Below are 230,686 nucleotides of genomic sequence, written 5' to 3'. Positions count from 1 at the left end.
GGAGTATATGGAAGATAGGCTTAGTTATCTGCGGGCCTTGGCTATAAACACCTTAATACAAGATGCGGTCTCAATATTCATAGAACATGAAGAAAGTATTTTGAATGGTACCTTTGAAGTGTCCTTATTGGACAAAAGTAAATTTAAGGCCCAAATTGAAGATATCATTAGCTTAAGCGTTCAAAAAATATATCAATCGCAAGAAGTGGTAGAGAAAGAGATTGCCGGCTATACCATTATTTCCGATATTTTAGATGTGTATATTGATGCGCTTATCGGTAAAAAGAACAATACGGCATCTAATTATCACAAACTCATTTTAAGGACCTTACCGGGTTTTTACCAGCAAACAGACGCATCATTATATCAAATTGTTTTAAATACTTGTTGCTACGTGGCTAGTCTTTCTGATAGTGCCGCAGTGCATATGCATAATAAAATAAAAGGCAAGACTCTTTAGAAGCCGTATAGTAAACCTACGCCCAATACTTGCTTAAACTGAATTTTGGGTGTTCCAGGATCAACAATGGTTCCGTTATCATTTTTGACTACGTCAAAAAGAATATCGTCATCATAGATCATTTGGGTGCCTAAGCTTGTACTAATAAATTTGTTCACCTTCATGTTCAGGGTCAATTCCCAATCAACATCAACGTTTCCAAAACTCTTAATATAATCGGTGTAGAGGTTCAGCCTACTTTTCAATTCAATATTGTCGGCAATATTATAATTGAAATTATTGGTTATAAGAATACCAATTTCCAATAAGTGATTTTCCCCAGGAGTAATAACGTTGCCGTCAGCATCTAATTCTGCTTCTTCCACACCAAAGGCACCATTATCTGCCAAGTCTTGATCTAAAACAAAAGTTGATTTTTGGGTTAAAGGAGATAGATATAGGTTAAATTTTTCGTCTTTGGTAATATATGATGTACCCGCACCAAATAGTAAGTAACCCGGAGCCATAAATCTTGATATAGGCGTATCTCTATCTGGGTACTTGTAACCGTTGGAAAACTGGGTATTAAAGTTCAATTGTACCGAGTAGAACCACCTGCTGGTATTGTCTTTTTTAAAGCCTAGATTAGAGGTTAATCTTATGACATCTTCGGTTTTTCTTAATTTTTGCCCTTCTTGTGCATTTAAACCGTAGCGTAATTCTAAATTGTTTTCCCATTGAAAGTTACTGAACTTGTATTTTCTGGCAAATTTTAGAAATCCTAGACCACTTATGGCGTTATCACCACCGGCATTCCAATTCACAAAGGCGACTTCACTGATATTGATACCAAAACTATTTTCAGTTTCCCAAAAAGAAGGTACTCTAAAACGTTGAAATCCCTTTTGGAGTGTTTTGGTTTTTTTAAAATCTATATTGGGTATCTGTAGGTTTACATCTTTTCTAGGAGAGTAAATTTTATCTACGGTCCTTCTAATTACAATGGTGTCCACCGCAATACTATCAACGGTTACACTGTCAACAATAATAGGTGCCGGTATAGTATCTTGACCATGAGAAATTTGGATCAACAAAAGAAATGCGAGTAGTAAAAGGTAATAAGGTTTAAAAGCTATTCTTTTCATAGAAACTGTTGTACATATTGTTTTACGGACATCTTATCTATTCCTGCTTCCTTATAGAGTTTTTCTGTAGCTCCATGGGTGATATAGAAATCAGGAACTCCAAATATCTTAATTATTTTATGGATTCCAATATTATTTGCAAATTCTAACACTGCACTGCCAAATCCGCCAATCGCCGCGCCGTCCTCTAAGGTGATGATATGTTCAAATTTTGAAAGTATTTCTTTTAATAACTTGTTATCCAGAGGCTTTATAAAAGGAAAGTTGTAATGCGCTATAGCATCGGGTTGGTTCAATTCTTCTATCATTTCAGATACCATATTGCCTATAGGTCCAGTACTTAGAATAGCAATTTTAAATCCTTCCTTTAATGCTACGGCTTTACCTATGGGAAGTTTTTTCATAGGTAATTGCCAGTTTAACATTTTTCCCCTACCCCGTGGATATCTAATGGCAATAGGGTGGTCTAACCCTAACTGAACGGTATACATTATATTTCTTAGCTCTTCTTCGTTCAATGGGGAAAAAATAGCAAGGTTAGGGATGCATCTTAAATAAGAGATATCATAAACACCATGGTGTGTTGGTCCGTCTTCGCCCACTAAACCTGCGCGATCCAAACAGAAAATTACAGGTAAATTTTGCAAGGCCACATCATGAATTACCTGGTCATATGCACGTTGTAAAAAGGTAGAGTAGATATTGCAGAAAACAACCATACCATCAGTGGCCATACCGGCAGCCAGGGTAACGGCATGCTGTTCGGCTATACCTACGTCGTAGGCTCTTTCTGGAATTGTGGCCATCATATATTTTAAAGAACTACCTGTTGGCATGGCAGGCGTAATACCCACAATTTTTTCATTTTTCAATGCCAGTTCCACTATGGTCTTTCCAAAAACATCTTGAAATTTTGGAGGTTCAAGAGTGGCATTTTTCCTTTGCAACTCTCCCGTTTGCTTGTTGAACTTACCGGGTGCATGGTAGGTTACTTGATTTTCTTCTGCTTTTTGCAGCCCTTTGCCCTTTGTAGTAATAACATGTAAAAGTTTAGGACCATCAACATGCTTTAAAACTTCCAATTCTTTGATTAAGGATGGCAAATCATGACCGTCTACCGGACCGGTATAATGGAAATTAAGGCATTCAAAAATGTTCTCTTCTTTAGCGGATCCTGTTTTTACGTTGGTCAAGTATTTCTTTAATGCACCAACGCTTGGATCGATCCCCATGGCATTATCATTTAAAACAATCAACATATTGGCTTTGGTTTCTCCTGCATGGTTTAACCCCTCAAATGCCATGCCACTTGCAATAGATGCATCGCCAATTACTGCAATATGTTGCCTTTCTGGTTTTCCTTGTAGTTGTGCCGCCAGTGCCATTCCCAATAATGCTGAAATAGAAGTTGAGCTATGTCCTGTACCAAAAGCATCAAACTCGCTTTCTTTCATTTTTGGAAATCCACTAATACCTCCAAACTGACGGTTGGTGTCAAAAATATCTTTTCTACCGGTCAGTATTTTATGTCCATATGCTTGGTGACCAACATCCCAGATAAGCTTGTCTATAGGGGTGTTGAATACATAGTGTAGTGCAATGGTCAATTCCACAACGCCTAAACTGGCACCTAAATGACCTTCTTTTACAGAAACAATATCTATAATAAATTCACGTAGCTCAGTAGCCAATTGCCTTAAATTTTCCTGATTTAAAGGTTTTAGGTCTTTCGGTGAATTGATATGTTCTAGTATCGATTTCAAACTGTGGGTATAATGGGACAAAAATACTTTTTTAAAAATGAAACTATCGTATTTTTGACCTTATGGTTTTACCTTACGATGATACTTATTTTATGAAAAGAGCCCTTCAAGAGGCCGAATATGCTCTTGAAGCTGGTGAAGTGCCCGTAGGTGCTGTAATTGTGGTGCAAGATAGAATTATTGCCAGAGCACATAATCTCACTGAAAAATTAAACGATGTTACTGCACATGCGGAAATGCAGGCAATAACATCTGCCGCTAATTTTCTTGGGGGAAAATACTTGAAAGATTGTACTTTATATGTAACCTTAGAGCCATGCCAAATGTGTGCAGGAGCCCTATATTGGAGCCAGATAGGTAGAATAGTTTATGGGGCTAAAGATATAGAACGTGGTTGTGGTGCAATGGGTACCACCTTACACCCCAAAACCAAGATCATAGGTGGTATTTTAGAGGTGGAGTCGGCTAGTTTGTTGCAAGAGTTCTTTGCTAAAAAGAGAAAGTAAAACTTAAGTGCAAATTGAAAAACCACGCAAAAGCGTGGTTCATTGATGTTTTTGATAAAAAAGAAAATAAATTATAGTACCTGAACTTGTCCGGCAACCGTACCTTTTCTTCCTTCTTCTTCTTCATAGCTCACTCTATCACCTTCTCTAATTTCAGTGCCATGTAATGCGGTGGCATGAACAAAAATATCTTTTCCAGTTTCTTCATTGGTTATAAACCCATAACCTTTAGATTCGTTGTAAAATTTGACGGTACCAATCATTGTATTGAAATTTTAATATTATGATTCTAATTTAATATAATTTTGCGTTGATTGGTAGCGAATTGCCCTATTAATTTTTTGGAGAGTCTTGATTATCAGTGTTTCTAGGCTCTTTTCCTTGCATTTTTCTTACATTTTCATCTGTGAGCATATAATCTTTGAATTTTTTCCCTTTGCTCTCTTTGATTAAGAAGAGGGGCATTGCCAACAAAAACAATCCTAAGGTACCTGAGCCTATATATTTATGGGATAAAGCTTCTTGACCGTTATCTAAGGTGAATCCGTAAATAATCAATCCAAAGGAGATTACAACTATAAGGGAAATAAGGTATTTCATTTTATTACTTTTATCTTGAGCGACTGCTATTCTTTATTTGGTAAATCTTATTAATTCTCTTCTGTAGGCGGTCAATAGTTTAGATTTGGATACAAAGCCCATGTATTTTCCATTCTTTACAACGGGTAAATTCCACGCCCCACTATCCTGAAATTTTTGCATTACGATCTGCATGGTATCAATGCCGTAATAAATATGGTCCGGTGCTTTATGCGTAAAGGTTTCTACTTTTGTAGTGTTGTACAGTTTAGTATCGAACATGAACTCCCTAATATCGTCCAATAGGATAATACCTAAAAATTTTTGATGGGCATCTACCACGGGGAATATATTTCGGGTAGATTTTGCAACGGAATCATGTAACATTTCTCCCAATGTCATTTCTGGATGTACCGTTTTAAAATTGGTCTCTATCACGGTGTCTAGATCCATAAGGGTAAGTACGGCTTGATCTTTGTTATGGGTCAATAGTTCACCACTTTCTGCCAGCTCTCTGGTGTAAATGGTATAATCTACCGTGTTTTTTGTAATAATGTATGAGATTGATGCAGTAATCATTAACGGAACAAACAAGGCATAACCACCAGTTATTTCTGCAATAAGGAAAATAGCCGTTAAGGGTGCATGTTGTACACCGGCAATTAAGCCTGCCATGCCTATTAAGGTGAAATTACTTTCTGATACCGAAAAGCCCAAGCCTGAATTGTTGATCAGTTTAGCTACTACATTTCCTAAAGCGCTACCCATGACCATGGTGGGAATGAAAATTCCACCGGCCCCACCGGCCGCTAACGTAGTGGTCATTGCTACAGCTTTAAAAATGGTGATACCGAACAGTAATGCAATAACGATCCAAATATTATCAATGTAAGCGTCAAAAGGGGTTTTTCCCAAGGCATTAATATGGTCTCCTTTTAGCAAGTCGTTTATAAAGGAAAAACCTTCACCGTATAACGGAGGTATAAAATAAAGCATAATTCCAATAGCCAAACCGCCTACTAAAAGTCTGTACTTTGGACTCTTTAATGGTTTAAACAAGTTGATAATGCCAAAATACATTTTAGTAAAATAGATCGATGCAATGGCGGTACCAACGCCTAAAACGATGTAGAATAGGGTGTCTTTTACTTGGAACGGTTCATTGATCGAGAAATTGAACAATACTTCATTGCCCATAAAGAAGTAGGAGGTAAGTACGCCACTTATGGATGCCAGTAATAATGGTAACATTGATATCATCGTAAGATCTAGGCTAAATACTTCTACCGCAAAAATAATAGCCGCAATGGGCGATTGAAAAATAGATGATATTGCACCGGCCGATGCACAGGCAATTAGTAAGGACCTTGTCTTAGAGTTGATATGAAACAATCGGCCAAGGTTAGAACTTATTGCAGCGCCGGTTGCCACTGCAGGACCTAATAACCCCACCGAACCACCAAAACCAACGGTTAAGGGAGCAATGATCAATTGAGTGTATACTTGTTTAACATCTATATGACCTTTGTTTTTTGATAAGGAGAAAAGAATGGAAGAAACCGCATGTTTCAACTTCTCTTTGTGGACATATTTTACGTAGAGAAACACCAAGGTTAAACCTACGATTGGTAAAATGAAATATAATTGATTGCTAGAGAAAATAATTCCTTTCTCTAAGGATGCCTCAATAAAATAAGTAATATTCTTAAGTGTTACCGATGCTAAACCGGCCAATAAGCCAACAACAACACTTAAAATGTAAATAAAGGTCTTTTGTGAGATGTTCTTATATCTCCACTTATAAATACGCCTTAAGAAATTGTTCGTTTGTATGGGCATTGTATAACCATATCGTTAGTAGCTATCAAAGGTATTTAATTACTTGCTATGATTTTTGATTTAAGTTCTTCTAAATCTAATAAGTAAATTTGACGAAGTGTTTCAACATATGCTCTATTGTTATAATAGCCGTTGTTAAAATCTACAATGGCATCTTCGATCATGTTTAGAGCTGCCTTTTTATGACCTTCATTTAATAATAGTTTTGCTTTATAATACTTGGCATCTGCAGAGTTGGTGAAGTATTGTATGACTTTGTCAAAATTCTCATTTGCTTTTTCTTTGTTATCAGATTCGTAATAGGCTATACCTCTATAAAGAAACGCTTCTAATTCTACCCAATCTTCACCAGAATCTTCAGTTTCTTTGGTAATATGTTTATCCCAATAAGCAACAGAGTTATCATAGTCTTTTGCGCCTAAATATGCAATGCCACGCCAATAATCTACACTATGCCCTTGTGGATAATCTAAATATGAGGTTAAAGAATCTGATGCGTTGAAATCTGCAATGGCTTTTTCATAATCTCGGTAGAACGATAGGTAGAGGTAACCTCGCCATGGAATTCGTTGTTCAGGATTTAATACTACCGCTTTGTTATATTGTGGAAGCCATTCATTGGGTAGACCTCGTTTTAAATCGGCTATAGAAAGTTCATAAACCCCAGGTTCAAAGGTTGGGTCTATTGAAACAGCTTCAGCAATACCATTTTGAAAAGCAACTGAGCCTTGCATATAGAAAGTAGCATCTTTAAACCTTTCTTCGGCTAGGGTTCTTGGTTCTTTTGCGTTGTCACTCTTTCCACAGGAAATAAATAACAAGAACGTAAAACTACTAAGGAATAATTTCGACCACTTTTCCATTTTCTATTCGGTATGAAACGTACATGTAATAATTACTAGAATCTTCTTGAAATTCAAGAGCATTCCAGTTTTGGGGCATTGCAGTAAAATTTAAAAGAGAATCTACCATTTTTGTATTTAATTCTTCTTCCTCTAAATCTAAATTCATTTGAATGATTTCAAACCAACCTGGATTTCCTTCGCAATTCACTAAAAAACGAAAATTTAAATACCCTGAATCATCAAAAGTATCTCCTAGGTAATATTTTGCCAAGTTTTTTCTGAACTGACTTTTGGTATTTGCGTAAGCATTTAAACCCGCTCCACTATACGTATGATAAATATTGCCATCATCACATAAAGAATAGACATCATTTAGTAATGCTTTCTCCTGATCAATATACCCTATATAGTTTTTATAAGGTTTGTCGGTGGTATCATAAGCTTTTTCGAACTTGTAGTAAAAATACCCAGCAAAAACACTTAATATGAGCAGAATGCCCAATAAACTAAACAATAAAATTTTTATCCATTTTTTCACAAAGTGAATTTAACAAAAAATACCTTACATGGATATTACTTCTTTTATTGTAAAAATTGAAGCCAGTGAAGAACAAAAAATCCTGCACTTGGGCAGGATTTTTAATTATGTAGGGAAATCAAGTACGGTTATTCTTGTATATCTAACTTTAAGTTCAATTCTTTTAATTGTTCGTCGTCAATTGCTGCAGGGGCATCAATCATGACATCTCTACCACTATTGTTCTTAGGGAATGCAATGAAATCACGTATGGTCTCCTGTCCGCCTAAAATAGCAACGAGTCTATCTAAACCAAATGCCAATCCGCCATGAGGTGGTGCTCCGTACTGAAAGGCATCCATCAAGAATCCAAATTGTGCTTTTGCCTCCTCGGGAGTAAAACCTAAGTGCTTGAACATGGTTGCCTGTGTTTCTTTATCATGAATACGAATAGAACCACCGCCTATTTCATTACCATTCAATACTAAATCATAAGCATTGGCGCGAACAGCACCTGGATCGGTATCCAATAATTCTAATTGACCTGGTTTTGGCGATGTAAATGGGTGGTGCATGGCGTGGTAGTGACCCGTTTCTTCATCAAGTTCCAATAATGGGAAATCAACTACCCATAATGGAGCAAACTCATTCGGCTTTCTCAACCCTAATCTGGTGGCCATTTCCATACGTAGCGCACTTAACTGTGTTCTTGTTTTATTGGCGTCGCCAGAAAGTACACAAATAAGGTCGCCTGGTTTAGCACCGGTTACCTCTGCCCATTTTGCCAAATCGTCTTGGTCATAAAATTTATCTACGGTAGATTTAAAGCTTCCGTCTTCATTACATTTTACGTACACCATTCCATTAGCACCAACTTGTGGGCGCTTTACCCAATTTACCAAGGCATCTAATTCTTTTCTAGTGTAAGATGCTGCACCAGGTACCGCAATACCCACAACCAATTCAGCGGAATTGAATACACCAAATTCTTTATGTTGTGCTACAGCATTTAATTCCCCGAACTCCATTCCAAAACGAATATCTGGCTTGTCGTTCCCATATTTAGACATGGCTTCATCATAGGTCATTCTTGGGAAAGAGTCTATTTCTACACCATTAACTTCTTTTAAAAGGTATTTGGTTAAGTTCTCAAATACATTAAGAATATCTTCTTGCTCTACAAAAGCCATTTCGCAATCTATCTGTGTAAACTCCGGTTGCCTGTCTGCACGTAAATCTTCATCTCTAAAACACTTTACAATTTGAAAGTATTTATCTAAACCACCAACCATCAATAATTGTTTAAAGGTTTGTGGCGATTGTGGTAATGCATAGAACTGCCCTTCATTCATACGGCTAGGTACTACGAAATCTCTTGCTCCTTCTGGAGTGGATTTTATTAAATACGGAGTTTCCACTTCTATAAAGCCTTCGCCAGATAAAAACTTACGGACTTCCATAGTTACCTTACTTCTAAAAATAAGGTTGTTTTGTACCGGTTTTCTACGGATGTCCAAATACCTGTACTTCATTCGCAGGTCTTCGCCACCATCAGTTTCGTTCTCAATGGTGAATGGTGGGGTCTTAGATTCGTTTAAAATGGTCAATTCAGAAACTAAAACTTCTATATTCCCTGTTGGAATGTTTGCATTTTTTGATGCTCTTTCAATAACCTCACCTTTTATTTGAATAACAAACTCTCTACCTAAGTTTCTTGCTTGCTCCAATAATTCTTTTGAAGTACGATCTTCATCAAGCACTAATTGTGTTATACCATAGCGATCACGAATATCTACCCAAACAACAAAACCTTTATCTCTTGTTTTGGAAACCCACCCAGAAAGGGTAACTGTGGTACCAATATGTGATTCTCTTAATTCCCCGCAGGAATGGCTTCTATACATAATACTTGCTTTAATGAAAGGGCAAATTTAAGAAGTCTATTTCATAGTAGGTCTATATTAAATGCAGGTTTTACTCGATGACCGGTTTTACGAAACAACCTTTGTAAACAAGGTTAATATACTGATAAATAGTATTTTACTGCTTCAATGTTAATTTAATGTTATGTAAAAGTTACCTAAACATTGATTAATTGCAAAATAATTGTATCTTTATACCGTTATCATACAAGAAATCAGTAATCAAAAAAAATATATAATTATGAAAAAGATACTAATTATTGCCGTAATGGCATTGTCGTTTGGAGCATACGCTCAAATTGATCCAGTTTTTGAAAAAGAAGGAGATAAAGTGAAAGCAACATACTTTCATGCTAATGGAGAGAAATCCCAAGAAGGTTATTTTGTAAATGAAAAGCTAGATGGGCAATGGAAAATGTTCAATGAAAAGGGAGAGAAGATAGCCATGGGTAACTATGATAGCGGTGTTAGAACCGGTAAGTGGTTGTTTTGGGAAGGTGATGTAAGAAGTGAAGTTAATTTTGACAACAATAGAATTGCAAGTGTTTCTAAAGCAAGCAAAAAAGATCCTGTTGTAAGCAACAAGTAAATCAACTAATTCAAATATAAAAGCCCGTATTCATTTAAATACGGGCTTTTTTTATATCAATTTTTAGAGATGCTTAAGCAGCACTTTCCAATTGCTTATTGTTATCTGCACTGTTACTTCCCCAGTTTCTAAATTTTATTTTTATACGGTATACAATATTGAATAATACCGGTACTATAATTAAGGTTAAGAAAGTGGCAACTAATAAACCAAAGATAACCGTCCACGCTAATGGCCCCCAGAATATTACGTTGTCTCCACCCATATAGATCTTAGGGTTAAATTCTGAGAACAGTGAAAAGAAATCTATATTTAGTCCTATTGCCAAAGGGATTAGACCAAGCACTGTTGTAATTGCCGTAAGAATTACAGGTCTTAATCTTGCCTTACCACCAACGATCATAGAATCTGTAGCATCTTCAATAGTCAATAGGTCGCTGTCGTCCATATCTAATCTAATCTTTTTACGGTCTATCAGTATCTGTGTGTAATCTAGGAGTACCACTCCATTGTTCACAACAATACCTGCCAGCGAAATAATACCCATCATGGTCATCATAATAACAAAAGACCATCCGGTGATCATTAACCCTCCAAATACACCAATAAAACTCAAGAAAATGGCAATCATAATGATCAATGGCTTGGAAATACCACCAAACTGGAATATTAAAATAAGCATGATCAATCCTAATCCAGAGAAAAAGGCACCTACTAAGAAGGCTTGTTGTTTTGCTTGTTCTTCCAGTTGACCGGTGTAATCTATTTTAACGGTTGACGGAGTACCATCAAAACTTTCCATTTCTCTTTGTATTTCCGCTACAATAGCACCAGCATCTGTAAAGCCAGGTTTTAATCCGGAGTAAATGGTTACTACTCGTTTACCATCACGATGTTTAATGGCGCTAAAGCCCGAGGTATTTTTCTCTTTGGCTACGGCAGAAATTGGTATTTCTTTGATTTGACCGTTAGATGGGTCCCTAAAAATAATATTCTGATTGAATAAGGCACTTTTATTATATCTAAGATCTTCGTTGAATCTAACGTTGATGTCATAATCTTCGCCATCTTCTTTATATACGCCTGCTTTTTCACCAAAAATGGAACGTCTTAATTGATTACCTACCTGACCAACGGCTACACCAAGTTCACCGGCTTTTTCACGATCAACTATTACTTGCATGGCAGGTTTGCCCTTGTTCACATCAATTTTTAACTCCTCTATACCTGCAATATTTTTGGTGTTGATGAAGTTTTTAATGTCTTCGGCAGTATTAATGAGCTCATCATAATCACTACCCTCAAGCTCAATGTTAATAGGGAAACCAGCTGGCGGACCATTGGCATCTTTTTCTACGGAAATAGCAACACCAGGGTAAATTCCTTGTAATGCAGCTTGTACACGAGCCCTGATGTCTTCTGTGTTCAGACCTTCCCTATATTTATACTCACTAAAGTTTACGGTTACTTTACCCTTATGTGGCATTTCTGCCGAAGAACCACCATCTGTTAATGGGTTACCGGCACCTTCACCAACTACCGATACCGCTGAGGCCATCATAAAGTTTTCCCCATTCTTTTTGTACTTAGGGTCATCCATTATGGCGTATACTTGATCTTCTACCTCTTTGGTGATTTCATTGGTTTTTTCAATAGAAGTTCCTTCAGGATACTCTACATACACATAGATTTCATTCGGTTTGTTGTCCGGAAAAAACTCAATTTTAGTACGTCCACTACCAACCGACATGCCAAATAACATAAATACACCGATCAACATAAAAAAGGTAATACCAAAATACCAGTAAACATTACTACCTCTAAGGGCGTGCTTTAGGCGTTTTTCATACCAATTTTCAAAACGAACCATAGTTTTACGCTGAAATTGTATGGCCGCACCTTTAATTACATATTTATATACCCAGAACATGATACCGGTTAAGATCAATACAGATCCTAAGCCTCTCATAGCACCACCAAATATTAAGATCAAAGCTCCCAATACCCCCAAAATAATACTCATACGAATAAGCTGCTTTAGGGTCAGTTCTTTTTCATCGGTACTCATAAATTTAGAAACCAACATAGAGTTCATGAAAATGGCAACGAACAATGAGGATCCCAATACAACAGAAAGTGTGATAGGGAAATAGATCATAAACTGCCCAAAAATACCTGGCCATAATCCTAACGGTACAAATGCCGCTACTGTTGTTGCGGTAGAAATGATAATAGGGTAGGCTATTTCACCAATACCCTTTTTAGCAGCTTCGGTTCTAGAAAGACCTTCGTCCATTAATCGGTAAACGTTTTCTACCACTACAATACCGTTATCTACCAGCATACCAAGCCCCATGATCATACCAAATAAGATCATGGTATTTAGCGTATAACCAAGCCATGACAATATTACGAAAGACATGAACATTGACATAGGTATGGCAAAACCAACGAATAGGGCATTTCTAAATCCTAAGAAGAACATTAAAACGGTTACAACTAAAATGATCCCGAATATGATGTTGTTCACTAAATCGTCTACCTGGTTCAAAGTTCTAGTAGAAGAATCATTGGCAATAGAAATATTAAGATCTGGCGGAAAATAATCAGCTTCTTCCTTCTTGACCAATTCTTTGATTTTGTCTGCGGCAGATATCGCATTTCTACCAGCTCTCTTCTTTACATCGAGCATGACTACATTCTTGCCAAACTCACGGGCGTAGGTGGTTTTATCCTTAGCATGAAAATTAACGGATGCAATATCCTTAAGGTACACGGCGCCATTCTCAGACTTGACCACAAAATTGTTTAATTCTTTTGGATCTTCTACTTCACCTAAAATACGAATGGTACGTCTTTGACCAACTGTTTTCAGGTTACCAGCCGACATTGTCATATTACCATTGCTAATGGCATTGATAACATCTTGAAAACTAATTTTAGCGGCCATCATCTTATATATGTCCACGCCAATTTCTACTTCTAGATCTTGGGCACCACGTATATCGGCCTGTTTAATTTCTGGAAGGTCTTCAACTTCATCTTGCAGGTATTCTGCAAATTCCTTCAGTTTTTCTACAGGATAATCTCCCGTAAAATTGATGTTCATGATGGGAACTTCTTCAGAGAAATTTAAATCGAAAACATTTGGTTCTACCTTAGCTCCGTTGAATGTTGGCCAGTCTTCACTAGCCTTTTCACTATCAACTTCGTCCTTAACCTTTTGTTTGGCTTGTTCTACGGTTATATCCTCATCGAATTCTACGGTTAAAATTGCGTAATCTTCTTGAGAGGTTGATGTGATCTCTACTACATTACTTACGTTCTTTAATCTATCTTCTAAAGGGTCTGTAATCAGTTTTTCAATATCCTCGGCAGTGTTGCCAGGGTAGGGTGTACTAATATAAATTTTGGTTTCTATGATTTCAGGAAAGTCTTCTCTGGGCATAGCCATATAAGCACTGAAACCTAACCAAAGAAAAATGGCGATCATGACATAAATAACCGAGGGGTTATCTATGGACCATGATGAAAGACCGAATTCCTTATCGGCGTTCTTTTTTACTTTACTCATCGATCTTTATTTTTTAATTTTAACTTTTTGACCATCCTTGACGCTTCTTGCGCCTTCTTTGATAATATGGTCTCCGTCGTTCAATCCTGTTAAGACCTCTATAGCTGCACCTTGGGTTTTACCTGTGGTGATTATGGTTCTTTTTACGACCGATTCTCCATCTGCATTTGGTTCATCTGCAACAAATACATACTGTTCTCCATCGGCATTTTCAGAGATTATACTTGTTGGTATCAAAATTGCATCTTCGCTGGTGTAATCATTAATGTTCACTTTTGCCGAAAGATTAGGTTTAATTTTACCTTCTTTGTTCGGTACCGGTATTTCAGCTTCAAAAGAACGGTTAGACGGATTGATGAAATTACCCGTTTCCCTGATCTTAGTAACAACGCTATCACCTAGTATAGGAAAATAGACCAAAGCTTCCTTTCCTTTTGTAACATTGCCTAAATAGGCTTCTGGCACTTCTACTTCAATATACATATCAGACAAGTTAACTATGCGAAATACCTCAGATCCCTGTCCTGGTGCAACCACAGTACCTTGGTCTTTAATTACATTGTCTATGATTCCTGAAAATGGAGCTCTGATCGTAGACTTGCCTAACTGGCTTTGCGCTTGTAATACCATGTTTTCGGCCGCTTCATAATTCGTTTTTGCCTGTAGGTACTGAATTTCCGATCCAATATTCTGATTCCAAAGACGTTCTTGACGTTCAAAAGTAGTTTTGGCTAAAGATGCCTGTGTCTTTAATTGGTTTAATTGACTTGACATTCCGCCATCATCTATGGTTGCAAGAACTTGTCCCTTGCTTACACGGTCCCCTTCTTTAACGTATACCCTTTGTAAGGTACCTGCCATTTCTGGGTAGATCAGTACATTCTGTTTGGTACTTACATCTCCTTGCAATTCCAGATAGTGATTAAATATTTCCTTTTTGGCTGTTAATGTATTTACTAAAGGTAACTTCTCTTCATTGCCCAAAATGGCAATTGCAGAGTCCAAAGATTTTAGCTGGGCATCTATCAGTTTTTGCTGGGTAGTTATTTCATTTTTTTTGGCTCTTATGGCCTCAAGGTTTTGTCCCGAAATAATTTCAGCTACCGATTGATCTTCACCACCACATGAGTAAAGGCTTATGACGGCTATTAATAAAATAGGTAATTTCTTCATGATCGTTTTTTTTATGATTGATTATTTAGGATTTTGTATTTAGTATAATTTCTAGATCCGTTTTTTTATTGATAACCTCAACCATTGACTGTAAAAACTCTTGTTGAGTGGTATATAGTTGGGTTTGTGCTTGGCGCAACTCAAAACTGGTAGCCAATCCTTCTTTGTATTTAATTTGATTTTTGTTTTCTATACGCTCAGAAAGTAAAAGGTTTTGTTTTGCCGTTTCATAATTGTTAATGGCCAACGTATAGTCGTTCTTGGCGTTCTCTAACTGTAATCTAATTTGTTGTTCTGCTTCCGTTAATTGTGTTTTTGCCTTTTCTAACGCAATTTTTGCACGTTGTGTACTGGCACTACGCTTTAAAGAACTGAATATTGGTATGTTTAGATCAAAGCCCAATATGGAAGAATCAAACCATTCTGGGTCTCCACTAAAGAAATCAAAACTTTCTGAATAGGAAGAACTACCGTAGTTTACAAAAGCGTTTAAAGTGGGTAGGGCTCTACTTCTAGATAATTTCCATTCGTAATAACGTTGCTCGTTTAAGTTTTCGGCAAGTTTATAATCTACATTGTCGCTGATATTAAAAGCTGTACTTAGTATGCCAAGATCCATTTTAGAAACGGTAAGGTCTTCTAGTTTTTCTTGTAGTTGCGTTGGTGCATTTAAGTCTAAACCTAAACTAACATTGAGCATTTGTAAGGTAATCTCTTTTAGTCTAAGTGCATTCTGTAATCGATTTTCAATAGAAGATAACGTAATCTGCAATTGATCAACACTTTCCTCATCTCCTAACCCGTTTTCGTACAATTTGGTTGTTTCATAAAGGTTTTTTTCAAGGTTCGCCTTATTCTTTTCTAAAATCTTTACCGATTCTTCTGCCAATAAAACGTTGCCGTAGGCTTCAACTACTTGTTTTCTAACATCTAGCTCTGTTTTTTCTTTATTATTGGCACTATAGCTCAAAAAGGCTTTTGTTGCCTGAACACCAACAATGTATGACCCATCAAAAATTTGTTGGGTTAAGGTTGCCGTAGCAGTCAAAGATTGGGGTTGGGAAAATACTACCGGAATAAACTCACCTGCCGCACCCCCAACAAGCTCTGCTGGCAAAAGGGTAACGGGTTGTTTTAACTGGTTTTGATACCCAACTGATCCGTTTATTTGAGGTAAGCCACCCGCAATAGTTTCCCATTTTTGCTTTTGGGCATCTATGATGTCCCTATTGGCGTTTATAGCGGCGTAGTTGTTTTCTAAAGCAAATTGAATTGCCTCATCTAAGGTAAAAGAATACGTCTGTTCTTGTGATAGACCTAAGTTTAGACTTAGAACAGTGATTAAGATTACTAATTGATTTCGCATTTATTCTTGATTTGAATTGATGATGTTATTTAATATGGTTTTCCCTTTAGGAGTAACTATACCTCGTATATGATATTCCAAAAATGAATCCATAAGTTCAGATATAGGAAAAAGGTCTAAAGGAAAAATGTTCTGATCTTTAATGGTATTCATTCCGCTAAAATATATTCGGGCTACAAATTCAGGATTTACATTATCTCTAAAAAGCCCTTGAGCTAACCCTCTTTCTACATTTAAAAGCACACACTTATGCATTTTTTCAAATTGCATAAGTTTTAGCGATTTATGGATTTTAGGGTAGTATTTCATTAATTGGTATTGAGGAGAGCTTTTTTCGTTGTTCAAATGGGACATTACAAATCTTTTGATCTCGTATAATTCTTCAATAGCATTCTTTTCCATAGCTATTATTAGATCTATACCCTCACTTAAAACACAAAACTTAGCCATAACGCAATCTTCAACAAGCGAAGTCTTATTTTCATATTCGCTGTAGATCGTTTTTTTGGACATGCCTATTTCATTGGCAATATCGTCCATTGTTATACTTTTAAAACCGCGTTCCAAGAATAGCTGTGATGCCGTATTCCGTATTTTTTCTTTCATAACGAATGCAAATATACATCAGGAAACTTTAGAAACTGTAAAAGTTTCCAAAGTTTTACAATTTGTTAATGTCGTTTAGAAACTTCATCCGTTGTTTATAGATTCATTACGTGCCACGTATTCTTTATAAGCTTGTTCGCCTTCATTCTTCCAGAATTCATCATAGTGTTTCCACTTGGAAAAATCTGTTCTCATAGGTTTGCATGGATCAAATTTTGAAAATCTCTTGTGTTTATCCTTTTTCTTTTTTTTGTTGTTAGGACCATCACCACCACCAAAACCAAAGATTATTTTAGATAATAGTAGTATGCCAAGAGCTTTCCAGTAGTCTATTTGAGGTAATCCAAAAATATCTGGCATAAGCCAATTCCACAAACGCATAACGATGTAGCCTACTAAAAAGACTATAATGATCCCTAGTAAAATATACATGAGAATTTTGAACGCTTTATAAACATAATACTGAGCTGATTTTTCCATGGTTTTTTCCAAATTAGATTTCATAATGCTGTTTTTTAATGTTCTATTTTTTTAAGAAGTATTGAAAGTGCCCTATGTCTTCTGGACATTAGTGTGCCTTGAGGTATACCGGTTTCCATTGAAATTTCTTTGTAGCTGTAATTTTCAAAATCAACTGCAACTATGATATCCCTATAAACAGGCTTTAATTCCTCTATGGCAATCTTTAGTTTTTCTTGTATTAGTGCAGGGTATTCATTTGAAGATTGATCATAGAACAAATAGGTAAAATCTGTCCAGAGTTGTTCTAGTTGCTCTTGGTCATCAAACCGCGTTCTTTTGGTACGTAATATATCTGTAATCTTATTTTTGACGGCATTATACACATAACCACCAATGTTATGTATTGGTAAGGCATCTATAGGTCTAGAGAAAATACGTAAAGCAACATCTTGTATAATATCTTCGGCATCACTTTCTGATGTTTGTTTAATTTTAGATTGAATGTAGCGCTTGATCGAGCTATATTCTTCTTCAAAAAAACTATTCAGGTTTTTGTTATCTTTTTGGTCAGATGCCATCCAAGAGCTTTTTCAATTGGTCTTCACTTATAAAGACGCAGAATTTGAAACCTATTGCATTTTTAAGGAAAATTTTTTAAAAATTAATTTTGTAAAATATGTAAAGATAATATAATCAGATATTTAACTTCTCTTGTTGCGGTATAGATATAGGACTGTAATTATTAAAAATAGAGCACCAATGAAGTGCCAAAAATTGAATAAGGGCTTTTTGGGTTGGGCTGTTTCTACAATTTCTAATAATTGATTGGCTTTGATATTGGTAATAATTTGAGTGTTGCCACCAGACCAGTTTACTATGACGGAATCTATTTTGGTGGTTGTACCCAGGCCAACATGTGCAATGACCGAGTTTTGAGAAATATGACTAGACCCACCGCCATCTATTTCCCTAATGAATTTTTTACCGTTCGCAATTACCGTTACCCTAGAACCAATACCATTGCTTTCTGCTTGTACGCCCTTTAGAGCTATTTTTAGCCAATTTCCCCTTGCAATGTCGTTTCTAAATAAGCGGGTGGTTGACGCAATAGGATAGTTTAGAATAGGTTTTTGATTAACGACCAGTAAATCCATGTCTCCATCATTGTCCATATCAAAAATTACCGAACCTCTACCAATACCATAATCGTTAATAGCAAGTTCTCGTCCCTTTTCGGTATACGTATTGGCATTGTTCTCAAAATAGAAATTGCCCATTGGGGTGCAGTTGGGGTTTAAATCGCCATTGGAAACAAAAAGGTCTAAATCTTCATCATGATCAAAATCGGCAAAATTAGCGCCCCAGCTTATGGCTAAATTGTAGGTGCCCAATTCTTTAGCCTTATCTACAAACGGATTACCATTGCCTTGGTTTTCCATAAGCATATTGAATTTAATGTTGGTAACATAATAGTCCATCCATCCATCCCCATTATAATCACCAACAGCCGCTCCCATAGCGTTGATCTTTAAATCCATTTTGGTTTGCTGGCTTACGTCCTCAAAGCGATCATTAGGATATTCATTTTGGTACAGGAAGTTGGGCACTGCTTTGTAACCAAAATCTTGGTTCACCAATAAGTCTTGGTCTTGATCATTGTCGAAGTCGGTGAAAACACCACCAAACCCAAAACCTTTATGACCTAAGCCATAGTCATCATACACATTTTTAAAGCTTTTACCTTCATTGTTTTTTAGTAAATAACTTCTTGCGGTTTGGTTTGCACTAACTATAGTTGCGTCTTTTATAATACCTAGTTTTCCGGTAAATTCTTGGAAGTAATTGCCAACAAAAAGATCTGGGTATCCGTCGGCATCTATGTCTCCAAAACTTGGACCTGTACTAAAAGAGTTGAATTCTTCTAAACCATATGCTTTTGTAACGTCGGTAAACGTGGCATTTCCATTATTTAGAAACAATAGATTTTTTGCCCTAGGTATTACATTTTTACCATCTGTAGTTGTGATTGTTGTAATGAACAAATCTCTAAACCCATCTTTATTGATGTCTGAACTGACCACACCTTGGGTAACATACTCATTGGTAACCTCTAGACCAGAGCCTTTAAAAACGTCTTCAAACGTACCATTTCCTTTATTTAGATATAATCTGTCCGCTTGTATACCGCTAGTGATATAAAGATCTTCAAAGCCATCGTTATTAAAGTCGAAAACGGTTACACCGCCACCAAATGTTCCTTCATATACTTCGTATTGGTGTTCAATACCTGCATGCTCTGTAACATCAACAAAAGTTTCTTGTGCGTTAATTAGGCATCCGCAGAAAAAAAGTACTGCCAAAAAATATGTGTGCGTTATAGTGGTGTTATTTTTCATTTGTATTCTTCCATTGAAGGGTGTAAACATTTTTTGCGATTTCCACTCCTTTTTCTAACCCTACCTCGTTGTCAAGTTGAGTATGTATACCGCCGTAAAATCTAGAATCTGCAGTTTCTTGTGCAGCTTCCCAAAAGGTGTCAAAAGAACGAACGACAAAATCGGTTTCTTTTAACTCATCTCGTTCTCTTCCTTCGTGTGCCCTATCGGTAAAAGTGAATTCCTTGCCAAAATTATGTTCTAATATAGTTGCGGCAGCGGCGGCTTGTATAGCATGTCCAGATGGAAATGAAGGAAATGGCGGGTCTGGCCAAAAAGATTCCCATTCTTCATCAATGTACTTTGGGATAAAGGTGTTAGGTCTTTCCGTAAAGAAAAGATATTTCCATTTCCAACAATTAATAAAAGCGTCTGCCACGGCCATACCTACTTGGGCATACACTTGGGTGCTTTCTATAAGTGAAAGATCATGCCCATCTACTGCCAACGTAGCAAAATAGTACGAGTGACCAGGCGGTGTAAAGCTAACGTCAGGGTCATCTCCCCACCAAATGGCAGCTTCCTTTTCTAATTGGGTCAATTCTAAATCTTTTAGATAAACATTTTCAAATTGTTGGTAGTAGGCAGACCCTGGAAGTGTGTCATAAGGTATCATTTGTGGATCCTCAATTGTTTTATTGATAGGAGCAAAGGTTCTATTTTCGCCCCAATGTGGGTGTAATGGATGATGGCTAAAAGACTGTGCAAACAATGGTGGTTTCCATGCTCCCGGCCTGTCTGGGTGAACCATAGATTTGTCAAAATTGTATAAGTATCCTCTATGACCTCCATCTGTTTTACTCCATTCAAAAATTACTTTTGCAACAGATTTACCATATTCTATAGAGCGCTTCACCGTTTCTGGAGCAACACCTGTTTTAAATTGATCGTAAACAACCTGTTCAAGGGAATCTATTTTTTGGATATTTTTATCTGATGTTTGAATATAAATATTCTTCAATATTTCTGACTGACCTGCATTAAGAGATAGTATCCAATTATATTCTTTGTCCGTATCTATTGTTGGTAACATGGTTAGACCAGTAACCTGATTGTTCATTGTACTGTATTCTTTATAACCTGGTACTATAGATTCATACATGGTTAAACCGGTGTAACCAAATGCTCTTGAGGCAAATGTAGGGGAGTTAGATGGGGTATATTGGGTAATGAACAAAGTCATGTTGGCCCATTCCGTAGCAACATCTTTTTTACTCATATTTGGTTGTTCTTCTGTAGAACAAGCTGTGATCATTAAAAGTAGTGATAGTAAGAGCGTACTGCCAAGTATGTTTTTATTATAAATGGTCATTGTTATTTATAAAGCTATTTTGTTAGTTGATATGTTTGTATTGACTTGCCGTAGTTGGTAAGTATTAGTTTATCGTCAATGATTATACCTCTGGTATTACTTCCTTTTATGGATAGACCAGATTTAGATTGGGAAATGTACTTATAATTGGCATTTTCATCACCTAAAAGTAATGTACCATAGTTGGCATCGAATTTACCTATACGTAACTTATAATAATCATTGTTGCCAAGAAGTAGCAGGTCTAAATTACCATCTTGATTAAAATCTTCCGCAATAATTTCTGAAACCGGGGAAAATTGAGTTTGTAATGGCAAGTGAACTTTTGTAAACTTTTCATCTGTTGAACTTAAAAACAAGGATGTTTCTTGGTGTGTTGCAGTTAATTTTTTCGCCTTTTTCAATTCAGTATCATTAAAAATGTCTGTTATCTGCGCATCAGCGTATTTTTCATAACTGTTAAATTTCTGTCTTTTACTCGATAGTTGCCCTAACAGTTCATCTCTGGTAACATATGGATAACTATTACCGTCAATGTAAAAATTTAGAATGGGATCAATAGAACCGTTATTGTCAAAATCTGAATAATATAATTCAGCCGGAGTGTCTTTATCTATTGTGAATTGTGTATTGGCACCAATATTTCCGGCAATTATATCTTGTTTGCCGTCTTTATTTAAATCTTTAACAAGAACGCTGCTCCAGAACCCATTTAATTCACTTTCAAAAAACTGGTCTGTTCCATTGATCAATTTGCCATTTTTAGTCAAGAAAATAGTTATGGGCATCCATTCACCAACTATAATTAAATCTTCTATATTGTCACCATCTATGTCTGCCCAAGTGGCATCGGTAACCATACCAGGATATTGTAAGTTGGGTTGAATTTCATTGGTCTTGTCTACATAACTTCCTTTACCGTCATTGATAAGAATATAGCTTCTTGGTATTTCAGGAAAGCGACCAGGAACATTATAACCACCGATAAATATATCTAAGTGCGAATCATTGTTTATATCTGAAAATGAAACCGATCCGGTGCTTATGGTCATTTGTGGTAATGAATTATGAGCCTTTTTAAAATTCCCTTTGCCATTACCCAAATAGAGCCTGTCCTGTAATAGAGGGTCATTAGCGGTTAGGTTATGATATCCGCCACTTGCCATATAAATATCTAGATGACCATCATTATTAACATCAAGTACTGCAATATCAGTATCAAAATGAGCCTTGTCTAGGTCAAAATCTGCGTTTGGTTTTTGATTGAAATTTTTATTGTTATTTTGAAGATATATGGCGGTAGGTTGATCAACGCCGCCACCAATGACAATATCTTCTAACCCATCATTGTTTAAATCTGCTTTAGCAATAGGAGGACTACTATGAGATAATTGTTTTATTAAGAGCGACTGTCGTTTAAAATCATTTACAGAAGATGGTTTGTGCTCAAAATTAATGGAATTGCGTACAGTTGAAAATAACGTTTTACTTTTCTTTTGAGCCAATTCCAAGGTTTGGGCATTAGATTCATTCAGCTCAATTGTTCTATTCGCTGAAAGTGCTTCAATAGTCTCCGTTTTTCCAGAGTTCCAAGTTACTTTTAAAGAATCTACGGTAGTCATGTCGCCTAATCCAAAATGTAAAATCGATGATACGGTCGAAAGATATCCCCTGGTTGGCATTTGCTCAAGTACTTGGGTTTTTCCTTTGGCGTAGATACTGATTTTTGATCCAATACCATGTGTGTTTTTTTGGTTTCCTTTTAACTGAATGTTTAAGAAATTGCCATTGCCTTTTTGGGTGTCATTCCTATAAATAAATGCCGGTTTGTTAATGTTATTAATAACGAGGTCTAGATCACCATCATTATCTAAATCAGTATATATGGCACCATTGCTGTTGGCAGGTTGGGCTATACCTGCTTCTTGAGATTGATCATTGAAGTGGACGCCATCTTTATTGGTATAATAGAAATTGGTCAGGTTAGATGCTGGCATTTCTTTTATAAGTTCTAAAACTTCTTGCCGTTGTAGTCTGCCTTTGGATTGTACGAAACTGTCCATGTAATTGATGAAATCCAAATTGGTGTAATCCCTAAAATATCCGTTGGTAATGAATAGATCTTTAAATCCGTCATTGTCAAAATCAGCAAAAAGTGGAGCCCAGCTCCAATCTGTATTTGAGATACCGGCTAGTTGACCTATTTCACTAAATGAATTGTCGCCATTGTTCAACTGAAGCATATTTCGCATATATTGATGATGAAATCCACTTCTAATATTTAAATCAAATTTTTCATAATTATCTGGCGATAAAAGTAATTTTTGGCGCTTATTATCTTTAGGCAACATGTCTAAAGTGAAAATATCCTGCAGGCCATCATTATTGATATCGGCTACATTATTGCCCATAGAAAAATGACTTGTATGTCCCATTTGATCACCTAGTTGGTCTGTAAATGTGCCATTTTTATTATTGATATAGAGATAATCTGGTACAGTATAATCATTAGAAACATAGAAGTCTTGCCAACCGTCATTGTTAATGTCACTAATACCTATACCTAATCCATAGGTTAATGCAGAACCACTAATACCTGCTTTTTGGGTTATATCATAAAATTTCTCATTTTTTTGCTCAAACAACCTAATACCTTGATAAGGGTCATCTTTTTTTAAAAACTGTTTAGTGCTTACTTCATTTAAAACAGGTAAAGATTTTGGATTGTGGTTTAGTAAAAGCATATCTAGATCACCGTCTTTATCATAGTCAAAGAAATATCCTTGATTGCTAAAAGCAGCGCTGGCCAAACCATATTCTTCCGCTTGTTCTTTGAAAATTGGTACGTTGTTGGCATCATTCCCTTGATTGATGAAAAGTTGGTTTTTACGCTTTGCATCTGGTAAGGCCCCTGAATAACATAGATACAGATCTAATTTACCATCTCCGTTTACATCTGCAGAGGTTATGCCTGTTTTCCAAGGTCCAGGTCTACCGGCGACTTTAGAAATTGTAGTAACATCTTTAAATGTGAAATTGCCTTCATTTAAATAGAATTTATTTTCACCCATGTTAGAAGTGAAATATAAGTCTTGAAGACCATCGTTATTAAAATCCCCTGTAGCTACACCACCGCCGTTATAGAGGTATTCGTAAACCAATACGTTGGCATTTAACCCTTCCTTTAAGGTGTTTTGAAAAGTTACTTTCGTTTCATGTTCGGATAAAAGAGTGAATAGGGTGGGTTCTTCAATCTTGTTAATTGTTGAAGAGGTTTCATCTTTTTTAACTTTCTCAGTACAGCTTTGATGTAATAAGAAAATTATAAGAATATAGAAGATTAGATTTTTTGTCATTTGTTTAAAAGTAAAAGATCTATTCCAAAAAGGAATAGATCTTTAATTTAACTCAATTTAAACTAAACTAATAACCTGGATTCTGAATCAAAAGGTTATTTCTATTGATTTCATCTCTACTTATAGGCATGAAATACATTTTATCGTCCCAAGTTCTGGTTTCATTATCATTATTGTCTACAACGGTATAGGTGTAATCATATACGGATGTGTCATACTGATAAGGAGTTCTTGGTGTTGCACCGGCTTTAAGGGTAGCTGTTACTTTCATAACCTTAATGCCCCTGCCCAAAGTTTGATCAGCGATCATCCATCTTCGTGCATCATGGTATCTGTGTTCTTCATATGCCAATTCAACTCTTCTTTCATTGATGTAATCCTCTAAAAGCTCAGTACCAGATGAGGTAAGTGCCGGCATACCTGCTCTAAAACGAATCTTGTTCAGCCAGTTTCTCGCTTCACCTTCATCGCCTAGTGCAATAGAAGCTTCTACATAGTTCAATATTATTTCGGTATATCTAATAAATGGCCATGGTACAACTTGTGCACTAGATTGATTGTCCACTAAAGATGGGTCTGGATCAATGAACTTTCGTACATAATAACCGGTTCTACTTCCGTTCCAGTTTTCAATGGGTGAATCTCTCATATCAACACCAGGTATTATTCCACCGCTACCATCTGCATATGTACCTGTCTGTATTTCATCATAAGGATCTATTGAGGCAACATCATCTGGCCTTGGTTTCCATGCTGCTCCATCATAAAGAATAGTTGCGGCCATTCTTGGATCTCTATTCTCATATGGTGCAGCCGCGTGTTCTTCATTGCTCCAGTCGAAATCAGAACCGTCCATCATTTGATAGTCGTCTACCAATTGTTGAATAGGTGTGTTACCTGCCCAGTTATGATATCCGTTTGGTCCATTGTTGATCCCTTGGTGAATTCCACCTAAAGGCCAATTACTTTCTTGTGTAAATAGAGGCGAATGTGTTCTTTCAAATAATAGTTCTGATCTTGCAGCAGCATCACCAACGGCACTTCCACCTCCCATAGCAATAGAGATGTATGTTTCAGTCGCTTCTTCTGCACTTGCAGGTTCGGTTAAATCTAACTTGTAACCAGTGGTCGCATCTAAAACGGCCTTGGCAGCGGTCTTTGCAGCGTTCCATCTTGCATCTCTGTCCCCAGAAGTATATGCAACCAGTTCTAAATTTGAATATCCACCCAATGTTGCCGACTTAGCGCTCGCTGTAGGTCCGTCGCGCAAATCACTGGCGGCATATGTCAATACACGAGATTTTAACCCCATAGCACTTAACATAGATGCTCTACCTGGTGTAACCTCTTTGCCTTCCAGTAATGAAATGGCTTTGTCAAGGTCACTGGTTACAAAATCTACATTTTCAGCATAAGTACCTCTAGCTATAGAGTAGTCATCATCTAAGCCGTAAGGGGCATCAATTAATGGTGCGCCACCGTAATAGCGCATTAATTGATGGTAATAATACGCTCTTAGAAAATGTGCTTCACCCATTAACCTGTCTTTCAATGTTTGATCATCAAAAGTTGAATTTGGTAATTCTTGTAAAGCTATATTCGCTTTTCGTATTGCTAAATATAATTCGTTCCATTGTGGAATGATATTCACGTTACCCGTACCCGACGGGGAAAGTGAACCTTCTGTAATAACGTTTACTCCTCTACCAGAGTGTGTAAACATTGCTTCGTCCGTTAATGAAGCCAAACCTTCTTCTTCAAACCCTCCATAGCCAAGGGATGCATAGACGTTGAATACGAATGCTTGTGCCAACGCACCGTCTGCCCAAGTGGCATCTGCCGAGATTGAATCTAATGGCTGCGTTTCTAAAAAATCTTCATTACACGAAATAGGTACTAACGCTAACGTCAGTAGGCCTAAGAGTACTAATTTTCCTTTTTTCATGATTTTTTTTTAAAATGTTAAACTAAAACCTGTGTTAATAATAGTCTGTTGTGGATAAAACTGACCGTCATTACTTGTCGATTCAGGATCATATATATCTTGAGCCGCCCATGTAGCCAAGTTTAGACCACTCATATATATTTTAAATTTAGATAGACCAAATTGCTCAATCAATTCTGAAGGAAAGTTGTATGCCAATTGAACATTTTTAAGTCTTAGGTAATCTTTACTAAATAAGTTGTAGGTATTATTGCCATAATCACCACCTGTATAGTAGGTGTCTCCACGACTGGCAAGTCTTGGATGAACGCTACTTGGGTTGTCTGGACTCCATCTGTTGTCAAAGCTGTACTTTAAAAAGTTACCTATGTCACCAGATTCTGTTTGGATAAATAATTTAGCCCCTGTAGCTCCTTGTAATAATACAGAAAGATCAAAGTTTTTGTATGAAGCGTTAAACGTAACACCAAAGTTAAAGTTAGGGTTGATGCTATTTTTTAACCTTACTTGATCTAAGTCGTTAATGGCACCATCTCCGTTGATATCTTTAAATTTCATATCACCTGGCTCTAATGTTGGCTTAACTGCACTATAATCTAGTGGATTGGAATCAATGGCAGCTTGGTCAATAAATACACCATCAGACTCGTATACTAAATATGAGCCAATAGGCTTTCCTTCTTGTAATTGGTAACTTGGAGCACCAGGAATTTCATCTAGGAACTCAACTGTATTTTGTGCGTAACCTCCGTTTACACCAACATCCCATTTAAAACCATCAAAGCTACCACCAAAATAATTCAACGCAAATTCAAAACCTTCGTTATTTACTTTACCTGCATTTACAGGAGGTAAAAGGTCTGAAATACCAGAAGAACCTGGGGTAGAACCTGTTTTTTGAATTAGGATTTGATCACGTTTGTTCAAGAAATATTCAAGGGTGAAACTCATTTTTCCGTCCAATACAATACCGTCTAAACCAATATTATAATTCTTAGCTCGTTCCCATGTAAAGCTAGGATTAGCCAAGAGGTTTTCAAATAAAGTCGTTTGTACTTGACCATTTATTGGGTATTGACCAAATTCGTAAATAGATTGGTAAGCATATTCTTGTAATTCATCATCGGTTATTTCACCGTCACCGTTGGTGTCAAATGAAACTTGATCATTACCCATTTCACCGTAAGAACCCCTTAACTTTAAGTAGCTAATAGAGTCAACGTTGAACCAATCTTCATTATTAATGTTCCAACCAACTAACAATCCTGGGAAGAACCCAAAACGATCATTACCTGGGAAAATATATGAACCATCATATCTCCAGATGAACTCGGCTAAGTATTTTTCTTTAAAGTTATACTGGGCACGGCCATAGTAACCTAAACGTGTTCTGTTGTAACCGAAACCATCCGTTTCTTGTGCAATTTCACCACCTACTCCTAACTGGTCAACAGCGGTAGAAAGGTAGTTTCTTCTAAATGCAGAGAAAAACTCCCCTTGAAAATTCTCACGGGTAACACCGGCCAATAAGTTAATGGTGTGGTCATCACCAATTGTTTTGTCATAACTTAATAAACCGGTTAGGTTAGTGTTTAGTACATTATTAGATGATTGTAATAATCTTGCATCTGTAAAGTTGGAACGTATAGATCCGCTTAGTTCCGGTACACCGGTAGCAATATAGTTTGCACGGTCAAGAGAATAAAGAGTCCATGGTGTTTGCCATAGTTTTCTACGTAACTGGCTTTGGTCAACACCTGCCAATAATGTCAGTTTAAGACCTTCTACCCATGGGTTGGTAATATCCAAAGAACCTGTAAATTGTAGGTAATCTGTTGGTTGTTTGTCATACCCTGTAGCATTCGTTGTAACTACCACCGGTTGTTGACCATTTTCAATATCAGGTCCTGGTAATCCATTTGGCCATATTGCAGGTTCATTTGGTCTACCTCTCATCAACATTCTAAAGATAGCACCTGCACCTTCAGTAGGGAAGGTTCTATCTTCCTTTCTATATCCCATACTTAGTTTAGTAGACAGGTATTCATTAATTCTAGCATCGGTATTGATTCTAAAATTATACTGTTGGTATCTGTTGGCCGAGTTTTTATATATAGCGCCTTGATCTGCATAACCTACAGATGCGTAATATTTTAGATCTTCACTACCACCGCTTATGGATAGGTTATGTCTTTGTTGTTCCGCCCAATCTTGAAAAGTGGCACCAAACCAATCCGTATCAGGATATAACCATGGATCAGCATTGGTTCTATGATTATTGATTGTTTCTGGACTAAATGCAGCGTTTACGGTTTCTGCAGGATCACTACCTGGTATAGTATAACTACCTGAGGTTTGAAAAGCGGTATTTGCAGCTCCCCATTGTGATGAAGGAATATTACTGTTATAAATCGCCAATTCATTCATTATAGTTTGATACTCTACCGCACTTGCCATTTCTGGTACTCTTGTAGGTCTGGTTATACCAAAATCAGCCTTATAATTTATTTGCATTTTGCCGGCTTTACCGGTTTTGGTAGTAACGATTATTGCTCCGTTGGCCGCTCTAGCTCCATAAATTGCAGCTGATGCATCTTTAAGTACAGAGATATTGGCAATATCATCTGGGTTAATACGACCTATACCACCATCTCTATCTGGAATACCATCAATAACGATCAAAGGTTGGTTGTTTCCTAATGTATTGGTTCCACGAATACTTATGTTCGATTCGTCATTACCAGGCTCCCCACTGGTCTGTACGATTACTACCCCGGGCAATCTACCTGCCAAGGAATTCGATACACTTATGGCCGGTGAACTTTCTAGTACCGGACCCTGTACTGCGGTTACCGCACCTGTTACGGTCGCTTTTTTCTGAGTACCGTAACCAACGACAACAACTTCGTCTAGGTTGGCAACGTCCTCTTCTAAAGATACATTGATGGTACTTTGATTGTTTACCGGTACCACTACAGCCTTGAATCCAATGTAGCTGAATCGTAAACTGGTACTACCATCATCTACGGTAATTGTAAAGTTACCGTCAAAATCCGCTTGTACTCCTGTTGTAGGGTTGTTGGCATCAATGACCGAAACACCTGGCAACGGCATGTTGTCTGAAGCTGAAGTAACGGTTCCAGAAACGGTTGTCTGTGCGTGGAGACCCATAAAGAGAAATCCACTAAAAAATAAAATCATCGTTAAGCTTACATGATTCCGAATCATGGAAAACTTAGAAAAGTCTGTTTGATAATTCATAAAGTTAGTTCTTACAGTTGTTAGTTAATTATGTTGACGTAGGCGTTATAGTCTCTTTAGGGAGCGTTTTTGAGATGAAGAGACTATGATACACTATGCTACTGTGAACAAATATAAAATAAAATGTTAATTTAATAAATATTAACATGTTATTTTTTAGAATTTTCATTTAGATCTTAAAATATTATCAAATACATATTATTTGTCATTTTATCTAAAAAATCTGTATTTGCGTGTTTGTAGCCTTTTTCGGCATATAAACCTTTTTTTTACATGCTAATTTGTTGTGATAGGTACACTATAATTCAGGCGCTATTTTTTGATATCTTTTTTTAAATTGTATATTGACGCCTGCAAATTTCATTTATAATTTATGCTGGTTATTAGTAAAATTCTAAACCTCACCCACAATAATAACCTTACAAAACATGAACAATTGGTTCAAGGCGTAATTGAATCTATTGAAGATGGGCAATTGACTATTGGTGATCAGTTACCCTCTATAAACACTATGGTTGAGGAAATAGGCTATGCAAGAAAAACTATTTTTAAGGCATATGAGGAGCTTAAGAATAGAGGCTTAATAGAGTCTAGGCAATTAAAGGGTTATTTTGTGATTAGCCAAGCTACCAATATTACCAAAAGAATGGCTTTGCTACTATTTGCTTTTCAGAGTTATCAAGAAGAATTTTATAAAACCTTTCGTAAAGAAATGGGAAGAAGGTTTCAAATAGATGTTTTTTTCCATCATAATAACCTCACTGTTTTTAAGACCATAATTTCTAATATCAATGGTAAATATGGCATGTATGTTATTGCTCCAATACAAAATGAAAAGGTTGCAACATTATTAAAGAATATTGAACCCAAAAAATTATTGTTGGTAGATAGGTATTTAAATTTGGGACCAGGGTATTCTTATATCTCCCAAGAATTTGAAGAGGTCATTTATACATCTTTGGTTAGGTTACTGCCAGAAATAAAAAAGTATAATAAGATTATTTTGTACTTCAACGAAGAGAGCGATTTTTCTCCTATATCTATAAAAAACGCGTTTCAAAAATTCATAGATGAGTTTGAGGTCAATGGTTCTGTCAAGAATAATTATACTATTGGGTCTGCTAAAAAAGGCAATTTATATTTTGCGTTAGGAGATACCATACTTTGGCAAATTCTAAGAGATTCGGTTAGAAATAAATATAAAATTGGGGAGGATATCGGTATTCTGTCCCAAAACGATAATGTTTCAAAAGAAATTGTGTTTGGTGGAATTACTACTATTTCCACCGATTTTAACGAAATGGCAAAAAGAGCGGCATTGCATTTAAAAGGTGATACAGTTACAAAATTAATTATGCCCTCTAGACTGATCAAGAGGTCTTCTTTATAATTAGTATGCAGCGTAAAAGTTCATATTTGACAGCTTTTTTAAATTAGGGATTCACCTGTAAAGTTTTATTTCTTCTCACTTAAAAAGGGGGCTTATTCAGCCATTTTTGTTCTATTTTTGTGCAAAATTGCAAAGAATGCATACTATTAGTGAATATCGAGATGAGTTTATTGCATATTTAGACTCTATGAGGATTACAAAAGAGCCTAGAAACCTATATGAGCCTATCACATATATTCTGGGTTTAGGCGGCAAAAGGTTAAGACCGGTATTGGTTTTAATGACTGCTGAAATTTTTAATACTGATTTTAGAAAAGCTTTAGATGCTGCCGTTGCTGTTGAGGTCTTTCATAATTTTTCTTTGGTACATGATGATATTATGGATGATGCCCCGGTACGTAGGGGTAAAACTACGGTACATGAAAAATGGGATATTAATACGGGTATTCTGTCTGGTGATGCCATGTTGATAATGGCCTATCAACTTTTTGAAAATTATGAGCCTAATGTTTTTAGAGATTTGGCCAAGCTGTTCAGTAAAACGGCACTTGAAGTTTGTGAAGGTCAACAATACGATGTAGATTTTGAAACTAGGGATGATGTGATGTTGCCCGAGTATCTTAAAATGATAGAATACAAAACTGCCGTCTTAGTTGCAGCTGCGTTAAAAATGGGCGCTATAGTTGCAGGTGCACCAGATGAAGCACAGCAACAGATGTACAATTTTGGACTAAACCTTGGTATAGCTTTTCAATTACAAGATGATTATTTAGATGTTTTTGGTGATCCTAAAACCTTTGGTAAGCAGGTTGGTGGTGATATTATTGAAAACAAAAAGACCTACCTATATCTTAAAGCTTTAAACTCTGGTTCAGAAGTAATCGCTAAAGAATTAGAGCATTTATATTCTATTCACCCAAAAGAGGCCGAAGCTAAAATTAAGGCAGTGCGTTCTATATTTGAAAAGACAAAAGCGGATCAAGCTACTAAAACTGCCATTGCAGATTACACGGCTAAAGCTTTTGAAGTTCTTGATGATATGGATATTAATCCTGAAAATAAAGAACTGCTAAGACAGTTTGGGGAAAACTTAATGAATAGAACGGTTTAGAAAATTCGTTTTATCAATGCTTTGATAAACGGTTGTTTAGGGCAAGAGTTGATATATTCCAAATCTTCTATGAGACTTGTTTTTTCATCTAAAAACTTAAAAACTTTTTGTGGTGGTAATGCTTTAAAGATAGATTGGAATATTACATGGCCATTGGCATTGTCATTGTAAAGTACATCTAAAAAGAGCAGGTCATAAAACCAAAATTTGCCTTTCAATTTTAATTTTTTCAGAGGTTTCCCCTCTTTAATGAACGCTATTAATTTTGGTATTTTGTTTGCCGTACTCATAAAAGTATAACCTGTGCTGGGTTTGGCCCAACCCCCTGGGGTACCTATATAGCGTATTCTGTTGGTATGGTGTTCCCTAAAGTCATACGCTGTCATAGGTATACTGCCAAATTCTCTTTCTATAATCTTATATTCCTGGCATTGAAACCGTTGTAAAATATAGTCTTCTATGGCTTCTTCATACTCAGGTGTTGGCAATAGATTTTCTGAAAACAAAGTGTATTCTATTAATGCGGTATCATTGGAGTAGGGCAGTACATACATAAATCTTGTATTGCCTTTTTGAGGTATGGAAAAATCCATATATGTGACTTCCTTGGTATTGAAAATAGGTTTGTTGACCTTTATTACCCAGCCTATAAAATGCTGCTGTAATACGGGATATTTTGTTTGCTGGGTAGCCATTTTATAATCAAAAAGGCTATTGAATATATACTTGCCGGTATAGGTGTTGTTTACTGCTTTAACCGCAACCTGGTCTTCGGTTTCGGAGATACCCACCACAGTGTCTTGCACAAATGTTATATTGCTAGTTGCCTTTACCTTTTTTAGGTAATGATCATAGAAGTCGATACCTCTTATCATTTTATAAGAATATGGGTCGATCTTGGTTCTTTTGGCAATATCTTCTCCTTGAAAATGAATGGAATTCCACTTCTTATGGATAATCTCTTCAAATTGACCGTTACCTTTTTCCCAAAAACACCACGTTCTGTCGTTGCTATTTTTTGGTGCTTTGTCAAGCAGTAAAATCTTTTTTTGATTAAAAAACGAATCGTTGGCCATAGCATCTGCCAACAATAGACCAGACGCGCCTGCGCCAATGATAATGTAATCGAATTCGTTCATGAATTTTTCAGATTGTTCTCAGCTTCTTTAAGGTCTAGCACTTCAAAAGTACAAAATAGCATGTGTCTTTAATACTTAATTCAATGTATAACGTAGTCCAATAAAAGAACGGATTCCTTGATTTGGTCCATAGACGTAAGATGGGTCAAATGTTAATGCATTCGGGTTATTGGGTGTGGCAACCGCATTGCCATTTGCATCAAAGGTAACTTCTTTATCAAAAGGATCGTTGGCACGGGCAATGATAAAGGGGTTCCCTCTGTTGGGTGTCCAGTCCAGTAAATTTTTAACTCCTCCGTAAATTTCAAAATTCTTTATCCCATCATAAGATAGTTGTATATTTTGAATACTCCACGCGGGTGAAAAATCTCGCCTGGGATCACTTTCCCCTAAGGTTGGTAATCGCATAGGGCCATATAAATTAGCCGTATAATCTATCTTTAAATTCCATGGTCTAATTTGGTACCCAACACTCCAATTGGCGGAATAGCTTTCTGTTAAAATTTGACGTTGCGTAACCCCATTTTCAGTATTACTCACGTTCTGTAATGTTCCTCCGATCATAAATTGTAAACCATTGTACATGGTTATATCTAAGTTTGCACTTATTCCCTTTGAAATCGATTTTCCATCTAAATTGTCATATATAATTTGGTTGGGGTTGGTGTCGTAATCAGGGATTATAACATTTTGGAAATAGGTGTAAAATATTGAAGCATCTAAACTTACAAACGTACCATTATCACCGTAAATTTTCTTCAGAAAGTTAAGATTTACATTAAATGATTCTTCCGGTTCCAGTTCTTCTGCAATAATGACATCTCTAGAACCTGTAAGTGCTGCATGATCTTCTGTGAATAGATTTACCACTCTAAAACCGGTACCCGCATTTAAGCGAATAATGTCATTTTCGGTAAACTTAAAACGATAGGCCGCTCTTGGCGTAAAGATATTACCGTGGCGGTTATCATAATCATATCTGCCCCCTAGGAGAAGGGAATGTTTTTTATTGAACGCTATTTCATCCTGTAAAAAAACACTCGGTATAATTACTTCATCGGGCTCATTACCATTCGTGTTTGCGGTAGCAGGCGTATTGTCGTCATAATAATTATAACGTAATGCAGTACCTGCTAAAAGGCTATGTTTTCCTATGTTTTTATCCCATGTTAACTGGGTAAAACCAATACGTTGATCTGCCAAATAAGGAACATCACCATAAACGGAATTTTGTTTGTGGTCATTATAGGAAAAGGAAAGCATCATTTGCTCTTCTACCGGCAACTGGTACTTGCCTAAAACTTCCCATCTACGGGTGTAAATACTTTCCCCATAAATTTCATCACCGCCTCTAAATTCTGGAGTCCATTGCAGTTCACCTCCCCATCTATCTTCATAAAAAAACCTTCCTGCCAAAGAAAGGATTCTGGAGTCTTTTCTTTCAAAATTCCATTTTTGAAAAACAGATATGCGATCTTGTAATGTAAGATCGGTAAAATTATCTCCATTATTGTCAATAGGGTTATCGTACTTAAAATAATTGGCACCTAAGAGAACATTGGCTTTTTTGCCAACATTAAACTTAGTGCCTATGTCAAAATTAAATTCTCCCCAACCGGTTACAAAACTATCTGCAAAAAAATCCGGGGCAGATAAGTTGTTCTTTGTAATAATATTAATGAGTCCGCCAACGGCTTCACTTCCATATAATGTAGATGCTGGGCCTTTAACCACTTCAATTTGTTCTATAAGCGAATTGGGAATGCCTGAGAGTCCGTATACAGTTCCCAAACCACTAACTATGGGCATGCCATCTATTAAGACTAGGGTGTACGGACCTTCTAGTCCATTAATATGAATATCACCTGTATTACAAACATTACAGTTTATTTGTGGTCTTACTCCGTTTACATTCTGTAATGCTTCAAAAATACTTGGTGTTGGGTTCTTTTTAAAAAAGGTAGGTGTATATACTTCTACCGGTACTGGACTTTCTAATCTACTAACAGGTTTTAGAGTGCCTGTAACTACCATTTCATCAAGAGATTCGGTTGATGGTTTTAGGTCAATATTTACAATTTGGTCTTCATCTTCGGAAACGGAGATCGATTTACGAAATTGTTCAAAACCTATATTGGAAGCAATGATAATGTAATCGCCAGAAGGAATATTTTTAAGTAAGTATTGACCGTTTTCGTCTGAAGCAGCGCCAATTTGAGTGCCTTTCAAATAAATATTTACATAGGCTTCAGGAAATCCATTTGAAGATATGGTTCCAGATATGGTAGCTTTTTGTGCATTTACAGTTATAAAAGCTAAAATAGAGCAAGCGAAAAATAATATTTTAAACATCTAAAATTAAATTTAGACAAATCTAAAAAATTGTTTTTAGGTATAAAAATGTATTTTTGTGTTAATATTGCTTTTCAAATGACATTATCAGAAGAAGATTACATAAAAGCCATTTATCACCTAAGTGATTTCAACAGTAAATCTGTTGCAACAAATGCCATCGCAGAACAGATGAAGACAAAACCTTCTTCTGTAACCGATATGGTAAAAAAGTTGTCTGAGAAATCTTTGGTGAACTATAAGAAATACCAAGGCGTCTCACTATCGGAAAAAGGCAGGTTGGTTGCCCTTTCCATTATTAGAAAACATCGTTTATGGGAGGTTTTTTTGGTAGATAAACTTAATTTTTCTTGGGATGAGGTTCATGTGGTGGCAGAGCAATTGGAACACATAAAAAGTGATGCTTTAATTGATAAGTTAGACGCCCATTTAGGATACCCTAAAGTAGATCCGCATGGCGATCCTATTCCTAACAAAGATGGTGTGTTCACAAAATCCGTAAAGAAGTTGATCAGTGATTTGCCAGTGGGTAGTCAAGGGGTTTGTGTAGGCGTCAACGATTCTTCCGCGGCATTTTTAAAATTTTTGGATAAGAATAAAATTGCCTTGGGCGATACCTTTAAAATATTGGAAATTGAAGAGTTTGATGGTTCCGTTACCATCTCTACCAGGTCGGGCTCCATTAGGATATCAAAACAGATTGCAACAAATTTATTTTTGGAGATTGTAGATGAAGAGTAGCATATTAATTATATGAATTATGGATGAAATTATAGCGTATTTTGAATCAATAGATCCCGTACTGGCAGCATTTTATGCTACATTGTTTACTTGGGGACTCACAGCAGCGGGCGCGGCACTGGTTTTTCTTTTTAAAACAATGAACCGTGCTGTTTTAGACGGAATGTTAGGGTTTACTGGCGGTGTAATGGTAGCGGCCAGTTTTTGGAGCTTACTGGCACCGGGTATAGAAATGAGCCCGGGTGAAGGGTTTGTGAAAGTTATACCGGCAGGAGTAGGTTTTTTGCTAGGTGCTTTGTTCATTTTTGGGTTGGATAAAGTATTGCCCCATTTACATATTAATTTTAAGGAAGACGAGGCAGAAGGTGTTAAAACACCTTGGCGTAGAACAACCTTACTTACGTTGGCCATTACATTACATAACATACCGGAAGGTTTAGCGGTTGGTGTACTTTTTGGGGGAGTGGCCGCTGGTTTTGATGGCGCCTCTATTGGTGGTGCCGTTGCTTTGGCCTTAGGTATTGGTCTACAAAACTTTCCGGAAGGTTTTGCCGTTGCCATGCCGTTACGTAGACATGGATTGAGCAGGACAAAAAGTTTTATGTTCGGTCAGGCTTCCGCATTGGTAGAGCCTGTTGCAGCAGTACTAGGGGCGTGGGCCGTGCTTACTTTTCAACCTATACTGCCATATGCGCTTTCTTTTGCGGCCGGCGCAATGATCTTTGTGGTCGTAGAGGAAGTTATACCAGAAACACAGCAAGATAAGTACACTGATATTGCTACCATGGGCTTCATTGGTGGCTTCATCATCATGATGACCCTAGATGTTGGTTTAGGTTAATAATTTAATTTGAATTTTACCGTTTAAGGCAATAGTATGGTTAACTTGATACTTTAAACCTTTATGCATTTTACCAAGAAAAATTGGGTATGGACAGTGGTGTTGATTCTAACAGTAATCTGTTGTGCGTTCATTTTAATACTTCATTTAAAAAATTGGGTAAGTAATAGTGACAATAGCCTAGGAATTCGTTCTGGGTTTTATAATGTTGAAATTCCATTAAATGAACTAGATAGTGTGGTGTTGGTTGAAAGAATACCGCCAATGGAGCGTCTGCACGGTTTTTCTGCACTGGAAAAAGAGAAAGGTGTCTTTAGGGAGTTTAAAGATTCTTTGACAGACAAGAAAGTTCATGTTTTTGTAGATAATATTGAACAACATAAAGTTAAGTTGGTCTATAAAGATTCTACTTACGTATATTTTAATCTAAAAGACTCGGTCCAAACTTTACAATTGTTTCAGAAACTCGGCGGAAAAATAGGGGCATTGAGCGCGCCTAATTAAATTGTAGATTTTAAAATAATATGGCATGATAAAAGGGAATCTATTGGTACTATTTGTTTTAGGATTGATGTCAACAGGTCTATTTGCTCAGCATAATATTAGTTTAAATATTGATGGGGTTACTTCTGAAGAAGGTAATATCTGTTTTGCCGTTTATACTAATGAAAGTTCCTTTTTAAAGTTTGATAAGGTATATAAATCCGGCTCTGAAAAGGCTGTGAAGGGTAAGACGGTTTTTGATATTGAAAACTTGCCCGATGGTGAGTATGCCATTGCTATATTTCATGATGCTAACGGAAATAATAATTTAGATACCAACATGTTGGGTATTCCAAAAGAGCAAATAGCATTCTCTAAAGGAAAAATGAAAATGTTTGGTCCGCCAAAATATACCGAGTGTGCCTTTATTCTAGATTCAAATATGCAAATGAATATCAGTTTGCAGTAAATGCTAATAGCTTGTAATTTTGATTACTCCGTTGGCTCCCTGAGTACCATAACCAGCAGCATCTGCACCCGATAGTATAACTATTTTCTTCACATTGTAGCTATCTATTAACTCGTTGATCGAATGAAAAGAATTTCCAATTATCTGATTGTTTAAGACGTACAAAGGTTCTTGACTGCCACCAGAGGCAAAGGAATTACTGGTCTTATTGATTATAGGTACATTGTTTTGCAAGACTACGCCACTCTTTTGGCGTATACGTTGTAGTAGCGAAACGTTCGCCCTATTTTTTTCTCTCAATTCCACATCTAAAGAAGATGTACCGTTGTTGTCATTACTTGTGTTTTTTGATGATCCGCAGCCGGTCATTATCAAAAGCATAAAACCATAGACAGTAATAAACTTTTTCATTTTTTGATAATTAGTTTTATGTAAGGTATACAATTAAATGGATGCCATTATCTTTGAAAGAAAAATTTCATGGTATTAGTTGCGCAATTGGTAGGAGCCTTATTAGGATTATTAGCAGTAGTTTTTGGGGCATTTGGTGCACATTTGTTAAAGAAAACGTTTACTGAAGATCAACTGAATAGTTTTGAAACAGGAGTAAAATATCAAATGTATCACGCACTTTTACTATTGATGTTAAGTTTTAACCTTAATCTAGAAACTGGCCTAGAAAAGGCAATTATCTATTGCATCATCATTGGAATCATTCTTTTTTCCTTTAGTATTTACGGATTGTGTATATCTGCATCCAAAGGAAATAAAATAAAAATACTGGGTCCTATTACTCCAATTGGAGGTTTGCTTTTGGTAACGGGTTGGGGGCTTTTGTTCTATAATATAGTTAGGAACTATATTTAATCAATGGTGGTTGACTTAAACTCTTTTATTGCTGTATTGGGTTCCATAATAGCGTAGCCTTCCCAAAAATTAGGATCGTATTTAGGCATATATGTCGGTGATACGGCATTGTTTTCTGTAAAACCGTCAAAAGTAACTTGGTCTATTTGATCAGATTCAAAAATGATCAATTCATTCTTTACAACATTTATAAAGACAAAATCCATATCGCCAGATAGCTCATTTTGTTTGTTTTTGCCTTTTACGATTTTATTCTTTTCAATGATTTTTAATGGTCTTCTAACACCAATACGTTCACCTACTTCAGACTCATAATAGCGTAGGCCGTAATGGTCAAATGCATCTTTTTGATAAATTACTTTTCCTTTAGATAAATAGGTATTTGTTGAAATCCCTAAAAGACTGAATTTTTTAACAGGCTTTACATTGCTATAGTCTATTTGCAGTACGGCAAAATCATCAGCATTTATAAATAGTGTTCCTTCAAAATCTGCTGATCCACTTGGTTTAAAAGAGATGACGTAAACGGCATCATTACCTAAATATGTGAATTCTTGTAATGTATAGTCATACTTTCTGGATTTTACTATAAAGTTTAGATCATTGTCTTCTTGCGTGGGTAAATTATTGAAGATATTGTTCAATTGACTTTTTTTCCAATTGGCGTAGTTTTTCTGTTGCAGCTCTTTGTCTTTCTTCTTTTTCTCTAGCTGTTCGTTGGCAGCGGCCACATCTGTAGAGTCAATATCTTCTTCAAGAAATTCGCTAATCTCCTCGGCATCTATTTTAGTACCGAACAAACCGGATTTTATCTTGAAATAAGATCCTTCTTTAACATTTTCACGAAGTATTTCATTGAATTTTTCCTCTAATTTTTCAGCATCAAGTTCCTTGCTTTTATCAAATAGTTTGGAAGCTTTTAAAAGATTTAATTTTAATAACTCTTCATGTGGGTTGCCGTATAGATCGCCAACAATTTCAGAATAATAACTGTTGTCCTTGGGTACAGTGGTTATAACACTATCTAGAAATTGTTGGTTTAGTATATCTATGGATGATTTTTTGACTTTAAAATCACTTTTTGTCCATCTATCAAAGTTAGATGACCTATGGAACAATCGTTTTTTAGTGAGGTGGGTCTTATAGTTTTTGTCTAGATTTTCAACTACAAAATCTATTATTTCGTCAGCAGTATAATTTTTATTGGATACTATAACCTCTCTTAGTTCAATGGCTTTGGGTACGAGTAATATTCTAGAGCTTGTAAACTCTGAAATAGGTTTGGCAAGGGTTTCATAACCCATTGAGGAAATAATGAGAGAGTCAGATTCTTGTATGGTTTCGTTCAAGATAAAATTGAAATTACCCTCTTCATTGGTAATGACTCCTTTTTCTTTTAATTGAACAGTGGCGTAAGGAATAGGTTGTTGGGTAATGCTATCTAAAACGTTGGCGCTTAAGTTCTGTGCATTAGTGTTTAAAATGGTGAAAACAAAAATTGTAAAAAGTAATAAGTGCGTTGGTTTATTGTTCATAGTGTTAGATTATTCCTACGCAATCTAAACGAACAAAAGCAACAAACGTTACAGTTTTAGAAACTGTTATGAGTCTTTTATAGCTATTTTAACTTATCAATAAAGATTAGTGGCAGCCACAATCATCTTGACCACAGGATTTAGCGTTGTTTTTTTTGCCGGACCAAATAGATTTAGGAATCAAAAATTTATTTACCAAATACCCTACGGAAATAGCTAGTGTTATGTAAACCAATATGTGTTGTATAATGTCCATATTATTTTAATAATTGGTATGCTATTAAAGCTACAATATAAGCAAAAAGGCTCATGAATACTAGCTGCCCTGCTGGCCATTTCCAAGAATTCGTCTCCCTTTTTACTACCGCCAAGGTGCTCATACATTGCATAGCGAATGCATAGAACAATAGTAATGAAATGCCCGAAGCTAAATTAAACAATGGTTTTTTTGTTTTGGGATCTACTTCTGCAGCCATTCTATTTTTAATGGTTTCCTCTTCATCATTCCCTACACTGTAAATAGTAGCTAATGTACCTACAAAAACCTCTCTTGCCGCAAAGGATGTTAAAACGGCTATTCCTATTTTCCAGTCATAACCTAAAGGTCTTACTATAGGTTCTATGGCTTTGCCCATATAACCCATATAGGAATGCTCTAATTTATAGCTGGCAATTTCCTGGTTTAATGCTCTTTCTTGCAATTCTTGCTGTTGCACTGCTTTCTCTTCTATGGAAAGAGTTGTTGCTTGTGCTTCTTGTTGATTTTCAAAGTAAACCTCGCTATTGGCGCTATACCCCTTTTCTTTAATTCTTTGCGCTACTATGGTTTCGGCATTTTTAAATTCATCCGAAAATCCGTTAGAGCCCAAAAACCAGAGCACAATAGATATGGCCAATATTATTTTACCTGCGCCAAAGACAAAACTTTTTGTTTTTTCAAGGACGGTATAGGCAACGTTTTTTATCAACGGTAGTTTATAGTTGGGCATTTCAACCACAAAGAAAGACCTACTTTTAATTTTTAAGATCTTGTTCAGGATTACCGCCGACAGAATAGCAGCTCCAAAGCCCATTAAATATAACGACATTAAGGTCAGGGCCTTATAGCTTAATCCAAGAAAACTGCCTTCGGGTATGACCAAGGCAATGATAATTAGGTAGACCGGTAACCTTGCGGAACAGGTAGTGAACGGGGTTACTAGAATAGTAATTAACCTTTCTTTCCAGTTTTCGATAGTTCTAGTAGCCATTACCGCTGGAATAGCACATGCGGTACCTGAAATTAATGGAACCACACTTTTACCGCTCAATCCAAAGGGCCTCATTATCCTGTCCATCAAGAAGACTACCCTGCTCATATAGCCTGTTTCTTCCAGTAGGGCTATAAATAAGAATAAGAATGCTATTTGTGGTATAAATATAACGATACCACCAATACCGGCTAAAATACCCTCTGCAATAAGATTGGTAAATACTCCCGGTGGCAATGTGTTTTTCACCCATTCTGTAGCCGAAGCAAAAAAACCATCAATTAAATCCATGGGATACTCGCTCCAACCATAAATGGCTTGAAAAATGGTGAGCAGTATTAAAAAGAAAATTGCATAACCAAAGACCTTATGGGTTAAGACCTTGTCTAAAGTGGCTCTAAACCCTTTGGCGGCATTGGCATCTACTTTATACGTTTCCTTTAAAATGCCGTTAATGAATTGATAACGTAATATTGTTTCTTTCTGCTGTAAACGTTTAAGCTCGGATTTTGATTTTGTGGTAAAGGAAGATGTGTCTTTTGTAAACGTTTTTTTCAACGGCATAAAGTTCACGTCTTGGGTAATGACCAACCATAACTTATAGATATCCTCTTTCGGAAAAGCATCTGTAAGTCGTTCAAAATAATCAGGTGCAATAACCGATATATCTACATTTTGGCTTTTTGGTAGAAGTTTAAAGTCTGCAATGAGATTTCTTAATCTATCTATACCCGTTTCTTTCCTAGTACTTACCAGAGCAATTTTAGAGTTTAACTTTTGCTCCAATAACTCAATATCTATGGTAATCCCTTTACGAACCATACGATCGGCCATATTAATGACTAAAATGGTAGGTATTTTTAAGTCCTTGATCTGTGTAAAAAGAAGAAGGTTTCTTTTTAGGTTTTCTACATCAGATACGACAATGGCAACGTCTGGGTGGTCTTTGTCGTTCTTATTTAAAAGAAGTTCAACGGCAACACTTTCATCTAATGATGTAGTGTTTAAACTATAGGTACCCGGTAAATCTAAAATGTGAGCTTTGACACCACGGGGCAATTTGCAAATACCCTCTTTCTTTTCTACGGTAATACCTGGGTAATTACCAACTTTTTGGTTTAGTCCGGTAAGCTGATTGAAAACCGATGTTTTACCGGTATTAGGGTTGCCTATAAGGGCTACATTGATCTGTTTGCTCATATAACCGCATTGTCATCAATAATATCAAGTGCTATATGTAAGGCCATTTCTCGTCTAATGGCAATATGAGATCCGTTGACATTAATATATATTGGGTCTTTTAATGGTGCTACCTGTACCAATTCTACTTCATTGCCAGGTAAACAACCCATTTCAAGTAGCTTGATCGGCAATAGGTCTTGAGTGAATTCTTTTATGATTCCTCTTTGACCTCTTTTTAAATGTGCTACTGTAGTCTCCAATCTTTATTTAGATTCATTATAAGTAAGGCAAAAGTAAATGAAATAATTCAATTAAGGAATTATTACATCTTAAAACTAGTTTCGCCTTGGGCAGGTAATAGCCCGGTTAATTATCTAGTTCGTCGTAAGAATTTTTTAGAATTTCAATATCGGTCATAATTTTATCCATATCCTCTTTTTTAGTGCCATCATAAAAGCCCCTTATGCGTTTATCCTTATCCACTAAAATAAAATTTTCGGTATGTATCATATCAAATGGTCCGCCATCGCCATCGGTTTTAACGGCCAAATAAGATTTTCGTGCCAATTCATAGATCTGTTTTTTATCACCCGTAACTAAATTCCAATTCCTGTCATCCACCCCTTTTTCAATAGCATATTTTTTAAGCTGTGTAACCGAGTCGATCTCTGGCGTAACGGAATGTGATAACAACATAACATCAGAATCTTTGCCAAGTGCCCTTTGCAGGTCTACCATATTTTTGGTCATGATAGGGCAAATAGTAGGGCAGGTGGTGAAAAAGAAATCGGCTATATAGATTTTACCTTTGTAATCTTCTTGGGTAATGATCTCGCCATTTTGGTTGGTCAATGAAAAATCTGCAATGGTATGGTATTTTCTAACATGTTGAATTTCTTCTGCTACCAGTTCTGAGTTTACCATGGCAGGAGAATACACGGGCAACAGTTTTACAGGCTGTAGGGCATTATAGAATAAATATATGATTATGACGGAGAGTACCAAAAGTACTATTCCAAAAATCTTGAATTTTGCGAAGAAAGACCGCATACTATTTTTTTACAAAGGTACGCTAGGGTTGTCAAGATTTCAAGTAAATATAGCTGTCTTGCTGATAAATTATTCATAAAATACCATAAGGTCAGTGGGTTTCTTTTTTTTAGCGGTTGTAAAAATGTACTTTTGTGCGATTTTAATTTTCACGAAATAAGGATGAGCCCCATTGTAATAAAGACAATTCAATTTTTTTTAAGCCTTTCAATATTAATAGTACTACACGAGTTAGGGCATTTTATACCGGCAAAATATTTTAAGACCAGAGTTGAGAAATTCTACTTGTTCTTTGATGTAAAGTTTTCACTTTTTAAAAAGAAGATAGGTGAGACCGAATACGGTATTGGTTGGTTGCCCCTTGGCGGATATGTAAAAATATCTGGTATGATAGATGAGAGCATGGACAAAGAAGCCATGGCAGAAGAACCTAAGGAGTGGGAGTTTAGAAGCAAACCGGCTTGGCAACGTTTAATTATAATGTTAGGCGGCGTAACGGTAAATTTCATTTTGGCCGTTGTTATATTCATTGGTCTGGCATATGCTTATGGTGAAACCTATATTGCGAATGATAGTTTAAAAGATGGAGTATGGGTTACCGATACTACGTTGGGTGATGCACTAGGTATACAAACGGGAGATAAAGTTCTTGCTGTTGATGGTAAGAAGATCAAAGCTTTAAATGGTATTATGCCTGAAGTGGTTTATGGTGAAAAAATAACTTTAGAACGTGACGGTAATATAATAGAAAAGGATATACCGGTAAATTTTATTGAAACAATTTCTGATAATAGAGAAAATGCTAGGTTTATAAATTATAGGAATCCGTTTGTAATTAGAGAAATCCCTGAAGATTCTCAAAATAAGGATAGTGGATTTAAAGCTGGTGATGCTGTTGTTGAAATTGCCGGTACGCCCGTAGAGTATCAAGATCAAGTAATACCGGTTTTGGAAGCCAATAAAGGAAAAAGTATTCCCGTATTAGTAATTCGAGATGGGAAGAAGGTTAACCTGAATGCAAATGTTTCTGATGAAGGAAAGTTTGGAGTGTATGCTGGGTTAAATTCATTAGAGGAATATGAGGAAAAGGGGTATTTCAAATTTGAAACATTAAACTATACTTTTTTAGAATCTATCCCAGCCGGATGGAATAAAGGCGTTAAAACCCTTACAGATTACATTAAGGGGATGAAGAAAATTTTTAATCCTGATACTGGCGCTTATAAAGAGGTTGGTGGTTTCGCTGCCATTGGTGGTATGTTCCCAGATACTTGGAACTGGCCAGCGTTTTGGGCTACAACGGCATTTATATCTATTATTCTTGCCTTTATGAATATTCTGCCAATACCAGCTTTAGATGGCGGCCACGTAATGTTTTTGCTTTATGAAATGATTACAGGTAGAAAGCCAAGCGATAAGTTTTTAGAGTACGCACAGATCACCGGATTCTTTATTTTAATAGCACTTTTACTGTTCGCAAACGGTAATGATGTTTATAAAGCGATATTTAAATAAAAAAAATAATTTATTTGTTTGGCGACTTTCAAAAAACTACTATATTTGCACCCGCTTTAGGAAACTAAAACGGGTTATTTTCCTCCTTAGCTCAGTTGGTTAGAGCATCTGACTGTTAATCAGAGGGTCCTTGGTTCGAGCCCAAGAGGGGGAGCAAAAAACGAAATCCAATCTAATTATTTAGGTTGGATTTTTTGTTTTTGGTCAATGTTTACGGTGCTTTGCTTCGTTCTGACCGAGACTTCTACTTTTTTAAATAAAATCAATTCTTCGCGAGATTATATGAGATTCAGTGTTCTATTCGGCATACCATTTTAAATTATAAGTATCCCTGTTATTCAAATAATCAACGGAACAGGTCATTTCAAAACGGCAAAATCCATCCCCAATCTTTTTCGATATCTTTGGTTTACTTAACTATTGTATTTATAAGATCCAAATATGTCAAATTACTTAATTACCGTAAACAAAGAAGAATTACAATGTAGCACTAGTGATGTAGATTCTTTAGATAGTATATTGGTCAATGAGAATACGCTTCATGTTTTAGATAAGAATAGCGCTTTTGACGTAGAAATAATTCATTCCAATTTTTTGAACAAGACCGTTACCCTTTCCATCAACGGAAATATTTATGATGTTAAACTTGAAGATGAGTATGATCAGCAAATTAAAAAGATGGGATTGCTGGCGGTAACCACTCAAAAATTAAACGAGGTAAAAGCACCCATGCCCGGGTTAATTGTGGATGTTTTGGTAGAAGTAGGGCAAGAGGTCATAGAGGGTACTCCTTTACTGGTACTATCTGCTATGAAGATGGAGAATGTTATTCTGGCTCAGGGCGAAGGCGTAATAAAATCAGTTGAAGTTAAAAAAGATGATGCTGTTGAGAAAGGGCAGTTAATTATTGAAATGGAATAGAAACAATCTTATAGCCACCATTGTATAAAAGGAAAATTAAGTTTTAATGAAAAAAATACTAATAGCCAACAGAGGTGAAATAGCATTACGGATAATGAAGACCGCTCAAAAAATGGGCATTAAAACCGTAGCTGTATATTCTGAAGTTGACCGTCATTCTCCACATGTGAAGTTTGCAGATGAGGCAGTTTTACTTGGTCCTGCCCCTTCATCAGAATCTTATCTTGTAATGGAAAAAGTAATTAACGCAGCAAAGGGTACAGGTGCAGATGGTATTCACCCTGGTTACGGATTTTTAAGTGAAAATGCGACTTTCGCACAAATGGTGGAGGACAACGAGATTACTTTTATTGGACCCAAACCTCATGCCATTAAAGTGATGGGGAATAAACTGGCGGCAAAAGAAGCGGTTCGCGATTATGATATTCCTATGGTACCCGGTATTGAAGAGGCTATAACTGATGTCACCTTAGCCGAAAAGGTGGCAAAAGAAATAGGATTTCCAATTTTAATTAAAGCTTCTGCTGGCGGTGGTGGTAAGGGAATGCGGGTGGTTGAAAAGTTAGAGGATTTACCAGAGCAAATGCAAAGGGCAATAAGTGAGGCACAAGCGGCATTTGGTGACGGATCTGTTTTTATTGAAAAATATGTGGGCTCGCCCAGACATATAGAAATTCAGGTTCTTGCCGATACCCATGGTAATATTGTTCACCTATTTGAACGGGAATGTAGCGTTCAAAGAAGACATCAAAAAGTAGTGGAAGAAGCTCCTTCAGCTGTACTTACTCCAGAAATAAGAAATGCAATGGGAGAAGCCGCCATAAAAGTAGCTAGAGCTTGCGATTATGTAGGTGCTGGTACAGTAGAGTTCTTGCTTGATGAAAACAAGAATTTTTATTTCTTGGAAATGAATACTAGGCTTCAAGTAGAGCATCCTGTTTCTGAGTTGATATCTGGGGTCGACTTGGTAGAGCAACAAATCAAAGTAGCTCGTGGAGAAGCATTGGCTTTTACCCAAGAAGATTTAAAAATAAACGGTCATGCACTTGAAGTGCGGGTGTATGCAGAAGATCCCTTAACAGATTTTATGCCCAGTATAGGAACATTAACCACCTATAAAGTACCGGTAGGTGAGGGTATTCGTGTTGATGACGGTTTTGAAGAAGGTATGGAAGTGCCTATTTATTATGATCCCATGCTTTCCAAGTTGATAACCTATGGTAAAACCAGGGAAGAAGCTATCCAATTAATGATTAGGGCTATTGAAAATTATAAAGTAGAGGGTGTTGCCACAACTTTGTCTTTTGGAAAGTTTGTTTGTGAACATGAAGCCTTTACTTCAGGGAATTTTGACACCCATTTTGTTAAAAACTACTATTCGCCAGAACATTTAGAAATGCAATATGCCGAAGAAAGAAGAATAGCGGCCTTGGTAGCATTGAAATTGTATAAGGAAAATGAAAAGGTTTTAAAGGTTCCGTCCAAAAATTCTTCTAATTGGCAGAAGAGTAGAGTGTAGAATTGCAAATAAGATTTGAACGAGTAGCATGAAAGATAATAAAGAGATTTTAGCGGAAAAACTGGCATTGTCCAAATTGGGTGGAGGTCAAGCACGTATTGATAAACAGCATGCCAAAGGAAAGTTAACTGCTCATGAAAGAATACATTTTTTATTGGATGAAGGTTCATTTGAAGAGATGGGTGCCTTGGTTACCCACCGTACCAAAGACTTTGGTATGGAAAAACAAATTTTTTATGGTGACGGAGTAGTCACTGGTTATGGTACGATCAACGGAAGACAAGTTTGCGTCTTTGCACAGGACTTTACCGTTTTTGGTGGTGCTTTGTCTGAAACACATGCCGAAAAAATCTGTAAGATTATGGATATGGCCATGAAAATAGGTGTTCCAATGATCGGTCTTAATGATAGTGGTGGTGCCCGTATTCAAGAAGGTGTGCGATCCTTAGGTGGCTATGCCGATATTTTTCATAAAAACGTTATGGCATCGGGAGTAATTCCCCAAATTTCGGCTATTATGGGGCCATGTGCCGGTGGTGCGGTATACTCGCCAGCAATGACCGATTTTACCTTAATGGTAGAAAATTCTAGCTACATGTTCGTCACTGGTCCTAATGTGGTAAAAACGGTAACCAATGAAGAAGTGACATCGGAAGAACTTGGTGGCGCATCGGCACATGCCACTAAATCTGGTGTTACACATTTAACGGCTGCTAATGATATTCAATGTATAGAACAAATTAAGCAGATGATCGGGTATATGCCTCAAAATTGCGAAGATAAACCAGCAGATGTTCCCTATGCACTTGGTAATGAGGTACGTGATGTGTTGGAGGATATTGTGCCCATAAATGCAAATCAGCCCTATGATATGCGCCATGTCATCAATGGTATTGTTGATGAGGATACCTTCTTTGAAATACATAAGGCCTATGCAGATAATATTGTTGTAGGGTTCGCTAGGTTGGCAGGCAAAAGTATTGGTATTGTTGCCAATCAACCTATTAGTTTGGCAGGGGTGTTAGACGTTGATAGCTCTAAAAAGGCTGCGCGTTTCACTCGTTTTTGCGATTGTTTCAATATTCCGCTTTTAGTATTGGTAGACGTTCCTGGGTTTTTACCGGGCACTGATCAAGAATGGAACGGTATTATCACAAACGGTGCAAAATTACTGTATGCCCTAAGTGAAGCAACGGTACCTAAAGTAACCGTAATTACTAGAAAAGCATACGGCGGTGCGTATGATGTTATGAACTCCAAACATATTGGTGCCGATCTAAATTATGCGTGGCCTGGAGCGGAAATTGCCGTTATGGGAGCCAAAGGTGCAAGTGAGATCATTTTTAGGAAGGAAATAAACGCTGCTGATGACCCAGAAGCAAAATTGGCGGAAAAGGAGGCGGAATATGCAAAATTATTTGCCAACCCCTATAGTGCTGCACAAAGAGGATTTATAGATGAGGTTATTCTTCCTAAAGACACCAGGAGGAAACTCATAAAAGCCTATACCTTGCTTGAAAATAAATTAGCGGTTTTGCCAAAGAAAAAACATGGCAATATTCCGTTATAACAAGTGGTATTACTTTAAGCTTTTAGTGAAGAATCCCTAACGATCAAACTGGTCTTTATCTCAACAGTTTTGGTATGTACTTCGTTGGGTTGACTTTCTATTTCTTTGATTAGAAAACGAACCGCTGTTCTACCGATTTTGTCACCAGGTTGATCAACAGTGGTCAAAGCCGGACTGATGATGGTTGAGTTGATAGAGTTGCTAAAACCTACTACGGCAATTTCATCGGGTATTTTGATCTTAAATTTATGTAATGCCTTTATAGCACCAATTGCAGCATTATCGGTAATGGCAAAAATGGCATCTGGACGTTTTTTCATACTAATGAGAATATTGGCCAACCGCCTTCCATTGCCTAATGAAATATCTTCTGTGCTTAAAATCAACTTGTCCCGTACGGGTATTTTATATTGGTTTAAAGCACGCAAATAGCCGGCAAATCTTTTTTCTGAGTTGTATGAGTTTTCGGTTTCTTTAATTATGGCAATTCGTTTTTTGCCAAGTTCTATTAAATGTTCAACAGCGTTAAAAGCAGCTTCTTCTTCATTAATAACAACTTGGGTGCAAGGTATTTTACTTGATACTTTGTCAAATAATACAATAGGTATTCTATTTAAAACCTTTAATAATTCTTCTACATCTTTTGTCTTTCTGGCCAATGACATTAGTACTCCGTCAACTCCAAACTGGGTCATGGTGTTTAACATTTCTACTTGTTTGGCGTCGTCATTATTAGATTCTGAGATAATTACTCTGTACCCCCTTAATTCAGCTTCCTCAATAATTCCTTTTATAATGGTAGAAGTAAATAGGTGCGAGATGTTGGGTACTATAACACCTAGTATGTGTGTTTCTCTTGAACGGAAGCCTCTGGCAAATAAATTAGGTACATAATTCATTTGCTTGGCTAGTTTTTTAACTCTCTCTTTGGTCGCAAGACTAATATCCGGGTGATCGTTCAGCGCCCTTGAAACTGTTGAAATTGATAAACTCAGTTCTTTAGAAAGTTCTTTTAATGTGGTATTTCTTTTTTTGCTCATGATTGAAAATGAGTAAATTATATGGAATTCAAAAGAATAACAATATTACAAATTAAATTGCAAACGTTTGCGCAAACGTTTGCATTGGTAATTCGTTAATTTTTGGTTAATACAATGCTATATTCATATAATTTGGCTTCATAATCAACGATTTGATAATTTAAATCGACTCAACTTAAAAAAACTTAAACATTATGAAGAAAATTATTTTTGCGGTAATCGGACTTCTTATCAGTGCAAGCTCCTTTGCACAGACTGATATTTCTGGAACCGTAACGGACAATTTAGGAGACCCTATTCCCGGTGCAAATATTTTAATAGTAGGTAGCACTTCGGGTACAACATCAGATTTTGATGGTAATTTTTCTTTTTCAACAGACCTTACAGGTGAACAAATATTACGTATATCATATATCGGTTTTACTTCGGTAGATAAATCTTTGACCTTAAATGGTACTACACAAACGGTAAATGTCGTGCTTCAAGAAGGTGGTCAGTTATTAGATGAGGTAGTTTTAACCGCATCAAGTACATTTCGTTCTCAAAAACAGGCTCCTTTATCTATCAGTTCTGTAAAAATGAAAGAAATAACTAAGCTATCTGCCAACAGTCAGGCAGATATTCTTAGAAGTGTCCCAGGTATTACCGCTGAAGGTGGTGGTGGTGAAACGGCGAGTAATATATTCGTTAGAGGTTTGCCTTCCGGTGGTCAATATGTTTTTAACCCGCTACAATATGACGGTATGCCTTTAATTAGTTCTTTCGGACTAAATTCTTCTGCGCATGATGTCTATGCAAGACCAGATATAGGTTTTAAAGGTGTTGAATTTGTTCGTGGTGGTGCAGCTGTATTATATGGTGCAGGTTCTGTTGCCGGTATTATTAACTACACAAGTAAAACGGGCGATACAAACCCTGGTAACATTATTAATATTGAAGTGGCCAACCAAGGTAGAATAAAAACGGACTTCTATTCCGGTGGTCAACTAGGTGGTGAAGATTCTAACACGTATTACGCTTTTACTGGTTTTGTTCGTCATGATAGAGGTCCTATTGATGTAGGTCTACCAACAAAAGGTGTTCAGTTTAGAGGTAATATTAAAAAGAAATTCGATAATGGTTCTTTTACCTTAAGCGGACAGTTTATTGACGACAAAGCTCAATTTTACCTTCCAATTCCATTAAGTGGTGGTAGTAGAGAACGTATAAACGGTAATGATGGTGACCCGGTTGAGCAATTGTTATCCGGTGATTTGGCAAATACCTCGTTCAACACACCAGGTGGAACCTATAATAGTCCTATTTCAGATGGTGTTGCTACTTCTGGTGGTTACCTTATGGGTGATTTCAATTACAGATTTGAAGACGACCTTAAATTGACCTCCAAAATTAAATATGCAAATTACAAGCACAACTTTGCCTTGTATGTAGGAGGAAATGGAACAAACGGAAACCCGATAACATTAGATAATTATGTAGAAAGTATCGCTCCTGATAATTTAGGATATACTGCTGCTTACCAAAGTGGGTCAGGTGCTCAAATTAACGGTAACGACTTGGTAATAGATAATTTGCATGTGGATCGTTTACGTCCAATGACAGATTATTCTGGTGAGATCAACCTTACTAAATCTATTGAAACAGCAAATGGTGGTAACCATAACATAACCATAGGTTCTTATATAGCCCGTACTGAGGCAGAAGATGTAAATTATCAATATAGAGTGTTGACAGAGTTCAATAATAACCCTCAATTGGTAAACTTAAATTATACCGATGCCAGTGGAAATAATGTAGTGTATTCTCAAGGCGGTTTATATAACCGTATTGGTCAAACTGCCAATAACTTTCTTTCTCAAAATAGATTAGCATTATATGTTACCGATGAGATGATTTTAGATAGATGGCGTTTTGATGTTGGTTTTAGATGGGAACATACAGATGGTATCAATAGCCGTGGTGGTATTATGAGCGAAACGGTTTATGCTGATCCGGAACTTACAGCTGAGTTAAGTGATGTGCAGACTGCAGATGGTACGTTCTTAAGAACAGAAGTAAATGCAAATGCTTGGGCGCTATCACTTGCAGGTCTTTATGAGTTAACCGAAACTACCAATCTATACGCAAACTTTTCTAAAGGATACTTTTTTCCTCAACTAAGAGGTTTTGCTCCGGTAGCAGGTATTTCTGAAAGTCCGTACGATGCTGAGAACATTATTCAGTTTGAAGCTGGTGCCAAATTCGGAAACCAAAAATTCTCTGGTTCGGTGGCAGGGTATTACGTAGGTCTTAAAGATCGTATTTCCATTAGGCAGGCAATTGTTGGTGGTCAATTAATAGATGAAACAAGAGCTGAGCAAAACACAAGAACCATAGGTATAGAGGCAACTTGGGATTATAGCCTTGCACAATATCTAAATCTACGTGGTAATGCAACTTACCAAAACCATGAGATTACAAAAAATACCGATTTTGATTTGGTAAACGGTACATCTACAGAAGCTAACGTTGGTAATGAATTGGCTAGACAGCCAAACTTGTTGGGTGGATTGGGACTGTATTATGACAATGCCGTTTTCGATGCCAATTTCGGTTTCAACTACACAGGGTCAAAATTCACCGATGATACCAATAATATAGAATTAGATGCCATAACCATTGGTAGATTAGGTGCCGGTTACACATTCTCAAAAGAGGATAACAATAATTCGGTTCGTTTGGGGGTATCGGTCTTTAATTTATTTGATAGTGACGGAATTACGGAAGGGAATCCAAGAGCAGGTTCAGCAGGTCAAACAGAATCACAATTCTTTGTAGGTAGACCAATTTTACCTAGAAGATTGTTTGTAACGGCTACTTTCAATTTCTAAAAAATTTGTGTTGTTAGTTTAATTGATGAGCACATTGGCGATAATAGGAGTTGCCAATGTGTTTTTTACTCGATAATCGAGATTTATTTGCTCTGACGCTTGCGTCAACATAATAATTGTGTTTTTAATTCAAAGCCTAGTGGGCTAGTCCCAAGGTGATTTACAAGATAATATGAAGAAAGAATTATATAAGAAGGCTATTGCGATCTTGGATGCAAATTTTCAAGAAGGCGGATTTACAATACCTAGTGCAGGGCTGTATCCTTTTCAATGGAAGTGGGATTCAGGTTTTATAGCTATCGGTTTTGCTCATTATGACGTAGAAAAAGCCAAAACCGAAATGAGAACCTTGCTTGATGCACAGTGGGAAAACGGATTTATACCACATATTGTTTTTCATACGGAGAATGATTCCTATTTCCCTGGGGCAGATTTTCATCAATCTGAATTACATCCTTTATCATCAAAAAAATATAGGTCTACCGGTATGACACAACCACCGGTTTCTGGTTTTGTGTTGCAAGAAATGTATGGTATTGCAGAAGATAAGGATGATATGTTGCACTTTATCAAAGAAGAGATCGATAAGGTTTTTGACAATCACGTGTATTTCTACGAAAATAGAGACCCAAAAGATGAAGGGTTGGTCTACATTTATCACAACTGGGAATCTGGTACGGACAACTCCCCCGTATGGGATGATATCTGGAAAACGATGAATCCGCCGGAATATACATTTGTTAGAAAAGATACTACGCATGTAGATGTGTCCCAGCGCCCTACTAAAAGGGAGTATGATCATTATCTGCACCTTATCGATATTGCCAAACAGCACAATTATGATGATGCTAAAATTGCCGAGTTATCCCCCTTTTTGGTTCAAGATCCATTGTTCAATGCAATGCTTATAAAATCTAATCAGGCGTTAATTGAATTATATGAATTGATCGGGGGTCATGAACATAAAATTGCAACACTGTCTCAATGGCAATCAAAAAGTATTAAAAGTTTCAATGATAAGTTGTTCGATGCGGCATTAGGGGCATATGTACATTATGATTTAAGAAACGAAGAACCTATTCGTCACATTACCTCATCGTCTTTTTCACCTTTGTTCGCACATATTCCATCAGAGGAAAGAGCGCAGGTTTTAGTGAAAACAATGATGGAGAAGTTCGGTGGAGAAGACAAATACCTATGTGCATCGTTTGATCCTACTGATGATCGTTTTAATCCTAGAAAATATTGGAGAGGTCCTGTGTGGATCAATATGAACTGGATGCTCTTTCGTGGGCTAAGAAGTAACGGTTACACAGATCTAGCAGAGCGGATTAAAATAGACAGTTTAGAACTGATCCAGCAGTACGGTTTTTACGAGTATTTTGACTGTAGACGAGATACCGGAGATAAAAATCAGACGGGATACGGCGGTAATAATTTCTCTTGGAGCGCCGCTTTATATATTGATATGGTGAATACCGATTAAAACTGATGTGTTATGAATTATATTGATTACTTTTTAATTGTATTCTACATATTCGGTATTGTTATGGTTGGCTTTTTAATCAAAAAAAATAGAAACTAAGGTATGAACTACGTTGACTATATCATTATTGTTGTTTATTTAGCAGGGTTTTTAGGTTTGGGCTTCATGTTCAAGGAAAACAACTCTGGTGGCGATTACTTTTTGGGTGGTCGTAAAACATCATGGCTACCATTAAGCTTATCGGCAATGGCAACCCAACTGTCTGCCATAAGTTTTATCTCGGCACCTGCTTTCGTCGGTTTAAAAGATGGTGGGGGTATGCAGTGGCTAACGTATGAGTTTGGTGTACCATTGGCAATGGCATTTTTGCTTATTGCAGTATTACCAACACTGTATAAATCAGGTATTGTTAGCGTATATGAATATTTAGAGAAAAGATTTGATTCTTCATCGCGTTTATTAATAAGTTTCGTTTTTCAAATAAGCAGGTCTGTAGCTACAGGGGTTATGGTATATACTATGGCCTTGATTTTACAGGCCACTATTGGATTGGATTTTTGGATTTCCATTTTAATTATCGGACTCATTACCATGGTCTACTCTTTTCAAGGTGGTATGAAAGCGGTGATATGGGGCGATGTCATTCAAATGAGTATCCTTTTTATTGGCATTATTATATGCTTGTACTTTGGTTTTAGTGAGCTTGGTGGAATAGATAATTTTCTTACCCATGTAGATACTGATAGAATTACAGCGGTAGATTTTAACAAATGGGGTTTTAACAATGCAGATGGTAATGATGAATTTGGATTTTGGCCCATGGTCATTGGTGGATTCTTTTTGTACGCTTCTTATTACGGTACTGATCAAACCCAATCGCAACGGTTGTTATCTTCAAGTAGCATGTCTAACCTTAAAAAACTGATGATGGCAAACGGATTATTGCGTTTTCCGTTTACATTGACCTATTGCATTATGGGGCTTGTGTTGGGTACGTTGCTGTTGCAAGATGTTAGTTTTCAAGAACAGATGGAAACCGTGTACCAAGCCAATATAACTTCATTACAAGGAAAAAAGGCAGATTTAATGGTGCCGGTCTTTATAATTAAGTATTTGCCAAATGGGGTAATCGGTATTTTGATCGTAGCTATCATGTCAGCAGCTATGTCTACCTTGAGTTCTACGGTAAACTCCTTATCTGCCGTAACTATGGAAGACTTCGTAAAAAGATTCAACCCTAATATGCCAGATAAAAAATACATGACCTATTCAAAGTTACTGTCTATTTTTTGGGGTCTGGTCTGTTTGTTTTTTGCATTTTTTGCAGGCAATATAGAAGGCACGGTCATAGAAGTCATCAATAAAATCAGTTCAGTTTTCTATGGTCCAATTTTGGCAGCTTTTATTTTGGCAATACTTACCAAGAAAACTCATGCTCTTGGTGCCAATATAGGTATAGTCGTTGGGGTATTGTTCAATGTTTACCTATGGCTATATGTGCCTCAGATCTTTTGGTTCTGGTGGAATGCACTGGGGTGTATAGTTACTGTATTGGTTGCGCTTGGGGTTAGCTACACGGTTAAAAGAAGGGTAAATGAAGGGTTAAAGGTTGAATATTATTCCGGTAAAAAAGAAGTGGTAATATTGTTGGCATACTTTGTAGCAATAGTTGCTTTTAGTGTTGCATTACCAAATATTTTGAATTAATCTTATAGCAATGAAATTTGTAATAGCACCAGATAAGTTTAAAGGCTCACTAACCGGATTCGAATTTTGTGATGCCGTAGAGGAAGGACTCCTAATGGTGTTCAATGATGCCGAAATTTTAAAAAAGCCTTTAGCAGATGGTGGTGATGGTACCATGGAAGTCGCTAAACATTATATAAAAGGAGAAACGGTAACCATTACTGTAAACGATCCTCTTTTTAGACCTATAAATGCTTCTTATTTATATTCTGATGAAACAAAGATAGCCTACATAGAGATGGCTGAAGCATCAGGATTAAAATTGTTGAACGTAGATGAGTTTGACTGCATGGAAACAACAACATCTGGAACAGGCGAATTAATTTATGATGCGCTTGAAAAAGGAGCAACAGAAATTATTTTAGGTATTGGCGGCAGTGCTACCAATGACGGTGGTATGGGCATGGCAAATGCGTTGGGTTTTCGGTTTTTGGATGAAAAAGGACTGGAGTTATCCCCAATAGGAAAACATCTTTCAAAGGTGAAAACTATAGATGATTCCAACAAGCATCATAGGTTAGATGGGGTAAAAGTGAAAGTCGCATGTGATGTCACCAATCCTTTTTATGGGCTGCAAGGTGCTGCTTATATTTATGGGGCACAAAAAGGTGCTTCTGAAAATGAGATTATATTTCTAAATCAGGGTTTGTGCAACTTTGCAGAAATTATTAAGAATCGCTATGAAATCGATTTACACAAAGTAAGTGGCTCCGGTGCAGCAGGTGGTGTTGGTGGTGGCGCCCTTGTTTTTCTGAACGGAGAATTAATTTCTGGGAATAATTTGGTAAAAGAATTGGCAGATTTTGACAATGCCATTAATGGTGCAGATTGGATCATTACCGGCGAAGGTCAGTTAGATGAGCAAACGCTTTCTGGCAAGACCATAGATGGGGTAGTAAAATCTGCCAAATCTAAGAATATACCCGTTGCCGCACTCTGTGGCTCGGTAAGTATTAGCGTTGCACAACAACAAAAATTCGGGTTAAATTATGTGGCATCGATTGTAAGAGGCATTTCTACTTTAAATCAGGCTATGGAGCAGAGTAGGGACAACCTTTTAAATGCCACCTTTAATTTTGCAAGTCTATTGAAGTGAAAAGTTGATTATTAAATGGGATTGCTTCAACTAAGAATTACTTTAATGTGCATATAGATTTAACCGGAATTGAGTTATAGGTTTTTTATTAAACCGATCAATTTTCTTATGCTAAATTGCAAATTCAAACAACTGTAATCTTTTTACTACAAGTTCTGTAAAGTATAAAAATAGGGAAGAATGCCATTTGCAAGCCACAGCTATCTCTTGGTATACCTTTACTTTCGGTGTGTTGACAACAATTTATTTATAGGGCACTAGGCTACTGTTACCTTTAGTTTACGTACGAACTAATATCCATTCAAACTTGAAAAATATGGATGGATTATTTTAGCCAATGACCAAACTTATTACAGCTTTTTTTATTCCTAAATATTTAGCGAAAGGGCTCTTCGTCTTTTTCTTATTAATGTTGGTAAATGGTATTTCTTATGCTCAGAAAACTACCAATTGGACCCAAAAACCTTCCTCAAGTACATGGGAATCTATAAGTTCAGATGGACTTGTAAGAGTTGAATGTAGAATTACGGGGGGAGTTTCAATTACAGGGAATGAGACTATGGGGTGTATATCTGATAACACTTATGGTAATCCCGATCCTGTGGTTTTTGGGGAAACTTCCTTAGGTGTTTCCGTCAATCCATTATTTACAGGAACAATAGCATTTCATTTTTTTGATGTGATAACCGGTGATGAGGTGTTTATTACTAACCCGTTTTTAAATGTTGATAAAGTGGGTACATATGGTCTTCTACCTCTGGGATTTATAACAGGCACAAATACAGGTGTATTTGAATCTACCAACGGAACATGGACCAATATTGGTAATAATGGTGATATTTTTCAATTCACAAATACAGAATTTACAATAGATGCCGATGCTCTTTTGAGCTTTAATGGGGGCGAGTGTGGTGATAATTCATTTTATGGTACAGGGGGAGGAACCATGAGAATGGATGAAGCAGTAAAATCTATAAATATGGATGTTTCTGTATCAGGGTTACTTTCACTTTTTCAAGAAGATGTAGAATTTGTGATATCTAACTTAATTATTGCAGAACCTGAGATTGAAGTTACCAAAACTGTAATAAATAACTTTAGTTCTCCTGTAGAAGCTGGAGATTCAGTGGATTACACTATAAAAATTGAAAATACCGGTAACGTAAAAGTTACGAATGTTGATGTAACCGATACTTTTAAAGATGCTAGTGGAAATAGTATAGCATTAAGTACCCCGCCAAATTTCTTATCCTCTACAATGGGTTCTTTAGAAGGAACTCTTTTGCCAAATGAAGTGGCGACTTATACTGCTGGCCATGTATTGACTACAAATGAAATTAATGAAGGTGGAGTAATCAATCAGGTAAGTGTTTTTGCCGATAGTCCATACGGTCCAGATGATACAGATGATATTTCAGATGATGGTGATGATACAGATGGTAATTTACTTAATGATACTACAGATAGTTTTTTTCCTGTTCCTTTAAATGATACCGCTACGGTAGAAAAGAATAATTCAATTGATATTTTAGTAACTAATAATGATGATTTTGGAGGTAATGGCCCTAATTCAGGAGCTATATTTATTGTCAGTACCCCCACCAATGGTAGTGTTTCCTTAAACGAAAACGGTTCAGCTACCGACCCTCAAGATGATTACTTCTCTTATACACCAAGTACGGACTTTATAGGTGCCGACTCATTTATTTACGGAATAACAGATGCAAGGGGTTATACACAATACGCGACAGTTAATATTACAGTGTATACTTGTCCAAATGCTGGTGTCGACGGGATCCTGAATATTTGTTTAGGGGATTCTTTTGAGAATGCAGATCTTTTTGCGTCTTTAACAGGTGCTCCGGATACAGGTGGAACCTGGACTAATAATTTTGATGATACATTTACCTATACTTTAACTGCTGTTGCACCTTGTACGGTTAATGTTATTAGTATTGTAACAGTAATTGAGCATGACCCACCAAATGCCGGAGGTGACGGAACATTGAATATTTGTGAAGGAGCAACTTTTGACAATGATGATCTATTTGGTCGGCTTACAGGTAATCCAGATATCGGTGGAACGTGGACGGACAATGGCGACGGATCTCACACGTATACAATAGCAGCAACATCACCTTGTACAGTAGATGATGAAAGTATCGTAACCGTTGTAGAGCAAGCTCAACCAAATGCCGGAGGCGATGGAACATTGAACATTTGTCAGGGAGCATCATTTTCGAATGCGGACTTGTTCACGCAACTGACAGGTTCACCCGATACCGGTGGAACATGGGTCGACAATAACGATGGTACGCATACTTATACTGTAGCTGCAACTGCTCCCTGTACAATAGATGATGAAAGTATCGTAACCGTTGTAGAGCAGGCACAACCAAATGCCGGAGGTGATGGAACATTGAACATTTGCCAAGGCGAAACATTCACGAATGCAGATCTGTTCGCCCAATTGACAGGTTCACCCGATACCGGTGGAACATGGGTCGACAATAACGATGGTACGCATACGTATACAGTATCAGCGACAGCTCCATGTACAGCCGATGATGAAAGTATCGTAACCGTAACCGAGCAGGCACAGCCAAATGCAGGAATCGATGGAACATTGAATATATGTGAAGGCGCAACATTCACAAATGCTGATCTGTTCGCACAGTTGACCGGTTCCCCGGATACTGGCGGAATATGGACAGACAATAGCGATGGTACTCATACATATACGGTGTCGGCAACATCACCTTGTACAACCGATGATGAAAGTATCGTAACCGTTGTAGAGCAAGCTCAACCAAATGCAGGAAGTGACGGAACATTGAACATTTGCCAAGGCGAAACATTCACGAATGCAGATCTGTTCGCCCAATTGACAGGTTCACCCGATACCGGTGGAACATGGGTCGACAATAACGATGGTACGCATACGTATACAGTATCAGCGACAGCTCCATGTACAGCCGATGATGAAAGTATCGTAACCGTAACCGAGCAGGCACAGCCAAATGCAGGAATCGATGGAACATTGAATATATGTGAAGGCGCAACATTCACAAATGCTGATCTGTTCGCACAGTTGACCGGTTCCCCGGATACCGGTGGAACATGGGTCGACAATAACGACGGCACGCATACCTACACAGTTGCTGCAATAGCACCATGTACAACGGATGACGAAAGTATCGTAACCGTAACCGAGCAGGCACAACCAAATGCAGGAAGTGATGGAACATTGAATATTTGTCAGGGATCATCATTCACGAATGCAGATCTGTTCGCCCAATTAACGGGTTCCCCGAATACCGGTGGAACGTGGACCGACAATGGCAATGGCACGCATACGTACACGGTAGCAGCGACAGCTCCATGTACAGTAGATGATGAAAGCATTGTAACCGTATCCGAACAAGCGCAACCAAATGCCGGAGGCGATGGAACATTGAATATTTGCCAAGGCGGTACATTCACCAATGCAGACTTGTTCGCACAATTGACCGGTTCCCCGGATACCGGCGGAACATGGGTCGATAATGGCAATGGCACGCATACGTATACAGTGTCGGCAATTGCTCCATGTACAGCCGATGATGAAAGTATCGTAACCGTTGTAGAACAAGCACAACCAAATGCAGGAATCGATGGTACATTGAACATTTGTGAAGGCGTAACATTCACGAATGCTGATCTGTTCGCACAGTTGACCGGTTCCCCGGATACAGGTGGAACTTGGACCGACAACGGCAATGGCACGCATACGTATACCGTAGCAGCAACATCACCTTGTACAGTAGATGATGAAAGTATCGTAATCGTTGTAGAGCAAGCTCAACCAAATGCCGGAGGTGATGGAACATTGAACATTTGCGAAGGCGCAACATTCACTAATGCAGACTTGTTCGCACAGTTGACCGGTTCCCCGGATACCGGTGGAACATGGGTCGACAATAACGATGGCACGCATACGTACACAGTAGCAGCGACAGCTCCATGTACGGTTGATGACGAAAGCATCGTAACCGTAACCGAGCAGGCACAGCCAAATGCAGGAATCGATGGAACATTGAATATTTGCGAAGGCGAAACATTCACCAATGCAGACTTGTTCGCACAATTAACTGGTTCACCCGATACCGGTGGAACATGGACTGACAATGGCGATGGTACTCATACGTATACTGTGGCAGCAACATCACCTTGTACAACTGATGATGAAAGCATCGTAACCGTAACCGAGCAGGCACAGCCAAATGCAGGAATCGATGGAACATTGAATATTTGCGAAGGAGAAACATTCACGAATGCAGATCTGTTTGCCCAATTAACGGGTTCACCCGATACCGGTGGAACGTGGACGGACAATGGCGATGGCACACATACGTATACAGTAGCAGCGACTGCTCCATGTGCAGTAGACGATGAAAGTATCGTAACCGTTGTAGAGCAAGCGCAACCAAATGCAGGAATCGATGGAACATTGAATATCTGTCAGGGAGCAACTTTTGACAATGATGATCTATTTGGTCAGCTTACAGGTAATCCAGATACCGGCGGAACGTGGACGGACAATGGTGACGGCACGCATACGTATACCGTAGCAGCGACTGCTCCATGTGCAGTAGATGATGAAAGTATCGTAACCGTTGTAGAACAAGCACAACCAAATGCCGGAGGCGATGGAACATTGAATATCTGTCAAGGAGCAACTTTTGACAATGATGATCTATTTGGTCAGCTTACAGGCAATCCAGATACAGGTGGAACGTGGACGGACAATGGCGATGGTACACATACGTATACAGTGTCAGCGACTGCTCCATGTACTGTAGACGATGAAAGTATCGTAACCGTTGTAGAACAAGCACAACCAAATGCTGGAATCGACGGAACATTGAATATTTGTGAAGGCGAAACATTCACGAATGCAGACTTGTTCGCGCAACTGACCGGTTCCCCGGATACGGGCGGAACATGGGTCGATAATGGCAATGGAACACATACGTATACCGTAGCAGCGACAGCTCCATGTACAGTAGATGACGAAAGCACCGTAACCGTAACCGAGCAGGCACAACCAAATGCCGGAGGCGATGGAACATTGAATATTTGCGAAGGCGCAACATTCACCAATGCAGATCTTTTCGCACAACTGACCGGTTCCCCGGATACGGGCGGAACATGGGTCGACAACGGTAATGGCACGCATACGTATACCGTAGCAGCAACATCACCTTGTACAGTAGACGATGAAAGTATTGTAACCGTAACCGAGCAGGCCCAACCAAATGCCGGAATCGATGGGATATTGAATATTTGCCAAGGCGAAACATTCACGAATGCAGATTTGTTCGCACAACTGACCGGTTCACCGGATACTGGAGGAACGTGGGTTGACAATAACGATGGCACGCATACGTACACAGTGTCAGCAACTGCTCCATGTACGGTTGATGACGAAAGTATCGTAACCGTTGTAGAGCAAGTACAACCGAATGCAGGCATTGACGGGACATTGAATATTTGCGAAGGAGAAACATTCACGAATGCAGATCTGTTTGCCCAATTAACGGGTTCACCCGATACCGGTGGAACGTGGACGGACAATGGCGACGGAACTCACACGTATACAATAGCAGCAACATCACCTTGTACAGTAGATGATGAAAGTATCGTAACCGTTGTAGAGCAAGCTCAACCAAATGCCGGAATCGATGGAACATTGAATATTTGCGAAGGCGAAACATTCACCAATGCAGACTTGTTCGCACAATTAACTGGTTCACCCGATACCGGTGGAACATGGACTGACAATGGCGATGGTACTCATACGTATACTGTGGCAGCAACATCACCTTGTACAACTGATGATGAAAGCATCGTAACCGTAACCGAGCAGGCACAGCCAAATGCAGGAATCGATGGAACATTGAATATTTGCGAAGGAGAAACATTCACGAATGCAGATCTGTTTGCCCAATTAACGGGTTCACCCGATACCGGTGGAACGTGGACGGACAATGGCGATGGCACACATACGTATACAGTAGCAGCGACTGCTCCATGTGCAGTAGACGATGAAAGTATCGTAACCGTTGTAGAGCAAGCGCAACCAAATGCAGGAATCGATGGAACATTGAATATCTGTCAGGGAGCAACTTTTGACAATGATGATCTATTTGGTCAGCTTACAGGTAATCCAGATACCGGCGGAACGTGGACGGACAATGGTGACGGCACGCATACGTATACCGTAGCAGCGACTGCTCCATGTGCAGTAGATGATGAAAGTATCGTAACCGTTGTAGAACAAGCACAACCAAATGCCGGAGGCGATGGAACATTGAATATCTGTCAAGGAGCAACTTTTGACAATGATGATCTATTTGGTCAGCTTACAGGCAATCCAGATACAGGTGGAACGTGGACGGACAATGGCGATGGTACACATACGTATACAGTGTCAGCGACTGCTCCATGTACTGTAGACGATGAAAGTATCGTAACCGTTGTAGAACAAGCACAACCAAATGCTGGAATCGACGGAACATTGAATATTTGCGAAGGCGCAACATTCACCAAAGCAGATCTGTTCGCGCAACTGACCGGTTCGCCCGATACCGGTGGAACTTGGACCGACAACGGCAATGGCACGCATACGTATACCGTAGCAGCGACATCACCCTGTACAATAGATGATGAAAGTATCGTAACCGTTGTAGAGCAAGCACAACCATATGCAGGAGGTGATGGAACTTTGAATATTTGCGAAGGTGATACGATTACCAATACAGCCCTATTTGCTCAATTAAGCGGATCTCCTGATACTGGTGGTTCGTGGACCGATAATGGTAACAACACATTTACATATACCGTAGCCTCCATACTGCCTTGCTTTATTAACGATACAAGTATGGTTACTGTGGTATTTGATCAAACCGATAGCAATGGTAATGGTGTAGTAGATTGTCAAGAAACAATTATAGTGCTTCCGGTAATTACAATAGATGACATAACCTTAGATAACATTGTCAACGAAAATGAATCTCAAGGTCAGATTAATGTAACGGGAAGGGTTACAGGTGATTTTTCTGAAGGTGATCTAGTAACCTTGACCATTCATAATACCAATTATACTGGTCCTGTAGATGCAAACGGGTTTTTTAATATCTCGGTTGCTGGTTCGGATTTAGTGGAGGACAATGATTTAAGTATTCTAGGTACGGTCACCACGATAACTTTAGATGGCAATACAGGTTCATCGTCAGTACAACATCCGTATACCATTGATATAGATCCACCTTTGGTCGATAGTTTTGAAACAATGGACACATACCCCATTTTACTTGGTTTAGGGAGTCCGAATGAGATATTAAATATTACGGTTGAGGTTGGTGATACAGGCTTGTTATTACAGTATGTAATCAATACTGATATCAATGGTATTTGGGAAATTCATACAGAAACGGATCAAGCAGAAAATGGAATTTTCCCTATAGTCAATCCCGAATTGACTTTGTTGATTACTGCTGAAGATATTGCAGGAAATATAGGTAAAGGTGAGGTCTTGATTATTTTTGATAATGAACCACTTAATAATGATACTGATAACGATGGTTTATCAAATGATGAAGAACTGACTTTAGGTACTGACCCTAATAATCCGGATACGGATGGAGACGGTATCATGGATGGGCAAGAAACTATGGATGGTACCGATCCTTTAGATCCTTGTGATTCTTTAGGGGGTACACCACCATCTGGAAGTAATTGTGACATCTATATAGAACTAGATCTTGTAAAACCGGGAGATTCTATGAATGGTAGCTTTGAGATTATCAATATTGAGAGGTTTCCAGAAAATTCGGTTAAAATCTATAATAGATATGGTGTTTTGGTATGGGAAGTAGAAGGTTATGAAAATGGCCCCAATGCTTTTAGTGGTCTGTCTGACGGTAGAATCACCATTAACAGAAATGAGAAACTACCTTCTGGTACCTATTATTATGATATATACTATACTGCAAGGGGAGAGCAAAAAATATTAACCGGTTATCTGTACGTAATTAGATAAAAGATGAAGAAAATCTATCAAATAATCTTTTTGATATTTACCATGGTTTTAGGTGGTCAATATCTTATGTTCGGTCAGCAAGATGCCCAGTATACACAGTATATGTACAATACATTCTCGGTTAACCCGGCGTATGCAGGATCTAGAGAGGTATTAAGTATATCTGCATTGCACAGGTCACAATGGGTAGGTAGAGACGGTGCTCCTAATACACAAACACTTAGTGTACACGGACCTTCTTCTGACAAAGTGGGGCTTGGTCTATCTATTGTTCATGATGAAATAGGGAACAACACCAATCAAAATACATATATTGACGCTGCTTTTTCGTATACATTGAAGACCTCTAACAATAACAAATTGTCATTTGGGTTAAAGGCTGGCGGACACTTATTAAATTTAGATTTTAACAATCTTAGAAATTTTAGTGCCGGTGGTACTGCCATTACCGATAGTGATCTTTATAAAAAATTTACTCCCAATTTTGGAGCAGGTCTGTACTACCATAACGATCAATTCTATGCAGGTTTGTCCATACCTAATTTTTTGCAGACAGAGCATTTTGATAGCGCTGATGGTAATGATAACCTTGTATCTGTAGATAGAATGACCTGGTATTTAATATCAGGGTATGTTTTTGAAATGTCATCGGCTTTAAAATTTAAACCTGCTTTTCTATTGAAAGCAACGCCAGGTGCACCGTTACAAGCGGATATTTCGGCTAATTTTTTGTTGAACGATAAATTTTCAATGGGTTCCGCCTATAGATGGGATGCCGCGTTGAGTGCGTTGTTCGGATTTCAAATGACACCGGAATTTATGCTGGGGCTGGCTTATGATAGTGATATATCTGAACTGGGAGGCACCAAGTTTAACAATGGTTCTTTTGAGGTGTTTCTTAGATATGAGTTCATTAAAAAAGATAAAATTGATTTGACCCCTAGATTCTTTTAAATAACCGATAATGAAAGTTAAAACATATATAGTTCTCTTTTCGTTGCTTTTTATTGCTAGCCTGTGTTACGCACAGCGAGACAATAAAAGTTCAGGTACTGATAATTTTGAGCATTATGGGTACATGGGCAAGGAATCTACCTATGAAGAGTTGAGTAAAAAAGGCATGTCAAATGAAGATATATGTAAAAATTTGGGTAATGAAGCTTATTTAAGGGCAAAGTATGATGAAGCTAGTTATTGGTATGCAAAATTGTTAGAGATCAATAGCTCAACAATCGATCCAGACTATATGTACAGATATGCACAATCTTTAAAATCGATCAATAATTACAAAGATTCCGAGGTTTGGATGAGAAAGTTCAAAAAAGCGAAAAAGAATGATGTAAGAGCTTTAAAGTATGATAAAGGTGTAGGCTATTTTGATGAATTAATGACCGCTTCAAATGAGTATACCATTAAGAATTTGACCTCGGTCAATTCAAAAGAATCAGATTTTGCTCCTTCGTTCTATAAAGATTTTATCGTGTTTTCTACTGCCAGGGATTTAGAAACCACTTCGCGTAGTGCCACACCTTATTTGAATTTGTATAAAACAACACGTCCGGAACAAGGCGAATATAGTACGGCAACTCATTTTTCAGATGAGTTGAAATCGGTAGCTAACGAATCTTCTACAAGCTTTTCCCAAGATGGTAACACCATGTATTTTACAAGGAATAATTATAAGAAAGGATCCTTTAATAGAGACAAAAAAGGGATCAGCAGATTAAAAATTTATAGAAGTACGTTCAAGGATGGCAAATGGGGGAATATAGAAGATTTGCCCTTTAACAGTGATTTGTATTCTGTTGCTCATCCGGCATTGAATAAGAAAGGTGATAAATTGTATTTTTCCTCTGATATGCCCGGAACTCTAGGGGCATCGGATATTTTTGTAGTGGATATTCATACTGATGGAAGTTTTGGAACACCGGTAAATTTAGGTTCCAAAATAAATACAGAGAGCAAAGAGACTTTTCCGTTTATTACAGCATCGGACGTTTTGTATTTTGCTTCTGACGGACATCCTGGTTTGGGAGGACTGGATATTTTTTCTATCGATTTACCAAATCAAGGCGCGGTCAAGAATTTAGGAAATCCAATTAATAGTGCTAATGATGATTTTTCAATGATATTTGATGAAACGACCAATTCAGGTTTTTTTGCATCGGATCGAAACGGAGGATTAGGTGCAGATGATATTTACGCTTTTAAGACAATTGATTGTATGGTGACCATTACAGGTATCGCGGTCGATAAAGACTCGGACAAGCCATTACCGTTTGCAACCGTACACGGAAAAAATAATTTTGGAGGAAATATAGGCGAGGCCACTACCGATGCTCAGGGTAAATATACTTTAGAGATACCTTGCCAAGAAAGTCAATATACCATTATTGCCAATCTAGAAGGCTATGAAGAAGGTTCGTTGTTCATGTTTACTACACCAGATGAAAAGAGTATAACAAATGCCCGTGTGGTATTGGAAGAAAGTAGTAAAGTGGCGGTAATTGGGGCAGATTTGGTAAAGGTGTTAAAGCTAGCACCAATTTATTTTGATTTAAACAGTTCTTATTTACGTGATGATGCTTTTTCTAATTTGGACAAGGTAGTTGCATACATGAAAAAAAGACCGGAGGTCAAGGTAGAAGTGGGTTCACATACAGATAGTAGGGAAGAGGATAACTATAATCTTTGGCTTTCTGATCGTAGGGCAAAAAGAACAGTGGAGTACATAATAGCTGCAGGTATAGAGGCTGAGCGAATATCCGGTAAAGGTTATGGAGAAACCCAATTAATAAACAAATGCGCAAACGGAATCATTTGTTCAGACAGAGACCATCAGTTAAATAGACGCTCAGAGTTTATATTGATCGAATAGTTCCTTAGTTTAAATTCTTGGTAGTAACTTCTATTTCCTTTACCACATGTAATGGTTTGCCATATGAAGTAAAACCGTTTAAGATAATTTCAAAAGTGCCTTCAAGATCAGATGTATAGAACTCATAATTATAATCTGATTCGGTAATGTTTACATTTGGTTTCCAAAATAACATTCTTCTATAATCTGGAATCCTATCAAAAGAATTATTTTCAGTTGTATAAGATTGTACAAAGTAGTTCTTTTTGGGTACGGGCTGTTCAAACGGTACAACTAAGCTATTTTTAGGATTATAATTTTCCAAAAAATCACCTTCAAAAGTTTCTATGGAAAGTATCCCTTGATATTCTTTTTGACCTAAACGAAATTGATCCCTTGTTAAACTAATTTTTTCAATATTTCGAGCATCGTATGATCTTATTTGTTCATGATGAGGTATAAATACACCATCTATTAAAACTATAGCTGGGAAGTCGTTATATTCTTCGTCATAGGACTTAAAATCTTGCCCAATCCTTATATACGCATCACTAGTATTCGCTTTTCTAAATCCTGCAAACTTTACAACTTCTACCAAGGTTTCCTCAAGCGTTTTAAAACGTGTATAATCATCTAAAACAATAACTTCTGGTATGCCGCCATTAAAAATATCTATAGGGTTGCTCTGTAAAATGGAATCAGGTTTTGAACTAAAAAATTGATTCTCTATCTGGTTCAAAACACTTCTATTCTTAATATATTCTGCTTGTGCTTTTGATAAACTGAAATTTGAGAATGTCAGGTTGCTAAGGTCAATATGACTTGGGGTTCCTTTTTCTATGGCATACATTTCATTTTGGTCTTCAACCTGTATTACTGCCATTGGATCTTTACGGTCCTTGCGTATATAAGAATAGAAATTTCCGCTTTGGTCGGTTTTTGAGAATTTTAATAATGATTCTTTTCCAGGTATTGAAATAACAACAGGAAGGTTTTCTGTGGGTGTTCCCGTTTCAGCATTTTTCACCGTTCCGTATATAAGTTCTCCACGTTGTTCAGGTAAAAATATACTATCGCCAATGGATTGTTTTATCTCTTTATCGGCATTAAAATAGGCATTTCCATACATAACTGAATTTAGTGTAGATGGCATATCTATTTCTTCTTTCCTTTTCACTTTTACGGTATATGAACCATGCCCTAGAACTCCTTTATAGTTTTTAATGGATAGGTGTACTTTTTCCCGTGGTAAAAAAGATGCTTTTTGGGTTTTCATAATAATGATAGACGAGTCTGAAACCGATAGATTATCCACAGAACTAGGTGAAGTTTCCGGCGTGGTTGAATTCAATAGCGCAGATTGGTCAGCTAAATATGGGTTGATAATGATGATATCGTCTTTGAAAACTTGTGATAGACCAGAGTTTTTCATCCATTGGGTATAGCCTAAAAGTTTATATCTGCCAGAAGGTATATCAGTCGTAATGAAAAAGTCGCCATAACCATGACCTTTATCCAACTTTATCTTATGTTCAAAAATGAATTCCTTAGCTTCATTTACCAATGCTACATAACCTATGGTACTCACATTGGTGGGTTTATTGGTTTGTGCATTAAAGCAGTGTATAGCATAATACAGGTATTCCCCGGAAAACGATAATGATCCATTATGATCTACATATGCTTTTTCTTGTGGCACCTTTTTAAGATTCAATAGATCGGAACCATCCTTGATGACATATTGGGCGTGACCTATGTATGTTGTCAAGAGTGCAATAATGGCAAATATTTGATTTGTTTTCATAATCGGTGTTTATTCTACCCAAAAATCTGGTTGTATATTACTGCCTAAAACGGTACAATCTCCACAAACTTTGGGAACAAAGATGTGGGGACCGTCACATTGACCGTCATTGAAATTAGGCTTCACATAACTTATTAAATCTAGGTCTACTTGTTGAATTATAGATTGTGGGCACGGGTTAGGCCCTCTCATTCCACTAAAACAAAAAGATACGTGAGACTCTGGGGCGGTCAGTTCATTACAGTTAAAAGGGTATGGTGGTAATTCTTCATTAGGATAAAAATCTGTGTAATTGAAAAAAAGCCTACTTTTTGAAACCGAAACCACATCAAAGAAACCAATGACAGTACCTTGTCTACCATCTTCCGATGATAAATTACCTTCTAAAAAACCAGGTTGTATTTGTGAAAATATATTACCGGTTTGGCTAAAATTGTTCAGTTGGTCATAAAAACTGTACGATGCAGAACCAGAAACTAACTGAGATACCTCAATACTGTATCTATGGCTAATTATGAAATTCTCTTCATCTAAAAACCTGACCATGAATTTTTGAACGTCGGTATTGATACTGCTCTGTTGAGTTTGAATTATAGTATTGGAAAGATTGTTACCATAGCATACTTGTTGCTCCTCTTCCCGTTCAACAATTTCTAGGTCATAGGTTACTTCGGGCAACGCACAAGGGTCATAATTGGTTAATTTAAATTCGTTGGGAGACCAATTTGGGGCTATGATCTTATATGTTTCATCATAAGTATAGCGTAAGTTTTGTACGCTACCTGTTTCAATTGTATTATCTACAAAAATGCCAATGCCCTCGGCACCGGACTCACTAGTTGTTTTTTCGGCATATATATTTGAAATACTTGCCAAGCCCTCTATTTCCATATCGGTAGAAGTATACTTTTTGCCATCTGATGTAACAATGTTCAGCAGATAAGAGCTACCCATTTCTGCGGCAAATTGAATATCCGATTCATAAATTCCCGGGCTAGATTCATTAAAGGAATATTTAGTGCCATTACTGTTTTCAATGGAAACTGTAGCATTGGTTTCATAACGTACCAAGTCTCTATTAATATCTCTAATTGGTGTGTAAGGGTTGTATACGGAATCAATACCTAGGTCTACCAACGTATCCATTCTGCTCAATGCTACGGTGTGGTTTTTTAGTTCATTGGTAAGAGTGGCCTCTACGATCAATATTTTAAGCACTTCGTCATCTGCTTCTATTCCTAAATCAACTTCTTCAATACAATTGATGAATAACAGAAGCGGTAATATTATTAAAGTAATTTTTCTCATCTTATTCTATCCAAAAATTAGGTGTTTTATTACTGCCAAATGTTCTACAATCTACACAGCCTAATGGTTTTACTATAAAAGGAGCACGAGATAGTTCTCCATTGGCATCAGGTTCAAAAAAGTTTTCATTATCGCCAATATATCCTATTTGACCTGCTATGATTCCTTCTATTAGAGGTGAATTTGATCCGCGGTCAACTATAACTTTTCCATCAATTACTGTTGAGTGAAAACCGTCAGGGTAGAGTGCTGGTTCACGAATAACATCGCAAGAAATTATATAAGGGGGCAATGGCTCATTAGGATAGAAGTCTTCATAGTTGAAAAATATTCTTTTTTCACTATATGAGCTTAGTTCAAAGTAGCCAAATACAATTGCATCCTCAGAATTCTTGGCGCTTACATTTGATTTTAGCATACCGGTCTGCACATTGCTGAAAATACTTTCTGAACTTGAAAAATCTTCTAACGAATTAAAGAAAGCTGCGGCATTAATATCATGATGATACTGTTTTACTAAAATACTATAGCGATGTGATATTGCGTAATTTTTGTTACTTACAAACCTAATTTCAAAATCATCTAGATCATTTGTAGTTAAATTACTTGTTGAAGCTAGAATAAGATGGTTAGATTTATTGCTGGCAAAGCAAATATTGGCTGGCTCATCCCGTATGGCTACCGTAACTTCCCAACCATCATCATCTTCACAAAAGAAATCATAATCAACTTGATCCCAATCGAACGGATTGTAATCTGGTGAAATTACTTTATAGGTCTCTTCATATTCATATCTAAAATAATTGGCTGAAGAAGAATTATTTGAATTACTCACCATAATTGAAACTCCGTCATTTTCAGAATTATTGAATTTTCGTTGTGTCTTAAGTTCCGCTAATTCAATTTTAGAGGGTAAAGTCGTTTTGTTCGACTGATAAATAACATTATCTGTGGTTGTAATCTGTAACGTGTATGCTCTATCTTGTTCCAAACTAATTGCTTCTATTGTGCTGTAATTTCCAGGCTTGTTTTCTATGAAATCTATGGTGCCCCCCAATTCATCTATTATACTAACTTGCGCCCCTATTTCAGGAGTTGGGTCAGTTTCGTCAAATGAGAAAGTTCTTGTCAAAAGAATAGTTTGCTGTTTGTTTTCGTCTGTTATTCTGGCATCGACTACTAATGCTCCATCTAAAATTTCAGTGATGTTTTCTGGTTCAAATTCTTCAATACAACCACTAATTTGTAGTGATGTATAAAAAATAACTGCCCATTTTAGTTCTTTTTTCATTTTGAGCACTTTTAAAATTTGAAATTATAAGTGATCGATGGAATAGGAATAGAGAAAATAGAACTTTGTAGCGCCTTTACCTCACCGTCATCGGTTACAAAAAATACCGAATATGGGTTGTTTCTACCTAAAACATTATAAACTGAAATGGTTACAAAGCTATGTGCCAATTTATTTTTCTTATGGTTGCCTTCAATATTTAAACCTAGGTCTAGACGATAGAAATCTGGAATTCTAAATTTATTTCTATCACTAAAAGCAACAAAGTCTGCGTTGTTAAACCTAAATGTTCCAATAGGGTACGTAATAGGTCTGCCGGTTTGGTAAACAAAGTTGGCAGAAATGCTATAGCGCCTGGTAAAACGATAGTTGGTAATGACACTTACATCGTGCGGTTTATCAAAATTAGAGGGAAAGAAATCACCGTTATTTATGCGCTCTTCGCTGAACTCACTGTCAAAACGATACAGAGATCTAGAGTAGGTGTAACTTAACCAGCCGTTTAAATCACCGCTCTTCTTTTTCAAAAGAAATTCTACTCCGTACGCTTTCCCATCTCCCTGTAGTATTTGTGTTTCAACGTTTTCGTTCAAGAAGAGGTTGGCGCCAGTTTTAAAATCAAGCACATCTTCCATTTTTTTGTAATATCCTTCAATACTTAACTCGTACTCATTTTCTTTAAAGTTTTTATAAAACCCTAGAGAGGCTTGGTAGCCTTTTTGTGGAGCTATATTTAAATCGGAAAGTTTCCATGTATCTATAGGTGATACCGTGGTGTTATTAGATAGCGTGTGTAGAAATTGATAGGAGTTGTTTAAACTGGCTTTTACAGAAAAATCAGGTGTAAATAAATATCTGGCGGATAATCTAACTTCTGGTCCACCATAGGTTTTAATATTCTCACCACTTGAATATGATATGGTATCTTGAACGGTAGATTCATTTTTTGGCATTCCGTCTTCATAGGTTCTTTGGGTGGCTTTACCTAGAGCGGCAAAAAATGCATAGCGTACACCTAGGTTTACGGATAGTTTTTCATTTAAAGTAAGTTCATCGCCAATAAAGAGAGCACCTTCTATAGCTTGCTCATTATCAATGGATCGAGGTGCAATATCAGACTCGTTACCATCGGGCTCTATACTGCCAGGGTTCACAGAATAGTATTTGGCAGATGCACCATAATCTAGTGTGTTTTTAGTATTTAAAGAGGTGCGTAACTTATATTTTATTTCAGTTTCGTTTATACCATAATGTAAGTTGAAATCGGTATTGGTTTCGCCGTCAAAATCAATTCCAAATCCGTAATTGCTATTGTTAAGAATAAGGGCCGTATTGGTTTTATCATTTATATTATGATTCCAACGAAGCGAAAATAGTCTGTTGTTATATTTATATAAAGAGTCAGACGTAATACTAAAAGCATCTCTACTATAATAAGCAGTAGCTTTAACATCATTTTTTTCGTTTACTTTATTATGGTATTTAATGATACCGTCAAAAAAGGACGCATTGCTATTATTTAAAGATTCATCATCTAAAGATCTTAAAATCCAATCTGCATAAGCTGCTCTTCCACCAACGATCAATGATGATTTTTCTTTTTCCAACGGAATTTCTAGAGCTAAATTTGCGGTAACAGGTCCCACGGATCCCTCACCTGACAGTTTTTCTTCATTTCCGTTTTTTGTTCTAATGTCAAAAACCGAAGAGAGTCTGCCACCAAATTCTACGGGTATTGCACCTTTATAAATGTCAATCCCCTTGGTAGTAAATGGGTTCAATGCCTGGAAAATGCCAAAAAAGTGCTGCGGGTTATATATAACGGCATCATCTAACAGTACAAGGTTTTGATCCGTTTTGCCCCCACGAACATTTAGCCCCATGGCACCTTCACCTGCAGAGGATATACCTGGCAAAGCCTTGGCAACAGATAATATGTCGCGTTCTCCCAATACCAACGGTATGTTTTTAGATTCTTCTGAATCTATTTGCTCACTACCCGTAATTGCCTCTTCAACATTTTTGAAGGCATCTGCTTCTACAACTACCTCATCTAATTGCTGAAGACCCTCTTCCATGAGTAAATCTAAATTGCCGTTATTGAACATTATAATTTCACGTTCCGTAGAAGCAATGCCCATTGCGCGTATGTTTAGAACATTATGTCCTGCTGGTAATTCTAAAGAATAATTACCATTAGCATCGGTTACGGTAATTAGATTTGACCCTTTGGTACGTATTGCTAGATCTTGAATAGGATTTCCGGTACTAGAATTTATTGCTCTTCCCGTTAACAGATAGGTTTCTCTCAAGTTGTCAGGGTCACTTTTTCCTATTTTGGTAACCTGGTAGGTTTTTTTACTTGGATTATCGGTATTGTAAAATACAGGTGGAGGACTGTTGTTTGTTATACGAGTACTATTATTTTCTTCTGATGCTTCTTCGGGTCCAAAAAATCCTTTGGGCAATTCATCATAAACCAAACCGTTTTCTAATAGAATTATACGATTGGTAGCATTTAAAATATGAAAATTTAAAGAGGTGTCTTCTAATATAGTTTCCAATACAGAAGATAATTTCTCATTATTAAAGGTATTGTTCACTTTAATAGCCTGTGTCCATTCCTCTAAAAAATAGAACTTATAATTGGTTTGGCTCTCAATATGGTTAATGACTTCTTCTAAGGGTATTGAAGAGTATTCGCCACTGATATTCGTATTATTTTGTGCGTAAATTGATGTAAGAGGGAATAGAAAAATAAAAATTATAAAGAATATATGGTCATAAAGATTCTTACTAATATTTTTTTTCGATTTAATAATTGTCAATAACAAACAGTTATTGTTTGGTTGTTTGGTCATGGTAGTTAGTTGGATTCCTACAAGGTAAGAAAAACATAAATATCACAAAATGTGATTATTAAAATAATCGCAATAGGTTTTTGAGATTTAAATAATTTAATAAGCATTTTTTAAGAATACATTTAATTTGTTGTAACTATTTTATTTAAAGGGGTTTATGCTATAAGGATGATTTCAATAATATCTAACCAAAGATATCAGATATACAACCTGTTGTTTTCTGCAAAAGCCCGTGATTTTTGAATTCTAAAAATCGTATTCTATTTTATATCAGTAAATTATTACTATTTTTAACATAAATACTTGTTAAAATTATTAAATTGAATCAGTATCCAAATAACATCGAATACCTGGAAAAGCATCACCAAATATTTATTGAACAGACACCAACGGCAATAGCTATGTTAGATACTAACATGGTCTATTTAGCAGCGTCCAAACAATGGATTCGAGATTTTAAACTGGAAAAAGAAACTATTATAGGTAGATCCCATTATGATATTTTCCCAGAAATAGGTGATGATTGGAAAGCTAAGCATCAAAAATGTTTGCAAGGTGCCATAGATATATGTGATGAAGCACCCTTCTATCGGTCAGATGGTACTATTCAATGGATTTATTGGGATGTTAGACCTTGGTATCTTGCTGATGGTAGAATAGGCGGACTCTTAATGCACACTGGGGATATAACCGAGCAGAAAGAGAAAGAATTAAAGGAAAAAAAATATAACACCATATTAAGGGATACTAGTGATATCGCTAGAATTGGTACTTGGGAAATTGATCTTTTAAAAGAAAAAGTGACCTGGAGTAATATGGTATATGAAATTCATGAAGCCCCATTGGATTACGAGCCAACTATAGCTTCTGGATTAACTTTTTTTGAAGACGAAGATAGCCGTAATAGTATTTTATTGGCATTAAAAAATGCTCAAGAAATGGGAACACCAGTTAATCTCACCTTGTTTCTTACAACATTAAAAGGTAATAAAAGATGGGTGAAGGTTGTTGGAAAAATAGAGAGGAGTAATGGTGTTGCTTCAAAAATATTAGGGATAACAGAAGATATTACATCGTCAAAAAACTCAGAAAAGCTTTTAAATGTTGCCCATGCAGAATTAGAAGCAATTTTTAATTCAAATGCGGTAGCCGTTATTTCAACTAATGCAGAAGGCATAATTAATCGTTTTAACAAGGGGGCAGAGAAATTATTGGGTTATTCGGCAGAGGAGTTGGTGGGTTTAAAACACCCCAGCGTATACCTTTTGGAAGAGGAGCTTGAAGAATTTAGAAATGATATTACTAGATCGTTTAAAGGCGAATCTTTTATAGATGATCCTAATTATAATTATCGTAATGAAAACATTAATGATACAAGACAATGGACTTTTAGACGCAAAGATGGTTCTTTGTTTTCTACACTTACATCAATTACGGCAATTAATAGCAGCGAAGGTGTAAATGATGGTTTTATTGCAGTTGTTACCGACATCACTAAAATTAAGGAGGTTAAGAATGAATTACGGAGAAAGAATGAACTGTTGAACATTGCAGAAGAAATAAGTTCAACAGGTCATTGGCAGTGGTTTCCTCTTGAAGATACAGGAGAATGGTCAGAGAATATTTTTAATATAGTGGAATACAAAGGAGACCCTTTTCCTATAGACTTTGCTACTTATTTAAATATTGTTCACCCAGAGGATAAAGATATTGTAAACCATCATTTTGAAGAAGCTGTTGCAAAAAAGGTGTTTACAAAATTGACTCATCGTATAATTACATATTCAGGTAAATTAAAATTTATACAGCTACTGGCCAATGTATTGGTCAATGAAAAAGATGAAGCAATAGAACTATTTGGTACATGTCAAGATGTGACCGAGAGCAAAATGACGGAGCAAAGTTTGATCAATGCTAAACAAGAATTAGAGGGCTTTACTCAAAAATTAAAATTACAGAACCAACAACTAGCAGATTTTACCCATATAACTTCGCATAATCTTAGAGCTCCGGTTGCCAATCTTAATTCTTTATTGGAAATTTATTCTTACGCTGAAAATGATGAGGAGCGTACAGATATATTCAATAAATTCAGTAGCGTAATAGACCACCTTTCCTCTACGCTCAATACGTTGATAGAGGCGCTTAAAGCTAAGGTGGGTGATGCTAATGAGAATATAGAAAAAGTTTACTTTAAAGATGTGTTTAAAGATACTTCCCAAATTTTAAGCGGAGCTATTTTAAAATCCAATGCAGTGATAGATACCGATTTTTCACAACTTACCCATATATCCTATAATAAAATATATATGGAAAGTATATTTTTGAACTTGATTGGTAATGCCATTAAATATAGCGCCGAAGATAGAGCGCCACATATTGAAATTAAGACCGAGGTGAAAAATGAAATTAATATCATTACTTTTAAAGATAATGGCTTGGGTATTGATCTTAAAAAGCATGGATCTAAACTTTTTGGGTTGAATAAGGTTTTTCATAGACACCCAGATGCCAAGGGGGTAGGTTTGTACCTTACCAAAACTCAAATAGAAGCAATGGGCGGTACTATTTCCGCTACTAGCGAGGTAAATGTAGGAACTACATTTACTATAAAATTTAATTAAGCTTGATATGAATAATATTTTAAAGACCTGTATTGTAGATGATGATTCTATTTATCAATTTACCATGGTCAAAACCTTGGAGTCTACTAAATTACCTTTAGAAATTATGGTCTTTTCCGATGGTGAAGAAGCTATTGATTTTATGTTGGATAACTTAGATCAAGATTCTGTATTTCCTGATGTTATTTTCTTGGATATTGATATGCCTGTCATGGATGGTTTTCAATTCATGGAAGAATACGTGAAAATAAAACCAAGGGTGGGTAAGAAAATAACAATTTACATGGTGTCATCTTCTCTTGATCCCGTAGATATAGAAAGGGCTAAAAGAATAAGTGCTATATCTGACTACATTGTAAAGCCTATAGGTCTTGGTAGGTTAAAAACGATTATCGAAGGCTTGTTGGCGGAAAGAAACTGAAAGTGACATACTTTTTATCGCTCTAAATGGTCATATAGGTTAAAACAAATATCTTTATAAAGATTTTTTTTGCAACTACAATTAATTGGTTATTAGGTATTAAATTTTCAATTTTTAAATTTTAACATTTCACAGGTAGGGTCTTGGTTATCCAAATTGTTTTACTGTCAAATAATAAAAAATTTAAAGATGAAGAATTATTTAAAAACGGTTACTGTTGCTTTTATTTCATTAATAATGACTGTTTCATGTAGTGATAATGATGATGAAAATGTATCTATGGACGCGGATTCATATAATACTACGTTTAAGATTACTGATGCTCCAATAGATAATGCAAATGTAGAAGCTGTCTTCATTACAGTTTCAAGTGTAAAAGTTGATGGTATTACGTTAGAAGGTTTCAATAAAACTACATTTGATTTGGCAGCTTTGGTCAATGGCGAGACTTTGACCCTAGGAAATATTGATTTAGAAGCAGGTTCTTATTCTAATATTGAACTTGAGTTAGATTACACTGCCGATGCTGATGGTAATACACCTGGGTGTTATGTAGAATTTGTTAATGGAGAAAAAGATCAATTAGAGGCTACTTCAAATACAATCGATATAAACGATACATTCGAGGTATTGGTAAGCACATCAAACGAAATTATTATAGATTTTGACTTAAGAAAAACTATTAAAGAAGAGCAAGGTACAACAGCTAATAATTTCGAGTTTGTTTCAATGTCAGAATTAACAACAGGTATTAGAACAGTTAATAATGCTATGGCTGGTAAAATTTCCGGTTCTGCAAATGACCAAAACAACACATCAGATAAAATTGTTGTTTACGCTTACGAACAAGGGACTTTTAATGCGGATGTAGAAAGTGAAGGACAAGGAGAAAGTAATATTTTATTTGCTAATGCTGTAACTAGTTCAGAAGTTAACGGTCTTAGTAGTCAATATAATCTTAGCTTTCTTGAAGAAGGAGAATACGAATTAGTATTTGCGTCTTATAATAAAGATGGAGATGATTTTTATTTCAATTCCTTATTGACAGCAGAATCTACTACAGGAATTGATCTTGCAGGTATAAGTGTCTCATCATCTATACAGATTAATGCCAATGTAACTATTGTAGGTACTAAATAGTACACAAGAAAAGACAAGAAAGCCCTAGGTAACTAATAGGGCTTTTTTATAGGTTCTGATTAAAGTTACAATTTGATTTATTTAAGTTAACGGGTTGTGGTTAAAGATCTTAATTTTGATGGAACCTAAAAACTAAAAAGATGTCTTTACTAACAATAATATTGAACATACTTTTACCACCATTGGCCGTTTTTATGAAACACGGTATTGGTACAACATTATTAATAAGTATTTTATTGACTTTACTTGCATGGTTACCAGGAGTAATACATGCCTTTATCGTAAATCAATAATCAGTTAAATTTTATGTCTTGCCTACGTTAGTTCTGGCAGTGACATTTAAAGCCGAATAATTATCATTCTCTTGGTAGTTGTTCGGTTTTTTTGTGAAATTCAGGATTATAAAGTGTTGTTAACATTTATTATGATTCCTAAAGAGAATCTCCATTTATTTATATGATAACTTTGGTACGTTAGTAGTTGTATTCTCTTTCGACTATTTTGTTTTAATGATCCATTAGAAATAATATTACAAATGTGATTCCCGTGAAATATATAGATATGAATAAAACAGTTAAAGCAGCATTTACTCTTATTTTTTTGATCATATTAAGTTGCAAAAATGGTAATGACTCAGGTAAAAACAATGGACCTTTAGAAGATGCAACCTCGAGGACCACGGTTGAAAGTGCTGAGGACATTATAAAGCATGCTATTAAAGCGCATGGTGGAGAACTTTATGATACGGCCAATTATGAGTTTGTTTTTAGGGATAAAATGTACATGTTCAATAATAAGAATGGCTATACTTATCGTGTAAATTTCAAGGATAGCTTAGGGAATAGAATTGAAGACAACATTGTTAATGGATCATTTGGTAGAAAGGTCAATGATGAGCCGGTACATCTATCTGAAAAGGATAGTACCGTATATAGTAATGCATTGAATTCAGTAATCTATTTTGCTACTTTGCCCCATAAGCTTAATGATAAAGCGGTACATAAGGAAAGCGTTGGTGAAACCGTAATAAAAGGGGAAGATTATGATGTAGTACGCGTTACTTTTGGTAAAGATGGTGGCGGTACCGATTATGATGATATATTCATGTATTGGGTAAATAAAAAATCTCATTATATAAATTACTTGGCTTACAGCTACAGTGTAAATGATGGCGGTGTGCGTTTTAGAAGTGCTTATAACCCTAGGACCATTGACGGTATTAGATTCCAAGATTATATTAATTGGGAGGCACCTGTTGGCACGCCCTTAAAAGACTTACCGGCGTTGTTTGAGAAAGACAAACTAAAGGAGTTGTCAAGAATAGAGACTGTCGATGTGCGTAACCTAAATGCTACAGAATTGCCAGATTAACCTAGCTCTATATAAACACGATTTACTTATTGTATCTTTGAGAGAATGCGCTGAATTTATATTCACAGGCGCATTAATGGAATATGTTGTTTAATTAAACTACGTCTTGCTATGAAGGGTGAAACCTTATTTGATAGTTTCAGGGATATTTCTGAAAAAGAATGGAAACAAAAGATACAGTACAATTTAAAAGGTAAAGACTACAATGAAGAGGTAGTGTGGAATTCACCTGAAGGTATTAAAGTAAAACCATTTTATCATGCAGAAGATCTAGAGCATATTACTTTACAACAGACACAAAATTCTTTATGGAAAATAGGGCAAAGTATTTATGCCGGCAATGCCATAATGGCCAATGAAAAAGCGCTCAAATATCTAGAAAAAGGTGCAGAGGCTCTGCAGTTTATTGTACCGTCGGAGAACTTAGATGCAGTTATTATTTTGAACAATATTGATTTAAACAGGGTCAAAGTATGTTTTGAACTGCAATTTTTGTCAAAAACTTATATAAAACAGATTCTTGATAGAGTACCAAATGCAGATAAAGTCCATTGGCAGATTGACCCCATAGGTCATTTGGCAAGGTCTGGAAATTGGTATGAAAATATGTCTTCGGATATGTCACTCATCGGGGAACTATTTAAATTGAATACCGAAACTATATTAAGTGTAGATGTTTCGCTTTATGAAAATGCCGGTGCAGATATTGTGCAACAATTGGCTTATGCAATGTCTCATGCGAACGAGTATTTGAATGTACTGCAGCAAGGTGAAAATTTAGGACAATTAAAAAGTATAGATTTCAAGGTTTCGGTAGCTGGTAATTATTTTTTTGAAATCGCAAAGTTAAAAGCCTTAAGAAACCTATGGAATGTTTTGTCCAAAGCTTATGGTATTACCATTTCCTGCTCCATAGTTTCGCAGCCGTCAAAACGTAATAAGACCATTTATGATTTCAATGTAAATATGCTAAGAACTACTACAGAATGTATGTCTGCCGTGTTGGGCGGTTCTGATGTTGTTTTTAATTTGAATTATAACGCCGTTTATAAAAAAGATAATGATTTTGCCAATCGTATCGCCTTGAATCAACTTATTTTATTAAAAGAAGAAAGCTATTTTGATAAGGTGGAAAATGCAACTGAAGGTAGCTATTACATAGAAACTATTACGCATCAATTGGCAGAGAAGGCTTTACTTTTATTTAAGGCGATAGAAAAAGATGGGGGTTTCTTAAAGCAATTAAAAAATCATACCATACAAAATAAAATTGCCGATAGCGCCCGTAAACAACAAGAGAAATTTGATGCCAAAAAGGTAGTATTAGTGGGTAGCAATGTATTTCAAAATGAAGCGGATAAAATGGGTGAAGCATTAGAATTATATCCGTTCGTGAAAAAGAACCCAAGAAAAACCTTGATTACACCTATCATAGAAAAAAGATTGGCAGAAGAATTAGAGCAAAACCGTTTATCACATGAGTAGAAAAGACTTGCAACATATACAACTAGACACTTTTCCTGATAATGGTAAGCAACAAAATGCCATTAGTAAAGATTTGAAGGATACCTTGTTTACTACGGCCGAAAGTATTCCGTTGAAAAAAAGATATGCCAAACAAGATTTAGAGGAGGTAGAGCATTTAAATTTTGCAGCGGGCTTACCGCCGTTTCTTAGAGGGCCTTATGCAACCATGTATGTACAAAGACCTTGGACCATACGGCAATATGCGGGTTTTTCCACTGCAGAGGAGAGCAATGAATTCTATAGAAAAAATTTAAAAGCAGGTCAAAAAGGTTTGTCGGTCGCCTTTGATCTTCCTACACACAGAGGATATGATAGTGATCATGAACGTGTTGTTGGCGATGTAGGTAAGGCGGGTGTTGCCATAGATACGGTTGAGGACATGAAGGTGCTTTTTAAAGGTATTCCTTTGAATGAAATGTCAGTATCCATGACCATGAACGGTGCCGTGCTGCCTATAATGGCGTTTTATATTGTAGCGGCAGAAGAACAAGGGGTTTCTTTAGAAAAGTTATCTGGAACTATACAAAATGATATTCTCAAGGAGTTTATGGTGCGTAATACGTATATCTATCCACCAAAACCATCTATGCAATTGGTTGCTGATATTTTTGAGTATACCAGTAAACATATGCCCAAGTTCAATAGTATAAGTATTTCTGGTTACCATATGCACGAAGCTGGTGCATCTGCCCATTTAGAATTGGCATATACGCTATCTGACGGTTTGGAGTACATTAGAACAGGCTTAAAAGCAGGTTTGAAGATTGACGATTTTGCGCCTAGACTTTCTTTTTTCTGGGGAATTGGTATGAACCATTTTATGGAAATAGCCAAAATGCGTGCTGCCAGAATGTTGTGGGCCAAGGTGGTGAAAGAATTTAATCCAAAGAACGAAAAATCATTGATGCTGAGAACACATTGCCAAACCAGTGGTTGGAGCTTAACGGAGCAAGATCCTTTCAATAATGTGGCAAGGACTACTATAGAGGCAGCGGCTGCCGTTTTTGGCGGTACACAAAGTTTACATACCAATGCACTGGATGAGGCAATTGCCTTACCTACGGATTTCTCTGCACGTATAGCTAGGGAAACACAATTATACTTGCAGCATGAAACAAACGTGACCAAAACCGTTGACCCTTGGGCAGGTAGTTATTATGTGGAGAAACTAACACATGATTTGGTGCACAAGGCGTGGGAGTTGATGCAAGAAGTAGAGAACCTTGGCGGCATGACCAAAGCTATAGAAACTGGAATACCTAAAACCAGAATTGAAGAAGCCGCAGCAAGAAAACAAGCGCGTATAGATAGTGAACAAGATGTAATCGTTGGGGTCAATAAGTATCAATTGACAGAAGAAGATGAGCTTCAGATTTTGGAGGTCGATAATAAAGAAGTACGAAGACAGCAGTTACAACGATTAGAAGAAGTTAAGGCAAATAGAAATACCGCAGTGGTTGCCCAAAAGCTGAAAGAACTAACTATTGCTGCAAAGAATAAATTGGATGATAGTGATTCGGAAGAAAATTTGCTAGCTTTAGCGGTATCTGCTGCAAGGGAAAGAGCAACTTTAGGTGAAATCAGTAGTGCTTTAGAAGAGGCTTTTGGCAGACATAAAGCTATTATAAATTCATTTACAGGCGTGTATTCAAGAGAAATCAAAGAGGATAAAAGCTTTAAAAAAGCGCAAGAGTTAGCTGATCGGTTTGCCGAGCAAGATGGTCGTAGACCACGTATAATGGTCGCTAAAATGGGACAGGACGGTCATGATCGTGGGGCTAAAGTGGTGGCAACCGGTTATGCCGATCTAGGATTCGATGTGGATATAGGTCCGCTTTTTCAAACACCAAAAGAAACCGCAAAACAGGCAGTAGAAAACGATGTACATATTTTAGGAATTTCATCACTTGCTGGCGGACATAAAACACTAGTTCCCGAAGTTATTAAGGAACTAAAAAGCTACGGCCGTGAAGACATTATGGTCATTGTTGGGGGAGTGGTGCCAAAACAAGATTATGATTTTTTGAAGGAAGCGGGGGCTACTGCCGTATTTGGTCCGGGAACGAAGATTAGTGATGCAGCCATTCAATTGTTAGAGCTACTTTTGGAATAAGTTTAAAAAATCGAATAAAAAAAAGCCGAGCAAATCTATTGCTCGGCTTTCTTTATTTTAATCGGCATAATTATGCCGTAGCAATTTCTCCTTTACTTTCTTTACTTCTTAACCAGAAATATAGAATAGTGAACAAAACAATTAGAATTGCAGGAAACAGTACCATGGTACTTAACGTTTCTTGACCGGAAACCAATTCTAATTCATCACCTGTAAAACCTTGGGCTTCGGCAGCAGCTCTATCTGCATCGATCCAACCACCAATGATTGGTTGAAAAATTGATGTAGAGAACATTCCTATGGCACCAATAATAGACATGCCCAAAGCTCCGGTTTTTGGAGTTTTGGTAGCGGTTAAGCCAATCATATTAGGCCAGAAATAGGCAACACCCAGAGCAAAGATTATAGCGGCTACGTAAGCCATAGTTCCAGTTTGTGTACTAAAAAGATAAATGCCTAAAGTAGCAAGTACGGCAGAACCCAAAAGCACACCCGTTTGGTTGAACTGAGCAACCATACTACCTCCAAAGAATCTTGCAACGGCCATCAATCCGGCAGTCAATGCTAATATTAGCGTTGGTTCTGCTCCACTTTTAGAAAGAATTAGACCTACCCATTGGTTAGGACCAAATTCTGATATGGCAGTTAATGCCATACAAACTCCTATGAATAAAAATAAGGGAGTGAACATGCCTTTCAGGTTTCCGCTAATAGTTGCCGCTTCCTCTATCTTAGCTTTAGGCCAAGTTTGTCCGTAAAATAAAAAGGCATAAATTATCGCAGGTATTAATAATAACCATACTTGACTTTGTCCTGTAATACCAAAATCTGTCATAAAACCAGAAAGTAAACTACCAACGGCTATTCCACCAGGAAACCACATGTGAAAACGGTTAAGCATTGTGCTCATTCTGTTTCCCTTGTACGCATCTGCAATCATTGGGTTACATGCCGCTTCGGTACAACCGTTGCCAAGACCTATAAGCAAGTTGGCTATCAAAAGACCTATATAGTTGCCAGAGAATATTAAAAGTAAAATACCGATTGAATGCGCAAAAAAGGCAAATTGCATAATTACTTTGCCCCCTACTTTATGGTAGATCAAACCACCGATTACCATAGCTATGGGGAAACCTAAAAACCACATAGAGGTAATCAAACCGGCTTGACTTGCACTTAATGCCAGTTCCGTTTTTAATTGATCTAAAATACCTGCTGCTATGGCAAATGAGAATGCCGTTGTAATTAGGGCAAAGCAACTGGCATAAAAGAGCCTATTCGCATTTACCTTAGAAGTCGCTGTTGAACTTTCCATATTTAAATTGATTTAGTTGTTGTTTTGGTTAATTTGCTAAACTAATAAAAATGAAATAATATCAATGCTTTTTTAGTAAAATGATACCTTAACTACGACAGAATACACAAAAAATAGTATTTGTTTAATATTTAGTGTTTTTTATGCAATACAATGGCAAGTGAATTTTAAGGTATTATGTTGATAATGAAGTATTAGGTAACTTGTAACCATAATAATTTCAAATAAACTGACCTGTAATGAAACATTTTATATATATCGTTCTAACTTTTTTGTTGATCAGTTGTGCAGATAAAACCAAAGAAACTCAACAACGGGAAGAATTAATTCAAGAAACGGCAAATTCTAATTATAACCCAGAAGCCAAGTTAGATAGTTTAGGTATAGAACTTAGAGATCAGGGTGTTCCCATTGCAAACTACCAACACGTTGTAAGAGCTGGAAATTTATTGTTTTTAGCCGGTAAAGGACCAAAACAAGCTAATGGTGAGTACATGATAGGTAAATTGGGCGATAGTTTAACCGTAGAGCAGGGCTACCAAGCGGCAAGAGAAGCGGGTATTAATCAACTTTCCGTTTTAAAAGCCGAACTGGGCAACCTGAACAAAGTAAAACGAATTGTTAGTGCACACGGTATGGTGAATGCTTCTCCAGATTTTACAGATCATTCTAAAGTGATCAATGGTTTTTCAGATTTAATGGTCGAAGTTTTTGGTGAAAATGGCAAACATGCGCGTGCCGCGGTTGGTATGGTATCTTTACCTGTTGGTATGGCTGTAGAGATAGCAATGGTTGTTGAGGTTTACGAGTAATTAATTTAGCTCTTCTAAATTTTCACCTGTAAGATGATGCACATTTGCGGTAATCTGCTCTATAGGCCAGTTCCACCATTTCAATTCTAAAAGTTTAGCAATTTCTTTATCCGAGAATCGCTTTCTAATAAGCTGGGCGGGATTTCCGCCAACAATGGAGTATGGCAGTACATCTTTTGTTACGATTGTATTACTTGCAATTATGGCCCCATCACCAATGGTTACTCCGGGCATTATGGTGGTGTTGTAGCCGATCCACACATCATTGCCTATTACGGTATTACCTTTGGTAGGGTAGTTTTTTCCATCCATGGCATGTTGCCAATCCTTTCCGAAAATAGCAAATGGGTAAGCTGAAATGGAGTTGCTTAAATGATTGGCTCCGTTCATAATAAAGGTGACATTTGAAGCAATCATGCAGAACTTTCCAAAGATTAGTTTATCGCCAACAAAATCAAAATGATATTTTACATTTTTCTCAAAATTGGCTACGTCTTCAAAATCATCATAATAGGTATAATCACCTACAACAATATTCGGGTTTTTAATAATGTTTTTTAGAAAACACAATCTCTTATAGTTTTCTAATGGAAATAGGGTGTTTTTATCAGGGATATTCATAACCTCTTTTTAAAGAATACTGTAAACGAAATTTATTTTTTTAAAACATCTATCTCGTTCTGAAAAAATGTAACTAAACGGTGACTGCCATATCTTGGAGCAATTGCATCTTCAGCCATTAAAGTTAAGAAAAACTCTAAAGGACCGTATGTTTTTGACGAAGTGAACGTACGTAATATTTTTAGAATTGATTTTCTGATCCAATGAGGTATATGAATAATGTTTATTGGTTTTCCACTAGCTAAAAGTGCCAGTTCTGCTACTTCGTTCTGTGTTAAAATATCTGGACCACCAATATTGATTTCTTCATTTGAAACGTGAATACTATCTACGCAGGCAATGGCTAGATCTTTACCATGAATAGGATTTATTTTTTTCTTACCGCTACCAAAAAGATATACTTTTCCCTTTTTTGCCATATCTAAAAAGTCTTTCATATCAGAGAAAAACCCATTAGGACGAATAATACTATAGTCTATCCCTGAGGCTATTAATTCGTCTACAAAAGCTTCTTTAGCTTCAATGATCTTTAAATTTCTATGTTGTTTGCCATTTAAAACAGAAACATATATAAATTTCTTAACACCGGCTCTTTTAGCTTCTTCAAGTAAATTTTTATTGGCTTGGTAATCTACATCCATATAGGTTAGACCATCTTTTTGACGTGTAATTCCAACTGTTGATATGACTGTGGTAATTCCCTCAAAAAGTCCTTTTAATGTATTGGTATTAGTTACTTCTGCGTTAATTACGGTTGTGTTATTATTTGCGAATTGCATTGCTTTTTTGGTGTTTCTCGCAATAATTTTGGTCTTCATGCTACGTTCACTAAGCTCTTTGGCGATATATGTACCTAAATATCCGGTGGCTCCAGCAAGTAAAACTAACTCGTCATTATCCATTTCTTTTGCTTTTTACATTAGTAAGATTTTTTAAGTGTGACAGTATAGTTACCATAAAATCAACATGTTTCTTTTGATAGTCCGTTTGATTGAACGTCCCTGTTAAATACACGTCTAATTCCGGACAGTAATACATGAATGAACCTGATGTGCCAGAGTGACCAATAAGTGTGTGTTTTTTTGAAAATGGATATAATTTTTTTACATCAAATTTTCTAAGTCCGTACCCATATTCTAGACCATATGACTCTCCTATCCAATTTTGCATTGACTTAAAGCTCTTTTTGGAAACGATTTCGGCATTGTTCAATGCACGATAGAATTTTAATAAATCATTTGAAGTAGTTGCTATTCCTCCTCCTGCCCAATCAGCACTTAAACTCTTGAACGTGCTAATATTGGTTTGTTCTACATAGAATTCTGATAATTTTTCGGGCGATTCACTTATTGGTCTTGAGCGCAAGTGCATGTATGAATGCTCCATTTCTAATGGATTGAAAATCTTCTCGGAGAGGAATACGTGATATGGTTTACCTGTAAGTTCTTCTATTAATAAACCCAACAGAACATATTCGGTATCGCAATAATTGTAACTAGCACCAGGTTCAAAATGTGGCTGTAATTGAGTTTTGGTAAATTCAATGATTTCAAGGGGTTGCCAAAATCTGTCATTATTAGTGAATAGCTGCTCCATAAAACTAGCGCCATTAATAGGTGTATCTGCAAAATAATCCGGTAATCCAGAAGTGTGCTGTAATAGTTGTTTTATTAGTACTTTTTTAGAATAGTCTATACCGTTGAATACATGTAGCCCTTTGATGATTTCACCGGGAAGGTATTCAGCTATAGGGTCGTTAATATTCAACTTTCCATCTTCTTGCAATAACATGATTAGGGTTGCGGTAAAAGTCTTGGCTACACTTGTACTATGAAATGGGTTGTTTTTGGTAACTTTTTCTCCGTTCATAAATGTACCTCCGCTATAATTCCAATCAATTTCTAACTTTTTAGAATAGACAGAAAGAAAAGCATTGTGAACTAAATCGTCTTGTAGTTTTGCATTAAATAGAGAATCTATTTTTGCTTTTACATGAGCTGTTTTTTGACCGTAATTTAATCCGTAAGTCAAAAAAGCTATCATAAACAATATTTTAATTTTCATGATTTATGGTTTTACTAATGGTTTAATGATGGGGGAACCCATTAAACCATTTGATTGTTAATTGCTTTCTAAATATACTTGTATACCTTTCTCTATTTTTTCTTTTACTTGAAGATATTTGGCCTCATTTGCGCCAAATACGGCATCCATATTAGATAACATGGAATACCCCCAAGATCCATCATCGGCTAATTCTATATATGTTGAAACGCCAGGGTCGTTACCACCATGTGCCCAAAGATTGTTGTGAGCATACCAGAATAAACCGTGGTTATCGGCAAAATTACTAGGTACAATGCCATTTGGTAGTTGGTAATCAAATAACATATCGTACAAAGATGAGCCAAATAATGTGGTGGTATCTCCGCTTAAACCTTTGCTCATTTCTAACAAATAGATGCCCATATCTTCATTGTTGGTGTAAAGACCTCCTTCCGGGTAAGAATCAAAGGCATATTTTGGCAGTGGTATACCTTGCTCTAAGTAACATGTTGCGGTTGCGTTAATATTAACTTCATTAATATTAAAAGTAGAAGCATTCATATGAAGTGGGGCAAGTATATTTTGTTTTACATAGTCGTAAAAGGACTGCTCGGTAACCGTTTCTATTATATAGCCCATTAAAGCAGTACCGGTATTAGAGTAGTTCCAAACCTCCCCTGGTTTAACATTGGCAAAATTATCCGTACTGTATAAGTCGCCATTTTCCAAAAAATAATTGGCTAGAAAATCTTCTAATGAACGCGCAGCTCTCTGTTCTAACCCTGTTGCGTCTTTTAAAATATTCGCTCCTGTGGTTGTAACATTTTCTTCCGGTAAAATATAATAATTATGGGCTAGATAGCTTTCCACATTATCCAGTAAACCTGAGGTGTGTGTAACCAAGTGCCTAACAGTTATTACCGCTTCTGTCTGTTTTGGATTAGAAATGGGTTTGGGTAAAAGTTCATTGATATTGGTGTCCAATGTAAAATAACCTTCTTCAATGGCTTTTGCTGTTGCGGCACCCACAAATGTTTTGCTAAGCGATGCAATGAAATTTACGGTTTGGTTGGTATACGCTTCTTCATTTTCAATATTGGCATAGCCCACGGCATTTTGATATACAATTGTGCCATCTTTTACGATACTAATGGCAAACCCTGGTACCTCGGTATTTTTTGCAAGTGTTGTAAAATAAGCGGTTAATTCCGCATTTGTCATTGTTTCATTAGATACAGGTATGGTTGCTTTGTCGTCATCACTGGAACAGGATGTAAGGAATATCAATATCGTTAAAATTAAGATTCCAATAATTCTAGATAAAGTTGTCATGATTGTTCGTTTTTTGATTGATGTTTTAATTTATGTTAGGTGCAAATATTCAGTATAATTATATGCCGGTCGTTCCGTTTTATGATTCGGTACTTTTTAATTATTATTTTGTTTTATGCCTGCAACTAAGAGGAACAAGCACAAACTTATTTCTGCGATATCAGCTGGTGCAGTAATAAATTCAGATAGATTCTGATTTGTTTCTGGAGATAGAAAGTAGATGATAAAATCAAGCAGATACCCAAAACAACCAATTATTAATCCATAGCCAATAATGCTTGGAAAGTGTTTAGATTTCATGATCAGAAATCCTAATGGTAGTAACCAAAACCCAAAGAAGAGTTGTGCTATATGGTATCCATGGGAGTGCATTTGTATATAAAATACCACTAGATTATTGGTAAACTCCAAAGGTTCATTTGTGGTGCTTAACAAAAGCAAAGGCGCATATTGGTTTAACATATTTAAACACATGATGGCCACGGCTATACAAACGCTTAACAACATTGTTTTGGCAGTTAGTTCACAGGTGTTTTTTAGTATACTGTACATGAATATTGCCAGTAAGAAATAAGAGAATTGCATGCCTAGATCGCCTAAAAAACCTAAGCGGAATAATAGATCGTGTTCAATAATATTAGATATGGTTTTTTCGCTATGATCTAATTCTATTAAGCCAGTACGTACATACTTGTCAGCAAATACACCTAAAATAATGACCAACAAATAGAGTACACCCGCTATTCTAGCATTTCGTTTTTTTGATTGCATGATGATGAATTTTTAAGTATTTAATTTCCTTGGGCTGCAAACGGATGATTATCTACAGTTTCCCAAAGAGCCAAGTCTTTTGTTTTGGCTTTGGACAAAGGGTTCTTTTTCCACTTTTTGGCCAGCAGAATGTTCATGTTGAAATATCTATTGTATAGTTCTGTGCCATTTCCCATATCTACCATGCCATAGTGATAGCGAAAATCTACGACCAGGCGCGATTTTTTTAATTGAATTTCATAACCTAGTCCAAATTGTAATCCGGCATCCCACCGGCTATAAGTAAGAGAACTGGTTCCAAAACTCATTTTGGTAATTTTGGGCTCTAAGGTTTCTGTTCCTTCAGTTTTTACTCTACCACCTATATTATAACTTATCACGGGGCCGGCATTAAAGTATAGGTCGCACAAATGTAAACGGACTAAAACGGGCATATCTAAGGTGTTAAACCGTATACGGGTTTCTTGGTACGTCAAAGGATTGTTAGCATCCAATTTGGTTCCTTTCATTACAAAGTATAATTCTGGAACTATTGAAAAATGATCTGTAATACCCATTTGTAAAGATGCCCCAGCTTGTAACCCCCAATACCCCTTTTTAAAATCTTTGATAGCATCATTGTTGCTCCCAAAACTCATACTGGTAGGGGTATAATTCAATACAATGTCTAAGTACGTTTCTTGGGCAAATACATTAAATGTCAATAGGCTTAGTACTATTAACAAAACTCCTTGTTTTTTCATGATTTGATTATTTTTTGATTGATTGTTCTATTATTCGAACCACGTTTTAAATCATCACACTTTTTTTTAAAAAAATGTAGAAGTAGCTCAATTTCAAGCGCAAATTACTGGCCTTAACCTTTTTAAAAGTTCGAATACCCAGGTGTTGGTTCTAAAAAATTATTCAGAACTTTTTGATAATGAAAGTGTGATTAAATGAAGAAAAAAGAAGAAAATTCTGGGCTTATGAATTTGCCTTTACCCATTGTTTGGGCGTTTTTCCTGTTTCTTTTTTGAAGAAAGTGTTGAAAACTGTTTTGGAATTAAACCCACTATCATAAGCTAAGCCTAACAGTGTTATGTGTTTGTTTTCTGGAAGAATTGCCAGTTGTTGAAACTCTTTGATTCTATAATGATTAATAAAATCATTGAAATTTTTACCAAAGTGATTGTTGAGTAACCAGGAAAGCTTGTTGGGATGTATATTAATTTTAAAGGCTAGTTGCTTTAAGGACAATTCTGGTTTACAATATTCTTTTCCCAATATCATGGCTTTCTCTAAGGATGTAATTGCCTTACTTAATTCATCTTCCGTGAAAGGTGTTTCTTTGTCGGTACTTATAGTCTTCTGTTTTAATTTTGGTATTACCGATGACTGAAATACGATAGCAACTAGACTTTGGTAGTCTCCATAATTATGCAAAGGCTGCAAGAATAAGTCATTTTGAAAACTAAAAAGCTGTCCTGATCGAGCATTAATACGTTCTGTTAAAATGTTAAGAGCTTTAGAGTGGTTGTTGCGGTATACTTCCAAATAAAGATCCCATGCCCTTAGGGGTAATGATTTTTTGTTCTGTTCGTGGCTTATTTCGATATCACTTATCTTAAACCTACTTACCTTATACATTAAGTCATAAATAGCCATGCAGCATTTTGGTCTGCTTAACCATTCACTGTTTTTTTCAATATGATTTTTTAGTGCTTCTGGTTGATTGTCGAAAATAAGAGCGGCTACCATCATCTCATGTGCTAAAGGAAAGGTAGGGTCTATGTTCAAGGCTTTATTTAAATGAATAATGGCATCTTTGAACTGTTTTTTAAAATAAATTAAATTGGCATGGGTAAAATGTAAGTTTGCCGATAGTGGATTTATTCTTAGCGCAATGGCATTGTTCTCCAATGCTTTATCTATGTTACCAAGACCAGCATAACAGTCTGCCAAGGCATCTCTAATTTCTGCTGCGTTTGGGTTTATTTCTAAAGAGCGCTCTAGGTGCTTAAATGCATCTTTGTAGTTCCAGTACCCCCAAAAGCTAATTGTGCCTTTGGCATAATGACCAATTGAAGAATCTGGATTTAATTGCAGCCCTATATCTATATTTCTATCGGCCTGTACTAAACCTTCCGTTTTATCCATATAACCCCAACTTGCAAGCATGCCAATGCACCATCCTTTTTCAAAGTAAGCGTCAGGATATTGAGGATCTAACTCTATGCTTTCATCAAAAAAGGCGATGGCACTTGCAACGTCGGCACCATTCCAACGCATACGTAATTCCCGTCCTTTTAATAGCTTTTGATAAGCTTCTATATTTTTGGTCGTGGGAATTACTAAATGTTCTTGCAGCTCAAAATGACCGAAATTTTCACGTATTTTATCGGCAATCAATAGGCTAATTTCATTTTGTAACTCAAAAATATCAGAGAGTTTACGGTCAAAATTTTCTGACCACATATGAAAACCATTATCGGTACGTATTAACTGTGCGGTAATTCTAACCCTTTCATTTATAATTCTAACGCTGCCTTCTAATAATGTTTCTACTCCTAGTTCATTACCTATGTGGCGCGCATCCAAAGACTTGTTCTTGTAAAAGAAAGAAGAGGTTCTTGCGGTAACCTTTAGTCCTTCAATTTTGGTTAAGGCATTGATGATTTCTTCTGATATACCATCGGAAAAATATTCATTTTCATCACTCCCAATATTTATAAATGGGAGCACGGCTATTGATTTCGAATTTATAACAGCGTGCACGGGTCAAATAGTTTTTTTGGGGGGGATGTTTTGCTTTTTAGGTATACTAAAAGTACCAATTTTTATAGAAAGTATATATGGGTGTGAAATATAGAACTCACAAATGATTATCAGAACCTTTGTCTGTAAGATGTAGCTTACATTTATATTGATTATCAGTTATTTATGAAAATAATTATGAAAAAGTGTGATTTTATTTAAAGTCTTGCGAATCATATAATAAACAATCAAAAAAAATCTAACAGTCATGAAAAAAATAGCAGATTACCTAATACTTATTTTCTTTCTGATAACAACGTCATTCCTAATGTCCCAGGAAAATAACTGGGTACAATTTGAAAAAGTACAGAATGAAATTGCAAAACTGATAAACCTACCTGATCCATTATTCAATCATCAGGCAAGCCAAACAAAGCCTATGGATGCCAAAGCCATAGCAGATCTTGGTTTGGAGCAAATATATAAGAACAGACCAATAAAAATTATGGCTAGAGATGGAAAACAATTGTTTGCCTATCAATACGATAGTAACAGTGATACTACTATTCTTCTTTTACATGGTATTTTGTCCAGTGCTTATATGATGAATAGAACAGCAGGGTTGTTACAAGAAGCAACGCATAGTGAAATTGTAGCTCTTGATTTTAGAGGGCATGGGCAATCTCAAGGTGCACCTGGCGATGTATCTTATATTGACCAGTATGTAGATGATGTTATCGATGTAGTCCATAGTATCAAAAAAGAACAGCCTAAACAGAGAATTATATTAGCTGGGCATTCAATGGGTGGAGGTGTTATTTTAAAATACGCTATGGCAAAAGAAGCTATAGAAGTGGACGGATATTTACTCTTTGCCCCACAATTAGGCGCAAACTCCCCAACGTTGAAAATAGGACCGTTAGAAGGGGAGAAAGAACCCTTTTTAAAACTGCACTTGAATAGAGTTATTGGTATTAAAATGATGAACTCCATTGGCGAAACCAAGTATAATGATTTGCCTGTACTATTTTTTAATTTACCAGAAACCATGCCCGTTACCAAGTATAGTTATCGTGCTAACGAGAGTATGTATCCTGCTGATTATAAAGTAGGGCTACAAAGTGTTGATAAACCATTATTAGTCTTGGTTGGCGCTAGTGACGAAGCGTTTAATGCCAGTGAATATCCTAAGGCAATTACAGAGAATAGTAATGGTGAAGTATTTATAATAGACAGGGAAAGCCATAATGGAATTCGTCATAATGTTGAAGCAATGCAAATTATTGCCAACTGGTTCAATAACCATAACTTACAGTAACTATCTGCCCAAACATGGAACCTAACAAAAAGGAAAATTTCATAAGCGTAATAGATGAGCATAAACGTATCATCTATAAGATAGTCAACTCCTATTGTCCGCAACTTGAAGACAGAAAGGATTTGGAGCAGGAAATAATAATACAATTATGGAATGCTTTTGATAGCTATAATCCAAATTACAAGTTTACCACCTGGATGTACCGAATTGCTTTGAACACTGCTATTTCATTTTATCGAAAAGAGAAGAAATGGTATCAACGAAACGATTTTTTTAATGATGAATCAATGTTTCGCTTAGAAGAAGGTAATGCGGTTGAAGCTTTAGAACTGTCAACAAATGTAAAGTTGTTACAGGAATTTATACAAAAACTAAAAGAATTGGATAAGGCAATTATGCTATTGTACTTAGAAGAAAATAGCTATGAGGAGATTGCTGACATATTGGGTATTTCTACCACTAATGTAGGTACTAAAATTGGTAGGATCAAAGTAAAGATTAAAAAAGAATTTGATAAAATAAAGAGTCATGGAAGATAAAGAAATAAGAGAACTTTTTACAGAATATAATAGTAAGTTAGATAGCGTTCTAAGTTTAAATAAGGCATCCCTAGAAAGAATAAAGCTTGAGAATACTAAAAAGCAAGCACGTTTTATTCTCGTGAAAAGAAGTACAGAGGTAGCTTTCTTTTTATTGGTTATGGTAATTTTAGGAAAATTCACGGTTAACCATTGGGGTAAACTGCACCTTGTGGTAAGTGGAATATTAGTGCAGTTTTTTGCACTAATAGCACTCATTGGTAGCATTGGGCAATTGGTTTTAGCTGCCCAAGTTGATTATGCCAAACCTATTGTAGAGATTAGGGAGAAAATTGAAAAGATAAACATTCATAGTTTACTGTTTATAAAGCTTGCTTTTCTATCCGCTCCGGTGTGGTGGGCTTACCCGATAGTAGCGTTGACTTACTTTTTCAATTTTGATATTTTTCCTTATTTAGATAGTGCTTTTGTATATAGGTATGTGATTATAAATGCATTGTTACTAATACCGTTGTTATGGTTTCTAAAAAAGCTCAGTTATAAAAATTTGCATATTAAATGGGTAAGAAGATTGTTAGATATTCTCGCAAGTAATAATACTAAAAGGGCAGTAGAGTTTTTAAGGGATATTGAAGAATTTAAAAAGTAATTATGCAATACAAAACAAATTCTGTAAATAGGAGGAAACTAGTAGCCATTGGTTTTGGTATACTTGCCATAAGCCTTGGAATAATTTTCTATTTAAAAGTAGCTACTCCACACCATCTTGGCGAATATTTTACCAAAGCGTATTACGGTCAGTTTGGAGCTATTGCTATTTGTGTAGAGTTATTGGCGGCAGCGTATTATCTATTCGTTGGTCATAAAAAAACTAATTTTGCCATGGCTCTTTTCGGTTTTACCGTAGTATTGAACAGTATACTAAACGTTTTTGGGCTGGGTACGGTATCTATCGCTATATTAATTATGTCTGTATTATTGGTAAGCGCCGGTGTTGCGTTTTATATCGCTTTTACCAATGCGTTCTATTTAGGTAAGATATCTATCTTAAATGTAATTTTTAGTTTTGTATTAGGTAATTTAATCGCCTTTTACTTCAACTATTTCTAAGGACGGTAAAAAGTTCCATTTTTTCCTCCTTACCCTTTAATTCGGCTATACCTTGTGACATAATTTTCAAGCTTTCCTCTGGTTTTAGTTCTTTAATGAGCTCTTTAGAGATTAAAATGTCAACGTTATAAGTGTTACAGAGCCCTTGAATTCTTGCGGTTGTATTTAAAACATCACCAGTAAATATAATTTCTTTTTTTAGCGTACCTATTTCGCCGGTTGTTACTTCGCCAACGTGAAAGCCAGATTTAAAAGTGGGCGCTAAACCAAAATTGTTTTTGTACCATTCCGCTTTATTATGCAGGTCTTGTTTCATGGCTAAAAAGCAATTGATCCAGTTGTTGTTTTTTATTCCTTCCTCATACTTCCAGGAGATGATGATTTCATCGCCTACGTATTGATAAACCGAACCTGAATGATTGATTATGGCATTGGTAAAATCTGCATAGTACGCTTTAAGCATTTTAAAATATTCAATATGCCCCAAATGTTCCGCAATGGTTGTAGACGATTTCATATCGCAAAAAAGAAATATGCGCTTTTCTTGAATGGGCTTGTGGTATTTTCCGGTAAAAAAGTTCTTAAGTACGGCATCACCCACATTCTGACTAATTTCCGAATAGAAGAGTCCGGCAAATAGGCTTACTGCAATGGAAACCATGGTACTTAAAAAGTCTAGGCTTATTAAAAAATTAGATAACTTTTGTAATACCATTTGATGAAATACTGGTAAGCCCAATTCTATAGAAGCGGCTATTGGATATACAATTATAATGGTGATCAGCAGTAGAAATGTATACAGACCTAGTTTGTAAAGTATTTTCTTGTAAAAGCTTTTATTGTTGAACAAATTACCTAACCAAAGTACTTCTATAGTTCCCATCAACAAACCAATAAGCGTAACCGAGGTCATAGCAAATACAAATACCTTAGGAGTTAATGTAATTGCTGCATTTGGGTTTATGTTTTTATTGCCGGTAGCTGCTTCTTGAATAAATAAAACAAAAAGACCAATTACAAACCATATTACACCAAATGGTAAAATACGTTGTAATCTTCTTTTTGATTTAGGAGACAAACCCATACCCGTTATTATTCTCTTGGTTATAACTAAAATAGCAAAGAATAATAGAAAAGACCGGGATTATAATGGAAATATGAATAGGCGAAAGTGTTTAGGGTTTTATGAAATGAACATATCAATTTCATAACAGTATGTTTACGTACAAATGACCTTGTAGAAAACAATGATCCCTAATTTTGCAGCGCCCTAATAAAGGGATACGTTCTTAGTTTGAGTTAGTTTGAAAAAGCCGATTGTTGAAATCGGCTTTTTTATGCCATAAATATTGGTCATAACCATTAAACCTTTCGGGTTCAATTTTTGTTTTCGGTAAAAAAGAATACCCATAAAAAGGCAATTACCAAACAAATAGCAAAAAATCCGAAAAGGTTAATGTAGTTAGACATGAGTAGGAATTTTCTGCTAAACTATAAAAACTAAGAAAGGGTAATGGTCATCTAATGTTATTTTCGATAAACGGTAGTGTTTTTTTTAAGTTTTAAGTACTGAACGTACTAATTATCAATAAATTAATGTGCTATGTTAGGGTAAAATCCTGGTTGGTTATCTTTTGCTCCATATTTCATACATAGGTTCACCTTTACTGTTTTTACCCGTGTGGTGCCAATCTTTTCCTTTTATGTTATAATTAAAATTCAATTGTGCCCCAACTCTGGTATCATCTTTTGAGAAGAATTCAATATGTTCTGTGTATATACCATCTAATGAGGTGTAGCTACCACCACCTGTACCAGAAAACCTAAAAGATTCAGTGTCATACGCTACCCATTGAAATGTATTGTCCATTAATAACTTCAATGTTTTTCTAGAATTTTCTTCGCCACGTCTTTCTTGACCATTATCTGGTCCTCTAGTGGCAAAGAGCCAAGCGCCATCTAAATCTTGGGCAGCTGTGGTAGTGGGCTCTAATGCTAACTTTTGGTTCCAATGCAGTTGCAGATTTTCACCATCCATTTTAAAAGGTATGGTAAGTTGTTTCAAGGCATCTTTTTCGTAGTCGGAGTTAAACTCCAATTGGACTACTAAGGTATTTTGAGATGAGGTGTTCTCTATTTTAAAAAATCCTCCTACAGTCTTAATGAATTGTGCAGGGTCAACTTCATACTCATTATAGATGAAATAGTCACCGTTTATTTTTACTTGATGCACTGTTTTTGATCCGTTGTTTTGTACGGTGTCAGTGTAAATTCCGGTCGGAATTTGACCGTATACAACCAAGCTTGAAGCCAAAAGCAGTAAAATACTTGCAGATATCAGTTTTAAATTAATTTTTCCCATTGGTGTTGTGTGTTTGTAAAAATATGAAAATTAAGCAGTTATCGTAAAGTTGGTAATAATTTTTAGTATGAAAATTGAAAAAAATGTTAATTGTCGTAAAAAAAATGAAAACGCTTGTTTTTTCATTTTTTTTGATTTCATTTGTCATGTCCTAATATACAACTTTGTGTGTTGGAGATTTCAAGCTTTTAGCTGAACATTATGTATCGTTATTCTATGTTCGGGTTTGAGGGAAATTGGAAGTATTTCCCACAAATGGCTTATAAGATAGGTTGCCGATTAGTAAAGCAAACTTCCAATTCATTTTCTACTATCATGCAAAGTCAGCATGATTACTTCTTTATTCCTACTACGCAGAGGCAAATTTTGGTGTGATACACTATTCAACATGGTTACGTTTTCTTAACTTTAAGTCTTTGGGCTAGTTACTATATTTAACAAATATCAAATTTCATTATAATTCAATTTCATGAATACCAAATACATTGATCTAATTGATCAAACTTACTATTTCCCCCAAGAAGAGTTCAATCTAGATGGTGAACACCTACAATTTCACGGCATACCTCTAAATGAGCTGGTAAAGCAATATGGCAGCCCGTTGAAATTTACTTATTTGCCTAAAATTTCAGAGAATATTCTTAGGGCAAAAAACTGGTTTGCAAATGCTATAGAAAAAAATAATTACAAGGGTAAATATCACTATTGTTACTGTACTAAAAGCTCGCATTTTCAGCATATAATGCATGAAGCTTTAAAGAACAATATTCATATGGAAACCTCTTCTGCCTTTGATATCAATATCATTGAAAAACTTAAAGCAGATGGTAAATTAAGCAATGACACTTTTGTTATCTGTAACGGATTTAAGCGTGAAAAATACATTGATAATATTGCACGCTTAATAAATAATGGACACCAGAACTGTATTCCCATTATAGATAATTATGAAGAAATAGATTTACTTTCAGATGCTATCAATGACACCTTTAAAGTAGGTATTCGTATAGCATCTGAAGAAGAGCCTAAATTCGAATTTTATACTTCTCGTTTAGGTATTGGCTATAAGAATATTGTTCCTTTCTATGAGAACCAGATCAAGGATAATGATAAGGTAGAGCTTAAAATGCTTCACTTCTTCATTAATACCGGTATTCGTGACAATGCTTATTACTGGAACGAGCTTGTAAAATGTCTTAAGGTTTATGTTCGTCTAAAGAAAATTTGCCCATCATTGGACAGTTTAAATATTGGTGGCGGTTTCCCTATAAAGAACACCCTGGCTTTTGAGTATGATTACCAATACATGATCAATGAAATTTTAAATCAGATCAATATCACTTGCTCAGAAGCAGATGTGCCCGTTCCTCATATTTTTACCGAATTCGGCAGCTTTACTGTAGGTGAAAGTGGTGGTGCCATTTATGAGATCTTATATCAAAAACAACAAAATGATCGCGAAAAGTGGAATATGATAGATTCTTCTTTTATAACCACATTGCCAGATACTTGGGCTATCAATAAAAGATTTATCATGTTACCGATCAATAGGTGGAATGATGAGTATGAGCGTGTATTGTTGGGCGGACTAACATGTGATAGTGATGATTATTATAACAGTGAGCAGAACATGAACGCTATTTATTTGCCTAAGTATAAAAGGGAAAAACCGTTGTACATAGGTTTTTTCAATACTGGAGCCTATCAAGAGACCATTGGCGGTTATGGTGGTTTACAGCACTGTTTAATTCCACAGCCAAAGCATATATTGATTGATAAGGATGAAAACGGTAACTTCACTTACAAACTCTTTAGGTCCCAACAAAAAGCAGAAGACCTGCTAAATATTCTGGGTTATGAGGTAGAGCCAGAAAATGAATAAAAATAATCCGGTAACAAAGACCGATAGAAATAGAAATACGTATATAAAATTGAAAATATTACTAAAAAACCACTTAACAATAGCTAATATATCATGAGTACATCTAAGAATTATGCCGGTATTTCCGATGAATTCGCACAACTAGAAAAATCCAAAATTATCTTGATACCTGTTCCTTATGACGGAACAAGTACTTGGGGTAAAGGAGCGGACAAAGGTCCTGAAGCTTTTTTGGAAGCTTCGGAAAACATGGAATTGTATGATATTGAAACCGATTCTGAAGTTTACAAGCAGGGTATTCATTTAACCGAGCCAATTACAGAGAATAGTTCTCCAGAGGCAATGGTAAATGAGGTACATAACATTACCAAAGATTTTATTAAACGTAACAAGTTTGTAACCCTTTTTGGCGGTGAACATTCAATATCTATTGGTTCTATTAGAGCCTTTAACGAGTGTTTTGATAATTTAACGGTATTGCAGATAGATGCTCATGCGGATCTTAGGGAATCTTATGAAGGTACAAAGTATAACCATGCCTGTGCCGTATACGAAGCTAGCCAGACTACCAATTTGGTTCAGGTAGGTATTCGTTCTATGGATGTGATTGAAAAGACCGTAATGGATGAGGAAAAAACTTTTTTTGCCCATGATATGGTTGCTGATGAATATTGGTCAGATAAGGTTATAGAAGCAATGACCGATAATGTCTTTATAACATTGGATCTTGATGCTTTTGATCCGTCCATTATGCCTTCTACCGGTACACCAGAACCAGGAGGACTACTTTGGTACGAGACCTTGGAGTTTTTAAAGCAGGTTTTTGAAGATAAGAACGTGGTAGGTTTTGACATTGTTGAACTTTGCCCTAACAAAAATGATAAATCGTCAGACTTTTTGGCGGCTAAATTATATTACAAAATGCTCAGCTATAAATTTGCAGGGCAAGACATAGATCAAGAGTATGACAATACTTTTGATATTGATTATAAAGCAAATACAAATTCAAGATTCGAAGATGACGAAGACTAAAGGTGCAATCACCAATTTCATAGAAAAATATTATTTACACTTTAATGCGGCTGCTTTGGTAGATGCTGCCAAAGGGTATGAAGAACAGCTGGACAACGGTGCCAAAATGTTGGTTTCTTTGGCTGGCGCTATGTCTACTGCAGAATTAGGTAAGATCTTTGCAGAGGTTGTACGCCAAGATAAGGTACAGATCATTTCCTGTACCGGTGCCAATTTAGAAGAGGATATTATGAATTTGGTGGCGCATTCTCATTACAAGCGTGTACCTAATTATAGAGATTTGACTCCGCAAGACGAGTGGGACCTGTTGGAAAAAGGCTTGAATAGGGTTACCGATACCTGTATTCCAGAAGAGGAAGCTTTTAGAAGATTGCAAGAGCATATTTTCAAAATTTGGAAAGATGCAGATGATAAGGGCGAACGTTATTTGCCACATGAGTTCATGTATAAAATGTTACTTTCCGGAGTGTTAGAGGAATATTATGAAATAGACCTTAAAGATTCCTGGATGTACGCTGCTGCAGAAAAGAACCTGCCTATTATTTGCCCAGGTTGGGAAGATAGTACCATGGGTAACATTTTTGCATCATATGTAATGAAAGGTGAACTAAAGGCAAGTACCATGAAATCTGGTATTGAATACATGACCTTCTTGGCAGACTGGTATACGGCAAATTCTGAAAACGGTATTGGGTTCTTCCAAATTGGTGGAGGTATCGCCGGAGATTTTCCTATTTGTGTTGTACCAATGCTGTATCAAGATATGGAACGTACAGATACGCCGTTCTGGAGCTATTTCTGCCAAATTAGCGACAGTACAACAAGTTATGGTTCATACTCGGGTGCTGTACCAAATGAAAAAATTACCTGGGGGAAATTGGATATCAATACACCCAAATATATAATTGAAAGTGATGCGACAATTGTTGCGCCCTTAATTTTTGCTTACCTATTAGACATGTAATTATGGACAAGAACGCACATTTAAAAAGAGTCATAGTCGACTTTAAAAAATTGACACCAGAAGTGTTGAAATTGTTGGTAGAAAGATACCCAGATGGGTATGATGACCGTAATATTATCTCCTTTAGAAATGCTCAAGGAGAGCGTATAGAAGCTGTTGAGGTATTGACCGAAGACACTAAGTATTTAGTAAAAATCAGTGCTAAGCTTGAGTATACAATGGAGAATTATGACGAAGATGATTATGAAGATTTTGATGATGATGATCCAACTGCCGTTGTAGAACCAAACCCTGAGGATATGGTTGATGGCGATGATGAAGACTAGTTTTTCTATCGCCCAAGTTGCTCCTGCTCTTTAGAGAATAATACATCCGGTCTATTTTCTGTAGACCGGAAACCAAGTTTTTCTCGCAAAGCGAGATGTTACGATTACAATTTCCGATTGCCCTTTGGGACTGTCCCAAAATGGATTACCAATAAAACTATAAACTAAATATCGTTGTGCTTACAACAGGTATATGAAAATTGATGAAATTGAAAATATTGAATTAAAGTTTTTGGACCTTGATGATTATCAAGAACTTAAAACTGCTATGATTTCTGCCTACACCAATATGCCGGGTTCATATTGGAAAGAGAAACATATAAAATCGTTGATCGAAAAATTTCCTGAGGGTCAGGTCGTTATTAAGATCAATGGTCAACTTGCAGGGGTAGCCCTTTCTATTGTCGTAGATTATGATGATTTTGATGACAATCATACCTATGAGCAGATTACGGGCAAATACTCTTTTGACACCCATGATAATGAGGGTGATGTGCTTTATGGTATAGAGGTGTTTATAAAGCCAAGCTTTAGAGGTCTTCGTTTAGGGCGTCGTTTATATGATTATAGAAAAGAGCTTTGTGAAAAGTTAAACTTAAAAAGCATCGTTTTTGGTGGTAGAATGCCAAATTACCATGCCTATGCATCAAAACTATCACCAAAAGAATACATTGATAAGGTCCGTAGAAAAGAGATTCAAGATCCTGTACTGAATTTTCAGATCAGTAATGATTTTCATCCTGCCAAGGTAATGAAAGGGTATTTAGATGGCGATAAGGCTTCACAAGATTTTGCTATTTTGATGGAGTGGGATAATATCTATTACCAAAAACCGTCTAAAAAAGCCGCTACTAAAAAAACCGTAATTAGATTAGGGTTGATTCAATGGCAAATGAGACCGTATAAGGATCTAGATGAATTGTTGGAGCAGGCAGAGTATTTTATCGACGCCGTTTCTGGTTACCGATCAGACTTTGCATTGTTTCCTGAGTTTTTCAACGCACCTTTAATGGCGGTTAACAATCACATGTCTACGCCAGATGCTATTCGTGAATTGGCAAAGCATACACAGGCAATTGCCCAAAAATTCTCTGAGTTTTCCATATCGTACAACATTAATATCATTACAGGTAGTATGCCGGAAATGATCGATGGTCGCTTGTACAATGTGGGGTATTTATGTAGAAGGGATGGTAGTATGGAGCGCTATGAAAAACTTCACGTAACACCAGATGAAGCCAAGGTTTGGGGAATGCAAGGCGGTAATCAATTAAAGGCTTTTGATACTGATTGTGGTAAAATTGGGGTGTTGGTGTGCTATGATTCTGAGTTTCCTGAGCTTAGTAGACTGCTTGCAGATGAAGGTATGGATATTTTGTTCGTTCCTTTCTTGACAGATACCCAAAATGGTTATTCTAGAGTGCGTAATTGTGCGCAGGCTAGAGCAATAGAAAATGAATGTTATGTTGCTATTGCAGGTAGTGTAGGTAACTTGCCAAATGTTCAGAATATGGATATTCAGTTTGCCCAGTCTATGGTTTTTACACCGTGCGATTTCTCTTTTCCAACAAACGGAATCAAAGCAGAGGCAACACCGAATACAGAAATGATCTTAATTGCCGATGTTGATATTAGTTTATTACGTGAACTAAATCAGTTTGGTGCAGTACGTAATCTTCGCGATAGAAGAACAGATTTATTTGAGTTAAAAAAGAAATAAGAAAGCTCCTATTATAAAAAGGAGTCAAAAACAAACAGAATTGGATAATTTAAAAATAATAGGTAGTGAAGAGTGGTGTGTGTTCAATGACCTGGGTATACCGGCAATTAAAGCCAGGGTAGACTCTGGAGCAAAAACATCTTCCATACAAGCTACTAATTTAAAAATAGTATCAAAAGGAGGTCAGGAATGGGTTAAATTTGAGGTTAGTCCGCTTCAAGAAAACCGTAGTATTGCCATTGAATGCCAAGCAAGGTTGATTGCCCGTCGTATGGTTAAAAGTTCATCGGGTATATCAGAAGAACGTCTGGTGATAAAAACACCGGTTACCTTAGGTGATGCCAAATTTGATATTGAATTGACCTTGGCCAATAGAGATACTATGGAGTTCCGTATGCTTTTAGGTAGAGAGGCTTTAAATGAGCGCTTTATTGTAAACCCTGCGGTAAACTATCAATTAGGATCGTTTGAAGATCAAGAGGTCAATAAGTTTTACGCTCCTTATTTTAAAGAAAAATCAGGACTAAAGATTGCACTTTTGGCCAGTAATCCAAATTTGTACAGTAATAAGAGAATCATGGAAGCCGCAGAGGCAAGGGGTCATGAAATACATTTCTTAAATGTTGAGCAAGCCTATATGAAGCTTGATGCCCATTCGCCCGAAATTAGATATCGTGGTGGTATTATTCTTAAAGATTATGATGCGGTTATTCCAAGAATAAAGCCATCCGTAACATTTTACGGTTGCGCATTGATCCGTCAGTTTAACAATCTTGGTGTATACTGTCAGAATTCGGCAGAGGCTATTACACAATCCAGAGATAAATTGTTTGCATCACAGTTGTTCTCAAACTATGATATCCATATTCCTATTACCGGTTTTGCAAAATCACCTATGGATACCAAAGACTTGATCAAAATGGTCAACGGTGCACCATTGATCATTAAACTTTTGGAAAGTACGCAAGGTAAGGGTGTTGTTCTTGCCGAAACCAATAAGGCCGCTGAAAGTGTAATCAATGCCTTTAAGAGCGTTAACACGAACATATTGGTACAAGAGTTCATTAAAGAAGCAAACGGACAAGATATCCGTTGTTTTGTGGTGAACGGCAGAGTAGTGGCCAGTATGCAGCGTCAAGCCCAAAAGGGGGAGTTCAGGGCAAATATTCACCAAGGTGGTACGGCATCAATCGTTAAGATTACAGCTGATGAAAAGAAGTTGGCTTTAAAAGCCGCTAAAGTATTGAACCTTGCCGTTGCGGGTGTAGATATCATACGATCTAACAAAGGACCGTTATTATTGGAAGTTAACTCATCACCAGGTTTAGAGGGTATTGAAAATGCTACAGGTAAAGATATCGCCAATGCCATGATCATGGCAATTGAAAAGCGATTGAAGTTTATTAACTAAATATTAATTTGAAGAACAGGCTAAACCCTGTTCTTCAAATTTTCTAACATTGTTTCAGTAGTTTTTTCAAGGTCAAATTCTGCCTTCCAATTCCAATCTTTTTGGGCACTGCTATCATCAATACTACTTGGCCAAGAGTTGGCAATTTCTTGCCTAAAATCCGGTTCATAGGCCATTTCAAATTCAGGGATCACAGCTTTTATATTTTCGGCCATTTCTTTGGGCGTAAAGCTCATTGCTGCCAAATTATAGGCAGAACGCTCTTTGATGTTCTCAGATGGGGCTTCCATGATCTGTAATGTGGCACGTATGGCATCGTCCATGAACATCATAGGTAATTTAGTGTCTTCTTCCAAGAAACAGGTGTATGAGCCTTCTGAAAGTGCTTTATGGTATATTTCTACGGCATAATCAGTTGTTCCGCCACCTGGCATGGTTTTCCAGCTAATAAGGCCTGGGTATCTAATGCTTCTTACATCTACGTCAAATTTTTTGAAATAATACTCGCACCATCGTTCACCGCTTTGCTTACTAATACCATAAACCGTACTTGGCTCCATTATGGTATTTTGCGGAGTATCGTCTTTTGGTGTATTCGGACCAAAAACGGCGATACTAGACGGCCAAAAGATTTTATCTATTTTTTTCTCCTTTGCCAAATTCAATACATTGAAAAGGGTATTCATGTTCAAATTCCATGCACGCATCGGAAATTTCTCTGCCGTTGCACTAAGCATAGCGGCCATTAAATACACTTCAGAAATTTCGTAATAGGCAATGACCTCTTCAAGCGCGTCATAATTAGTGGCATCTAATATTTCAAATGGTCCAGATTGCATTAAATCTTCATTACCTTCCCTAATATCACTGGCAATTACATACTCACTACCGTATTTCTCCCTAAGGGTTAAGGTTAGTTCTGTTCCAATTTGACCACAGGCCCCAATAATCAAAATATATTTCGGCATTAAATTTTTCGTTAAATGAATTTGAGATAAAGATACCTTTTCTTAAAATTTGTACATTCGCTTATGTCCAAAATTATCTTTTTTTTATCACTCATAGTCCTAGTTGCCTCTTGCAAAGAGGAAGCAAAGGAAACCACGGTTGTACATGAATCTCTTTGGCAGTCTACAAAAGACAGCCTGCCCGTAAAAATTGGCTTAGATACCAAAGCCCATGCTATTTTAAAAGATTGGTTGGAATATAACGCCTTGGATAAAAGTTTTGACAAAATGTATTCCTCTGATTACATAGAAGATTTTGAACTTGTGATCGATGAGATTATAGAAAATCAAAAAAAACTAGAAGAAAGCGAATACCCTGAAAAATTCAATATCCAACAAATTAAGGGTAGGCAGAAACTGTTCAAAACCTTTGTTTTAAAAACCAAGGGCGATTTGGAGTATAGACAAAATCCTACGGAATCTATGATTCAGATGATAAAGGCCTATAATGATCTTAGAAATCAATTTAACGTTGTGGTCAACAATACGTTGCCAGAAGAACTACTTAAGAATGAAGAAAATTAGCCTATTTATATTACTGTTCTCCTCATTTATTTTTTCACAGAATAATGAGAAAGCACAAATTACCGAAACTTTGAACAGTTGGCATGCAGCGGCCGGTTCTGCAGACTTTGACGCCTATTTTGATTTAATGACGAATGATGCTGTATTTATAGGTACCGATGCTACCGAGAATTGGCAAAGAGATGCGTTTATGAGTTTTTCAAAACCTTATTTTGATAAAGGAAAAGCTTGGAATTTTACTGCGGTTGAGCGTAATATTTATATAAATAATGAAGCCGATTTCGCATGGTTCGATGAGCTTTTAGATACACAAATGAAAATTTGCCGTGGATCGGGAGTATTGAAAAAGATAGATGGACAATGGAAGGTAGCACATTATGTGCTGTCTATTGCGGTACCTAATGATTTGGTAGATGAGTTGGTAGAGCTGAAAAAAGAAACGGACAATACTCTTTTAGAAAAGCTAAAAACAAATTAATAAAAAAAGGCGAATCAAGTGATTCGCCTTTTTTTTAAACTTAAGTGACATTATTTTTTCTCGGTAGGTGCTTCTTTTCGCGAAGTCAATGCTTGCTTGCTTAAGCTGGCCAAATTAAAATTGGGATCAATGGCCAAAGCTTCGTCCAAAGTAGCTATAGCTTGGTCAATATTAGTTTTGTCCATATTGTACTGTATAAGTGCCTTTACATGAATAAAGGCGGCTTTTAAAGGTACTTCGTATGGTTGCTGACGCTCATAAAATGCATATTTCATATCGTCTTTGGCATTTGCAATACCATATTCAACATGTTTCATTGCGCCTACATTATCTCCTGTTTGTACCTTAAGGTCTGCTAGTTCATAAGCAAGGTAGGCATTTGGCTCTCTGGCATATAATGCTTCAAATTGTTCTAACGCCCTTTTTGGTTGGTTCAAAGCTTTTAAAGAAACCGCTTTTACCTGTATGGCCAAGTTAGAATCTGAATCCAGTTTTTCAATCCCTATAATATTCAATGCCTGTAAATGTTGGTTGTCATTGGCATAAATATAGGCTAGGGTATCATTTCTTTCTTTTGATGGTGATAGCACGTTTAGGTGAGTTAGTGCATTAATTACACCATCTACATCACCTTGTAACCTCATTTGGTCATAAAATGCTTCGTAATGTTTAAGTAATTCTGATTTGGTCTGTGCATATCCATAGCTGCCCGATAGTAAAATGGCCGCTACTAATATTAAAACTGATTTTTTCATTTATCTGATTCTTTTAAAGTGCGCTAAACTATTAAATTATTCTGTATGATCTTGTTAAGGAAAGGTTTAAATGTTCCAAACAAAAAAAGACGCCTCTTATGGCGTCTTTTTTTTACAACGAATAGGGTTTCTTAAGCTAACTCTAATTGGTTTTTTGAACCTTTGAAAGAGTTTAAAAGTTGGGTGTAAAAACCAATACTTTTATTGTCCTTTTCTACACATGAAATCAAGAAATTACATAGATTGTTGAATAATAGATTCGTGTAGAATGTAGGTAAATATGTATTTACCGTTTTAGGGTCATATAGACTAACATCTTCTATAACCTCCATTTGAATTCTATGACGGTGATAGTCTATGGTTACATTGGTAGCACTGTAATGCTTTTTTAAAAGTGCTACATGCAAATCTTCATATTTTTTAGAACCTGTTGGGTTCTTACAACTTAGGGAGATGAGCTTCTCTAATTCAACTAAAACCCTCTCCCGTAATTTATCTTTCTTCATAACATTATGGTTTTATATTGTTAAACAAAGGTATGTATTACGTCGATAAGTAGTTGAAAGTCAACATTATATTAACGCTGATTTTCAGGTTTTGTTGTGAAAGGATATTCTAGTGTTGTAAATGATCAATTTAGCGGGGTATGAAAATGATAATTGTTAATAAGAAAAATCTTACAAAATTGAATTAATTTAAGGTTTTTGCCGGTGGAATGGTATGTGGGTGGTTCCAAGCCTCTCTTTATGGCTGCTTGGGTATAGTATTCTTTTTTAGTAGGATGCTCTGGATATACGGCATTAAAGACATCGTTAAAATGCTTATGTTCAATAATCGTTTTAATGATACCGATACAATCATCCAAGTGAATTAAATTGATAGGGGCATCTCCGTTACTAAGATTTTGCCTGCCGGATAGCATCGTTACCGGGTGCCTATCAGGACCTATTAACCCACCAAATCTAATAATAACGGTATTCAGTTCTTTGTCGTTTTTCAGTAGGTTTTCACACTGCAGTAGTTGTATGCCAGATGCTGTAGTAGGTAGGGGCTTGGTTTCTTCGGTCACGATACCTTTTGCATCACCATATACAGCGGTGCTGCTGGCGAATATGATATTTTTTACGTCAGACTTTTTAATGGCCAGATACAGTAGTTTTATTTTATCAATATAGCTTTCCTTGGGACCTTTGCCACGCAGTTTAGGCGGAATATTTATAATTAGGACTTCTATGGATGAAAGAAAAGTATGGATATCTCCATTGATTTCCTTCTCGGAAATGGAAATTTGAAATGGTTGGATCCCTTTTTCCTCTAAAACGGCCATTTTGTTCTTAGAAGTGGTAGTTCCCCTTACTTCAAAACCGCCGATCACTAAACTTTCGGCTAGGGGCAACCCAAGCCAACCACAACCTATTATTCCTATTTTATTGACCAAATTTTAATTTTTGTACGGTTACTATTGCATCGTTCAACACAAAAGGCATTGGTATTTGATCTTCTCTACGTTCAGGTATAGAGAATAATTCGTTGTTTAATAAATCATTAGAGGCTTCGTAAAATGTCAGTTCTAAAGGGGAGTCTGCCGGAAATTCTAAATTAATATCGGTAAAATTTTTATCACTGATGTAGTTGGTAATCAATCTACCACTATTTCTGTTTTGTAGAAAATGGTCAGACAATTGAATACCGTTTACATCTGCCTTCAGGATGTCAACTGGATTAGTGAAAACTTCCAAACGATTTATTGGTCTATTGGGCGTGATGCATAATCGTATAGAACGTACACTGTTGATTACAGTGTCTAACTGTACCTCAATAGTAGGTTTTGGAATGTTTTTAAGTGGAGCTTCATATGTATAGGTGAAATCAGTTCCATATTTACTGCTAATGGTTTCGTTTATTTGTGGTGGTACAGCAAGCTTATCTATGATGTATTGTGCGGTCCAATCAGATAATTTATGCTCATAGGTTGCCCACATAGCTGTATTGTCATCTGCATTTAATACATACAATAAACTTGTTGGTTTAGGTCTATCTTTAGTAAACCCAGAATCCATATGGGCCGATACCATAAAACCGGCAAACAACAGAAAACTTAAAAATGCCAAAGCACCCTTTTTTCTGTATTTTGATATTAATGGCAGTAACAAAAAGAAGATGAGTGTAGTAAATAGGGTAGATGCAACCATCATTTTAAGCCCTAGGCCAACAGGAAACATTTGTACGAACGGAGCAAATATGAACAGTGCCGGTATACCTAAGAACAACAATAAAAACGGATCCGGATTTTTCTGGTTGATATGAACATAAAATGCGACCAAAAAACTATATAAAGGCACAATAAAAAAGGCGGCTCCTTTTAAATATAAGGCAACCAAGCCACAAATAATTATCCAGATAATAAACGGGGCAACTAACAGATTAGCTGTCTTGATCACTCTAAACCTATAATACGCATAGAAGCATGTGCTAAGTGAGAATAGGGCGAATGCAAAGATATAGGCATGACCGTTGTATGTAAAACCATGAAGAATATCAGTATACCCAGGATACACCCATTTTAAAAATTGCCAACTGTAATACCCAACAATGCCATTGACAACTAAGGTTAATAGTACAGGTAGAAATCCTTTGAATACATCTTTGGCATTCAATACTTTTTTCTTGAATCCTAAAATCAGTAATAAAATAAAAATGAGAATGGCAAGTATCAACATTGGCATGATCCAGCTAAACGGATAAGAAACCATTTTAAAAAAGGGAACGTTAAAATACACATTGTCATCTAAACTTTTCAAATTCGTGAGGTCAGTGTTGCTAAAATGCTTTAGTAAGGGCATTAAGTAACTACCTTGGTGTGCAAGCGTATTTCTATCTAGTCTTTCATAATTATCAATTTGGGTATGATAGTCAAAATGATCATCTATAAACGCAAAATTGAAGCCCTGAACATCGCCATCTTCCCTAAATACGGTTAGGTCAGTGTCATTAGGTAACATTTTGTATATACTGTATGCCAATGAATTTGCTACGGGGTAATCAGGTTTAGCGGCTATAAATTCAGAAATTAACCTGCTGTTTCCCCTATTGGTTTCCATGAGCATATAGCTTGGTCCGCCACTACCGCGAGCCTCAAAATTGAGCACTAGCCCCACATCTTTTAACCATTCATGCTTATCAACAAAAAGGTCTGCTCCGTTGAGCCCTAATTCTTCGGCATCTGAAATTAAAATTATGATATCGTTTTTTGGTGGTGTGTTAGTTTTTAAAAATGCACGTATACCTTCTATGATAGTGGCAACTCCACTTGCAGCATCACTGGCACCTAATGATGAATGAGGATTGCTATCATAGTGGCTCAATAACAAAAGTGCTTTTCCAGATTCGGTGCCTTTAATTCTAGCAAGTACATTTTCGGCTTTGCTTAGGTTGCCCCAATCCCCGGCCGTATAGCCCTCTTGTAATGTAGTTTCTAACCCTAACGATCGTAGTTGCTCTGTTATATAATTACGTACCGTGGTATGTGCAGGAAAACCAACACCATGTGGTTCTTTAGACATTTCTTTTACATGTACTAAGGCTCTGTCTGTTGAAAACTGAGTCTCAGCAACGGTTTCCCCTTCCGTATATTGAGGTAAAAGCACTCTAAAACTCCAATAAGTGGCAAGAATAATAAGTAGTAGGGTTAATACGGTTGGTGTTTTTTTCATAATTGCGATATTCTTTTAAAATGTATTAAAATTTTGAGTATTAATTGACATACATCGAAAATTATTAGCAAATTTCATTTTATTTATTATCTTTAGTAATCAACCTCTAAACATACTATCATGGGAATCAAAAGCTTTCAAGGCGTTAGAAAGGTATTTAAAAAAGAATTTGAAGCACCAATTCTTGTGGCCGATTACATGACCACTAAGTTAATCACTTTTTCGCCAGATGATTCAATTTTAGACGTTATGGAGAAATTTGCCAAACATCGCATTTCTGGTGGACCTGTTTTAGACGGCAACGGTTTTCTAGTAGGTATCATTTCTGAAGCCGATTGTATGAAACAAATTTCTGAAAGTAGGTATTTCAATCAGCCTATTTTAGATAAAAGTGTTGAGAAGTTTATGACCAAAACGGTGGAAACTATTCCGCATGATATCTCCATTTTTGATGCTGCGGGTATTTTTGCCCAGCACAACAGAAGAAGATTACCTGTAATGCGTAATGATATCTTAGTAGGGCAAATTAGTAGAAAAGACATTGTTGTGGCCGCTCTAAAATTAAGTGGTCATAATTGGAAATAGAGCTAGCCCCCAACCCCAAAGGGGAGCTTAAAATACATGAAGGTTTCCTATTAGGAAACCTTTTTTATATCAATAATATTCCCCTTTGGGGGCTAGGGGGCTTGCTATTCTCTCTTTACTATCATATAGAAATCATTATCCAATGGGAGATATCCTAAATCATAAAGAAAGTAATAGGTAGTACCTTTTTTGGTGGTATATAAATTGGTAACATAATTGAAGTCAAAGCCTTTATCGATCAAGCGTGTGCCCGTGGTTTTGGTTTTTCCATCCTTTAATTGAAAACTATCCAGTACTCGGTAATTTTTACGTAGCCTATTATTGATATTTCTTATAAGCTGCTTGCTAGCAGGGTTTACTTTATTATTATATATGTTGCGGCAATAATCATTGCAGAATTTCTTATCTATTCTACCAATAACTTCTGAACCGCATTCTAAACATTCTCTTTTCATTGTCTGTGATAGTTGAAAGTTATTTCATTTGATGTGCCTTCTTCTTCACTGACTTCCACATACATGTTTATCTCTGTATCAGAAATACGTTCAATAGTAAAATCGTCAAAGTAAAATTTATTCTCTTCGACTTTTACCAATATAAAATCTACGGTTTCATCTTTTTGTTCCCAACCGCCCAAATCACCATCAAAGTGTTTTAGTTGTAATAATAATGTGTCATCTACCTCGATAATGTGTCCGAATTCATAAAAACTTACAGCGCCTTTATCAATTAGTCGGAAAGAAAACATCATGCTACCATCTGTAGGAGGACTCCATATTTCTTCAGCAATGCCACCAAATGCTTCTCCTTTCCAATGACCTGCCAGCCATTCTATCTGACTTAATTTGGCTTTAGGACTTGTCATTTCAGGCTCAAAGGATATGGTGTTCTGTGCATGGACCATAGCAGTGGCCGATAGAAAGAGTAATAGTAGAATTTTCATACTTCGGTATTTGTAACAATATACAAATTAAACGTTTACAAACGGATTGGTTTACTTTTCGTAAAATTCTATAGGAAGGTTGTCAGGGTCTGCAATAAAAGTAAATCGTTTGTTGGTGAACTCATCAATTCTAATAGGTTCTGCAATGACGTTGTAGGATTTGCAATGGGCAATTATCTTTTCTAAATCATCTACTTCAAAAGCCAAGTGTCGTAGACCACATGCTTCTGGCCTTGAAGGTCTCTTTGGTGAATTAGGGAAAGAAAACAACTCAATAATATAATCTCCGTTCAAAGCTAAATCCAATTTATAAGACTGTCGTTCTTGGCGATACACCTCACGAATTATTTCTAAGCCCAAAACATGGGTGTAGAATTTTTTGGAAATTTTGTAATTGGAGCAAATGATAGCGGTATGGTGTATTTTGTTCATTTCACGTTTTCAAATAAAAGTAACTTAGTTCAATAATTCCTTTTTCTCATACAATTCAATCGCTTTCAAATAATCCATAGCTCCCTTCATGGTCATGCCATTCACAAAACCATCTAATTCTAGATGATTCAGTTGTACCCATTCTACTAAGGCGTTTTTTTGCTGGTTCCATTCATTCCAATTAACACTGATATATTCAAGTTCTTCTAATTTGGAGATTTTTCCACTGGTAAATGAAACCCTGACCTTAAATTTTAGAGGGTTGTTTTGTAAAAAACTGTTTCTTTTATTTTTTTGAGCAACGGTAACTAAAACAGTATTGTTCTCTTCTTCTATTTCAATAGTGTTGTAAGTAGGTTTAAAAATGGAATCCCATTTATAGAATTCATAAAAAGCTTCTTTATCATAGTTTGTTGTAAAGTCGCCAGAAATTATTGTAACACTATCATTGGTAATTGCTTTTAAAGCATTGTAATTTCCTGAATCAAAAGCACTGTAATATGATTTAACTACTGCGGTACGGTTGACATTTTGTTGCTGGCAACTAGTTAGAAACAACAGTAGAAGTAGCACATGAAAACTGTTTTTCATTACAGGTTAATTTAAAGATTTTATCATATCCCTTATCTTTATCGCCTTCTCAAAATGGTCTAACTTGTTTTCTAATATCCACCATTGGGCAACTTCCATCAAAAGTTCTGGATGGTCATTTTTATTTTTAAAAAAGGCATAGAAAGACAGCCCTACGTTTTCCCCTTTCGCTGCAATTTTAGCATCGCAAACTTGAATGATTTTTGCTTTTATTTCTTTGGTCATCAATCCTAATTATGAAAGAAAGTTAATTATTTAAAATTTGGGCTCAAATTAACTTGATTCGCTACTCAATTAAAATGAATAATATTAACCTTAAAAAATTGAATTTTACCTGTTTAGAGTCTTAATAATCAATATTTTAAACTTTTTCTATAAATCTGTTAAAGTATTTATAAACAGATGTATATGATATACTTTTTAATACGGTTGCTATAATTTTGAGAGTAAACCTATACTATGAAAACAATTCTATATATACTAGCGTCCACTACAATTTTAATGAGCTGTAGTAGTAAAAAACAGTTGACTGAAAATTCAAAAGAAAAATGGCGAAATACGGGATCATCGGTTGTGGAAACCGCTATTGGACCTTTGGAATTAGTACCTCCATATTCATCTGAATCGGTTACTAAAAACAGTAAAATTATAGCGTGGTCATCAAACAAATTGCCCAAAGCCCCAACGGGTTTTGAAGTTGCAATATTTGCTCAAGATTTGGATCATCCGAGGTGGACATACGTTGCACCTAATAATGACATTTTTGTCGCAGAATCTAACACGAAAAATAGCGCTGATAGGATTACATTATTACGTGATAACGACATGGATGGTGTAATAGATGAACGACATGTGTTTAAAGATCAACTGAATCAAAATTTAGGGATGTTGGTTTTAGATGGATATTTCTATATCGCTAATACAGATGGGCTTTATAGGTATGCCTACAAGGAAGGTCAGAACAAGCTTGAAGGGGAAGGGGAAAAAATAGTTGCTTTGTCTGCAAGTGGTTATAATAACCATTGGACACGTAATGTTATAGCGAATAAGGAAGGTAGCAAGTTATATATCTCGGTTGGATCGGCAAGTAATGTGGGGGAGCAGGGTATGGATAAGGAGGAAAGACGTGCTGCCATTTTAGAGGTAAATACAGATGGGTCTGACGAAATAATATACGCAAGTGGTATACGTAATCCGGTGGGGATGGATTGGAACCCGGTTACTGGTGAATTATGGACGGCTGTTAACGAACGTGATAAGATTGGTAATAATTTAGTGCCCGATTACCTAACCAGTGTGAAAAAAGGAGGGTGGTATGGATGGCCTTATAGTTATTATGGAAACATAAATGATCCAAGATGGGAAGATGATCCGCACCAAAACCTTGTAGATATGACCATAGTTCCCGATGTGCCTTTGGGTAGCCATACCGCTTCTTTAGGGCTTACGTTTTATACCGCTTCACAATTTCCTGAGAAGTATAAAAATGGAGCATTTGTTGGTCAACATGGTTCATGGAACCGAGCGGAATTTGCTGGTTATAAGGTGGTATTCGTCCCTTTTCAAAACGGTATACCCCAAAAACCAGTTGACTTTTTAACTGGTTTTATTGCTGATGAAGCAGCTGGTGAAGTGTATGGTAGACCAGTTGGAGTTACCGTTGCCCCAGATGGATCTCTTTTGGTAAATGATGATGACGGTGGTGTTATTTGGAGGGTTTCGGCAGTTGAATAATTAGCGGATATCACTTTACGAATTGGACAGTTAGAGCGTTTAAAATGGATGACGATGCTAGTCTACCTTTTTTTCAAAAATCAATTCAAAGTAAGATGCGGCTCCATACCCTGAGGTCGCTGGTGCGAAAATTTGAACAAATCGCCACCCTTGCTTTGCTTTAGATGATATAATTTCTTTATAATTTGAGCTGGGCTTTGCGGTAAAAATGCCTCCAAGGTTTATTTTAACAAATTGATATTCATACATATACTTATAATTTAAAATTACTTCAATATCTTCAATTTATACTTATGCAATAGACCTTCTAGCATGTCACTGGAAAAGATGGCGCCTTTTACCATGTTGTTTTCTGGGTCTATGTTAAAATGGGTTGCTGTGCTAAAATCTGCCTTTTGTAAATTGGTTCTTGAAAAAATGGTACGTTCTAAATTACAATCTACGAACTTGGAATTACTTAGATCACAGTCACTAAAATCTGCTTCTGAAAGGTTACAGGCTTTAAATACCTGACCAATTAATTTTAATTCGGAAAATATGGAAAAATTCAAATTACAATCATAAAAGGAGAAGTCCATTAAAAAACTGTTACACGTGTGGAATGCTAAACCCATAAGTTTGCAATGTGAAAATTTGACTTCTTTAAAAGTGGTGTTTACCAAATTCACATTACTTAAGTTACAATCTATAAACTCGCACTCCAAAAAGATTTGGTTGTCCAAGTATCCTTTGGAAAAATCGCATCTTTCAAAAATGCAATTTTCATATTCTGCACGTGGCAAACGGGAAATGGTATAATTTTCTCCTTTAAAAGTCTGGTCTAGTATTAGTTTTTCCAACTCAATTTTAATTTTGTGCTTGCGGTAATATAATTGCAGGGATTTCTAAACTTTGGAATAGGGTATTATATGCCTTCATTTCTGTATTGATGATAGCATTATGTTCTGTTTTAAAACTGCCCCATATAGCAAGTAAATCACGCAATCTTTCTTTTGCGCCCATTGTAACTCTGGGTTCTGCTACGTCAATATATCCTCTTAAATTCAATAATTGCGCGTTTAGTTTATTTTCGAAATTTATAACATCTTGAAAGGTTTTTTGGTTGGGCTGAATAAGATTTTCTTCCCAAGATGAAATTCGTTTGATCAAAGAATCGCCTTGTTTTAAAAGTGCTTCTGCTTTTGTGTGGTCTTCAAGTAATTGATTATACTGTTTTAATTGAGATTTTGCTGATAGCATATCATTCACTGCAGTATGTATTTCTATTACGGTAGCTTCTATGGTTTTCAACATATTTTGTTGCTCTTCATAATCTGCCATGGTCGCTTTAATGTTGGGGAGAGGTAAAATACTTACCAAGGTTTCTGCGGTTTCATTTTCTAATATAAGTCTAAGTTGGTAATCTCCTGGGCCAACAATAGAACCATCTAATCCGCCCAGTACAAATACTTTGTCAACTGCGGGTAGTGGGTCTCTTTTAAAATCCCAAGTAAAACGGTTATATCCTTTTTTAGAAGGCAATACGGCTGGTTTTGATGGTCCGCCTGGCCAAGAACTAAACTTTTTGTCTTTTTTATTGGTAATCGTTCGTATTACATCTCCATCTTTTAAAACTTCTAATTTTAGCTCAGTGCTATCTTGTGCTTCGTTCAGGTAATAATCAAAAGTAACGCCGCTTTTGGGGTTGCTTCCTAAGCCTGGCACGGGTTTTTCGCTATATCCTCCAATGAATAAATAGGTGTCTTTGGGTTTAAAAATGTTCAATGCCTGTTTTGGTGCACTGGCATTTTGTAAAGCGGCTAAATCATCCAAGATCCAGAATGAACGACCGGCCGTTGCAGCAACCAAATCATTATCTTGAATAATAAGGTCGTTAATAGGGGTTAAAGGTAAATTTAACTGTAAAGGTTGCCAATGCGTGCCATCATCTAAAGAAACAAACAAGCCCGTTTCGGTACCCGCATATAGTAGACCTTTTACCTTTTTATCTTCACGAACCACTCTGGTAAAGGTGTTGTCACCGGTAATGCCATTGGTGATTTTTGTCCAAGTAGTACCATAGTCCGTAGTCTTGTAAATGTAATTTTTGAAATCCATCGACTTATAACGCATTAAAACGATGTAAGCTGTTGCCGGATCATGTGGAGATACTTCAATACTATTAATAATCCCTTCCATGGCGTCTGTAGGAGTAACATTTGACCAATTGGCACCACCATCTTTGGTTACATGTACCAAACCATCATCACTACCGGACCAAATTACGCCTTCTTCATGTGGAGATTCTGTCAAATAGGTAAGTGTGTTATAAATTTCACCTCCTGCGGCTTCATTGGTAAAGGGTCTACCGCCAAGTCCGTGCTTATCTTTTTCATTACGGGTCAAATCAGGACTAATAACTGACCAGCTTTGACCTTCGTCGGTTGATTTAAAAACTACATTGCCGCCGTGGTAAATTGTTTTTCTGTCATGTGGAGAGGTAATAATTGGGGCATTCCAATTATAACGGTATTTTGCATTTTCTGGTGATATACTTAAACCTAATTCCGGGTATTCTTTAATGGGTTTTGACTCTTTGGTACTTGCGTTCCACTTGTCGATATTTCCTTGGTATGTGCCACCATAAATTAATTTTGGGTCGTCTGGGTCAAAAGCTAAAAAGGCGCTTTCTCCACCTGCAACTGCGTACCAATCTTTCCAATCTATTCCGTTATCGTTTGTTCTTGACGCAATGGCAACGGTAGAATTATCTTGTTGCCCGCCATAGACATTGTACGGTACCAAATTGTCCGTTATCACCCTATAAAATTGAGCGGTATTTTGATTTTGTTGCGTACTCCAACTCTTTCCACCGCTATTGGAAACGTTAGAACCACCATCGTTAGAGTTTACCATGCGCTTGTTGTTCAAAGGGTCTATCCATAAGTCATGATTATCGCCATGTGGTGTTGGCAACGGTGAAAAAGATGTACCGCCATCTATTGATTTTGTGACCGGTGCATTTAGCACATAGACAATATCTTCATTCTGGGGGTCTGCAAAAATTTCCATATAGTACCAAGACCGGGCAATATTAATACGGTCTTTATTGATCAATTTCCATTTTTTACCGGCATCATCAGAACGGTATACTCCGCCTTTTTCTCCTTCTGCCTCGATCACTGCAAATACACGTTCAGGGTTGGCCCTAGATACAGAAATACCAATTTTACCCATTTCTTTTGGTAACCCCTCGGTTAATTGCTGCCAAGTTTCACCACTGTCGGTAGATTTATAGATACCTGAGTTTTTTCCACCAGATTCCATTGTCCAGGGATATCGTCTGTGTTGCCACATAGCGGCATATAGTATGGTTGGGTTGGTCATATCCATTGTAAGACCAGATGCTCCAGTAGTATTATCTAGGAAAAGTACATTTTTCCAAGTATCACCGCCATCGGTAGATTTATAAATGCCTCTTTCAGTAGAAGGTCCATATTGTGCACCTTGTGCCGAAACAAAAATGATGTTTGGGTCTGTAGGGTCAATAATGACATCAGAAATGTGCCGTGTTTTGTCTAGCCCTATGTGTTTCCAAGTTTTACCCGCATCGGTAGATTTGTAAACACCATCTCCCATAGAGGTCATCACACCTCTTGCCGCATGTTCTCCCATGCCGGCAATTACAATATTCGGATTACTTTCAGATACAGATATGGCGCCAACGGTTGCCGTTTTTAGGAATCCGTCCGAAACATTTTTCCATGTGATTCCATCATCCGTGGTTTTCCAAATTCCACCACCAACGGTTCCCATATAATACACCATGGGTTGACCGACCACACCGGTTGATGCTACACTTCTACCTCCTCTAAATGGACCAATATTTCTCCATTTTAATCCTGTAAAAACAGAGTCATTTAATGTAATTGATGGTTGGGTGATTTTACTTTTTCTACGTTGAGATTGTAAGGTCATAGGTGCAATCATCAATAGCACAAATAGAAATTTGATGGTTTTCATGGTGTGGTCAAATTAGTTGTTGAGTAGGTAAGATAACAAAAGCCTTTGTAAAAAGTGAGTGGGAAAATTTAATTTGGTAATTCTAATTTTAAGGGTGCCATTTTTATGGTTTTGACCAATATTATTTTCTTAAAATGATAAATTGATTTTAATGTGTGTAGGGTTTCTTTTTTAGGTTTAATCTGGTTAAGTTAGAAGGCGCATGACACACCAAACTAGACTTTTAAGACAAGAAATAAGTACTGAAAAACTTAAGGAATACTTCCCAAAAGGAGTAATAAAAACATACGAAAAAGGGTATGCTATTAGTTATATTCACAAAAAGGTAAACACTTTTAGATGGCTTATTGAAGGAAGCGTCAATTACTATATTTCTTTAGATAGCCCAGAGAGCGATATCTTGGTTTGCCAAAATTCAGAACCATTTTCAACTATTGGTTTAAACGGATTTAACACGCCTAAACGCTTTACTTATAAAGCAACGGTGGCGTCTGCAAAAGCTTCATTCTTTGAAATTCCTTTTAACGATCTTGATGCATACTTAAAAAAGGGGCACCAAAACGTTCTGTTGAAAAACATAGGTGCCAAGTTATATCACGTTTTGCGTACTGCATTATTGAAACAAACGGAATTGTTGAGCCCGGCAAGGTTTCAGCCTTTTGTAGAGGATAGGCAGTTTTTTATTTCCCCGGTAACGGAACAAGAAGAAATAGTCTCATTGATGAGACGTTCTCCGTTTTTAGATTTTTTTGAGGAGAAAAATTTAATGGCACTGGCCGCCTTGGCGGAAAGGCGTGAATATGAACCAGATGAGGTGTTGTATGTGCAAGACGGTTCTAGTAACGGGTTATTTATTCTAATTCATGGCGAGGTTACTATAAAAAGAATTGAAAATACCATTGAAATTAAACAACGCTCTATAAAAAACTCTGGGTTTGTTTTTGGGTGGTCTTGTCTTTTAAGGGAGAAAGATATTTGTTCTGCGATTACCAATACAAAGACATCTGCCTATTTTATACCGGAATGTGATCTCATGAAATTGTTTCAGAGAGATGATGCTTTTGAAGGTCAATTTTATCAACGGTTGCTTTGGCTCATGGGCAACCAACTGAATGCGGCATTTGTTAGGTATGTTGGTTTGTTGGGAAAACATAGTTTGCAAGCCGTATATCAATTGATCAAGAACAACAAATCGCGCTTATTGCTTTCATCGCCTTTACACCAAGTGCCACATCTTTTAAAGAGTATGACTACAAAGCAATTTGCTTATGAAGCACTTGCAAATTTGTTAAAAAACGGTACAGCGTTAGAACGTCATATAGCTTCATTGAGTTTAGAATTATTGGGTGAAGATCAAAAGGAGCACGATTTTGTCAGTGGGTTACAGCAGATGTATGAAAACGTTGCGGAAAAGAATAGTAATGATGTAATGCTGAATAGAAAGGTATGTGCGGAATTGACTATGAAGGTCTTTAAAAACGTACCCTACATTATTGAAGGATGGGATAATTTACCTGATAAAACAGGGAATATCTTCATTTATAATCACCTGATCAATGATGCACATTATACCTTGAACAATAATTTTCAAATAACCTTAGATTCTCATTTTCTAAGTGCTATGGTACTGTATAAGAAATATGGAGAACCGGGTATTAGAACTGTTCGTATTGGGCAAGGACAGGAGTATGGACATCAAAATTATTACAATAATCTAGGCTATATCAATGTTTACACCAAAGAATCTGAACAAACGACAAGTAATAAAAAGGAACAGGCGCGAAGCATATTTTATAGCGAGGCTTCTAAGCACTTAAAGCAGGAATATAACCTGATCATAAGCCCAGAAGGTACATCTTATAGAACTGAGGAATCTCCTGGACCATTTAAAATGGGTGCTTTTAAATTAGCGTTGCATACAGAGCCGGAACCATACATTGTTCCTATAGTCATGGTGAATTTTGACCACAGAATTGGTAAATCTTTATATTATTGTGCCATTAAAGAACCTTTTCTTTTGAGTGAAAAGGTGCCTTCTAAAAACGATGAAGATCTATATGCTTTTATGGAGCAATACCAAGAGGAATATAAAGGGTATGTGCAAGCGGCAATTGAAAGAGCAGAGCAATTGAACGTATCTAGCTCAGGTGCCGATAGTTTAGAAGAGCCACCCGCAATATGGTGTAATGAAATAAAGCGACTTAAAAGACGAGTGGCCAAATTGCCTACCCAAGATAATTTAATTGCCTTTTATGGTAGTTCATCTGTACGGCTTTGGGTGAATATGAAAAGGGACTTGAGCCCGTTCAATGTGGTTAACCTGGGTTTTGGCGGTTCTACTTTTGCTTGGTGTATTCATTATTTTGATGAAATATTTGTAGAGGCAAATCCGTCTAAAATTGTGTTGTACGCCGGTGAAAATGATTTAAATGATGGCAAGACACCCCAAGAAGTTCTTTCTGGGTGTATGGAGCTGGTAGAATTGATCAAGAATAAATACCCAGATGTAGAATTGGCGCTTATAAGTTTAAAACCAAGTGTAGAGCGTGAACATCTGATTCCGCTGATTATGGAAACTAATTTAATGCTGTCAAAATATTTTATTTCTGAGCTTAATTCCCAATACATTAATGTGTTTGCACAAATGATCACTACGGATAATAGGCCTATTCCAGAGTTATACCTTTCTGACGGATTACATTTGAACAAGCAAGGCTATGCACTGTGGAGTACTGCTATTAAAAAAGCATTACAGGCAGCGGATAGCCTTGAGCTTGAAAATCAGTTTTAGATGGTACCGTTAATCTTGTCCGCCTTTACGTTGTGGCGTTCTTGGTGTTGGCCATTCTCCTTTTTTGCCTGATCTTGGGTTAATGCCCAAAACAGCTTTTTCACGAGATGTTTTTTCTGGGTCTTCGCATGCCATATAGGTAAGAATAGCAGTTAATATGGCGTTGTTGCGTACATCGTCAAAAACAATTTTATCGTAGGTGTCCAAATTGGTGTGCCAAGTATAGTTCCAATAATCCCAACTCAACGAGCTTAGCGAAAACGCAGGGGCACCTGCCGCTACGAAAGAAGCATAATCTGATCCACCACGACCGGGCGAACCAGGGAATGTAGTTTCTATTTCGTTTTTGTAGGTTTCCGGTACGGCTTCTAACCATCGCCCTAAATAATCATATGCATGAAGAAATCCTTGCCCGGATAGGCGAACCACACGGCCCGTACCATTATCTTGGTTGAATAATGCTTGTACACCGGCAACAATTTCTGGGTGATCCTCAACAAATGAGCTAGAACCATTTAAACCTTGTTCTTCACTTCCCCAATGCCCTACAAGAATAGTCCTTTTTGGGTTTGGATATACTTTTTTCAGAATACGTGCTGCTTCTAACATGGTAATGGTACCTGTACCATTATCGGTTGCTCCTGTACCGCCGTCCCATGAATCAAAATGAGCGGAAAGAATCACATATTCATCAGGGAACTCGGTGCCGGGTATGGTGGCTATGGTATTAAAAGTTGGTACAACGCCCAAGTCTTTTGACTCTGCCACTATTTTAATTTTGGTATCCGTACCATGCTCTACCATCCTGTACAGCATTCCGTAATCTTCTAATGAAATATCAACAGCAGGAATTTTTTCAGTACCTGCACTAAAAATCTTATTGGCTCCAAAACCTTCGGACCATCTTGATTGAGCAATACCTACAGCACCGGCTTTTTCAAATGCTGCATTGATGTTTCTACTGGTATATCCCGTATTATTAATATTCTGTCTCCAGATTTTCTCCAATGAATCGCGCTCGCTTTTCATTTTTTCAAAAGATGCTTTGGTTGCGTATTCTTCCCAGTTTTCATCTGGTCTGCCCGTAGGTTGCAACATGCTCATCATTACTATTTTTCCTTTTACGTTAGGTAGCCATTTTACAAAGGACAATGAATCTGTAAAACTTGGTAGTGTAATTAATGAAGCCGTAACACCTTTAGAGCTAGTACTTGGGTTCCATGCCAATTGTGTTGCATGTAATGAGGCTACACGAGGTGAAACCATATCTACATGGGTAATACCTCTTTGCCATCCTTTCCAGGTTCCCCATTGCTGGTTTTCTGCAGAAATCCCCCATTTTTTGTAGGTGTTTACCGCCCAATCATGGGCACTTTTCATTTCTGGCGTACCTACTAATCTTGGACCGTTGAGGTCCATTAATTCGTAAGCCAATTGTTCTAGTTGAGAATTTTCAATGCCTTCTTTCTCTATGGCATTGACCATATCTTCTACCGTTTGTGAAATCGCAAATGTAGAGCATAGGAAATATGCCCCAATGAGTAGTACTTTTTTCATGTTCAAGTTAGTTTAGTTCTTTGAACTAAGGTACTCATTTAAGGGCGATAGCCCGCTGTTAAAATTTATGGGATTTTAAAAATTGGACAAGACTTTCCTGAATTAAATACTCCCAACCCGCTTTGCCACTTTCTTTTTTAAATTCAGGAATATCGGTCGGGAAATCTTTAATGACTTCACTGGTAAGGGTAAGAAGGGTGCCTAGTTCATTTTTGGACAACTCAAAAGTACTGATGCTTTCTCCGGGGTATTCATCAAACGTCCAACGATAACTTATTTTTGATGGCGGTGTTACTGCTATTACTTCCCAGTTGTGGGTAAAATTTCTTCCTTCGTTGGTAATAAGAAAGCTGGTGGTGAAACCAACTTCTGGCTTAAAGTCCGGAATAACAGGAAAGTACCATTTTCGCATGTATTCCACATGTGTCAATGCTTCCCATACCTGCTCCATTGAAGTGTTAAAAAGCTGAGTGACAATTATAGGTTCATTGTTTCTCATAATATTATGCTTTAGTTGTTGTCCAGTTCTTTTTTATTAAAAACACAATTTTCCATAGAAGCTTCATTACGTAAAATTGCCAAGGTATTTTTAACCGTCATTGTACACATTTTAGTATACGTTGTTTTGGTTAGGCTGCCTAAATGTGCCGTAATCAATACATTTTTTAATTGAAGTAATGGGTCATTTTCCACTGGTGGTTCATCTGCCAGAACATCGGCAGCGAAACCTGCTATGCTATTGCCTTGCAGGGCAGTGAACAACTCCTTTTGATCTATGATTCCTCCTCTGGCGGTATTGATCAACAACGCATTGGTTTTCATTAATGAAAAGGCAGCGGAATCAATTAGTTTTTCTGTTTTAGAGGTCAAAGGCAGGTGTAAGCTAATTGCGTCTGAAGTGGTTAAAAGGTGTTGAAATTCTACAAATGGGAAGGGTACATCTTCTTTTTTTGAGCTCCAATAAATGACATTCATGCCTAAGGCCTTGGCGATATGTGCTACTTTTTTTCCAATATTTCCCATACCGATAATCCCCAAAGTTTTGCCATGGGTTTCATCGCCAACATACGTTCCCCGGTCTCCCCAGCTATTTTCTTTGACCATGGTTACGGCATTGTACAAATTCCGCTGAAGCATTAATAGCAGGGCAATAGTGTGTTCTGCAATGGTGTCGGCATTGGAATTTGGGGCGTTCACTACTTTGATTCCTCGTTTGGTGGCACTTGATACATCAATGTTGTCCAAACCAACACCACAACGGGATATTACTTTTAAATTGGGCAACTGTTCCATGAACGAATCACGTACTTGACCCTTCCCTCGTGTAATGATGGCATCAATCACGTTGTTTTCTATTTGATGCTTCAGTGATGTTTCATCAAACCCTGTCAAAATATTGATGTCCGAAGCATTTTCCAACATACTCATAGCATCTTCGGCAACCGTTTCTAGTAAAAGAATATTTTTTCTATTCATCTGATTTATGGTAAAGCGTGGCGTCTTTGGATTTGTATCCACGGAAATCATTTCTGCCCGAGACATAAATTCCTTCTTTGAACAACTCGTCTTCAAAAATCTTTGGGTCTATATAATCACCGGGAACGGAAGAGAGCTCTACCAAATTCCCCGATGGGTCACGAACAAACATTTGTATGGCGCCGTCCGGTAGTTGACGTACATTGCCCCACGGTTTTATATCAATGGCACCGAGCTCTTTCATTCTAAAGAATAAGGTATTGATGTCATCTACCTGAACACAGATGTGACCTCTAAACGAATACGCATCTTCCCACTCGGTTAAATGTAATTGTTGCTCCTCGTTGAATTTAAAAAATGCCGTGGGATAATCAAATAAGAATGCGGGTATGGCTTCCAAACCGAGTTCTTCCTCGTAAAATTTACAAGCTTCTTCTAAATTGCTTACCACTAGTGCAACGTGATTAATATGTACTGCCTTTGCCATAGTTTATTGTTTAAAGTCTTTTACAAAATCCCAATTAGGGGTTAAACCGAGTCCGGGTTTGGTGGGTGCATTGAGCATACCTTCATTATCCACCGTAATTTGTTCCTCTACCAAATCATACATCATAGGGTTGCCGCCCAAGGAAAACTCTATTACATTGGCAGAAGGGGAAGCGAATGCCACCGAAAGTCCCGCCATAAATGAAAATGCTGATCCCCAACAATGCGGAGCCAATTCCAGTTGATAGGTATGTGCCAATTGTGAAACCCGCATGGCTTCTGTAATACCGCCAATTATGGCGCAATCTGGTTGTAACACATCCAATGCACGTTCGGCTATTAAATCGCGAACATCAAAAGCGGTGTACTCACTTTCACCAGCGGCAATGGGTATAAAGGTATTTGCGCGAACTTCCGCGGTACCTATTTTATTATCTGGACTAATAGGTTCTTCAAACCAATATAAGTTGCAGTCTTCTACCCCCTTTGTAAACTGCTTGGCTTCGGGTACGCTAAAAGTACCATGGGCATCGGTCATTAACTTTATGTGATCGGGCAAGGCTTCACGTGCTGCTTGAACTCTTTTTACACTTTCGGCAACGGTTTGATCCATAATACCAACACGCATTTTTACACCGCTAAACCCTTTTTGGGTATACCCCAACAGTTGTTCGCCAATAGCATCGGCTTTTGCCCAACCACCACTGGCGTATGCTGGCATTTTATCGCGACAGCTACCACCCAACAATTCTACCACAGGAGCTTTTAAAGCCTTTCCTTTAATGTCCCACAGTGCGGTGTCTATTCCGCTCATGGCAGAAATGGTCAATCCCCTTCTTCCTAAAATGGGAAATTTACGACCTCGTGATAGGGAATAATGATCTCGTGTGCCGTTGTATACGTGTTCCCAAATACGGGAGATATTTCGGGCATCCTTACCTATTAATTGTGGTTTTAGTTCGTTTTCTATGCAGCTGACAATTGAGGCACAAGACCCGGAAGAACCTACAGCTGCCTTTGCTTCGCCAAAACCTTGTAACCCAGTATCGGTCGTTACGACTACCAAGGTCATATCAAAATTTGTCAATAGACCATAATCTGAAAAATGTTGTTTTTCTTTGGGTATTGGGCAGCGTAACCAAAACGCTTCTATATTGGTGATTTTCATTTAATAAGCTCTTTTAGGGTGTCTATGGATTTTTTGGTCAGCATAGTGTAAAACTCATCGGTAACGGCTGAGCTACCGTGGTCTTCCAAGAATTTCTTTTGTTCTGCAGTGAGTCCCTCAGGATTTGTTTCTATGGAATTCGGATACGGATTGGCAGGTGTTCTATCTAACGGGGAACAAAATTCTACTGATAGCACCTTGTCATATTCAATCTCTTTTAACGTATTTATGATTTTAGTCCAGTTGAGGTGCCCCATGCCCGGTGCCATTCTATTATTATCGGCAACGTGAAAATTTACCAAACGCTTGCCTACTTTTTTAATGGTGTCAAATATATTGACCTCCTCTAAATTCATATGAAATGTATCTAGGCAAACACCGCAATTAGGGCCAACGGCTTCTGCAAGTGCCAATGCCTGTTCGCCCCTGTTGATAAAATAGGTCTCAAAACGGTTAATGGGCTCAATGCCTATTTGTAAACCGTGGTCTTCGGTATATTTATAAATTTCTTTAATGCCTTCTACCGCCCATTCCCATTCTTCTTCAGGTCTGGCATCGGGGACAATTTTGCCTACGGTTGCCGGCACTAAAGAAATGACTTTACCGCCCAATTCATATACCATTTTGGCAACATCTTTTACGTATTGTATAGACATTTTCCGTTGCGCGGGATCTTTAGCAAGTAAATTACGTTGTTCTAACATAAGTGTTACAGATCCCCAACATTTAATTCCGTAGAGGTCTAAAAGTAACTGAGCTTTTTTAATATCGTAATTCTCTGGGGTTCCTTGTATTTCTATATGCGTGTAATCTAATTTGTTGATCCTATTGAGTGTGTGTTCTAAAGTCTCGGCACGCATCCAATTATGTATGGCTAATTCCATGGCTAGGCAGATTTGTTTTGATTATCCTATAAATTCTATTTTTCTATGGGCACCATCGCAAAACGGTTTGTTTTCAGATGCGCCACAACGACAAAAACCTGTGGTACCTTCTTTAGTTACAATTTCACCTGAGGCCAATTGTATTTCTAGGTTTCCTTTAACTTTTAAAGGACCGTTGTTGGCTACAATAATAGTGGTGACGCATTGGTCATTTGATTTGTTTTCTTCCATTTTTAAGTTGTTGATTTTAGAATTTTTAAGTTAGGAAAAAAATGATTCTTTTAAGAAGATAATTGGAACTGGTTTGTAAAACAGTACTCTTTTAAGCCACAATAGCTTTTGAGAAGGTTTATGTTACTTTGTATTGTAGGGTGAGCCTATACATCAATGCTTTGTAAGGTATCTTAATCTGGTAAAATGTTCTCAAAACTTAGGGTGAACTTAGTGCCTTTGTTGATTTCGCTTTCGCATATTATTTTTCCACCATTCATTTCTGCAAAATCTTTTGTAATCAAAAGCCCAAAACCGGTACCGACTTCACCTTTGGTGCCTTTTTTGGTTTGGGGACAATGTTCGTTTTTTGAATTGAACCAATCTACTTGCATACCTGTTCCAAAATCTTCAACGATGATGTCAATTGTATCGGAGTTACATTTTGAAGAGAACATAATTTTTTGACCGTGTTCACTGAACTTTATAGCATTTGATAAAAGGTTACGTAGCATAACCTTTAACATATTCTGGTCTATGTAAATAACGGGACATAAAACCTCTTGTTCTATGGTTATGTTTTTATCAAGTGCAGCCCGTTCAAATTCCTTTATGATAGTAATGAAAATTGCATTTAAATCACATTGTTCTTTATGGACCTTAACGCCTTCTAGTTGTTTATAAGACCAGTCTAACAAAGTGTTGATCATTGATACCCTGTCATTGACATCACTTTTTAATTTGGATGTAATTTCCTTTAATGGACTATCTGATAATTTATTTTCTATCAATTCAATTAAGGTACTAACATTGTTGAGTGGCCCTCTTACATCATGCGTAAGCAAGGAGAATAGTTTGTTTTTTAATTTATTTACCGTTTCAAGTTCTTTATTTTGAATTTCAAGTTCCTTTTTGGCTAATTGTAATTGTTTGGTTTGTAAATCAACTTCGAATTCTAATCTATTATTGGCCTCTACCTGTATTCTCTTATTTTCATCTTGAATAGATTTGAATTTGAAACCCATTAATATGGAGAAAAGTATGATCTGTAAGGTTATTAAAATTGAAGTGATTAATAATATATAGTCAGTTTTGATATTGAAAAAATAACTTAACAACCAGGTAATTACGTATAAGATCGAGGCTAAAAGATAAGGTGTGTAGGAATAGAGGTAGTATTTATTGAATTTTTCTGCATGAAATAATTTAACTCCTGAGATGATATTTAATATCATGGTTGCCAATGCGGTAAAAGCGGCTAATAATTCTAGAAGTTTGCTAAAGGTATTGTAGCCAGCGATAATGATGTTAAGAATATGAATAATGGTTAAGGCAATTGTTGCTACAATTAGAAATTTATAGGTTTTGTTTAACCTTGGTGTCTTATACTGGTTTATGGTAAGATAATTCCTTGTAAAGATTAAAAACCCAAAGGTGGTAACCATAGCCGTGATCAACGATGTATTTTGAACTAGTAGAGAAAAGCTCTTATCTGCATCGAATAGCAATAAATAGAGCGTAAAATGTGCGGTTAAGCCTATTAAAATAACACAGTAGTAAAGTAATGCCTTATACCTTAGAATTATGTAAAGTAATATGTGATAGATAGCAAAAACACCAAATATTGCCGTAAAAATAAAAGTTTCAAAATATTGATAATCAATAACGTTCATAAGTGCAATAGGTGTATTAGGTGATACAAAAAGAAGTTTTCATTGTAACTTCTTGCCTATACTATTCCAGAACATATAGAATATAGGTTTTCAAAATGGTTGGTTTATTTATTTCTATGTTTAAAATAGATAAAAAAGCTAATTTAATTAAACAATGTTCATGTTTTAGTATTAAAAAGCATGTTAGTGATAGTTATTTAACAAAAATCTTTACTAGTCGTAATTTTATAGTTAGCTAAGATTTAAATTGTACTGTTTATATTTATATAATGACAGCGTTAGAACAGCAACTTAAAAATCCGGTGTGGTATTCCTTAAATGAAACACACAAAAAATTTGCGGTTAAGTATAAGGAAGTATTATTTTATGATCAAGAAGTGTGCACTTTTGGTGCATTTTTTGATGAAGATAGAACCACTGCCGCTTCAAACCAATACCTTAAAACTACTGATAGTTTTTTCTTTGTATCAGAAAATAATACTCCAAAAGTTGATAGTGCCAATGTTTTTTTGGAAAAGAAAATAGATGGTTGTCAAATGGTTCTGAATGAGTTGTCAGATGTTTCTATCACTGAGGAAATTGTTTTATTGGGAGATGAACATATCAATGAAATATATGATTTGGTTTGGTTGGTAATGCCCGGATATTACAGAAGAAGAACTTTTGAAATGGGTAATTACTACGGTATTTTTAAGGAAGGTAAATTGGTTTCAATAACAGGTCAACGAATGCAAACAGATCTTTTTATTGAGGTTAGTGCCGTTGTCACCCATCCGGATTTTACGAGACGAGGACTTGCAAAACAACTAATTGCACATACAACAAAGGAGATTCTAAAAGAGAATAAGAAGCCCATTCTTCACACCAATAAGGGTAACTCTGCAATACCTCTGTATGAAAAATTAGGATATACTTTAACTAGAGATATGAATTGGTGGTTATATCGTAGAAAATAATATAACTGCTCTGTGATTTTTAATTACTGTAAATCAATAATAAAAACGTTTATAAACGAATGTAAACGACAACAAACGATAGTAAACGTTTACATACCGAATAAAATTTCAATGCTGTTCTAGGTTTGCGGTGTTGGGCTATAGTAGCTTGATAGTATGAACTGTTAAACCATTAAATTTTAGTAAAATGAACGCATTAAAGAACAAAGTACAGTTGATTGGACATTTAGGGCAAGACCCAGAAATTGTAAACTTGGAAGGAGGTAACAAATTGGCAAAATTTTCCATTGCTACCACAGACAGTTACAAAAATGCAAACGGAGAAAAAGTAGACGATACCCAATGGCATAATATTGTAGCGTGGGGTAAGACTGCTGAAATCGTAGAGAATTATTTGATAAAAGGCAAACAGGTTGCCATAGAGGGAAAGTTAACCCATCGCTCTTATGAAACCAAAGAAGGTGATAAAAGATATATTACCGAAGTTAGATGTAATGAACTGTTGATGTTAGGAAAGTAATAATGAGTATCAGGTCTTTGGACTGTGCTAAAAACGGGTTGACACACATCTGAATATTAGGAGTTAATTATGTGTAAAGTTCACTTGGCACCATTAAATCGGCATTATAAATGTAGATGAATGCAAGTCTTAATACAGTCCAAAGACCTTTATGGTATTCAAACTTCTTATTTTTGCAAAACATGATGACACAAGAGCAAGAGTTACTTCCCTTATTAAAGAAATATTTTGGTTATGATTCCTTTAAACCGAATCAATTATCAATTATTGAAGATGCATTGCAACAAAAAGATGTATTGGCGATAATGCCAACAGGTGGTGGTAAATCCCTTTGCTATCAATTAACGGCTCTGGCACTTGAAGGAACCGCTATTGTGATTTCACCACTTATAGCGTTAATGAAAGATCAGGTAGATGTGCTTAAAGCTAACGGTATAGCTGCAGAGTACTACAACAGCTCCCAGTCTGTAGAAACACAACAAGAAATTTTAGGGAAGTTAGAGAGAGGAGAGTTGAAACTATTTTACGTTGCTCCTGAAAGTTTAGGCTTCTTTAATAACATTCTCGGGAACTTAAAAATAAGTCTTTTCGCAGTTGATGAGGCACATTGTATCTCTTCATGGGGACATGATTTTAGACCGGCTTATACTCAGCTCGGCGGATTGAAAAGAAGGTTTTCTAATATTCCTTTTATGGCTCTTACGGCAACTGCCGATAAAACTACACAAGATGACATTGTTGATCAATTAAGTATTCCGAACGCCAATCGCCATTTAGCTTCTTTTAATAGACCTAACCTGTATTTGGATGTAAAACCTGCCCAAGATAGAATAAAGCATATATTAGAATTTTTAGAGGAGCGTCCTTTTGAAAGCGGTATTATCTATTGCCTTAGCCGTAAAAGTACCGAGGCTATTGCAGAGAAATTGCGCAATGCGGGTTTTAAGGCCAAAGCTTACCATGCAGGTATGTCTTCAGAAGAGCGATCATTGGTGCAAGAAGAATTTATTACGGACAAAGTACCGATCATTGCTGCCACCATTGCATTTGGTATGGGTATAGACAAAAGTAATGTGCGTTGGGTCATACATTATAATTTACCTAAAAATATAGAAGGCTATTATCAAGAGATTGGTCGTGGTGGTAGGGACGGACTGCCAGCACATGCCTTGTTGTTCTATAGTTTTGCAGATGTAGCGCAATTACGAAGGTTTATAACCCAAGGTGAAAATTCAGATGTTGAATATGCTAAATTAGAGCGCATGCAACAGTTTGCCGAAGCCTTAAGTTGCCGTAGGATTGCATTGTTGAACTATTTTGGAGAACAAGTTACCCAAGGTTGTGGTAATTGTGATATATGTACCGCACCGCCTGCTTATTTTGATGCAACGGTATTGGCTCAAAAAGTATGTTCCGGAGTTGCCAGACTAAAGGAGCGTGAGCCTATGGGTATGGTGATTGATGTTTTAAGAGGGGCAAAAAACGCACAGGTATTAGAGAAGGGATATCAGCATATAAAAACCTATGGTGCCGTAACAGATGTTGCATGGTTAGATTTACAGCAGTATGTAATTCAAATGTTGAACCAAGGTATTTTGGAAATCAACTTTAGGGAAGGGGCTAGGATTGGGTTAACACCTTTGGCAAACGAAGTTTTGTTTTCCGGTAAAAAAATACAATTGGCCGTTTTACAAAAAGCCGTAGAAAAGAAAAAGGCACCATCCAAATCAAAAGTGAAGAAAACCGATTTATTCGAAAAACTACGATTGCTAAGGCAACAGATCGCAACAGAACAGAATGTACCTGCTTATGTAGTTTTCGGTGACGCCAGTTTAAAAGATATGGAAGCCAAGTTACCTAAGAACGAAACGGAATTTATGGAGGTATCCGGAGTAGGGCAGGCGAAATTGGAGAAGTATGCAGATGTGTTTTTGCAGGAAATTAAAAAGCATGTAGGCACTAAAAAATCTAAAAAGAAAACTCACAATCAAACTTTTGAATTGTTTTCTGACGGATTATCGGTTTCTGAGATAGCCACGCAAAGAAACCTATCTGAAAACACCATTTACGGACATTTAATGAAAAAACATGCCGAAGGTGAGGAGCTAGATTTAGATCAGTTTGTTGATGCTAAAGAAATAGCACAAATAGAAAAAGCCAAATCAGAATTAACCGATGCTACAGGGTTGAAAGATTATTTTGAATACTTTGAAGAAAAGGTGCCTTATTGGAAAATTAAGTTTGCGTTGTATATGTTAGATGCTTAGAAATTAACGGTCACACCCATAGTGCCTGGACCAAAATTTAAGTTCCAACTGACCAACTTCTTTTGGTCGTTGTACTTTTGGTCATATTTTTTGTCCAAATATCTGTCTATGGATTCTACTGTTGCAATACTTATGGCAAAAGCAAAGACCATATCGCTCAACCAATGTTGACCGTCCCAAACACGTGAAATACCAGGTATTGCTCCTAGGGTATAAATTCCTGCTTTTACCCATGGACTCTTAAATTGCTTACCTATGGCATATGCATTCGTAAATGCAAGTAGGGCATGTCCAGATGGAAAAGAATGGAAATTTCTGCTGGAGTTAAATGGATCAAAGGTATCCTTACCTAGATCGGCGAGCGGTCTTGCTCTGCCCACGACCGATTTTAAGACCTGCTGTAATAATCCGGCAGAGGTGGCTGAGGATATCAGTAGCACACCGGTTCTTCTTAGTTTTTCGTTCTTGGTTATTAATCCCACTGCATAAACACCAGAAGTTGCCATGTAGTTGTTTGACGGGCTACCATAAAATTCTCCGTAATCACGAATTACTTGCGGTACTCCTTCCCTGTTATTTCTAATAAACCTAGAGGTATCATCATCTGCTAAATATACCAAAGCTGTACCGCCAACGACCGCACCAAATTGAGCCCATTGATTTCCTTCCCAATGTAGAGGTCTTGTATAAGAATATCCCACACCTTGAAACATGGTGGCAATATCATACTTGAACATATTCCATCTTGTTTCAACAGAATCTTTACTGGTTTCTTGCGCACTTAATGAAATACATAAAATAAAGCCTAAAAGGATCAATAATTTTTTCATGGTGCAAATTTAATGGGTTGGTCGTTTAGAATATAGTGAAATTAGAACAATGTTTGATCCTATTACTATTGAAAAGACATTAAAAATATAGACGCTGTGCTATTCTAAATGTATTTGCATGGGCATTTACAATAATCTTGATATCTGGAGAATAACCACCACCCATGCTGCATTGCACGGGTATTTTTAGTCTATGGCAGGTGCTTAGAACGAACTCGTCCCGTTTTCTGCATCCTTCCAAAGTCAAACCTAAAGTTCCTAATTTGTCACTTTCAAGAATGTCTACCCCACATAGATAAAAGATAAAATCTGGTTGTATATTTTCAATTAGTTGAGGTAATTCTTTCTTTAAAATAGAAAGATAGGTCTCGTCGTTGGTTCCTTTAGGTAGGGCAATATCAAGGTCAGATTCTTCTTTTTTGAACGGGTAGTTACCGGCTCCATGCATGGAGAACGTAAAAACCGATTCATTATTTTGAAATATTTCTGCCGTTCCGTTGCCTTGGTGCACATCCAGATCAACAATGAGAATTTTTTTCGCCAGCCCTTTATTCAGTAAATATCTTGCGCCAATAGCCTGATCGTTCAGCATGCAAAAGGCTTCACCATGGTCGCTATAAGCATGGTGGGTGCCACCGGCAATATTCATGGCAATGCCATTTTTTAATGCATATTCACAGCCTTTTATGGTGCCATCGGCAATAATACGTTCTCGTTCTACCAGTTCTTCTGATAGCGGAAAACCTATTTTTCGTGCCATTTTTGGCGAAATCATAATGTTCAATAAATCATAGAAATACTCAGGATCGTGTACCGCTACAATATGCTTGTCATTTGGTATTTCTGGCTCAAAGAAATTAGCCTCGGTACATGTGCCTTCATGAATAAGTTGCTGTGGTAGCAGTTCATATTTTAGCATTGGAAACCGGTGCCCTTCTGGCAATGGATGTTTGTAAATAGGATGATAGGCTATTTTTAGCATTACATTTCTATTTGTGAAGCTTCAATTGAATTCGTTTTCTTGAAACATCAACATCTAATACCTTTACAATAATTTGTTGGTGTAAATGAACATGCTCGTTAACATCTTTAACGAAGCTGTCCGAAAGATTTGAAACATGGATCAATCCGCTTTCCTTAATACCTATATCCACAAAACACCCAAAGTTGGTAATGTTGTTGACAATACCTGGTAGTAATTGCCCACTGTGTAGATCGGTGATCGATTTAATAGTTTGGTCAAAGGTGAATACTTTTGCCTTTTCCCTGCGGTCCAGTCCGGGCTTTTCCAATTCTGAACGTATATCCTCCAGGGTAGGGAGTCCAACTTCAGCGGTGCAATATTTTTGTAGGTCTATGTCTTTAAGGAGCGTTTTGTTGCCAATCAAGGAAAGAATTTCGGTTCCTTTATCTTTTGCCATTTGTTTTACGATACCGTAACTCTCTGGGTGAACGGCAGAATCGTCAAGCGGATTTTCAGCATCTTTAATACGTAGAAATGCCGCCCCTTGTTCAAACGCTTTGCTACCTAAACGAGGAACATCCATAATATCTTTTCGGCTTTTAAAAGCTCCTTTTTCCTTTCTTTGGCTTACAATATTCTCCGCTAATTTAGGACCAATACCAGATACATAACTTAATAGTGGAACACTGGCAGTATTGATATTTACGCCGACGGAATTTACACAACTTTCAACTACCGTATCTAACGAAGTTTTTAGCTTGTTTTGGTCTACATCATGTTGGTATTGCCCTACACCAATAGATTTAGGGTCTATTTTTACCAGTTCCGCAAGTGGATCAGCCAAACGCCTACCAATAGAAACGGCGCCACGTACGGTAACATCGTAATCTGGAAACTCTTCTCGCGCAATTTTAGATGCGGAATAGATAGAGGCACCAGCTTCGCTCACTACAAAAACTTCAACGGGATTGTTGAATAGTACTTTCTTTACAACTTGTTCTGTTTCTCTTGATGCTGTGCCGTTGCCAATGGCAATAGCCTCAATTTTATAAGCATTTGCCAATGAGCTTAATTTTTTGATAGCTCCGCCAACATCGTTTTGTGGTGCATGTGGGTATATGGTTTCATTGTGTAGCAAATTACCTTGGGCATCTAAACAAACCACTTTGCAGCCCGTTCTAAAGCCGGGATCAATGGCAAGTATACGTTTTTCTCCCAAAGGAGCGCCCAATAATAATTGTCTAAGATTATTGGAAAATACAGCAATGGCATCATCGTCTGCTTTTTCCTTTGCCACTTTTAAAAGTTCGTTGGATAAAGAAGGAAACAATAATCTCTTATAGGCATCTGTCAAAGACATTTCAATTTGTTGGGCACAGGCATTATTTGTTTTTATAATTCTGTTTTCTATTCGGTCTAATAATCGTTCATCATCCAATTCAATTTTAACCCGAATGAATTTTTCCGATTCGGCGCGAAGTATGGCTAATAATCTGTGTGACGGACATTTGTTCAAAGGCTCGCTCCAATCAAAATAATCACGGAATTTCTGCGCCTTTTCATCATCTTTTTTTGTGCCAATCACTTTGGTGCTAATAATGGCAAATCTTGCTAATTGAGATCTGATAGACGCTCTAATATCTGTTCTTTCATTGATCCACTCAGAAATAATATGGCGCGCACCTTCTAAAGCATCATCTTCATTTTCAATAGTATTGCTAAGGTATTTAGATGCCGTAAACTCAATATCATCATTACGTTGCGCCATAATGATTTTTGCCAAAGGCTCTAGTCCGTTTTTACGGGCAACTTCGGCTTTTGTTTTTTTGCTTTTTTTGAAAGGTAAATAAAGATCTTCTAATTGGGTGAGATCTTCCGCGCGCTCAAATTTTTGTTGTAGTTCCGTTGTAAGTACGCCTTGCTCATCAACTGCCCTTATAATTGCTTTTTTACGTTTTTCAAGCGCTTCAAATTGTTCCTTGAATTGAACTATGGCTCCCACTTGGACTTCATCTAAATTGCCGGTTTTTTCTTTACGGTATCTTGATATAAAAGGGATGGTGCAATCGGCATTTAAAAGCTCAATGGTATTCTGTATTCCTTTTTCGGGCAGTTGGGTGTGTTTAAGTATAAAGGGCAGTAATTGCATGTAAAATCGTTTAGAACTTTTAAAAATACCCATTATTAGGTATTGAAATCAAGGTGTAGACCTATTTATCTAAAAACAAAAAGCTTTGGTGATTAACCAAAGCTTTTAATGATATATTCTGTTTGGTTTAATTAATGGTCAATCCATTACCAACTCCATCTTCATCTGGGTTAACGAACACTAATTTTCCATCGGCGTTTTCTGTCATCAAAATCATACCTTCGCTATCAACACCGCGCAGTGCTCTTGGTGCCAGATTGACTAAAACAGTTACCTTTTTACCAATTATTTCTTCTGGTTTAAAGCTTTCTGCAATACCGGAAACTATGGTTCTAACATCTAATCCGGTATCAACTTTAAGTACTAAAAGCTTTTTGGCCTTCGCCATTTTCTCAGCTTCGATAATGGTACCTACACGCATATCCAATTTAGAAAAATCATCAAAGGTAATCGTATCTTTTTGTGGCATTACTTGTTTGTTTTCGTTCTCGTTCGCTTTTTTGGTCGCTTCTAATTTATCTAACTGAGTTTGTATTTCAGCATCCTCAATTTTTCTAAAAAGTAATTCTCCTTTATTTATTTGATGTTCTGGCTGTAATGATGCTTCTTTATTAGAAATATCGTTCCAGTTAAGGTTGGCATCGGTATTTAAAATGTTTTTTAATTTGCTAGCAGTAAACGGTAAAAATGGCTCACTTAAAACAGCTAAACCTGCAGCTATTTGTAAAGCCACGTTCATAATTGTTTTTACGCGTTCTTCATCTACCTTAATGACCTTCCATGGTTCTTCATCGGCTAAATATTTATTCCCCAAACGGGCAAGGTTCATTAATTCTTGACCAGCTTCTCTAAAACGGTAACGCTCAATAGAAGTTGAAATGATTTCAGGGTATTTTGATAATTGCTCAAGTGTCTCTGCATCAACGTTGGTTAAACTACCTGTAGCTGGTATTTTGCCATCATAATATTTGTTGGTCAGTACAACTACCCTGTTAATGAAATTACCTAAAATGGCAACTAATTCATTGTTGTTGCGTGCTTGAAAATCTTTCCAGGTAAAATCATTATCCTTTGTTTCCGGTGCGTTTGCTGTAAGTGTATAACGTAGCGAATCTTGCATTTCTGGAAAATCAACTAAGTATTCATGCAACCAAACCGCCCAATTTTTAGATGTAGAAAGCTTGTTTCCTTCTAAGTTCAAGAACTCGTTTGCCGGTACATTTTCCGGTAAAATATAGCTTCCTTCTGCCTTTAGCATGGATGGGAAAATAATACAGTGAAAAACAATATTATCCTTACCTATAAAGTGCACCAATTTAGTGTCTTTATCTTTCCAATATGGTTCCCAGTCTTTGCCTTCACGAGCAGCCCATTCTTTGGTAGATGAAATATATCCGATCGGGGCATCAAACCATACGTATAATACTTTTCCTTCTCCGCCTTCAACAGGTACCGGTATACCCCAGTCTAAATCCCTGGTGACAGCTCTTGGCTCTAAGCCTCCATCGATCCAAGATTTGCATTGACCGTAAACATTTGGTTTCCAATCGTCCTTATGTCCTTTTAATATCCAATCTTTAAGAAAATCCTCATATCTGTCCAATGGTAAGAACCAGTGTTTTGTTTCCTTGGTGGTTGGTACTGTTCCGGTAATGGTCGACTTCGGATTTATTAAATCCGTCGCATTTAAACTTGACCCACAATTTTCACACTGATCACCGTATGCCTCTTCATTTCCACACTTTGGACACGTACCTATTACAAAACGATCAGCTAAAAATTGCTGGGCTTCCTCATCATATAATTGGGCTGTAGTTTCCTCTATGAAGTCTCCTTTCTTGTAGAGTGTCGTAAAGAAATCCGATGCTGTTTTGTGATGAACGGGAGCGGAGGTTCTAGAATAATTATCGAACGTAATACCAAAATCCATAAACGATTGCTTAATTATTGCGTGGTATTTGTCAATAATATCTTTTGGGGTAACGCCTTCTTTTTTAGCTTTCATTGAAATGGCAACACCATGTTCATCGCTACCGCAAACAAAGGCGACATCTTTACCTATTGATCTTAAGTAACGGGCGTAAATATCTGCAGGCACATAAACACCGGCCAAATGACCAATATGAATTGGACCATTTGTGTAAGGTAGTGCTGCAGTAATCGTATATCTAGAGGGTGATTTAATATCGGACATCAAAATAAATTAAGCCACAAAAATACTGAATTTGCTGGGAGAATTACTAATATCCGAGCAATTGAAGTTATCGTCCTAATGAAACTATAGTCAATATAGGATTGGTAAGTGAAGTAAATATTAGGGAGGTTACTGAAAAATATACTAAAACGAATAAAAAAAAGTTCTATTGTAAGAAAAAACTTATTTTTTAACTAAAATATATAAGCTATGGCAGTTGGTGATTCAAAAAAACTAAAGCTAGATAAAAGTTTAGAAAAGTTAGATATAGAAGGAAAGAGCGTTGAGAAAAACATTAAGAATGTGGCTTTGGTTCACAAGAACAAAAACCATAGGGTTATTAAAGAATTAAGATTTGAATCTAAGATGAACAATTCTAAACTTACATAAAAAAAGCCCTATTTACATGTTGCAAATAGGGCTTTTTCATTTGTGGGAAACAAACTAGGCTACCATAACAGATTTACTCATCTTTTGATTCTGTACATTGATTCTATAGATGTATTTACCTGTAGATAACTGTTCGGGCATGCGCTCTCGTATATTTATTTCTGTAGAACCTTCTAACATCATTTCGTTGAAAACGGTGCCTACTTTCTGTCCTAAAATATTATAAAGTTGAATATCTACGTGTGCAGAAAATGGCATTTCTAGGTAGATATGTGGTGTCTGATCCGTTGGGTAGAATGGTTTATGTACCACAGCATTCAATAAGTCTGGAGTTATAGGTGTTTCGGCCTCTTCCCCTGGCGGTACCGGTGGTGTAACTTCACCATCACTGTAAGCTATATCTGGAAATGGTTCTCCACTACAACTAAAACCTAAATCTACCGGAACATAGGGTTTGTAATTCAATAAATGTGCCTCTACCAATGGAATGTCAACGCATAGCCACTCTGCTAATACCGTGGCGTACAGATCTCTAAAATCCATTGTATATTCTAAATTACCTCTTCCGTCCGGGTCATCTAAAGTGGGATGGTCACCTACAAAAGCACTACCGTTTAAGCCTGATCCAAAGAACAATGTTGGTGTGGCCTTACCGTGGTCGGTACCATTAGAACCATTCTCGAAAATACGTCTACCAAATTCAGAAAAAGTCATGCTCAATACTTTATCATCTTGTTGAGTAAATGCAATATCTTCATAGAAGTTATTTACGGCTACAGATAAGTTGGTCATTAAACGTGCATGTGCCTGTGGTTGATTGCCATGGGTATCAAATCCTCCCATAGAAATCATATAAACCTTAGTACCCAGATTACCTTTGATCAATCTTGCTATAAGAGCCAGTTGGCGGGCAAAACTATTATCTTGATATTCAACTTGGTTTTGTCCACGTGTGTAAGCGTCGTGAATAATTCCTGAATATTCATAGGTTGTATTGGCAACACCTCTTAAGAACTTTAATTGATCACCGTACATACAATTGTTGAACAAAGTATCTTCTAGACCATAAACTACACCAGATTCGGCTATTTCTTCTAATTGATCCACATTTGAGGTGACAAAGGCATAATTGGTTTCGTCCCCTTGAAAGACCAAACTACCGAATTGTCCAATTTGAATGGCAGCAGGTGCTGCTGGCGGATTTACTAAATAATCTGGGTAAATACTTTCAAAGTGCCTGCCCATCCAACCAGTATTTAGTCCACTAAAACCCGTAGTTTCTATGTCTGTATTGGCAAAAATATCTGAACCTGTAAAGTGTGATAAACTTTGACCTTCATATCCTACACCATGAACAGCTTTAAACTGACCTTGATCCCACATTGGGGCAATGGAATTCATATAGGAAGGAACACCAAATTCATCGGTCAATTTAAGTACTTTACTTTCTGGTATATATATGTTGGGTCTTGCATTTGCGTAACTATCATATTGTTCAATGGGAATAACGGTGCTTAGCCCGTCATTGCCACCAGATAAGCGAATGAGTATAAGAATATTATCTGTTTCTGCTGCTGATATACCTGCAGACAATGCAGAAGGGGCAGAAGCTGATAGCATGTTGGAACCTAACATCATTGAGCCTGATCCCGCAATGCCCATTGCTTGTAAAAAAGAGCGTCTGCTCCATGTTTTATGTTCTTCATCATGACCTTCGTGATGTAGGCCTTTAAATGGGGTATGGTGTGTATTGCACATAGGTGTAGGTGTTATTTTAATTGAAACTCAGGTTGTCTCGCTAAATATTGAAAAAGTAGATATACTTGAAAAGGTGCTTGTGGCCAAGTGGCCAAGGTCCAAGATTCTTGGTTGCCACCTTCATAATACACATCTTCAACATCACTCCTGAAAATTGTAAACGCTTTGGCATATTCATCTTCATTTAAAAGTCCTTTGGAGAGAATAAAATCGATTATTAGCCTTGCAACTTCATCTGGGTTAGAACTGGTTAAGCCTGCATTACCGGATATTTCTAAACCAAAAGACCTAAATTGTTCATTATCGGCCATGTAGAAATTCTCTAAAATACTCTCTATGGTAAGCCATCTCCCGATCATAAAATTAGTGTTGATCCAAGATCGGTCTCTTTGCCAACCGGCAACATCAAATGGTTCAAAAATCTCTTGACTTAGCAATGCGCTATAATTTACCATTTCGGCTACATTGGTATCGGTATAAGCAAAACCAGATTCGTTGAGCGTGTTAAAATAGAAATCTACAGGGCTCTTTATAATAACCCCAATAGCTTCATCATCAAAAAAATGTTGACTCTTGAATAAAAGTCTTAGAACCGGTGCTAATTCAAAATCATTGGAGACTAAAGTAGCTGCCATGCCATCGATTATAACTTGTGCGTTATTGGCATCATCCCTAGAGTCTGGGTGAACAAAGAATTCGTATAGTTTTCTACAAATAAATTCGGCTATTTCAGGAGCCCTTTGCTCAAAAAGAATATTGATGACATCATCATAGCCCCAATTACCTGTTTGGCCCAAAATGGTTTTACTACCGGCATCGTGCTTGGTAGCATCAAAGGCTACTGGAGAACAACCAATTTCACCACGTTCTACATAACCGCTCAAAGCCTTGGCAGTTTCAATAATATCTTCTTCCGTATAAGCGTTGCCCTCACCTAAAGTAAAGAGCTCATACAACTCCCTTGCATAATTCTCATTGGGGTTGTTACCATTGTTATATACACCATCTAGGTAATACAACATGGCATTTGTAAGCCCTATTTCTCTGGTAAAGGTTCTAAAATTACCTATTGAGTTTCTTTGTAAACATTCTATATATTCATATAAATAGGAGTTGCAGTTATACACCTCTAATTCCGTAACAAAATGGTTACTCCAAAAAAAGCTTAACCTATCTCTTAAATTATTGTTCAACAAGCTATTGGCATATGCTAGCTGAAACTCGTTCTTTTGTTCTCTCTTTAATTGATTGCTAGCGTCACTATCTTCAGGATAATTAGCATTGGTCCATGTTGCCCAGGTAGGAGCAGTTATTGTGGGCATACTCAACGCTTCATCAATCAACTGATCAACCAAGGTGCCGGCATTTTGTCCCGTGGCTTGGTCTATAGTGGCGACAGAGGCGCTAAACCCTAATCGTCTATATAAATGAGATGCTCTAAGCTGGTCTAAATTAGCTGTATACGGAGCAAGAGTAGAAGTATTACAATTAATGAAATATTCCATAGTCTTAAAATAGGCATTTGTATTACGTTCGTAGAGTTGGGGCTTCTATGCTAAACGTTTCGAAATTTGGTATAGTATTTAAAACTATCTATTTTCGATAATCTGGAATCAAATAACGAGAATTATCCTTATAATGGCGTCAAAATTCCTATATTTTCGATGAATTGCACAATTTGAGCACTACTACATGGGAAAACATAACGAATTTGGAAAGGAAGGAGAACAATTAGCGGTAGACTTCCTTATAAAGAATGGGTATGTCATTTGCTACAAAAATTATAGGTACTTAAAGGCGGAAATAGACATTATCGCTAGAAAGGATGATGTGCTGGCCATTGTTGAAGTCCGATCAAGAAGCTCAGATTTTCTAGAGAATATTGCTGAAACGGTTACACCGAAAAAAATAAAACTATTGGTCATGGCAGCTGACCATTATGTTAACGAGAATAATATGGATGTTGAGGTTCGATTTGATATTATTACCATCCTTAAAAATACCAAACAATTTCAACTTGAACATATAGAATCTGCATTCTTTCATTTTTGAATAATCTACTTAATTAGTAGATTTATATAAAAACATTTTGTTTTATTTATAACAAGTTGTTATATTTGCACAACAACCAGTTATAAAAATGAAAACAATATCGTCAGTCGTTGAAGAGTACATCAAGAAAAAACCATTTTTGCAAAGTGCTCTTGCTCAGGGAATCATCAATCTTACATCGCTATCTAGAATAGTAAAACCAGAAATTGAGCATGAATTAGGTAAGGATATTCGTAATGGTGCAATTGTAATGGCACTAAAACGCTTGTCCGATGACCTAGAATTTAGAGCAACCCACAAAATTCTTAAAGTATTAAAGAATATTGGTGAGATTACCGTAAGGTCTTCTTTGACCGATTATACTTTTTTGGCATCGGACAAAATATTGGTGCACCAAGCTAAGCTTCTTGAAGAGATCAACGATAACCAAGATGTATTCTATACCTCTAGCCGTGGTGTTAACGAAATAAACATTGTTATTAGCAATGTGATGGACAAAACGGTTGAAAAGCTTTTTAAGGATGAAAAATGTACACAAAAAGCAGAGGAACTTTCTTCCATAACGGTAAAATTACCTGCTGAAAATGTTTCGGTACCCGGAATTTATTATTTTATTTTTCAGCGCTTGGCTTGGGAAGGCATTGTACTTTATGAAGTAATTTCTACAACCAATGAGTTCACTATTCTTGTTAATGACGAACAAGTAGATATGGCATTCAAAACTATTAAGGATTTAAAATCTCTTTAATTTTCTAGAAATTCAACCACCTCTTTATCAGATTCTGGTTTAGCTAAAAATCGTTTTTCGCTATCCAAGATAAAATAGGTTGGTGTACTTTGAATACCAAAGGTTTTGGCATAATCACTTTCCCATTTGCCTAAAGCAATGGCGTGGTTAAATGCAGGTAATGTGGCAGATACTTTTTTCCAATTTATGGCATCGTCCTCTAAACCAACGGCTATTACCTTTAAATCTTCATATTCTTTAAGTTCTTTATGAAGTGTAGGTAGTTCTTTTAGACAGTGAGAACATGTGCTGCTCCAAAAAATAAGTAAGTAGTTTTCTGCTGGGTCAATGGTTGAAAGTGATTTCTTCTTACCATTGATTTCCCAGGTTATGTTGGGGGATATTGCACCAATTCTTAATCGTGAAGCCATTTCTAGTTCATCTACAAGTTTTTGGTCATTGTTAGCTATTGCTGCTTTTTTTAAATAATTTTTAAAAATGTAATCTTGAACTTCTGCCATACCGTTGGCATCTGCAATATTCCATAATTGGTGAAATGATCTTACTTGAAAACCTGTAGATGTATTCGCAATCTTAGAAGCGGTAACATTTACATTTTTAATGACTTCTGTAATTAATTGTTCTTTGGTGGTAATATTCACCGGTAATGCTGAGAAAACGTAACTGGCAAATTTATCGGTCAAAAAATTAGAGCCCTGTAGTATAGGATCATTGATAGTTAAATGATTAAAATGATGATGTTTTTTATTTTTCAGGAAGGTTTCTAGATTCTCATATTCCGTGGGCAAATAACTACGGTTGGCCTTTATAAATTTATGAGCAATTGTATTGGCATGGTTCTCCTCGTATGTATCTTGTAGTGTTTGTAACTCTTTAAGAATGGCCATGTATTCTTTTTTTGAATCTTTGCCTAGTTCATAATATTCCAATAAACGGTCTTGTGCAGTTGTTATTTTTGAAAAATATTCATTGTACCATTTATTTTCTATTGAGTTGGTTATGGTCAGCCCATCTTGAAGGTCAAAATTGAATTTTACCTCTTCTTTTTTATCATAGATGATATCAATATAAAACTCATCTTGTGGTACTGCATAAACTAGTCTGTACATGCCTGCCTGTGCGGTCACGGGCATTTCTAAGGTAAATGCACCGTCTTTAACAGCGGTGTCTTTACTGTAGCGTTCACCATTGGGGGTGAGCTCATAGGCAATAAGCCATTTAAAATCTTTTGCCGGGGAAAAATTGCCGCTTATAGAACCTTGCGCTTGTATACTAATGGTAATAAAAAAGATGCAAAAACGTAAAAATACTCTCATGCTGAATTAAAAAACAATTATTATACCAATTACCTTGTTAGCACCTGTAAATAAAGATGTTGATTTAAAAGGTATTGTTTTGGTCATTGACGAAGTGAAGATTTTAATATTCACGGTATAAAAGTACTAATAGACCCGCAATTGAAAGCTTTAATTTTGAAAAGGTTATGATAATTCTTTTTCAATTTCCATGTGGCCAAGAGCCTCTGAAATTTTTAGTATTTCTTTTTCATGTACAAAGCCATCTGATAATGCAACTTCATCTAAGAGTTGGGCAAGAGCCTTTTTTTTGGGCAGGGACATTGCACTTAAAATCTTATAGGCTAAATCTTTATTTAAATTACGGGCTTGACCTATAAAGAAACTGTCAAAAGTAAAGCGATCCATTAGTTGGGTAAGAAATTGCATTTCTGCAGGAGCAACCTTGCTATCGGCTAAAATAACATAGTCAACCATTTTTACCACAGCTAGCTTTTCTTCCTTTGTATAATTCATCATACCATACCTTTAGTTATTCCGTTTCTTCGCCTAAGCCTATATTTATAAATGTTTCTATGATTAGATCCATTTCTTTTTTATGAATGGCACCGTCTGAGATAGCAACCTCATCTAAAATTTGGGCCAAAGCTTTCTTTTGGTCATGAGGCAAATTATAAAGGGTTATTAAGGCATTGTCATAGTCCAATTTCTTTGCACGTTCTAAAAATTTATTATCAAAACCGATAATGTCCTTTAGTTTGTTTAAGGTTTCTAATTCCGCGGGGTGAATTTTACCGTCTGCCTCTATAACCTCATAAATCATTTTTACAAAGGCCGCTTTTACAAAATCTTCAAACTCCATGTGCTTTTTTTTGGAGCTGAAAGATAAGAAAAACAAGAGGATATCTTATTGACTTTAACTACTAGTTATTCACTAATATTATGGAGGCTATATTAACTTAAAAGGGGTAAGGACCATATACTGCATCTCTAAATTGCTTATGTAACCCTATCTGGTCATAAGGAAAAAGTTGTACGAACAATACAGCCGTTAATTGATTTACGGGGTCTACCCAAAATAAGGTAGACGCTGCACCGTCCCAATAAAATTCGCCAACCACACCGTTATTTTCTTCTGGCGTTTTTGGTGGTGCCACCCTAACGGCAAAGTCAATGCCAAAACCAACCTGACCTTTGCTGGGCAACCAAGAACGTTTGGTAACACTATCAGGCAAGTGGTTGGTAGCCATAAGTTTTACCGTTTCTGGTTGTAATACCTGTACGCTATCTAAACTTCCTTGATGGACTAGCATTTGTGCAAAACGCATATAATCATCTAAGGTTGAGGTAAGTCCAGAGCCACCACGTGTAAGTGGCCAATGTGCCGTATAATTACTATAGGTTGTAGTATCTTTAACTAACTCACCTTCACCTTTTCTAATATATAATTTTGAGAATCTATCTCTATCTTTTTTAGGTACGAAATATCTGGTTTCATCCATTTTTAAAGGAGATAATACATGTTGTTGTACGTATTCACCGTAGGGGATTCCTGAAATTCTTTCTACCAATAAAGCTTGTACATCTACACTGGGACCATATTCCCATTGTGCACCTGGCTGAAACCATAAAGGTACTTTTGCCATTTTTTCCGCCATTTGAGTAAGTGTATTTTCTCTATTCATAGCATCTGCCTTGCGAAATAACTTGCTTAGACCAGGAATGTCGTCCCTGTTGGGAAAACCAGCGGTATGCCTGGTTAGATCTCTAATTGAAATTTCTCTCTTAAGTGGTTCGGTTTTCATTTTGCCATTTTCATCTACACCAGCATACACGGTCATATTTTCAAACTCGGGAATGTACTTTGATAAAGGGTCATCTAGTTTGAATTTTCCCTGCTCAAATAAAGTCATTAGAGCCGTACCCGTAATTGGCTTGGTCATGGAGTATATTTGAACTATAGTATTTCTTTGCATTGGTTTTTCTAATGCGATATCGGCATAACCAAAAGCATTATAATATACCTCTTCTCCATTTTCAAAAATGAGTGCAGAAGCACCGGCAATATTTCCAGATTGTACGAAAGCGTTGAGTACCGAGTCTATTCTTGCTTTTGCAGTAGTGGTAATTATTTTGTTATGGATTATAACTTTCTCAGGTGCTTTGCCCTTAGGTTCTTCTTTACAAGAGCAAACAATCAATAAGGCGAGAAGTGGGAGTAGAACTTTTTTCATGAACAGTACATTGGTGGTGAAACAGTTAAAGGTATAAAATTATACACTTGGCAATTAATTGTTTACGCAATAAGCTCATGAACTTTTTTCCATATTACCGTGTTGACCTGCATTCCTTCTTTAATGGATTTTGACCTTTGTTTTAAAGTTCTTTCCCCTGGGTAGTAGGTTCTGTCTCCCTTTGAGATTGGACTGCTGTCATGGGTAAAACCAATAATTTCGTTTAGTAGTTTTTCTTGAATTTCTGTATCCTTAAAGGTTGATGGGTCTATGCATAGAAATACTTGTGATAACGCGGTTTCATCTTTTTCTAAGCCTATTTTATACGTTGAGTTTCCTGCTGACAATAAAGTGGCTAACATATCTAAAATCATTGATAGTGCAGATCCTTTCCAATGGCCAACGGGTAATGCCTTACCAGAATCAATAATGGCTTTTGGGTCTTTACTTAAATTTCCGTCATTATCCCATCCACCGTCAAAGGGTAAATCTTGGTCGTTTAAAGCTAAACTTTGCATTTTCCCGAAAGAATATTGTGATAGTGCCATGTCTAAAACTACATGTCCATTTTTACGTGGAATACCAATGACTAATGGGTTATTGCCAATCCTATTTTCTTTTCCGCCCCAAGCTGGCATATTAGGTATCGTGTTTGTAAAAAGTATAGAGATGCATCCTTTTTCAGCTGCTTGCCAGGCATAAGTGCCACCGCGCATCCAATGATTGGTATTTCTAAGGGCAACTAAGCCCATGCCGTACGTTTTAGCCATATCAACAGCCCTGTTCGTACATTTTATGGCGTTGAGTACGCCAGATGCACGGTTGCCATCCCACCTTTCTATACTTCCCATAGCAGTAACTTTACTTGCTGTGGTGTCTATATTAATTAACCCCTTTTTTACGTAATCTATAAATACGGGTATTCTATTGATACCATGTGAATATATGCCATCAATTGTACTTTCGGTATGTATACGGGCCAATGTTTTTGCCTGTTCTTGTGGAAAATTGTATTTGGTGAACAAAGTCGCCAATACAGTTTGCATTTCTTGTGAAGAAACTATGGTGTGGTTCAAAACGGTTTATTTAAATTCTACCGTTAAGATACATAAGTTGCTACGGATAATAAATTAATATAGAGTCAACACAATTATTGTAACAGGATATGATTAAGCTTTTTTAGAAACGCCTATCTCTGAAAATACATGACGTATTACATCACTTTCCTTTTCATGCACATAGCCATCTGAAATAGCGACTTCTTCTAGGATTTCTGCTAGCTTACTTTTTTTATCTTCAGTCATTTCCTTTAGAATAAGTACACTTTGATCAATGTCTATGGTACGTGCCTGAATTAAGAAATTACTATCAAAGTCAATAATGGGCATTAATTTGCTAAGGGCATTAATTTCACCTTCATGTACTTTACCGTCTGCAATGATTACAGAGTCTATAAGATGGACGATCGCCAATTTTTCTGAGATGTCAAATTCCATTTTATACTGTTGTTTTTTCTTTACTTTCAAAGGGTCTTAATGCTAAATAAGCTCTGTCAATTGATCTTATACTATCAAAAACCAATAAAAGTCTTAGACCGTTACGGGTCTGTTTTTCTTTGATCTTGCATTGCTGAGCATGTGATTGTACATATTGTAATACTTTGGTAAATGTTGAAGTTTGATAAAAGGCCGATTGTTGGTCACTTATAAAATAACCGATCATTTTACCTTGTTTCATTACAATTTTCTCTAAACCAATGCTGTTAGCAATCCATTTTATACGTACTGAATTCAGTAAATCTTGAGCTTCATCGGGCAATTCGCCAAAACGGTCTACAAGCTGTGCTTCAAATTTTTGAAGGGCTTCCTCATCCTTTACTTGATTCAGTTCTGTATATAACGTTAGTCTTTCTGTTATATTATTGATGTAGTCATCCGGGAAGAGTAATTCAAAATCAGAATCTATCTGTGTTTCTTTTACAAATATCTTTTCTTGCTTGCCTTCAACTTCATCATAAAGGTCTTTAAATTCATTTTCTTTTAATTCCTCTATAGCTTCGGCAAGAATTTTTTGATAGGTTTCAAAACCAATTTCATTGATAAATCCGCTTTGCTCACCACCCAATAGGTCTCCCGCGCCTCTAATCTCCAAATCTTTCATGGCAATGTTAAAACCACTGCCCAGTTCTGTAAATTGTTCTAAAGCCTCAATTCGTTTGCGGGCATCGGTTGTCATTACTTCATACGGTGGTGTAATAAAATAGCAGAATGCCTTTTTATTACCACGACCAACTCTACCACGCATTTGGTGTAAATCACTTAAACCAAAGTTATTGGCGTTGTTAATGAAAATTGTATTGGCATTAGTCACATCTAAACCGCTTTCCACAATTGTTGTTGAAACCAGAACGTCAAATTCACTGTTCATAAAACCAAGCATTAACGCCTCTAGTTTTTTGCCGTCCATTTGACCGTGGCCAATACCTACTTTTGCATCGGGCACTAATCTCTGGATCATACCGGCCACTTCTTTTATGTTTTCAATACGGTTGTGAATAAAGAAGACTTGTCCACCTCTTTCAATCTCATAACTTACCGCATCCCTAATAGTTTCTTCGTTAAAACGGATTACCTGACTTTCAATGGGGTACCTATTTGGTGGCGCTGTGGTTATGGTAGATAAATCTCTGGCTGCCATCAAACTAAATTGAAGTGTTCTTGGTATTGGCGTAGCCGTCAACGTTAAAACATCTACATTTTCTTTAATTGATTTTAATTTGTCTTTTACGGCAACCCCAAATTTTTGTTCTTCATCTACAATTAAAAGTCCCAAATCTTTGAATTGGACATTTTTGTTGACCAGTTGATGCGTACCAATAATAATATCTACTTTGCCCTCACCTAAACGTTGAATGGTCTCTTTTTTCTCTTTTGCCGTTCTAAACCTATTTAAATAATCTACGGTTACCGGCATATCTTTTAAACGTTCGGAAAAAGTTCTATGATGTTGAAAAGCCAAAATAGTAGTGGGTACCAAAACAGCAACTTGCTTGCCATTATCCACTGCTTTGAACGCGGCCCTTATGGCTACTTCGGTTTTACCGAAACCTACATCGCCACATATTAAACGGTCCATAGGGCGTTCACTTTCCATATCGCGCTTTACGTCTTCGGTAGCTGAACTTTGATCGGGCGTGTCTTCGTAGATGAACGAAGCTTCTAGTTCATTCTGTAAATAACTGTCTGGATTATATTGAAACCCTTTTTCCAATCTTCTTTTTGCATAGACCTTAATAAGGTTGAAGGCAATTTTCTTGACCCTGGATTTTGTCTTATCCTTTATTTTTTTCCAAGCACCAGAACCAAGTTTGTAAATTTTTGGCGGAGCACCATCCTTACCGTTGAACTTGGATATTTTATGTAAAGAATGTATGCTCACATATAAAATATCTCGTTCGCCGTACATTAATTTAATGGCTTCTTGCTTTTTACCTTCAACATCTATTTTTTGTAATCCGCCGAATTTTCCAATTCCGTGGTCAATATGGGTTACATAGTCCCCAATTTCAAGCTTGTTCAGCTCTTTTAACGTTATGGCCTGTTTTTTGGCATAACCGTTTTTTAAGTGGAATTTATGGTAACGTTCAAATATTTGATGGTCAGTATAGCAAACCAGTTTTTGGTCGTCATCTATAAAGCCTTGAAAAAGGGGCGAAACAATGGTTTGGTAATGAACCTGTTGGTTTACTTCTTCAAAAATGTCATGAAAACGTTTTGCCTGCTGTTCACTGGCACAGAATATAAAATTGGTGTATTCTTTGTCTTTATAACCATTTAAGTTTTCGATTAATAAATCGAATTTTTTGTTGAAAGATGGTTGAGGTTTTGAGTGAAATTCAACAAGGTTGGGCGCATCTTTATGGGCATCTTGACTTAAAACCGTAAAACCGGAAAGTTGCTCCCTAAATTCATTGCCTCCCATAAAAAGTTCTTCGGGCTCGGCATGTTTTATATCTTTTGAGAGTTTTGTGAATGCTTCCTTTGCCTTGCCGAAGAAATCATCTAATCTGTCATATAATAAATCGGTGTTTTTAGCAAATACTAATGTTTTAGAGGCAACATAGGTTAAAAAGCTTTGGCGTTTTTCAACCAAAAACTTATCTGCCATATTTGGCACTATGGTAATTGATTTTATTTTCTCTTTTGAAAGCTGCGACTCAACATCGAAAGTACGTATGCTGTCTATTTCATCTCCAAAAAATTCAATTCTATAGGGTTCATCGTTAGAAAACGAATAGACATCAACAATACCGCCCCTAACTGAAAACTCACCAGGTTCTGTTATGAAATCTACGCGTTTAAACTTATACTCAAAAAGTATTTCATTTAAAAAGTCTAAAGAAAGCGTATCCCCTAACTTCATTTTTAGGGTATTCTTGTCCAATTCTTTTCTGGTGACCACTTTTTCGAACAGCGCATCTGGGTAGGTGACAATTACCGCAGGTTTTTTTCTGGAATTTATTCTGTTCAATACCTCTGCCCGTAAAAGCACATTGGCATTGTCTGTCTCTTCAATTTGGTAAGGTCTTCTATAACTGCCCGGGTAGAATAGCACATGGTCTTCACCAATTAACCGTTCTAGATCGTTAAGGTAATAGGCCGCCTCTTCCTTATCATTGAATATCGCCAAAAACGGTCGGTCTTCAGATTCGAAAATACTAGAAAGTACAAAGGATAACGATGACCCTACAAGACCTTTAAGTTGAATATTTTTTGTTCCTGATTGTTCAGATTCGGCAATAGCGTTTTGCAGTTTCCCTATTTGGGGAGACTGGGCATACCGTTGTTGGATAGAAGAATGACTCAACAGTTTAAATTTTTGCAAATATACGTATACCTAATTAATGGATACCACTCATTATTATCACATATGGGCTACACATTACCCTTAAAAAGTTGGAAATTGTGGTGTAGCTAATAAAGTAAGGTTTATGGAAGAAAATGCATTTGATGTTTTTGTAATAGGAAGTGGTATCGCCGGGCAAACCGTGGCAAAATCATGCGTTGAAGCTGGTTTGAGAGTTGCAATAGCCGATAACCGCGAATTTGGAGGTACTTGTGCAAACAGAGGTTGTGATCCCAAAAAAATATTATTGGGGGCAATGGAGGCTTATGAACTTAGTGAAAATTTGAAGGGGAAAGGCGTTGCCAAAACACCTAAAATTAACTGGGGCAAGTTGCAAAAGTATAAACGTAATTTCACCGTTAACGTGCCTGTTGCCACAGAGCGGGTTTTAAAAGAGAAAGGTATTCACCTTTTTCACCAATCTCCAAAGTTTATTGATGAGCGAACGTTACTGGTGGAGGGTAAAAAAATAAGTGCCCAAAAAATTGTGATTGCTACAGGGCAAGTACCTAGAAAAATAGAAATTAAGGGCTCAAAACATTTTAAGAATAGTGATGATTTTCTGAACCTTAAAAAATTGCCAGAGCATATTGTTTTTGTCGGTGGTGGTTACATTGGGATGGAGTTTGCCCATATGGCCGCACGCGCAGGAGCAAAGGTCACTGTTGTAGATACGGGTAAACGACCATTACATGCATTTGATCCGGACATGGTTAAAGCACTGAAAAAGTATTCTGAATCTTTAGGTATTACTTTCATTTTTGAGGCGAAACCAACTTCACTTAAAAAGAAACGAAAGAAACATTTTTTAAGCTATGAGGTCAAAGGTGGTATAAAAACTATTGAAGCCCATATGGTTTTTAATACTGCAGGTCGTGTACCGGCATTGGCTGAGCTAGATTTGGATAATGGTAATGTTGATTTTACAGATAGCGGAGTAGTTACCAACGACTTTTTGCAAAGTAAGAGCAATGTCAATGTTTATGCCTGCGGAGATGTATCTGACAAAAATTTGCCTTTGACCCCTCTTTCTGGAAGACAAGGTTATGTAGTTGCAGAGAATATTATCAACGGAAATAAAAAAGAATTGGAAGTGCCTGTAGTACCTTCTGTTGTTTTTACCTTACCAAATTTGGCTACCGTAGGTTATTCTGAAGAAGAAGCCCGTGCTAGATATAAAAATATCATTGTTAATTATGAGGTGTCTACAGATTGGTTCAATGCCAAGCGTATAAATGCACCGTTGTATGCCTACAAGGTAATTTTAAACGAAAGAACAAGAGAAATTGTTGGGGCTCACTTAATTGGTCCTAATGCTGGTGAGACCATAAACATTTTTACCATGGCTATAAATAATAAAATGACAGATAGGGATATTAAGTCGACTATTTTTACGTATCCTTCGTGGGTAAATGATATTAAGAGTATGGTTTAATTCTTATCTCTCAATCTTTCTTTCAGTTTTTTAAATGGGTTGGTCTCATGATTTTTCATGGCATGGATCGTAGTTGCAACAAAAAGTATAATAACTCCCGTAATAGCTGCATAGGCAATGTACATATTAAACCCGTTGTGTCTTATAAAAATGGCAAATAATGCCCAAATGCCTACCAGGGCAAATTCTCGCATATTTCTTTTCCAAATCATAAATAGATTAATGATCGTAGCCGCTACAATCATATTGATTGTCCAGGCTTGTTCAGAAAGTATGCCCCCGTTCCAATCTAGTTTACTTAAATATGCCGCAATGTTGGCTATTGTGGCTACAGAAATCCATCCACTATAAAAACATATAGGCCACCAAACAAAAGCTATTGTGGAAATCGGGGCGTCCCAACGTTCCATATTTGTATTAAGAATTATTTTTATCAGTGACAGTAATATCCCGAGCATGATAATTACTGAAAATCCTGTGTAATTGTACATGAAGGCAAACACCCAACAACAGTTCAATATATTGGCTAAAAAGAACCAGTACCCAGTCTGTTCTATAAAATTGCTTTTCTGGTTACTGAAGAAGGCTCTCTTTACCTGAAAAATACCATAGCCCAATAAGCCTAGAAATATAATGCCCCATATGGCAAAAGCATATCCGGCAGGGGTAAATAAGTTGTCATAACGCCTACTCATTTCACCTATAGTGGTGTCGTTAAGTGAATAGGCTTGTGAAATATAATTCACGGCAATTACCAAAACGACAGATACCAAATTAAGTATGGATAACTTTTTTTTCATCCCTATAAAATTATGGTAGATATTTTATAAAGGTATGCCCTTTAGCATATTAAATGGACTATTTTCGTTTAAACCGCCTTTTTTTCACTTCTTTTATAGGTACGGGTAATACGGCATCACCCAAAAGGGCATAGACTTCACAGCCCTCACAAGGTTCTAGGGTATAGGTGCCCGTAAATTCTCCAAAAGCAGGTACGATCATTTGGTGTTCCGTTTTGTAGAAGCAAGGTAAACGTACCGATTGCCTACCTAATCCACTTAATTTAATGGCAGGATGAATATGCCCTGAAAAATTGAAGAAACCATCGCGCTCTTCTGGATGATGTGTAAGTAGAAAAGAATCAAGTGTTAATTCCGGAATTACCTTAATATTTAGCGCTTCATATTTCAGCGGAGAAATGATATCGTGATTGCCACTTACCAATATAATTTCTTGAGATGTAGTTTGCACCCATTGCTCAAAAAGTGACCATTCTATATTTAAGGCAGAATGAAACAAATCGCCCAAAAAAAGGATGGATTTTGGTTTAAAATGTTCAACAACCGCTGTTAACGCATCAAAATTTTGCTGTACGGCTTGTTGTGGTACCGCAGCGCCATATTTTCTAAAATGGGAAACCTTGCCCAAATGCACATCACTAATTAAAAGTATGGAATGCTTTTCCCAAAATAATGCGCCAGAAAAATGCATTTCAAAAATTTGATCATGTAGGGTAATAGAATGGGTCATTACTGCAAAATTACCTATTTCTTCATCAATAAGGCTGCCATTTTCTTAATACGGTCTGCTAGCTTTTCGCTAGACAATTTTTCCCTGCTCATACGATCGGTAATCAGCGGGAAAGAAAACGGGGTAGGTTTTGCGCACTCTTTCCAAACAATTTCTTGCGTGGCAATGCGCTCTAACGATAATCGTAATCTCCCTTCTTCCAACTGGTGTTCAAAGGTTTCCGTAAAGGCTTGTTGGAAGAGTAAATTTTCTGGTTCGTAGTCCCTAAATACATCGAACAATAGTTGAGAACTGCTTTGCAAGTGCTTCATTTTAATACCTTTTTTTGGGTATCCGGTAAAGACCATACCACTTATAATGGCAACATCCCTAAATCTTCGGCGAGCCATTTCTGTGGCATTCAGACTTTTTTGCAAATCATCCAGCATAAAATCTGTAGTGAACAGGTCGTTGTCCAGCACCTGTTGTACGTCTATGGGTTGGTCAGAAAGAAGTTCAAAACCATAATCATTAAATGCCAAAGAGAATGTAATAGGGGATAGTAAACTAATACGATACCCCAGTAAACTGCCCATGGCTTCATGAACAAATCTACCCTCAAAAGGGTAGAACAGGTGGTGATATCCATCTCTGGTCTTAAAGGTTTCAATTAAAAATTCTGATGGTTTGGGTACAATGCTGTCTCGTCTTTGTCTTTCAAAAAGTGGTGCCAAAGCCCTTATTTCCTCAGATTGATTTTTTATTGGTTCACCTGAACTGTATAATTCATTTCGCAATAACTCTGACATTTGTGCGGAAAGGGTGAGTCGGCTCCCCATCCAACTAGAAATTTTGTTGGTTTTCTTATTGCTATTGCGCACCTGCACCGTCATTTCTTTTATTCGGATGAATTCTAGATTTCTGCCGGCAAATGTAAACACGTCGCCTTTGTTGAGTTTAGAAACAAAAAACTCTTCTATAGACCCTATATATCCTCCTTTCTGATATTTAACCGATAAGTTTACATCGCCAACAATAGTGCCTATTTGAAAACGATGCCGCATGGCAACACCACGGTTATTGACCTTAAATTTCCCGTCCTCCTCAATTTCTACTTTTTTGTATTCATCATAGCTTTGTAGGCTTTGACTGCCCATCACCAAAAAATTCAATAACCATTGCCACTGGTCTTCGGTCATCGTTTGGTAGCAAAAAGTTTGTTTCACCTCTTCAAAAATTTCTTTAGGGTAGAATCCGTCAGATATGGCCAAAGTGGTCAAGTATTGCAAAAGCACATCATAGCTGTTAAGGTAAGGTATACGGTCTTCTACTGTATTCAGCTTTACTGCTTTTTGCAAAGCCGATGCTTCAATAAGTTCAATGGCGTGGGTGGGTAAAAAATAAATGACACTTTCTTTACCGGGACTATGACCACTGCGACCGGCACGTTGTAAAAAACGGGCAACACCTTTGGGTCCTCCAATCTGTACTACCGTTTCTACAGGGGCAAAATCTACTCCAAGATCCAAACTTGAGGTGCAAACCACTGCTTTCAACTGTTCATTGCGAATTGCATTTTCTACCCAAACGCGAGTTTCCTTATTAATGCTGCCATGGTGCATTGCCATTTCTCCGGCATATTCTGGGTGCTTTTCCAAGATTTTTTGAAACCAAATTTCACATTGGCTACGGGTATTGGTGAAGAGTAAAGTGGTTTTGCTACTATTGATGATGGGAACAACATCTTCCAAAAGGTGTAAACCTAAATGACCACGCCATGGAAAGGTTTCCATTTTTTTGGGAATAATACTTTTAACCGTAATCTTTTTATTGAGTTTGGCTTTTATGAGTACCGAGTTTTCAATTGTTTTAGAATCAATGCCCAACAAAACATCTCGTGCCTGTTCTAGATTACCAATAGTTGCAGAGATGCCCCAAATTCTTAATTGCGAGGATATATTTTTTAAACGTGATAAGGCAAGTTCCATTTGTACGCCACGCTTGGTGCCCAATATTTCATGCCATTCATCTACTACAATTGCCGAGCAGTCTTTAAAAATTTTATCATAACCTTTTGTAGCAAGCAGTAACTGAAGACTTTCTGGAGTGGTGATCAGCAGATCGGGCATTTGCTTTTTTTGCTGCGCCCGCTCTTTGGTGGTAGTATCTCCAGAGCGAATACCCACGGTCATCTGTGTGCCCAGGTCTTGCGTAATGCGTTCTGCCGATTGCTTAATTTCTTGCGATAATGCACGTAATGGCGTTATCCAAATAGCTTTTAGCCCTTTTTTATGTTTGGTCTTGTAATCTGGATTGTTCTTTATGTAATTTAAAACAATAGGAAACCATAAAGCATAGGTTTTACCACTACCGGTTGGAGCATTTAATAGTCCGTCTTTACTCTGTAGAAAAGCTTTCCAAGTATCTTTTTGAAACTTAAAGGGTTTCCAGTTTTGTTCCTGAAACCAGTTTTCGGCTATATCGTAGAGTTCTTGTTTTTTTACCATTGCGAGTAAAGCGAAGCAATCTGTTTAATTTATTCTTGAATTTTATTTTTTGTTCCGAAACTTAAAATTATCATCTAACCAATTAATGGAAATATCACCCCATTCAGGATTCATTGAGTTTATTAACTCTCCTTTTAATATCATCTGTAGCTTCAACATAAAGAACTGTTTTATTTTTATTGGTTGTTATATAGACATATCCTTTCATTTTATTTAAGCTTGTGAAATCAACAGATGTAAATTAATTATTCGTTTTTTATTTAACAGATTCCTTCGCTTCGCTCGGAATTAATCCCTTTAATTCATCCAAGGTATTTGCTTCATGGATGTTCTTATCTTTTCTCCAGCGTAACATTCTAGGAAAACGGGTAGCAACACCACTTTTATGTCGTTTGGATAATGCTATACCCTCAAAGGCGATTTCAAATACGTGATGCGGAGTAACACTACGAACGGGTCCAAATCTTTCTAAGGTATTTTTCTTTATCCAAGCATCTAGTTTTCTAAATTCCGCATCGGTTAATCCGGAATATGCTTTTGCAAAGGTTACCAGTTCTTTTTCTCCTACTTCATTATCCTTCCAAAGGGCAAAAGTATAATCTGTAAAAAGATTACTTCGCCTACCATGACCACGCATGGCATAGGTAAGAACCGCATCTATGGTCAGTGGGTCAACTTTCCATTTCCACCAATCGCCTTTCTTACGACCTACTAAATAGGGCGAATCTTTTCTTTTTAGCATTAGTCCTTCGCTGTGCATTTCGCGAGAGCGGTCTCTTTCTTCAGCCATTTCTTCCCATGAATTAAAATACATGGTTTTAGAGAGGTGAAGGGGAACATCACTTCGGCTACGCTCAGTGACCTCGCTTCGGCTACGCTCAGTGACCTCGCTTCGGCTACGCTCAGTGACCCCACTTTGGTTTTGCTCAGTGACATTTTTAAATAGATGCTCTAAAATTTCTCTACGTTCAATAAAAGGTAATTTGCGAATATCTTCTCCTGCCCATTCAAGAATATCATATGCTTTTAAGATTACCGGAACTTTTTTTAAAAGTGCGGCGGTTACGTTTTTTCTACCAATGCGGGTTTGTAAATCGTTAAAGGTGCCGATACCACCTTTTGGAAAAGGGAGAATTTCACCATCTATAACCGTACCGTTAGGAATAACGCCTATGAATTTTTCAAATTCGGGATACTTATCCGTTACCAATTCTTCGCCACGGCTCCAAACAAATAATTCATTGTTTCTTAAGATCACTTGAGAACGAATTCCATCCCATTTATGTTCTGCAGACCATTCTTGTATATCGCCTAAGTCTGATACTTCACCTTCAATGGCATAAGCCAAATAAAAAGGATAAGGTTTTGAAAGGTAATCGCTCTCATTTTCCTCTAAAACCAATTGTTGAAAAGTGATTTTATTCGGGTCCCAGTTGCCCATTAATTTATAGGCTAGAATATCTTCATCAATTTGGGTGGCTTTTGCCAAGGCACGTGTCATTAGTTTTTGACTTACCCCAATTCTGAATCCGCCAGTAATCAGTTTTGTGAACACAAACCGTTCGTAATAGTTTAAAACACTCCAATTTTCGTAGAGATATGCTCTTTTTTCTTCGTCTGTCTTCTTTTTAAGGGCAATCATTTCTTGAAGAAAATCGGTTAAACTTTTGTCCGACGATTGGTCGGCTGCCGGAATGACCAATGCTATGGTTTCTGCAAGATCACCAACAATATGATAGCTTTCTTCAAATAACCACAGTGGAATGTTTGCCAATTCTGAAGCCCAAGTTCTTAATAGCGTTGTATTTACCGGTCTTGGTGGTCTACGATGCGATAAAATTGCTATGGTCCAAACCTTATCGGCATCATCGGCTTTAAGAAAATAGTCGGTCAATGCCTGTACCTTAATCGTAGTTTTGTTGGTGCTATCCAAGGTTTTTATAAGCTGTGCAAAATTTCTCATACAGATGCGGTAGATTTTGAAGCTAACGGAGCTTCTGTTTCTTCTTCGCTATATTGCGTAGCTTCCGTACGGGCATCATAACCTTGTTCCCGTAAATATTTCGAGAATATATCGGTATAACCATGTGTACATATAATTTTTTCGGCGCCTGTAGCTTCAATACTTTCTAAAAGACCGGACCAATCGCAATGATCGCTTAAAACAAAACCTTTGTCAATAGCCCTTCTTCGTCTTGCTCCCCTAAAGGTCATCCATCCGCTTGCGGAAGCAGTAACATAGGGTACCATTTTTCTGATCCAAGTACTACCATGTGCACTTGGTGGTGCCAATACTATATTGCCCAATAGCTGCTCTTTTTTGGTGTCTCTGGTAATTAAAGTGGTTTTAGGAAAATCTACCATCGGTCTAAGTACCTGGGTCATATTTTCAATGGCGCCATGGGTGTATATTTCTCCAATGTCGGTATCTAGGTATTTTAATAATCGTTGTGCTTTGCCTAGACTATATCCAAAAAGTATGGATGTTTTACCTTCAGCTCTATTTTCTGCCCACCAATTATTGATGTTTTCTAGAATTTCTTCTTGGGGTGTCCATTTAAATGCAGGTAGTCCAAAGGTACATTCTGTGATAAAGGTGTTACATTTTATAGGTTCATACGGTGTGGAGATGCCGTCATTTTCAGTTTTATAATCTCCTGTAAAAACCCATACTTCATCTTTATGTTCTACCCTAATTTGTGACGAGCCAATAATATGCCCGGCTGGGTGAAGACTAAACTTTACATTGTTGACCGTGAAGATTTCTCCCCATTCTTTTCCGGTAACATTTATTTCACCTAAACGATGTTGAATTATTGGTACGTTGCGGTGGTGCGTTATATATTTCTTATGACCATATCTACTATGGTCTGCATGCCCATGAGAGATTATGGCGTGGCCTACCGGTTTCCACGGATCTATGTATACATTGGCTTTTTCGCAATAAATACCATTGTTGGTAAATTGTAGTAAGGGAGTTTTCATAGCTTTGTCAAGTTACAAATTTTGTATTTTAACAAAGTTGATGTCAAAGTAAACTATGACCTCTAAAAAAATTATATTTGCTCAATAATTAAAAAATAAGATATGTCTTTTGCAGATTTATATACTAGCGGTGAGCACAGAAGAAATTTGGCCCACTTTGCAGCTTTGGCAACTTTAGCGTCAGTAGACGGTGAAATTAGTACAGAGGAAAGAAAAATGCTAGATCGTTTTGCTACGAAACTAGATATCACCAAATCTGAGTATGAGGAGGTTTTTAAGAAAGAAAATAAATATCCAATAGATTCAACGCCAGATTCCGAAAAAAGATTGGAGCGTTTATATGACCTATTTAGAATTGTTTATTCTGATCATGAAATTGATGACGAAGAAAGAATTTTAATTAAAAAGTATGCTATTGGTCTTGGTTTTACCGGTGATAAAGCAGATAAGGTTATTGAGCGTTCAGTAGCTATTTTTGGAGGAAAATTCGATTTTGAAGATTACTTGTATTTATTAAAGAAATAATTTTTAGCCTTGAAGAAAGGGTAAAGAAAAAGGGAGCTTTTAGCTCCCTTTTTTATTAATGATATTTATCTAAAAATTCTTGAAGTTTTATGACCATGTTCTTACTTCCGCAGAAGAAAGGAACCCTTTGGTGCAGTTCTGTTGGTTGTATGTCCATAATTCGATTTTTGCCGCCAATTGCAAGTCCGTTCGCTTGTTCGGCTAAAAATGCCATAGGATTACATTCATACAATAACCTTAATTTACCGCTTTCTGTAACACTACTTTTAGGGTACATGTAAATGCCACCTTTGATCATGTTTCTATGAAAATCTGAAACCAAGGATCCAATATATCTTGAGGTATAGGGTCTATCCTCCTCTTCCATTTGGCAGTACTTGATATAATCTTTTACGCCTTGGTGAAAATGCACATAATTACCTTCGTTTACGGAGTAAATTCTACCATCTTCAGGGAATTGCATATTTGGGTGCGATAGGTAAAAAGTACCCAATGCAGGGTTTAGGGTAAAACCGTTTACACCATCACCTGTGGTATATACCAACATAGTAGAGGTGCCGTAAACTACGTAACCGGCGGCAACTTGTTTGTGACCAGGCTGTAAAAAATCTTCCATAGTAACAGGTGTTCCAATAGGGGTAACCCGTCTGTAAATAGAAAAAATGGTACCCACAGAAACATTTACATCGATGTTAGACGAGCCGTCTAAAGGGTCGATCAGTACTACATATTTGTTCTGGTGGTTATCATCGTTACTGTTGATGCTGATAAAACTATCTTCCTCTTCCGAGGCGATACCACATACAATTTCCCGGTTTTTTAATGTTTGAATAAATTTATCGTTCGCGAAAAGATCTAGTTTTTGTTGGTCTTCACCTTGAATGTTGGTTTCGCCTACGCCACCTAGAATATCAATTAGTCCTGCTTTGCTTACCTCATGGTTTACAACTTTGGCCGCTAATCTAATGGCATTAATAAGTTTTGATAATTCGCCCGAAGAGTACTGAAATGAATCTTGATTTTCAATAATAAACTCCCCTAGGGTCTGATTTCTTTTTGGAGACATTCTTTAGTTTATGGTTATATACAAATATCGTGTATTTTGTTAAACGTTTCATTTTCATTTTAATTACATTTTTTAAATTTATAACTTTGTGTTTTATTTGTAACAATTATGGAGTATACAATTAGAGTTGCCCAAGCAGGGGACATGGAACAAGTGCATCAATTAATTCAAGAATTGGCCACTTTTGAGAAGGAAGAACACGCCGTTGAGGTTAGTGTACAAGATTTAAAGGAAGATGGTTTTGGTAAACAGAAATTGTTTCACTGTTTTGTTGCAGAAAAGAATCAAAAAATTGTAGGTATGGCATTGGTATACCCAAGATATTCTACGTGGAAAGGACCGGTTATTCATTTAGAAGACCTGATCGTCACCAAAGAAATGCGCGGTACAGGATTGGGTACGGCGCTTTTAGATGAAGTGGTGAAGTATGGTGATGAATTAGGGGTAAGAAGAATTTGCTGGGAAGTACTGGATTGGAACGAACCTGCCATAGGTTTTTATGAAAGTAAAGGAGCCAATGTAATGAGAGATTGGGATGTAGTTCAATTAGATCAAAAAGGTATTAAAGCATATTTAAATGCCATTGCATAAGAATTAAGGAAAAAGAAAATAAATAGATTAGATATAGATTGAATATGAGGGTTTTTAAATTTGGAGGAGCATCTGTAAAAGATGCAAATGCGGTTAAAAATGTAGTTAAGGTTCTAAGGGAAGTAGGGTATGATAATACGTTACTGGTAGTTTCGGCAATGGGGAAAACCACCAATGCCATGGAAGATATAATTAATGCCTATTTTAATGATAAACAAGAAATACCAGCTAAGGTTTCTGAGTTGGTCGATTATCATCATGCTATAGTGTCAGAATTATTTCCAAATGCTTCACATACCATTTATAAAGAAATAAAAGTATTGATCGATGAAATAAACGGCTTTTTGGTTTGGAACAAATCTCCTAATTATAATTTTGTTTATGATCAAATTGTAGGTTACGGTGAGCTGTTATCTACAACAATAATTAGTGCGTATTTAAAAGAAATTGGCATTGCAAACCAATGGTTAGATGTAAGAAACTATATTAAGACTGACAGTAGTTATAGAGATACCACTGTAGATTGGGAACGTACGCAAAAGAACGTTACCAATATTGATAAAAAGGTTCTTAACATAACCCAAGGATTTTTAGGCAGTGATGACAATAACTTTACAACAACCTTGGGACGTGAAGGTTCTGATTATACGGCAGCTATTTTGGCCTATTGCCTAAATGCGGATTCCGTAACCATTTGGAAAGATGTTCCAGGCGTTTTAAATGCGGATCCTAGATATTTTGAAGAAACACAATTACTTAACAATATCTCGTATAGAGAGGCTATTGAACTTGCTTTTTATGGGGCATCCGTTATTCACCCTAAAACATTGCAGCCTCTACAGCGCAAGGAAATTCCTTTGCACGTAAAATCTTTTGTCAACCCAAAGGATAAAGGTACTACGGTAGGTAAGGGTGTTGGTATAGAACCAAAAGTACCTTGCTTTATAGTGAAGAAGAATCAGGTACTAATGAAATTATCCTCATTGGATTTTTCATTTATCGTAGAAGACAGTATTAGTGAGCTTTTTAAATTATTCCATCAGCATAAAATTAAGGTAGATTTAATTCAGAATTCCGCTATTAGCTTTTCTGTTTGTATCGACAATAAATTTGGAGGATTGGCTGCGTTATTACAACAGTTAAAAAGTAAGTTTAAAGTGGTACACCACGAGAATGTTTCTTTATATACCATAAGGCATTTTGACAATAAGGCTTTAGAGACCTTGCAAAACGGACATGAGTTGTTATTGGAGCAGCGCGGTACGGAAACCGTTCAATTGGTAGTGAAGTAATACAGTCACTATTTCACTAATTTATTATTGGTAGCTACTTTGGCTATTTGCCTATATTTACATTTTAAAATGAGGATGAATATATGGGTTTAGTCACCGCAAAAGAAATAGCCAAAGCCATTAACCTCTCCAAATATGGGGTATTGGGAACCTTTGTTGGTTGGGTGTTAATGAAGGTTACACGTATATCGGCTATCAATAGATTTTATGATTCTATTGCCCATTTAGAGGGGGAAAGTTACGCCAATGCCATTTTAGAGCATTTTGATATTGACTATGAAATTCCTGAGGAAGATTTCAAACGTCTGCCTAAAGAAGGACCATACGTTACTATCAGTAATCATCCTTTGGGGGCAATAGACGGTATTCTGTTATTCAAGCTAATGTTGCGTCAACGCCCCGATTATAAAATAATGGCGAATTTTCTTTTAGAGAGAATGGTGCCCTTAAAACCTTATATATTACCGGTAAATCCTTTTAATGACCATAAAGATGCTAGAAGCAATTTAGCCGGATTCAAGAAAACCTTAGAACATTTAAAGAATGGTCATGTACTGGGTGTATTTCCTGCGGGCGAAGTATCTACGTATAGAGACGGTAAGCTAATTGTTGATAAGCCTTGGGAAGAAGCGGTCATTAAACTGATCAGAAAGGCAAATGTACCCGTAGTACCCATATATTTTCATGCTAAAAACAGCTCTTTGTTCTATAGAATCTCTAAGTTGGGCGATTCTTTAAGAACTGCCATGATACCTTCACAGGTTTTTTCTCAAAGCAATAGACCGATCAAAGTTAGAATTGGTCAACCTATTTCACTTACCACCCAGCAAGAACAGCAAAGTATAGAAGAGTATACTGATCTTCTGCGCCGTAAAACATACATGCTCTCTAACGCCTATGAGAAAGAGCGTTTAATTGATCAAATACCTACTTCACTTAAACTGCCAAAGCAACCAAAGAAAATTGCGGATGCGGTTCGTAAAGAGGTTATGGAGGGTGAAATTGAGAAGCTAAGGGAGAAGGATTGTAGGCTACTGCAGAGTAAGAACTATGAGGTTTTTTTAGCCAAAGAAAAGGATATGCCGTTTATCTTAAAAGAAATTGGTAGACAGCGAGAGGTAACGTTTAGGGCTATTGGAGAAGGTACCAATAAGGCAATAGATCTTGATGATTTTGATACCTATTATCACCACCTTTTTCTTTGGGACGATGATGCTAAATGTATTGTTGGAGCTTATAGAATGGGTATGGGGTCAGAGATATTTCCTGCTCATGGTATAGATGGGTTTTACGTACAAGATTTATTTAGGGTAGAGCCAGAACTTTATGATATGATGAAGCATTCCATAGAAATGGGCCGTGCGTATATCACTAAGGAATACCAGCAAAAACCAATGCCTTTATTTTTGTTATGGAAAGGTATTGTGCATACTACTTTGCGTTTTCCAGAGCATAAGTATTTAATAGGAGGGGTAAGTATAAGTAACCAGTTCTCTAATTTTTCTAAGTCTTTGATGATCGAGTTCATGAAGTCCAATTACTGGGATCCCTATGTGGCACAATACATTAGACCTAAAAAGGAGTTTAAGGTGAAACTAAAGGATGCCGATAAAGAATTTGTTTTTGATGAAACCCAGGCCGACTTAAATAAGTTTGATCGCTTGATTGATGAAGTAGAACCTGGTAATTTACGCTTACCGGTTTTAATTAAAAAATACATTAAGCAAAATGCAAAAGTGGTGGCTTTTAATGTTGATCCACTTTTTAATAATTCTGTAGACGGATTAATGTATATTAAAATAGCAGATCTGCCGGAAAGCACGGTTAAACCTGTTATGGAAGAATTTCAAGCTGAATTGGAGCGACGATTACTTGAAGGTCAAAATACTGATAACGAAGTATAATTTAATCTATACCAACAATTTTGCTACGCCTTTCAAAAAGCACGTTATCTACCCATTTGCCATGTAATTTTCCTATACGCTCGCGTTTACCTATCATTCTAAAACCTGTTGCTTCATGAACTTTTATGCTTCCATAATTTGTAGGGAATACGCCAGATTGTAATGTCCAGATGCCTTCTTTTTCACTTGCGATTATGACGTGTTCCAGTAACAATTTTCCAAGACCTTTACCTCTATTGTTACCAGCAATGTAAACGCTAATTTCTGCTACACCACCATAGACACATCTATTGGAAACGGGAGAGAGGGCAACCCAACCTAATATTTCACCATTGCTTTCAGCAACAAAGCGACAGTTTTTCATGTGGGCGGCGTCCCATGCTTCATAGGTTGGTGCACATGTTTCAAAAGTGGCAATGCCGGTTGAAATACCTTCTACATATATTTCTGATACAGCATTCCAATCAGTAGCCAACATTGCTCTTATGGTTATATTATTCATACTTTATTAGCTTTAATGGAATTCAATGATTTTAAGATTCATTAGCAGCAATTACTTTTAGTAGTATTAAAAAATGAATTCAACAAGTCTTGTATTGCTGTCCATTTTTGGAGATTTATACAGTAACAAACTTTTTTGCCTTCAATTTCACCTCTAATTATATCAATACTCTTCAATTCTTTTAGATGCTGCGATATTGTTGGTTGTGCCAAACCTATTTCATCAACAATATCATTGCAAATACAAGCATCTTGCCGACTTATGTATTGTAGTATGGCAATGCGAGCGGGATTAGAAAGTACTTTAAAAATAATAGCTAGGTCATTTTGCTCTGCATTGAATATTTGTGTTTTCGTTAATCCCATAAGATATTTGTATATAGCAATATTACGATATTAATAAAATTAAAAAAAAGCCAGATAGATCATATCTGGCTCAAGTTTTTTAGAACCAAGGTTTTTTACCTACTTGGTACGTGTTATAAAATTCTTCGTCTGATTTTGTTAGGTAGATGATACCTTCTATAAGTCCTATAACGTAAGGAATCCACACTAATAGTAGACCTATACCAAGACAGGACGTTGCGTAAGCTAATATTGTTACTCCTAAAAGAATAAAACCTTCTTTTTGGTATCCCAATATGAATTTATGAACTCCTAAGGAACCTAATATAATTGCTAAAATTCCTACTAAAACTTTTTTGTTTTCTCCTCCTGCTCCACTAAAAGCTTCTTTGGCTCCAGCAGTAAATTCATCGGCAGTTTTCTTGGCATTCTCACTAAATTCTTTAGCTGATTCTTTTGCATCTTCAGAAAATTCTTTGGCCGATTCTTTTGCGTTATCAAAAGCATCTTCAGCCTTATCTCCGAAATTTTTATTCTCGTCTGACATTTTAATTGTTGTTTGGTGGTTAATAAGTGTTAAATGTAGCAATTATTTTAACATCATAAAAATGCTTTATCAACTGGTTCCCAAAGTTCTATCTTGTTTCCATCAGGGTCTAAAATCCATCCAAATTTTCCATATTCAAATTCTTCGATCTCACCAATTACCGTGACTCCTTCTTCTTTTAAAACTTTCAAAAGTTCTACAAGATTCTCAACCCTAAAATTCATCATAAAACTAGATTTGCTAGGGTTAAAATAGGTAGTGTCGTTATTCATAGGGCTCCATTGTGTAGAACAGTCGTTTCCTTCTTTGTCTTTCCACCAAAAAGTACAGCCATATTGATCGGTATTTAAACCTAAGTGTTTGTTGTACCAATTTTTTGAATGATCGGGATCTTCGGTCTTAAAGAAAAAGCCACCTAGTCCCGTAACTCTTTTTTTCATATCTATTTATCTTTTAATAGTATTTTCGTACAGATCGATCCAATTCTTTACGGTCATTTTAGTACACAGTTCTTCTATTAAGGAATACGGGATGTCATCCATACTTTTAAATCGTATACAGCTTTTGCCCATATCCAATTTACGTTTGCAATATTTGGGGTATTCGTCCTTAAACCAACTCATTAATGTGTTGTCTGCATAAATGCCTGAGTGGTACAGTGCAATATAATTTTTTTGCGATGCCAAATTAATGAAAGGTAAAGGTAGCTCTGGTTGAACATGATAACCTGCCGGATAAAGCGAATGTGGCACAACATAGCCCAGCATACCATAACTCAATTGCTCTGTAAAGCCCTTAGGTAAATTTTTAAGTAAAATTGCCCTTAACTTTTCAATTACCTCTTTACGTTCTTGTGGTAATTGAGCAATATATTCGTCTGGTGTGTTAGCTTTGTACTTCATTGTAGCTTTCGAATTTTGCCTTTATTTTATCAACTACGGTTTGAGCCAATTTTATTTTGCTTTCTACCGTCCAACCGGCTACATGTGGCGATAGCATTACTTGGTCAGATGCAATTAAATACTGAAATGCCTCAGGAAGATTATCATCTGTGAACATGTTTTCAAAAGAAGCTTTTTCATATTCCAATACATCTAAACCTGCCCCTAAAACTTTACCGGATTTTAAGGCATCAACTAAATCTTTGGTTTTTATACATTTTCCCCTGGCAGTATTAATAATCCAAATAGGTTTTTTGAACTTATCTAGATATTCTGCATCTACCATGCCTATGGTTAACTCTGTTTGGGGTACATGGAGGCTTATGACATCCACTCTGCTTTGAAATTCCATAATACCAACTTGGCGTGCGTTGTCATCTTCAACGCCGCCTTTAATATCGTAGCAGATCACTTCTTCCACATCAAAACCTTTTAGTTTTTTAGCAAAGGCCTTGCCCATGTTGCCATAACCGATAACACCAACTACTTTTCCTTCTAGTTCAATTCCGCGATTGCCTTCTCGGTCCCATTTGCCATTTCTAACTTCCTTGTCGGCAGTATTTAATTTGTTAAATAACGATAAAAGCATACCCAAGGCATGTTCGCCTACGGCATTGCGATTGCCTTCAGGTGCAGCTGCTAGGAAAATACCCAATGATTTTGCATATTTGGTATCAATGTTCTCAAGTCCGGCTCCTAATCTGCCAATGAACTTTAGATTTTTTGCTTTATCAAGAAATTGTTTGTCTATCGTAAACCTACTTCTAATGATCAGACCATCATAATCGGCTATTTTTGCTTCTATCTGTTCTTTTGAAGAAGTATAATCTTCATCGTTCGTAAAACCTAGTTCAGCAAACTGTTCAATTATTAATGGGTGGTTTATATCTATGTGTAATACTTTCATTTATGTTCAATTATATTTTGGGGTATTCTGTCTTTGTTTTTTCGTCTATTACATTACCAGTATGTGCTATGCCTTGTTTTTCAAATAACATAATATGCACTTCCTCATTGTCTTTGGTTAAAGGGCAATGTTCTACACCTTTGGGTACAATAATTAATTCGCCTTGTCTTACCACTTCCGTACGGTCTCTAAATTGCATATATAGCGTACCTTTTGTCACTTGAAATAGTTCATCTTCATTGTCATGTGAATGCCATACAAATTCACCTTTAAGCTTAGCCAATAATACCTGCATATTATCCACGACACCAATTTTGTGTGGATGCCAATACCCATCTACAAGTTTATGTTTTTCTTTAAGATTAATGCTTTTCATAGGGTTGTTTGCCTTATCCTTTTTGAAGGGTATGGCAAAGAATGATTTAATTAAGGTAAAATTGAATACAGTAAGATACGTAAAGCCTTAGTATTCTAAAAAAGATAGTGGGTTAATTATATGCCCAAAATCAATTTTGCGATAGAGAAGTAAATTAATATACCAAAAATGTCATTACTGGTCGTAATAAAAGGTCCTGTTGCAATGGCGGGGTCAATACCTCTTTTGTCTAAAAACAATGGCACAAATGTGCCTATGAAACCGGCTACTACAATAACCGCGATCAGTGATATGGAAATTGCCAATGAGGTGGGAAAATCCCCTTTCCAAATCCAAGTAAAAATAAGCAGTAAGCAAGACAGGATAAACCCGTTCAATAATGCCAATAACATTTCTTTTATCAATCTATTACTGATGCTTCCTTTAATGTCGTCATTGGCCAGACCTTGTACTATAATAGCACTAGATTGTACACCAACATTACCTGCCATTGCCGCTATTAATGGTGTAAATAGAAAAAGTACGGTATACTCACGAAACATTTCTTCAAAACCGCCCATAATTACTGCGGCTGCTGCACCACCAAAAAGCCCTAAGATCAGCCATGGTAAACGAGCTCTAGTTAAATCCCAAATACTATCGTCTGCCTCAACATCTTGTGAAATACCCGCGGCCATTTGGTAATCTCGTTCCGCTTCTTCTTTAATGACATCTACAATATCATCAATTGTAATACGCCCCACCAACCTGCCAATTTCGTCAACCACAGGTATGGCTTCAAGGTCATATTTGCTCATGATCCTGGCAACTTCCTCTGGATCTTCATTAACGTTGACCGAATCTACATTTTTTATAAAAACATCCTTTATGTGGGTTTTGGTAGATGTGGTCAATAAGTCTTTTAAGGATAAACGACCTTTTAGTTTATCCTCATCATCTACTACGTAGATAGAATGTACGCGGGTAACGTTCTCCGCTTGTGTGCGCATTTCTTTTACGCATGTAAGCACGTTCCAGTTTTCGTTCACCTTTACAAGCTCTTTTGCCATGAGTCCCCCTGCGGAATCTTCGGCATATCTTAAAAGGTCAACAATATCTTTGGCATGTTCCCTATCTTCAATTTTAGAGATAACATCCTGTATTTGTTCTTTTGGTAATTCACCAATAATATCAGCAGCATCATCTGTGTCAAGTTCTTCTAGCTCGCCTGCAATTTCCTTCGTTGATAAATTACTAAGAATAGCTTCACGGACATCTTCATCTAGTTCTGTAAGAACATCCGATGTTTTATCGCTGTCCAATAATTTGATCAAATAAGTTGCCTGCTCCTTATCCAGTTCATTAATGATCTCCGCAACATCTGCATAATGCACGGTCCCCAACATAGCATTTAGTTCAGCGTCATTATTTTGTTCAATGAGCTGTTCTATTTCTGAAACTAATTCGTCTGTAAGTTTAAAGGGTGTCATCTGCTATTTTCTTCGTCAATGCAATAAAATCTTCGACCGATAATTGTTCTGGTCTAAGGTCAAATATAGTGTCTTCTCTTAGATTATCTGATAAAGTGAATGTTTTTAAACTGTTACGTAATGTCTTTCTTCTTTGGTTAAAAGCTGTTTTTACTACCCTATAAAGTAGTTGTTCGTCACAAGTGAGTTTAAAATTCTCTTTTCGGGTTAATCTTAAAACGCCCGATTGCACTTTTGGTGGGGGGTCAAAGACATCGGCTTCAACGGTAAATAAATATTCGGCATCATAAAATGCTTGTGACAATACGGAAAGAATACCATAGGCCTTGCTACCTTCTGACGAACATATACGTTGTGCTACCTCTTTTTGAAACATACCCGAAAATTCTGGAATTTGATCTCGTAGCTCTAACATTTTAAAAACTATTTGGGTTGAGATGTTATAGGGGAAGTTACCCGTAATGCCAAACTGCTCATTGCCAAATAAGGTGGAGATATCAAAATTTAAAAAATCCGCTTCAATAACCTTAAAAGAACCTTCGCCTTGAAATGCCTTTGGATGCTCTAGTGGAAAAGTTTCGTTCAAGTAGGTGATAGACTCGGTATCTAAGTCCATGGCCACTAAATTACTGTTGCGTAATAGTAGGTACTTTGTTAATACCCCCGTACCTGGACCAATTTCAATTACATTTTTATAGTCTTTCTGTAATAACGTATCTGCTATTTGTTTGGCAATATTTTCATCTTTTAGAAAATGCTGGCCAAGGTGTTTTTTTGCTTTTACGGGACCTTTTTCTTGATGCTTTTTTTGAGCATATTTATCTCCTTTGTATTTCTTTTTCTTTGTTCCCATAAATCTATTTTAAAAGCTTAAAATTTTGCAATATAAGCCCACGCTTTTTTACCGGAAGCCAATTGAATTTCAATTCTTTCATATGCTTCGCCCTCGTATACATCGGCTTTTTGCAATTCTTGATGAGACAGGGTGTACACTTGGCCTTTAATGGAATCTTCCGCTTTTCCTGTATGTTGCAAAGTAGGGTAGAGGTCTGCTATTTTTTGGTCGGATATTATATATGACGGTAATTCATCTTCAAATCCGTTCAAAGGTCTTGCAAAAACTCCTAATTGAACTTCTCTTTCTTGTAAAGTGCCATACGTAAACAAAAAGTGTGTTGCAGTAGCGCGTTGTACAAAATATTCATCTACAACTTCTAATTCTGTTTTGAAAGAAACCAACTGACCGGCAAATTTTTTCTGGATACTTTCTATGAGTGCCGGGGCATCTTCTTCATAGTAACGATCTAATGTTGCCTTATCGGGCACCGTATATTGCACGGAATACGTATAGCCTCCCATATCTTCTTCTACTAGAACCTTGGTGAATTTTGCGCTCAAAAATTTACCGGTAGATAGTACTTGTGGTATATGGGTCTCTTTCATCCATTGCAGCCAAGAGTCATGTGCTGTTTCCTCTATATTGGTGGTAACGTTATATATGTACATGTATTATTGTTCAGATTGAATTGCAAAGTTAGTTCAACTAGACCTGACTATGAATTAGATATCCCTTGAATTTAATTAATGGAATCTCCCCTTAAAATTCTGAAGTTCTTGCGGGCTTCTGGGAAGTAGTAACTATCTTGATAGTTGTAAATGATTTTTTCATATTGCTCTTTTGCTTTTATGGGGTCATTGAACACTGTTCTGTAAAGTTCTCCCAAAGCATAATAAGCATCATCTGCAAGAATACCATTACCATAGAACGTGATGATTTTTTGGTAATTTAATTGCGCATCATCGTATTTCTTAAGTTTCTCGTATAATAGGGCTTGCTTTAATAAAGCCTCGTCCTCAATTTTTTCTCCCTTATGATTTTCTAGAATGTCACCCAAGGCATTGATCGCCTCATCGTTTTTATTTTGGTAGGCTAAAAAATCTGCTCGTGCATATTTTTTCAATGCTGTTTGAGTAGAGTCTTCTAATGAATTATCAGATATCAAGAGGCTCAGCTGCATGGCATCATTTGCTATAAGCTGTGAGGTAGAGCTTCTTAAAACTTTTAGTTGGGTTAAGGCCCAATCAAAATCTCCCTTGTAAAAGCTGGTCTGCGCAACTTTAAACCGTGCATTCTGACCTAAAACGTCGTTTTTAAGTTTTTGCTGAATCTGTGAAAAATAGATGAGTGCTTCATTGAATTTTTTGTTGAACACTAAAATATCTCCTAGTGCCAATTTTAAATAGGCAGTGCCTCTATCGCTCATGGGCAGTTCAAGGCTGTTTTTCAATAATTTTTCGGCAGGTGCCGGGTCGTTCTTTTTAAAAGTCAGAAAATTGGCATAGGCTACCTGAAGCTGAAGGGTTTGTGATCTGTACCCATAAATATCCACAAGTTCCTCATATTTTTTTTGAATAGCGTCTAACGTACTGTCCGTTGCGCCTACCAATTCAATATCAATTAGATTTAATTCTGCATCTAGTTGAACTATTTTATCACTGGTGTTTTCAATGATATAGCTGTAAATATCTTTAGCAATTTCATATTCTTCATTCTCCAGAGCGCTTTGTCCTAAATTTTCTAAACGACTGGTAGAACTGCCATTCATACGCTTAAAAATGGCTTTTTCTTGCCTAAATGCACTACCGTATTGATTTTGTTTTTCAAATAACCAACTCAATAACTCGTTCCATAAAATATCAGGATTCTTTTGAGCGCGTTCCAATAACACTTTTTTTAGCAAAATGTTATTTTGGTTTTCCGGTTCTTCCGATACAAAATCGTCTATGCTTCTTAGAATATTGCTTTTGGAAGTTTTACCATCAATAACAAGATTTAAATACGAGTTATACATGGCCTCAACGTTGCCCTGTTCCCCATAAATTCTTGCCAATTGAAAATTGAAGTTTAAAGCGGGATTTAACTCCATTGATTTTTGAAAAGCCTTTATGGCCATATCCAAAAGGTTGTATTTCTGAAATTGAAGTCCCAAGGCATATCCGTAATTGGGATTTTTATCTATAATGGCCAAAGCTTTGTCGTAATTCTTTTGCGCCAAGTCTTGCTGCTCTTGTAGCGCATAGTTGTAACCAAGGTCAATTAAAAGGGTAGGGTAAGGATTGCGGTCATTTAACCGTGCATTCAAAAAAGATTCTGCTTTTTGGTATGCTTCCAACTGTTGGTAGCAAGCAACTAAGTCTTGCACATACTCTGTTCTTCGGGGATTTTTTTCTACCAATTTTTCGTAGAATACTACAGCTTTTTCAAAATCACCATCTGCAAAATATTGTTTGGCCAAAAAATCATCTTGGGCAAAACAAAATGTTGTAAAGGTTATGTATGTAATTAGAAAAAGGATAAACCGCATACTCAAAGATACATAGAATGCTGTAAGTTGTTACAAAGCATATATTATCACAGCATATTTTATGAAATGGTTCCGGTACCCTTATGAGACCCGTCGCAATTGGGCATTCTTTTTGAAAGTCCGCAAACACAATCATTAAGACCTTTTCCGCTTAAAATTCTATTGGTGTATTTATTGATTCGGGCTAACCTGGTCGAAGATTGTTTGGCTTTTGAAAAATGTAATAAATATCCTTTTTGCCTACCAGGGGTCAATTTTTCAAATGCGTTTTTAAAAGTGGGATTTTCCTTAAAAATTATTTTCAATTCTTCAGGGACTTCATAGTCACTAACTTTTTTCGTGGGTATTATTAGATTTGATTTTTCAATTTCTACGGCTTCAAAAATGTAATCTTTGATCACCTTTTTCATTTTTAAAATATCTTCTGTATTCTTGAACCTTATTTGCCTGCCCGCTTGTACGTTTTCTGTCTGTTGTATTAAAATAGAATGCGGGTCTCTAAGCAGGGCACCTTTGTAAAATAGAAGAGCGCAGTATTGTTTGAAACCGTGAATTAAAACAATGTTCTTTCCATTTTTGGTGTAGCAAGGATGTTTCCATTTGAAATCTTCTTTAACATCGCATTCCAGGATTATTTCTCGGAGCAATGAAAGCTCATTCTTCCATACTACTTGTTCGTTCAGAAAATCATCCACTTTTAGGTTCATACTTTTTCAATATTGTTTTAAGCCATAGTGATATGAGCTAGTGTGAAACGACTTTAAGGCCTATTATAGATCCGATCAATGTAGTTAAAAATAGTATTCGTAAAAAAGTAGCGGGTTCTTTAAAAACAAATATGCCCACTAAAACCGTACCTACGGCTCCAATGCCTGTCCAAACCGCATATGCAGTGCCAATGGGAAGAGTTTGCGTTGCTTTTACCAAGAGTATCATACTTATAGCTAAGGCTATTAAAAAACCGATATACCATAAATACATTTCATTACCGGTAGATTCTTTTGCTTTACCTAAACAAAAAGCGAATGCTACTTCAAATATGCCAGCGATAATTAATAATATCCAATTCATAAGTAACAATTTTTGAATATAAAGGTCGAAGAATTAATTGGTATCAAAAAAAACGTCATGAAATTTATAAGTTTCATGACGTTTTAATGATTGCTGTAACAAGTTAAATCAACCAATATTTAAAAGTTGGCTTTTGAGGATTTAATCAATCATATCAAACCCACAATATGGTACTAATACTTCAGGTATTTTAATGCCATTTGGAGTTTGGTAGTTTTCTAAAATACCAGCTAATACACGTGGTAATGCTAATGAGCTGCCATTTAAGGTATGTGCCAATTGGTTTTTACCGTTCTCGTCTTTAAAGCGTAATTTTAATCTATTGGCTTGGTAGGTTTCAAAGTTCGATACAGAGCTAATCTCAAGCCATCTATCTTGCGCAGTTGAGAAAACTTCAAAATCAAAAGTAAGCGCAGCGGTAAATCCTAAATCACCACCACAAAGTCTTAGTATACGGTAGGGTAATTTTAATTCACGTAGAATATTTTTCACATGCTCAACCATGCCGTCTAAAGCTTCATAGGATTTTGTAGGGTGTTCTACACGAACAATTTCAACTTTGTCAAATTGATGTAAACGGTTTAGTCCACGTACGTGTGCACCATAACTACCTGCTTCTCTTCTAAAACATGGCGTGTAACCTGTATAAGTTATTGGGAAATCGCTTTCGTTTACAATAATATCTCTAAAAATATTGGTTACAGGAACCTCTGCCGTTGGTATCAAATAAAGGTCGTCTGCGGTTACATGGTACATTTGCCCTTCTTTGTCCGGTAATTGCCCAGTACCATAGCCAGATAGTTCGTTTACCAAGTGTGGTACTTGAATTTCAGTATAGCCCGCTTCAGTATTTTTATCTAAAAAATAAGCTATTAGTGCACGTTGTAACCTTGCACCTTTGCCTTTGTATACAGGGAATCCCGCTCCGGCAATTTTAACGCCCAATTCAAAATCTATGATATCATATTTTTTGGCAAGCTCCCAGTGTGGCAAGGAAGCTTCATCCAACTTTGGCACTTCGCCTTCACTGAATACTTCTTCATTATCCTCTTCAGAAGAACCTTTTATTACCGAGGTATGCGGAGTATTAGGTAATTGATATAATAATGATTTTAACTCTTCTTCAGCTGCACTTAAGTCGTCGCCTAATTGTTTAGACTCCTCTTTAAGTTTTACGGTCTGTTCTTTCAACAGATTTGCCTCTTGAACTTTACCTGTCTTGTACAATACGCCGATCTCTTTAGAAATCTTGTTAGATTCAGCTAAAACGTTATCTAAACTAGTTTGTGAAGCACGTCTTTTTTCATCTAATCTAAGCACATTGTCCACTAATGGTTGTGCATCAATATTTCTTTTTTCAAGAGCTAGGATAACTTCTTCTTTGTTATCTCTAATGGTCTGTATTTGTAACATTGTAGAATTGTATTTGGCTGCAAATTTACTTAATCTAATATTTTAAGTAGCTACTTTTTAAGACTAAACATCAATTATCTATTTTTCTGATTTGATGTAAGGGGATGGAAGAATCCAGCTATGGTGTTTTGATCTGTACCATGCCTCGGCCGCCAAGTCGGTCTTTGAATCTATAAAGGGCTCGTACGGCTTACGGTTTATGCTAATTTTTGAATTTTCTAAGTATACGGAAACGTCCCTATTTTCCTCTTTGAATTCCTTTTTAAGATATTGGGCAAACTGCCAGGCAAAATCTGGGTAAGCAAATATCTTTCGCTCTTGACTACGAGATACGTAATCTTTGGGGTTGATTATAAAAACCTCTTCGGTATTCTTGTCCACTACCTTGTACCTTCCTTTACCCTGTCTACTGCGTAACATCATACGCCAGCTCATTCTGTGTCCTTCTTCGGTCCATAACACATCATCTTCAAAAGTATAATGTCTAACGGGTAATAACAGTTGTGTTAAAAAGTATACTGCAGCTACAATCAATAAGCTGTTTTTATAATTTGGGATGATGACTTTTGATGTGGTCAACGGAATTTTAGATTTAAAGAAAATTTTGCGGATGGTTTCTGGCTCAAAAAAGAAAACACTGAAGGCTATGGATAAATAAGGGAAAATACCAATTTGAAATATGATCGAATTGAATAGGTGAAAGAACAATGAAAGAAAGAAAGCCGCTTTTCTGGTCGGTTTCCAAAGTAATGCCGGTACAATGAGTAAATCAAACAAAATACCAACAGATCCTATAACAGTATGTATCCAAGGTTCCTGTAAAATATCGCCAACAAGCCAATAATTCCTCTTCGAATGCATTAAAACGGCTATGGTACTGAAGTCTAGCCAATCTCCATATATTTTAGCAATTGATGCGTATGTGTAAACAATGAAAAGTTGTAGTACCACGATCCATTTTATGTATGCATACATTGCATTGCTTTCTATTTTGGGGTTAAGCTTAACGTCTATTGAACGGCTTTTTTCGGCAGGAAAAAAGCACATGATCAACGAAATTAAAATAAGAAGATAGTAATGATTGTTATAGGCGGTCTTTTGCATTAAATAAGTAGCCGTCCACATGGTTGTAAACGTTATCATACTTGCCCGGTACTTAAAACCTAATGCAATGCATATGCCCATTAGACCCATTATACCAAAGTAGAAATACATTCCGTTGCCTGGTAAAGGTTGTAAAAAATCGAAATCTATAAATGGAAATTTAAATTTTGGGGCAATTAAATTTCTATTTACCCAGCCGGTAGCAATAGCGCCAAAACATTCAAGTGAGATTAGAATGCCAAAAAAGATTCTAAAAATGATCAATGAGCTATTATCTATGCGTTGAAATAATAACCTATTAAGCATAATTACTTATTTATATAGTGAAGAGATTTCTCTTTGTCTATTGCCAATTGAGCCTTTAGGGCATCAACAGATTCAAATTTATGTTCATCTCGTAAACGAACCAAAATATTAACTTGTAATTTAAGATTGTATAAATCCGCATCAAAATCAAAAAAATTGACTTCTATGGATTGTTTGGTGCCGTTTACGGTAGGGTTAAAACCTATATTCATCATTCCGTAAACTATTTTACCGTTAATAGTACTATTTACGATATAGGCTCCATTTTTAGGTATTAGCTTATAATCTTCCGCAATGGAAAGGTTGGCGGTAGGGTAACCTAGTTGTTTGCCAATTCCCTTGCCTTTTATGATTGTTCCGGTAAGCATGTATTCATAGCCTAAATAGCTGTTGGCGGTTTCAATATCACCTTCTTCCAGAGCTTTTCTGATCTTGGTGCTACTTACCGATACATCATCTATTTCTTGGGCGGGTATTTCGTCTACTGAAAATTCATACGTATTACCAAAAGTGACCAAGTCGTTTATGTTGGCATTACGATTTCTGCCGAACCTATGATCATAGCCAATAATTACTTTTTTGGTATTTAAGGTGTTTACCAAAATATCACGGACAAACTCCGTTGCCGTAAGTCTAGAGAATTCTTTTGTAAATGGGTGGATAATAAGAACATCTAACCCTAAGCGCTCTAAAATATTAATTTTCTCATCTATAGTGTTCAAGAGTTTTATATTGGCATCTTTCTGTAAAACCATTCTTGGATGCGGAAAAAACGTAAGAACCGATGATTTCAATGCCGTATTTTTGGCATGATTTATGATTTTATTAAGTATTTTCAGGTGACCTATATGTACCCCGTCAAAGGTGCCTATGGTAATGACCGTAGGATACTCTTCTTTGTATTTGGAAATGTTGCGGACTGTAATCACCTTATGATAGAAAATAAAAAGACTTATATTTGATTTTGGTTAAAAGTCCCTTAATGATTGCAAAATTACGCCTAGTTTTTACAATTACCATAGTATTTCTTTCCTTTTCCGGTGTAGCGCAATCTACATATTGGAAAAATACGGAGTTGAACGGAGCGGCGAAGCGATTATCCAAACAACGCTTAAAAGTAAATAAAAGCAAGGCTTTTAAATTAGATCAAGAACAATTTACGAAGGTATTAAACGACGGTAAATCATCTAAAATTGTTTATTTCCCTAACGAGTTGGGTGAAATAATTCCCTTTTTAGTGGAAGATGCACATCTTTTTGCTGAAGGTTTAGCCGAGAAATACCCTTCCATAAAATCTTTTAAGGGAGTTGCCTTGAACGATGCAACAACGCACATAAGGTTCAGTATGTCGCCAAAGGGTATACAAAGTACAATGAGTACATCTGGTGAAAATGGGGCTTTGTTCATGCAAAAATCTACTGATGATATTTATGTGTTGTACCGTAGAACGGAACAAGAGGAGAGTGATATAGATTTTGTTTGTAAAACAGTACCGGAGGTTAAGGAGTATTCTCAGAATGTAACCGCTAAATTGGTAGATGATCAAACACTGAGAAAATTCAGGATAGCTATTTCTGCATCAGGTGAGTACACAGAATTTCATGGGGGAACCAAGGCAGATGCATTAGCGGCCATAAATGCTACGTTGACAAGGGTCAACGCCGTTTTTGAAAGAGATTTGGCTATTACTTTAGAGTTGATTGCAAATACAGATCTTGTTATATATACCAATGCAGATACTGATCCTTACACCGGTAGTTTAAGCTCTCAGGTGCAAAACACCCTAACAAGTGTCATAGGAGAATCAAATTATGATATCGGGCATTTATTCAACCAACAGGATAATACTTTAGATGGTAATTCTGGCTTTATCGGTGCCGTTTGCGCAGACGGAAGAAAAGGTAGTGGTTATACTACTTTGTCTTCTCCTATAGGCGATGCTTTTGATATTGATCTGGTAGCGCATGAAATAGGGCATCAATTTGGTGCCAATCACTCTTTTTCACATACTTCGGAAGGCACTATAGTACAAGTGGAACCTGCCAGTGGTACAACTATTATGGGGTATGCCGGTATTACGGGGAATAATAATGTGGCCAATAATAGCGATGATTATTTTCACTACGTAAGTATTGTACAGATCAGGGATTATTTGGAAACAGTTTCATGTGGTAGTACCGAGGTACTTGGAAATACACCTCCAACGTTAAGTCCATTGGTGAATTATAATATTCCAAAAGGCACACCTTTTGTGCTAACTGCAGAAGCTAACGATGTAGATACCGGTGATGTGCTTAGTTATACATGGGAGCAAATAGATAACGGTATTGTAACCCAATCTACGTTCGGACCTACAAATCCGGCAGGAGCCAATTTTAGGTCTTTACCACCTTCACTAATTCCACAACGATATTTTCCTAACCTTACCCGTATTTTGGGCGGGGAACTTACAGAGGCGTTACCTTCAATTGGCGATGCTTGGGAGACTGTGTCAAACGTTGGCAGGGATTTCAATTTTTCAGTGACCGTAAGGGATAATGCCTTGAACGGAGGGCAATCTGTTTCTGATGAAATGACAGTTTCGGTGAGCGGTGAAGCCGGTCCTTTTTTGGTGAGTTCACAAAGTACACAAGAGACCTTTGAAGCTGGATCGGTACAAACCATAACTTGGGATGTAGCCAATACGAACGTAGCACCGATCAATGCGGAAACGGTTACCATATTATTATCTACGGATCGTGGAATTACCTTTACTGAAATATTGGCAGAGAATATACTAAATGATGGAAGTCATGAAGTTATTATACCGAACCTTCCTACCAGTACAGGGCGTATAATGGTAATGGCGGATAATAATATATTCTTTGCAGTAAACGATGCTTTATTTTCCATAACACCTTCTGAAATTGTAATGGATTTTGATGAGGTAATATTTGATGTCTGTAAGCCTAATGATTTAAATGTTTCCTTTAATTACGAAACCAATTTGGGTTTTGACGAGGAAAGTACATTTAGTGTTCAGGATTTGCCGGCAGGCCTAACGGCAACCTTTACCCCGGCGACCGCAGATGCAACAGATACCGAAGTTAGTATAGCTATAGAAGGTGTGGCGGGTCTAAACGTAGGAGAGTACCCTATAAAGGTGGTAGCTACATCCGCTACGGTCACTAAAGAAATTACGCTTCAAGTAAGGGTGTTCGAAGACAATTTTGAAGATGTTATTCTAGTAGCTCCTACAAATGGTTTTGCAAATGCTTCTACAGATATTCTTTTGGAATGGGGTACATCGATCGGTAATACTCAGTACGAGTTGGAAATTGCGAGCGATTCTGCCTTTACTTCTATCGTAGAATCTGTATCCGTATCGGGTAGTTCCTATACGCCAACCCTTTTGGATAATAATAGCACATATTATTGGCGCGTAAAACCTAAGAACAATTGTGGTGAGGGAGATTTTAGTGAAGCCTTTAGCTTCTCTACCGTACAGTTTAATTGTACCACAAAAGAATCTTCTGATACGCCAATAGCAATATCAAGCAGCGGAACACCGGTAATAACGTCTAAATTGATTTTTTTAGAAGATTTGCCCATTGCGGATATTAATGTGCAGTTAGATATTGAGCATACTTTTTTAGCTGATTTGGTGGTCAGCTTAACTTCACCGGCAGGTACAACCGTTACCTTGGTTTCTAATTCTTGTGGTGATGCAAGTGACATCAATGCTATTTTCGATGATGATAGCCCTGCTTTTAATTGTGGTGTAAATCCTGGAATAGGTGGGTCTGTGAAACCATTGGGTACGTTAAGTTCCTTTAATGGGGAATCTATACTGGGTGAATGGACTTTGGAGGTAAAAGATAATGCGCCTTCTGATGGTGGACGCTTGGTTTCTTTTGCTCTTGAGGTTTGTGTTGAAGGTGACTTTAGACCAGATGCAGATAATGATGGTGTATTCGATGATGGTGACGACCTTTGTCTAAATACCCCGGAAGGGCAGGAAGTAGATGCTTCCGGTTGTGCAATTTACCGCTTTCCTTCAGAGAATTTTGTAATTACTTTAGAAAGTGAAACCTGTAGCGATAATAATGATGGGTCTTTGTCCATTGCCCCTAAATTGGCATTGGATTATCAAATTACCGTGACGGGTAATGGGGTTGATTTAACGCAAAATTTTTCCAATAGCTTTAATTTGGCAAACTTAAGTGCGGGTACGTATACGTTATGTATTACGGGTACGGATGGTACAGTCGTGTATCAAGAGTATTGTGTTGAAGTACAAATAACCGAACCTGGTCCGTTAAACGTTTCTTCTAAAATTGCGGATGATGGGTCTTTAGTGACATTGAATTTGTCCGGGTCTTCATTTTATACGATAGAGTTGAACGGTATAGCCATACAAACGGAAGATTCAGTTGTGCAATTAGAATTGCAAAAAGGACTAAATTCTTTAAAGGTATATACTCCAATCGCTTGTCAAGGAGTTTATGAAGAGCAAATAGGTTTTTATGAGCGCCCGGTAGTTTTTCCAAACCCGGTAAAAGATGTAGTGCAGGTGTATATAGGTGGGCAGCAAGAAGATGTTTTTGTAAGTATTTTTAGTATAGACGGTAGGTTTATCTATGATGAAACTACCACTTTGGTGAATGGCATAATTCAGTTAGATTTAAGTGCATTGGCCGCGGGAATATACTACTTAAGGTATGAGGGAAATACAATTAATGGAACAACAAAAGTAATTAAGGAATGATACGTTTTCTAATGTTCTCTTTCTGCGTAGTTATAGCTTTTTCTAGCTGTAAAAAGAAGCGTTCTGCAACACCTCCAGAAGCAGTAAGTTTAGTATTCCCCGAAGAGAATTCTGAATGTACAACCGGTGTAAGCTTAGGTACTGAAACCAGTCAGGTAGAATTTAGATGGAACTTGGCGGATAATACGGAAACGTATGAGTTACGTGTTACCAATATTGCTACGAGTACGGTGCAAACCATTGTGTCTACTTCAAATTCAGCAAAGCTGCCTTTGGCCAAAGGAGAGCAGTTTTCATGGTTGGTACGATCACGTAATAGTGACGTAGAAGAAACTGTTTCTAGTGAAGAATGGTACTTTTATAATGCAGGGTCTAGAACTACATTTGCCCCCTTTCCGGCAACTATTGAGAGTCCGGCTTCCTCTTCAAGTGTTTTTAAGGACATCAATAATGAGGTAGAGCTAGTTTGGTCTGCATCTGATCTGGATAATGATATAACCGGTTATGAAGTCTATTTCTCGGTAGAAACGCCACCAATTGATCTTATACGTACGCTTTCATCAGATGTTACCAATATCAAAGTTTCGGTATCTTCAGATACGGTTTACTATTGGCGTGTAATTGTTATAGATGCAGAAGGTAATAGATCTAATACCGGGGTATATAGTTTTAAGGTGCTTTAATGCTAAGAATTGTTGAATTGATTCATTGTTCTGGCAATGCCGGCTAAAGCGAAAGAGTTTATAATTTCAGTTGATTTTTTTAATCGCTCTGGTAACAATGCTTGCTCGTCACTGTTCCATTGTCCTAACACGTATTCAACCTGTCTACCCTTACCAAAATCTGAACCTACTCCAAAGCGGTACCTGTTGTATTGAATGGTCTGTAGAAATAATTCTACATCCTTTAATCCATTATGGCCACCATTACTGCCTTTTGTTTTAATACGAATGGTTCCAAATGGCAGATTAATATCATCTGTAATTACAAGGACGTTACTTTGCGGAATATTTTCTTTATCCATCCAATATTTCAATGCCTTGCCACTTCTGTTCATATATGTTGAGGGCTTAAGACAAATAATAGTTCTTCCTTTTACCTTATAAGAACCAATGTCGCCTAGTTTTGCCGTTTCAAAGGTAAAGTCGTTTGTTTTGGCTACTTCGTCCAGTATTTTAAAACCGATGTTGTGTCGGGTTTCGGTATATTCTTCTCCTATATTTCCAAGGCCAACGATCAAAAATTTTTTCATGGGATCTTTTTCTTCGATAATAATACTCTGTTTGGTAAAAAAAGATTTAAGTAAACGGAGCATTTGAACTATAATTTAGTGCGTAAAAATACAAAAGCATCCTGATACAAATACCAGGATGCTTTTTAATGAATTTTAAACCGTTAAGTCTATTCTTGAGCAGCTTCTTCAGATGCACCTTCTGCACCTTCAGCTCCTTCTTCATCTTCATCTTCATCATCAGTAACAACAGCGGTACGTGCTGTTTTAACCTGTACTACAACTTGATTGTCTGGGTGTAAGATGCTAAAGTCATCATTTAATAATGATGCTACAGAAATGTTCTGACCAATTCTTAATTTAGAAATATCGATATCGAAGAAATCTGGTAATTTGCTAGGTAAAGCTTTGATTGCAAGCTTACGTTTTCTGAACAATAAACGTCCACCATTACGAACACCTGGTGAATTCCCTTGTAATCTTACAGGAATGTTCATAGTAACCATTTTATCATCGAATAACTGATAAAAATCAATATGGATGATGGCATCTGTTACAGGGTGAAATTGAATATCCTGTAATACTGCGTTAACAGTTTCTTTGCCTTCCAATTCAATTGCAACTGTGTGTGCATTTGGAGTGTAAACCAAGTCTCTGAACGCTAGTTCATCTGCTGAAAAGTGTAATGGTTTATCCCCTCCGTATACCACGCAAGGAACCTTTCCAGCATTACGTAGGGCTTTCGTTGCCTTCTTGCCCACGCTTTCTCTTTCTGATCCTTTAATTGTAATTGACTTCATTATATGTATTAAAAATTAATATTCTTGTTTTGACTTCTTCGTTACATTAAAAACTTAGAAGATATGGAGTTATTGTTGTGTACCTTGTCCATGACATCGGCAAATAAATCTGCACAACTTAAAACCCTTACTTTATCACTCTTTACCTCCGCCGGGATTGAATCTGTAATAATCAATTCCGTAAGTTTTGATTTCTCAATTTTCTCGTAAGCATCTCCTGATAATAGACCATGTGTAGCAATGGCCCTAACACTCAAAGCGCCACGTTCCATCATTAGGTCTGCTGCTTTGGTCAATGTACCTGCCGTATCTACCATGTCATCTGCTAGTACTACATTTTTACCTTTTACATCACCAATTAGTTCCATATGGGAAATAACATTGGCTTTGGCTCTTTGCTTATAACATACTACAACATCACTATCCAAAGCTTTGGAATATGCATAAGCTCTTTTTGATCCGCCCATATCGGGTGAGGCAATGGTAAGATCTTTTAATCCTAAATTTTTTAAATAAGGTAAAAATAATGTTGATGCGAATAGGTGGTCAACCGGTTTTTCAAAAAAGCCTTGAATTTGATCAGCATGTAAATCCATGGTGATAATTCTAGTTGCCCCAGCTGTTTCTAACATTTTAGCGACCAATTTGGCAGCAATAGGCACTCTAGGTTTGTCTTTTCTATCTTGTCTTGCCCAGCCAAAATACGGCATAACGGCTGTAATATGACGCGCAGATGCTCTTTTGGCAGCATCTATCATTAATAACATTTCCATTAAATTCTCTGGACCGGGATGTGTTGATCCAATAAGAAATATACGGGTTCCTCTTATTGATTCTTCAAAAGAAGGTTGAAATTCACCATCACTATAGCGGGAAAACGATATTTTGCCTATTTCTGCACCATAAGCTTTGGCAATTTTTTCTCCTAAGACTTTACTTTGGGTACAAGCAAATATTTTCGGTTGTGGAACTTGGTATGGCATGTCTTTGTATATTGTTTTCCAAACAGTTACTTCCTTGTGTGGTGGGAAGTACTTGTTTTTTAGAAGGTGCAAATTTAAAAATTAATTTTGGTTGCTAATGCATAAATATTGATATTTTTAGTGGTAGAAAGAAAATTATTATTTAATTTTGCAGTCCTATTTTGATAGGATGCCAATTTTGAATGGCAAATATGCTCGAGTGGCGGAACTGGTAGACGCGCTGGATTCAAAATCCAGTTCTTCGGAGTGTGGGTTCGATTCCCACCTCGAGTACTTCTAAACTCTCTTAATCAGATGATTAAGGGAGTTTTTTGTTTTTGGAAAATTCTGATATTGCTAATGTTGATTTTGTGGAATAATTGAACTTGCTATTTAATTAGCTTGTTATGCTATCCATTTTAATTTTCTTCGCTCTTGCCTTTTTAGGTGTAATTTTCTCATTTACCTTCAATTGCTCCATAATACTTTCAGCCAAAAATTTTGCCAAATTCACAGGTACGGCATTACCGATCATCTTATAACCTGCTGCTACTTTTTTGTAATGGAAAGTAAAATCATTGGGGAAAGTTTGTATTCTGGCACATTCGCGTACACTTAACCTTCGGTAAAGGTGTTCTTTTCCTGGGACAAAGATTCTAACATCTTTATTTATCAGTTTCATTTTGGGTGCCTGTGGGTGTATAGGGGCATGTCTGCCGCCAGCTTGTATGGTGAAAGATTGTTCGTCCCAATTACGAACCCGGTTTCTTGACATAAACATGGTAGAAAAACCACCGATCATATATTCATGATTGGCTACCTTACAATTTGTACCATTGGTGTTATTATATTCCAATGCAGGTATGGCGTTACTTTTTAGGTCATGTATGGCAGTTTCAAGAGTTACTTTGGGGAAGGTATAGGTAGGAAATTCATATTTAAAATTCAAATCTTTTCTAATACCTATAAAAAACACCCTTTTTCTATCCTGTGGTACATTGTAGTCGCTTGCATTTAGCATTTGAAATGATAGGTCATAACCTACACCTGCATTTTTTAAAAGTTTTTTAATGCCATCAAGAGCGGTGCTGTGCTTATGAATAAGCATACCGCTTACATTTTCTGCTAAAAAGAATTTGGGTTGTTTAGCTTCAAGAATTCTAATGAAATCATAGAAGAGTTGCCCTCGTTTATCTTGAATGCCTCTGGCAGCACCTGCTGCACTCCAACTTTGGCAAGGCGGTCCGCCAATGATTCCGTCACAATCGGGAACTTCATTGGCAGGGATGTCTACAATACTTCTTTTGTCAAAGATAGTATCCGGATGATTTTTCTCGTACGTTTCCCAAATATCCTTATCATATTCGTTTGCCCAAATGACATTGAAGCCTGCTTGTTCAAAACCAAGATCTAAACCGCCCGCTCCGGCAAAAAAGGATACTACATTCATTTTTTTGTGCTATTCAATTGTTTTTGTTCTAAACAATATCTTGATTTTAAATGCTATTGTTATTACAAAAATACATTTTAGATTTTCAAAATGCTTTTAAACCAAGTATCTATTTCACTTGTATGGTCTGCTTCTTATTTTTAATATTCGCTACATTGGCTTCAAAAGACTTAATAATTTTACGGTCTTTTATGACAACATGCATTCCCACCTCGCAATGAATACCGGTATAACTTACATTTGGCATATTCTTAAATGTAGGGATGTTCACATCATCTAAATATATAAATTGTGTAGGGGTAAAATTGTAAGAGCAATAGATAAGAAGATTATCTATGATGATATATTTTGAGTGAATGTCATTATTGATAAAGTATGTTACGTTTTTGGTGTTTTTAAGCTGAGTGTAAAATTTTTGGAAATTCCTGGTGTTTACCGGACTTCTGAATTTTACATCCTTAAATTTTTGTTCGTCTTGGGGTAATGGAGCAAATGTTTGAGATAAACAGGTGACGCTGATTCCTTTGTCTGCCATTTTTAGTACCACGCCCAATATGCCTTGCCTGGTTTCATTTTTTTGTAAAGTAGAGGGATGTGTGGCGTTGAAATTATAATTAAATGCCGCTAAATGTTGCGCGCAAATGATTATTTTTTCTTTTGCCGCTTCTAGGTAATTGATCAAAGTTTTTTCTAGGTGGTTAGCAGAGTTGTCGTAAAAAGGAGCGGTGATATATATTGAATCGGAAAATTGAAATGCTGCCTTATCATGGGTATTACATGTTGTATTCAGTGAAGACCTGTAATCTTTTATGGCAATAGAACGCTCTATCAAATTCTTGTAAAACGTGTTGGCTGTTTCTTCATAACCAGGTTCGTTTTCAATACAGATCATAGATTCATTTTTCACTAAATCCCTTACGGCTAAATTAGATGAGCTCATTAATAATAAATAGCCGTTTTCCTTTTTTATGTAGGCAGATTTTATATGCAGGGAATACGGTAAGGTGCCCCTTGAGAATTTTTTAATATTCGCGCTGCGAACATAAAGATGGGAGAATACATAAAAATGAAAATTTTTGAGAGATGTAGATCTGTAAACTTCCCCAAAAATCTTTCTTGCTAAATTATATTTGGTAAGTTCTTGAGTTGTTTTTTTTCCGGTATCAAGGTTTTTTAAAACTTTAGGATTGTTGTTGTCATAGCCCTCTAGCGGAATAGTAATTACATTTACCGTAATGCCATTGGTGGCTAGCTTTTTAAGATAGTCGTACAAATATTGATTGTTGAACAGGTACCATGAAATATTGATTTCCTCAATATTGTTCTTGTCCTTTTCAATAGTGCGTATAAATTCTTGAAGTAATAAAGGGGAGCCACCCTGTTCATAAAAATCGAATTGATTTTTATAATTATCATGTTCATCAAAATAGCAATGGATGGGCATACTCAGTGTTGGTTATTTTACACTGATCAAAACCGCTTCACAACTTTGTAAATCTGAGTTAAGAACAATATTTTCTGATTTTTTTCCGTCGGTGATTTCCACGGCTACGGTATTTGGGGGCGAGTCACCTAGGTTATGGGCATAGAGAAAAAGATCGTTAGATTTATTGGGGTCTAATTTAATTTTAAACTCTTTTTTCCAATAGGTTAAATAATACTTTTTTACTACTTGTACTCCGTTAAGGTAAATAGATACGATGTCACCATCTTGCCTGCCATGGTCCCAGATTTTTACAATAATGTGTTCAGAATCGAATTCAAATTCTTTGGTATAGGAGATTTTTCTTCCATCAAAACTTTCTCTTACTTCAGGTTTCTTTTGGGCTTGGGCAACTTCTGTTTGCGCCGGGGCAACTTGTTCCTTTGTTTTTACTTTAGATTTCTTTCTCTTTTTTTTAGGGGTAACCGTATTGGCATTTGCTAATTGCTGTTTTTTCTTTCTTTCGTCAGAGGCTGCATTGGTAATGGTAAAAAAAGGTGTTACCCTTTTGGCAATATTGTATTTGTCATCAGGAAATAATTCTATGGCAACTACCTGGTATCTATTGCCAGAACCTATATTTTTTGCTAATTCTATTCCGCTTTCAAAACCATCGTTCTTAAAAGAGCCTAGTTCTTGTACTACCATTTCATTTCTAACTAGAAAAAAACGAATAGACTTACTGGTATCTATTTTTACGGTATTCCACTCTAATGTTATTTTTTCTGGAATATTCCAGATTGTGTTTTCATTTGGAGAAGTAATGTTTATCGTAGATATCTCTTGCGTGTGGGCAATAGTAGATGATAATAATAAAACAAATAAAAATATAAAATGAAGTTGGCGCATATGTACGTTCTTACCCTAAAGATAGTCTTATAGAACCAATTGTTCAAGACCTTTGTAATCTACAAGATATATGGCATTTAACGAAAAACTATATTATTTTAATATAAATGCTACTATTTTTTTGAAATAATATAGAGGATGAATATTTGCAAAGGAAGGTGAGTTGTATGTTTTATTGTATTGATAGTAAGCAGTTTATAGTGCAATAGGCTTTAAGTATATGGTCCTTTTGGTTCAGAATTTTTTTCTTCATTTTTCAATGTTAAAAAAATGGAAATAATCCTAATAATTGGAAATAATCCATAATTTAGCTATCCCGCTTTTTTATAGGGGTAGTTATGAGCAAGACCATTTTACATATAGATTTAGATACTTTTTATGTGTCCGTAGAACGATTAAATAATCGTGAGTTACAGCATAAACCTTTGTTGGTAGGCGGTACAGGAGACCGTGGTGTAGTGGCAGCGTGTAGCTATGAAACCCGTGGCTTTGGGGTACATTCTGGTATGCCCATGAAAATGGCAAGAGAACTTTGTCCCGAAGCTGTTGTCATTAGAGGTAATGCGGGTGACTATAGTAAGCACTCAGATATTGTAACCGAAATTATAAAAGAGTATGTGCCCGTATTCGAAAAATCGAGCATAGATGAGTTTTATGCAGACCTCACCGGTATGGACCGTTTTTTTGGTTGCTACCAATATGCATCTGACATGCGAAAGAAGATTATTAGGGAAACGGGGCTTCCTATTTCTTTTGGACTTTCAGCAAACAAAGTAGTTTCTAAAGTGGCTACGAACGAGGCAAAACCTAACAATCAATTAAAAATAGATGAGGGATTGGAAAAGCCTTTTCTGGCACCGCTGTCCATCAAAAAAATACCTATGGTGGGCGATAAAACCTATCAAACATTACGAAATTTAGGATTGCGCCAAGTACGTACCGTACAAGAAATGCCCATGGAGGTAATGCAGCGTGTGTTGGGTGCCAATGGTGGCGTTATTTGGAAACGAGCCAATGGTATTGATAATACACCCGTGATTCCGTTCAACGAACGAAAGTCTATCTCTACAGAACGAACTTTTGACAAAGATACTATTGATGTCAACAGGCTGCGCGGTATTCTCATTGCTATGACCGAAAACCTAGCCTACCAATTACGAAGAGGCGAGAAGCTAACAGCTTGTATTTCGGTAAAAATCAGATATTCAGATTTTAATACCTATTCAAAGCAAATGCGTATTCCGTATACCAGCGCAGATCATATTTTAATACCTAAAATTTTAGATCTGTTCAAAAACCTGTATAACCGTAGGTTGCTAGTACGCTTAATAGGTATACGTTTTAGTCATTTAGTATCGGGTAATTACCAGATCAATTTGTTCGATGATACCGAAGAAATTCTAAGCCTTTACAATGCTATGGATAACATACGAAAACGCTACGGAGATAAAAGTGTACTGCGGGCATCGGGCATGGGGGCAAAGACCATTGGTAGAATGCATAATCCTTTTAATGGCTTGCCACCTGTTGTACTGGCACATCGGAAGCTGTAAGCCCCCTAGCCCCAAAGGGGAAATGAAATATAGGTTATTGAGGAGAGAAAAGAAGTTAGAATATAGAGAGGAGAGAAAGCGCCCAGCGCCACACGCCATTCGCAAAATAGACCATTACATGAAGCATCCAGCGAAAAGTAAAAGAGAAAAGCAAACAGCGCATAGCGTCTAGCGTGAAGCGCTCAGCGCAAAAAAACCATCAACCAAAAACGAACAACGAATTTTGTACCTAAACTGTCACACATATTACAGCCTTCGCTACGGAACCTTCTCGGAATTGGAGCTGTTGCAATTGGCAAAAAATCATGGGGTTGCACAACTGGTGTTGACCGATATCAATAACACATCGGCTTGTTTAAATTTTGTTCGTAAAGCTCCAGAATATGATATAAAGCCCATTTTAGGAATCGATTTTAGAAACGGGGTTGAACCTTGTTTTGTGGGTGTTGCCAAGAATAACGAAGGGTTTTTAGAACTCAACGATTTTTTATCGCATCACATTCATCATGAAAAGAACATTCCTGAAATAGCTCCGCAGTTTAAAAATGTCTTTGTTATTTATCCTTTTGAGAAAGTTTTAGAGAGTGAAAAGAAAACCTTTGCCGAACATGAATTTATTGGGGTTTCCGTCAATGAACTAAAACGACTTCGGTTTTCAAAATTATTGGAGCAGCGCGATAAAATTGTGCTATTGCAACCCGTAACGTTTCGTAATAAGCGCGATTTTAATGCACACAGGTTGCTACGCTCCATTGCTAATAACACCTTGTTGAGTATGCTGTCGGTTACTGAGCAAGCTAGTGAAGATGAGAAAATGTATGCCGTATCAAATTTGGCAGCACATTTTTCCGAGCATCCTTTTATTTTAGAAAATACCCAGCGTTTAATGAATAATTGCGCTATTCATTTCGATTTTAGCTTGGAGCGAAAACCACAGAATTTAAATGTGTATTTGGGGAGCAAGGCAGAAGATGAGGTGTTTTTAGAACAGCTATGTCAAGAAGGCTTGCCTAAGCGGTATCCAGAAATAAACCAAGCTGTTTTGGATCGCTTAGAGAAAGAGCTCTACCTCATTAAAAAAATGGATTTTGTCTCTTACTTTCTTATTAATTGGGATATCATCTCTTATGCCCGTAAGCAGAAATTCTTTTATGTGGGTCGTGGTAGTGGTGCCAATAGTATTGTGGCATATTTGCTTTTTATAACGGATGTAGATCCCATGGAGCTCGACCTGTATTTTGAGCGTTTTATTAATCTGTATCGTGTAAATCCGCCCGATTTTGATATTGATTTTTCGCATCGGGACAGACCGGTAATGACGGAGTATATTTTTAATCGGTTTAAGAACGTTGCTTTGTTGGGTACCTATGTTACGTTTCAGTCTAGAGGGGTAATCAGGGAATTGGGTAAGGTATTTGGATTGCCAAAAGATGAAATAGATGTATTGTGTAACGGTGATTTTCAAGCCAGCAGGTTAGATAATATATCGGCTTTGGTATTAAAATACACTCAGTTGCTACACGGCATGCCCAATTACCTGAGTATACATGCCGGGGGAATCTTAATTACCGAACAACCTATTCACTGGTTTTCGGCAACCAATATGCCGCCCAAAGGTTTTCCTACCACACAATTTGATATGGTGATCGCCGAGGATGTCGGTATTTTTAAATTTGATATTCTTGCCCAGCGCGGACTCTCCAAAATAAAAGAAACGCTCGATATTTTGGAACGCGACCGCCCTGAAGAATTTGCCAAATTCGATATTCACGATATCAAAGCATTTAAAAACGACCCCAAAATCAATAACATGGTAAAAACAGCGCAGTGCATGGGTTGTTTTTATGTAGAATCTCCCGCTATGCGTATGTTGTTGAAAAAGCTAGAGGTGGATACCTATTTAGGTTTGGTAGCGGCAAGTTCTATAATTCGCCCAGGAGTGTCTAAAAGTGGTATGATGCGGGAATATATTCTTCGGCATCGTAACAAGGGCAGGGCAGAAGAGTTGGCTCATCCGGTGATGCTAGAAATTATGCCAGAGACTTACGGAGTTATGGTGTACCAAGAAGATGTGATAAAAGTTGCCCACCATTTTGCCAATTTGGATTTGGGTGAAGCCGATGTGTTACGGCGTGGTATGAGCGGTAAATTTCGCTCGCGAGAAGAGTTTCAAAAAGTACAGGATAAATTTATAGATAACTGTCGTAAAAAAGGCTATACAGAAAAGCTCATTAATGAGGTGTGGGATCAAGTGGCAAGTTTTGCCGGCTATGCTTTTGCAAAAGGACATTCGGCATCATACGCAGTAGAAAGTTACCAGAGTTTGTTTTTAAGGGCGTATTATCCGCTAGAATATATGGTGGCGGTGCTTAATAATGGTGGCGGATTCTACAAACCCGAATTCTATGTGCACGAAGCCCGTATGTTGGGCGCAACCATACATCCGCCTTGCGTAAATAGAAGTAATGTAGGTAATTGCATTTATGGTAAAGATTTGTATTTAGGGTTAGGCTATCTGCGAGAATTGGAACAACGGGTTATGGAGCGTATTTTAAAAGAGCGCTTTCTTAATGGGAAGTTTCATTCGTTAGAAGATTTCTTAGATCGGTTGATTATCTCTATAGAGCAAGTGAGTATTTTAATACGGATTGATGCTTTTAGGTTTACAGAAACCAATAAGCACGAATTATTATGGAAAGCACATTTGTTTTTGAATAAGACTAAAAAAGTGGATCACCCTAAATTGTTTGCGCCACGACACCAACATTTTGAAATTCCGACTTTATATAGCACCCATTTAGAAGTTGCCTTTACACAATTAGAGTTGTTGGGCTTTAGTTTATGCAGTCCGTTTCAGTTGTTGTTAGAGCAGCCGTTAAACACTTGTGGTAGTAAAGATTTGGAGCGGTACTTAGGTGAGAATATAGATATCTACGGATATTTAATTACAGTAAAGCGCACCAGAACACATACAAAGAAAGCCATGTACTTTGCAACACTATTGGATCAACAGGGACAGGTTTTTGATACGGTCTTATTTCCGCCGGTGGCAGCAAAATATATGTTTAAAGGACGAGGAATTTATCGATTTTATGGTAAAGTGGTTAGTGAATTTGGTTTTCTAAGTATAGAAGTTATAAAACTACAAAAGCAAGATTTTATACAAGACCCCAGATATGCCGATATGAAAACCAGCACCAAGGTTTTTGACCAAAAGAAAACGAATGAGCAAGAGGGGGAAAGAAAAGAGAAAATAGAAGTTAGAGAATAGAGAAAGCGCTATTTGCAAAGCCCTATATGCTCTGCGCAGATAAAGCGTCTTATAATGTCCAGCGCAATGCGCCCAGTGTAAAAGCCATCAACCGACAACTAACAACTAACAACCATCCTCAAAAAGCCTCTAATACGTAACCGAATATCCAATACAGAATAAGAAATACAAAAACGGTTCCTATGCAGCCACATTTACCACCACCTATTTTCTTTGCGCCGTACCACGCACCAATAATTTGAATTAATTTTTTCATGGGTGCAATTTAAGAGTTTTGATGGTTGGTATTACGAGAAAAAGTAATCCAAATAATGTGAACAGATGCTATTCCAATTAATTGTTTTGATGTAGCTAGTTTGAAAACTTATCTTTATTGCCACTTAATTGTTCTAAAGTATTCATAACAGTTAATCCATCTAATGCAGAACAAGGGTTTTTGCTATATCCTAGAAAATAATCTACAGTTGCCTTTATCATGGGTTCTTGAACATGTTTGGGATTGTTGAACTTATATTCTTTATTCTCTGTTTCAGTGTTAAGGTGAACTTTGGAGCCAAAAAAGGAAAAGGCAATACTTCCTTCCGTGCCATATATAATACATTGATCTTTTTGATCCACTTCGGAAACATTAAAATTCCATATGCCTTGAAATTGAACTCCATTTTTAAAAGATAAAACCCCATTCACTATTTCTTCCACATGATTCTTGTTAGATTGTTTGGTAAAGCCGTGCATTTGATCAATTTCTCCAAAAAAGTGAAGCATTAAATCTATGTGATGCGGAGCTAGATCATAGAAATAGCCACCACCTGATATTTCTGGTTGTATTCTCCAATTCTCTTTTTTGTCAGAAGTAAATAGTTCATTTTTAGATTGTAAAACTTGTAATCCAACGTGAAGCACATTGCCAATAGCATTAATTTCTAGTAATTCTTTTACTTTTAAGAAAGCGGGTAGTTTACGTCTGTAATGAGCCATGGTTAATTTACCTGTGCTATTTACTAATACTTCACAAATTTGGTTAGCTTCATTTGGGTTCAGTGCCATTGGTTTTTCTAAATACACATTTTTATTTGCCTTTAGAGCCTGTATGGTATAGGTAAGGTGAGAAGATGGGGGAGTGGCAATATATACTGCATTAATATATGGGTCCTGTATAATATCATCAGCATTGGTAGTCCATAACGGTACCTCATGGCGTTGTGCAAAATCTTTAACTTTAGCTTCATTTCTGCGCATGACCATTAGCAAGTTGGAGTTTTCCACTTTTTGAAAAGCAGGTCCACTTTTTACTTCGGCAACATCTCCACAACCAATTATTCCCCAATTAATTTCTTTCATTTAAGGCTCTTTTTATTTCTTACTAAAGTTACAAATTAGGGATGGGTTATCTTTTTTAGGTATAGAATTCTTAATAATGAATTTGTTGAATTATTTTTGTGTAAAATGATTTAAATGGCATCAGGATTTTTTGCAGTATTGGATGACGTAGCGGCATTGTTGGACGATGTAGCGTCAATGAGTAAAATAGCTACTAAGAAAACGGCTGGTATTCTCGGTGATGATTTAGCGGTAAATGCAGAAAAAGCATCAGGATTTGTCTCTCAAAGAGAATTACCGGTACTTTGGGCAATTACTAAGGGTTCTTTGCTCAATAAGATTATAATTCTACCTATCGCCTTTTTGTTGAGTGCTTTTTTGCCTTGGGCGGTTACAGTGATTTTAATTTTAGGAGGTGTTTATCTTGCTTTTGAAGGTGCCGAGAAAATTTATGAATTTATTGTACCTCACAAGCATGACCATGTTTCTGCCGATACTAAACCAATGAGCAAGGCGGAAATTTTAGAACTGGAAAAGTCAAAAGTGAAATCTGCTATTCTAACGGATTTTATTTTGTCCATAGAAATCGTGATCATTGCGTTAGGAACTGTAATTGAAGAGCCTTTGGCTACTCAAATAGCCGTGGTTTCAGTTGTTGCTTTGCTAGCTACGGTTGGTGTATACGGTATTGTAGCTTTAATAGTTCGTATGGATGAGTTTGGAGCTAGATTAATTAATATAAATGAAGAGACCAATACCATTTCAGATAAAATAGGGCAATTTTTTGTAAGCGCATTACCTAAGGTGATTAAAGCGCTTGCTGTAATTGGTACAATAGCGTTACTTTTGGTTTCTGGGGGAATATTTGTACACAATATTGAATTTTTACATCATTTATTACCTAATGTGCCAAGTATTATTATGGAATTTTTAACTGGACTTGTAGTGGGGTTTGTAGCTCTGTTGATTTTTAAAGGAGTTAAATCAATATTCAAAAAATAGGTTCTTGGGTTTAGTCATTTAGTATGCACGTTCTTCTCCTTTAATGGCATTATATACAGTCATGAATATAATTTTTGCATCTAATCCCAATGACCATTTTTCCATATAAAAAATGTCATAACGTACTCTGTTAATGATATCCGATTTGTATATGATTTCACCTCTGTACCCTTGAATCTGTGCCAAGCCTGTTATACCTGGTTTTAAGAAATGCCGTACCAGATATTTGTCTACTGAATTTTGATATTGTTCGGTATGTACGACCATATGGGGTCTGGGACCAACCACACTCATGTCGCCTAACAATACATTGATAAATTGAGGTAATTCATCAATACTGGTTTTTCGTAAAATTTTACCTAACCTAGTAATACGCATATCATTCTTTGTAGCCATTTTGGTGTCGCTATTTTCGCTTTTGGTCATAGACCTAAACTTGTAACACCAAAAAGTTTTTCTATTAACCCCATGACGCTTTTGTTTAAAAAACAAAGGACCTTTAGAATCAAGCTTCATAAGGATAAATATGATAGGAGTTAACCATGATAGTACTAGTAAAATTACTAGGCTTGAGAAAAAAATATCGAATAAACGTTTTATAATGCTAGAATAGTCTAGATCTAAAGGAGATGCTCTAAGGTTTAGTACTGGCACATGTCCATAAAGCTCTAAAGACATTGCCCTTGAAAATAGTTCTTTATTATCTGGTATTATTTTCACTTTCTTTAGACTATTATCGGCAATGTTTATTAAATATTGAATCTCTGATTTTGAGAGTCTAGAAGCCATGCAATACACTTCTTCTACGTTATTTTCAAAAATGTAATTAAAGGAACTTTCAATATTGCCTAAATAAAAAGGATTTTTTGATTTAATATTGTCGAAATACCCCATATAACGATAGCCGTATTCAGGATTGTCAAATATGCGTTTTACTTTTTGTAAGTTTTTATCTCGCCCAATTACTACCGTTCTAATTTCGCTATACCCTTTTTTACGGTATAAATTTCTCGCCCAGTAAAATAGTATTCTAAAAACTGTGAGTAAAATACAAATCTGAAGATATACTAGAACTAAATAAATAGGGGTATACGTTTGTTGGTTAAAGAATATAAAAGAGGTAAAATAAACCAACCCGTACACAGTAAATTGTGCGACAAAATTCTTGAAATTTGTCATAAAACTATCCCTTCTCGCAGTAGGGTAAAAGTTAATGTGGTATGCAACAATTAACCAAGTTAAGTTATAATATAGTATGCCATAAATATTTAGATAGGTTTCAGGTATGTATACGTATAATGTAAGGTTTATGAACATTATATGTACAAAAAATGAAATTGGAATAATGAAAATTGATTTCTTCATTTCAGCTTTTAATAATGGTTGGTTTAAGAGCTAATGATAGGTTATTACTGTTATCCATTGGTGTCAATCAATGGATAACAGGTAAATTTGAGTTTGATAGAAATCTGTAGGTAAATGACAACTATTTCTTAGTGGTGTACCAAGAATACACTTGTTCTATTCCTTGTGATAATGAAACGGTGTGTTTCCATCCAAGGTCATGTAGTTTTGAGGGATCTGTTAGTTTTTTTAGGGTTCCATCTGGTTTTTCTGTGTTAAAATATAAATTGCCTTTAAAACCTATTTTCTGCTGAATAAGTTCAGCTAAATCTTTAATACTGATATCTACACCAGTACCTATGTTAATATGTGTATTGCGAACTTCTTTATTATCTTGGTCATAACAGTCATTAAAATCTCTTTGTTCCATTAAGAAAACACAGGCGTCTGCCATGTCTTCACTCCAAAGAAACTCTCGCATTGGTTTTCCTGTTCCCCAGATTTCTAAATGAATGTTATCATCTTTCTTTTTGATACCGTATTTATCTAGAACTGATAAAATTTCTTCTTTTGATGAGTTTCCATTGACTCTCTCAATGGGTAAGGCATTTAAATCAGATGAGATAGCATCCCAATGATCATTCTCTAGGGCTTTTCCTAAGTGCATTTTTCTTATCAATGCTGGTAAAACATGTGATTTTTCTAAGTCGAAATTGTCATTAGGACCATATAAATTAGTAGGCATTACAGAAATAAAATTAGTTCCGTACTGCAGATTATAACTTTCGCACATTTTTATACCAGCAATTTTAGCAATAGCATAAGGCTCATTGGTATACTCTAAAGTATCGGTCAGCAAATAATCTTCTTTCATGGGTTGTGGACAATTTTTAGGATAAATACAGGTACTACCTAAAAAAAGTAATTTTTTTATACCATGTTTATAGCTTTGGTGAATCACATTATTCTGAATCATGAGATTCTCATAAATGAAATCAGCTCTATATGTATTGTTGGCAACTATGCCGCCAACTTTTGCGGCGGCAAGTATGACATATGAAGGTTTTTCGGTTTCAAAAAAATGTGAAACCTTTACAGAATCGGTCAAATCTAACTCTTTGTGTGTTCTGAAAATTAAATTCGAGTAGCCTTTTATTTTAAGGTTCTTAACTATTGCACTACCGACCAGACCTCTATGACCTGCAACATATATTTTAGCTTCTTTATCTAACATTTTGAAATTTTAACTTGAACAATTGTTTATTTCTTACTCAAAATAGTTATAAGTTACATAGCCGCCTTCTTTCAAATATTGGTCTTTCTTCATTAGTTTTAGATCATGTACCATCATATCCTTTACCAAGCCTTGTAAATCATATTCCGGGATCCATCCTAATTTGGTGTTTGCTTTTGTAGCATCGCCAATTAACAATTCTACTTCTGTTGGTCTAAAATATTTAGGATCTACAGCTAGTACTTCTTTGCCAATTTCTAGTTGAATTTCTGGGTTGCTACAAGATTTTACATATCCTTTCTCATTAACACCTTCACCTTTAAATTCTATTTCAACACCCATTTCTGCAAATGCCATTCGTACAAATTCTCTAACCGGAGTAGTTTTACCAGTAGCAATAACCCAGTCTTCTGGTTCGTCTGCCTGTAAAATCATCCACATCATACGTACATAATCTTTGGCATGGCCCCAATCACGCTGTGCATCTAAGTTCCCTAAGTATACTTTGTCCTGTAGTCCTAGACCAATACGTGCCGCAGCTCTAGTAATTTTTCGGGTAACAAAAGTTTCCCCTCTAATGGGCGACTCATGGTTAAATAAAATACCGTTACAAGCAAACATGTTATATGCTTCCCTGTAATTTACCGTAATCCAAAATGCATACATTTTTGCAACTGCATAGGGACTTCTTGGGTAAAAAGGAGTAGTTTCAGATTGTGGTACCTCTTGTACCTTACCGTATAATTCTGAAGTAGACGCCTGGTAGATTCTTGTTTTTTTCTCTAGCCCTAGTAGACGAACTGCATCCAATATTCTTAAAGTACCTAATCCATCCGCATTTCCTGTATATTCAGGAACTTCAAATGATACATGAACGTGACTCATGGCCGCAAGGTTATATATCTCGTCAGGTTGAATCTCTTGTATTAATCTAATCAGGTTAGTACTATCGGTCATATCACCATAATGAAGTACAAAATTTCTATGTTCAACATGTGGGTCTTGATAAAGGTGATCTATTCTATCAGTATTGAAAAGAGAAGCTCTTCTTTTAAGTCCGTGAACTTGGTATCCTTTTTTTAGTAAAAATTCGCTCAAATAAGCGCCGTCTTGACCTGTTACTCCTGTGATTAATGCTACTTTCATAGTGCTGAGAAATGAATTTAAATAATATTTTATGTTTAATTAGAATCCAAATTTTGTTCTAAATTGTTTGAATTGTTAGGTGATAAACATTTTTCCTGTGAAAAACTTAGCGTATTCATTAAATTTATATGAGAAAAGATGTTCGTTTAATTCGTTAATAAACTGGTTTTAAAAGTAAAATTATGTTTTACCACTACCTAGATTAAAACAAAATAAGTATGAAGTTCATCATAGGTTAAATCGCCTAAAATGACTGTGGTTAATGGTTGTGAAACAAATTTAGGATAATATTTACCTAATTCACCTTGTTAAAATCAAACTATAGACAAATTAATCATTTATTCGATAAAGTGTAATTATATAAAATGTTGTTCTCAATTATTATTAAGAGTGTATTTATGACCTGTATATTTTAAGGTTTTCTAAGAATATTCTAGTTAAATAATGATAATTGCTATTGAATATTATTTACTTGGGCGGTAAAAAGAATTATTTCTTAAATGATCGAAAGCTTAGTTTATCGGAAGTAAAGCCCGATTAGATACAATTTTGTTTCAATTGACAAATGGATGGTAATAACTGCATGCCAATTTATCTTCTTAAATGTTGTACATAATTTTAAACTTATTAGGTGAAGTTTTGTTTTAGTCTTAATATTTAAATTAAAACTTATAAGCAAATTGTTGTTGTATAGTTAAAAATTTAGTTAAAAAATAAATAAAATATAATTTTTTTAGTATTTGCATTGTTGTTTATGCTATGTTTAGCTTTTATAAGTTTTCTCTTACTTAAATTATAAAATTAAGTCATCTCTTGTAGAATATTTATTGTTTCCCCTCGTTATTTTATCAACTTAAACCACCATATGATGATATCTAACATTTTAAATGGGAAGCTAACATCTTCTTATCAAAGTAAAAAGTTAGTTTCTCTTGAAGATTGCTATAAGCAACTTAAGCCTTATTTTAATTTTAAAACAAGTTTGCAGTTTAATACATCTTCCTCTGCTATTAAACAGAAGGAATTTCAAAGTAATAGAGATCAAAATTCTCCTAATCTCGTTGAACAGAATCAAATAATATATGCCAAATTAATGACGGAAAGGTTGTTAAAAGGCTAATACAGTTTTTTGATAAATTATATAAGTATTTATAAATACCAGCCTGGTAATTTATAATGAAAAGGTATACTCCAAACTTTATTGGGTTATACCTTTTTTTGGTGTTGTATACATCATTATTAAGGGTCTTAAGTAGGACCCTAAAATCTTCGCTTTTTTACAAACAACTCTTTTTATATACAGATTAGCGAATCTAAGTCCAAATTGTTAGGAATATAAATATATTTATCCCAAGATTTAAATAATTACACCCATTAAGGTGAAGTTGTGTGAATTTAAACGTGTTCCCCTTATCTTAATAATTAACCTGTTTAGTATAAAATCTTGGAAGTTTTAACACCTTTTAATCCTTTTGAAGGACCTGAGATTAAGCATATTTTGCAAACGACCGATGCGCAAGAGGAAATTTGGTATTCTTGTTATTTTGGTGGTGAGGCGGCAAATATTGCTTACAACCTTTCCCTTACTATAAAACTGCAAGGACAGCTCAATGTAAATGCTTTGCAATTGGCGGTAGATGAATTGATTGCGCGTCATGAGTCACTAAGATCTTCATTTAGCCCGGATGGTAAGTATATTAACGTTTTTTCATCGGTGTTTACCAATATCGACATGGTAGATTGTAGTCAACTTTCAGTTGAGAAAGCCAAGGAGGCAACACATAATTATACTGAACAGGATACGAAAACTGCTTTTGATCTTACCAAAGGACCATTGATCAGGTTCGCATTGCTTAAACTTGATGAGGAAGTTTTTAATTTTATAATTACCGCACACCATATTGTTTGCGACGGATGGTCCGTTGGTATTATTATGCAGGAAATTGGCGCGTTATATTCGTCTAAAGTACTCCATAAATCTCATAATCTTCCGGTAGCAACACCGTACACTGCCTATGTGTCTCAACAAGAGGAATTAAAAACCAATGGCGAGTTTGAAAGAGCTGAAACGTATTGGTTGAACCTTTTTAAAGATGGGATTCCTAAAACAAATTTACCTACCGATTTTGGACAAGTAACGAAAAGAACCTATAACGGTGCTCGTATAAATCAAACTTTAGATAAAGAAATTGTAAAGCGCATAAAAGATACTGGTATTAAAGCTGGCTCTAGTTTAGTATTGACCTTAATGGGCGCATTTGAAATATTGCTCTACAAAACTACAGCTCAAAAAAGTATAGTATTGGGGCTTCCTGTTGCGGGGCAATCTAACATGGGCGTTAAAAATTTAGTGGGTCATTGCGTTAAGCTGCTTCCTATGAAAAGTGAGTTTAATGATGATGATAGTTTTATTGATTATTTAAAGAAACGTAAATCTGACAATTTTGATGCGTTCGAAAATCAAGAACTCACCTTTGGTAGCCTGTTGAAAAAACTGAACATCCCTAGAACACCAGGTAGGATTCCCTTGGTTCCAGTTGTTTTTAATGTGGACATGAATTTGGATGATGATGTTGCTTTTGAAGGGTTAACCTATGATTATCATAGTAATGCTCGTAATTTCGAAACTTTTGAATTGTTCTTGAATGCTACAGGCTCCAATGATAATATAACACTTGAGTGGTCTTACAATACCAACTTATTTGAAGAGAACACGATACTAAACTTAGGTAATGCTTTTAAGACCATTATTAACCAGTTGGTTGAAAACCCCAATGCCAAACTATCTGAAATAATTGAAAAAGAACCAAAGCAGATCGGTATTAAAGGTGCTTCAATGGCTTTACCTAATACCAACTTACACGAGTTATTCCATAAACAAGCTGTAATTACTCCAAATGCAACTGCACTGGAGTTTAATAAAGAGAAAATCACCTATGCAGAAATGCAAAATAGGATCAATGCTACTGCCGGTTATTTATGGCAAAAAGGCATTAAACCAGGGGTTACGGTTGCAATTTCCTTAGAAAGATCTCCAGATTTAATTGTTGCGCTATTTTCCATATTACAATGTGGAGCTAGATATGTACCTATAGATACCGGTTATCCGGATGTTCGTACAAAACTGATGATAGCAGATGCTCATGCCACTTTTTTCATTTGCAATACATCTAAGAAGGCACTGGGTCACAGTTGTCAAACAATTTTTGTAGAGGATATTGTAGCCAACGGTAATGAGGATTTTCAGAAAATAGATGTTTCTGCAGATTCGGGTGCCTATATCATTTATACTTCGGGATCTACGGGCAAACCTAAAGGTGTACAGGTAACGCATAAAAATGTGATTAACTTGTTATATTCAATGGGTTCTGAGCCTGGTATTTCAGAACATGACAGAATATTCGCAACTACGACCATTTCGTTTGATGCTATGGTCATGGAGATATTTTTACCATTAATCCACGGAGCAAGTGTAGTATTGGTAGATGAAAACACTAGAAAAGACGGACATCTTTTATTGCAAAAAGCAATTGCCGATAATATTACCATGATGTGGGGAACGCCAACCATTTGGCAAATTTTACTGGATTCCGGTTGGGAAAAACCATTACCTATAAAAGCATTGATCGGTGGAGAACCTGTGCCTAAAGCACTTTCATTACAATTATTGGAAAAATGTAATGAAGTATGGAATATTTATGGTCCTACCGAAACCACGGTATGCTGTATACTTACTAAAATTACGGCAAATGATAATCCTATTTCAATAGGTAAGCCTATTGCCAATACTCAAATTTACCTCCTGGATGACCAGCGAAATCCTGTATCAAAAGGTATGGTAGGTGAGATCGTTATTGGCGGTGAGGGAGTAACAAACGGGTATTTAGGTCAAAGAGAACTAACTAATGAGCGTTTTGTGAATAATACGTTTGTTGGTGACGGGCAATCTAAAATGTACTTATCGGGCGATTTAGGTAAACTTTTGCCTAACGGTCAAATAGAGTGTTTGGGTAGAAAAGATGGTCAAGTAAAAGTTCGTGGTCATAGAATTGAGCTTGGCGAGATAGAACACGCACTACTGAAATTAAAGGGAGTTTCAGCTGCTGCAACAGATGTTAGAAATCATGCTTTAAAAGCATACATTGTTTTTAATGGAAGTAATGAGGATTGGGATGCAAGTGTGCTGCAATGGAAAAATCAACTTGCTGAGCAATTGCCTTCTTTTATGTTGCCTTTTGAATATATAAGATTAAAGGAATTGCCAGTAACCATAAACGGCAAGTTAGATAGAAAGAGCTTGCCCGATACTGTTTTAAATGGCGAAGCCAATATAAATGAACCTACTCGGACATTAACAAAAGCAGAAGAATTGGTTTGTGAAGTATGGAAAGAATGCTTGTTTTTAAACCAAGTACATCTAGATGATGATTTCTTTGAGCTTGGCGGGCATTCATTAATAGCTGCCAAGGTAATGACCAGTTTGGAGCAAAAGTCCGGTCAACGCTTACCTCTTTCTTCATTGTTTGAGTATTCTACAGTTAGAGGACTGGCTAGTTTATTAAAAATAGAAGAAAATACCGTAACCTGGGATTCTATGGTGCCAATACAACCAAAAGGTTCTAAGCCCCCTTTGTTCATTGTGCATGGAGCAGGTTTAAATATTCTTTCGTTTAAAACCCTAAAGGACCATATGGATCCAGAGCAACCCATTTATGGTTTTCAGGCAAAAGGTCTTGACGGTAAAGAAGCTATGTTGACTTCTGTAGAAGAAATAGCATCTCATTATAATGATGCGTTATTGGCAACACAACCTAAAGGACCGTATAAATTAGCGGGTTATTCCTCTGGGGGTATTATTGCTTATGAAATGGCAAAGCAGTTGATGGACAGAGGAGAACAGATATCTACCTTGGCATTATTAGATACCTATGCGTATGCACATTATGGGCGTAATACATATTTGGGTAAAAAATTGGCATTCGGTAATTATATAGCGAATAAGGCTTTGCATGTATTAAAACAATTGTTGTTAAGCAGAGAGGGCTTTAATTATAGAGTAGGCGTTACCAAGGCAAACTTGAAGAAGTTTTATCTAAGGTTGAAAAAGGATAAGAATACCTTGTCTAAAATGGATTACGATTGGGAATATGAAAGCAGAATTATTGAACACAATAAGGTCGTGGATAAATACCATTTAAAACCTTTGCCCATTAAGGCAGATCTGTTCAGAATACAAGATGTAATAGATTATACCCATGATCCTAAAAATTTGGGGTGGAAATCATATGCCAAAAATGGTATAGAAGTTCATTATGTACCCGGAGAGCATTTAACAATGTTTTCACCACCTAATGATAAAATTTTGTCAAAGACGCTCCAAAACGTTCTAGATAAAAATAACTAGGTGTAAAAATGATAGCCATACCAGACTATCTTAAGGCTGCCATTACAGCTTTTTTACTATAATTATCAGCACCCATATAACTAAAATAATGATCAAGGGTGCTGTCTTTTGTTGAGCTATGCCATAGGTTAAAACCAGCTTTCTTAAAAAGTACCTTGTAATTGTGGGAAAATGAACGCTCATACCCATATGGCTCTGAACCGGTATTAGCATTAAGGTCATGATTAACTCCATTAGGTTCAATAGCTACAAAAATGGTGTTTCCTAATCTATTTATCTGTTGTAAAAAGTCTAAGAGCTTACTTTCGGTAAAGTATTCAAGTACACCTCTAGAGGTAACAAAGATCATATTCTTATTAGCATACGTGTTTATCCAATCAAAAGCATCGTAGGCAACAAACTCAAGTCTTTGGTTCTTGCTGTATGTTTTTTGGTTACTAATTATTTGATTTTCACTTAGGTCAATGCCTACGAACCTGTCTATTTGTGGAAATTGTTCGCTTAAATAATTTAAAACTTTTCCGTTGCCGGTTCCAATCTCCACTAGGGTGTTAAAATCTTCCTCTTCTATAGATAATTTGTTCTTTAAAAGGTCAAATATAAAAGAACATTCGGGTAAGAAGTTTTTTTCAAAGGAGTCATCGGTGGCCGTAAAGAAATCATCTCCTTTGTTTTTCCAATATGCCTTATGAAATTCTGATAGTGTTTTGTAGTCTGATTTATCCTCTACTTTTTTTAATAGCGACTTGCGCATAAAAAGCTCAATCAGGGTAATTTTATTTCTATCGGTAATTGTCATGCCGGTTTTTGCAAGTTTCTTAGCTTTTTTTGGCATCAATAATATGAGTAAGTCACCTATGAGATATATAAGCTTTCCTTTCATTTTAACCTTGTTGTAATTTACTTGTGAAAATAAACAATATATCTATTTGAAATCGCCGATTATCTTAAATATAACACAGTTCATCTACCTAGTCATATTTGAGTGAAATTGTATATCGAAGAACGTCTTTTTTTATTCGATGAAATTATAGGAATGAAATAATTTATGTTTCAGTTATAGATGATGTATAATTTTTTAATTAATTGATAATCAATTATTTGCAATCTAATTTTGATTGAAATTGTTCATTGATTGCCGTTAGCTGAAATCTTATTTATACAATAGATTCACTAATTTTACTACTATTATAATGTTCAATGATACATTCAAATATTTTATAAAAATAGGTATGCTTGTTTAAGCTTTTAGCACAAAACAATTTTCTTTTAACCTATTCAATAATCCATGCAGTATGTTTTGGGCATTTGCAATTTGAAAAGTACTTGAACTTAGTTGATAATTATAGCATTAAGTAAGATATGAATGCCAAAAATAAAGGGGCTGTTTCCAGTAGCGCTAAAATCTATTGGGAAAATTTATTGTCAGACGACATAAAATTGCTTGACTTGCCCAATAGAAATTTAAAAGTAAACGATACCGCTTCAAAAGGGGTTTTGTTGCGTACTTATTTTTCTGAACAGTTGTCTGGTTATTTGAAATCAAATACTTCTTCCCCTAATGAAATAACGACTTTTGCAATTTCTGCATTAGCTGTACTCTTTCATAGGTATACAAATCAGAACGATATTGCTTTTGGACTATTGTTAGATCAAAATCTATCTTTATTTAGAAATACCATTGAGGCTGAATTTAACTTTAATAGGGTAAATAAAGACACTACTGAAAGGTTATCGCTAAATCAAGAAAATTTTTATCCTTCTGAAGAGCTATTGGCAGATTTTAATTTAATCAATACCAATGGTCACAATGCACTACAAGATGTCGTGCTTTCCATTAACGCTATAAAAACTGATGATACTTCTGTCTCTAATGATATTGATACATTCAATGAGATTAAAAGGATAAGTGAAGTCCATGTCAAATCTAATTTGGAAATTAATCTTGAGATTAATGCTGATACTATTAGGTTAGATGTCGTATATAATGATGCGGTATTTGAAAATAGTTTTATTGAACAGTTTATGATGCATTATATGAGCATCATTTCTCCATTAATGAAAAATTCAACTTCTGAAATAGGAAGTATAGATTTTCTTCTAGAAAAGGAGCGTGATATATTATTAAATGAATTCAATACACCTACCGTAGACTATCCAACGGATAAAACCGTGGTTGATTTGTTTAAGGAGCAAGCTCTAAAAACTCCAGATCGTATAGCTGTAGCCTTTGAGGAGCATACATTAACGTACAGGGAGTTAGATGAGCTGTCCAATCAATTTGCAAATTATTTAATTCAAAAGAAAGGGGTTAAACCAAGGGACCTGGCATGTTTGATTCTAGATAGGAGTGAATGGCTAATTATTGGTATGATGGGGATTATGAAAACTGGTGCCGCATACGTGCCTGTTGACCCAAACTACCCGGAAAAACGCAAAGAATATATTAAAAACGATAGCAATTGCAATATAACGGTAGATGCCGCAGCAATTGAAGAGTTCAAGGCAACTAAGGCTAGTTTTACAACTGCCCCATTAACAGGTGTAGTGCTATTGCCTAACGACTTGATTTATATCATTTACACTTCAGGAACTACAGGTAACCCTAAAGGTGTCATGTTAGAACATAGAAATATCGTTAGTTTATTTGTTAACGATGATCCTTTCTATGATTTTAATGAGAACGATGTTTGGACCATGTTCCATTCGTACTGTTTTGATTTTTCTGTTTGGGAGATTTACGGAGCGTTGTTGTTTGGGGGTAAATTGATAATTCCTTCCAGTGAAGTGATTAAGGATCCTTTTGAATTTATGTCCTTGCTCATAAAAGAAAAGGTGACCATTCTGAACCAAACACCATCATCATTTTTAAATATCATGGGTAGCTTACCTTCAGGTGATATCGATCTGAAATTGCGATACGTCATTTTTGGTGGTGAGGCATTGTTTCCAAAATATTTAGAAAAATGGTACCGTAAATTTCCGGGTATTCAATTCGTAAACGGCTATGGTATTACCGAAACTACCATATTTACAACATTTAAAATCATTGATGATGAGGATGTAAGAACCAATGTTTCCAATATTGGTAATTGTGTGTCATCGTTAACTTCACATGTGGTGAATACCAAAAACCAGTTACAACCTGTAGGGGTTATAGGTGAACTGTGCATTTCAGGTCATGGATTGGCAAGAGGTTATTTGAATAGACCGGAATTGACCAGTGAAAAGTTTATTGCGAATCCGTTTGAACCTGGGCAAAAAATGTATCGCTCAGGAGATTTGGTAAGAAGACTTTCAAATGGTACTCTAGAATATATTGGCAGAATTGACCATCAAGTTAAAATTCGCGGACACCGTATAGAATTGGGGGAAATAGAATCTACCATAAATGCTTTAGATGGTATTGCACGTACTGTAGTGTTGCCAAATACAAATGAGGAAGGTGAAACCAGATTGGTAGCATATATGCAGGCTGTTGGTGAGAAACCTGAAATGACCGGTATTAGACTAGCGCTTATCAATAAGTTGCCAGAATTTATGGTCCCCACTTTTTTAATGTGGGTAGATGAGTTTTCTACAAACTCCAATGGGAAAATTGATAAGGAAAAGCTACCGGCTCCTGGGTATCTTAGGTCAAATTCAGATGTGATCTTTAAAAAACCACGTACCAAGGTAGAGAAGAGTATAGCTGCTATTTGGGAAAAGGAATTAAAACTTTCGGGTATTGGTGTTGATGATAACTTTTTTGAAATGGGCGGTACCTCGCTTATGGCACAAAAAGTCGTAAATGCCATTATGAAAACCCTGAATAAGAGAATTCCGGTAACCAAGCTCTATCAACATACGACCATTGCAGCACTTGTGAATTTTATAGAGGGCGACAAAGAACCAGCTATATTATCCAATAAGCGAAAAGAGAAAAATAATGCTTCATCTAACGATGTTGCCGTTATTGGTATGACGGGCAGATTTCCTGGTGCCAAGAATATTGATGAATTTTGGGAGGTCTTAAAAAATGGAAAGGAAACTATTTCATTTTTCACCAAAGAAGAATTGGATCAAAGTATTCCTGAAACCTTAAGAAATGATAGCTTGTACGTAGCTGCAAGAGGTGTAGTGCCTTCTGTTAAAATGTTCGATGCACGTTTCTTTGGCTTAACGCCTAAACATGCGGCCGCCATGGATCCTCAGCAACGTTTGTTTTTAGAGCTTGCATGGGAAGCACTTGAAGAGTCTGGTCATCTTCCGGAACATTATAACGGTAGGGTTGGGGTCTATGCCGGTACGGGTACCAATACGTATTATAAAAAGAACATTTTACCGAACCATGAATTGATAGAGTCCGTTGGTCAGCTACAACTGGATACGGTAAATGAAAAGGACTATATATCATCAAGAACGGCTTATCATTTAGATCTAAAAGGTCCGGCGGTAAGTGTACAATCCGCATGCTCCACATCTTTGCTGGCTATTGCCGAAGCGGTCGAAGCTATTAGAAATGGACATTGTGAGGTTGCTCTCGCTGGGGGCTCCAGTATAACGGCACCAATTAATAGTGGCCATTTGTATCAAGAAGGATCAATGCTCAGTACTGACGGTCATTGTAGGCCATTTGATTCTCAAGCAAAAGGAACCGTGTTCAGCGATGGTGCAGGAGTGGTTGTTTTAAAGGACTTGGAGGAAGCTAAAAAGGATGGGGATTTTATATATGGAGTGATTAAGGGTGTAGGTATTAACAATGATGGCGGTGGCAAGGGTAGCTTTACGGCTCCTAGCGCAGAAGGGCAGGCCAACGCTATTAGGAGCGCTATTAATGATGCCGGTATTTCACCTGCAACCATTAGCTATGTAGAGGCTCATGGTACGGCCACGCCTTTAGGAGATCCTATTGAGATGGACGGACTCAATCTTGCCTTTGGAGAGCAACCCAAGAAAAACTATTGTGGACTAGGTTCGGTAAAAAGTAATATGGGCCACCTTACCGCTGCGGCAGGTGTAACTGGTTTGATTAAAACGATATTGGCCTTTAACCATAAACAAATACCACCTTCTTTAGGGTATGAAAAACCTAACCCGGTAATAGATTTTGATAATAGTCCGTTTTATGTAAACAATACTTTGGCTTCATGGGACGTAGAAGGCCCTAGAAGAGCCGGGGTAAGTTCTTTTGGCGTTGGCGGAACCAATGTACACGTGGTATTAGAAGAATATGAGATGAAGGTAAAAGAGCCTGTGGAACAAAGACCGGTACAGCTTTTACCTATTTCCGCAAAAACGAATACAAGTTTAGAGGGTTATGAAAGTGCCTTGAAAGCTCATTTTGATGCTGGTGAAGAGGAGAATTTAGCAGATGTGGCTTATACGTTGAGTACTACTAAAACTAGTTTTGGTACTAGAAGGTTTATATTGGCATCGAACACTAAAGAGGCTTCAGATGTACTGTTTGATAAAGATAATAAAACAGCACAATCGTCAGTAGTTAGGGCAGTTCCTAATGAAGTGGCGTTCTTATTTCCAGGGCAAGGTTCCCAGTTTTTGAACATGGGCAAGGAGTTGTATAGTAGCGAAGGTGTATTTAAAGATGCTGTGGATAATTGTGCCAACTTGTTGCTGGACACCCTAAAGTTGGATATCAGAAAAATAATTTTCCCGGAATCTTTAAACGAGGAAGCGGAAAATAAGCTTCGCGATACACGGTTTACACAACCGGCGTTGTTTACCATAGAATATGCATTATCTCAATTATGGATCAGTTGGGGAATTCAACCAACCGTAATTTGCGGTCATAGTTTAGGGGAGTTTGTTGGAGCTCATCTGGCTGGCGTTTTTAGCTTGGAAGATGCATTAAAACTAGTTTCCATGAGGGGTATTTTGGTAAGTACACTTCCTAAGGGTAGTATGCTCACCGTTCGTATAGATGAAGAATCGCTCCATAAAATATTGCCAAAAACCTTATCTGTAGCCGCTGTTAATTCCCATAAACTTTGTGTAGTTTCTGGTGAGGATGGTGAAATTAAAAAATTTGCAGAGGTACTTAAGGAAGAAAACCTGCCTTATAAATTAATTGCTACAAGCCATGCTTTTCATTCCGCAATGATGAACCCTATTTTAGAGGAGTTCGGCGCTATTGTTGAAAATATCGATTTAAAGATTCCACAGATACCCATAGTATCTACGGTAACAGGTACTTGGCTGACCAATGAGGAGGCCCTGGATCCCATATATTGGACCAATCATTTACGCGATACCGTAAAATTTTCTAATGCTATGGACACCCTGGTGAAATTAGAAGATGTGGTATTGTTAGAAGTAGGTCCGGGTAATACTCTTACTACGCTAAGTCGTCAGAACAAAGAAGCAAGAAAAATTAAGTCTATAGCTTCATTACCGGTGCCTAAAACCAATGAAAGTAATTACCACGGTATACTTAATGCCTTAGGACAATTATGGTTAACTGGTATAACCATAGATTGGACTAGTTTTTATGACAAACAGGGCAGACATAGATTAAGATTGCCTACCTATGTGTTTGACCGAAAACCATGTTGGATAGACCCTATTGTCACTCAATCAAAAATTGAAAGAACTAGTGTTCATACCAACCCAACAATACAAAGCTTAACAGAAAAACCAAAAAGCGTTACACCAATGAGAAACGTGACCATTTTAAATAAAATTTCGGAGTTAGTTTCAAACAATTATGGTATTGAAATTGAAGCCAATGACAAAAATCTAAGCTTTTTAGAACTAGGGTTAGATTCCCTTATCCTTACTCAAATGGCTATTACTTGTAAGAGAGAATTTAAAATTCCAATTACATTTAGACAGCTTAATGAGGATATTAATACACCAGAACTTTTAGCAAGCTATTTAGATGCTAATTTACCTGAAGAAGTTCTAAAACCACAACCACAAGTGGTTCAACAGCCTACAGTTGCAGTACATCAGGTTCAAGAAAATAACGCAGCCCAATATGCTACTGCTGCTGGTAACCAAACGGCTATTGGTCTAATTGGGGAGCAACTTCAACTGCTTAGCAAGCAATTACAGCTTTTACAAGGTGGTTCGGTAGCTACTGTACAACCAAGTGTTGTGCCAAGTGCTCCTCAACAACCAGAAAAGGTCAATGGCGCAAGTAGTACGGATATACGTACGGAACAGGAAAAACAAGAACATAAAAAACCGTTTGGAGCTTCACCAAGAATAGAAAAGCAAATAACCGGTTTAGATCAAGCTCAGTCTCAATACTTAAATGAATTGACTGCTAGATATAACAAGAAAACCATTGGCAGTAAAAATTATGCTCAGAATCACAGGGCAAAAATGGCAGATCCAAGAGTGGTGTCGGGTTTTAAACCGTTGACCAAAGATTTGGTATATCCCATAGTGATCGGTAAATCTCAGGGAAATAGACTTTGGGACCTAGACGGCAACCGGTATATAGATGCTTTGAACGGGTTTGGTTCGTGTTTCTTTGGGTACCAGCCAGATTTTATTAAAGAGGCAATGCACAAACAAGTGGATCTAGGATATGAGGTTGGGCCGCAACATCCGTTGGCTGGTGAAGTGTGTGATTTACTTTTAGAGTTTACAGGTCATGACAGGGCTGCTTTATGTAATACAGGGTCAGAAGCTGTATTGGGTGCCATGAGGATTGCACGTACCGTAACCGGGCGTTCGCTTATTATTGCTTTTACGGGGTCTTACCACGGAATTAATGATGAGGGTATCGTAAGGGGAACCCAGAAAAAGAAAACTTTTCCGGCTGCAGCAGGAATATTGCCAGAAGCGGTTCAAAATATGTTGATTCTTGATTACGGTACTGAGGAAAGCTTGCAGATTATTAAAGATAGAGCACATGAAGTGGCGGCCGTTCTTGTAGAACCGGTACAGAGCCGTAGACCGGAATTTCAACCCATAGAATTTATAAAGCAAGTAAGGGAGATAACTGCAGCCGAAGAAATACCATTTATTTTTGATGAGGTTATTACCGGTTTTAGAATGCATCCGGGTGGTGCCCAGGCCCTTTTTGATGTTAAGGCGGATATTGCAACCTATGGTAAGGTCATAGGTGGTGGTGTATCCATCGGTGCTATATTGGGTAAAAAAGAATATATGGATGCACTTGATGGTGGCTTTTGGCAGTATGGAGATGATTCTTACCCAGAAGTTGGGGTTACTTATTTTGCCGGTACTTTTGTTCGCCATCCTTTGGCATTAGCCTCTGCGAAGGCGGCTTTGCTCCATATGAAAGAACAAGGACCAAGTTTGCAGGCAAATGTTTCTGCCATGACAGAACAAATGGTGGTTAGTTTAAATGAAAATTTTGCTAAAAACGGCCTGCCATTAGAGATCAATTATTTTGGGTCTTTATGGAGGATAAAGTTTAAGAAAGAAATTCCGTATTCAGAATTACTGTTTGTAATTATGCGCGAGAAAGGGATACATATTTGGGATGGCTTCCCTTGTTTTTTAACAACGGCATATACCAATGAGGATGTGGACTTTTTGAAGAAAACACTTTTAGACGCCATTGATGAATTGGTAACTGTTGGGATATTAAAAAAGGAAACCAATGGGCATGCCGTTACAATGCAAAATTCTTTTGAGAGGTTGAACACGCCACCTGTGCCAGGTGCTCGTTTAGGTAGAGATGAGAATGGGCAGCCAGCATGGTACGTAGCAGATGCCACAAAAGAAAATGGCTATTTGAAAATTGATATTTAGAGATATAGAATGGTTTGGGAATATTGTTTACCTGTTTAGATGACACATCTTTTATGTACTAGCTTAACACCTATTGACAATGAAATTTTCTTTGCGCAGGCACAAGAGAAGTTTTCTGAAGAATTTGTGCTTAAATATTCGAAATATAAAAGATGGCAAGATGCTAAGTCTACTATTTTAGGCAGACTGTTGTTGGCATATGGTTTGCAAAAATTCTATAGCATTAATGCCGATGATATTGCCATTGAATATTCTAAAGATAAAAGACCTTTTTTAGAAAATTCTGAGGTTCAGTTTAACATTTCCCATTCAAATGATTTTATAGTTTGTGCATTTACGTCTCATGGAGGTATAGGTGTAGATGTAGAGAAAATAAGTAATGTAGATATAAATGATTTTAGATTACAATTCTCAAAATCGGAATATGACAATATGGTTGGTTCTTTACATGTGCAAGAAAAGTTTTTTGAATTTTGGACACAGAAGGAAGCAGTTTTAAAAGCTTATGGAACCGGTTTGAATGTAGCTTTGGATTCTATTGAAATTATTGACGGATCATCTACAATAGGTGAAGAAGTATTTTACTTAGAAGAAATTGATCTTACTGCAGAATATAAATGCCATATTGCTACACAGCATTTAAATGAATTTTCCAGTACGGAGATTACTCATGTAAGCCCAGAAAAAATAGCGGATTTTATGGGTTCCAATTTATTCAAAACTATTCGGTGAATTGTTGTAAGACCATGTAAATACGATAAAGTGCCTAATTACTTTTAAAATTTTCTGCTAACAATGGGTAAAATGCCCTGTTATCTTAATTACGACGATTATATAAACTAGGATGTCGGAATTAATGTCGTTCAATTTTCTCTTTCAATTAATTTTGATGTTCACCATTTACAGTAACTATAAGCTGCAAACAATTAATTTATGAAAACTAGTATTTCCCCAATTAACTTTCACAACACTAAATCTTATTTGCTGAAAATTTCAATGTTGCTTGTTGTGGCATTGCAATTGACATCATGTGGTAGCGCTAAAAAATCATCTTATTTCAATGAAGTAGGTAATAATACATTTGCATCATATTATGAGCCCTTAGAGCCCATTTTGCAAAAGAATGATTTGTTGAGTATCAATATTACCAGTTTAAATGCTGAGGTTACCGAGATGTTCAATATTGCCAATAACGTAGGCGGTATACAAACTCCTGGTTATTTGATCGATCAAGATGGATTTATAAGATTCCCGGTTTTGGGTAAAATAGCGGTAGCCGGTCTTACAAAGAAAGAACTGAGAGAATACATAAGAGAAGAGTTGATATCTAAAAGATTGTTGATGGAGCCAATAGTTGATATACGATTTATGAACTTTAAAGTTTCTGTTTTAGGAGAAGTAAATCAACCTGCGGTTTTTACCATACCAAATGAAAAAGTTACACTTCTAGAAGCTTTGGGTATGGCGGGCGATATGACTATTTATGCCCAAAGAAATAATGTGTTATTAATAAGTGAGGAAGACGGTATTAAAAGTACTAGAAGAATAGATCTTACTTCAGATGAATTATTTACTTCACCAAACTATTACCTACAACCAAATGATATTGTTTACGTACAACCAAATGATAGAAAGGTTAGAAATACTTCTAATGCTACGCAATGGTTCTCGGTAATATTAGGTTCGTTGTCATTGGCGGTAATTTCTATTGCCAGCTTTTAATCAATCCATACAATTAAAAAATTCTTAAGCTAAGGACTGTTCATAGTCAGGCTTATTTATCCCGATAAATTGAATACAATGACTGAAAAGGAATATTTTGACTCAAGGCTATCTTCTTCTGATAATGAAGAAAATTTTGATGTAAAGGCATTGTTGTGCAAATACCTGAAATCATGGAAACTATTTCTATTGTTTCTTCTGATTTTTATTGGCTTGACAGCTCTTGCCCTGCAGTTCATAAACACCTCATATGAGGTTTCAAGTAAGATCTTATTGAAAAATGAAACATCTAATATAGATGCCTCTGGTAATAACATGGTCAGCAATAATCCGTTTAGTAACTCAGAGCGGGTTAACAATGAAATTGAGGTGTTGACTTCTGTGCATTTAATGCGTTCTGTTTTAGATAGTTTGTCCTTGCAATGTAAAGTTAGTACTCCAGAGACTTTTTCTGAAACGGAATTGTATGGTTCAGAGTTGCCATTTAAAATTGTTGTAGACACCTTATATCCATCGGCTTATGATACTTCTATTAAAATCAAGTTAGAAGGAAAAGATAGTTTTAGTATATCGCAAGATTTTGAAGGTGACTTAGATGCAGCAAGTTCTATTAGCTCAAGTTATGGCTACAATAGATATAATTATGGTTATAAGATTGAAAAACCGTATGGAACTTTTAAGATTGTGCCCAATGAAAAGTCCAACGTAAAGAGTACTGAATTTTTACTGGAATTTAGGGATATAGATGAAATGGCACATGATTATGTGAAAAAAGCATTGAGTGTGTATGTAATCAATAAAGATGCTTCTGTTATCAACATTGTTTTAAAAGAGCAAAATCCTCAGAAAGGCGAGGATATCATAAATACATTGGTTGAGATATATGGTATAAAGGCATATCAAGAGAAAAATGCCATGGCTTTAAATAACGTAAAGTTTATTGATGAGCGTTTAAATGCATTATCTGTAGAGCTTAATGAGGTAGAAAAAAATGTTGCCCAGTTCAAAACAGAAAATGAACTGGCTAATGTAGAGTTCGATGCAAATTCATTTTCTGAGCAAGAAATAGATTATAGTAGAAAACTGACCGAAGCTGAAATAGAACTAAAAGTTTTAAGTGCTATAGACCGTAATTTAAGAAATGGGGATAATGAATCTACTTTAAATTCTTTAAGTGTATCAAGCCCTAATCTGGTGTATTTAATAGATAATTATAATAGATTACAGATAGAGCGCAAAAGTCTGCAAAGAACGGTTCCTGAGAACAACCCGCGTATGATCGATATTAGGGATCAGTTACAGCAGCTGAAAGGAAATATTCTTGGTAGCCTTTCTACATCTAGGCAAAGTTTAAGAAGTACTATAGGTAGTATTAGAAGTAGGTCCAATCAATTTGCAGCCAAAAAGCAAAGAATACCATCTATGCAAAGGCAATTATTGGAAATTAGTAGAGAGCAGGGTATTAAAGAAAACTTGTTTTTGTACTTATTACAAAAGAGGGAAGAGGCGGCTTTAATGGTTGGTGTTAGGCAAGATAACTTTACCGTAATCGATAAGGCTATTACTGATTTTGAGTCAAAATCTCCCAGTAAAAAACTTTTCATGTTGGTATCCCTGTTATTGGGTCTTGCCGTTCCTGTAGGTATTGTTCATTTAAAGGATGGATTAAATACTAAAGTTGCCGATAAGAAAGATGTTCAGAAAAGAATTAGTGTGCCTTTAATAGGTGAAATAACACATAATGCATTAGGTAAGAATCTTATTGAAAAGGGAGAGGAGAGTAGTAGATTGGCTCAAGATTTTAGAATGATGCGTATGAATATGAGTTTTCATCTACCTAAAAAGAAGATGCAAACTATTTTGGTTACTTCTGCCCAAGAAGGGGAGGGAAAAACTTTCTTTTCTTCAAATATTGGGGTGGCACTGGCTTCTTCAAACTCTAAAGTCGTGATTTTAGAACTAGATAAGCACAATCCAGAATTAATGGGGACATTGGGAGCTGTTAATTCAGAAATTGGTATTTCAAATTACCTGTCACCAGGTACACGTACTATTTCTATCAACGACTTGTTGGTGCCGGTAAATAACAATGACAATTTGTTTGCCATAGGGTTGGGTTCCGAAAAAGTAGACGGATTGGAATCTTTTAATTCGGTGCAAATGGTTCAGTTTATGGAGCAGTTAAGAAATGACTTCGATTATATTGTCATAGACTCCGCCCCAATTGGCACACTGGCAGATACGCTTGCCCTTTCTAAATATTCGGATTGTTGTGTTTTTATGGTACGTGAGAATTACACCCATTTAGATGATCTGGCAATCTTGGAAGAAGCTAAGCGTAATAAGAAGTTTAAAAATCCAATGGTTGTTTTTAACGATGTAGGTTTTATTAAATAGTTTCATCTATAAGTATTTGCACAAGACAAAACGGAAATGAATATATATTACATTGTAGTTTTACTTTTCTTATTGTTTTCTTCTAAAGCCAATTTTTTAGTTGGTTATAATTCGGCTTGGTTCGGGCTTGAGGTATTTATGATCATCGTTGCGTTTCGATTGAAGAAGGTTAAAAAGCGCGATATTCAGTATTTCTTGACTTGCCTGGCAGTGTACTTTCTATATATCACCGTTCGATTCAAACTGAATAAACTACCTGCGGATTATTTTACAAGCGATGTATTCTATTTTTTCAAATTTGCATTTACGGCCTATTTGTTTTGTGTGATACTACGAGAAAAGGCTTTGTATTATTTGGTAAAGGTAATTTCGCATTTAGCCATAGTCTCCCTGGTGTTTTATAGTATTCAATTGTTTCAAAATGGCGCAATTGTAAAGGCAATAGGTACTACATTCGAAAGTTTAACGGTAGATGACGGCTCTTTTAGATATACCAATTTTGTGTTTTTCACTTTTGATGATATCCATTACTATAGAAATTCCGGATTTTGTTGGGAGCCTGGCGCTTTTGGTTCGTTTTTGACATTGGCATTAATGTTCAATTTTTTAATCAATGATTTTAAACTGAACAAAGAGGCATTGATAATTACTTTAACCATTTTAACAACGGTATCTACCACGGCATATTTAGGTGCGTTTATATTGTATTTTCTTCGGTATCGTGTATTGAGCAGGGGCAGTAAGATTACCATCATAATTTTTGCGGTCATATTTGCATTGGCCATACCCAACGTACCTTTTTTAGGGGAGAAGGTGGTTGAGATTTATGAGCAAGATATACGTGATTTAAAAGAGCTGGAGCAATTATCGGTGTATTATGAAGATGTGGAAAGGCAAATACCCTTAAACCGTTTTGCAAGTGTAATTTTTCTTTACGAACAGTTTAACTGGAAACTTTTTTTAGGGGTCAGTAATCAATATGATGAGTACTATATTAATGAGTTTAATGTTAATATTTCTAACGGTATTATGGACTTTGTAACTAAGTTCGGTTTGGTTGGACTTATGGTTTTACTCTATAGATATGGTAAGTTATGCTGGGGGTATTTAAGAAAAACCGAATACGTATGTTATTCCATATTAATTTTACTGATATTAAGCTTTGGTGAACCCATACTAATGCTACCTATTTGTGTCATATTTATATTTTTGCCCACATTTAAAAAACAAGATTTTACAGCTTTGTCATTTGATTATAGGTCAAAGTACCTACCATTAAAAAGACCTAACACAATATAATGATCAAAAGGTTTAACTCCATTAAGGTAATCATACAGTCTTATTTTCAAGGAAATTCTAGGACTAATCTGTTGATTAAGAATGTTTTTTTTTCATTGATTTTAAGAGGCTTGGGTACGGCTATAAACTTTTTGTTTGTTCCTTTGGTTATAAATTTTGTCAACGCTGAACGATACGGTATTTGGTTAACGCTTAGTTCTGTGTTAACATGGTTTACCTTGTTGGATATTGGCTTTGGTAACGGTCTACGCAATAAATTTTCAGAAGCCGTAGCTCTGGATGATATCAAAGAGCAGCGAAAATTGGTTCATACCACTGCAGCCGTATTAATATTGATCTCTACCATCATATTTATCTTAAATGTCATATTTACAGATCAGTTAAAATGGGATGAATTTTTAGGAGTAGATGCATCTTACCGTTCAGAACTGCAACAGTTGGTTTTTCTTTTGATATCCTTTTTTAGCTTACAGTTTATTTTTCAAATATATAATCCTATCCAATTTGCCCTGCAAAAGCCTGCAATGATTGCGAGAACTATCTTATTGGGCAATGTGCTTGGCTTAATTGGTATTCTGTATTTAAGGGAATTTTCTGAGCCTTCTTTATTTAATTTAGGTTTTGTGGTCATGGGTAGTAATGTACTTTCTATATTTCTCTTTACCGCATATTTCTTTGTAGTACAAAGACCGGATTTAATACAGAAAATAGAAAAGCCTACGGTAGATACCTTAGGGTCTATCTTTTCTCTAGGAATCAAATTTTTCTTTTTGAACATTGCCTATATGGTGCAGTTTCAAACCAGTAATTTTTTGATCAGTAAATACTTTAGACCAGAAAAGGTAACCGAGTTCAATATTGCTTTTAAGCTGTTTAGCGTTGCTTCTTTAATATTTGGTATCATATTGAGTCCGGTGTGGAGTTCTGTTACCAATGCCCAGGTAAACAATGATTACACGTGGATTACAAAATTGATAAAAAAGCTATTGCTCATTTGGAGCGTAATTGCCGTAGGATGTATCATTGGATTATTATTGGCGCCTACCATCTATAACTTATGGATCGGTGATATTATAACCATACCGTTTATAACCTCATTGGGTGTTGTTCTAATAGTGCTGTCAAATTGCTTTTCAGAAATATTTATAAGTGTGTTGAACGGCATGGGTAAGGTCAATTTACAATTCTATATTTCCATTTTTGTAATCCTATTTTTTGTACCAATAGCTTATTTCCTATCGGTAGAAATGGGTTATGGAATTTTTGGTATCTGTATGGCAATTGTGGTAACTAATGTCAATGGGTTAATTGTTGCACCGTACCAAGTGTATGTAGAAATGAGAAAAAACAGAAAGTTATCAGCTTAACAGTTGAAAAAGTTTAGAGATGATGTCAACTAAAGAAAAGAAATTAATAACGGTTTTACTTACGTGCCATAATCGTAAGATGAAAACGTATAGCTGTTTAGAGGCGCTTTTAAACTGTGATTTAGATGATGATAGTTACTATTTAAAAATCTACTTGGTAGATGATGGTAGTACAGATGGTACTACGGAATACCTTCAGGGTAATTTCAAAAACCTTCATATCATACAGGGATCAGGTAGTTTATTTTGGGCAGGTGGCATGCGTACGGCTTGGAAAGCGGCTCGTGATAATGACAGGCATTCAGATTATTATTTACTCTTAAATGATGATACCATTGTTTTTAAGGATACACTGACCAGGCTGTTAAGTGACTTAGAAGAGGTAAACGAACCTAAAAGTATCATCGTGGGGCCTACCTTAGATCCAGATACTAAGAAGGTTTCTTATGGCGGACATAAAATTTTAAACAAACTATCATTTAAGAGTAAAATGGTATTGCCTAATGATAAATTTCCGCAGAAGTGCGAAATGGGCAATGCCAATATCATGCTGGTACCTCATGAAGTCTACGAAGTTATCGGTTCTTTAACGGAAACCTATACGCACGGTATTGCAGATTTTGATTACACCTTAAAAGCTTTGGACAACGGTATTTTCACCTATGTTGCCAGTGCTTATTGTGGTTATTGTAAAAATGATCATGGGGTAAATTGGTTAAGTCAAAAAAGTAATTTAAAACAAAGAATAGCATATTTATATAGCCCTACAGGCTTATCGTATAAAGAATATTTAAAGTTTATTAAGGTGCATTTTCCGTTTCACCTACCACAGGCATTCTTACTGTTGTGGGGTAAAACCTTATTTCCCATCATTTGGCAATTGTTTAAAAATGAAGACTATTTAAAATGAAAACAGCAACAGCACAAGCACCGGTACTATTTATCATTTTTAATAGACCAGAACAGGCGAAAAGGGTTTTTGAAATGATACGGAAAGCCCAGCCAGCAAAACTCTATGTTGCGGCAGATGGTCCACGTAGAAACGGTAAGGATGATCAAAAATGCAAAGAAACTAGGGCAATTGTAGATTTAGTAGATTGGGATTGTGAAGTTAAAACGCTGTTCAGGGAAGAAAATGTAGGTTGTGGATTAGGACCTAAAACTGCTATAGATTGGTTTTTTGAAAATGAGGAAGAAGGCATTATTCTAGAAGATGATTGTTTGCCGTCTTTGAGTTTTTTCAAGTTTTGTTCAGAATTATTGGAAAGATATAGAGACAATAACCAGATTATGCATATTGGGGGCTCTAACTTTCAGAATGGGTATATCTCAGATTCAGATTATTCGTATTACTTCTCTTATTTTAGTCATGAGTGGGGTTGGGCAAGTTGGCGAAGAGCCTGGAAAAACTATGATTATGAATGTTCAAGCTTTCCAGAACTTAAAAAGAAAGGCTATTTTGACAATTACTTTTCAAACATCATCGAAAGGAAATATCGACTTAGTAAAATAGAAAAAACGATCAATGCTAAAGAAGTCTCTTGGTGGGACTATCAGTGGGACTATACAAAACTGGTCAACTCTGGCTTGTCAATAATACCAAACCAAAATATGATCAAAAATGTTGGGTTTGGTGAAGATGCTACACATACCGTTAGTGCCAATGATGCTAGGCAATATAATGAAGCACAGGAAATAGATTTTCCGTTAGCGCATCCTAAGTTTATTATTAGGGATATAAAGGCAGATAGAAGGTATTTTAAATATTTTTTTAAAGACACTATAGTACGCAGAAAAATACTGGGCTTTCTAAGAATTCCCGGGTATGCTACTGAAGGGTAATGTAGTGGTATTTTCCTTGAACATGTCTAATTGCCATTACCACCTTAATCACAGTTGAAATTAAGCACAATAGGGTTTCTAGGTTCAAAATCAATATCTGTTCTATAGTCAATAACATCAAAATTGTGTTCTGGCCAAACAATATTGGTGGGGTTACAGGAATTATAAACGATACAATCATTTATACTATTTCCACCGGTATTTGCCGTAGTGCCAAAAGCACCGAATATTAATGAGTTAGAGGTAGATTTTCCCCTGTTTTGTCCTAAATCGCCACAAATGATTTGTTTGGCTCGTATTCTTGTAAAACTCACATTTTTAGAGCCTTCCACAGAGGAGACCACACCATTACCCATTTCCAAAAAATCTACATCTTCTACAAGTCCGCCGTAACCACCTCGTGCACCTTCGGTATTTTGATCTTCAAATAACACACCAACACCAGTAGGGCTGTTATTGCCAACGATCAATCCTTTTTTGATCTGTTGCCCGCCACTTTTGTAGATACTTATATTGTCTTCTGTCCAAGCCACTTCACGATCATTGATCACGGAGAAATTTTCCAAAAGCCCACCGGCGCATTTATCGTATTGTACTAATTGTCCCCTAGGGAAAGGACCTCTCATATTATGGCCTTCAATATATCTTAAAACCGAATCATCACATTGGTTCAACCGTATGCCCGTTGAACCGTCTTCTAATTTAACATTCGCAATTACAATATTTTGCGAACCTATACCTTCAATACAGTTTCTTTCAGAATCGGCTAATGGACCGCTAGATGGCGCATTGGTATATTTTATATAACAGTTTTTTATGGTCAGGTTATCGGCACTGGTGAACTTTATTCCCATGTAAGCCCCGGTGTATTCAATAATACAATTAGAGACTACCACACCTGTATGGTTGTTGATCTCAATACCATGTTGATTAGATGTTCTAATATAAAGGTTTTCTATGCGTTGGTTATTCGTACTTACTACAATAGGACCGGAATCTATTAGATTAGAAGTACAAATATTTCCTATGATACTCGGTACAACTTTATAAACAGTTGTTGTGCCGTTTTCTGCAGTAACCGTATAGGTAACTTCATGGCTAAAATCTTGTTCAGATTTTGATATAGGGCTAACCGTAGATCCAGATGATAAGGTAATGGTAGGTATTAGTTGGTCTATGTTTAAAACTAATGGATCAAGCTCAACGTAGATAGTTTTTGTTTCTTCATCAAGGGTTGCAGCAATATTGGTGGTTAAGCCATTATTGTCTGTAGTTAAAAAACTAAAAGTGATGATTTTGGGCTCTTCTGATTGTTCATGCGTGGTATTCCCATCTTCTACATGGTCTTTTTCAGAGGCACAAGATTCAAATAGACATGTAAATACTAGGAGGGTTGTAAAAAAGAACAATGTGTTTTTTAATGAAGTAGGTCTTATCATAATTCTTAAGTATTCATTAATGTCTTTATAATTGAAAGCCATTAAAATTTCTATAAGAGCAATTTGGTCTTTTAAAATTGTTATTCAGAATATGATTTGGGGGAAATATAAGCAGAATAAAAATTTGGAATCCCTTATGTGTTAATTCTTAAATGATTAAGAATGCTAAGATAAATTTTATAATGTAAAATGCAGTCCTCAACTTGTATAATAAAAGTTAAAAATTTATTCGGATTACCGACTTACAATAGTTGTTTGAATAATACTACAAGTTTGGTAATTGTTTTTTTTGATAGTGTAAGGGCATATGTTTTAAGCTGCGCTATAACTATAATTTACTACACGTTAACAGAAGTAATCTGTGGTTGCATGCCAAATAAATATATTTGTCTGAACAACCATTAACTCCCGGTACAATTATAATTGTTGTTGAAGATTGATGCGAACATTACGTACATGTTTAGGGTGAATAAAATTATAATTAGGGCTTTTTTAGAAATTTATGATGCTTACTGAAGTTGACTCAAAGGTATTATGCCTTGGTTATCCTATTTACAATTCTTCACTTGATAATTTACCATTAAAATCTAAATTATTGGTAAATACAATCAATCAATACTCTTATTGTATAGCTGAAGAAGACGCTGAATTTAAAAAAGCGTTGTTGGGTAGTGATGTTATTCTGCCCGATGGTATTGGTATTACATTAGCGGCTAAATGGTTAAATGGTACTTCAATTAAAAAAATAGCAGGAGCAGATTTTCATGAGTTTCAATTAAAGCGATTAAATGAAATAAATGGATCGTGTTTTTATTTAGGGGCATCAAATGAAACTTTAGCTAAAATAGAGAAACGACTTAAAAATGAATATCCAAATGTAATATTTGGAAGTTATTCACCACCTTTTAAAGCACAATTTACCGAAGAAGAGAATCTAAGAATGATCGAGGCGGTTAATAGTTTTAACCCTGATGTGCTGTTTGTTGGTATGACTGCTCCCAAACAGGAGAAATGGAGTTATGCACATAAAGATCAACTTAACGTTAAAGTTATCTGCTGTATTGGCGCTGTTTTTGATTTTTACGCTGGTACAGTAGACAGGCCGGGAAAGATTTGGAGAAGTTTTGGTCTGGAATGGTTTGGACGACTGATAAAAGAACCTAAGCGTATGTCTAAACGGTATTTGTTCTATGGAGTGGTCTTTGCAAAACACCTTGTAGATGCTAAGTTCTCTAAAGTATCATGAGGTAGTAAACATATAATATATATAAAGTATATTCATCGCTTGTAGTTGTAAGTTTTTATGTGTCTTTATTACTAGTAGTTCGTTATGTTGGTTTAAATGGAGTAAAATTATTACTGCTACAATTCGTGTTATTTATTTGTGGTGAGTCATAAAACTTAAGAAAAGGCTTTAACAAAAAAAGCTCTCAATTTCTTGAGTGCTTTTTGCGGTCTGGACCTGACTTGAATTATCTTGGAATATCCTGAATTTTCAGATGGAAAGAATTATAAAGTGTCTGAAATTAATATGTCTGTATTTAAGAAATTTAAAAGTTGGCTTATTGATTATAAAAAATATGCATAAAAGAGTACGGTCTTGATTGATCGGACTCTTTTTAGTTTATCACGTACTCAAAAGAACAGAAACAAAAAATGCCCCATATATATGGGGCATTGATATATTTACTCAATTTATTTTAATCCTCTAGTTGCATAGTAAAATAGATTTTATACTCAACGCCATTATCCTCTACCACAACATAACCGTCGCGATCATTCACCGTTAAGGCATAATCTTCATTGGATAAAGCCCCTGTTAATACCGTGGTGGGATAAGTGAAATAATTCTCTACAACAACATTTTCATTTTTACCTGTTACGATTCTTTTTATAGTATAATCCCCAATATCTTCATTGAAAGTCAAAAGAATCTGTTTTGCAGAAGTAGCATTGCTATCGCTATATAGCTTAGACTCAGCAACCTCTAAAGTTGGGTGCTCTGAAGGCAGTTGTGTAATAGTAATGCTATAACCGATGTATTCTAAGGGATAGATCGTATAGTTACTGGAATAAGCCACGTTATAGGTTCCCGTTGGCATGTATTGGCGAGATGAAAGATCAACGATAAGGTTTCCGTTAGCATCTACTTCTTCACT

Annotated in this window: 182 protein-coding genes and 2 tRNA genes (2 of these 184 only partly in view); 72 read left to right on the top strand and 112 right to left on the bottom strand. The window is 36.5% G+C overall.

The annotated features are described in order from the left end of the window. On the top strand, positions 1-460 hold the 3' portion of the coding sequence (locus VBZ51_RS04745; protein WP_416576220.1) for a deoxyguanosinetriphosphate triphosphohydrolase. The gene continues 884 nt to the left of window position 1, outside the view; only the last 460 of its 1,344 coding nucleotides appear in the window; the start codon falls outside the window, past its left edge; the stop codon is at positions 458-460. Here the strand turns inward: VBZ51_RS04745 and VBZ51_RS04740 are convergent. Together VBZ51_RS04740 and VBZ51_RS04735 are read right to left on the bottom strand one after the other, a co-directional pair. Continuing rightward, positions 457-1,584: a DUF3078 domain-containing protein gene (locus VBZ51_RS04740; RefSeq protein WP_416576219.1), complete on the bottom strand. Its 1,128-nt coding sequence runs from the start codon at positions 1,582-1,584 to the stop codon at positions 457-459. The two genes, VBZ51_RS04745 and VBZ51_RS04740, sit on opposite strands and share 4 nt — an antisense overlap. Further along, entirely contained in the window at positions 1,581-3,347 is a 1,767-nt protein-coding gene (locus VBZ51_RS04735) for a 1-deoxy-D-xylulose-5-phosphate synthase (RefSeq protein WP_416576218.1), read from the bottom strand. Before VBZ51_RS04735 ends, VBZ51_RS04740 begins: the two co-directional genes overlap by 4 nt. Positions 3,348-3,409: 62 nt before the next feature. Here VBZ51_RS04735 and VBZ51_RS04730 point away from each other — a divergent pair, with 62 nt between their 5' ends. Next, the gene (locus tag VBZ51_RS04730; protein ID WP_058104382.1) at positions 3,410-3,853 is read left to right on the top strand and encodes a nucleoside deaminase; all 444 of its coding nucleotides are present in this window, start codon (positions 3,410-3,412) and stop codon (positions 3,851-3,853) included. 71 nt (positions 3,854-3,924) lie between these two features. On the opposite strand, the gene VBZ51_RS04725 is transcribed toward VBZ51_RS04730, so the two are convergent. The 6 genes from VBZ51_RS04725 to aspS form a co-directional block, all read right to left on the bottom strand. Then, a complete protein-coding gene (locus VBZ51_RS04725) occupies positions 3,925-4,116 on the bottom strand; it encodes a cold-shock protein (protein ID WP_058104381.1) in 192 nt (63 codons plus the stop codon). A 70-nt stretch (positions 4,117-4,186) separates the two neighbouring features. Further along, entirely contained in the window at positions 4,187-4,453 is a 267-nt protein-coding gene (locus VBZ51_RS04720) for a hypothetical protein (RefSeq protein WP_058104380.1), read from the bottom strand. Positions 4,454-4,486: 33 nt separating this feature from the next. Then, positions 4,487-6,271, bottom strand: a complete 1,785-nt coding sequence (locus VBZ51_RS04715) for a chloride channel protein (RefSeq protein ID WP_058104379.1) — start codon at positions 6,269-6,271, stop codon at positions 4,487-4,489. Positions 6,272-6,306: 35 nt separating this feature from the next. Beyond that, positions 6,307-7,134 (bottom strand): tetratricopeptide repeat protein, encoded by an 828-nt coding sequence (locus tag VBZ51_RS04710; RefSeq protein WP_416576217.1) that lies wholly within the window; start codon positions 7,132-7,134, stop codon positions 6,307-6,309. Next, positions 7,106-7,654 carry a hypothetical protein gene (locus tag VBZ51_RS04705; protein ID WP_099190303.1) on the bottom strand — a complete coding sequence of 183 codons (549 nt, stop codon included), beginning with the start codon at positions 7,652-7,654 and terminating at the stop codon, positions 7,106-7,108. Before VBZ51_RS04705 ends, VBZ51_RS04710 begins: the two co-directional genes overlap by 29 nt. 128 nt (positions 7,655-7,782) lie before the next feature. Beyond that, the gene (aspS, locus tag VBZ51_RS04700; protein ID WP_416576216.1) at positions 7,783-9,537 is read right to left on the bottom strand and encodes an aspartate--tRNA ligase; all 1,755 of its coding nucleotides are present in this window, start codon (positions 9,535-9,537) and stop codon (positions 7,783-7,785) included. Positions 9,538-9,796: 259 nt separating this feature from the next. Here aspS and VBZ51_RS04695 point away from each other — a divergent pair, with 259 nt between their 5' ends. Next, the gene (locus VBZ51_RS04695; RefSeq protein ID WP_058105101.1) at positions 9,797-10,144 is read left to right on the top strand and encodes a toxin-antitoxin system YwqK family antitoxin; all 348 of its coding nucleotides are present in this window, start codon (positions 9,797-9,799) and stop codon (positions 10,142-10,144) included. Between the two features lie 73 nt (positions 10,145-10,217). On the opposite strand, the gene VBZ51_RS04690 is transcribed toward VBZ51_RS04695, so the two are convergent. The 11 genes from VBZ51_RS04690 to VBZ51_RS04640 form a co-directional block, all read right to left on the bottom strand. Beyond that, on the bottom strand, positions 10,218-13,718 hold the full coding sequence (locus tag VBZ51_RS04690; RefSeq protein ID WP_348099884.1) for an efflux RND transporter permease subunit: 3,501 nt from the start codon (positions 13,716-13,718) through the stop codon (positions 10,218-10,220). Positions 13,719-13,724: 6 nt separating this feature from the next. After that, entirely contained in the window at positions 13,725-14,891 is a 1,167-nt protein-coding gene (locus tag VBZ51_RS04685) for an efflux RND transporter periplasmic adaptor subunit (protein ID WP_416576215.1), read from the bottom strand. Between the two features lie 25 nt (positions 14,892-14,916). Next, positions 14,917-16,257, bottom strand: a complete 1,341-nt coding sequence (locus VBZ51_RS04680; RefSeq protein ID WP_416576214.1) for a TolC family protein — start codon at positions 16,255-16,257, stop codon at positions 14,917-14,919. After that, positions 16,258-16,863 carry a TetR/AcrR family transcriptional regulator gene (locus tag VBZ51_RS04675; protein WP_058104372.1) on the bottom strand — a complete coding sequence of 202 codons (606 nt, stop codon included), beginning with the start codon at positions 16,861-16,863 and terminating at the stop codon, positions 16,258-16,260. It abuts the gene before it with no gap. A gap of 84 nt (positions 16,864-16,947) precedes the next feature. Further along, the gene (locus VBZ51_RS04670) at positions 16,948-17,367 is read right to left on the bottom strand and encodes a hypothetical protein (RefSeq protein ID WP_074671217.1); all 420 of its coding nucleotides are present in this window, start codon (positions 17,365-17,367) and stop codon (positions 16,948-16,950) included. 11 nt (positions 17,368-17,378) lie between these two features. Next, positions 17,379-17,903, bottom strand: a complete 525-nt coding sequence (locus tag VBZ51_RS04665) for an RNA polymerase sigma factor (RefSeq protein WP_348099882.1) — start codon at positions 17,901-17,903, stop codon at positions 17,379-17,381. Positions 17,904-18,026: 123 nt separating this feature from the next. Continuing rightward, complete coding sequence (locus VBZ51_RS04660) at positions 18,027-19,751, bottom strand: CRTAC1 family protein (protein ID WP_416576213.1); 1,725 nt, start codon at positions 19,749-19,751, stop codon at positions 18,027-18,029. Next, on the bottom strand, positions 19,711-21,072 hold the full coding sequence (locus VBZ51_RS04655; protein ID WP_416576212.1) for a phosphatase PAP2 family protein: 1,362 nt from the start codon (positions 21,070-21,072) through the stop codon (positions 19,711-19,713). The genes VBZ51_RS04660 and VBZ51_RS04655 overlap by 41 nt, the downstream gene beginning before the upstream one ends. Positions 21,073-21,086: 14 nt before the next feature. Then, on the bottom strand, positions 21,087-24,428 hold the full coding sequence (locus VBZ51_RS04650) for a VCBS repeat-containing protein (protein ID WP_416576211.1): 3,342 nt from the start codon (positions 24,426-24,428) through the stop codon (positions 21,087-21,089). 67 nt (positions 24,429-24,495) lie between these two features. After that, complete coding sequence (locus tag VBZ51_RS04645) at positions 24,496-26,373, bottom strand: RagB/SusD family nutrient uptake outer membrane protein (RefSeq protein ID WP_099190292.1); 1,878 nt, start codon at positions 26,371-26,373, stop codon at positions 24,496-24,498. A 9-nt stretch (positions 26,374-26,382) separates the two neighbouring features. Continuing rightward, the gene (locus VBZ51_RS04640) at positions 26,383-29,574 is read right to left on the bottom strand and encodes a SusC/RagA family TonB-linked outer membrane protein (protein ID WP_244275663.1); all 3,192 of its coding nucleotides are present in this window, start codon (positions 29,572-29,574) and stop codon (positions 26,383-26,385) included. A 433-nt stretch (positions 29,575-30,007) separates the two neighbouring features. Between VBZ51_RS04640 and VBZ51_RS04635 the strand changes: the two genes are divergently transcribed. Continuing rightward, entirely contained in the window at positions 30,008-31,024 is a 1,017-nt protein-coding gene (locus VBZ51_RS04635) for a GntR family transcriptional regulator (RefSeq protein WP_091607578.1), read from the top strand. 136 nt (positions 31,025-31,160) lie between these two features. Continuing rightward, positions 31,161-32,135, top strand: coding sequence for a polyprenyl synthetase family protein (locus VBZ51_RS04630; RefSeq protein ID WP_416576210.1), 975 nt, complete (start codon positions 31,161-31,163; stop codon positions 32,133-32,135). Here VBZ51_RS04630 and VBZ51_RS04625 read toward each other — a convergent pair. Beyond that, positions 32,132-33,274, bottom strand: a complete 1,143-nt coding sequence (locus VBZ51_RS04625; RefSeq protein ID WP_416576209.1) for a lycopene cyclase family protein — start codon at positions 33,272-33,274, stop codon at positions 32,132-32,134. The genes VBZ51_RS04630 and VBZ51_RS04625 overlap by 4 nt on opposite strands. A 75-nt stretch (positions 33,275-33,349) precedes the next feature. Continuing rightward, positions 33,350-35,626 carry a TonB-dependent receptor gene (locus VBZ51_RS04620; RefSeq protein ID WP_416576208.1) on the bottom strand — a complete coding sequence of 759 codons (2,277 nt, stop codon included), beginning with the start codon at positions 35,624-35,626 and terminating at the stop codon, positions 33,350-33,352. 78 nt (positions 35,627-35,704) lie between these two features. Between VBZ51_RS04620 and VBZ51_RS04615 the strand changes: the two genes are divergently transcribed. From VBZ51_RS04615 to VBZ51_RS04600, 4 genes are all read left to right on the top strand, one after another. After that, positions 35,705-36,367 carry a metal-dependent transcriptional regulator gene (locus VBZ51_RS04615; protein ID WP_058105099.1) on the top strand — a complete coding sequence of 221 codons (663 nt, stop codon included), beginning with the start codon at positions 35,705-35,707 and terminating at the stop codon, positions 36,365-36,367. Positions 36,368-36,386: 19 nt separating this feature from the next. After that, positions 36,387-37,208, top strand: a complete 822-nt coding sequence (locus VBZ51_RS04610; RefSeq protein ID WP_058104361.1) for a ZIP family metal transporter — start codon at positions 36,387-36,389, stop codon at positions 37,206-37,208. Positions 37,209-37,271: 63 nt separating this feature from the next. Beyond that, positions 37,272-37,712, top strand: coding sequence for a hypothetical protein (locus VBZ51_RS04605; protein ID WP_416576207.1), 441 nt, complete (start codon positions 37,272-37,274; stop codon positions 37,710-37,712). Positions 37,713-37,737: 25 nt separating this feature from the next. After that, complete coding sequence (locus VBZ51_RS04600) at positions 37,738-38,160, top strand: DUF2141 domain-containing protein (RefSeq protein ID WP_416576206.1); 423 nt, start codon at positions 37,738-37,740, stop codon at positions 38,158-38,160. Positions 38,161-38,163: 3 nt separating this feature from the next. Here the strand turns inward: VBZ51_RS04600 and VBZ51_RS04595 are convergent, their stop codons facing one another. Further along, positions 38,164-38,571, bottom strand: a complete 408-nt coding sequence (locus VBZ51_RS04595) for a hypothetical protein (RefSeq protein ID WP_416576205.1) — start codon at positions 38,569-38,571, stop codon at positions 38,164-38,166. A 69-nt stretch (positions 38,572-38,640) separates the two neighbouring features. On the opposite strand from VBZ51_RS04595, the gene VBZ51_RS04590 reads away from it, so the two are divergent. Beyond that, entirely contained in the window at positions 38,641-39,027 is a 387-nt protein-coding gene (locus VBZ51_RS04590; RefSeq protein WP_416576204.1) for a DUF423 domain-containing protein, read from the top strand. Here the strand turns inward: VBZ51_RS04590 and VBZ51_RS04585 are convergent. From VBZ51_RS04585 to VBZ51_RS04570, 4 genes are all read right to left on the bottom strand, one after another. Beyond that, on the bottom strand, positions 39,024-40,562 hold the full coding sequence (locus tag VBZ51_RS04585) for a carboxypeptidase-like regulatory domain-containing protein (RefSeq protein ID WP_416576203.1): 1,539 nt from the start codon (positions 40,560-40,562) through the stop codon (positions 39,024-39,026). The genes VBZ51_RS04590 and VBZ51_RS04585 overlap by 4 nt on opposite strands. Before the next feature lie 257 nt (positions 40,563-40,819). After that, positions 40,820-43,012: a ferrous iron transport protein B gene (feoB, locus tag VBZ51_RS04580; RefSeq protein WP_416576202.1), complete on the bottom strand. Its 2,193-nt coding sequence runs from the start codon at positions 43,010-43,012 to the stop codon at positions 40,820-40,822. Beyond that, on the bottom strand, positions 43,009-43,254 hold the full coding sequence (locus tag VBZ51_RS04575; protein ID WP_058104354.1) for a FeoA family protein: 246 nt from the start codon (positions 43,252-43,254) through the stop codon (positions 43,009-43,011). The genes feoB and VBZ51_RS04575 overlap by 4 nt, the downstream gene beginning before the upstream one ends. Before the next feature lie 106 nt (positions 43,255-43,360). Beyond that, a complete protein-coding gene (locus VBZ51_RS04570) occupies positions 43,361-44,044 on the bottom strand; it encodes an SCO family protein (protein WP_416576201.1) in 684 nt (227 codons plus the stop codon). A gap of 162 nt (positions 44,045-44,206) precedes the next feature. Here VBZ51_RS04570 and rseP point away from each other — a divergent pair, with 162 nt between their 5' ends. The 5 genes from rseP (at position 44,207) to VBZ51_RS04545 (ending at position 49,569) form a co-directional block, all read left to right on the top strand. After that, a complete protein-coding gene (rseP, locus tag VBZ51_RS04565; RefSeq protein WP_071341009.1) occupies positions 44,207-45,559 on the top strand; it encodes an RIP metalloprotease RseP in 1,353 nt (450 codons plus the stop codon). Between the two features lie 80 nt (positions 45,560-45,639). Further along, positions 45,640-45,713: transfer RNA gene (locus VBZ51_RS04560), tRNA-Asn, on the top strand. A gap of 287 nt (positions 45,714-46,000) precedes the next feature. Continuing rightward, positions 46,001-46,480: a biotin/lipoyl-containing protein gene (locus VBZ51_RS04555; RefSeq protein ID WP_074671258.1), complete on the top strand. Its 480-nt coding sequence runs from the start codon at positions 46,001-46,003 to the stop codon at positions 46,478-46,480. 46 nt (positions 46,481-46,526) lie between these two features. Next, the gene (accC, locus tag VBZ51_RS04550) at positions 46,527-47,999 is read left to right on the top strand and encodes an acetyl-CoA carboxylase biotin carboxylase subunit (RefSeq protein WP_416576200.1); all 1,473 of its coding nucleotides are present in this window, start codon (positions 46,527-46,529) and stop codon (positions 47,997-47,999) included. A gap of 28 nt (positions 48,000-48,027) precedes the next feature. Further along, a complete protein-coding gene (locus tag VBZ51_RS04545) occupies positions 48,028-49,569 on the top strand; it encodes an acyl-CoA carboxylase subunit beta (protein ID WP_416576199.1) in 1,542 nt (513 codons plus the stop codon). Positions 49,570-49,583: 14 nt separating this feature from the next. Here the strand turns inward: VBZ51_RS04545 and VBZ51_RS04540 are convergent, their stop codons facing one another. Further along, positions 49,584-50,609 (bottom strand): LacI family DNA-binding transcriptional regulator, encoded by a 1,026-nt coding sequence (locus VBZ51_RS04540; protein ID WP_416576198.1) that lies wholly within the window; start codon positions 50,607-50,609, stop codon positions 49,584-49,586. A 194-nt stretch (positions 50,610-50,803) separates the two neighbouring features. Between VBZ51_RS04540 and VBZ51_RS04535 the strand changes: the two genes are divergently transcribed. From VBZ51_RS04535 to VBZ51_RS04505, 7 genes are all read left to right on the top strand, one after another. Then, on the top strand, positions 50,804-53,479 hold the full coding sequence (locus tag VBZ51_RS04535) for a TonB-dependent receptor domain-containing protein (RefSeq protein WP_416576197.1): 2,676 nt from the start codon (positions 50,804-50,806) through the stop codon (positions 53,477-53,479). Positions 53,480-53,651: 172 nt separating this feature from the next. Then, positions 53,652-54,965 carry an MGH1-like glycoside hydrolase domain-containing protein gene (locus VBZ51_RS04530; RefSeq protein WP_416576196.1) on the top strand — a complete coding sequence of 438 codons (1,314 nt, stop codon included), beginning with the start codon at positions 53,652-53,654 and terminating at the stop codon, positions 54,963-54,965. Between the two features lie 102 nt (positions 54,966-55,067). After that, positions 55,068-56,672 carry a sodium:solute symporter gene (locus VBZ51_RS04525; protein ID WP_416576195.1) on the top strand — a complete coding sequence of 535 codons (1,605 nt, stop codon included), beginning with the start codon at positions 55,068-55,070 and terminating at the stop codon, positions 56,670-56,672. A gap of 10 nt (positions 56,673-56,682) precedes the next feature. Beyond that, positions 56,683-57,807 (top strand): glycerate kinase, encoded by a 1,125-nt coding sequence (locus tag VBZ51_RS04520; protein WP_416576194.1) that lies wholly within the window; start codon positions 56,683-56,685, stop codon positions 57,805-57,807. Between the two features lie 337 nt (positions 57,808-58,144). Continuing rightward, complete coding sequence (locus VBZ51_RS04515) at positions 58,145-65,890, top strand: gliding motility-associated C-terminal domain-containing protein (RefSeq protein WP_416576193.1); 7,746 nt, start codon at positions 58,145-58,147, stop codon at positions 65,888-65,890. 3 nt (positions 65,891-65,893) lie between these two features. Next, positions 65,894-66,844 carry a type IX secretion system membrane protein PorP/SprF gene (locus VBZ51_RS04510; RefSeq protein WP_416576192.1) on the top strand — a complete coding sequence of 317 codons (951 nt, stop codon included), beginning with the start codon at positions 65,894-65,896 and terminating at the stop codon, positions 66,842-66,844. Positions 66,845-66,854: 10 nt separating this feature from the next. After that, positions 66,855-68,768 (top strand): OmpA family protein, encoded by a 1,914-nt coding sequence (locus tag VBZ51_RS04505; protein ID WP_416576191.1) that lies wholly within the window; start codon positions 66,855-66,857, stop codon positions 68,766-68,768. Between the two features lie 4 nt (positions 68,769-68,772). Here VBZ51_RS04505 and VBZ51_RS04500 read toward each other — a convergent pair whose 3' ends face one another. The 4 genes from VBZ51_RS04500 to VBZ51_RS04485 are packed head-to-tail and all read right to left on the bottom strand — an operon-like array spanning position 68,773 to position 76,011. Then, on the bottom strand, positions 68,773-70,551 hold the full coding sequence (locus tag VBZ51_RS04500; protein WP_416576190.1) for a hypothetical protein: 1,779 nt from the start codon (positions 70,549-70,551) through the stop codon (positions 68,773-68,775). Between the two features lie 9 nt (positions 70,552-70,560). Continuing rightward, positions 70,561-71,859: a DUF4249 family protein gene (locus VBZ51_RS04495; RefSeq protein WP_416576189.1), complete on the bottom strand. Its 1,299-nt coding sequence runs from the start codon at positions 71,857-71,859 to the stop codon at positions 70,561-70,563. Position 71,860: 1 nt separating this feature from the next. After that, positions 71,861-73,150 carry a DUF4249 domain-containing protein gene (locus VBZ51_RS04490; RefSeq protein WP_416576188.1) on the bottom strand — a complete coding sequence of 430 codons (1,290 nt, stop codon included), beginning with the start codon at positions 73,148-73,150 and terminating at the stop codon, positions 71,861-71,863. Positions 73,151-73,161: 11 nt separating this feature from the next. Beyond that, positions 73,162-76,011 carry a TonB-dependent receptor gene (locus VBZ51_RS04485; RefSeq protein ID WP_416576187.1) on the bottom strand — a complete coding sequence of 950 codons (2,850 nt, stop codon included), beginning with the start codon at positions 76,009-76,011 and terminating at the stop codon, positions 73,162-73,164. Positions 76,012-76,331: 320 nt separating this feature from the next. Here VBZ51_RS04485 and VBZ51_RS04480 point away from each other — a divergent pair, with 320 nt between their 5' ends. From VBZ51_RS04480 to scpA, 7 genes are all read left to right on the top strand, one after another. Next, positions 76,332-78,635 carry a PAS domain S-box protein gene (locus tag VBZ51_RS04480; protein WP_416576186.1) on the top strand — a complete coding sequence of 768 codons (2,304 nt, stop codon included), beginning with the start codon at positions 76,332-76,334 and terminating at the stop codon, positions 78,633-78,635. A 7-nt stretch (positions 78,636-78,642) separates the two neighbouring features. After that, complete coding sequence (locus tag VBZ51_RS04475) at positions 78,643-79,056, top strand: response regulator (protein WP_416576185.1); 414 nt, start codon at positions 78,643-78,645, stop codon at positions 79,054-79,056. Between the two features lie 189 nt (positions 79,057-79,245). After that, a complete protein-coding gene (locus VBZ51_RS04470; RefSeq protein WP_416576184.1) occupies positions 79,246-80,196 on the top strand; it encodes a DUF4382 domain-containing protein in 951 nt (316 codons plus the stop codon). A gap of 140 nt (positions 80,197-80,336) precedes the next feature. Further along, positions 80,337-80,489, top strand: coding sequence for a YqaE/Pmp3 family membrane protein (locus tag VBZ51_RS04465; protein ID WP_036151377.1), 153 nt, complete (start codon positions 80,337-80,339; stop codon positions 80,487-80,489). Positions 80,490-80,757: 268 nt separating this feature from the next. Beyond that, the gene (locus VBZ51_RS04460; protein WP_416576183.1) at positions 80,758-81,567 is read left to right on the top strand and encodes a DUF6503 family protein; all 810 of its coding nucleotides are present in this window, start codon (positions 80,758-80,760) and stop codon (positions 81,565-81,567) included. A gap of 111 nt (positions 81,568-81,678) precedes the next feature. After that, positions 81,679-83,052 carry a methylmalonyl-CoA mutase subunit beta gene (locus tag VBZ51_RS04455; RefSeq protein ID WP_416576182.1) on the top strand — a complete coding sequence of 458 codons (1,374 nt, stop codon included), beginning with the start codon at positions 81,679-81,681 and terminating at the stop codon, positions 83,050-83,052. Continuing rightward, positions 83,045-85,207 (top strand): methylmalonyl-CoA mutase, encoded by a 2,163-nt coding sequence (scpA, locus tag VBZ51_RS04450; protein ID WP_416576181.1) that lies wholly within the window; start codon positions 83,045-83,047, stop codon positions 85,205-85,207. Before VBZ51_RS04455 ends, scpA begins: the two co-directional genes overlap by 8 nt. A 70-nt stretch (positions 85,208-85,277) precedes the next feature. Here scpA and VBZ51_RS04445 read toward each other — a convergent pair whose 3' ends face one another. After that, a complete protein-coding gene (locus tag VBZ51_RS04445) occupies positions 85,278-86,522 on the bottom strand; it encodes an MFS transporter (protein WP_058104205.1) in 1,245 nt (414 codons plus the stop codon). A gap of 239 nt (positions 86,523-86,761) precedes the next feature. Between VBZ51_RS04445 and VBZ51_RS04440 the strand changes: the two genes are divergently transcribed. Continuing rightward, positions 86,762-87,334 carry a RidA family protein gene (locus VBZ51_RS04440; protein ID WP_416576180.1) on the top strand — a complete coding sequence of 191 codons (573 nt, stop codon included), beginning with the start codon at positions 86,762-86,764 and terminating at the stop codon, positions 87,332-87,334. Here the strand turns inward: VBZ51_RS04440 and VBZ51_RS04435 are convergent, their stop codons facing one another. The 7 genes from VBZ51_RS04435 to VBZ51_RS04405 form a co-directional block, all read right to left on the bottom strand. Further along, a complete protein-coding gene (locus VBZ51_RS04435; RefSeq protein WP_416576179.1) occupies positions 87,335-87,955 on the bottom strand; it encodes a CatB-related O-acetyltransferase in 621 nt (206 codons plus the stop codon). 32 nt (positions 87,956-87,987) lie between these two features. Continuing rightward, positions 87,988-88,857 (bottom strand): SDR family oxidoreductase, encoded by an 870-nt coding sequence (locus VBZ51_RS04430; RefSeq protein WP_348426403.1) that lies wholly within the window; start codon positions 88,855-88,857, stop codon positions 87,988-87,990. Beyond that, entirely contained in the window at positions 88,850-90,019 is a 1,170-nt protein-coding gene (locus tag VBZ51_RS04425; protein ID WP_416576178.1) for a serine hydrolase domain-containing protein, read from the bottom strand. The genes VBZ51_RS04430 and VBZ51_RS04425 overlap by 8 nt, the downstream gene beginning before the upstream one ends. A 57-nt stretch (positions 90,020-90,076) precedes the next feature. Beyond that, the gene (locus VBZ51_RS04420) at positions 90,077-91,333 is read right to left on the bottom strand and encodes a serine hydrolase domain-containing protein (RefSeq protein WP_416576177.1); all 1,257 of its coding nucleotides are present in this window, start codon (positions 91,331-91,333) and stop codon (positions 90,077-90,079) included. A 96-nt stretch (positions 91,334-91,429) separates the two neighbouring features. Beyond that, on the bottom strand, positions 91,430-92,104 hold the full coding sequence (locus VBZ51_RS04415) for a DUF4386 domain-containing protein (protein ID WP_416576176.1): 675 nt from the start codon (positions 92,102-92,104) through the stop codon (positions 91,430-91,432). Between the two features lie 20 nt (positions 92,105-92,124). Further along, a complete protein-coding gene (locus tag VBZ51_RS04410; RefSeq protein WP_416576175.1) occupies positions 92,125-92,847 on the bottom strand; it encodes a porin family protein in 723 nt (240 codons plus the stop codon). Between the two features lie 223 nt (positions 92,848-93,070). Next, entirely contained in the window at positions 93,071-94,828 is a 1,758-nt protein-coding gene (locus VBZ51_RS04405) for a helix-turn-helix domain-containing protein (protein ID WP_416576174.1), read from the bottom strand. A gap of 280 nt (positions 94,829-95,108) precedes the next feature. Here VBZ51_RS04405 and VBZ51_RS04400 point away from each other — a divergent pair, with 280 nt between their 5' ends. Genes VBZ51_RS04400 through VBZ51_RS04385 form a run of 4 tightly spaced genes read left to right on the top strand, consistent with a single transcriptional unit; the run spans position 95,109 to position 97,807 of the window. Continuing rightward, positions 95,109-96,158, top strand: coding sequence for an alpha/beta hydrolase (locus VBZ51_RS04400; protein ID WP_416576173.1), 1,050 nt, complete (start codon positions 95,109-95,111; stop codon positions 96,156-96,158). Positions 96,159-96,172: 14 nt separating this feature from the next. Beyond that, positions 96,173-96,697 (top strand): RNA polymerase sigma factor, encoded by a 525-nt coding sequence (locus tag VBZ51_RS04395; protein ID WP_071341034.1) that lies wholly within the window; start codon positions 96,173-96,175, stop codon positions 96,695-96,697. Next, complete coding sequence (locus tag VBZ51_RS04390; RefSeq protein ID WP_348428417.1) at positions 96,687-97,346, top strand: hypothetical protein; 660 nt, start codon at positions 96,687-96,689, stop codon at positions 97,344-97,346. Before VBZ51_RS04395 ends, VBZ51_RS04390 begins: the two co-directional genes overlap by 11 nt. Before the next feature lie 2 nt (positions 97,347-97,348). Further along, positions 97,349-97,807, top strand: a complete 459-nt coding sequence (locus VBZ51_RS04385) for a hypothetical protein (RefSeq protein WP_348426412.1) — start codon at positions 97,349-97,351, stop codon at positions 97,805-97,807. Here the strand turns inward: VBZ51_RS04385 and VBZ51_RS04380 are convergent. Together VBZ51_RS04380 and VBZ51_RS04375 are read right to left on the bottom strand one after the other, a co-directional pair. Then, positions 97,794-98,891: an adenylate/guanylate cyclase domain-containing protein gene (locus tag VBZ51_RS04380; RefSeq protein ID WP_416576172.1), complete on the bottom strand. Its 1,098-nt coding sequence runs from the start codon at positions 98,889-98,891 to the stop codon at positions 97,794-97,796. The two genes, VBZ51_RS04385 and VBZ51_RS04380, sit on opposite strands and share 14 nt — an antisense overlap. Before the next feature lie 543 nt (positions 98,892-99,434). Beyond that, complete coding sequence (locus VBZ51_RS04375; RefSeq protein ID WP_416576171.1) at positions 99,435-100,169, bottom strand: hypothetical protein; 735 nt, start codon at positions 100,167-100,169, stop codon at positions 99,435-99,437. Positions 100,170-100,638: 469 nt separating this feature from the next. Between VBZ51_RS04375 and VBZ51_RS04370 the strand changes: the two genes are divergently transcribed. The 6 genes from VBZ51_RS04370 (at position 100,639) to rimK (ending at position 107,504) form a co-directional block, all read left to right on the top strand. Beyond that, positions 100,639-102,051: an arginine decarboxylase gene (locus VBZ51_RS04370; protein ID WP_058104187.1), complete on the top strand. Its 1,413-nt coding sequence runs from the start codon at positions 100,639-100,641 to the stop codon at positions 102,049-102,051. 93 nt (positions 102,052-102,144) lie between these two features. Further along, a complete protein-coding gene (gene speB, locus VBZ51_RS04365; protein ID WP_286814118.1) occupies positions 102,145-103,083 on the top strand; it encodes an agmatinase in 939 nt (312 codons plus the stop codon). Beyond that, entirely contained in the window at positions 103,070-104,047 is a 978-nt protein-coding gene (locus VBZ51_RS04360; protein ID WP_416576170.1) for a deoxyhypusine synthase family protein, read from the top strand. The genes speB and VBZ51_RS04360 overlap by 14 nt, the downstream gene beginning before the upstream one ends. Positions 104,048-104,049: 2 nt before the next feature. Beyond that, entirely contained in the window at positions 104,050-104,373 is a 324-nt protein-coding gene (locus tag VBZ51_RS04355; protein WP_058104185.1) for a hypothetical protein, read from the top strand. Between the two features lie 193 nt (positions 104,374-104,566). Beyond that, positions 104,567-106,093, top strand: coding sequence for a bifunctional GNAT family N-acetyltransferase/carbon-nitrogen hydrolase family protein (locus VBZ51_RS04350; RefSeq protein WP_074671370.1), 1,527 nt, complete (start codon positions 104,567-104,569; stop codon positions 106,091-106,093). 40 nt (positions 106,094-106,133) lie between these two features. After that, complete coding sequence (gene rimK, locus VBZ51_RS04345) at positions 106,134-107,504, top strand: 30S ribosomal protein S6--L-glutamate ligase (protein ID WP_416576169.1); 1,371 nt, start codon at positions 106,134-106,136, stop codon at positions 107,502-107,504. 20 nt (positions 107,505-107,524) lie between these two features. On the opposite strand, the gene VBZ51_RS04340 is transcribed toward rimK, so the two are convergent. Further along, positions 107,525-108,472 carry an NAD-dependent epimerase/dehydratase family protein gene (locus VBZ51_RS04340; RefSeq protein WP_215996688.1) on the bottom strand — a complete coding sequence of 316 codons (948 nt, stop codon included), beginning with the start codon at positions 108,470-108,472 and terminating at the stop codon, positions 107,525-107,527. 63 nt (positions 108,473-108,535) lie between these two features. Here VBZ51_RS04340 and VBZ51_RS04335 point away from each other — a divergent pair, with 63 nt between their 5' ends. After that, positions 108,536-109,036, top strand: coding sequence for a hypothetical protein (locus tag VBZ51_RS04335; RefSeq protein ID WP_058104181.1), 501 nt, complete (start codon positions 108,536-108,538; stop codon positions 109,034-109,036). Beyond that, entirely contained in the window at positions 109,023-109,514 is a 492-nt protein-coding gene (locus VBZ51_RS04330) for a nuclear transport factor 2 family protein (RefSeq protein WP_416576168.1), read from the top strand. Before VBZ51_RS04335 ends, VBZ51_RS04330 begins: the two co-directional genes overlap by 14 nt. 50 nt (positions 109,515-109,564) lie before the next feature. Here the strand turns inward: VBZ51_RS04330 and VBZ51_RS04325 are convergent, their stop codons facing one another. The 4 genes from VBZ51_RS04325 to VBZ51_RS04310 form a co-directional block, all read right to left on the bottom strand. After that, complete coding sequence (locus VBZ51_RS04325; protein WP_058104179.1) at positions 109,565-110,269, bottom strand: hypothetical protein; 705 nt, start codon at positions 110,267-110,269, stop codon at positions 109,565-109,567. 131 nt (positions 110,270-110,400) lie between these two features. Continuing rightward, on the bottom strand, positions 110,401-110,775 hold the full coding sequence (locus VBZ51_RS04320) for a hypothetical protein (RefSeq protein ID WP_058104178.1): 375 nt from the start codon (positions 110,773-110,775) through the stop codon (positions 110,401-110,403). Between the two features lie 125 nt (positions 110,776-110,900). Further along, positions 110,901-111,707 (bottom strand): SDR family oxidoreductase, encoded by an 807-nt coding sequence (locus VBZ51_RS04315; protein WP_416576167.1) that lies wholly within the window; start codon positions 111,705-111,707, stop codon positions 110,901-110,903. After that, a complete protein-coding gene (locus VBZ51_RS04310) occupies positions 111,697-113,982 on the bottom strand; it encodes a M28 family peptidase (RefSeq protein WP_416576166.1) in 2,286 nt (761 codons plus the stop codon). Before VBZ51_RS04310 ends, VBZ51_RS04315 begins: the two co-directional genes overlap by 11 nt. Before the next feature lie 120 nt (positions 113,983-114,102). On the opposite strand from VBZ51_RS04310, the gene VBZ51_RS04305 reads away from it, so the two are divergent. Continuing rightward, the gene (locus VBZ51_RS04305; RefSeq protein WP_058104175.1) at positions 114,103-114,567 is read left to right on the top strand and encodes a CBS domain-containing protein; all 465 of its coding nucleotides are present in this window, start codon (positions 114,103-114,105) and stop codon (positions 114,565-114,567) included. Between the two features lie 104 nt (positions 114,568-114,671). Here the strand turns inward: VBZ51_RS04305 and VBZ51_RS04300 are convergent, their stop codons facing one another. From VBZ51_RS04300 to VBZ51_RS04280, 5 genes are read right to left on the bottom strand one after another with little or no spacing between them, the layout of a single operon-like run. After that, positions 114,672-115,022, bottom strand: a complete 351-nt coding sequence (locus VBZ51_RS04300) for a hypothetical protein (protein WP_058104174.1) — start codon at positions 115,020-115,022, stop codon at positions 114,672-114,674. Next, complete coding sequence (locus VBZ51_RS04295) at positions 115,019-115,510, bottom strand: DUF6265 family protein (protein ID WP_416576165.1); 492 nt, start codon at positions 115,508-115,510, stop codon at positions 115,019-115,021. The genes VBZ51_RS04300 and VBZ51_RS04295 overlap by 4 nt, the downstream gene beginning before the upstream one ends. A 51-nt stretch (positions 115,511-115,561) precedes the next feature. After that, on the bottom strand, positions 115,562-115,942 hold the full coding sequence (locus VBZ51_RS04290; protein WP_416576164.1) for a VOC family protein: 381 nt from the start codon (positions 115,940-115,942) through the stop codon (positions 115,562-115,564). A gap of 24 nt (positions 115,943-115,966) precedes the next feature. Beyond that, positions 115,967-116,533: a hypothetical protein gene (locus tag VBZ51_RS04285; protein WP_416576163.1), complete on the bottom strand. Its 567-nt coding sequence runs from the start codon at positions 116,531-116,533 to the stop codon at positions 115,967-115,969. Between the two features lie 6 nt (positions 116,534-116,539). Next, positions 116,540-116,758 carry a DUF6500 family protein gene (locus VBZ51_RS04280; RefSeq protein ID WP_416576162.1) on the bottom strand — a complete coding sequence of 73 codons (219 nt, stop codon included), beginning with the start codon at positions 116,756-116,758 and terminating at the stop codon, positions 116,540-116,542. Between the two features lie 234 nt (positions 116,759-116,992). Between VBZ51_RS04280 and VBZ51_RS04275 the strand changes: the two genes are divergently transcribed. Next, positions 116,993-118,267, top strand: a complete 1,275-nt coding sequence (locus VBZ51_RS04275; protein WP_416576161.1) for a PQQ-dependent sugar dehydrogenase — start codon at positions 116,993-116,995, stop codon at positions 118,265-118,267. A 57-nt stretch (positions 118,268-118,324) separates the two neighbouring features. Here the strand turns inward: VBZ51_RS04275 and VBZ51_RS04270 are convergent, their stop codons facing one another. Genes VBZ51_RS04270 through VBZ51_RS04260 form a run of 3 tightly spaced genes read right to left on the bottom strand, consistent with a single transcriptional unit; the run spans position 118,325 to position 122,269 of the window. Beyond that, entirely contained in the window at positions 118,325-118,516 is a 192-nt protein-coding gene (locus tag VBZ51_RS04270; protein WP_074671402.1) for a DUF4177 domain-containing protein, read from the bottom strand. Between the two features lie 17 nt (positions 118,517-118,533). After that, positions 118,534-119,106 carry a pentapeptide repeat-containing protein gene (locus tag VBZ51_RS04265; RefSeq protein WP_416576160.1) on the bottom strand — a complete coding sequence of 191 codons (573 nt, stop codon included), beginning with the start codon at positions 119,104-119,106 and terminating at the stop codon, positions 118,534-118,536. Between the two features lie 7 nt (positions 119,107-119,113). Beyond that, positions 119,114-122,269, bottom strand: coding sequence for a WD40/YVTN/BNR-like repeat-containing protein (locus VBZ51_RS04260; protein WP_416576159.1), 3,156 nt, complete (start codon positions 122,267-122,269; stop codon positions 119,114-119,116). Positions 122,270-122,471: 202 nt separating this feature from the next. On the opposite strand from VBZ51_RS04260, the gene VBZ51_RS04255 reads away from it, so the two are divergent. Further along, positions 122,472-125,060, top strand: coding sequence for a cyclic nucleotide-binding domain-containing protein (locus VBZ51_RS04255; RefSeq protein WP_416576158.1), 2,589 nt, complete (start codon positions 122,472-122,474; stop codon positions 125,058-125,060). A 9-nt stretch (positions 125,061-125,069) separates the two neighbouring features. Here the strand turns inward: VBZ51_RS04255 and VBZ51_RS04250 are convergent, their stop codons facing one another. From VBZ51_RS04250 to VBZ51_RS04215, 8 genes are all read right to left on the bottom strand, one after another. Beyond that, positions 125,070-126,617: a M20/M25/M40 family metallo-hydrolase gene (locus tag VBZ51_RS04250; RefSeq protein ID WP_416576157.1), complete on the bottom strand. Its 1,548-nt coding sequence runs from the start codon at positions 126,615-126,617 to the stop codon at positions 125,070-125,072. Positions 126,618-126,675: 58 nt separating this feature from the next. Continuing rightward, a complete protein-coding gene (locus VBZ51_RS04245) occupies positions 126,676-127,116 on the bottom strand; it encodes an SRPBCC family protein (protein ID WP_416576156.1) in 441 nt (146 codons plus the stop codon). A gap of 11 nt (positions 127,117-127,127) precedes the next feature. Beyond that, positions 127,128-128,093 (bottom strand): 2-hydroxyacid dehydrogenase, encoded by a 966-nt coding sequence (locus VBZ51_RS04240; RefSeq protein WP_416576155.1) that lies wholly within the window; start codon positions 128,091-128,093, stop codon positions 127,128-127,130. Further along, positions 128,086-128,580: a VOC family protein gene (locus VBZ51_RS04235; RefSeq protein WP_099190165.1), complete on the bottom strand. Its 495-nt coding sequence runs from the start codon at positions 128,578-128,580 to the stop codon at positions 128,086-128,088. Before VBZ51_RS04235 ends, VBZ51_RS04240 begins: the two co-directional genes overlap by 8 nt. A gap of 3 nt (positions 128,581-128,583) precedes the next feature. Next, positions 128,584-129,747 carry a mandelate racemase/muconate lactonizing enzyme family protein gene (locus VBZ51_RS04230; protein ID WP_071341067.1) on the bottom strand — a complete coding sequence of 388 codons (1,164 nt, stop codon included), beginning with the start codon at positions 129,745-129,747 and terminating at the stop codon, positions 128,584-128,586. Continuing rightward, positions 129,744-130,631 carry a sugar phosphate isomerase/epimerase family protein gene (locus tag VBZ51_RS04225; protein ID WP_416576154.1) on the bottom strand — a complete coding sequence of 296 codons (888 nt, stop codon included), beginning with the start codon at positions 130,629-130,631 and terminating at the stop codon, positions 129,744-129,746. The genes VBZ51_RS04230 and VBZ51_RS04225 overlap by 4 nt, the downstream gene beginning before the upstream one ends. 21 nt (positions 130,632-130,652) lie before the next feature. Next, positions 130,653-130,862, bottom strand: coding sequence for a CDGSH iron-sulfur domain-containing protein (locus tag VBZ51_RS04220; RefSeq protein ID WP_058104158.1), 210 nt, complete (start codon positions 130,860-130,862; stop codon positions 130,653-130,655). 173 nt (positions 130,863-131,035) lie between these two features. Further along, on the bottom strand, positions 131,036-132,514 hold the full coding sequence (locus VBZ51_RS04215; RefSeq protein WP_416576153.1) for an ATP-binding protein: 1,479 nt from the start codon (positions 132,512-132,514) through the stop codon (positions 131,036-131,038). Between the two features lie 269 nt (positions 132,515-132,783). On the opposite strand from VBZ51_RS04215, the gene VBZ51_RS04210 reads away from it, so the two are divergent. From VBZ51_RS04210 to recQ, 3 genes are all read left to right on the top strand, one after another. Further along, positions 132,784-133,470, top strand: coding sequence for a GNAT family N-acetyltransferase (locus VBZ51_RS04210; RefSeq protein ID WP_416576152.1), 687 nt, complete (start codon positions 132,784-132,786; stop codon positions 133,468-133,470). Between the two features lie 187 nt (positions 133,471-133,657). After that, positions 133,658-133,990 (top strand): single-stranded DNA-binding protein, encoded by a 333-nt coding sequence (locus VBZ51_RS04205; RefSeq protein ID WP_058104152.1) that lies wholly within the window; start codon positions 133,658-133,660, stop codon positions 133,988-133,990. A gap of 182 nt (positions 133,991-134,172) precedes the next feature. Beyond that, positions 134,173-136,257: a DNA helicase RecQ gene (gene recQ / locus VBZ51_RS04200; protein WP_416576151.1), complete on the top strand. Its 2,085-nt coding sequence runs from the start codon at positions 134,173-134,175 to the stop codon at positions 136,255-136,257. Here recQ and VBZ51_RS04195 read toward each other — a convergent pair. The 4 genes from VBZ51_RS04195 to metG form a co-directional block, all read right to left on the bottom strand. Beyond that, positions 136,254-137,087 carry a phosphatase PAP2 family protein gene (locus VBZ51_RS04195; RefSeq protein WP_210708509.1) on the bottom strand — a complete coding sequence of 278 codons (834 nt, stop codon included), beginning with the start codon at positions 137,085-137,087 and terminating at the stop codon, positions 136,254-136,256. The genes recQ and VBZ51_RS04195 overlap by 4 nt on opposite strands. Before the next feature lie 79 nt (positions 137,088-137,166). After that, entirely contained in the window at positions 137,167-138,069 is a 903-nt protein-coding gene (locus tag VBZ51_RS04190; RefSeq protein WP_416576150.1) for a histone deacetylase, read from the bottom strand. A 7-nt stretch (positions 138,070-138,076) separates the two neighbouring features. Then, positions 138,077-140,200, bottom strand: a complete 2,124-nt coding sequence (locus VBZ51_RS04185) for a Tex family protein (protein ID WP_416576149.1) — start codon at positions 140,198-140,200, stop codon at positions 138,077-138,079. A 127-nt stretch (positions 140,201-140,327) separates the two neighbouring features. After that, on the bottom strand, positions 140,328-142,394 hold the full coding sequence (gene metG, locus VBZ51_RS04180; RefSeq protein WP_416576148.1) for a methionine--tRNA ligase: 2,067 nt from the start codon (positions 142,392-142,394) through the stop codon (positions 140,328-140,330). 210 nt (positions 142,395-142,604) lie between these two features. Here metG and VBZ51_RS04175 point away from each other — a divergent pair, with 210 nt between their 5' ends. Next, the gene (locus VBZ51_RS04175) at positions 142,605-142,784 is read left to right on the top strand and encodes a hypothetical protein (RefSeq protein WP_074671451.1); all 180 of its coding nucleotides are present in this window, start codon (positions 142,605-142,607) and stop codon (positions 142,782-142,784) included. A 54-nt stretch (positions 142,785-142,838) separates the two neighbouring features. On the opposite strand, the gene VBZ51_RS04170 is transcribed toward VBZ51_RS04175, so the two are convergent. Then, positions 142,839-144,542, bottom strand: coding sequence for a DUF1501 domain-containing protein (locus tag VBZ51_RS04170; RefSeq protein WP_071341079.1), 1,704 nt, complete (start codon positions 144,540-144,542; stop codon positions 142,839-142,841). Between the two features lie 11 nt (positions 144,543-144,553). After that, the gene (locus VBZ51_RS04165; RefSeq protein WP_210708506.1) at positions 144,554-146,047 is read right to left on the bottom strand and encodes a DUF1800 domain-containing protein; all 1,494 of its coding nucleotides are present in this window, start codon (positions 146,045-146,047) and stop codon (positions 144,554-144,556) included. A 187-nt stretch (positions 146,048-146,234) separates the two neighbouring features. On the opposite strand from VBZ51_RS04165, the gene VBZ51_RS04160 reads away from it, so the two are divergent. Next, positions 146,235-146,594, top strand: a complete 360-nt coding sequence (locus VBZ51_RS04160; protein ID WP_286813211.1) for a YraN family protein — start codon at positions 146,235-146,237, stop codon at positions 146,592-146,594. An 88-nt stretch (positions 146,595-146,682) separates the two neighbouring features. Beyond that, positions 146,683-147,342, top strand: coding sequence for a hypothetical protein (locus tag VBZ51_RS04155; protein WP_058104143.1), 660 nt, complete (start codon positions 146,683-146,685; stop codon positions 147,340-147,342). Here the strand turns inward: VBZ51_RS04155 and VBZ51_RS04150 are convergent. The 7 genes from VBZ51_RS04150 to mfd all read right to left on the bottom strand — a co-directional run bounded on the left by VBZ51_RS04150 (position 147,339) and on the right by mfd (position 155,737). Continuing rightward, the gene (locus VBZ51_RS04150) at positions 147,339-148,658 is read right to left on the bottom strand and encodes a TlpA family protein disulfide reductase (RefSeq protein WP_416576147.1); all 1,320 of its coding nucleotides are present in this window, start codon (positions 148,656-148,658) and stop codon (positions 147,339-147,341) included. The genes VBZ51_RS04155 and VBZ51_RS04150 overlap by 4 nt on opposite strands. Positions 148,659-148,823: 165 nt before the next feature. After that, a complete protein-coding gene (locus VBZ51_RS04145; protein WP_157490860.1) occupies positions 148,824-149,156 on the bottom strand; it encodes a TerB family tellurite resistance protein in 333 nt (110 codons plus the stop codon). Between the two features lie 13 nt (positions 149,157-149,169). Then, the gene (locus VBZ51_RS04140) at positions 149,170-149,499 is read right to left on the bottom strand and encodes a hypothetical protein (protein ID WP_058104140.1); all 330 of its coding nucleotides are present in this window, start codon (positions 149,497-149,499) and stop codon (positions 149,170-149,172) included. Between the two features lie 97 nt (positions 149,500-149,596). Continuing rightward, on the bottom strand, positions 149,597-150,871 hold the full coding sequence (locus VBZ51_RS04135; protein ID WP_416576146.1) for a serine hydrolase domain-containing protein: 1,275 nt from the start codon (positions 150,869-150,871) through the stop codon (positions 149,597-149,599). Positions 150,872-150,933: 62 nt separating this feature from the next. Further along, on the bottom strand, positions 150,934-151,947 hold the full coding sequence (gene yiaK / locus VBZ51_RS04130) for a 3-dehydro-L-gulonate 2-dehydrogenase (RefSeq protein WP_416576145.1): 1,014 nt from the start codon (positions 151,945-151,947) through the stop codon (positions 150,934-150,936). A 93-nt stretch (positions 151,948-152,040) separates the two neighbouring features. Further along, complete coding sequence (locus VBZ51_RS04125) at positions 152,041-152,367, bottom strand: TerB family tellurite resistance protein (RefSeq protein WP_071341087.1); 327 nt, start codon at positions 152,365-152,367, stop codon at positions 152,041-152,043. Between the two features lies 1 nt (position 152,368). Continuing rightward, positions 152,369-155,737 (bottom strand): transcription-repair coupling factor, encoded by a 3,369-nt coding sequence (gene mfd / locus VBZ51_RS04120; RefSeq protein ID WP_058104136.1) that lies wholly within the window; start codon positions 155,735-155,737, stop codon positions 152,369-152,371. A gap of 124 nt (positions 155,738-155,861) precedes the next feature. On the opposite strand from mfd, the gene VBZ51_RS04115 reads away from it, so the two are divergent. Beyond that, entirely contained in the window at positions 155,862-157,211 is a 1,350-nt protein-coding gene (locus tag VBZ51_RS04115; protein WP_416576144.1) for a dihydrolipoyl dehydrogenase family protein, read from the top strand. On the opposite strand, the gene VBZ51_RS04110 is transcribed toward VBZ51_RS04115, so the two are convergent. The 6 genes from VBZ51_RS04110 to VBZ51_RS04085 form a co-directional block, all read right to left on the bottom strand. Continuing rightward, positions 157,208-158,011, bottom strand: a complete 804-nt coding sequence (locus VBZ51_RS04110; protein WP_416576143.1) for a tryptophan-rich sensory protein — start codon at positions 158,009-158,011, stop codon at positions 157,208-157,210. The genes VBZ51_RS04115 and VBZ51_RS04110 overlap by 4 nt on opposite strands. A gap of 58 nt (positions 158,012-158,069) precedes the next feature. Then, positions 158,070-158,741 carry a ligase-associated DNA damage response endonuclease PdeM gene (pdeM, locus tag VBZ51_RS04105; RefSeq protein WP_286813203.1) on the bottom strand — a complete coding sequence of 224 codons (672 nt, stop codon included), beginning with the start codon at positions 158,739-158,741 and terminating at the stop codon, positions 158,070-158,072. Between the two features lie 14 nt (positions 158,742-158,755). After that, a complete protein-coding gene (locus VBZ51_RS04100) occupies positions 158,756-161,227 on the bottom strand; it encodes a ligase-associated DNA damage response DEXH box helicase (RefSeq protein ID WP_416576142.1) in 2,472 nt (823 codons plus the stop codon). Between the two features lie 103 nt (positions 161,228-161,330). Continuing rightward, the gene (locus VBZ51_RS04095) at positions 161,331-161,435 is read right to left on the bottom strand and encodes a GIY-YIG nuclease family protein (RefSeq protein ID WP_416576141.1); all 105 of its coding nucleotides are present in this window, start codon (positions 161,433-161,435) and stop codon (positions 161,331-161,333) included. Between the two features lie 48 nt (positions 161,436-161,483). Beyond that, positions 161,484-163,190 (bottom strand): ATP-dependent DNA ligase, encoded by a 1,707-nt coding sequence (locus tag VBZ51_RS04090; protein WP_416576140.1) that lies wholly within the window; start codon positions 163,188-163,190, stop codon positions 161,484-161,486. Further along, complete coding sequence (locus VBZ51_RS04085; RefSeq protein ID WP_416576139.1) at positions 163,187-164,212, bottom strand: ligase-associated DNA damage response exonuclease; 1,026 nt, start codon at positions 164,210-164,212, stop codon at positions 163,187-163,189. The genes VBZ51_RS04090 and VBZ51_RS04085 overlap by 4 nt, the downstream gene beginning before the upstream one ends. Before the next feature lie 102 nt (positions 164,213-164,314). Between VBZ51_RS04085 and VBZ51_RS04080 the strand changes: the two genes are divergently transcribed. Next, positions 164,315-164,737, top strand: coding sequence for a TerB family tellurite resistance protein (locus tag VBZ51_RS04080; RefSeq protein ID WP_340158433.1), 423 nt, complete (start codon positions 164,315-164,317; stop codon positions 164,735-164,737). 55 nt (positions 164,738-164,792) lie between these two features. Here VBZ51_RS04080 and fbp read toward each other — a convergent pair whose 3' ends face one another. Further along, positions 164,793-165,803 (bottom strand): class 1 fructose-bisphosphatase, encoded by a 1,011-nt coding sequence (gene fbp, locus VBZ51_RS04075; RefSeq protein ID WP_074671483.1) that lies wholly within the window; start codon positions 165,801-165,803, stop codon positions 164,793-164,795. Positions 165,804-165,911: 108 nt separating this feature from the next. Between fbp and VBZ51_RS04070 the strand changes: the two genes are divergently transcribed. The 3 genes from VBZ51_RS04070 to VBZ51_RS04060 all read left to right on the top strand — a co-directional run bounded on the left by VBZ51_RS04070 (position 165,912) and on the right by VBZ51_RS04060 (position 169,590). Beyond that, a complete protein-coding gene (locus tag VBZ51_RS04070) occupies positions 165,912-166,394 on the top strand; it encodes a GNAT family N-acetyltransferase (RefSeq protein ID WP_215998527.1) in 483 nt (160 codons plus the stop codon). A 44-nt stretch (positions 166,395-166,438) separates the two neighbouring features. Beyond that, complete coding sequence (locus VBZ51_RS04065; protein WP_058104126.1) at positions 166,439-167,686, top strand: aspartate kinase; 1,248 nt, start codon at positions 166,439-166,441, stop codon at positions 167,684-167,686. 83 nt (positions 167,687-167,769) lie between these two features. Continuing rightward, positions 167,770-169,590 (top strand): lysophospholipid acyltransferase family protein, encoded by a 1,821-nt coding sequence (locus VBZ51_RS04060; protein WP_321826356.1) that lies wholly within the window; start codon positions 167,770-167,772, stop codon positions 169,588-169,590. Between the two features lies 1 nt (position 169,591). Here VBZ51_RS04060 and VBZ51_RS04055 read toward each other — a convergent pair whose 3' ends face one another. The 16 genes from VBZ51_RS04055 to VBZ51_RS03980 form a co-directional block, all read right to left on the bottom strand. Beyond that, positions 169,592-170,092: a GNAT family N-acetyltransferase gene (locus tag VBZ51_RS04055; RefSeq protein ID WP_416576138.1), complete on the bottom strand. Its 501-nt coding sequence runs from the start codon at positions 170,090-170,092 to the stop codon at positions 169,592-169,594. A 41-nt stretch (positions 170,093-170,133) separates the two neighbouring features. After that, on the bottom strand, positions 170,134-170,457 hold the full coding sequence (locus VBZ51_RS04050; protein ID WP_416576137.1) for an ArsR/SmtB family transcription factor: 324 nt from the start codon (positions 170,455-170,457) through the stop codon (positions 170,134-170,136). 79 nt (positions 170,458-170,536) lie between these two features. Then, complete coding sequence (locus VBZ51_RS04045) at positions 170,537-170,983, bottom strand: NINE protein (RefSeq protein ID WP_058104122.1); 447 nt, start codon at positions 170,981-170,983, stop codon at positions 170,537-170,539. A gap of 53 nt (positions 170,984-171,036) precedes the next feature. Further along, the gene (locus tag VBZ51_RS04040) at positions 171,037-171,423 is read right to left on the bottom strand and encodes a VOC family protein (protein ID WP_416576136.1); all 387 of its coding nucleotides are present in this window, start codon (positions 171,421-171,423) and stop codon (positions 171,037-171,039) included. A gap of 6 nt (positions 171,424-171,429) precedes the next feature. Continuing rightward, positions 171,430-171,885, bottom strand: a complete 456-nt coding sequence (locus VBZ51_RS04035; RefSeq protein ID WP_091607340.1) for a DUF1801 domain-containing protein — start codon at positions 171,883-171,885, stop codon at positions 171,430-171,432. After that, the gene (locus VBZ51_RS04030; protein WP_416576135.1) at positions 171,869-172,831 is read right to left on the bottom strand and encodes a 2-hydroxyacid dehydrogenase; all 963 of its coding nucleotides are present in this window, start codon (positions 172,829-172,831) and stop codon (positions 171,869-171,871) included. The genes VBZ51_RS04035 and VBZ51_RS04030 overlap by 17 nt, the downstream gene beginning before the upstream one ends. A gap of 10 nt (positions 172,832-172,841) precedes the next feature. Then, entirely contained in the window at positions 172,842-173,207 is a 366-nt protein-coding gene (locus VBZ51_RS04025) for a cupin domain-containing protein (RefSeq protein WP_071341104.1), read from the bottom strand. Between the two features lie 116 nt (positions 173,208-173,323). Further along, positions 173,324-174,676 (bottom strand): magnesium transporter, encoded by a 1,353-nt coding sequence (gene mgtE, locus VBZ51_RS04020; RefSeq protein ID WP_058104117.1) that lies wholly within the window; start codon positions 174,674-174,676, stop codon positions 173,324-173,326. Then, positions 174,663-175,529: a 16S rRNA (adenine(1518)-N(6)/adenine(1519)-N(6))-dimethyltransferase RsmA gene (rsmA, locus tag VBZ51_RS04015; protein WP_416576134.1), complete on the bottom strand. Its 867-nt coding sequence runs from the start codon at positions 175,527-175,529 to the stop codon at positions 174,663-174,665. Before rsmA ends, mgtE begins: the two co-directional genes overlap by 14 nt. 17 nt (positions 175,530-175,546) lie before the next feature. Next, entirely contained in the window at positions 175,547-176,182 is a 636-nt protein-coding gene (locus VBZ51_RS04010; RefSeq protein WP_074671506.1) for a DUF4286 family protein, read from the bottom strand. 71 nt (positions 176,183-176,253) lie between these two features. After that, positions 176,254-178,041 carry a tetratricopeptide repeat protein gene (locus VBZ51_RS04005; protein ID WP_416576133.1) on the bottom strand — a complete coding sequence of 596 codons (1,788 nt, stop codon included), beginning with the start codon at positions 178,039-178,041 and terminating at the stop codon, positions 176,254-176,256. 59 nt (positions 178,042-178,100) lie between these two features. Further along, on the bottom strand, positions 178,101-178,748 hold the full coding sequence (locus VBZ51_RS04000) for a DUF1801 domain-containing protein (protein WP_416576132.1): 648 nt from the start codon (positions 178,746-178,748) through the stop codon (positions 178,101-178,103). A gap of 37 nt (positions 178,749-178,785) precedes the next feature. Further along, on the bottom strand, positions 178,786-179,112 hold the full coding sequence (locus tag VBZ51_RS03995) for a DMT family transporter (RefSeq protein ID WP_058104114.1): 327 nt from the start codon (positions 179,110-179,112) through the stop codon (positions 178,786-178,788). A gap of 141 nt (positions 179,113-179,253) precedes the next feature. Then, positions 179,254-180,525: a serine--tRNA ligase gene (gene serS, locus VBZ51_RS03990; RefSeq protein ID WP_416576131.1), complete on the bottom strand. Its 1,272-nt coding sequence runs from the start codon at positions 180,523-180,525 to the stop codon at positions 179,254-179,256. A gap of 78 nt (positions 180,526-180,603) precedes the next feature. Continuing rightward, entirely contained in the window at positions 180,604-181,935 is a 1,332-nt protein-coding gene (locus tag VBZ51_RS03985) for an HTTM domain-containing protein (protein WP_416576130.1), read from the bottom strand. A gap of 2 nt (positions 181,936-181,937) precedes the next feature. Beyond that, the gene (locus VBZ51_RS03980) at positions 181,938-182,864 is read right to left on the bottom strand and encodes a bifunctional riboflavin kinase/FAD synthetase (protein WP_071341112.1); all 927 of its coding nucleotides are present in this window, start codon (positions 182,862-182,864) and stop codon (positions 181,938-181,940) included. A 53-nt stretch (positions 182,865-182,917) separates the two neighbouring features. Here VBZ51_RS03980 and VBZ51_RS03975 point away from each other — a divergent pair, with 53 nt between their 5' ends. Together VBZ51_RS03975 and VBZ51_RS03970 are read left to right on the top strand one after the other, a co-directional pair. Next, complete coding sequence (locus VBZ51_RS03975) at positions 182,918-186,682, top strand: reprolysin-like metallopeptidase (protein ID WP_416576129.1); 3,765 nt, start codon at positions 182,918-182,920, stop codon at positions 186,680-186,682. Beyond that, positions 186,679-187,365: a hypothetical protein gene (locus VBZ51_RS03970; RefSeq protein WP_071341114.1), complete on the top strand. Its 687-nt coding sequence runs from the start codon at positions 186,679-186,681 to the stop codon at positions 187,363-187,365. Before VBZ51_RS03975 ends, VBZ51_RS03970 begins: the two co-directional genes overlap by 4 nt. Positions 187,366-187,367: 2 nt before the next feature. Here VBZ51_RS03970 and pth read toward each other — a convergent pair whose 3' ends face one another. The 3 genes from pth to VBZ51_RS03955 all read right to left on the bottom strand — a co-directional run bounded on the left by pth (position 187,368) and on the right by VBZ51_RS03955 (position 189,696). Next, complete coding sequence (gene pth / locus VBZ51_RS03965; RefSeq protein ID WP_074671520.1) at positions 187,368-187,997, bottom strand: aminoacyl-tRNA hydrolase; 630 nt, start codon at positions 187,995-187,997, stop codon at positions 187,368-187,370. Positions 187,998-188,083: 86 nt separating this feature from the next. Further along, positions 188,084-188,713: a 50S ribosomal protein L25/general stress protein Ctc gene (locus tag VBZ51_RS03960; RefSeq protein ID WP_058104107.1), complete on the bottom strand. Its 630-nt coding sequence runs from the start codon at positions 188,711-188,713 to the stop codon at positions 188,084-188,086. A gap of 41 nt (positions 188,714-188,754) precedes the next feature. Beyond that, positions 188,755-189,696: a ribose-phosphate pyrophosphokinase gene (locus tag VBZ51_RS03955; RefSeq protein ID WP_210708479.1), complete on the bottom strand. Its 942-nt coding sequence runs from the start codon at positions 189,694-189,696 to the stop codon at positions 188,755-188,757. A 193-nt stretch (positions 189,697-189,889) separates the two neighbouring features. Between VBZ51_RS03955 and VBZ51_RS03950 the strand changes: the two genes are divergently transcribed. Continuing rightward, positions 189,890-189,969, top strand: a tRNA-Leu gene (locus tag VBZ51_RS03950). 103 nt (positions 189,970-190,072) lie between these two features. Here VBZ51_RS03950 and VBZ51_RS03945 read toward each other — a convergent pair. The 3 genes from VBZ51_RS03945 to VBZ51_RS03935 all read right to left on the bottom strand — a co-directional run bounded on the left by VBZ51_RS03945 (position 190,073) and on the right by VBZ51_RS03935 (position 193,457). Continuing rightward, positions 190,073-191,125 (bottom strand): DNA cytosine methyltransferase, encoded by a 1,053-nt coding sequence (locus tag VBZ51_RS03945; protein WP_416576128.1) that lies wholly within the window; start codon positions 191,123-191,125, stop codon positions 190,073-190,075. Positions 191,126-191,234: 109 nt separating this feature from the next. Continuing rightward, positions 191,235-192,569 carry a phospholipase D-like domain-containing protein gene (locus tag VBZ51_RS03940; RefSeq protein WP_416576127.1) on the bottom strand — a complete coding sequence of 445 codons (1,335 nt, stop codon included), beginning with the start codon at positions 192,567-192,569 and terminating at the stop codon, positions 191,235-191,237. A 12-nt stretch (positions 192,570-192,581) separates the two neighbouring features. Beyond that, complete coding sequence (locus VBZ51_RS03935) at positions 192,582-193,457, bottom strand: hypothetical protein (protein ID WP_416576126.1); 876 nt, start codon at positions 193,455-193,457, stop codon at positions 192,582-192,584. A 338-nt stretch (positions 193,458-193,795) separates the two neighbouring features. Between VBZ51_RS03935 and dinB the strand changes: the two genes are divergently transcribed. Both dinB and VBZ51_RS03925 read left to right on the top strand, forming a co-directional pair. Then, entirely contained in the window at positions 193,796-195,010 is a 1,215-nt protein-coding gene (gene dinB / locus VBZ51_RS03930; protein WP_074671642.1) for a DNA polymerase IV, read from the top strand. Between the two features lie 223 nt (positions 195,011-195,233). Continuing rightward, positions 195,234-198,281: a DNA polymerase III subunit alpha gene (locus VBZ51_RS03925; RefSeq protein WP_416576125.1), complete on the top strand. Its 3,048-nt coding sequence runs from the start codon at positions 195,234-195,236 to the stop codon at positions 198,279-198,281. A gap of 118 nt (positions 198,282-198,399) precedes the next feature. Here the strand turns inward: VBZ51_RS03925 and VBZ51_RS03920 are convergent, their stop codons facing one another. Next, positions 198,400-198,537 carry a hypothetical protein gene (locus tag VBZ51_RS03920; RefSeq protein WP_027065147.1) on the bottom strand — a complete coding sequence of 46 codons (138 nt, stop codon included), beginning with the start codon at positions 198,535-198,537 and terminating at the stop codon, positions 198,400-198,402. Between the two features lie 95 nt (positions 198,538-198,632). Then, positions 198,633-199,622, bottom strand: a complete 990-nt coding sequence (locus tag VBZ51_RS03915; protein WP_416576124.1) for a Gfo/Idh/MocA family protein — start codon at positions 199,620-199,622, stop codon at positions 198,633-198,635. Between the two features lie 114 nt (positions 199,623-199,736). Between VBZ51_RS03915 and VBZ51_RS03910 the strand changes: the two genes are divergently transcribed. Next, positions 199,737-200,603: a DUF808 domain-containing protein gene (locus tag VBZ51_RS03910; protein WP_416576123.1), complete on the top strand. Its 867-nt coding sequence runs from the start codon at positions 199,737-199,739 to the stop codon at positions 200,601-200,603. An 18-nt stretch (positions 200,604-200,621) separates the two neighbouring features. Here the strand turns inward: VBZ51_RS03910 and VBZ51_RS03905 are convergent, their stop codons facing one another. From VBZ51_RS03905 to gmd, 3 genes are all read right to left on the bottom strand, one after another. Beyond that, complete coding sequence (locus tag VBZ51_RS03905) at positions 200,622-201,968, bottom strand: undecaprenyl-phosphate glucose phosphotransferase (protein WP_416576122.1); 1,347 nt, start codon at positions 201,966-201,968, stop codon at positions 200,622-200,624. 121 nt (positions 201,969-202,089) lie between these two features. Further along, positions 202,090-203,181, bottom strand: coding sequence for a GDP-L-fucose synthase family protein (locus VBZ51_RS03900; RefSeq protein WP_416576121.1), 1,092 nt, complete (start codon positions 203,179-203,181; stop codon positions 202,090-202,092). A 33-nt stretch (positions 203,182-203,214) separates the two neighbouring features. Beyond that, positions 203,215-204,327 carry a GDP-mannose 4,6-dehydratase gene (gmd, locus tag VBZ51_RS03895; protein WP_058104095.1) on the bottom strand — a complete coding sequence of 371 codons (1,113 nt, stop codon included), beginning with the start codon at positions 204,325-204,327 and terminating at the stop codon, positions 203,215-203,217. A 1,444-nt stretch (positions 204,328-205,771) separates the two neighbouring features. On the opposite strand from gmd, the gene VBZ51_RS03890 reads away from it, so the two are divergent. Continuing rightward, positions 205,772-209,731 (top strand): non-ribosomal peptide synthetase, encoded by a 3,960-nt coding sequence (locus VBZ51_RS03890; protein ID WP_416576120.1) that lies wholly within the window; start codon positions 205,772-205,774, stop codon positions 209,729-209,731. Positions 209,732-209,756: 25 nt separating this feature from the next. On the opposite strand, the gene VBZ51_RS03885 is transcribed toward VBZ51_RS03890, so the two are convergent. After that, positions 209,757-210,614 (bottom strand): class I SAM-dependent methyltransferase, encoded by an 858-nt coding sequence (locus tag VBZ51_RS03885; RefSeq protein ID WP_416576119.1) that lies wholly within the window; start codon positions 210,612-210,614, stop codon positions 209,757-209,759. A gap of 479 nt (positions 210,615-211,093) precedes the next feature. Between VBZ51_RS03885 and VBZ51_RS03880 the strand changes: the two genes are divergently transcribed. The 8 genes from VBZ51_RS03880 to VBZ51_RS03845 all read left to right on the top strand — a co-directional run bounded on the left by VBZ51_RS03880 (position 211,094) and on the right by VBZ51_RS03845 (position 227,088). Next, positions 211,094-218,461, top strand: a complete 7,368-nt coding sequence (locus tag VBZ51_RS03880) for an amino acid adenylation domain-containing protein (RefSeq protein WP_416576118.1) — start codon at positions 211,094-211,096, stop codon at positions 218,459-218,461. Between the two features lie 39 nt (positions 218,462-218,500). Then, positions 218,501-219,193 (top strand): 4'-phosphopantetheinyl transferase family protein, encoded by a 693-nt coding sequence (locus VBZ51_RS03875; protein WP_416576117.1) that lies wholly within the window; start codon positions 218,501-218,503, stop codon positions 219,191-219,193. Between the two features lie 201 nt (positions 219,194-219,394). Further along, entirely contained in the window at positions 219,395-220,183 is a 789-nt protein-coding gene (locus VBZ51_RS03870; protein ID WP_083365600.1) for a polysaccharide biosynthesis/export family protein, read from the top strand. Between the two features lie 78 nt (positions 220,184-220,261). Continuing rightward, positions 220,262-222,580 carry a GumC family protein gene (locus VBZ51_RS03865; RefSeq protein ID WP_416576116.1) on the top strand — a complete coding sequence of 773 codons (2,319 nt, stop codon included), beginning with the start codon at positions 220,262-220,264 and terminating at the stop codon, positions 222,578-222,580. Between the two features lie 36 nt (positions 222,581-222,616). Continuing rightward, positions 222,617-223,879: a hypothetical protein gene (locus tag VBZ51_RS03860; protein ID WP_416576115.1), complete on the top strand. Its 1,263-nt coding sequence runs from the start codon at positions 222,617-222,619 to the stop codon at positions 223,877-223,879. After that, the gene (locus VBZ51_RS03855) at positions 223,879-225,246 is read left to right on the top strand and encodes a lipopolysaccharide biosynthesis protein (protein WP_416576114.1); all 1,368 of its coding nucleotides are present in this window, start codon (positions 223,879-223,881) and stop codon (positions 225,244-225,246) included. Before VBZ51_RS03860 ends, VBZ51_RS03855 begins: the two co-directional genes overlap by 1 nt. A gap of 19 nt (positions 225,247-225,265) precedes the next feature. Then, entirely contained in the window at positions 225,266-226,156 is an 891-nt protein-coding gene (locus VBZ51_RS03850) for a glycosyltransferase family 2 protein (RefSeq protein WP_099190060.1), read from the top strand. Continuing rightward, on the top strand, positions 226,153-227,088 hold the full coding sequence (locus tag VBZ51_RS03845; protein ID WP_416576113.1) for a nucleotide-diphospho-sugar transferase: 936 nt from the start codon (positions 226,153-226,155) through the stop codon (positions 227,086-227,088). Before VBZ51_RS03850 ends, VBZ51_RS03845 begins: the two co-directional genes overlap by 4 nt. 44 nt (positions 227,089-227,132) lie before the next feature. Here VBZ51_RS03845 and VBZ51_RS03840 read toward each other — a convergent pair whose 3' ends face one another. Beyond that, the gene (locus tag VBZ51_RS03840) at positions 227,133-228,527 is read right to left on the bottom strand and encodes a right-handed parallel beta-helix repeat-containing protein (protein ID WP_416576112.1); all 1,395 of its coding nucleotides are present in this window, start codon (positions 228,525-228,527) and stop codon (positions 227,133-227,135) included. A 502-nt stretch (positions 228,528-229,029) separates the two neighbouring features. Between VBZ51_RS03840 and VBZ51_RS03835 the strand changes: the two genes are divergently transcribed. Continuing rightward, a complete protein-coding gene (locus VBZ51_RS03835) occupies positions 229,030-229,773 on the top strand; it encodes a WecB/TagA/CpsF family glycosyltransferase (protein WP_416576111.1) in 744 nt (247 codons plus the stop codon). A gap of 454 nt (positions 229,774-230,227) precedes the next feature. On the opposite strand, the gene VBZ51_RS03830 is transcribed toward VBZ51_RS03835, so the two are convergent. Next, a protein-coding gene (locus VBZ51_RS03830) for a hypothetical protein (protein ID WP_416576110.1) crosses the window boundary here: on the bottom strand, positions 230,228-230,686 show its 3' portion. 1,458 nt of this gene lie beyond the right edge of the window; 459 of the gene's 1,917 nt are visible here — the last part of the coding sequence; its start codon lies off the right edge, out of view; its stop codon occupies positions 230,228-230,230.

Source organism: Maribacter sp. HS, assembly GCF_048059195.1.
In the GTDB taxonomy this organism is placed as follows: domain Bacteria; phylum Bacteroidota; class Bacteroidia; order Flavobacteriales; family Flavobacteriaceae; genus Maribacter; species Maribacter dokdonensis.
The sequence above is the reverse complement of the archived record's forward strand: the minus strand, read 5'-3'. Positions and strand labels throughout refer to the sequence as shown.

Excerpts from the sequence above, each read along its gene's own strand:
- VBZ51_RS04485 (WP_416576187.1), bottom strand. The coding sequence starts at position 76,011 with ATGACCAAACAACCAAACAATAACTGTTTGTTATTGACAATTATTAAA.
- VBZ51_RS04000 (WP_416576132.1), bottom strand. The coding sequence starts at position 178,748 with ATGAACCTAAAAGTGGATGATTTTCTGAACGAACAAGTAGTATGGAAG.
- VBZ51_RS04260 (WP_416576159.1), bottom strand. The coding sequence starts at position 122,269 with ATGAAAACCATCAAATTTCTATTTGTGCTATTGATGATTGCACCTATG.
- VBZ51_RS04605 (WP_416576207.1), top strand. The coding sequence starts at position 37,272 with ATGCATTTTACCAAGAAAAATTGGGTATGGACAGTGGTGTTGATTCTA.
- VBZ51_RS03970 (WP_071341114.1), top strand. The coding sequence starts at position 186,679 with ATGATACGTTTTCTAATGTTCTCTTTCTGCGTAGTTATAGCTTTTTCT.
- VBZ51_RS04645 (WP_099190292.1), bottom strand. The coding sequence starts at position 26,373 with ATGAAAAAAGGAAAATTAGTACTCTTAGGCCTACTGACGTTAGCGTTA.
- VBZ51_RS04555 (WP_074671258.1), top strand. The coding sequence starts at position 46,001 with ATGTCAAATTACTTAATTACCGTAAACAAAGAAGAATTACAATGTAGC.
- VBZ51_RS03835 (WP_416576111.1), top strand. The coding sequence starts at position 229,030 with ATGATGCTTACTGAAGTTGACTCAAAGGTATTATGCCTTGGTTATCCT.
- VBZ51_RS04300 (WP_058104174.1), bottom strand. The coding sequence starts at position 115,022 with ATGAAAAGAGAATGTTTAGAATGCGGTTCAGAAGTTATTGGTAGAATA.
- VBZ51_RS04495 (WP_416576189.1), bottom strand. The coding sequence starts at position 71,859 with ATGAGAAAAATTACTTTAATAATATTACCGCTTCTGTTATTCATCAAT.
- accC (WP_416576200.1), top strand. The coding sequence starts at position 46,527 with ATGAAAAAAATACTAATAGCCAACAGAGGTGAAATAGCATTACGGATA.
- VBZ51_RS04370 (WP_058104187.1), top strand. The coding sequence starts at position 100,639 with ATGAATACCAAATACATTGATCTAATTGATCAAACTTACTATTTCCCC.
- VBZ51_RS04090 (WP_416576140.1), bottom strand. The coding sequence starts at position 163,190 with ATGAGAAATTTTGCACAGCTTATAAAAACCTTGGATAGCACCAACAAA.
- VBZ51_RS04215 (WP_416576153.1), bottom strand. The coding sequence starts at position 132,514 with ATGAACGTTATTGATTATCAATATTTTGAAACTTTTATTTTTACGGCA.
- VBZ51_RS04250 (WP_416576157.1), bottom strand. The coding sequence starts at position 126,617 with ATGAAAAAAGTACTACTCATTGGGGCATATTTCCTATGCTCTACATTT.
- VBZ51_RS04525 (WP_416576195.1), top strand. The coding sequence starts at position 55,068 with ATGAACTACGTTGACTATATCATTATTGTTGTTTATTTAGCAGGGTTT.
- VBZ51_RS03860 (WP_416576115.1), top strand. The coding sequence starts at position 222,617 with ATGAATATATATTACATTGTAGTTTTACTTTTCTTATTGTTTTCTTCT.
- VBZ51_RS04520 (WP_416576194.1), top strand. The coding sequence starts at position 56,683 with ATGAAATTTGTAATAGCACCAGATAAGTTTAAAGGCTCACTAACCGGA.
- fbp (WP_074671483.1), bottom strand. The coding sequence starts at position 165,803 with ATGTCTCCAAAAAGAAATCAGACCCTAGGGGAGTTTATTATTGAAAAT.
- VBZ51_RS04350 (WP_074671370.1), top strand. The coding sequence starts at position 104,567 with ATGAAAATTGATGAAATTGAAAATATTGAATTAAAGTTTTTGGACCTT.
- VBZ51_RS04395 (WP_071341034.1), top strand. The coding sequence starts at position 96,173 with ATGGAACCTAACAAAAAGGAAAATTTCATAAGCGTAATAGATGAGCAT.
- VBZ51_RS04220 (WP_058104158.1), bottom strand. The coding sequence starts at position 130,862 with ATGGAAGAAAACAAATCAAATGACCAATGCGTCACCACTATTATTGTA.
- VBZ51_RS03865 (WP_416576116.1), top strand. The coding sequence starts at position 220,262 with ATGACTGAAAAGGAATATTTTGACTCAAGGCTATCTTCTTCTGATAAT.
- VBZ51_RS03910 (WP_416576123.1), top strand. The coding sequence starts at position 199,737 with ATGGCATCAGGATTTTTTGCAGTATTGGATGACGTAGCGGCATTGTTG.
- VBZ51_RS04635 (WP_091607578.1), top strand. The coding sequence starts at position 30,008 with ATGCTGGTTATTAGTAAAATTCTAAACCTCACCCACAATAATAACCTT.
- serS (WP_416576131.1), bottom strand. The coding sequence starts at position 180,525 with ATGTTACAAATACAGACCATTAGAGATAACAAAGAAGAAGTTATCCTA.
- VBZ51_RS04175 (WP_074671451.1), top strand. The coding sequence starts at position 142,605 with ATGGCAGTTGGTGATTCAAAAAAACTAAAGCTAGATAAAAGTTTAGAA.
- VBZ51_RS04050 (WP_416576137.1), bottom strand. The coding sequence starts at position 170,457 with ATGGGATTAACGAAAACACAAATATTCAATGCAGAGCAAAATGACCTA.
- VBZ51_RS04720 (WP_058104380.1), bottom strand. The coding sequence starts at position 4,453 with ATGAAATACCTTATTTCCCTTATAGTTGTAATCTCCTTTGGATTGATT.
- VBZ51_RS04190 (WP_416576150.1), bottom strand. The coding sequence starts at position 138,069 with ATGCTAAAAATAGCCTATCATCCTATTTACAAACATCCATTGCCAGAA.
- VBZ51_RS04640 (WP_244275663.1), bottom strand. The coding sequence starts at position 29,574 with ATGATTTTATTTTTTAGTGGATTTCTCTTTATGGGTCTCCACGCACAG.
- VBZ51_RS04670 (WP_074671217.1), bottom strand. The coding sequence starts at position 17,367 with ATGAAATCTAATTTGGAAAAAACCATGGAAAAATCAGCTCAGTATTAT.
- VBZ51_RS04225 (WP_416576154.1), bottom strand. The coding sequence starts at position 130,631 with ATGGAATTAGCCATACATAATTGGATGCGTGCCGAGACTTTAGAACAC.
- VBZ51_RS04210 (WP_416576152.1), top strand. The coding sequence starts at position 132,784 with ATGACAGCGTTAGAACAGCAACTTAAAAATCCGGTGTGGTATTCCTTA.
- VBZ51_RS04230 (WP_071341067.1), bottom strand. The coding sequence starts at position 129,747 with ATGAAAATCACCAATATAGAAGCGTTTTGGTTACGCTGCCCAATACCC.
- VBZ51_RS04340 (WP_215996688.1), bottom strand. The coding sequence starts at position 108,472 with ATGCCGAAATATATTTTGATTATTGGGGCCTGTGGTCAAATTGGAACA.
- VBZ51_RS04420 (WP_416576177.1), bottom strand. The coding sequence starts at position 91,333 with ATGACAACTTTATCTAGAATTATTGGAATCTTAATTTTAACGATATTG.
- VBZ51_RS04690 (WP_348099884.1), bottom strand. The coding sequence starts at position 13,718 with ATGAGTAAAGTAAAAAAGAACGCCGATAAGGAATTCGGTCTTTCATCA.
- VBZ51_RS03920 (WP_027065147.1), bottom strand. The coding sequence starts at position 198,537 with ATGAAAAAATTAATTCAAATTATTGGTGCGTGGTACGGCGCAAAGAAA.
- VBZ51_RS04715 (WP_058104379.1), bottom strand. The coding sequence starts at position 6,271 with ATGCCCATACAAACGAACAATTTCTTAAGGCGTATTTATAAGTGGAGA.
- VBZ51_RS04500 (WP_416576190.1), bottom strand. The coding sequence starts at position 70,551 with ATGAAAACAAATCAAATATTTGCCATTATTGCACTCTTGACAACATAC.
- VBZ51_RS04325 (WP_058104179.1), bottom strand. The coding sequence starts at position 110,269 with ATGAAAAAATCAGTTTTAATATTAGTAGCGGCCATTTTACTATCGGGC.
- VBZ51_RS04490 (WP_416576188.1), bottom strand. The coding sequence starts at position 73,150 with ATGAAAAAAGAACTAAAATGGGCAGTTATTTTTTATACATCACTACAA.
- pdeM (WP_286813203.1), bottom strand. The coding sequence starts at position 158,741 with ATGACCCATTCTATTACCCTACATGATCAAATTTTTGAAATGCATTTT.
- VBZ51_RS04140 (WP_058104140.1), bottom strand. The coding sequence starts at position 149,499 with ATGGAGTTTGAAGATTTTGTAAAAGCGGCCTTTGTAAAAATGATTTAT.
- dinB (WP_074671642.1), top strand. The coding sequence starts at position 193,796 with ATGAGCAAGACCATTTTACATATAGATTTAGATACTTTTTATGTGTCC.
- VBZ51_RS04285 (WP_416576163.1), bottom strand. The coding sequence starts at position 116,533 with ATGAAAAACAGTTTTCATGTGCTACTTCTACTGTTGTTTCTAACTAGT.
- VBZ51_RS04085 (WP_416576139.1), bottom strand. The coding sequence starts at position 164,212 with ATGAAAACTCCCTTACTACAATTTACCAACAATGGTATTTATTGCGAA.
- VBZ51_RS04065 (WP_058104126.1), top strand. The coding sequence starts at position 166,439 with ATGAGGGTTTTTAAATTTGGAGGAGCATCTGTAAAAGATGCAAATGCG.
- VBZ51_RS04680 (WP_416576214.1), bottom strand. The coding sequence starts at position 16,257 with ATGCGAAATCAATTAGTAATCTTAATCACTGTTCTAAGTCTAAACTTA.
- gmd (WP_058104095.1), bottom strand. The coding sequence starts at position 204,327 with ATGAAAGTAGCATTAATCACAGGAGTAACAGGTCAAGACGGCGCTTAT.
- VBZ51_RS04410 (WP_416576175.1), bottom strand. The coding sequence starts at position 92,847 with ATGAAAAAACAAGGAGTTTTGTTAATAGTACTAAGCCTATTGACATTT.
- VBZ51_RS03880 (WP_416576118.1), top strand. The coding sequence starts at position 211,094 with ATGAATGCCAAAAATAAAGGGGCTGTTTCCAGTAGCGCTAAAATCTAT.
- VBZ51_RS04135 (WP_416576146.1), bottom strand. The coding sequence starts at position 150,871 with ATGAAAAAAGTTCTACTCCCACTTCTCGCCTTATTGATTGTTTGCTCT.
- VBZ51_RS04155 (WP_058104143.1), top strand. The coding sequence starts at position 146,683 with ATGAAAACAATATCGTCAGTCGTTGAAGAGTACATCAAGAAAAAACCA.
- aspS (WP_416576216.1), bottom strand. The coding sequence starts at position 9,537 with ATGTATAGAAGCCATTCCTGCGGGGAATTAAGAGAATCACATATTGGT.
- VBZ51_RS04040 (WP_416576136.1), bottom strand. The coding sequence starts at position 171,423 with ATGAAAAAAAGAGTTACGGGACTAGGTGGCTTTTTCTTTAAGACCGAA.
- VBZ51_RS04595 (WP_416576205.1), bottom strand. The coding sequence starts at position 38,571 with ATGAAAAAGTTTATTACTGTCTATGGTTTTATGCTTTTGATAATGACC.
- VBZ51_RS04125 (WP_071341087.1), bottom strand. The coding sequence starts at position 152,367 with ATGGAATTTGACATCTCAGAAAAATTGGCGATCGTCCATCTTATAGAC.
- VBZ51_RS03940 (WP_416576127.1), bottom strand. The coding sequence starts at position 192,569 with ATGCCCATCCATTGCTATTTTGATGAACATGATAATTATAAAAATCAA.
- VBZ51_RS04655 (WP_416576212.1), bottom strand. The coding sequence starts at position 21,072 with ATGACCATTTATAATAAAAACATACTTGGCAGTACGCTCTTACTATCA.
- VBZ51_RS04625 (WP_416576209.1), bottom strand. The coding sequence starts at position 33,274 with ATGAACGAATTCGATTACATTATCATTGGCGCAGGCGCGTCTGGTCTA.
- VBZ51_RS04145 (WP_157490860.1), bottom strand. The coding sequence starts at position 149,156 with ATGATGAATTATACAAAGGAAGAAAAGCTAGCTGTGGTAAAAATGGTT.
- VBZ51_RS03935 (WP_416576126.1), bottom strand. The coding sequence starts at position 193,457 with ATGCGCCAACTTCATTTTATATTTTTATTTGTTTTATTATTATCATCT.
- VBZ51_RS04320 (WP_058104178.1), bottom strand. The coding sequence starts at position 110,775 with ATGAAGAAAGATAAATTACGGGAGAGGGTTTTAGTTGAATTAGAGAAG.
- VBZ51_RS04235 (WP_099190165.1), bottom strand. The coding sequence starts at position 128,580 with ATGGCAAAGGCAGTACATATTAATCACGTTGCACTAGTGGTAAGCAAT.
- VBZ51_RS04295 (WP_416576165.1), bottom strand. The coding sequence starts at position 115,510 with ATGAAAATTCTACTATTACTCTTTCTATCGGCCACTGCTATGGTCCAT.
- mgtE (WP_058104117.1), bottom strand. The coding sequence starts at position 174,676 with ATGACACCCTTTAAACTTACAGACGAATTAGTTTCAGAAATAGAACAG.
- VBZ51_RS03900 (WP_416576121.1), bottom strand. The coding sequence starts at position 203,181 with ATGTTAGATAAAGAAGCTAAAATATATGTTGCAGGTCATAGAGGTCTG.
- VBZ51_RS04540 (WP_416576198.1), bottom strand. The coding sequence starts at position 50,609 with ATGAGCAAAAAAAGAAATACCACATTAAAAGAACTTTCTAAAGAACTG.
- VBZ51_RS04510 (WP_416576192.1), top strand. The coding sequence starts at position 65,894 with ATGAAGAAAATCTATCAAATAATCTTTTTGATATTTACCATGGTTTTA.
- VBZ51_RS04470 (WP_416576184.1), top strand. The coding sequence starts at position 79,246 with ATGAAGAATTATTTAAAAACGGTTACTGTTGCTTTTATTTCATTAATA.
- VBZ51_RS04740 (WP_416576219.1), bottom strand. The coding sequence starts at position 1,584 with ATGAAAAGAATAGCTTTTAAACCTTATTACCTTTTACTACTCGCATTT.
- VBZ51_RS04080 (WP_340158433.1), top strand. The coding sequence starts at position 164,315 with ATGTCTTTTGCAGATTTATATACTAGCGGTGAGCACAGAAGAAATTTG.
- VBZ51_RS03845 (WP_416576113.1), top strand. The coding sequence starts at position 226,153 with ATGAAAACAGCAACAGCACAAGCACCGGTACTATTTATCATTTTTAAT.
- rsmA (WP_416576134.1), bottom strand. The coding sequence starts at position 175,529 with ATGGGAACAAAGAAAAAGAAATACAAAGGAGATAAATATGCTCAAAAA.
- VBZ51_RS04515 (WP_416576193.1), top strand. The coding sequence starts at position 58,145 with ATGACCAAACTTATTACAGCTTTTTTTATTCCTAAATATTTAGCGAAA.
- VBZ51_RS04270 (WP_074671402.1), bottom strand. The coding sequence starts at position 118,516 with ATGTATGAATATCAATTTGTTAAAATAAACCTTGGAGGCATTTTTACC.
- VBZ51_RS04165 (WP_210708506.1), bottom strand. The coding sequence starts at position 146,047 with ATGGAATATTTCATTAATTGTAATACTTCTACTCTTGCTCCGTATACA.
- VBZ51_RS03850 (WP_099190060.1), top strand. The coding sequence starts at position 225,266 with ATGATGTCAACTAAAGAAAAGAAATTAATAACGGTTTTACTTACGTGC.
- VBZ51_RS04535 (WP_416576197.1), top strand. The coding sequence starts at position 50,804 with ATGAAGAAAATTATTTTTGCGGTAATCGGACTTCTTATCAGTGCAAGC.
- VBZ51_RS04475 (WP_416576185.1), top strand. The coding sequence starts at position 78,643 with ATGAATAATATTTTAAAGACCTGTATTGTAGATGATGATTCTATTTAT.
- VBZ51_RS04435 (WP_416576179.1), bottom strand. The coding sequence starts at position 87,955 with ATGAATATCCCTGATAAAAACACCCTATTTCCATTAGAAAACTATAAG.
- VBZ51_RS04600 (WP_416576206.1), top strand. The coding sequence starts at position 37,738 with ATGATAAAAGGGAATCTATTGGTACTATTTGTTTTAGGATTGATGTCA.
- VBZ51_RS04610 (WP_058104361.1), top strand. The coding sequence starts at position 36,387 with ATGGATGAAATTATAGCGTATTTTGAATCAATAGATCCCGTACTGGCA.
- scpA (WP_416576181.1), top strand. The coding sequence starts at position 83,045 with ATGAGTAGAAAAGACTTGCAACATATACAACTAGACACTTTTCCTGAT.
- VBZ51_RS04440 (WP_416576180.1), top strand. The coding sequence starts at position 86,762 with ATGAAACATTTTATATATATCGTTCTAACTTTTTTGTTGATCAGTTGT.
- VBZ51_RS04335 (WP_058104181.1), top strand. The coding sequence starts at position 108,536 with ATGTCCAAAATTATCTTTTTTTTATCACTCATAGTCCTAGTTGCCTCT.
- metG (WP_416576148.1), bottom strand. The coding sequence starts at position 142,394 with ATGTCCGATATTAAATCACCCTCTAGATATACGATTACTGCAGCACTA.
- VBZ51_RS04275 (WP_416576161.1), top strand. The coding sequence starts at position 116,993 with ATGAAAACAATTCTATATATACTAGCGTCCACTACAATTTTAATGAGC.
- VBZ51_RS04505 (WP_416576191.1), top strand. The coding sequence starts at position 66,855 with ATGAAAGTTAAAACATATATAGTTCTCTTTTCGTTGCTTTTTATTGCT.
- VBZ51_RS04245 (WP_416576156.1), bottom strand. The coding sequence starts at position 127,116 with ATGAGAAACAATGAACCTATAATTGTCACTCAGCTTTTTAACACTTCA.
- VBZ51_RS04530 (WP_416576196.1), top strand. The coding sequence starts at position 53,652 with ATGAAGAAAGAATTATATAAGAAGGCTATTGCGATCTTGGATGCAAAT.
- VBZ51_RS03870 (WP_083365600.1), top strand. The coding sequence starts at position 219,395 with ATGAAAACTAGTATTTCCCCAATTAACTTTCACAACACTAAATCTTAT.
- VBZ51_RS04725 (WP_058104381.1), bottom strand. The coding sequence starts at position 4,116 with ATGATTGGTACCGTCAAATTTTACAACGAATCTAAAGGTTATGGGTTT.
- VBZ51_RS04030 (WP_416576135.1), bottom strand. The coding sequence starts at position 172,831 with ATGAAAGTATTACACATAGATATAAACCACCCATTAATAATTGAACAG.
- VBZ51_RS04620 (WP_416576208.1), bottom strand. The coding sequence starts at position 35,626 with ATGTTTAAAATATTATTTTTCGCTTGCTCTATTTTAGCTTTTATAACT.
- VBZ51_RS04360 (WP_416576170.1), top strand. The coding sequence starts at position 103,070 with ATGACGAAGACTAAAGGTGCAATCACCAATTTCATAGAAAAATATTAT.
- VBZ51_RS04240 (WP_416576155.1), bottom strand. The coding sequence starts at position 128,093 with ATGAATAGAAAAAATATTCTTTTACTAGAAACGGTTGCCGAAGATGCT.
- VBZ51_RS04280 (WP_416576162.1), bottom strand. The coding sequence starts at position 116,758 with ATGACCAAAGAAATAAAAGCAAAAATCATTCAAGTTTGCGATGCTAAA.
- VBZ51_RS04255 (WP_416576158.1), top strand. The coding sequence starts at position 122,472 with ATGACACACCAAACTAGACTTTTAAGACAAGAAATAAGTACTGAAAAA.
- VBZ51_RS04385 (WP_348426412.1), top strand. The coding sequence starts at position 97,349 with ATGCAATACAAAACAAATTCTGTAAATAGGAGGAAACTAGTAGCCATT.
- VBZ51_RS04110 (WP_416576143.1), bottom strand. The coding sequence starts at position 158,011 with ATGAAAAAAAAGTTATCCATACTTAATTTGGTATCTGTCGTTTTGGTA.
- VBZ51_RS04355 (WP_058104185.1), top strand. The coding sequence starts at position 104,050 with ATGGACAAGAACGCACATTTAAAAAGAGTCATAGTCGACTTTAAAAAA.
- VBZ51_RS04660 (WP_416576213.1), bottom strand. The coding sequence starts at position 19,751 with ATGTTTACACCCTTCAATGGAAGAATACAAATGAAAAATAACACCACT.
- VBZ51_RS04150 (WP_416576147.1), bottom strand. The coding sequence starts at position 148,658 with ATGAGAGTATTTTTACGTTTTTGCATCTTTTTTATTACCATTAGTATA.
- speB (WP_286814118.1), top strand. The coding sequence starts at position 102,145 with ATGAGTACATCTAAGAATTATGCCGGTATTTCCGATGAATTCGCACAA.
- VBZ51_RS03905 (WP_416576122.1), bottom strand. The coding sequence starts at position 201,968 with ATGAAGAAATCAATTTTCATTATTCCAATTTCATTTTTTGTACATATA.
- VBZ51_RS04195 (WP_210708509.1), bottom strand. The coding sequence starts at position 137,087 with ATGAAAAAATTATTGATCCTTTTAGGCTTTATTTTATGTATTTCATTA.
- pth (WP_074671520.1), bottom strand. The coding sequence starts at position 187,997 with ATGCTCCGTTTACTTAAATCTTTTTTTACCAAACAGAGTATTATTATC.
- VBZ51_RS04375 (WP_416576171.1), bottom strand. The coding sequence starts at position 100,169 with ATGGGAAAAATTAATTTAAAACTGATATCTGCAAGTATTTTACTGCTT.
- VBZ51_RS04010 (WP_074671506.1), bottom strand. The coding sequence starts at position 176,182 with ATGTACATATATAACGTTACCACCAATATAGAGGAAACAGCACATGAC.
- VBZ51_RS04665 (WP_348099882.1), bottom strand. The coding sequence starts at position 17,903 with ATGGCATCTGACCAAAAAGATAACAAAAACCTGAATAGTTTTTTTGAA.
- VBZ51_RS04095 (WP_416576141.1), bottom strand. The coding sequence starts at position 161,435 with ATGAAAGGATATGTCTATATAACAACCAATAAAAATAAAACAGTTCTT.
- VBZ51_RS04055 (WP_416576138.1), bottom strand. The coding sequence starts at position 170,092 with ATGAATAATATAACCATAAGAGCAATGTTGGCTACTGATTGGAATGCT.
- VBZ51_RS04390 (WP_348428417.1), top strand. The coding sequence starts at position 96,687 with ATGGAAGATAAAGAAATAAGAGAACTTTTTACAGAATATAATAGTAAG.
- VBZ51_RS04445 (WP_058104205.1), bottom strand. The coding sequence starts at position 86,522 with ATGGAAAGTTCAACAGCGACTTCTAAGGTAAATGCGAATAGGCTCTTT.
- VBZ51_RS04710 (WP_416576217.1), bottom strand. The coding sequence starts at position 7,134 with ATGGAAAAGTGGTCGAAATTATTCCTTAGTAGTTTTACGTTCTTGTTA.
- VBZ51_RS04570 (WP_416576201.1), bottom strand. The coding sequence starts at position 44,044 with ATGCGGTCTTTCTTCGCAAAATTCAAGATTTTTGGAATAGTACTTTTG.
- VBZ51_RS04730 (WP_058104382.1), top strand. The coding sequence starts at position 3,410 with ATGGTTTTACCTTACGATGATACTTATTTTATGAAAAGAGCCCTTCAA.
- VBZ51_RS03985 (WP_416576130.1), bottom strand. The coding sequence starts at position 181,935 with ATGCTTAATAGGTTATTATTTCAACGCATAGATAATAGCTCATTGATC.
- VBZ51_RS04290 (WP_416576164.1), bottom strand. The coding sequence starts at position 115,942 with ATGAACAAAATACACCATACCGCTATCATTTGCTCCAATTACAAAATT.
- VBZ51_RS04695 (WP_058105101.1), top strand. The coding sequence starts at position 9,797 with ATGAAAAAGATACTAATTATTGCCGTAATGGCATTGTCGTTTGGAGCA.
- VBZ51_RS04685 (WP_416576215.1), bottom strand. The coding sequence starts at position 14,891 with ATGAAGAAATTACCTATTTTATTAATAGCCGTCATAAGCCTTTACTCA.
- VBZ51_RS04060 (WP_321826356.1), top strand. The coding sequence starts at position 167,770 with ATGGGTTTAGTCACCGCAAAAGAAATAGCCAAAGCCATTAACCTCTCC.
- VBZ51_RS04170 (WP_071341079.1), bottom strand. The coding sequence starts at position 144,542 with ATGTGCAATACACACCATACCCCATTTAAAGGCCTACATCACGAAGGT.
- VBZ51_RS04675 (WP_058104372.1), bottom strand. The coding sequence starts at position 16,863 with ATGAAAGAAAAAATACGGAATACGGCATCACAGCTATTCTTGGAACGC.
- VBZ51_RS04465 (WP_036151377.1), top strand. The coding sequence starts at position 80,337 with ATGTCTTTACTAACAATAATATTGAACATACTTTTACCACCATTGGCC.
- rseP (WP_071341009.1), top strand. The coding sequence starts at position 44,207 with ATGAGCCCCATTGTAATAAAGACAATTCAATTTTTTTTAAGCCTTTCA.
- VBZ51_RS04310 (WP_416576166.1), bottom strand. The coding sequence starts at position 113,982 with ATGAAAAAAACACCAACCGTATTAACCCTACTACTTATTATTCTTGCC.
- VBZ51_RS04460 (WP_416576183.1), top strand. The coding sequence starts at position 80,758 with ATGAATAAAACAGTTAAAGCAGCATTTACTCTTATTTTTTTGATCATA.
- VBZ51_RS03855 (WP_416576114.1), top strand. The coding sequence starts at position 223,879 with ATGATCAAAAGGTTTAACTCCATTAAGGTAATCATACAGTCTTATTTT.
- VBZ51_RS04305 (WP_058104175.1), top strand. The coding sequence starts at position 114,103 with ATGGGAATCAAAAGCTTTCAAGGCGTTAGAAAGGTATTTAAAAAAGAA.
- VBZ51_RS04630 (WP_416576210.1), top strand. The coding sequence starts at position 31,161 with ATGCATACTATTAGTGAATATCGAGATGAGTTTATTGCATATTTAGAC.
- VBZ51_RS04455 (WP_416576182.1), top strand. The coding sequence starts at position 81,679 with ATGAAGGGTGAAACCTTATTTGATAGTTTCAGGGATATTTCTGAAAAA.
- VBZ51_RS04590 (WP_416576204.1), top strand. The coding sequence starts at position 38,641 with ATGGTATTAGTTGCGCAATTGGTAGGAGCCTTATTAGGATTATTAGCA.
- VBZ51_RS04115 (WP_416576144.1), top strand. The coding sequence starts at position 155,862 with ATGGAAGAAAATGCATTTGATGTTTTTGTAATAGGAAGTGGTATCGCC.
- feoB (WP_416576202.1), bottom strand. The coding sequence starts at position 43,012 with ATGAGCAAACAGATCAATGTAGCCCTTATAGGCAACCCTAATACCGGT.
- VBZ51_RS04205 (WP_058104152.1), top strand. The coding sequence starts at position 133,658 with ATGAACGCATTAAAGAACAAAGTACAGTTGATTGGACATTTAGGGCAA.
- VBZ51_RS04425 (WP_416576178.1), bottom strand. The coding sequence starts at position 90,019 with ATGAAAATTAAAATATTGTTTATGATAGCTTTTTTGACTTACGGATTA.
- VBZ51_RS04185 (WP_416576149.1), bottom strand. The coding sequence starts at position 140,200 with ATGCAATTACTGCCCTTTATACTTAAACACACCCAACTGCCCGAAAAA.
- VBZ51_RS04615 (WP_058105099.1), top strand. The coding sequence starts at position 35,705 with ATGACATTATCAGAAGAAGATTACATAAAAGCCATTTATCACCTAAGT.
- VBZ51_RS04380 (WP_416576172.1), bottom strand. The coding sequence starts at position 98,891 with ATGGGTTTGTCTCCTAAATCAAAAAGAAGATTACAACGTATTTTACCA.
- VBZ51_RS03840 (WP_416576112.1), bottom strand. The coding sequence starts at position 228,527 with ATGATAAGACCTACTTCATTAAAAAACACATTGTTCTTTTTTACAACC.
- VBZ51_RS04005 (WP_416576133.1), bottom strand. The coding sequence starts at position 178,041 with ATGCGGTTTATCCTTTTTCTAATTACATACATAACCTTTACAACATTT.
- VBZ51_RS03955 (WP_210708479.1), bottom strand. The coding sequence starts at position 189,696 with ATGCCATACCAAGTTCCACAACCGAAAATATTTGCTTGTACCCAAAGT.
- VBZ51_RS04070 (WP_215998527.1), top strand. The coding sequence starts at position 165,912 with ATGGAGTATACAATTAGAGTTGCCCAAGCAGGGGACATGGAACAAGTG.
- VBZ51_RS04650 (WP_416576211.1), bottom strand. The coding sequence starts at position 24,428 with ATGACAAAAAATCTAATCTTCTATATTCTTATAATTTTCTTATTACAT.
- VBZ51_RS04545 (WP_416576199.1), top strand. The coding sequence starts at position 48,028 with ATGAAAGATAATAAAGAGATTTTAGCGGAAAAACTGGCATTGTCCAAA.
- VBZ51_RS03975 (WP_416576129.1), top strand. The coding sequence starts at position 182,918 with ATGATTGCAAAATTACGCCTAGTTTTTACAATTACCATAGTATTTCTT.
- VBZ51_RS03945 (WP_416576128.1), bottom strand. The coding sequence starts at position 191,125 with ATGAATGTAGTATCCTTTTTTGCCGGAGCGGGCGGTTTAGATCTTGGT.
- VBZ51_RS04585 (WP_416576203.1), bottom strand. The coding sequence starts at position 40,562 with ATGAACAATAAACCAACGCACTTATTACTTTTTACAATTTTTGTTTTC.
- VBZ51_RS03885 (WP_416576119.1), bottom strand. The coding sequence starts at position 210,614 with ATGAAAGGAAAGCTTATATATCTCATAGGTGACTTACTCATATTATTG.
- VBZ51_RS04430 (WP_348426403.1), bottom strand. The coding sequence starts at position 88,857 with ATGGATAATGACGAGTTAGTTTTACTTGCTGGAGCCACCGGATATTTA.
- recQ (WP_416576151.1), top strand. The coding sequence starts at position 134,173 with ATGATGACACAAGAGCAAGAGTTACTTCCCTTATTAAAGAAATATTTT.
- VBZ51_RS04415 (WP_416576176.1), bottom strand. The coding sequence starts at position 92,104 with ATGCAATCAAAAAAACGAAATGCTAGAATAGCGGGTGTACTCTATTTG.
- VBZ51_RS04100 (WP_416576142.1), bottom strand. The coding sequence starts at position 161,227 with ATGGTAAAAAAACAAGAACTCTACGATATAGCCGAAAACTGGTTTCAG.
- VBZ51_RS03960 (WP_058104107.1), bottom strand. The coding sequence starts at position 188,713 with ATGAAGTCAATTACAATTAAAGGATCAGAAAGAGAAAGCGTGGGCAAG.
- VBZ51_RS04025 (WP_071341104.1), bottom strand. The coding sequence starts at position 173,207 with ATGAAAAGCATTAATCTTAAAGAAAAACATAAACTTGTAGATGGGTAT.
- VBZ51_RS04400 (WP_416576173.1), top strand. The coding sequence starts at position 95,109 with ATGAAAAAAATAGCAGATTACCTAATACTTATTTTCTTTCTGATAACA.
- VBZ51_RS04330 (WP_416576168.1), top strand. The coding sequence starts at position 109,023 with ATGAAGAAAATTAGCCTATTTATATTACTGTTCTCCTCATTTATTTTT.
- VBZ51_RS04045 (WP_058104122.1), bottom strand. The coding sequence starts at position 170,983 with ATGTCAGACGAGAATAAAAATTTCGGAGATAAGGCTGAAGATGCTTTT.
- VBZ51_RS03875 (WP_416576117.1), top strand. The coding sequence starts at position 218,501 with ATGACACATCTTTTATGTACTAGCTTAACACCTATTGACAATGAAATT.
- VBZ51_RS04160 (WP_286813211.1), top strand. The coding sequence starts at position 146,235 with ATGGGAAAACATAACGAATTTGGAAAGGAAGGAGAACAATTAGCGGTA.
- VBZ51_RS04035 (WP_091607340.1), bottom strand. The coding sequence starts at position 171,885 with ATGAAGTACAAAGCTAACACACCAGACGAATATATTGCTCAATTACCA.
- VBZ51_RS03995 (WP_058104114.1), bottom strand. The coding sequence starts at position 179,112 with ATGAATTGGATATTATTAATTATCGCTGGCATATTTGAAGTAGCATTC.
- VBZ51_RS03915 (WP_416576124.1), bottom strand. The coding sequence starts at position 199,622 with ATGAAAGAAATTAATTGGGGAATAATTGGTTGTGGAGATGTTGCCGAA.